This is a genomic window from Thioclava marina (genome assembly GCF_002020135.1).
Taxonomy (GTDB): domain Bacteria; phylum Pseudomonadota; class Alphaproteobacteria; order Rhodobacterales; family Rhodobacteraceae; genus Thioclava; species Thioclava marina.
The window spans coordinates 1-224,180 of sequence record NZ_MPZS01000002.1 but is presented as its reverse complement, the minus strand read 5'-3'; the positions used below and the strand labels follow the sequence as shown (position 1 = coordinate 224,180).

The following is a 224,180-nucleotide window of genomic DNA, read 5'->3' as shown; positions in this document are numbered from 1 at the left end:
CGGCGGTGATCGAACCGGCCATGCCGCCCGAAGGTGCGTTGTCGAGATCGGCGATGCCGGGCTCGATCTTCGCCTCGTAGGGTTCCCAGAACGGCATCCGCCAGAGCGGATCGGCCACCGTTCGCGAGGCCGTCGCCAGCGCCTCGGCCAGCGTGTCATCGTCGGTATAGAAGGGCGGGACATCCGGCCCCAGCGCCACCCGCGCCGCGCCGGTCAGCGTCGCCATGCAGATCATCAGATCGGCCGGGGTTTCATCGGCATAGGCCAGCGCGTCGGCCAGCACCAACCGCCCTTCGGCATCGGTGTTGTTGATCTCGACCGTCAGCCCCTTGCGGCTGGTCAGGATATCGCCGGGGCGGAAACTGTCGCCGCCGACCGAGTTCTCCACCGCCGGGATCAGCACGCGCAGCCGCAACGCCGCGCCCGTCGCCATGATCATATGCGCAAGCCCCAGCACCGTGGCCGAGCCACCCATGTCCTTTTTCATCAGCCCCATCGAGGCGCCGGGTTTGAGGTTCAGCCCGCCGGTGTCGAAACAGACCCCCTTGCCGACCAGCGTCAGCGCCGGGCCTTCGCTGCCCCAGTTCAACTCGATCAGACGCGCGGCGCGCGGCGAGGCGCGGCCAACCGCGTGGATCATCGGGAAGTTCTGGGCCAGAAGATCCTCGCCTTTGACCACCTTGACCGTTGCGCTATGCCGCTCGGCCAGCAGCCGTGCGGCCCCTTCGAGCTCATCAGGCCCCATGTCGGACGCGGGTGTGTTGATCAGATCGCGGGTGAAGGCCTCGCCCTCGGCGATCGCCTCGAGCCGCGCCGCGTCGAGTCCCTCCGGGCAGACAAGCCGCGCCTTCGGCGGCGCGCTTTCTGCATAGCGAGCAAAGCGATAGCCCGCGAACAGCCAGCCGAGCGCGGCTTCTTCCGCCATCTCCTTCGGCCAAGCGCCGGTGAATTCCCACGCGCCTTCGGGCAAGGCCTCTGTCGCGCGCGCAAGGGCGAAGCGCTCTCGAGCACGTTTGGCGGCTGCGCCAAGCCCCACAAGCGCCCCCTCGACCCCTTCCGCACCGGGCAACAAGATCACCTGACCGGCCCCCGCCTTGAAGCCCTGCGCCGTCACGAAAGCCGCCTGTGCCGGGGGCAGCTCGCCAAGCGCCGCCTCCAACCCGTCGGGCGCGACCGGGATGAGCGGGCGCGATTCCTCACCGCTTTGGGCGAAACGCATCGCGGGACGATCGGAGAGGAAGAAAAATTCGGCGGACATCGCGGCTCCTTGGGCTGTTCGCGCCCAAGCCTAACGCCCCCGCGCGCGCCCGCAAGGCCCGATCAGACAGGCCCGGTCACGAACTCAGATCGCCCAGATCCCAGACCTCGGTCAGCGACCGTTCGGCAATCCGGCCCAGACGCGCCATGACCGCCGATTGCGCGACCGGATCGTCCTGCTCGACGCATTGCGCGAGGTGGCGCGCTGCGCGGACCATCGAGGTCAGCCCGACCTGCTCTGCCAGTTCGCAGATCTCTGCGATGGTCGCGCGAAGCCGTGCGCGATGAGCGATCTTCGCGGTGTCCTCAAGTGTGGTGAGAAGGCCCGCGAGATCCTCCATCGCCGCTGATATCACCCGCTCTGCCCCGTCCTGTCCAAGCTCTGCGTAAAGCACGACGAGCCGCGCCGGATCGAGCGCCATTGCCTCGTCGCAGCGCAACCTTGAAACCTGTGCCATCCCCGCACCCCTTTCGTCTGATCACTCTCACCGAGGGGCACTCTCGCGTCGACGTCTCAAGATTCGGTTGAGCGATGCGGAAAATCTTCTCGAAACGTCTCGAAAATGCGCATGCTGCACGCTATGTGACGCTGCGGGAGCATGAAACGGAGATCCAAGAACCGATGAGAGACCATGTGAAACCGCTGCCGAGCTATCTGGTGAGCCGCTATCAGGGGTGGCATGCCACCTCCTATGCCGAGAACCGCGCCTGGTATCGCCGCCTTGCCGAGGAAGGGCAGCGCCCGCGCTCGATGATCATCGCCTGTTGTGACTCGCGCGTGCATGTCACCTCGATGTTCGGCGCGGATCAGGGAGAGTTCTTCATTCACCGCAACATCGCGAACCTCGTGCCGGAATTCACCCCCGATGGCGATCACCACGGCACCTCGGCCGCGGTTGAATACGCGGTGACGAGCCTCAAGGTCGCGCATCTGATCGTGCTTGGGCATTCGAATTGCGGTGGCGTTGCCGGCTGCCATGCGATGTGCTCGGGCCATGCGCCGGAGCTGGAAGAAAAGAGCTCTTTCGTCGGCACCTGGCTGAACCTTCTGCGCCCGGGCTATGAGCGCGTGACCGAGCTGCCCGCCGAGGAACAGGTTCTGGCAATGGAACGCGAGGCGGTGAAGATCAGCCTCGAGAACCTGATGACTTTCCCCTTCGTGCGCGAGGCGCTTGATTCCGACCGCATGACGCTGCACGGGCTGCGTCATGACATCGGGGAAGGCACGCTCGAGCAATATGACGCGGCGACCGATCGCTTTGAAGTGATCTGAACCCACCTGTCCTGAACGGGCCGGGATCGCGTTCACCGGGCATTAAGCCCGATGCGCGATGCTCGGCCCATGAAACAGCATCGACTCGTCTCCCTGCGCCTTCCGCTCGACCTGATTGACCAGCTCGGGCGGGAGGCCCGCGCCTTGGGCCTGTCTCCGGCGGAGATGGCGCGACAGGCATTGCGACAGGGGCTGACCTCCGACACGGCAGATGACGAAGAGGCATCGGCGATGCTGCCCGAAATGCGCGCGGTGCAGGAGGCGCTCGATCGCGCTTCCGATTGGTTTGAACTGCAACAGAGATTGCGGAATGCGGGCTTCGTATTGCGGGCAGGTGCGTGCGGGGCGATTGGCTTGCACGACTGGCCCGCGAACCGTTTTCTCATTCCGCTTGATGAGGTGGGCACAAGCCCCGCGGAACTTGTTCTGCGTTATCGCGCGCCCTTTCCGGGCAGAGCCGCCGCGCCCGAACTGTCCGTGCCGCCCGCGCAACGAATGCTGGGAATGAAAAGACCCGCAACCCCGGTTTCCACGGCGTTGCGGGCTTACCTGACCAAAGCCGCGCGCGACGCGGCCTGAGTGTGATTAGCGCAGGGTCTTGTCGGTGGGCCAGCGCAGCGTCGTTTCGGTGCGCAGCATCTTCTCGGCCCCGGTCGGCAGGTCGAACCGCCAGGCCAACACGCCGCGCTTGTGATCGTAATCGGTCTCGCTCGCGGGGGGCTCGACCTTCGTAGTGATCTTGAGGTCTTCCTGCTCCGAATAGGGCACGCGGTCGATCACCCGCATCGGCCAGTCCTGCCCGGTCAGGTTGTTCACCTCGATCTCCACCACCTCGCGGCGCTCGTTCGATTTCGTCAGGATCCCGTGATCCCCCTCCATCGTATCGGGCATGCGGCGGCTCACCCGGATCCCCTCGATGGGGCCGAACCCGAGGGTCATCTCGTCGCCGGCGGCCACCAGCGGAAGCCAGGTCTGTCCCACCACCGCGCCATCGGCAAAGAGCGTGGCGTTGCCCGGCAGCAGGATCTCCCCGGTCGCGTTGGTCCCTTCTGCGATGCGATAAGCGGTCTCGTCGGACAGCGGTGCGGCCTCGGCGAGCACCTCCATCGGCAGGGTCTTCTCGTCGAGGCTCAGCCGCAGGTCATCCACCCCGTCGCGGATATCGACGGAAGCGGGGTAGTGATAGGTGACCGTTTCGCCCTGCATCTCCATCTCGGCGCGATCGCTCAACATGGCTTCGGCAACCGGCTCGGGGGCGGCACCGGAGGTGCGCGCGAAGGTTTTGGGCGCGGGCGAGATTTCGATCGGATCGCCAATACGGGCAAGGCGCGGATAGACTTCGCCGGGTTCGGCCTGCCCGCCGGGGCGCGCCGTTGAAAGCGTGAGATCCACCCCGCGCCAATCCTCGCCGCTTGCCTGATGCACGGAGACGAAACGCTCCATCTGCACGGCGTCGGCCGCGCGATCTAGGCGCAGATCGTAAGAGGGCTGCCAGCCCGCATCGCCGGTAAACGTAGTGATCGTAAGCGTGCCCGCGCCTTGCACGGTGGCGCGCAGCACGTCGTGATCCTCGGCGGGGTTCAGAAGCGCATCAAGCGCCGCCTGTGCCTGTTTGACTGCCTCTTGCGCTGGCTCCAGCCCGGCCTCGGCCTTGCGGGCTTCGGCCTCGGCTGCGATCGCGGCCTCGCTCGCGGCGAGGATCTGCGTGCCGACCATCTCGGCAAGCGCCTGCAATTGCGCAGGGTCGACGACTTGGGGCTGGGCCCCCTTGAGGAAAGCGATCTGATCGCGCGCGGCCTGGGCCTTGGCGCGGATTGCGGCAAGCCCGTCCTCCTGTGCCGCCAGCGTCTCCTGTGCGGCCTTCAGCGCGGCGCGCGCGGCCTCCACCTGTGGAGAGCCCGCCGGATCGAGCGCGGGCGCGCGCCCCGAGATCAGACTGACTGCGCCCACGCGGACGCCCTCGCCCGCGATCCGGAGGCTCTGGATATCGGTATCCGCGGGCAGGCCTGGCACATAGAGCTCATGCGTGCCCTCAGGCGCTGTGAGCGTAACCTCCCGCACGACCTGCGCGCCGCGCGGGAACAGCGTGACGGCGGTGATTTTCGCGGGCGCTTCGATCGTATCGGCGAAAACGGGCAGTGCGGTCGCGGCCATGAGGGCTGCGGTCAGAGAAATGCGCATCGGGTCCTCCCTAATCGGTTATCGCGAGCCTGCGGCGTGGCGTGGCCTGATGCAAGCGATCTGGTAAGGGCTGGGCGGCATGTCGCTGGGACAGGGCGATATTTTCCCGTTCGGGCGGGGCCTCAGTCGACCGAGCGGATCAGCTTGCGTTCGAGCACGCGCAGAACGGTGCGCAGATCATGGCCGCGCCGCAGGATCTGACCCTGTTGGCCGATCACCGCGTATTGGCCTTGCTTGCTGCGCAGGGCAGGGCGTTTCTCGATGCGGAATACGGGCACCTCGGCGGTGCGGCGGAAGATCGAGAAGATTGCAACGTCGCGCAGAAAACTCATCCCGTAATCGCGCCATTCCCCCGCAGCGACCGCGCGTCCGTAGAGCGAGAGGATCACCGAAAGCTCGGCGCGGTCAAAGGCGACCTGCTGGGGCTGGCCGGAGGCGTTCGGGAAGGGGGTCGGCGTCTGAACCGTCATTTCGAAATGGTACATCGCGCGGGGCGCAAATCAAGCCTCGCAGCGCGCGCCGCATTCTTGCCGCAAAAAAATCCTGGAATCGCCCCACTCCGCGCGAGTTCCTGCCGATTTTCGGGGCGATAAAGAACTCAGCGGAAAACGCTAAACCCCCGGCGGTGTCGTTAACAGCCCCCACCCAGTTCGCACCGTCGGGGAGCTTTCCGCACTGGCAGCAAAAAGCCCTCGCTCAATTACCGGGACGAGGGCTTTTTCTTGCCCGCAGGCCATCGTCCTCAGTAGCACCTCACCTCGGTGATCACATCATGTGCGTCGAGCAGGACGTTCACGCGTTCGGCATTGTAATCCATCGTTACCGCCTCGTCCGGACGGATCACGCGCAGCGCGCCCTTGAAATAGATCGCGTCGAGCGCCGCCACATCACGCCCGACTAGCGCCGCGATCGCGGGCGGAGGGCATATGCCGGGATCGCCCGCCTCGCCGGGAGCCGGGCTCTCTCCGGATTTGCAGCCCGACAAGGCAAGCATCCCGGCACACAGGGTGAGCGCCGCCCGCATTCTCAGCCGCAGTCGATATTGTAGATATTGCCCGCCGCATCGAGGCGGAAGACCACGCGCTGCGGGTTGTAGATCTGGTCCTCGACGCCCCGCCACTCGACGACGCGATAGGGGCGGGTGATAGCCAGGGTCTGGATCTGCGATGCCGGCTGACCGAGTACCGAAACGTAATTTACCGCGCCGCAGGTGTCAGGCTCGCGCTCTTCCAGGCCGCCCGCTCCGAGCGTCACCGCCGGCGTCATGTGCGGCGCTGGCGAGGACATGGCCTGATCGGGCGTGTCCTCGAGCGCGGTATCGGGATTGCAGGCTGCCAGTGCCAGAACGGCAGCGATAGCGGAAAACGGTCTCAACATGTCGCACCCTTGATTGCAAACGCCGCGCCGATAGCGCAGTCTCCTGCCAATTCTATACAAGGAGGAAACGCCCATGAGAACCCGTGCCGCAGTCGCCCTGGAGGCGGGAAAGCCGCTCGAAATCATGGAAGTGGAGCTCGAAGGCCCGAAAGCGGGCGAGGTGCTTGTTGAGATCAAGGCCACGGGCATCTGCCACACTGACGAGTTTACCCGGTCGGGCGCGGATCCCGAAGGCATCTTCCCGACGATTCTCGGCCATGAGGGCGCGGGCGTCGTGCTGGAAGTGGGTGAAGGTGTCACCACGCTCAAGCCCGGCGATCACGTCATTCCGCTCTATACGCCCGAATGTCGCGAATGCCCGTCCTGCCTGTCGGGCAAGACGAACCTGTGCACCGCGATCCGCAACACCCAAGGTCAGGGCCTGATGCCGGACGGCACCACGCGCTTCAAGATGCTCGATGGCACGCCGATCTACCACTACATGGGGTGCTCGACCTTCGCCAATCACACGGTGATGCCCGAGATCGCACTGGCCAAGGTTCGTGACGACGCGCCTTTCGACAAGATCTGCTATATCGGCTGCGGCGTGACCACCGGGATCGGTGCGGTAATCAACACGGCCGGCGTCGAGATCGGATCGACCGCCGCTGTGTTCGGCCTCGGCGGGATCGGCCTGAACGTGATTCAGGGGCTGCGCATGGCAGGCGCGGACATGATCATCGGTGTTGATCTGAATGACGGCAAAGAGGAAATGGCGCGCAAATTCGGCATGACCCATTTCGTGAATCCCTCGAAATCGGACGTTCCGGTGGTGCAGCAGATCGTCAACCTCACCAAGACCGAGCGCGACCAGATCGGGGGAGTGGATTACTCCTTCGATGCCACGGGCAATGTGCAGGTGATGCGCGACGCGCTGGAATGCTCGCATCGCGGCTGGGGCGTTTCTGTCATCATCGGGGTGGCCCCGTCCGGTGCAGAGATCTCGACCCGTCCGTTCCAACTCGTCACTGGCCGCACCTGGAAAGGTACCGCGTTCGGCGGCGCGAAAGGTCGCACGGATGTGCCGAAATTCGTCGAGTGGTACATGAACGACAAGATCGAGATCGACTCGATGATCACTCACACCATGCCGCTCGAAGACATCAACAAGGCCTTCGATCTGATGCATGCGGGCGAGTCGATCCGCTCGGTCGTGATTTACTGATCCGACCCAGGAAGTTCCTGCGCGCGCCCGGCCTCACCGCCGGGCGTTTCGCATTTCCGGGTCAGGGAAGGATCGCGAGCCAGGCCCAGATCGTCAGGATCGAGAGCGCCGTGGCGATCAGAACCGCAGAGGCGGCCACCCGTCGTGCCACGCCGTAGATATTGGCGAAGAGGTAGGCGTTCACCCCTGGCGCCATTGCCGCAGTCAACGTGGCCGAGCGCAAGGCAGAACTGTCCACCTTGAAGGCGAAATGAGCCAGCCCGTAGGTGATTGCAGGGTGCAGCAGCAGCGACAGGCCCGTAATCATCGCGATTGCCTTCGCGTCGCCCTCGGGGCGGTAACGATAGAGAACGCCACCGAGCCCGAACAAAGCCGCCGGGAGGGCTGCGCGCGCCATCATGTCCATCGAGACCTGAATCGGATGGGGCAAAGGCAGCCCCGTCAGGCTGGTCACGATCTTGATCGCGAACCCCGTGAGGATGCCGATCACGAGCGGCGTGCGCAGCACCCCCACCAGCGCATTGAGGCCAACGCGCCCAAGGCTCGTGCCGGTGCCCGACGAGCGCACCATTTCCATAGCGAGGATGCCGATGGTGTAAAGGAAGGGCGAATGCACCGAGATGATCGCGAAATTGCCCGAAAGCGCAGCCTCGCCATAGGCACGCTCGGTGATCGGCACGCCCAGGAGCAGCGAGTTCGAGAACAGGCAGGCAAAACCGATCGCGACACTTTCGGGGCCATTGCGCCCCATCATGCGCGCGCCGCTGATCCCGATCGCGAAGGAGATCAGCGCCCCCGCATAGAACGCCGCCATCATCGGCCAGTTATAGCTTTGCGAGAGGTCGAGATTGGCGATCGAGCGCGCCAGCAGCACAGGCACCGCGAAGTTCTGCGCAAACCGCATCAGCCCGTCGACCGCGCTCTCCGAAAAGAGCCCCCGCCACGCCACGACATAGCCGAAACCGATCACGAGGAAGACCGGAAGAATGACGTCGATCAGCGCGCTCATTCGAGCGCGAAGTCCAGCACCATCCCGTCATGGGCCGGGCGCACGTGATCGGGCGTCTCGGCGGCCACGGCATCGTGGTCGAGGTCGATATGCATATTGGTCAGGATCGCGCTGGCAGGCTTGGCGCGCTCGATCCATTCCAGCGCGCGGGCCAGATGGGCGTGGGTCGGATGCGGCGTCCGGCGCAGCGCGTCGAGCACCCAGCAATCGAGCCCCTCCAAATGCGCCCAAGCGGTCTCGGGGATCGCGGAGACGTCAGGCAGATAGGCGAGCCCGCCAATGCGGAAGCCAAGCGCGTCGATATTGCCATGCTCGACTTCGAAAGGCTGGAAGCGGATCGACCCGCCCGCGCCGGTGATCTCGAAGGCGCGCTCGCGGTGAATCGCGTTCAGCTCGCAGATCGGTTTGTAATTGCTGTCGGCGGGCTGCACGAAGGCATAGGCGAAGCGATCGAGAAGGGCGGCTTCGGTATCGGCATCGGCCCAGACGGGCAGGCGGGTGCGCATGTTGAAGACGATCTGGCGCAGGTCGTCGATCCCGTGGACATGGTCGGCATGGCTATGTGTGAAGACCACGGCATCAAGCTCGCCCACGCCCGCATTCAGCAGCTGCTGGCGCATGTCTGGCGTGGTGTCGATCAGCACCCGGGTGGTGCCGGCGGGACTTACCCGCTCGACCAGCATCGAGCAGCGCAGCCGGCGGTTCTTCGGATTGGCCGGATCGCATTCGCCCCAGTGATTGCCGATCCGAGGCACGCCACCCGAGGAGCCGCAACCGAGGATGGTGAAACGCATCCGGTTCATGCGGCGAGGCTCCCCCGTTCGCCATGTTCGGCGGCTTTCCAGAACAGGCGATCGAAATTGGCCTGGGTCGCGGCGGCGAATTCTTCCAGGGGCAGGCCGAACACCTCGGCGCCGACCTCGGCGGTGTGGGCGGTATAGGCGGGCTCGTTGCGCTTGCCGCGATGGGGCGGCGGCGCGAGATAGGGGCTGTCGGTTTCCAAGAGGATCCGATCAAGCGGGGCGGCGGCGAAGATATCGCGGACTTCCTGCGATTTCGGGAAGGTCGCGATGCCTGACATCGACAGGTAGAAGCCCAGATCCACCGAGGCCTGCGCCAGACGCGGGCCCGAGGAATAGCAATGCATGACGCAGCTGTACGGCTTGGCCTTCATGCCCTCGGTCAGGATCGCCTCCATGTCCTCGTCGGCATCGCGCGAGTGGATGATGAGCGGCAGCCCGGTCTCCTGCGCAGCCTCGATATGAAGCCGCAGCGAGACCTTCTGCACCTCGGCGCTTTCGGCCGTGTAGTGATAGTCGAGCCCGGTCTCGCCGATGCCCACGAATTTCGGATGCTTGGCCAGCGTCACCAGTTGCTCGAGTGTCGCCATCGGCTCCTCGACCACGCTCATCGGGTGGGTGCCGGCGGCGTAGAAGACGCCGCGATGCGCTTCGGCGATCGCGCGCACGGAAGGCTCGTTTTTCAGCCGCGTGCAGATCGTCACCATCCGCGTCACCCCGGCCGCATTCGCGCGGGCCACGATCGCGTCGCGCTCGCCGTCGAAATCGGGGAAGTCGAGATGGCAATGGCTGTCTGTGATCTCGGGCGGGAGGGTCAAGTCTGGCTCCTTTCGCGCGGGCTCAGGACGCCGCGGCTGTGATCTCCAGAACGATATCCATCACGAGCGCGGCAGGGTCAAGGTTGACCGCCCGGCCATGGCGGGCGCGCGCTCCCATTGCATCATGGAGCGTCGCCCATTTCATCGCTGCCTGTTCATCGGGCGAAAGTCGGGCGAGCAGCTCGGCCTCGCCGGGCGCGGCTTCGGGCTGGGGCGGCCCCATCACGCCCGCGCGGGCGGCGCGCGACAGGAAGAGGTCGATCAGGTTCAGCACCAGTTCATAGCGGTTTTCATTGGCCTTGCCGGTGCAGCTTTCAGCCAGCGCCAGTGCGCCCAGCCGGTCGAGCCGGGGCAGGGTGGCCATCAGGCTCACCAGCTTGGCATAGGTCGCCAGCCCGTCCTGATTGATGAGACGGATCGCGGCCCCCACCGAACCGCCCGACAATGCGGCCAGCGCAAGGTGGTCGATCTCAGGGGGCTCGCCGTCATCCTCGGCGGCAGCGATCGCGGCCTCCATCTGCGCGGGCTCCAGCGTGCCCAGCCGCAATTCGCGGCAGCGCGAACGGATCGTCGGCAGCAACCGCGCGGGTTGATGCGCAATCAGCAGAAATGTGACGCGCGCGGGCGGCTCTTCGAGCAGCTTCAACAGCGCATTGGCCGCCTGCACGTTCATCTCGTCGGCGGCGTCGACGATTACCACGCGCCGCCCGCCCTCGGCTGCCGAGAGATGCAGGAAGGATTTCAGCTTGCGCACTTCATCGACGCGGATGTCTTGCGAGAGCGCGGATTCAGTGGCGTTGGGGCCGCGCCTGAGCACGAAAATACCCGGTTCGGACCCTGCATGGATCCGGCTGAGGGCAGGGTGGTTCGGGTCGGGCTCAAGGCTCGCGGGCTTTTCCGGCTCCCCGAAGAGGCCCGGTCCGTCATCCCCGGGCTGGGTCAGCAGAAAGCGCGTGATCCGCCACGCCAGCGTGGCCTTGCCCACGCCGCGCGGGCCGGTCAGCAGCCAGCCGTGATGCAGTCGCCCCATGTTGAACGCGTCGAGAAAATCCTCTTCCGCCCGCGTCTGACCGACCAGCCGCGCCGTGTCGCGCGGATGGCGCGCTCCGGGGGCTAGGGTCGGATCGGGAAGGTCGGCGAGGCTCATGGCGGCACTCTAGTTGCGGGCGCGGGCGGTTTCCAGCGTGGTTTTGGTAGTTCGAAGGCAATTCGGCACGGGCGCGCGGCTCTCAACTTTTCAGTTCGAGCTGCACGACACCCAGCACGTCGGCGGCAATCGCATCCGGCTCCCGCGCTCCATCGATGACGCGGAACCGGCTCGCGAATTCCTTGGCGAGCGACAGGAACCCTGCGCGCATCTTTTCCTGCAAACCGACGCCGAAATCCTCGAACCGTTCCTCGGTGCCTTGCCGACCCTTGGCGCGCGAAAGGCCGACTGAAGGGTCGATGTCGATCAGCACCGTCAGGTCCGGCTCGCGCCCGATCATCAGTGTGTGCAACTGATCCACCACGGCGCGCAGATCGCCGCGCGAGAGGCCCTGATACATTCGCGTCGAATCCGCGAAGCGGTCGCAGATCACCACCTTGCCAGCGGCAAGCGAGGGCTCGATCACGCGCTCCAGATGGTCGCGCCGTGCGGCGGTGAACAGCAGGATCTCCGTCTCCGCCGACCAGCGGTCGGGGTCGCCTTCAAGCACGAGCCTGCGGATTTCCTCGGCGCCCGGAGAGCCGCCCGGCTCGCGGGTCAGGACCACCTCGTGGCCCTCATTACGCAACGCCTCTGCCAGCATCCGCGCCTGCGTGGATTTACCTGACCCGTCGATACCTTCGAAGCTGATGAACATGTGGAACTTAGCTGTTGACGCGTTCCATCGCCGCGTCGAAGGCCTTGCCCGAGAGCCGCGCCAGCGCCGCTTTCACGCGCACCACGAAGCCGCCTTTTTTCACGTCTTCGGTGGCGATCAGCGGCACCTCGGTCGGCGCGTCGAGCCCGGGCACGGTGATCACGAGCTTGCCGATCTGCTGGCCTTGCTTGACGGGGGCTGCGATCGGGGCGTCGAAAACCGCCTCTGCCGTCACCTTGTCCTTGGCGCCTGCGGGTATCAGGAGCGAGAGATCCTTCTCCGGCGCAAGGCCCACGGCGGCCTTGTTGCCAAGCCAAACCGGCGCCTCGGCGAGCTTCGTGCCCGCCTTCGCCACATCCTTCATCACGAATTGCCGAAACGCCCAGTTCGCGACGGCCTCACCTTCCTGACGGCGCGCCTGCTCGGACGGCATCCCCGCGAGCACGAAGACGATGCGCCGATCACCCATCACGGCGGATCCGACGAGGCCATATCCGGCTTCCTCTGTGTGGCCGGTCTTCATCCCGTCCGCTTTCCAGTCGGCGGCCTTGATCTCGAGCAGCGGATTGCGGTTCTCGGCATTGGCCGGGGCACGATCCTTGTAATTGAAATGGGTCTCGCTGAAGAAGTGATAGTATTGCGGGAAATGGGTGATGATCCGGCTCGCGATGACGCCCAGATCATGCACCGACATGCGCTGACCGGGATCGGGCCAGCCGCTCGCATTGGCAAACATCGAGTCATTCATCCCGAGCTGATGCGCACGCTCGGTCATCAGTTCCGCGAAGGCGGATTCGGACCCCGCGAGCCCTTCGGCCACCGTCACGCAGGCATCGTTGCCCGAATTGATGATGATGCCCTGGATCAGGTCGCGCACCGCCGGACGGTCGGTGGTGTTGAGAAACATCGTCGAACCACCCATCGACTGCGCATGGGCGGAGACCGGGAAGGTCGTGTCCATCGTCACGCGCCCATCCTCGAGCGCCTCGAAGAGCATGTTGAGCGTCATCAGCTTCGACATCGAGGCGGGTGGGATCGGAATATCCGCGTTCTTGGCCAGAAGCACCGTCTGGGTCGTCAGGTCGTAGACCCAGGCGGCCCGTGCCTTGGTGTCGAAGGCGAGGGCGGGCAGCGCGGTCAGGCTCGCGATGAGCGTTGCGGCGATCAGTCGGAAGAAGGTCATGTCTTTCGCACCGGTCCTATTTCGAAACGGGATAGGCGTCGGGATAGCCGAGCCCGTGAATTGTTGTCTCAAGCGACTTGAGGTCGGCTTTCGTGGGTGCCGGTCCCGCGATCACGCGCCAGAAGGTCTTGTCGTGGCTCGTTTCCTTGGTGATCTGGGCGATCACACCGGCCTTGGACATCTGGTCCACGGCCCGCTTTGCATTGGCCTCGACCGAGAAGATCCCGATCTGGATATACATGTTGCCCGCAGGGGGCTTCGGCTTGGCAGGTTGGGCGCTGGCGACCGGTGGCGCGGGGGCGGGCGCCGGGCTGGGCGCGGCACCGATCGCGGGCTTGGCAGGCGTGGGCGCCTTGACCGGTGCAGCCGGTTTCGCGAGGTCCGCCGCAGCGGTGGCCTTGGCGGCTTTCTCGGTCGCTTTGCCCGTCTTGTCGGCCTCTGCCTTGGCGATGCCTGCCGAGGCGGCCGCTTTCACCTCGTCGAGCGATTTCTGCTCGACCGTCTCGGGCTTGGCGATCACCGGCTTGTCGACGAGCGGCTTGGGCTGTTCGACCGGGACCGTCTCGCGACGCAGCGCCACGACCGAAAGCTCGGTCGGCGCGCCTGCGAGCATGCCAAGCGCATCGGCTGCGTCCGAGCTCACCTGCAGCTTCGGCCCCGGATTATCGGTCTCACGCTTGAAGAGCGCGCCGATGACGAACTTGCCATTGGCGGTGTTGCGGATGATGACCCGCTCGGGGTCCTTCACAGTGGGATGCGCGACCCAGACGCCGCCGAGCGAGGGGCGCCCGTCCCACAGGCCCTTCTCGTCGGTCGAGAAGACCTGCGGAGCCTCGATGTCGCGTTCGACCATCTTCTGTTCGGTCTGAGGGGCGACCTCGCCAGCGGACGTCGCTGCCTCACCATCCGGTTTTGCCTTGAGGAACCCGAGACCGCCGCCGCTTTCCTGACAGCCGGCGAGTGCGAAGCCCGCCCCCAGCATCAGCGCGAGCCCGGCGATGCGCTTGCCCGTCTTCCCATCCTGCCCCGTCATTTCCGTGCCCCCTCTTCGCGCGGTTGTCCCGCCTCTTGATGCCCGCCTGACCCGCCTCCGCGGGTCTCTCATGCGCCTGCTTGCGCGCAAACTCGCGCGATCCTAGCGATTTGCACAGCCCATGAAAAGCAGGCCCGAGCCCCACGCGCGGAAATCGGCGCGAAACACTTTCAGAATCGCGTGAAGCGGTCTAATCGGGGCGCGTCGGAGGAGTGGCAGAGTGGTTTAATGCACCGGTCTTGAAAACCGACGTAGGTGAAAGCCTACCGTGGGTTCGAATCCCACCTCCTCCGCCAATAGTTGTTGTTTTTATTGAGAAAAACCACTTCTTTTACATCATACCCGCCAAAATGCCCGCCATTCGATTTTTGCTTGCTGGTGTGTCGTCGACTTCGTTTTCGCAGGCATCGAGAATCGGCTTTGCCAGAGCGCTTGTGTCCTATCTTGCGACGGTCGCAAGATGTGGCGCTTTGCGCGCAGTTCCTCTGATCGAGGAACGAAAAAAGACTATTTTCCGTTGCGTTCATCTTGCCTTTACCTGCTCAACCTACCAAATTGGTAGGCATGAGAGGAAAAGTCGTTCCATTACAAAAACCGAAGAGTCCTGCTTGGTTTCAAGATGAGGTCCGCAAGCGGGTCGCGAAGGGGTTCGATCACATGATGATCGTCACGCTCCACGCAGCCGAGCAGATGGAGGCTCGAGAGGTGACGCGCATAATGGCGCTCCGCGTGCTTCGGCGTGGCACCATCGTGACGCAGAAGTTTCGTTGGGATGACCAGAATTCTTCATGGGTGGCCCCCGTCAGAGGGGTTACTGCGGGTGTCGAAATTGATGTCGTCTGTGCGATCCGGGAAAGCGATCCGCACACCATCGTAGTTACGGTGATCAATAGAGGCGCGGAATAGGAGGTAAAAATGACCAATGGCTATCACTACCGCGAGAGCGGATTGCCGAATGTTTATCTGGAGGGGATCGAGCCAATCGATACACCCTACGGACCTGCTGTGTCTATTCCTGCTGTAGAGGAGCTTCATGAACTCATCGGAACGGCTATTGCCAAAGCAAACCGACAGATGACCGGTCCTGAAGTAAGATTTCTGCGAACTGAGCTTGACCTTTCACAACGTGTTTTGGCGGGTCTGCTCGATGTGCAGGAAAATACACTAAGGCGATGGGAGTTGGGTGAGACGAAGATTCCTGGGCCTGCGCAGCGAGCATTGGCCGGTTACTACCTCGAAAGTATTAATGGCGGAAATCTGCGCGACTTGATGCAAAAGCTGGCAGAAACAGACCGAAGAGTGACGGAGCTCACTTTGAAATTTGCGCACATGCCGGGCGGATGGGAAGATGCCGCAGCATAGTTTTCTGATGTAACGAATTTGGTTTTGGCGTTCGCGCGCTCAGCGCTTTCGCCAATCCCAAGGCATCATGAATTCACTTGCCCAGATGCCTGCGCTCTGCTTCCGCGCAGCATCTTCATCTCGCACGTAATCACGGCCATAGCGACGATAGGCCACCGCCCACCCGTTGCGCACGAGCCAGGCATTTAGGTCTTCGCCATTCTGGCGGCAAATTGCGACGTAGCGCCCATATCGATCGACATCTGTGACTTTGCAGGAAACCGGCGCGCGGCCAATCTTATCCGCGAGCGCGAATGCCGCATCCTTGCCGCAGTTCCACAGCTTCCCGTTTGGCAAACGACAGCGCTGGCGGCTTTCGATTGCATCGATGGCGTGAAGCCGAATCCGGTTTCCGTGAATGTCGATGGTGTCGCCATCAATTACGGAGGCGGTTCCGGTGATGGTCTGAGCATGCAGCGGCCCACAAAGAACCGCTGCAAGAAGAAGAGCCAGAAAGAATCTCAGTGGCAATGCACCTGCCCCGCTTTCTTGTCCATGTGGCAGCATTGCCCGGCAGGCGAGCTTTTCCGGCAGCCGCCGCCATGCGCGATTTCGTCTTGGCTTAGCCCAGCTGCGGTAGGCACTGCGTGCAGCGGCATCGAAAGAGCGAATACAGCACCCAGAAACGTAAGAACAACCTTCACTTGAATCCCTCCCTTACAAGTCAATGCATGGGATCGTAGCGGGCTGCTATCTACGATCAAGAATAATGATCGCGTTCTCGTGATGGGTTCCGAAGCGTCACTACAATCGATTGCAGGCCCTCACCGCCGCCCGGAGGCAACGATCAGTGGCGGCTCATTCGGAAACGAGCGAATATCAAACCATTTGAAACAGGTGCCGTCGGCATTGGCCTTGTCTCCACACCGGATGGGGAAGCCGTTTGCACTACGCCGGATAAGCGCCGCCCTGAATGCTCGTAGATCAATCAGCCACCAGAGATCCATCCCGCGACCATCCTCGCTGGCGTGTCCGTAGAAGAGCCAGTCTCCTTCACCGTTCACAATCTTCGCCAGCTCCGTCATTGCGCCGGACGCTACTTGCGAGCGGATCGTGAACTCGTAGGGGTAGTGGGAGGCATAGCCTGGGCGGCGCACGCGCGCTGCAATCCGCAGGTCGCGGCCATCAAGCATCAGCAAATCTGTGGCGTGGTGTCGATCGAGGTGGTCAGGTGCGACCTGCAGCAAGTGTGAGCCGACTATCCGCCGTATCTCGGGCAGGTATCGGTCGGACCACTGGCGATTGATGCTGTAGGGCGAATTCATTTTATCAGCCTATTTTACGTAAAGAGGCCCCGCATCGGCGGGGCACTCAGTCGCTCTGGTTTAGGCAGCAGCGCCTGTTTCAAGCGCGTCGATCCACGCTGAAGCACTCGCTTCGGTTCGGTCGGCCATGGCTTTCATGACGAAGATCAAATGATCACGCGTTTCAGCGCTGAGCGGCTCCCCTGCGCCATGTTCCGACAAGTCGCGCGCCAAAGCACGCAGGGCCTGCGCCCCACTCAGAAGCTCGAATGTGTTAGACGCGTCGTTCATTCGGCAGCCTCCATACGTTGATCACGCATGCTCTTCGCCGCTGCATACCCCAGCTTTCGTGCGGAATTCAGCTTGTCCTGCGTCAGCGAGATGCCAGCCGCAATCGCGTCCTGCATGGGTTTTCCAAGGTCATTCGCCGCCATGCTCAGCAGTTCGAGAAGGCTCGCCGTCTCATCCATTGCGTCCAGAGCATCATTCAGCTCGTTCAGGATATCTCTTTGGGTCTGCATGTTTCTCTCCGTTATTTTATTCGGTTGGTTGATGCGCCTGCGATCAGCGGGCGCAGAATTCATGGGTAACACCGTTCACCTTGATCTGGCTGACGGTCGCGAGGTTCACAGAGCGAGGCGCCTTCCTTTCGGCATCCCAAACCGGCAGAAGGTTGGGATGGCGCTGAGCGCGCGTCTCAGCGGCTCTACGGCCAGCATCGGAGGCATCGGCACCTTTGACATGCTGGCGCAGCGTAGCTGGCTGGACGCGCATCACACGGTGCGTGCCGTCTTTCTTAGTGAAGGTGATCGAGGCGAAGCGTCCCTTGGCGCTCGCTATCAGCTTGCGCTTTGCGGCGTAGTCAGCAGCCTCGCGCGCTTCTGCGTGGCGAAGAGCAGCTTGCAGATCCGAAAGACGATCACGCCCAGCGCCGCCCAGCGTATCGGTGTTTTCGAGCGCTACGATTGCGACTTTGAGATCCGCACTGGAGCGCTGGGCGAGCGTGTCCGCTTCGGCGCGCTTCGTTGCGACCGCCTTTGCCACCTGAGCCTCTTGCTTTGCATCCCACCATGCGAGCTTGAGCGCGCGCGACAGGATCTGAGCCAGCGTTTCGCGGGTGCGGCCGAGGAAGCGGCGAACGATCACCCAGGCGGCTTTCATGATGGCGGTGCGGTCGTAGGTCATGGCGGCAACTCCGTTTGCGTTTTCGCTTACCGTGTTATAGATATGATACAGGGTAGGCGCTTTGTCAATAACCCTGTTAGCGAAATATGTAACAAGGTATGCGGATGAGGCCGGAGCAGGTGAGAATGGCACGCGCAGCACTACAGCTTGGCGTGCGAGAATTGGCGGAAATTGCGGGGGTTTCGTTCACGACGATCAGCCGCTTTGAGACGGGCAAGAGCGGCTTGCAGCACTCAACCGCCGAGGCGATCAGGAAAACTCTCGAAGCGAGAGGTATTCAGTTCCTCGAAGACGGACAAATGTCCGCCGGAACGGGGGTAACCATCCGAAAGGATTAGAGATGAAAAAGCTTTGTTTAATGACTTTGATGGCCACTGCTTTCGCCATCCCATCGGCAGCTCAAAACCTTGGGCGAAATCTTACAGGGAACGAGATTTTATCTATCTGCGAAGCCTCTGACGACCTCGCAAGGGAAGGTTTTTGTATTGGCTACGTTGACGGACTTGTCGAAGGCATGCGCTGGGGGGCCGCAGCTCCTCTCGTCGTCTCTGGAGTCCCTGCCTCAGAAGTCAACCAAAGAGTGGACGCTCTTCTTTCCTTTTGCCTGCCGGACGGGATTACAGTTGGGCAATATCGCGACGTCTTTGTCCAATACCTAAGAAACAATCCCGAGACGCGGCACAATTCGGCGCGGGCGCTGATGCAGTCTGCGCTCTCAAAGGCGTTTCCGTGTTCTGAAAAGCGGAATGCGCCTTGATGCATCGAGGGTGGAGCGTCGCCGTCTCAACGATAGACTTGGCCGCGAAACCCCAATGTCGAAGAGAAAGGCATAAGTGACCGCTGAGCGATCCGCCCGACCTCTAAATACCGACTGCTTGGTTCCTTAAGGGCGCCGTGGTCTCTTCATGGCCGGAGGGCTTCGCGAGCAGCAATGATGCTCGCGAAGCCTGCCAGCGGCGCAGCTGCGCCTCGCGAATGCGCTCAATCCCTTCTGTTGTCTTTGGTCCAGTGGATCGCCCCCCGTGGAACTTGCACCTACGCTTCCCTGGTTCGCTCAAGCAGCGGCACGGAACGCCCTTCCTCGTTTTCGCTCCGCACCGAACTCGGCGTTTGGCCGCTCTGGCTGCTGCACGCTCAAATGCTGCCAATAGCTTGGCTTCGATCGATGCAGTGAATTCCTCATGCCCACTAACACCCCATCCCGTGCGCGTGCGTATTGGTGTGGCAAAATACGGCAGCGGTAGAATCTCGCCCATCTTCCGAACCGCCCACGAGTTCAGATCCACCTTCGCTTTGTTTTCCCAATAGCTCACAGCGTGACGCCCGATGCCCGCCTTGATAGCGAGGCCCGACTGCGAGAGACGAGAGGCTTTTCTGATCTTTGCAAGCTCCGCTCCGGTCATCGGCATTTCCCTTCATATCTCGCGAGTATGGTTGAAAGCACGGCCCGCGAATGGGCCGCACTTAGCTGTGTTGGATGGGGTCACTGTGCCATCGTGCCAGGAATGACCGTAGTCGCGGCGAGAGCATTGCGCGGAGCTGTCCTTGCCACACCGCTTGCGATGAAGTCTCTGGCCTGCTGAGCGCTCGCCTTCGTCATTGCGTTGGCTGCGGATTTCGCTGTCATCCCAACGAGGGGAATGGCAGCAGCCCCCAGACCTGCACCCCCAAACGCTGCGCCTCCCGTCAGAGCCGCCCCGCTGATCCCTGTGGGAGCCATGAGCTTTCCGAGGCCTCGGAGTGTATGCTCAAGCGGCGCTCCCTTTGCGACGGCAGCGATTGCTTTGAGCTCAGCACCTGAGAAGCCGCGAAGCCGCTTTGGATTGCGCAGGAGGGCCTTGAACTGAGTTCGTAGACCCCGCGCGAAGTCATCGGTCAGGCTCGCCTTCTCGATGGCTGTTTCAACGGTCTCCAGGCGCCGTATCTGCGCCCATACCTTGCGGGCCTCCGCCAGCCCTTCAGATCCGGACAAGCGCGCCACCGTGTTATCGATATGATCGATGACCTTGCCAGCAAGCCTCCGCTCGTCGGGTTGCAAGCTGGCAGCGGCATTGCTTGCGACCCTGCGCAGGATTTCCATATCCGCGAGAGACTTCGGGCCAGCTTCATTTTGAAGCCTGGTGAGCGTGGCCGCGATGCGTGGGTGCAGTTGAGGGTCGAAGCCTTCATTGCGCAGCGTCTGTGAGACTTGACCGACCAGAAGCTTCATACGTCCTTCGTTGACGACACCGCCGGATTCCTTGGCGGCTTCGTAGAGCTGCCCTGCCTTCTCCCGCATGGCTTCGAGCGTCGGCACAACGTTCTTCGCGCTGGGCGAATTAGCAATCTTGGGAATTGCTCTGGCAATGCCTTCTCCAAGGCCCGTTAGGAGGCCACCGCTGGCGGCTCCGATCACGCCACCCGTTAGCGCGGAGGATGCACGGGCAGTCGTCCCGCCTTCGCCTTCTCCAAAGCCGTATAGGCCGCCTGCAGCGCCGCCTGCGACGATACCACGGGCAATGCGCCCGCTTGTCTTCGTTGCACCGTTTACGAAGGCTCCAGCGCCCTTTCCGGGGCCGATCAGTGATCCCGCGATTTCAGCGCCCATCGAAGCGCCGGGGTGCGCCGCTTGGAATTGGCCCTGTTCTTTGCGGATCGCATCGAGAGCGGTGTTGTAGCGGTCTCCGATGGGCCGCGAGTAGTCGAACCAGTTCGCCCCACCGTTCCCGTCCGGTTGAACGCCAAGCGCCGCTGAAAGGCCTGCAAGGTATTCATCCCCGAAGCCGAACAAAGCCCCATCAGTGGCAGCGCCGCTCATGCCGCCGACCATGGAAGGGGACGCGCTACCTTTGGCCTGTGTTGCTGGCGATCCATCACGGATTGCCAAGGCCTGTTTGGCAAGCTCTCGCGCTTTGTTGGTATCACCATATTTATAAGCTTCCCGCGCCGCCGCCATGAGGCCAGCATAGCTGCTCGCAGAGCGCTTTCTCTGTTGTGCCTCTTGCGCAATTGCGTCGAGATTCACCGGGGGCGCTCCGCTCGCTTGCCCTGCTTCCGGCCCAGAAAACATCTTCTGCAGCGCAGCCAGCGCCCCGGCTTGATTTTCACCGGACACCTTGAACTGGCGCCCGTCTGGTGCCGTGATCAGCCAAGTCTTGGCGGCGGCGGAAGGCTGCGGGGAATTCGCCACGCTCTTTCCGCTTTCTGGCTGCGTGGGAAGCATCTTTCGCGCCATATCCACCAGAGCCTGCGCATCGGCAGTTCTCCCAGCTTCATCCGCTCGTTTGGCTATCGCCATGATTTCATCGAAGGTTGCCATCTGTATTATTCCTTTCGCTCGATAGCTTGATTTTCTCTTGATTGAACTTCGGCAGCAGATCCTGTGCTCGGAACTGCCCCACCTTCCGGAGCCGACCGATGACCGCTCCATATGCCCCACCACCTCACCACCCCTTTAGGGGTGGGGTAGTGGGGCAGTGGGGCAGGTCGGAAAAAGCGCCCCACTGCCACACCTTGCCTCACCTCGCATTTCAAGGTGGTGGGGGTTACACAGTTGCCCATTCTCCTACCTCCAGACATGGCCGTTTGTTGCGTTTCGCGTCTTCGTGCTGAACCTCGCGGAGCGCGCCGGTCCCGATCCATGTCTTCAGCATTCGCGATATTCTGGCTTTGTCGCGGTTGGCATCGAGGCCGAGAACGTCTGCGACGATCAGACCCGCCCAAGCCGACTTGGCCTGGTTACTTGCGCGCGGTGGGCTTCCGGCGCCCCACGCCGCTTGAATCGCGTTCTGGACCGAGAGGAGGTCTTTGACGCTGATGCCGTCGAAATCGTCAGGCCATTCCCAGGATTCCGTAACCCCCACACTATCGCCGTTAGCCAGGTTCACGGAGACCATGCGCCGCCACACGCGCTTTCCGGGGGGCGCGAGGTTTGCCTTGTCGCGCTCGACACTGAAATAGGTGAGAGGATCATCGGCAACGCCCGCATCCGCTTTCTGAGCATCATTCATTCGGTTCAGGACACGGGCCGAACGCGCCGCGCCCAGCAAGGCCACGGCGCCCCGGCTATTCTCCGAGGAAGCCTCTTCGCCGCCGAGTTTGCGGGTGTGATGGACGAGGTCGATTGCGCAGTTGCAACGCTCCGCGACCCGGCCCCACTCCTTCGCGACGAGGTCAATCGCGCCGTTGTCGTTTTCGTTCACGCGATGCGATGAGACGAACGGATCAACGATCAGCACGTCGATTTGTCGCGCTTCGATTTCCGCGACAAGCGCCTCAACCTCAGGCACATTGATATGAACGCCTTCGCGGCCTTGCGTGGCAGTGCAAAGACCTCTCTCTCGTCCACTGTCTACGAAGAGCCGACCTACGACAGCTTCCGGCGAAATCGAATGGTGCAGCATCGTCGCGGCGATCCGGCGCTCGAGTTCGTCGCGTGGGTCTTCGAGGTTGAGTATCCAGACTCGGAGCGGAGCTGGAATTTCGTCACCAAGCAGCTTCTTCCCTGAAACCATCGCGAGCGCTTCGCAGATTGTCAGTGACGATTTGCCGACCCCTCCCGGGGCGACCGTTACACTGGTGAAGCGTCGGATCAGGTGACGACCATACACCCACCGCCGAGCGGGTAGGGATGCAGGATCGCGCCATTCGAAAGGTGTTGCCCTCAATGGAAGCGGCGAATTCGCGGGCGCGAACTGGATCGGTTGCGGAATCGAGGCATTCATGCGGCGTTCCTTTTCCGCAGGACGTCATTCCAGTCCTGCCCTTGTGGCGCGGGAAGCAGTGATACATTCCATCCGCGCGCATGAGCGATTTCAGCCAACACCCGGCCAGCATCTGCGCCAGCTTCATCGCCATCAGTCGCCACAATCAGCTCGCTTGGGTCCTCAGGAAGCTGCAGGGCTTTCATCCCTGAGGTCGAGAGAGACGCCCAGACCTTCGCAGCGCCGTCGAGAAGTCCACTGAGGAGGCTCAGGCCGGTCTCGATGCCCTCACAGACTACGAGCGGCCCGGCGCCTTCGGAGAGTGCGACGGCGCCACCAGCGCACGGCCCCAGCATCATCTTTGCGGTGCCTGAAATGCGCGCGCCGCTTTTTTCGAAGTAGGTGCGATGCACCGCTCCGGTGCTGACCTCCGCCACCATTGCGGAATGCCAGCGTCCGCTGGGTCCATGATAAACATCAGCTGCCCAGCGCAGGGACGGCGGCAGATCACACTTGATGCCGCGATTGCGAAGGTAATCCTCACCTTTCGTGCCGTTGATCGGAAGCGAGCGACACCAGAGGGCTCGCGCTTTGTCGAGCTTCGCGCGCTCATATTCGACACGTTTGGTTTCGGCTTCGCGCTGGGCTACTGGATCCGGGATGAACTGTGCGGCATTCAAGCCGGACGCTCTGACGATGTCGCGGAATTCGCACCCGCCCTTGTGGCAAAAGGCAAGCAGCCGTCCGCCTTCATCGCGTAGGGAAAGAGCGCGCTGATCACTGCGGCGCTCGGGCTGACACACGGGGCAAGGCGCGCTCCCGTGGTTCCCATGCCAATCACCTTGGAAGGAAAGGGTGATTTCACGTGCGTTCGTCATTCGCGACCCTCCCCATAGGCGAGTTGAGCGAGAGCGCAGGCGATAGCCCCAGAGAGGCCATACAGACGACGGAGATATGCAAGCCGAAGCGAATTCATGCCGCCGCCTCCCCGCCATCGAGGCGGCGCACCCGGCTACGGAGGAAGTAAACCCCGAAATCTCCGGCACCGGTTGCTCGGTCCCCGGGATAGAACTCGGTTTCCACTTCCAACCCTATTTCGCGCTTGAGGACGAAGACGATATCGGAAATCCGAACAGGCGAGGCGCAGAAGACGGGGCCGATTGCCAGCAGTTCGAGGATCTGACGCCTGCGCTTGTCGAGGATGACAACACGGCTCTCACTGTTCGCGTTGATGATTTCGAATTGAGCCGGGTTGCGGTCTTTGGGGAGATCCGCCACGCGAAAAACGCGCTTTGCGTTCCGGGGCGGGAATTTCGATTTCTGTTTCATGCTCGATCCTTTTTCTTGAAGGACCGGGTTCGATTGGCTAATCTCGACTGTGCTGCAGATAAGATTTATCGCCCTCGCCCGGTCCATGACTGAGCGGGGGTTTCTTATGCTGCGACCTTCGGGCGTTGAGATTCCCAGCCTTCGATTTCGGCAAGCTTCCAGCGTGTGCAGCCGGGAGAAAGTTGGATCGGTGAAGGAAAATCAGTTTCGCGTGCCCAGCGCCAAATGGTGATACGGCTAACGCTAAATCGGGCCGCAGCTTGCTTGTCAGACAGATACATTTCGCATCCTTTCGTTTAGATGCGATAACGATTGGCCTGATCCTCAAAAAACGAAAAATGCGAACCGAAAAAAAATCAATTTGATTCCGTATGAGACATGTAAGCCCTTGTAGTAGAAGACCATTTTTCTGCGAATTTTTTGATCTCCTTCCCTGATGCAAAATGTTTCTGACGCAATTTCAGGGGTGGTTTTTCCGGAAAGTCAGATAATTTCAGGCATACGTTATCGCCTTCGAACTCGATCACGAGGCAAGGGTCTGGAGTGATATCGTCACCAGGTAATTTCGACGCTGCATTCTCAACCAGGCGAATGTGCCGACGCTCTATCTCCCGCGTTTTGTTCACCGCCTCCTCGGCTGGTCCACGCCAACTCGCCCTCACGCCAAATGCAGCAATTGCCACCTCGACTGTCCGACAAAATGCTCCCGAAGGGCTGCCATCATATTGCTGACCGAAGGTGATCTTTCTTTTCAAACGTCGAAAGAGGCGCCGAACCCCTTCCGCAATCTCGTATGCAGCTGGCTCGCGGCCCCCAGAGGCGCTCCGTCTGCCATGCCATTCGTTATAGAAGGTCTCGCCCCCCTGTAGCTCTGCAAGCAACTTTTCAATTTGCGGGACTGTTGCAGCGCCTGACCGCACAAGAGATTGGGTCTCATCGGGGGGGAGCTGTCGCAGCGCATACAGAAGGTCTGATGCGGACTTCACTGCTCGATTGAGTGCTTTAACATGATCGCCGACGAGCCTGCGGTGCTGTCGGTTGCTCCACTCCGGCGGCTCTATTCCAATGAGCGCGTAGTAGACGTCTTCTTCGTCACACTCGGCAAAGCGGGCGATTTCGCGATATGGCTCGAAGCCGTCTCCCTCGCTGGCAGGAAATATGTCTTGGGTTTCTGCCATTATGAACCTGTCATGAAAATGAGGTTTTCGGCTTGGCGCCCGTTCAGGAAGTCTCCCCAGGCCTTCATCATATTTCTGCGTTTTTCCACCATGTCGGACCGGCGATAGGCTCTTTCCACTTCGCTACCGACAGTGTGGGCCAGCGCAATTTCAGCCATTTCTCTCGGGAACCCAGTTCGTTCTGCGACCCAATCTCTGAAAGTCGAGCGGAGTCCGTGCGGCACGGCGATTTTTTTGCTCCGAGAGTCGATGTAACCAAATGCGTGCTCACTTTGCTCCTGAGTACGTTTGATGCGCTTCTCATGCAGTGTGACCATCACTTTCCGGATCGTGCCATCTGAGATGGGCCCGCGACTTCCAGTGAATATGAAATCACTACCACTTTGGCGCGGAATTCGGCTTAGAAGCTCCAGCATGTCTTCAGTCAGGGGCACACGGTGTTCTTCTCCACCAGTTCCGGTGGTGTCTTTCATGAATTCTGCAGGGACGACCCAGAGGCGCTTCTCAAAGTTGATGTGACTCCACTGAGCATTCCGGAGAGAGCCGGATCTGAGTGCGGAGAGGGCGAGAAGCTCCAGCGCGCGATATGAAATTCCTTTGCCTTCCCGAACGTCGCGAAACCATTCGGTTGCATCATCAAGCTGGATTGCCGGAAACTTTTGTTTCTTAGTTATTTTGGAGGGATTGGAGAGAAGTTTGTCCAGATTGTCTTTCCAAGCGGCTGGGTTTTCTCCTCCTCGATATCCGGCTGCCTTTGCCCAGCTTAGAACCGCTTCGACCCGGCCTCTGACTTTGGTCGCGGTGTCCGTTTTCGTCAGCCAAATCGGGCGAAGGCAATTCAGAACATCCGACGTCGTCACTTCCGAGACAGGAATGTCACCTATGAACGGCTTCACATAGGTTTCGAGCGTCGAGCGCCATTGCGCGGCATGCTTGGGGTTCGAAAGCTCCTCTTGTTTGATCGGAAGGAATTGTCCGGCTGCCTGCCAGAAAGTCATCGCCTTCGCTTGAGCTTGGGCGAGTGCCGCTCGTGCGGCGCGCTTTTGTTCAACCGGATCATTGCCGTTGGCAATCTCTTCCCTGACGGATCGCGCGCGCTCTCGAGCCTGCGCGAGAGTGACGTCTGGATACCCGCCTAAGCCAATCTCACGGCGCTTGGTTCCCACCATCGCTCGGAGGATCCAGGTCTTACCGTTGGCTGGCGTGATTTGCAGCTGCAGCCCGGATATACCGCCTACAGCTAACATTCGGTTCCCGCGGCAACCGTTGTGCTTGGCGCGCTTCACATCAAGCGCAGAAAGTTCCTTCGCCCGTTTCGGCATGGAATACCCGTCATAATACCCACCATAGGATATTAAATTGCGAGCTGCCGATTGCAACATGCTGATACACCTTCCTTTGCAATTGTTTGTGTACAAAGGGAGAATTTTTTACGATTGGATGCGACGTGATACGTTAGGTCGGCAGACACCTCCTCCGCCATATGCTGCAAGCGTTGAATGTGCGTAGACAGTTGTTTTCCTAGGAAAAATAATGAAATTGGCGCGAGTGGCGCCGGTCTTCTATGCCGATTTGCTGCACATTTTGCTGCACAAACTGCTGCACATTTTCGGTTGTTGAGGGTTGTGACGGGGGAGATCCGTGATGTCGATAATGGCTAGGGGCAAAGGGGAGAAGCTCTACCTCGTGAAGCGTGTTCCAACGAAATATGCGTCGGTCGAAAGCCGTAAGACGGTTTGGATTTCTCTTGATACGGACTCGAAGTCTGTTGCCGGGGAGAGGAGTGGAGCCGCGTGGAGACAGCAGGTCTCGGAGTGGGAAGCATTGCTTGCCTGCGGAGGTGCCAATTCGGAACTGAAGCTAGACGCAGCTCGAACGTTAGTGGGATCTAAAGGGTTCGACTATTTGTCCTCGAAAGATCTGCTCGCCGGACCCGTGTCTGATATCATCGCGCGTGTTGAAGCGATTTCAATGAAAGGGCGCAAGACGAGAGCGCAGGAAGGTCGCGCTCTATTGGGCACGTTGCCTGACCCAGGCCTAAAGGTTAGCCGCGCCCTGGAGCTTTTCTGGGAGCTCACGTCTGATGAGATGAGGGGGAAGAGCGAGGATCAAGTCCGTCGCGCTCGCAATCCGGTCATAAAGGCGGTGAAGAACTTCATTGAGGTTATAGGCGACAAGCCGATCCATGAGATTACTCGCGACGATATGCTCGACTTCCGTCAATGGTGGGCAGATAGGCTCGAGCGGGAAGGGTTAACCGCGAACTCCGCGAACAAGGATCTGACCTACCTTGGAAAGGTTCTCAAGCGTGTCAATGAACTCAAACGCTTGAAGCTTGATCTGCCGCTCGGTGGATTGAGTTTCAAAGAAGATGAGGCAGAGCTCAGGCCTCCATTTTCAAGTGATTGGATACGTAACAAGCTTCTCACGAATGGCGCCCTCGCAGGGCTCAATGTCGAAGCTCGTTGCGTCCTTATCGGGATGATCAACACAGGCTATCGCCCGAGCGAAGGAGCGGCGCTTCTACCTCAGCACATTCGTTTGGAAGGTGCCGTCCCCTATGTGATGATCCGTCCCGAGGGGCGTCAGCTCAAGACGCGAAACGCCAAGCGAGATATTCCACTCGCTGGAGTGAGCTTGGATGCGTTGCGCGAGTGTCGAAACGGATTTCCGCGATATCGAGACAAGCCAGGCCTGTCTGCGACGATCAACAAGTTCTTACGAGAAAACGGATTACGAGAAACCGAAGACCATGTTCTCTACAGCCTTCGACATTCCTTTGAAGATCGCCTCTTGGCGGCTGGGGTGGATGAGCGTGTCCGCAGAGATCTTATGGGACACGCTCTAGACCGGGAGCGCTATGGTGCCGGTGCGTCCCTCGAGATGGCGCACACGATCATTCAGCGCGTGGCCTTCTGAGCTTGCGCGAGCTGTCTCGCGCGTTCGAGCGCAGAGCAGTCAGAGTTCAAGCGCATGAGCTCGTTCTCAATGCGGATGAAGAAGGGCAGGAAGATGGTGTCTTCTGTGACAAGCGTTGCGAGCGTATCGCGCGCTTTTTCCAAACGGTCGCGCTCACACTCAAGTTTCTCAGGCGGCTGCATATTCGCAATGGCTCCATGGAGTTAACCTCGGAGTTGCCATTGCGGGACGACGGTCCGAACTGACCGGTCGAGCTTGTCCACCGCCTTCGACAGGATGACGGCTTGCTGCAAGCTGTCTGAGCGCTTGTCGGGATCTGTAAGGTCTTGTTTCTCGATTTCCAAAAGCCTGGTGGAAATTGCTTCACGCTTGTAGCGGTTGATCAGTTTCGCGAGGGTCTTTGCAGCTTCAAGCAGCAATTCCACTTCGAGCTCCGCCCTCCCCAAGGCTCCGATATAGCTTGGTGCGCCTTCAGGTGTTGTCGGGAACTCAAAGGCACCGGATGCGGAGACTGGATCAGTGTCTTGCGTAAAGTCCGGTGTCTGTCTGTTCATGCCATCGTAGCACATCACAAGGTGCTGCCAGAGCTCCTCTTGGGCATTGCTCTCTAACCACTCTCCGAAAGGCGGCTTAGATATCGGTTGAACAAGATCAACAGATTGGCGCGCGCGCGCACGCTGACGCTCGACTTGCAGGCGTTTACGCTCAGCAGCGCTCATGGCCATTCGAAATACCTCGTAATGTGATTGTGACGATAGAAATCACAGATGGATGCGAGGGTGGTATTTGCAAGGGCGCCGACAAGGAAAAATTAGGTATGCGGTTCAGTTTTCGACGTCGGTCTGCTTGCCAAGGAATGGGCGTGGGTTAGCCCCGCCCGCGGGGAACGGGAACGGGGCGAGGTTTCCAGAAAAATTTCTCGAGGGGAGTAGATCGAGACGATCCAACTTCTGCTCGCTAGAATGGGATCAGCCGTTGTTCCGCAACCTTGAGCAAGCGAGCTTGCACGCCTTCATTTCCCGAAAATTGCCTGCAGAGCATGGCGAGACTTCGCCGTGAGCCGAGGGTCGCTGTTCTCGGAGGCTTCGCGGAGTTCGTTGAGCCAACCGCGCTCATTCTCGGTCACGGCCGTCCCGAAAATCTCGTCGATCGCTAATGCCGCCGTCTTTCCTACGGCCTGTTCAAGAGACAGGCGCATGAGGAACGCAGGGTCGCATTCAAGTGCGCGGGCTAATGAAGGTATGCGATCGAGCGGGATTTTGGTTTTGCCAGCCTTGAGTAAAGACATCATGTTCGCGTTGACGAAGCCAGCTTCGATCGCAATCTCCGCTTGGGTCTTGCGGTGCCCAAGCGCCAGTATCCGATCACGCATGAATTTCGCAGCTTCGCTGTTTTGGAAGGGGTATTTCATTTCTTGATCTCTTTCGATGGTGCTGCAGAGACCGTAGCGCTTGAGTGTTTGACAAGCGGGTGGGGAGTGTATCGCTCAAAATGGGATGTCGAAGTCTTAGAGATAAGCGACCAGTCTGATGGGGAAGTGTCGGGTGCCCAGCAATCGAGGGCGAGCGAACCCTCCGGGTCGAACACGATAGTTTTGCGTTTTGGATTCGATAAAGCTACGCTCATTCGCTATTAGATAGAATGTCTTTGATGCCATTGATCTTAAAGGAAAGCATATCGAGCGAGCTTCGTTATCACGCCGATCGTTACGACTATTTCCGAAGCGTGGCGCGCCCGGGTGCTCGGCCCGAGACTTCCGTTTCGACATGGCTGCAAAGCGCCGGTTTGCCGGCGCTTGCCTCTGTGGCTGAAACGACCAGCATCGGGCGCCGGGAACTGAAAGAGATGGCAGAGAACCCGGACTGTCCAGATCGCGACGCGCTTTGGGCGATACTTGGATGGGGTAAAATGCGTAGGGACCACGCCCGGACCCTCGCGCGAAATGAGGACAAGTGGCTAGCAGTGGGCAATCGGTTGCGCAGCGGCGATTTGAGCCGTTCTGAGGGGTATGCGCTTTGCCACGCGGTGATGAACAGCATCACAAGACCAGGAATTGGTCCTGCCTATTTCACCAAATTGATCTTCTTTGCAGAGCCCAAGCACGACGGCTACATCATGGATCAATAGACTGCACGCTCTTGCAATTTCCTCACCAACGGTCCGCCCATTATTCGGATGCAGTCCCGTAGCTACGTTTCCCCCAAAAATGGTTCGGCGATATACGAGACCTATTGCCAGGTCGTGGAAGATCTCGCCTTGCGGCTCGAACTAACTCCCGAAGAAACAGAGCAGTGCTTGTTTTCTAGAGGAGGAAGAAAACCTGACCCTTGGCGTGAGCTCGTCAAGACAGAGTGATTGCAGCAAATGGAGAGCTAGGGTCAGGACCCATTAAATTTCTTGATTCCGTCCTGTCGGCGTGATTCACGCTCCCAAACAGGTGGGGGCTTCATGACCAATCTTTTCTGGCTGACGGACGAACAGATGAAGCGGCTGAAGCCGTTCTTCCCCAAGAGCCATGGTAAGCCGAGGGTCGATGACCGGCGCGTTCTGAGCGGCATAATATTCATCAATCGCAATGGGTTGCGGTGGTGCGACGCGCCCCGGGAGTATGGCCCGCCCAAGACGCTCTACAACCGGTGGAAGCGCTGGAGCGAGATGGGCGTGTTTGCCAGGATCTTCGAGGGACTGGCCTCGGAGGCGACAGATCAGAAGACTGTCATGATCGATGCGACATATCTGAAAGCCCATCGCACGGCGTCGAGCCTGCGGTTGAAAAAGGGGGGCGTGGACGCCTGATTGGCAGGACCAAGGGCGGTATGAACACCAAGTTGCATGCCGTCACGGATGCCACAGGCCGCCCACTCAAGTTCTTCATGACGGCCGGCCAAGTCAGCGATTACACCGGTGCGGCGGCGCTGCTGAGCAGCCTGCCTCGGGCGGACTGGCTGCTCGCCGACCGAGGCTATGATGCGGATTGGTTCCGCCACGCCCTGAAAGACAAGGGGATCACGCCCTGCATCCCGGGCCGGAAGTCCCGCGGCGAGCCCGTCAAATACGACAAGCGACGCTACAGACGCCGCAACCACATCGAGATCATGTTCGGCAGGCTCAAGGACTGGAGGCGCGTTGCCACCCGTTACGACAGGTGCCCAAAGGTCTTCCTCTCCGCCGTCGCCCTCGCTGCCACCGTCATGTTCTGGCTGTGAAACTCAATGAGTCCAGACCCTAAGTTGGCATATCATCCAAACCATATTACCCGGATACTCGCACGCGCAGCTATGAAGCGGGAAACGGTTACCTACTCTGAGCTCGGAACGAAGCTAGGAAAAACGGGCGCTATGCCGGGCCGGGGCCTCGGCAGCGATTTCTATAATTGCCAAGAGTGGCTTAAAGAGAAAAGTCTTCCGCCCCTTACTTTCCTCGTGCTCAAAAAGCAGTCTGGCCGCCCCTCCGACGAGGGGCGATACAATGGACGAAAATTTGGCGACATGAATGACGAAGAGATCCAAGTCATGCAAGAAAGCTGTTTTTCGTATGAATGGTCGTCGAAGGTGCTGAAGGCTCTCGGAATTGAAGGCCCTAGTCCGGAAGACTGATAGATTGACAGGCTTCTAAATTTTCTAAACGTCTTATGCGTTCGCTCTGGTTGGGCAGACCGGTTCGGGCGGAAAGCATGCGTAATTGGGCTGACCCTGCTCTAAGGTCGAGCTCCCGATAAGATCTCAGCATTGCTGTGAGAATAGGGAGACAGAAAATGGAATACTTCGTTGGTTTGGATGTGTCGCTTCGGTCTTGCGCGCTTTGCATTGTGGACGGTCGTGGCAAGGTTTGCATGGAGCGAGAGCTCCCGTGTGAGGTCGACGAAATCGCCAACTGCCTGAATGCGTTCGGCGCCCCAATCGTGCGGATCGGCTTTGAGGCTGGTGCGCTGGTCAGCACCTTTTCTTCGGCCTGCAAGACATGGGTTTCGAGATCGTGTGCATGGAAGCTCGCCAGGTCAGTGCTGCACTTTCAGCGATGCGGAACAAGACAGACAAGACGGACGCCAAGGGCATTGCCCAGATTTTGCGGACGGGTTGGTTCAGCCCGGTGCATATGAAGAGCCGGGAGACGCACGGGCTACGGGCCCTGCTGAGCACCAGAAAGGCCTTGCTGAAGAAAACAATGGACTTGGCAAACGAGGTGCGTGGATTGTTGAAGATATTCGGTGTTCGCCTTCCCCGGACCGTCAAGCACGGTAGCTTCGACGGTCTCGTGAGGCCCATGATGGAGATGGATGAAGTTCTCGCGCACGCGGTCATTCCGTTGCTCGATGCACGTGCCGTCCTGTTCCAGCATTATCTTGAACTGGATCGACGGGTGAAGCGTGCGGCGTCGCAAGACGAGGTCTGCATGCGGATGATGTCGGTGCCTGGTATAGGCCCGATCGCTGCTCTGACTTTCAAAGCAGCCGTCGATAACCCCAATCGGTTCAAACGTTCTCGCACAGTAGCCGCGCACTTTGGTCTCACGCCGAGGCGATACCAGTCCGGCGAACACGACAACCCAGGTCGCATCTCCAAAGCCGGTGATCAGAATGTCCGAGCGACGCTCTACGCTGCCGCAAATGCGTTGCTCATGCGAACGATGGGCGGATCGCAGATCAAGTCTTGGGGCATGCGCCTCACGCGCACCAAAGGCCGCCGCCGTGCCGTCGTCGCGGTTGCTCGCAAACTGGCCGTCCTTTTACATCGGATGTGGATCGACGGCACAGAGTTCCGTCAGGAAAAAAGTGGGAGGCCAGGCATGACCCAATAGCCCACCACCTAACCTGAACGGGATCGTCCATCCGGACGAGGTGTGTGGATGAAGCCGAAAATGTCTGCTGCGCAACTTGAAGCGCGCCGGAAAGCGGGGCTCTCCACTACCAATCCGACACATGCATGCAGCGGCGCCCTTCGAACGCCAAACCAGACTGCGAAGAGAAGCGTGACCCGGATACGCGATCCCTCATAAGAAGGAAAACGAGCTTGACCCAGACACCCAATCAGAGAAGCCGTCATTCGCTGCGCAAGCCACTAACGTCGGCAATGCGAAGATCGCGCACAGTCCGGTCTTGTCAGCAAAAGCGTCGCATCCGCTTTTGCTCCAGACTGCGCGATCAGGCTTTGTCGTCGCCTTCAGCCGATTTCGTTTCCGGCTTGGCGGCTGTCGGCAGCGTCGGCGGGCGCCGATATCCAAAGCCTTTCCGGGATTGCTTCTTCGCCGGCTGGCTCAGGAATTCGTTCAGGTCCAGTGGCTTCTTTTGAGGTGAATAGCCCAAGTTCGATCTCCGTTTCTACAGGTGACATGTGAACGCGCCGAAACATCCCGACACAGGGCGCGAGAACCCGTTTGTGGTCTCTCGAAGCATATGCGGCGCCCGGACCGCGTTCTTCGTTCTGGGCGGCGCGTCGCAGGCGCGCTTTCGCGGGCCGGAAGGAACTGGCCCGCGAAGGACTGTATCAGACGAGTTCGAGATCCTTGGCGGATTCCCGACCATCGCGGCCGGTCTCGATCTCGAAGGTCACTTTCTGACCGTCAGCGACATGCGAGATCCCCGAACGCTCGAGCGCGGAGATATGCAGGAACACGTCCTTGCTGCCCGTCTCGGGTTCGATGAAGCCGAAGCCTTTGCTGGAGTTGAACCATTTCACGGTGCCATTGGCCATCGTGCTGTTTCCTTCTTTTGAATTCTGCCCGCAGGATGCGGCAGGTCGGCCGGTCAGATCGAAAAGCAAACTGAGGCCGATGAAGGAGACAGGGTGCGGTCGGTATAACGAAGCTCTCTATATATGGGGTCTGACGGGCAGAAAACAAGGACGAACCGAAGATCGAGCCCCGTAAATCGCGATCCGTCGAGCGCTTGCGATCACGACGTGGCCGGGGCCAAGCGATCTTTCTCGACATTGAGAAGGGCCTCGACACGCGCAATCGCCTCGGCGGCCGGACGTCCCGGTGGGATCGCGGGGAAATAGGCCACCGTGATCGCGCCCTCGGTTTTGACACCCTTGCGCCAGACGTGACCGGCATTGTGCGCCACCGGCACGATCGGCAGGCCGAGTTTGCGGTAAAGCGCGATCAGGCCCGGCTGGAATGCGCATCTGTCGTCGACGCCGACACGCGTGCCTTCCGGGAAGATCAGGATCGAGCGCCCTTTCGCGGCCTCTTCGCGTGCCTGCGTGATCATTCCCGCCAGAGCACGCCCGCCACCGCTCCGGTCGATCAGGATCATCGGCGCATGTGCGAGGAACCACCCGAAAATCGGGATGGGCCGCAACTCGTGTTTCGCGATGATGCAGATATCGGGCACCAGCCGGTTGAAGGCCAGTGTCTCCCATGTGGACTGGTGGTTGCAGACATAGATGCAGGGGCTGTCGAGATGTTTGTTCTCGAGTCCCACTTCGCGCACGCGTTGCCGCAAGATCCCGCGTGACAGCAGGAAGAACCCGGCCGTCCAAAACCGAATGGCCGACCGGACCAGGCTTGGCCGGTGCGCCAGCGCAAGGCACGGGATCAGCGGCGCCTGCAGCAGCGTCCAGAAACCGAACAACCCGTCGAAAAGCTTCGAGCGGGCTGCTTGCGGCCTCGGCGCGGCAAAACCGCGTGCCTCCCGCAGTTGGGTAGCCTTTTGGGTGATGCGCTCAGGCCGCAAGGGTGCGAACCGTTGCGTCGAACGGCATGAAACCAGCGGTATTGGCGGCGCCGAGGAAAGCAGCGCGTGCGTCGCCGACGGTCCCCATGCAGTCCATGGCCGCCTCGACACGCTCGATGGCGTGATCCAGCGCCGCATCGGCGACGGGCCATTTCCGGCGTAGCCAGTAGTGCGCTTGTTCAATTGTGCTGAAGTTTTTCACGTCGCCTTCCGGCGACACGACGAGCGAGATGGGTTGGCCCCAGTAAATTTCTATCAAGGTTCTTGTCTTTCTTGGTGTCCGTGACGGCTCCGTTTTGAACGGTCGCGCGATCACGAAGGCACAGTAGGGGATTTCTCCGAAACCGTGCGGTTGATTGGTTGGCGCGCGATCACGCGCGCAGATATCTTTCCCGAACGGATAGGGACAGGCTCAGCGCCAAAGCGCGCAGCATGTCCGTCAATTTCTGGCTGACGAAGCTCGCCGGGACAGCGTGAGAGCAGAATTTGCGATCCCCGCCAGACGAAGCTCGGCTTGGATGCCATGATCGTTGCTCAGCTCAAACGGCTTCACGGCGCCAAAGGCCATCGTGAGGTTCCTTTTCCAAATGCCGCCTGCAAAGCGCAGCGGCCCGACAAAGCTCAAGATCGTCGCTGAGCCGGGAGGAACAGGGTCCGAGAATTAAGAGATGCAGGGAAGATGTAGGCGCTTTGTCCCGCGATTGCGAGAGAATTGAGCCATTCGAGCGAAGTTTCTACGCAAGGTGTTGATAGCGTGATAAATAAATCCGCCTCGATAGGGGGAACACGCCGTCACGCAGAGCTTTGACGGCGCGCAAAACCCGGCATCGGGACACATGAGCCTCGCATTCACACGCGACAAGCCCATATCGTGGTAATGGCCCTCCCGCGTTTTCGGCTGTCCTTTGGTGACGGTTCGCCTTGCCGGGACAGTCCTGCCGAAATCTTGCAGGGGCGCCATGCCACGCAGGAACGATCATTTCGATCACGCCGCGCCCTCGCGTGGCTATTGCATAGATATAAAGGACGCCGCCCGATGGCATTTCCGCCTCCTTCCGACATATCAGCCGCCGCAGGCGAGCGCGCCGATCTGCGCATCAAGATCGGCTGCCGGTTTGATCTCCGCCTGACGCAGCCGACGCCGATGATCGCGCTGCTCAATGTGCATTTCTCCCGCGCCGGAGATCTCGAATTCCCCGATCATCTGAAAACCACGCCGAATGTGCCGCTGAGCGCCTATCGCGACGGGTTCGGCAACTGGTGCACGCGCCTTGTCGCGCCCGAGGGCCTGTTCAGCATCGGCACAGAAGCGATCATCACCGATAGCGGCCAGCCTGACCCGCAGCCGCCCGAGGCCGGGTCCGACCGGGTGGAGGCATTGCCGGCCGAGGTTCTCGTCTACCTCCTTGGCAGTCGATATTGCGAGACCGACACCCTGTCCGAAACCGCCTGGCGCCTGTTCGAGCATACCCCGCCCGGGCGCGCCCGGGTGCAGGCGATCTGCGATTTCGTGCATGCGCATATCCAGTTCGACTATCTCGCCGCCCGGGCCACGCGCAGTGCCGCCCAGGCCTATGCCGAGGCGCAGGGCGTTTGCCGCGACTATGCCCATCTGGCGATCGCCTTCTGCCGATGCATGAACATCCCCGCCCGCTATTGCACAGGCTACCTTGGCGATATCGGTGAACCGCCGCCCTATCCGCCAGGGGACTTCGCGGCCTGGATCGAGGTCTGGCTGGAGGGGCGCTGGTGGGTCTTCGATCCGCGCAACAACACCCCGCGCATCGGGCGCATTCTCGTGGCTCAGGGCCGCGATGCGGCCGACGTTCCCCTGATCCATTCCTTCGGAACGAATGTCCTCGAGGGGTTCGAAGTCTGGTCGGATCAGATCCTCTGAACCCCCTCAGCCGAAATCGCGCAAAACCGGACGCTACTTATTTCCTTTGCTATTTTCGCCGAACCGGCGTAGTGAGAGCGGGCAACGTAATTCCCTTCTGCAACCTGTCTCCTTTGTCGGCTTCAGTCTGCCTTTTCGAATTGACTGAGCCGGGCTGTCGCGTTTTGCGGGCAGCATTTATCATAGGAGACATCACGATGGCCAATGGCACCGTGAAATGGTTCAACCAGACCAAAGGCTTCGGCTTCATCGAGGCGAAGACCGGCGGACGGGATATCTTCGTCCATATTTCGGCCCTTGAGCGCGCGGGCCTCTCGCAGCTCAATGACGGGCAGGCCGTGACTTACGAGATCGAGACCGGCCGCGACGGACGCGAGTCCGCCTGCGATCTGGCACTCGCCTGATCGGATCGGTTCCGGATCCGGTCCATCGGGCCGGATCCCGCGAACAGGGAGGGCACATGCCCCGCAAAGACAAGTTGAACGGCTTCTTCCGCGAACTTGCCCCGAAACCGGGGACGGCTCAGGACAAGACGGATGCCGCAGTGCGCATCATCCGAGAGGCGGAAGCTGAAAAAAGAGCGGATCTGACCGCGACTTTGCGCGCGGCGCGACTGGAGCGGGATGAGGGCGATCACGACCTGAAGCCACCGTCTCGCAGGACGAAACCGCGAAGTTGACCGGAAAATTCGGTCATCCAACAGAATTTCCCGGGCGTCTCCCGGGAATAACATGGAGGGCCGAAGATGGCTTTTGAAAAAGTGCCTTCGGGCAAAACGCCCCAGACGAATGACCTTGCGACGCATAAGGGCCATGCCGCCCTCGCTTGGCACCACTTCTTCCGCAGTCTGTCCGACGACAAGATATCGGACGAGCGTGGCCCCTTGGTGCGCGGCGTTCAGGAATAATCGTTCTCTAAAATCAGGGGTGTGGGGGTCCCGGCAAGAAGGCTGAGCGGCGCGAGGTTCCAAGCGAACCGGCTGACGCTCGCCACACGACTTGCCGGGAGGTGGAGCGGCAGGAGGAAACTCCTGCCGCTTCGCTTTTGAAAGGGCGGCCCTGCCCAATGATGGGACAGGCGACTATTTCCGTTCTCGGCAGCGATAATGTCATGTCCACGGAGCAGTGGTTTAGAGAACTCCGTCCCTTAGCCCGAGATGTCCGTCGTCAGATGGTTTGGGACACGAGGGGCTGATCTGGAACGGAGGGCTTGGCTCGTTTACTAGGGCACCGGGAAGGTAGGGGTTCTCGAACAGGGGGCGGTTCTTCAGGGTCAGCTTCCGGTGATCCAACCTTGGGGAGCGGTGCACTGTTGGGTCGGACTCTAGCATCAACTGGAGGAATTATCGGGGGTCACAGCAAATCAGAGCTCTTGTGTCTCGTGAGGGATGACGGAGCGAAATCGCTCTGTAGTTTGCGTTTCGATCGGCTCGCATGCGTAAAGTGCACTTAACCTGACAGCTTCAATCGGAAAGAAAACGTAAAGCTAGAGCCAAAAAACGTAAAGTTCAGCTGGCGAAAAGAAGGCAAAAACGCTCAATTCGCTTTACGTTTTGGAAGAGCTCGCGCTTCGATGGCGCCTCTATGTTAACCCTTAGTTGCCGAATTCGACCAATAATACCTAGACATTTCCTGATTGGGTTTACGTTAAGTTGACAAAAATGGGCTTGGAATTCGATTTTTCGCCTCCAACCATAGTGAAGCGGATCGAAATAGTCTGGTCGGCAATCGAACGGAGCGTTGCTCGCTGCTTGTGAAATTCGCATATTTCGAGCTCGAACGACTTGGATGGAGCAACCGACGCGGCCGAATTTCATGGGGAAGTGCCGCTCGATCCACGGCGTTCTCTCTGGCACATGCGTGTTGATGCTCGGGAAGTGTCACGGGTGGCTACAAGTTCGGGATGTCCTGGGTGATCTTCCAAGGCGTTACTTAGACGAAGTGAGTTCTGAGCAACAGACGGCTGACATGCGACGCAAGTCGAGGCGGTATCGTATACCCGGAGTATCTGCTGCGCCGGGCGTGCCTGTTCCGAAGCAACTAAACGGCCCGGTCCTCCGCCTTGATATGTTGACTGGGTCGTGAGCTAGATAGCCATCTAGCTTACGAGCTAGTTAGCTACCTCACGAAGGGGCATGCTCGGCCGGGGGGCTAACCTTTTTGAAGCCGGCTAGCGGCGGCGCAGTCCTATGTTGCCAGGTCGCGACTTCCATGCTGAACTCCTAAGCACACTGATCCTGATCAAGGAGCAAGGCCGGATGTCGATGGAAATCTACCAGTTTGTTGCCCCAGTGATCGCACTCGCGTTTTGCGGCGTCTTGATGCTGCAGGCCAAATACGTCTCGTGGCAGTTTGATCGAGACCACGGTGACGAGAGGGCGGTCAGGAACAACTTCGTCCAATGGCTTCTTCATCCCACAAAACGCGATTTGCTCGACGAAAATGTTCGGCTCCGCAGTGACCTCGCTAAAGCCAAAGACGAGTGCGAGAGGCTCAGAGCGATTGTCCGGACACGGAATTCTTCGGCCGATTGACGGATCGTGCATTTTTCCTATTGCGCCAGATGTCGGTTTTTGTGTAACCGTAACCTTGTTGGGTAGGAGAATCGTCATGGCCTTAACGAATGCTGAGAAGGTGCGGCTTCACCGCGAACGCCAGAAGGCGAAGAAACAGGAGGATCTGAAGAAGCCGTCATCGCCAAGCGACTTGTTTCAGAAGCCATTCTACGAGTTCTTTCCCGTGGATGAGCAGGTTGGTTCATCCTTTGCGCAATCGCTCGAGCTTTGTGGAATTTCGCCCCCACTGCTTGAAGATGACTCCGGTCCTGAAGCTGTGACGCTCGATACGCTTGAAAGTCCTTCAGAGGGGGGTGGCCACAGCAATCCCTTCGGCTCATCGAAGGGGACATCTCTCGGCCGTGCTGAAGTTACTGTCGGTTGCTTGATCGAGGCGGCCAGAGATTTGGCAATCCAAATTCGGGACTACAAGAAGTCGGAGATCGAAGCGCGGATTGGTGAGATTGAGGCTTCTGACCTTAGCGATCCAGATGCCCGCAAGCGCGCGTTTGAAGAAGCGGCCCGGTTGAGAAAGCTGCTCGATGAGTTCGACAAGCAACTGAGGCTGAGTTTTCCGACTTGGAAAGCTTGAGGCTGCTAATGGTCCGAGTTATTCGGTCCCACGGTCCCACGGTCCCACGGTCCCACGGTCCCACGGTCCCACGGTCCTACGGTCCCACGGTCCCACGGTCTAAGATGGCACTAGGGACGAAGGAGCCGCTGACCGAAAGCTCGGCCCACCAAACCCTAGGACAGAGCCAGCTTCCGACCTGATCGCATGCGCGACAGGGCGGGGAATAATGTCCATGCGCTTAATGCACGAAACCGCCTGAAGTCCCTTGCATTTATGGGGCTTCGTTGAGGGTGCCCAATCGTTGTCTAGTAGTAGCGTAGTAGCGACAGCGTATGGCGTGCTCATCGTTCTCAATCACTGTCAACCAAGCGACCGAAACTATCGGCTCCAACAACCCACACCCCAGACCATAGAGAAGACACATGCCACCGAAGCGTCACACAGCAGTTATCAGTTCTGTTCGTTCCCCAGTCCTACGCCCTTGGAAGAAGCTGAGTTCGGAAGAGCGTCGGAGGGAGATTTTCCGTTTCGCTCAGTTCAACAGAGGCTTAGCAATCACGCTGAACCTCGCGCCGGATTTCGAGGCTCTCTTGAAGCGAAAGCAGCAGCCGATGCGTGAAGTCAGCAAGAGGTTTAACGCACAGCTCAATTCAAAGGATCTCCGCCAGCTTCCGGCGACCTTCGTCCTGGAGGCTACTAGGGATACCGATCGGCTTCACCTCCATGGGATATACATCGATGGCAGCATCCCAAGAAAATCGGTTGCTGAAGCCATGCGTCGGGCAGTCGGCTATGTCGGTGGTCGTCGCGGTGCTCGCCAGTTCAAGTCAAAGCTCGTTTACGAAGGCAACGGTTGGAAAGGGTATCTCTCGAAAGATCTCGCCTTCACCGCCCGTTTGCTCGCCCTGATGAGCGAAAACCAACTTTGGTGGACGAGTAGAGCGATGACGCAACTGGTCCGCGCAGATTACGAGTCCAGGCGTCTCGGACAGCATCCGGCGAACCTTTCTACTGCTCCGGTCAACGCCGTTAGCTGATCCACCGGGCCACGGTGTCCGACCAGAATTCCCTCATTTTTGAACCGTCCGGCATGGCCTTCAGGCTGTGAACGACCCCGTCATGCTCTGAAGCGAGCAGTAAGGAAAAATATGAAAGACCACATCTCAGAAAACGCTATTCCCGGTGCCTCTATCTCAGCATTGCCTTTGGGCATTGAGTGCGAAGGGCAGGGGGCTCTGTTGCCCGAAACTGATGACCGCGCAAATTTGGATGAGCTCGCAGCGGAAGCAGATGTTCGGCCTCCCATCGAACTCCAACCTCGTCCGGTTGGCGTAGAGGAAGGTGCCAAGGAGGGGCCCCAGAAGGTCATCGAGCTTCACGCAGCAAAAGCGGGAGCAACTAAGCAGGTAACCAAAGCACCTTTCGATGTCGCAGGTGGAGATGTGGCTGCACCGGTCGCTTCGTCGAACGCTTCAATTCCGCCGGGCTTCAACCTTGAAGAGGATGGCCTTTTCTACATGGCCGAGAGCGATGCGGGCCCGATCTTCGTTTGCTCGCCGATCCGGGTCGAGGCTAGTTTTTCGAATGGAGAAGGCAGGGGGTGGGGTAAGGTCGTTGCAGTGAAAAATGCTGATGGCGACTGGCATAAGATTTCGGTTCTTAATTCCGATCTGCAATCGAAGCCTCAAATGGTGATCGCAACTCTGGTCGATAGTGGTCTCGAGCTGGGGCGCGAAAAGAAGGCCAAGGAGCAGGTCATTGAGCTGCTCAAGACCTGGAAGCCCGAAGAGCGGCTTCGGACGGTGACACGGGCGGGTTGGGTGGATGAAAACTATTCGGCATTCGCCATCGGCGACTCTGCCATAGGCAAAACTAGGATCCTCCCGGTGGGTTTGGACGGTTCCGCTACGATCACTGCAGGTTCGGTGGAAGGCTGGAAGCGCGACGTGGCTTCACTCTGCGCCGGCAACCATTTGATGATCTTGGCGGTCTCGCTCAGCTTCGCTGGTCCGTTTCTTGCGCTGCTTGGGCTCGGCGGTGGCGGTCTGCATTTTCGGGGGCAGTCCTCTTCAGGAAAGACGACTATGCTCAAGCTGGCTGCATCGGTCTGGGGTGGGGAGAGTCTCATTACCCAGTGGCACGCAACCAAGAACGGCCTTGAGGCGATTGCTGCGCGCCGCAACGACATGCTGTTGGCGCTCGATGAGCTTGCTGAGATCCCGGCCCGTAGCCTCTATGACGCGATTTACATGCTTGCAAACGGTGTGGGCAAAACCCGGATGTCCAAAGATGTTGAGCTGGCTCAGCAGGCTCGTTGGCGCTTGGCGTTAATCTCGTCGGGAGAAATCAGCATCGAGGAGAAGCTCGCAGAGGCGCGCCTCACAGCTATGGCAGGTCACGAAGTGCGTTTGGTCGATATCGAAGCTGATTGCTGTGCATATGGAGTATTTGATGTTCTCCACGGTGCAGATGATGGCGCGGAGTTTTCTGGGATCGTTCAGAAAGCGGTTCGCGAGCAATTCGGTTGCGCCGGTCGGGAGTTTGTTCGCCAGATCATTTCTCGTGGCGTCGGTCGCGATTGCGACAAGCTGGGCAGGCTGGTCAATTCAAATGCTGAGCGCATGGTATCGTCGCTTCCTTTAACGATCGATGGACAAGTGTCTCGCGTCGCTAAGAGGTTCGCGGCAATTGCTACCGCGGGTGAGCTTGCGACGCTCCTTCAACTCACCGGTTGGGCGCAAGGTGACGCGACTAGTGCGTGCACGCGCGCATTCCTCGACTGGTATGATCGGCGCTTTGTCGACGTGCTGGAAGATGGCGCTGACTACGTGAAGGCCTTGCAGAAATATTTGACGGCGAGTCTCGCAACCCTTCCGCTTGTCGATGGGCCGCAGTCAAACGTCGTTCCTGAGGGATGGCGCGACATGACAAAAGCCTATCTGACCTCGCAAACCTGGACACAGCTCTTCCCGGCCGAAGCAGGGGCGCTTGCGGCTAAGCGCATGGTCGAGCTTCATCTCTTGGTGCCCGGTGAAGAGGGGCGCCTCCAGCGTAAGGCTCCGCGCGCTATCCCCGGTCGGCCGCGCCTCTACACGGTCGACGTGAGCCGCGTGATGTCTTTTAAGGAAGTCTGAGGACACGATCTTCGCGAAAACGTGGGAGGGCTCTTTTGCCCTCCCCATTCGAAGCGAGGATTGCCCGTGGCGGGTGTTCAGCGTCCAATATGCTGACGCATCCTACTCATGATTTTCCCGGTCCAACCGTCTCCGGTCACATCGCCGCTGAAGCCAGTGTCTTTCGAACCTTCGACCTGCACGAGGACATGGATGCCAGCCGGTGTCGGTTTGTAGTAGATGCCAGCGATCACATTCCAGTCGTGGAGGGTGATGCCATGTTCACCGGTGACGCGTCGAGCCGACCTGTCTGCCGATCTGAGGGCAAAGCCAGTTTCACCTAGAGCCAACTTCGCAGCGTCATAGACGTGTTCTTCGCTCGCATTGCGGAAGAGCGCGGTTTCTCGATAGGAAGACCAGCCCACCTTCCCCTCAGGTGCTGAAAAATCCGCCTCTGAGCTGCTTGGGGGCAACATGCTCTGTGAGGCGCAACCTGACAATGCGACCGTTGTGGCAATCAAGAATACTTTTGAAATTCGCTTGAACATTACCCCTCCAAACTTGGCTGCTCGACGAATTAGCGCCAAGATCGCGAATTAAACAACCCGGCGACGGCATATCAGCCGCAATTTCTACGGATTGGCTGTGCGCATCTCCGCGTTTGATGATTTTGCCCCGGAGGCCTGAATGATCGGTTTTCTTGACCGAACACAGCCGCTGAGCCATTCTTATCTAGGATTGGTGGAGATATTCGATGCGCGCACTTTTAAGTGCTGGTCTTCTGATATTCTTAGGGGTCTGTTCGGCGAGTGCTTGGACGAGAAGCGAGCTCGTTGAACCTTTCCGCGCTAGTGATCTGACCTCCCAGGAAGTCCGGTTTCTTCAAGCGGCTCTCGCGCTAGACGGTTCTTACTTGGGCATGATCGATGGCAAATGGGGGGCTGGAAGTGCGAGCGCTCTCCAGGCCTACGCTCGCAAGAGTGGCATCGACTTTAACGCAGGCGAGTTGCCCAACCTCGCGCCGGTGGCTTTGGTGGTCGATGAGATCAAGACGATCTCGGATGGTGGCTGGTCACGCTACTACTTCGATTTTGCCGATTTATCGTTCCTGTCGCCACAGAAGACTATGTCTTCGCATGTCAGCGCGAACGGTCTCACTCTCGATTTTGACGACAGCGCTTCGACGTTGTCGATATCTTTGACGTCAGGCGATATCGGCCGAGCAGTTGCTATGCACCGCTACGCGCTCGATACCTCAGTTTCCAACCTCTACACAGTGCGCAAGGATCATCTGCTGATCACGTCAGCTCGCGTATCTGGAGGCAAAACACTCTACGTGCGCTCTGATCGCATACGTGTTGGAGAGTGGTCGACGATTCTTGTGTCCGCCCAAGATCGCGATGCCGGTCGTCTGGCGTTGGTTACGGCGTCAATTCTCCCCCATCGAGGCACTGAACTGGATCTTCCGGAGTATGGCGAGCTTTACACTGGGGTTATGGCGTTTCTCGATGAGGCCAAGGATCTCAGCCCCAAGCCGCGAGTTGGCGAGGGCACTGTTGGTGAAAAGCCTCCCGCTCCCCCTGGAGAAGACGAGGGCGGGACTGGCACGGGCTTTGCAGTCGCTCCCGACGGAAAGATTCTGACCAACAATCACGTCGCAGGGGATTGTCGTAAGATCACCGTTGACGGCTCGCCTGCAAAGTTGATTGGAAAGGATGAGGATTTCGATCTCGCATTGGTGCAGGTCGAGAACGTCAGCGGCCTGAAGAGTGTTACCTTCGCGGCCAAGCCTGCTAGCTTGAATGCAGATGTCACGATCGCAGGATATCCGCTCGCTGGCTTGCTGAGCGGCCTGAATGTCACGCGCGGCTCAGTTACGAGCATTAAAGGGCTTGGAGGTGACGGAAGTCGTATGCAGATCTCTGCGCCGGTTCAGCCAGGGAACTCGGGTGGTCCGGTCGTCGATGCACACGGCCATGTCGTCGGGGTCGTCGTGTCGAAGCTAGACGCGAAACTTGTGCAGGACGCGATCGGGGATATCCCGCAGAATGTGAACTTCGCCATCCGGGGAGAGATAGCGAAGCTGTTTCTCTACCAGAACGGCGTGACGCCTCAGACGAGCGACGCAGGCGAGCAGATAGCTCCAGAGCAGATGGGCAAGATGCTGACATCCGTTACCCACTTCGTCACATGCGAATAGGGGGCAACGCTTGGGGTGGACTGCAGTGTCTGCTCGTCCGAATTGTTCTTGCACCCTAGGATGCCTCCTCCCATCCTGTCCGCGAATTTCGAGGGATCCATGAGCAACAACGACATCAAGAGCTTAAGCAGTTTCGTCTGGTCAATTGCAGAACTTCTTCGCGGCGACTTCAAGCAATCCGAATATGGAAAGGTGGTGCTGCCCTTCGTGGTTCTGCGCCGTCTGGACTGCATTCTAGAGGCGAGCAAGCCTGATGTGCTCGCCATGGCCGAGAGCCTCCCTGCGGACATGGACGATGACGCGCGCGACACGCTTCTCTCCGGAGCGGTCGGCCAGAACATCCGGCTCTACAACCTGTCCCGCTTCACCTTCGCCTCGCTCAAGGGGCAGGACGCGAAGGACATCCACAAGAACCTGATCGATTACATCACCAAGTTCTCGGGCAATGTCCGGGACATCTTCCTCGACAAGTTCCTGTTCACCGATCAGCTCAAGCGTCTCAACGATGCGGGGCTGCTCTACCAGGTCTTCGATCGCTTCACGCAGATCGACCTGCATCCGGACGCCATCTCCAACATCGAGATGGGCTATCTCTTCGAAGACCTGATCCGTCGCTTCTCGGAGATCTCCAACGAAACCGCCGGTGAGCACTACACCCCGCGCGAGGTGATCCGCCTAATCGTCTCGCTTCTCCTGGTCAACGACAAAGAAGCCCTGACCGGCAGTGGCGTCATCCGGCAGGTCTATGATCCAGCGGCCGGCACCGGCGGGATGCTCTCGATCGCCGAAATGGAGATGAAGGATCTCAATGACCGCATCCGGGTCGAGCTGTTCGGCCAGGAGCTGAACCCGGAATCCTTCGCGATCTGTAAGTCCGACATGCTGGTGACCGGGCACAATCCCGAGAACATCGCTTTCGGCAACACGCTGACCCAGGACGCGCACCAGGGCAAACGCTTCCACTACATGCTCTCCAATCCGCCCTATGGGGTCGACTGGAAGAAATACGCAGACCCGATCAAGGACGAGGCGGCAGATCTCGGTATGGAAGGTCGCTTCGGCGCGGGCCTGCCCCGGATCTCGGACGGGCAGCTCCTGTTCCTTCAGCACATGATTTCCAAGATGCGCAATGACGAGCAGGGCTCGCGCATCGGGATCGTCATGAACGGTTCGCCCCTCTTTACCGGCGGGGCTGGCTCAGGTGAGAGCGAGATCCGGCGCTGGATGCTGGAAAACGACTGGGTCGAGGCGATCATCGCGCTGCCGACCGACCTCTTCTACAACACCGGGATCCAGACCTATGTCTGGCTGCTCACCAACCGCAAGGACAAGGACCGGCGCGGCAAGGTGCAGTTGATCGATGCGAGCGGCGAGCGGTTTTGGAAATCGATGCGCAAGTCGCTCGGCTCGAAACGGCGCGAGATCCCGCAGGAAGCCACCGAAGAGATCGCGCGGATCTACCACGACATGCTCAACGGCAATTCGGACTGGGCTGACGTGTCGAAGATCTTCGAGACCACCGATTTCGGCTATCGCGAAATCCGGGTCGAGCGGCCGCTCAAACTGGCCTTTTCGGTCACGCCGGAGGGGCTGGAGGCGCTGCGCGAGGCCAAGCCCTTCGCCAAGCTCGACGAGGATGAGCAGGCGCGGGTTCTGGAGGCGCTGGAGGGGCTTCCGGTCGGTGAGCGCTGGCTGTCCCGCAATAAGTTCGAGAAGGCGCTCAGCGGCGCTCTGAGGGCCGCTGGCGTGAAATTGGGCGCGCCGGTGAAGAAGGCGGTTTTGTCGGCGCTGTCCGAGCGTGACGAGGATGCCGAGGTCTGCACAGACAAGAACGGCAACCCCGAACCCGATACCGATCTGCGCGATCACGAACTCGTCCCGCTGAACGAGGACTGGCGCGCCTATGTGCAGCGCGAGGTTCTACCCTTTGTGCCGGATGCCTGGGTGGACGAGAGCTACACCGACGCGCAGGATGGCGGCGTCGGGCGCGTAGGGTATGAGATTAACTTCAATCGCTACTTCTACAAATACGTGCCGCCCCGCCCGCTCGAGGAAATCGACGCCGAGCTGAAGGCTCTGGAAGCAGAGATAGCAGGTCTGTTGCAGGAGGTGATTGAGTGATCACACTCCAAGAACGCGTTCACGCAGCACCCAAACCGGATGACTGGCAGTTGGACAAATTGCATCAGGTGTTCCGCGTTCGTCGCGGGCACAAGAATGCCGGGATGAAGGAAGACAACCTGCTGTCGCTCAGTTACGGGCGTATCATTCAGAAGGATATCGATACCGCTGACGGTCTCCTGCCTGAGAACTTCGAGGGGTATCAGATCGTCGAACCGGGCAATATCGTCCTGCGCCTGACTGATCTGCAAAACGACAAACGCAGTCTGCGGCAGGGTCTCGTGACACAACGAGGCATTATTACCTCGGCATATGACGCGGTTGAAGTTCAGCGCGACAACGATCCGCGCTTCTGGTTCTACTCGCTGCTCGCGCTTGATCTAGCAAAACATTACTACTCTCTTGGTGGCGGCGTTCGTCAGTCTGTGAAGTTTGCCGATTTCCCGAACGACTGGGTGTATCGCCCCGACCTTGCGACCCAACGCCAGATCGCCGACTTTCTAGACCATGAGACCGCAAGAATAGACCTGCTGATCGCGAAAAAGCAGCGCTTGGTGGCGTTGCTGGGGGAGAAACTCCAGTCCAAACTAGAGAAGTCAGTCTACATCGACGAAACGAAGGCAGTGCCGTTCCGCCGTGCATTGATCAATATCGAACAAGGGTGGAGTCCTGACTGCGAAACTCGCCCGAAAGAAGGCGATGAATGGGGAGTTCTCAAAGTAGGTTGCGTAAACGGTTGGTCATTCACTGCAGCCGAACATAAGACGCTCCCAAAAGACATGCCCCCCCGTCCTGAACTAGAAGTCGGTGATGGCGATCTCCTTATGTCGAGAGCAAACACTCCCGAATTAGTTGGCAGCGCGGCAATCGTCAAAAATGCCGAAAGTCGCTTGATGCTTTGCGACAAACTATATCGCCTGAGACTTGATGAAAGGTTGCTTTCACCTTCGTTTGCGCTGCTGGCACTAAGAAGCAAGAAAGCGCGACTTCATTATTCTTCGCGCGCCAACGGCGCAAGTTCATCCATGCAAAATATAAGTCAAGAAACGGTTCGCACCCTGCCTGTGCCCCTTCCATCACTGGAAAAGCAGGCGAAGGTCGTGGCAGAAATCGAATTGGAAAAGGTTCACGTTTCAGAAACGACCAACGCAGTCAACGCCTCCGTCGACCGTCTCAAAGAATACCGATCCGCCCTGATCACCGCTGCTGTCACGGGTCAGATCGACGTTCAGGCCTACGCCAAATCCGGCATCCCCGACCGCCAGCTCGAAGCCATTCAAGAGGAGATGCAAGCGTAATGGCACGAAAACTGACGACCAACCAGGAGATTGATGCCTTCATCGCTAAGGTTATCGGAGAGGCACGCCATCACGGCGGAAATGTCGAACACGTCATACAACCGCTCTCCGACGAGGTGCGGCAACGCCTGAATCTCAAATTCGACAAGGTCGAGGTCTACGAGCGAAACGGCAATCTTGCCCGGACGTGTTGGGTCACGCTTCAAGGATCGCGCTACGTCTTTACCTATAACTACAAGACCCAACAGATCGATCTGCGCTCCCACAGCATTCAAGGCGCATGGCGTTTCTCGTTCGACAACTCGACGCCGCTTCCTGACATTCAACGCGAGGTGGGGAACCTGTGACCGACACCCACACCACCGCCAACATCCACCAAGAGAAAGTCTTCGAGGCGCATATCGTCTCCTGCCTGACCTCCGAACAGGGGTATATCGAACGCAACTGCGCGTCCCATTATGATGTCGCCCATGCGCTTGATCCTTCGTTGCTGTTCCACTTCCTCAAGGCGACGCAACCCGACGCCTGGAAAGTGCTGGAGGATCACTACAGCGCGCAGGCCGAGGCAGAGGTTCTCAAGCGTCTCGACAAGGCGCTGAAGGAGCACCCGACCCATGTCGTGCTGCGCGAGGGCATCAAGCTGGTGCCGAACATCCGCTTCGCGCTGTGCTTCTTCAAGCCCGCCTCGAACCTGAACCCGGATCTGACGCGGCTCTTCGAGGCGAATATCCTCTCGGTGATGCGCCAGGTGACCTATTCGGCGAAGAACAAGAACGCCCTTGATCTGGTGACCTTCGTCAACGGCATCCCGGTCACGACGCTCGAAGTGAAGAACCTGCTGACCCGTCAAAACGTCAAACATGCCGAGAGACAATATCGCCAGGATCGGTCGCCTGCGGGTGAGCCGCTGCTGACCTTCAAGCGCGGTGCCATCGTTCATTTCGCGGTGGATCAGGACAATGTGTCGATGACGACGCGGCTGATGAACGGCAAGACACGGTTCCTGCCCTTCAATCGCGGGCGCAATGGCGGTGCCGGTAACCCTGACGTGCCGGGCGAGAACCGCGTCGCCTATCTCTACAAGGATCTGCCCGACGGTAAGGCCGTCTTCTCGCGCGAGGTGCTTCTCGATCTGATCGGCCGTTTCATCCACCTCGAACGGGGTGATGGCAAAGAGGTGCTGATCTTCCCGCGCTTCCAGCAGCTCGATGCGGTGCGCAAGGTGCTCTCAGACGCGAAGGCTCAAGGCCCAGGGAAGAACTACCTGATCCAGCACAGTGCAGGGTCGGGCAAGTCGAACACGATCGCCTGGACCGCGCATCAGATCATCAACCTGCATGACGGGAACGACCAGCCGCTCTTCGACACAGCGATCATCGTGACGGATCGCCTGGTGCTCGACCGTCAGTTGCAGAACACCATTGGCGGGTTCGCGCAGACTGAAGGCGTGGTGAAGAAGATCGACGGCACGTCCCGCGATCTGAAAGACGCGATCATCAAGGGCGCACGGATCATCATCACGACAATCCAGAAGTTCGGCACCGAGCATCTGGCGACGATTTCGGGACAGGCCGGCAAGAACTTCGCGGTGATCATCGACGAGGCGCACTCATCGCAATCCGGGAAAGCGGCACAAGCGATGACCGACGCGCTCACCCGCGATGACACCAGCCCCGAGGATATTGAGGACCTCGTTCTGGCATTCCAGAAAGCGCGCGGCCCGCAGAAGAACATCTCGTTCCTTGCCTTCACCGCGACCCCGCGCAACGTCACCTTGGAGCGCTTCGGCCGCATCGGATCTGACGGCAAGCCACATCCGTTCCACCTCTACTCAATGCGGCAGGCGATCGAGGAGGGGTTCATTCTGGACGTGCTCCAGAACTACATGACCTACAAGGCCTATTATCAGCTCGAGAAGACGATCGAGGACGATCCGGCCTTCAAGGGCCGCAAGGCGCAAGCGCGCGTCGCCCGCTATGCCTCGTTGCACCCGACCGCGATTGACCAGAAGGTCGAGGTCATCGTCGAGCATTTCCGCCGCCACGTCGCGCGGGAGCTTGAAGGTAAAGCGAAAGCGATGATCGTCACGCAGAGCCGCGAGCACGCGCTGCGCTATTGGCAGCGTCTGAACGACTATATAGCAAGCAAGGGCTATACCGATCTCAAGGCGCTCGTCGCGTTCTCCGGCGATCTGACGGTCGATGGGAATGAGTGGACCGAAGCGACTGCGAACGGCTTCGCCGAAACCGAGTTGCCGAAGAAGTTCGACACGGATGCCTACCAGGTCCTCGTGGTCGCCGAGAAATATCAGACTGGTTTCGACCAGCCGAAACTGGTCGCGATGTATGTCGACAAGAAGCTGGCGGGCCTTCAGGCCGTGCAGACCCTCGCGCGTTTGAACCGGACCTATCCCGGCAAGGACCGCACCTTCGTGCTCGATTTCCAGAACACGATGGAGGACATCAAGGAAGCCTTCGCTCCCTTCTTCGAAGCGACGGCCCTCGAAGAACGAACGGATCTCAATCAGGTCTACGATCTCGAACAGCGGATCTCCAATTCGACCTACATCAACAAGGAAGAGATCGAGCGTTTTGCCGATCAGTTCTTCAAGGGTGACCTGACCGAACAGGATCGTCTTGTTCTGGAGGGGACCGTGCGGCTCGCTGTCGAACGCTTTTTGCTCGACGAGGATGAGGCGCAGAAAGAGGAATTCCGGCAGCTCTTGAGGAGCTTTCAGCGCTTCTACGCCTTCGTCGCTCAGGTCGTGAACCTCAACGATGCCTGGCTAGAAAAGCTCTACGCCTACGGCTCCTGGCTCTCGCGCCTGCTCCCGTCGCGCAACGTGCCAGCCGATATCACGGTATCGGACGACATGCTCAACCTGGCAGCCTTCAAGCTTCAGAAAGACGAGGAGGGAAGCGCGTCCCTGACTGCGGGCGACACCACGACCCTGCAGCCGATCTCCGAGTTTGGTGCCAATCCTTACACGGAAGAAGAAGAGCGCTCTCTCTCGGAGATCATCGACGCGTTCAACGATCGACACGGGACCAAGTTCTCGCGGGAGGACTTTCTGCGCTTCGAACGTGTCACCCGCGACGTCATGGATGACGACATGACCGAGATGATGCGCAACAACCCAGCGGACGTAGTATACAACGCGTTTTCTCAAGCGTTCTTTCAGCAGATGGTGAAGATGTTCCAACAGGATAACGAGATGCGGAATATCGTCATGACCGACAAGGACGCGCGCGAGCAGGCGACACGTCACTTCTTCAAGCGGGCGCAGAGGCAAGCGCGAAACGGTTGACCTTGTCCAAACACTTTCTCCAATGCTCCGATCTGGGGAGAAATCTGCTGCACAATTTGCTGCACATTTTGCTGCACGCAATGCTGCGGGGCTTTCCTAAGTTGTTGTTTTTATTGCCGCATGCGTGACCCAATTTCCCGGTTGACCGGACACCTCCTCCGCCAACGGTTTCGCCGGGTTTGGTCGGTCAGCCCCGCCCCGAGGCCCCCCCCACCACAAGTGCACGAGAAGCTGTCGTTTCAGGGTCCGGGAAATCGATCCGTGCGGATTTCATGTCGCAGATTTGCGTATGCTGTGGTGGGGCGTCTCGTGACAGGTCGGCAAAAGATCAAGGGAATTGGAGTCGTGGACGTCTGGAACGCGCATCGCGAGGAAACGATCGGCGGGAGTTCGGTTGTGGTAAGAGCCTGTTTCGACGGGAGGGCAAGCCCGTACCGATTGCGGTGCGGAGCACCCACGCGAAGTAATCTTTGCCGATGCCCGCACCGCGATGCTTCCCCTTCCTGATCGGATGCCTGCGGGAGTTGAGGGTTCCCGCGCGGTTCTGTCGCGCCGCGCGGGAGAGGTGCTTTACTACTTGCGATCGAGGATCGCAGAGAGCACGCGCCGCAGGTCAGCCTGAAGCGCATCGGTCAGGCGATTGGCGCGCCAGACGACACGGTGGTCCGGGCGCACCAACAAGCAGCCGCTATCGGAAATCTCGCGCAGCCGCGCCCAATCCCCGGCATGATCGGCATGGGGCTGGCGTGGCCCGATGAGATGCGCTTCAATCGCGATCCCGAGCTCTTGAGCCAGCGCATGTGTCGCCTCGATCCAGGCCTTTCCGTCGAGCCCCGTCAGCACTGTGAAACGCCCGTGCCCGCAGAGATCAAGCGTGGAGACCCGTTGCCCGCCCGTGCGATAAAGCCATGCATGCGGCAGGGGCGCGCCGGGCCATGCGGTTGGCTGATAATGCAGCTCTGCATCGAGCTCAAAGCTCGGCTCGATCTGACCGTCGGTGACGATCGCCGCTGAGCGGTGGCGCTGGTTCATCTCGACCCCGTGCGCATCGAACTCGTATTTCTTGAATGCGATCGCCTTGCGGATGGCCTCGCGCTGTTTCTCGGCCGCCGGAGTCGTATTGCAGCGCGCTTCGAGATTCTTCTGCATCTGGACGGGATCGACGCCGCCATCCATCCCGAGCGCATCGAAGATCGGGCCGGTTTCGCCGATCGACTGGTTCGCGCGGGTTACGATCTGCTTGGCGACGGGCGCGCGCTCGGCGTCACAGCTTTCGAGAAGTTTTTCGCCCGCCTGGCCCTTCAGGACCATCGCAAGTTTCCAGGCGAGGTTGAAGGAGTCCTGAATGGAGGTGTTCGAGCCGAGGCCGTTTGACGGGGGTGGCGGTGAATCGCGTCGCCCATGCAGAAGACGCGGCCGTTTGAAACCTCTGTTGCATAGTAGTTGTTCACCGTCCAGGTGTTGGCGCTGAGCAGTTCGATCTCCAGCTCCGGGTCGCCGATCGACTGGTTCGCAACTCCTGTCGCGAATTCCTCGGTGACATCAGGTTCGGGTTCGTTGACGTCGTAGCCCCACACGACCAGCCATTCGTTCCACGGGCGCACCATCCGGATCAGCCCCATGCCAATTCCGCCGATATCGGTGCCGGGATGCATGGTTTCGTGAAAGGAGGTCGACTGAAATATCGTTTTCTCTCTGATGATTGCGGCGATTGTCGAGCATCTTGCGTGGGTGCAGCGCTGGGGGCGCATCGGGGCCTCACATGTCGGCCGGCGGGACCCGGGGCCGTCCGATACTGTCAGCACCCTCCCGGATCTGCCCGGAATTGGACGCTGCGTCATCCGCCTCCGCTATCTAGAGTGCCTACAGGGGAAATACGTGGGTGGATGACGATAGATCGTCCCCGGCGTTAAGTGTGGGGACGAAATGTCGAGCAGCGCGAAACGCGATTCCGCTGGCATCCGCCGGGAGCGGAAAGCCGCCATCATGGTCTTTGTGCTAGGCACCACGGTGGGCTTCGGCCCCGCCCTGGCCGATAGCGTGCTCGAGGTGACGGGGGCGACGGGCCAGCCCGGCACGGCGAGTTCGCCCGGCTCTGCAGGCGCCGATCTGGCGCCGGGGGCGTTTAGCTTCGATCTACCCGCAAGCGTCAGTGATTTCGGGTATCTCTTCATCGGCGGGAGCGGCGGGAATGGTTTCGCCGGGGCCGATGGGGCGAATGGCGGCAATGGCGCTCCGGTCTTCTCCTCGGGAACGGATGGGCGTGCCGGATCTCAAGGCGCAGCGGGTGTCGCGGCCACCGATGCGGGCCCTGCGGGGGCGGCCTCAGGGATCACGCTCGATCTCAATGCGGATCTGACGACCGGGATGAGCGGCGCCATGGTCGCCGGCGGCACGGGCGGGCTCGGGGCGAAAGGTGGGAATGGCGGCGCTGGGGGGAGCGGCAGCTATGGCGCGGATCAGGCGACGCCCGAACAATCGGGCGGGCTTGGTGGCCGCGGCGCAAATGGCGGTGTGGCTGGCGAGGGCTCGCGCGGGGCGACAGGCGGCGTGGCCAGCGCCAACAGCCTGAGCAATTTCGCGGCGCTGGATGCGGGCGCGGACGGGCTCTCGATCATGGGCGGAGCGGGGGGCGCGGGCGGTGCGGGTGGTCTGGGCGGCGCGGGCGGGTATGGCGGGCAACCCGGCCTGCCCGGACATCCAGGCGTCGCCGGGATCAACTATCTCTACAAGGCCCAGAATGGCGACGAGGTTTATTACGACGGGCTCGGCGCCAGCGCAGGGAGCGGCGGGGCCGGGCGCGGTGGTGGCTTGGGCGGCATCGGCGGCGACGTCACGGACAACACCGTCTACAACAGCGGAACGATCGCAGCCGGAGCCACCGCCATGCGGCTGAGCGCCGGTGAAGGCGGCGCGGGCGGAGATGGCGGGCGCGGCGGTGATGGTGGCGTTGGCGGCGACGGGGTGAACGTGCCCTTCTCGGCCGGAAATGGCGCCGCTGGCCCTGCAGGACCAGGGCTTGTCTACCCGGGCACGAACGATTGTTATGGCGACACTGCCTGCGGCGCGCCGGGGGGCGATGGCGGGCATGGCGGCGACGCGAGACTGCGTGGGGCGAGGAGCGGCTATTTCGGAGATAGTTACGGCACCGGCGGCGCGGGCGCGGCTGGGGGCAGTGGCGCGCGCGGCGCGGATGGGGGCGCGCTTGCGCGTAACACGGTGACCAATGACGGCGCGCTGAGCGCCTCAGGCGACGGGATCGCGCTCGCGAGCGGCGATGGCGGTGCGGGCGGCGCAGGCGGCGATGGCGGGAATGGCGGCAGCGGCGGCGACGGCGCCGACGGGGTGAAAGGGGGCGATGGCGGCCGGGGTGGCAATGGCTCTGGCGGGGACGATGGCATCATCGATTCGAGCCTGCATGCCTATCCGGGCGGCAACGGGGGCAATGGCGGCGATGGCGGCTTCGCGGGCCGTTCCTCATCTGGAGCGAATGGCGGACGCGGTGGCAATGGCGGACGCGGCGGCGATGGCGGGCGCGGTGGTGATGCGGGGGACCTGCAGGACAACACCATCACCAATCGCGGCACGATCGACGCAGGCGGTATCGGCATTTCTCTGGCTGGTGGTCAGGGTGGCGCTGGCGGCGCGGCAGGGGTTGGCGGTGTCGGCGGCGCGGGCGGCCTGGGCGGCGCAGCGGCGCCCGCGGCGCTGGCAGGGCCCGGCGGTTCGGGCGGTTCGGGCGGCGATGGGGCTTGCCTTGAGATCGGGGTGCCCCCGCTCGCGGTGACGCTGGTTTGCGCGGATGATGGGTATGATGGGATGGCCGGTTTTGCCGGGCGCCCGGGTGCGGCCACGAGCGCAGGCGCGACAGGGGCTACGGGCGCCACCGGGCAAAGCGGTTTCCTGGGCGATGGCGGCAGCGGCGGCAGCGTTGTCGGCAACACGATCACCAATGACGGCACGATCACCTCGGGCGGGGACGGGATCGCCCTGATCGGCGGTGACGGCGGTGCGAGCGGCAGCCGGATCGGCGATGGTGGCGCGGTCAGCGGCAACACCGTCGCCAATACCGGCGAAATCACGGCGGGCGGCTTCGGCATCCGCTTTCAGGGCGGCGCGGGCACGATCGCAGGCGAGGTGTCCGATAACAGCGTGACGAATGATGCGACCGGCGCGATCACGGGCACCACGGGCGTCTACTTCGGGGCGGGCACGAATAACAGCCTCGACACGACGGGGATCTTGCGCGGCATCGGCGGCACGGCGCTGGCTTTCACCTCGGGCAACAACATCGCGACCTTCGAGCACGGCTCGCAAACCTTCGGCGCGTTGCAAGGCGGCACCGGCGACGATCGCTTCGTGCTGAACAACAACGCGCTGATCACCGGCGATATCGCGGGAAATGGCGGCGCTGACACGCTCGAACTGAGCTTCCGCCGCGTTCTGCCCTCGGAATACACGATGCTGCAGGCGCTGCAGACCGACACGGACAGCTTCACCTTCCGTTTCGAGGATTACGCCTATTCCAGCATCGAGCAGATCGATATGGGCACGCTGCAACTGTCCGATTTCGGCCAGCGCGCCACCTATGCCAACCAGATCGCGGTAGGGCTCGCGCTCGACAATCTGGCGTTCATGACGCGCGACCTCGACACCGCCACCTATGGCATCGACGAACTTTCGCCCGATCTCGACTTGGCGCTGCGCCAGCTCACGCCCGAGCTCTATGATATCCCGCGCGCCACCACGCTCTCCGCGCTCTGGGCGCATCGCGGTGTGGCTTTCGACCGGCTGGATACGGCGCGTGATCAAAAGGGCAGCGCGTTCTGGGTACATCTGAGCGGTCGCCACGCCGTCACCCATCGCTCGAGCGACGTGCTTCTGAACAACACGACGGGGTCGTTCACCCGGACGATCGGGGCCGATCTCCTGGCCGGGGACGGTTACCGGATCGGCATGGCACTGGGCGACGATCATGACGCGTCCTCCGCGCGGGGCTACGGCGCGCCGGATTCCTCGCTCGATAGTGCGCGGCGTTTCGCGATGATCTACGGCGCGACGGATCTGGACACGGGCCTGCGCCTGACCGGCAATATCGAATTCGGCCGTGGCAGTTCCAAGGCCAAGCGCCGGATCGAGATCGCGGGCGCGGGCCGCACCGCCGATGCACGTTTCGACGATCACTACACGGGGGTGAACCTGCGCTTGCTGTGGCCCGAAACAGGATCGGCGGACAGCGGATTGCAATGGGATACCGGGCTGAGCTTTGCTCAGATCTGGCGCGATGCCTTCGAGGAGACCGGCGCGGATGATCTGTCGCTGGCCGTGGCCAAAAGGGTTTCGAATTCGCTCCAGATCTCGGCCGGGCTGATCAAGACCCGGATCCGCCAGCTTGGGAATGGCGGGACCCTGAACGTCAAACTGCGCGGCGGGCTACGGGCCGAACTGCTCAAGCAGGCCCCCATCAAGGCCGCGTTCCTGGCCGTGCCGGGTAGCGATTTCGAGACCGATGGGAACTATGCCGCCGTGCTCGCGAGCGTCGACATTTCCGTGAACCGGATCGATCTCGACGGTCGGCGCACGCTCTATTTCGGCGCGCATGGCGATTTCCAGCCCGATACCGGTTCGGCCAGCATCGACATCGCGGCTGGGCTTCGATTGCGCTTCTGAGCCCCTCGGGGGTAGGCTGATGAATTACGCCCGTGGCAGACTGGTTTCTTGCGGGCCGGTACCCAATGGCGGAGTGGCCCCGTGTGGCGCTGAATGCCAAGCGATGCCTTCAGTTTCGGACCGGCCATCCCCCTGCAAGCCGGTCAAACGCGACAAGCTCCGATACGAGTGCTGCAGCCGGACCCGGATCATGTTCGGCCAGCTGAATAGGGCTGGTGGAAAGCGGCGCCCCTTGGAGACATCGGCACGACGGTTTTGCGCGCCACCGTCACCTCGTCGCCACCGCGATAGTCCAGCGATGACAGCCGAGCTCGAGATCTCTAGTCATCTGGGAAGCATGAAATTCCCAGAGCCACCCAACGTAAGGAGGATCGCCAGGTCCCCCCTGTAGGCTTTCCCGCTCGCTTTCCCTTTGTCGGAGATGAAAACGCGCGCCGGGCAGGGCCGGGCGCGCGTCTCATGTCAGATGCGATCGGCTCTTATTCCAACTCGATCAGCAGGTCCTTCGCGTCGATCTGGGCACCGGCGGTGACGTGGACCGCTTTCACCACGGCCTCGCGATCGGCATGGATGCCGGTTTCCATCTTCATCGCTTCGATGGTCAGGAGCATGTCGCCCGGCTTGACCTTCTGCCCCACCGAGACCGAGATCGAGGCGACCGAGCCGGGCATCGGCGCGCCGATATGGTTCGGGTTGCCCGCTTCGGCCTTGGGTTTGGCGGCAGTCGTGGCCTTCACGGCGCGGTTGGGCACACGCACGGCGCGCGGCTGGCCGTTGAGCTCGAAATAGACCTTCACCTCGCCCTGATCGTCGGTCTCGCCGAAGGTCAGATAGCGGATTTCCAGAGTCTTGCCGGGGTCGATCTCGGCGGAGATCTCGTCCTGCGGTTCCATCCCGTAGAAGAAGACCGGGGTCGGCAGCGTACGCACGGGGCCGTAGGTCTCGTGGCGCGTGGCGTAATCGGTGTAGACCTTGGGATACATCAGGTACCCCGCGAGATCCTCGTCGTCGATCTCCATTCCGAGCTGTTCGGCGAGATCCTTGCGCGTCTTCTCCAGATCGACCGGAAGAAGGTGCTTGCCCGGTCGCTCGGTCGAGGGTGTCTCGCCCTTGAGAACCTTCGCCACGATCCCCTCGGGCCAGCCGCCGGGCGGTTGGCCGAGATTGCCGCGCATCATGTCGATCACCGAATCCGGGAAGGAGACATCCTTGGCCGGGTCGAGAACATCTTCCTTCGAAAGCCCCTGCGCGACCATCATCAGCGCCATGTCGCCCACGACCTTGGAGGACGGCGTCACCTTCACGATATCGCCGAAGATCTGGTTGGCATCGGCATAGGCCTGCGCCACCTCGTGCCAGCGCTCTTCAAGCCCCAGCGAGCGCGCCTGCGCCTTGAGGTTGGTGAACTGGCCGCCTGGCATCTCGTGCAGATAGACCTCGGAGGCCGGGGCCTCGAGACCGGATTCGAAGGCCGCATATTGATGACGCACGGCCTCCCAGTAGTTCGACATCCTGCGGATCGCGCCGATATCGAGGCCGGTATCGCGCTCGGTATGGGCCAGCGCCTCGACGATCGAGCCGAGACAGGGCTGCGAGGTGCCGCCCGAGAAGGCATCCATCGCCGCATCGACCGCATCGACGCCCGCATCGGCGGCGGCGAGGATCGTCGCGCCCGCGATGCCCGAGGTGTCGTGGGTGTGGAAGTGGATCGGGATGCCCACCTCCTCCTTGAGCGCCGCGATCAGCTGGCGGGCCGCGGCGGGTTTGAGCAGCCCCGCCATGTCCTTGAGGCCAAGCACATGCGCGCCCGCGGCCTCCAGTTCCTTCGCCATGCCGATATAGTATTTCAGGTCATATTTGGCGCGGTCGGGATCGAGGATATCGCCGGTGTAGCAGATCGTGCCTTCGCAGATCTTCCCGCTCTCGATCACCGCATCCATCGCGACGCGCATGTTCTCGACCCAGTTGAGCGAGTCGAAGACGCGGAACACGTCGACGCCGGTTTCGGCGGCCTGCTTGACGAAGAACTGCACCACGTTATCGGGATAGTTCGTATAACCCACGCCGTTGCTGGCACGCAGCAGCATCTGGGTCAGGATATTGGGCATCGCTTCGCGAATGTCGCGCAGACGCTGCCACGGGCATTCCTGCAAGAAGCGATAGGCCACGTCGAAGGTGGCCCCGCCCCAGCATTCGACCGAGAAGAGATCACCCAGATTCGCGGCATAGGCAGGCGCGGCCTTGATCATGTCGATCGAGCGCATCCGCGTCGCCAGCAGCGACTGGTGGCCGTCACGCATCGTGGTGTCGGTCAGCAGCAGCTTTGTCTGCGCCTTCATCCAGTCGGCGACGGCTTTCGCGCCTTCCTTCTCCAGCAAGTCGCGGGTGCCGGGCTTCACCTCGCCGGTGATCGCAGGCACGCGCGGCGGTTTCGCCTCGGCATGAGGCTTGGCGCGGCCAGCGGTCTCGGGGTGACCGTTCACCGTGATATCCGCGATATAGGTCAGGATCTTCGTGCCCCGGTCACGGCGTTGCTTGAAGTCGAACAGCTCCGGCGTCGTGTCGATGAACTTCGTCGTGTAGCTCATGTCGAGGAAGGTCGGATGCTTGAGCAGGTTGATCACGAAGTCGATATTCGTGCTCACGCCGCGGATACGGAATTCGCGCAGCGCCCGGTCCATCCGACGGATCGCCTGATCGGGGTCCTGCGCCCAGGCGGTGACCTTCACCAGAAGCGAGTCGTAATAGCGGGTGATGACGCCGCCCGCATAGGCCGTGCCGCCATCGAGGCGGATGCCGTTGCCGGTGGCCGAGCGGTAAGCGGTCAGGCGGCCGTAATCGGGGATGAAGTTGTTCTGCGGGTCCTCGGTCGTGACGCGGCATTGCAGCGCGTGGCCCGACAGCGAGATTTCATCTTGCGATTTGGCGCGGGTGGCCTCGGCGAGGGTCGCGCCCTCGGCGATCTTGATCTGGGCCTGCACGATGTCGATGCCGGTGACTTCCTCGGTCACGGTATGCTCGACCTGAACGCGCGGATTGACCTCGATGAAGTAGAACTTGTCCGAGTCCATATCCATCAGGAACTCGACCGTGCCCGCGTTCTGATAGCCCACGGCCTGACCGATCCTGAGCGCCAGTTCGCAGACCTCGGCGCGTTGTTCCTCGCTCAGGTAAGGGGCGGGGGCGCGCTCGACGACCTTCTGGTTGCGGCGCTGCACGGTGCAGTCGCGTTCATAGAGGTGATAGAGCCCACCATGCGTGTCACCGAGAAGCTGCACTTCGACATGGCGCGCGCGGGTGATCATCTTTTCCAGATAGCCCTCGCCATTGCCGAAGGCGGCTTCGGCCTCGCGACGACCCTCGCGGACCTTCTCGATCAGCTCGTCAGGCCCAAGGATCGGACGCATGCCGCGCCCGCCGCCGCCCCAGCTGGCCTTGAGCATCAGCGGGTAGCCGATCTCGGCGGCCTCGGCCTTGATCGCGTCGAAATCCTCGCCCAGCACTTCCGTCGCGGGGATGACCGGCACGCCCGCCTTGATCGCGACCTTGCGCGCCGAGGCCTTGTCGCCAAGCGCGCGCATGGTTTCGGCCTTCGGGCCGATGAAGGTGATCCCGGCCTTCGCGCAAGCCTCGACGAAATCGGGATTTTCCGACAGCAGACCATAGCCCGGATGGATCGCGTCCGCGCCCGATTCCTTGGCGACGCGGATGATTTCCTCGATGCTCAGGTAAGCGCCGACCGGGCTCAGCCCCTCGCCGATGCGGTAGGCTTCATCGGCCTTGAATCGATGCAGGCCCAGTTTGTCCTCTTCGGCATAGACGGCGACGGTCTTCTTGCCCAGCTCATTGGCCGCGCGCATCACCCGGATGGCGATTTCGCCACGGTTTGCCACGAGGATCTTGTTGAACATGCGTATCTCCCTGGATGTCGGAATGGCGCAAAACCTAGCGTTGCTGCGGCGCGGCGCAAGGAAAATTTGCGAAATTGAGCAAATTAACTGACCAATATCCCAGAGTTTGCAAAGTCTCTTCCGGGGATTGACTAGCCCCGCGCTCTGGGCAAGGTGGGGCGCATGATCGATCTGCGCCCGGTTGGATATATCATTGGAATGCTGACATCCGTGCTGGGGCTGACGATGCTGATCCCGGCGGCGGTTGATCTGGGTTATGGGGCAGGGCACTGGCTCGTCTTCGTCGAGAGCGCCGTGCTGACGATGACGGCGGGCGCGCTGCTCGCGCTGGCCTCGCGCGATGCGCTCAAGCGGACCCTCTCGATCCAGCAGAGCTTCGTTCTGACGACTGCGGTCTGGATCACCCTGCCGTTCTTCGGTGCGGTTCCCTTCATGCTCGGCGCACCGCATCTGAACCTGACGGATGCCTATTTCGAGGCGATGTCGGGCCTCACCACCACCGGCACCACCGCCATTCAAAAGCTCGACGACCTGCCGCCGGGGGTGAACCTGTGGCGTGGCTTGCTGCAATGGCTGGGCGGGCTGGGCATCATCATCGTCGCGATGATCTTCCTGCCGGTGATGAAGGTGGGGGGGATGCAGTTCTTCCGCTCGGAAGGGTTCGACACGCTGGGCAAGATCCTGCCGCGCGCGATGGATATCTCTTCGGCGCTGATCCGCATCTATGTCGGTCTGACGATCGCCTGTGCGCTGACCTATATGGGGCTCGGCATGACCGGGTTCGACGCGGTGATGCATGCGCTCACAACCATGTCGACGGGCGGGTTTTCCAATTACGATGCAAGCTTCGCCACCTACAAGGGCGCGCCGGAATATGCCGCCTCGGTCTTCATGGCGCTCGCCGCGATGCCCTTCATCCGTTTCGTCCAGGTCCTGCGCGGCGATGCGGTCCCGCTCTGGCGCGACCCGCAGGTGCGCGCCTTCATTCGCTGGATGGGCTATGCGATCGCGGTCATCGTGCTCTACCGGATGTTCCGCCACGAGGCCGATTTCTGGCCCACCCTGCGCGAAGTGACCTTCAACGTGGTCTCGACCTTCACCGGGACGGGCTACGCCTCGGAGGATATCACGCAATGGGGCCATCTGGCCTTTACCGTGCTGATCATCTCGGGGCTGATCGGGGGGTGCACTTCCTCGACGGCCTGTTCGGTCAAGGTTTTCCGCTACCTGATCCTGCTCGAGGCGATCAAGGCGCAGATCCAGCGGCTCTACTCACCGCATCGGCTGCTCCGTGTGCAATATGACGGGCGCCCGGTCGAGGACAGCGTCGTGAACTCGGTGATGGCCTTCTTCTCGCTCTTCATCCTCAGCTTCGGGGTGCTCATCATCGCGCTGACTTTCACCGGGCTCGAGACCGAGACTGCGATGACCGCCGCATGGACCTCGATCGCCAATATCGGCCCGGCCTGGGGGCCCGAGATCACCGGCAACGGCTCGGTCGCGGCCTTCCCCGAAACCGCGAAATGGCTGATGAGCGTTGCGATGTGCGTCGGGCGGCTCGAGCTGATGAGCGTGCTCGTGCTGATCCTGCCGCGCTTCTGGCGCAGCTGATCACTTCCAGCAGGAAATCTGCACCACCATCCCGTCGGCGAGCGTTTGCAGATCTTCGGGCGTGCGCTGGCCCGAGAAATCCGACGCTTCGGGCGCAAAGCCCCGCGCGGAAAGCCCGGGCGCCATCGCAGAGGCCTGAAGCGCCACTGTCAGCCCGTCGGGCAGTACACGCTGAGGATCCTTTGCGACCGGCAGCAGCATCCCCACCACCGCGCCCGAGCCGTCGAGCACCGGACCGCCCACATCGCCCGCGCGGGTCTTGGCCTCGATGCGGGCCTGGGTTTTCTCGCCTTCGAGCCCCTTCAGCGCCGAGAGCTTGCCGAAATTCAGCACCGGAGCGGGCAGGGCCTCGGGATAGGAAAAGCCCGCCACCGCGACCTGCGTCCCGGAGAAAGGCGCATCCGTGCGGAATTTCGCGACCGCTTTGGGCGCGAGCGTGTCTTTCGGCGTCAGCACCGCATAGCCTTCCGCGCCCGCGTCATAGCTCAGTTCCGCCGGGTGATCCTCGATGGTGATCCGGCCGCATTGCGCAAGCCCTTCTGCGGCGGTCAGCACATGGCCCTCCGCATCGATGAAAAAGCCCGAGCGCGAGAAGACCGGCGCACGTTTCTCGATCCCGGCCATCAGGGCGGCCCGGGTCACCGACATCGGCTGGCCGAGCGTGGTGTCAAGCGCCGCAGTGCCGACCGGCGCGAAGCTTTTCTTCATCGCGTCGAGCACTCGCGTCATGCGCTGATCGTCGGAGGCGGGCCAGACCAGCGTGAAGCCCTTGATCAGCCCTTTCGACAGGTCGGCCTGCGTGTAGGAGTGGATATTGTCGTTCTTGCCTTCGATGGTGAAACCGCTGGCACCCAGCTTGCGCGCACCGCGAACCGGCACGATCTCGAGCGTCTGCATCGCGTCGTAGAGCCCGCGCAGTCGCGCCGCATCGCCGGGCTGCGAAATCAGCAGAACCTGAACACCGCTGCCATCCTTGGGCGCGTAATTCACGAAGGGCGCATTGTAGCGCGCGAATTGCACCAGCCCGAGCGGCATGTCGATCTCGATCCCGGCCTCGGATTCGGTGACCTTTTCAAGCCCGAGGGCCGCGCGCTCGCTGGCCACCCGGTCGAGGAGGGCGATTTGTTGGGTCGAGGAGAGAACCCCGGTCGGCTCGTAGCCGTTCTTGAGCTGCCAGTCGGCAATGGACGCCCGCGTGCCGCGCCCGAACAGCCCGTCGAGCGCGCCCTGGTAATGGCCCGTCCATTCCAGCGCGGCCTGAATGTCGCGGCGCTCATCACGGGTGAGGGCGGCCTCCAGGCGGCGGCTCTCGGCCAATGTCTCGATCGGGGCGGGGACCTCGATGGGCGCAGCCTCTGTCAGCGGTTCAGGCTGGGTGTCTGCAACCGGTGGCGCCACCGGGTCTTCGGGCTGGGCCTCGGGCGCGGGTTGCGCCTCGGGCCGGGGCGTCATGCCCAGGCCAGCGCCCACCGGCCAGAACTGCTGGCCGAAATTGCCGCCATCAGCGACGAAACTGTCGCGCGGGATCAGCCCCTCTCCGCGCAGCAAAAGCCTGCGGTCGTCGGCGGTCTGATCGTCGGGGAAGGGGCCGAGCGCGATCGCATACCAGCCCGAATCCAGCCGGAAGCCCGAGACATCGGGGAACATTCCCGCCCACTCGCGCGCCCGCGCCTCGGCCTGCGCCAGAGAGTTCTTCGCCTCGATCTGCACCCATGCCTCCGCCCAGGCGCTTCCCGTCCAGACCATGCCGGTCAGGCTGGCCCCAACAACGATCGAAACTGTACGCGAAACGGCCCGCATTGCTCACCCCATAATAACTGCTTTTGCGGCGACCTTACCGAAACCACGCCGCGCGTCACCCCTTAAATGCCGCTTTTGCGGTCAGGTTTTCCCCCGCCATGCGGAGAACACTACGCAAGCCGCCGCGCAACGCTCTTCGAGGCGTTGACGCCCCCGCGCCCCTTGCCTAGAGAGGAGGCGCTTTTCAAGGAAGGTGCGAGACATGGCCAAAGCGGACGCCCCCAAGTCGTTTCAGGAAATCATCCTGCGACTGATGAGCTACTGGGCCTCGAAAGGCTGCGCGGTGCTGCAGCCCTATGACATGGAGGTCGGCGCGGGCACGTTCCACCCGGCGACCACGCTGCGCGCGCTCGGATCGAAGCCCTGGGCCGCGGCATATGTCCAGCCCTCGCGTCGCCCGACCGATGGCCGCTATGGCGAGAACCCGAACCGCCTTCAGCACTACTATCAATACCAGGTGCTCATCAAACCGAGCCCGCCGGACCTGCAGGACCTCTATCTCGGCTCGCTCCGCGCGATCGGCATCGACACCGAGCTGCACGACATCCGTTTCGTGGAAGACGACTGGGAAAGCCCCACGCTCGGCGCTTGGGGGCTGGGCTGGGAAGTCTGGTGCGACGGCATGGAAGTCAGCCAGTTCACCTATTTCCAGCAAGTCGGCGGCCATGACTGCAAGCCGGTCTCGGGCGAGCTGACCTACGGGCTCGAGCGTCTGGCAATGTATGTGCTGGGCATCGATCACGTCATGGACATGCCCTATAACGACCCCTCGGCCCCGATCGCGCTGAAATACGGCGACGTGTTCCGCCAGACCGAGCAGGAATACTCGCGCTGGAACTTCGACGTGGCCGATACCGACATGCTGCTCAAGCATTTCGAGGATGCCGAGGCCGAATGCGAACGCATCCTCGCCTCGCCGGATACCGACGATGCGGGCCGCAAGATCGTCATGGCGCACCCGGCCTACGACCAGTGCATCAAGGCTTCGCATCTCTTCAACCTGCTCGACGCGCGCGGCGTGATCTCGGTCACCGAACGCCAGGCCTATATCGGCCGCGTCCGGGCGCTGGCGAAGAAATGCGCCGATGCCTTCGTGCAGACCGAGGCGGGCGGGGCAGCGGCGGGGGATGCCGCCTGATGCACCCGGCCATGCGCCCCTCGCTGTCAGCCGAGCCCCGGCAACAGGGTTCTGAGCCCCGTCGCGATCATCTCGATCGCGATGGCCGCGAGGATCATGCCCATCAGGCGCGTCGTGATGGTGCGCAGGGTCTGGGACATGTGATGGCCGATATCGGCGGCGAACCACATCACCAGCGCAACCATCGCCAGAACCAGCACCAGCGCGGTGATCAGCGCGATATAGCCCGCGCTGTCCTGCGCGCGCCCGCTGAAGACGATCAGCGTCGTGATCGTGCCCGGTCCAACCAGCATCGGGAAGGCCAGCGGATAGAAGGCGATATCCTCCCTCTGGGCCTGATGTGCCTGCTCGGCGGGCGTGCCGCTATGGGCCGGACTTCCCGAGCCATTGAGCATTCCCAGCGCGATCGTCAGCAAGACGAGACCGCCCGCGACGCGGAAATCGTCGACCGAGATGCCGAACAGCTTCAGGATCGGCGTGCCCGCGGCCACGATCACGGCACTCAGTCCCGCGGAATAGAGCGTCACCTGAAGCGCGGTGCGCCGCTGGGCCGCGCGTTCCATGCCATCGGTGAGACCCAGAAAGACCGGCAGGTTGACGAAGGGATTCATGATCGCGAAGAGCGCGCCGAAGGCTTTGATGAACAGGGCGGTTTCCATGGGCCTCTTTCCGTGATGCGCGCCGATCATATCCGCTCGGCGGGCGCACGAAACCCCCGGAGGGGCTCGGCATGAACGGAAAGCTCATCGGAGGTGGCATCGTGGTGATCGCACTCGTCTTCGGCGCGGTGGTCTACTATTCGCAGGAATACGGCTATTACGATCAGGTCGCGCCCGGCTCCGAGGCGGCGAAGATCTCGCTCGCCGAACTCGACGGCACCACGCTCGACCCGCTTGACGCTCGCGGTTTCGAAGGGATCGACGCGGACAGCTCGCCCCTGCGTTACCGGGCCTGCTTCAACACCGATCTCTCGATCGCCACCGCGACCGAAACCTACGAGGTCTATGACAAGGCCGCCCCGCTGATCGGTCCGAACTGGTTCGACTGCTATGACGCGAAGACCATCGGCGCCGATCTCGAGGCCGGTCGCGCGGTGGCGTTCCTGTCGCAACACAACATCCGCCCCGGCGTCGATCGCGTCGTGGCTCTTTATCCCGATGGCCGGGCCTTTGTCTGGCACCAACTGAATGACGAAGCGGAGAAGTGAGATGCCCGATCTTCTGATTGAACTGTTCTCCGAAGAGATCCCGGCGCGGATGCAGCCCAAGGCCCGCGAGGACCTGAAGAAGCTGATCACCGATGGCGTGGTCGAGGCCGGTCTGACCTATGCCTCCGCCGGGGCGTTCTCGACCCCGCGCCGCCTGACGCTGACCGTCGAGGGGCTGACCGCGAACTCGCCCACCCTGCGCGAAGAGCGCAAGGGCCCGCGCACCGACGCGCCCGAAAAGGCGATCGAGGGCTTCCTGCGCTCGACCGGCCTCACGATGGATCAGCTCGAGACCCGTGACGACAAGAAGGGTCAGGTCTATTTCGCGGTGATCGAAAAGCCCGGCCGCCCCGCCACCGAGATCGTGGCCGAGGTGCTGGAGAAAACGATCCGCAACTTCCCCTGGCCGAAATCGATGCGCTGGGGCGAGGGCGCGCTGCGCTGGGTCCGCCCGCTGCACTCGATCCTCGCGATCCTCTCGGACGAGGCGGGCGCCACGATCGTCGCGCTCGACGTGGACGGGATCACCGCAGGTGACGCCACCCGCGGCCACCGCTTCATGGCCCCCGACACCATCCAGGTCGGCGGGTTCGAGAGCTACGCCAAGCAGCTCAAGGCCGCCAAGGTCATGCTCGACCCGGCCGAGCGCGAAGCCGCAATCTGGCACGATGCCGAGCAGATGGCCTTCGCCAAGGGCTGGGAAGTGGTGCCGGACAAGGGCCTTCTGGCCGAGGTCGCGGGCCTCGTCGAATGGCCTGTCACGCTGATGGGCGAGATCGACGCTCAATTCCTCGACCTGCCGCCCGAGGTGCTGCAGACCTCGATGAAGGAGCATCAGAAATTCTTCTCGGTGAAGAACCCCAAGACCGGCCGGATCGAGGGCTTCGTCACCGTCGCCAACCGCGAAACTGCCGATCACGGCGCGACCATCCTCGCGGGCAACCAGAAGGTGCTCTCGGCACGCCTTTCGGACGCCAAGTTCTTCTGGGAAAACGACCTGCGCACCGTGGCCGCCCACGGTCTCGAGGGCATGGGCGCGGGGCTCGACGCCGTGACCTTCCACAACAAGCTCGGCTCGCAGGGTGACCGCATCCGCCGCATCGAGGCGCTCGCGCGTGAAATTGCGCCCTTGGTCGGCGCCTCGCCCGATCTCGCCGCCGAAGCCGCCCGCGTCGCCAAATCCGACCTGCGCTCGGAAATGGTCTACGAATTCCCCGAGCTGCAAGGCGTAATGGGCCGCTACTACGCGCAAAAGGCAGGCCTGCGCGATGCCGTCGCCGATGCCTGCCGCGACCATTACGCGCCGCTGGGCCCCTCCGACGATGTGCCCTCCGAGCCCGTCTCGGTCGCCGTCGCGCTCGCCGACAAGATCGACACGCTGACCGGCTTCTGGGCGATCGACGAGAAGCCGACGGGCAGCAAGGACCCCTTCGCGCTGCGCCGCGCCGCGCTGGGGGTGATCCGGTTGGTGTTGGGGAATGATCTTCGTGTTTGTCTCTCTGATCTGATCGAAAATGGTTTTGAGCAACATCGCCAACCGGTGCTTGAGGCTGAGCGCAAACGTACGTTCATCGCAATTCTCAACGATTTCGAGCGCGGCCAAGAGGTTTCTTCAGAGATCGCTGAGTTCATCGGTTCGTCTGGCGAAGCCCACGTCGAAAATATCAATTCTGCGATTTCTCTACAGCCAGCAATTAAGGAGCGGCATATCCGAAATGCGGCCGAAGCCATTGCCGAGATCTATGTGTCGCAGCGAAGTGGAATTGAGTGGCGATCCGTCTTCGTGCCAGCCAGAGATAACCTCCTCTCCTTCTTCCACGACCGCCTCAAGGTCCACCTGCGCGACGCGGGCATCCGCCATGACGTGATCGACGCCGTGCTCGCCATGCCGGGCTCGGACGATCTCACCCTCGTCGTCAAACGCGCCGAGGCGCTGAGCGAGACCCTGAAAACCGACGATGGCGAGAACCTGATCCAGGGCTTCAAGCGCGCGAACAACATCCTTACGCAGGCGGAAGAAAAAGACGGGGTCGAATACAGCTTCGGCGCCGATCCCAAATTCGCCGAAACCGAGGAGGAAAAAGCCCTCTTCGCCGCCCTCGACGCCGCCGAAGCCAAAATCGCCCCGGCGATGGAAGCGGAAGATTTCGCCACCGCCATGTCCGCGATGGCGTCCCTGCGCGCCCCGATCGACGCCTTCTTCGAGGCCGTCCAGATCAATGCCGAGGCCGAGGTGATCCGCCGCAACCGGCTCAACCTGCTCTCCCGCATCCGCCAGATCTGCCTCGACGTGGCCGATCTCACCAAGATCGAAGGCTGATCCTTCCTCTTGGCCTAAATATCCCCGCCGGAGGCTCCCGCCGGCCCCGATTGTCCCGGGGCCGGGACCTGGCGTGGCGGTGACGCTGGGTTAATTGGCCAAATGACACACTTGCGGGGGCGGGGAATCGGCCTATTCTGCCACGGTAGAGAAGGCGCGCTGCAATGCAGAAACCCGTTGAAATCGCTGATTTTGTAACCCTGACGCCCACCGCCGAGGTGGATAAGGCGCGTCATGGCTGGCGCGCGAAATGCCTCCAGCGGCTGATCCGGCTCGACCTGCCGGTGCCCAGGACTGTCGCCTTGCCCGCCGATACGGTGCGCGCGATTGCCGCCGGGCAGGTCTTCGACGCGCAGGCGCTGGCCGCGGTTTTCGGCCCCGAGATGCTCGTTTCCGTGCGCCCGAGCCCCGAGAACCCCGAATGGGGCGGGCCGGGCACCGTGCTCAATGTGGGCATGAATGACGACATGCACGCGGTGCTCTCGAACACGCATGGCTCCGAGGCTGCCGACGCGCTCTATCTGCGTTTCGTGCAGCTCTATTCGATCCATGTCGCGCGCCTCGACCCGGACATGTTCCAGCAGGAGCCGGGACCGGGATCGCTCGAGGCCGCGCTCGACGCTTACGAGGAAGAGACCGACGAGCGGTTCCCGCAATCGGGCGCGCGGCAACTCGCCGAGGTGTTGCGTTCGATGGCGCGCGCCTGGGAGGGCACGACCGCGCGCCTGCTGCGTCAGGCCAAGGGCGCGCCGCCCGATGCGGTGCTCGGGCTTCTCGTGCAGGAGATGGCGCTCGGGATCGGGCCGGGGCTGTCGGGCTCGGGAACGATCCAGTTCGTCGATGGGGTGACCGGCGGGCCGCAGATCACCGGACGCTTCCGCGGCCAGAGCCAGGGACGCAAGGCCGCTGTCGAGACGCTTTACCTGACCCGCGATCCGCGCGGCGCCTCGCTTGAGGAGGCAGACGCCAAGGTCTTCGATACGCTCAAGGAATTCGGCGCGCGCTGCCGGGTGAAGCTGCGCGAGGAGATGCAGATCGAGTTCACCATCGAAAGCGGCGAGGTCCATGTGATCGACGCCGTGCGGGTGCCGCGTTCGTCGCGCGCCGCCGTGCGCATCGCGGTGGCGCTGGCGCAGGACGAGGTGATCTCGCGCGAGGATGCGCTCTTGCGGGTCGAGCCGCGCGCCATCACCGAACTTCTGCACTATCAGGTCGATCCGCGCGCGCCGCGCGACGTGTTGGCGCGTGGCATCGCGGCCTCTCCCGGGGCGGCCACCGGCAAGATCGTCTTTTCGGCCGCGGCCGCGCAGGCCTCGGCCGCGCGTGACGAGCCCTGCATCCTCGTGCGCCGCGAAACCTCCCCCGAGGATATCCGGGGCATGCATGCCGCCGTCGCCGTGCTGACCGAACGCGGCGGCATGACCAGCCACGCGGCGGTGATCGCGCGCGGTCTCGGGCTGCCCTGCATCGTGGGCGCCGAGATCGAGATCAACGGCCGCGAGCGCCAGTTCCGCGGGCCCAAGGGCCGGATCTTCCGCGAGGGCGACACGATCACCCTCGACGGCACCAATGGCGAGGTGCTGGTGGGGGCGGCCGAGATGCTCGAGCCCGCGCTCGATGACGGGTTCCGCACGCTGCTGCACTGGGCCGATCTGGTGCGCGATATCGGCGTGCGCGCCAATGCCGACACGCCCGATGACGCACGCACCGCGCTGATGTTCGAGGCCGACGGGATCGGGCTTGCGCGTACCGAACACATGTTCTTCGATGAAGATCGCCTGACGGTGATGCGCGAGATGATCTTCGCCGACAGCCCCGAGGACCGGCGCACCGCGCTCGACCGGCTACTGCCGATGCAGCGCGCCGACTTTCTGATGCTCTTCGAGTTGATGAAGGGCGAGCCGGTCTGCATTCGCCTCTTCGATCCGCCGCTGCACGAGTTCCTGCCCCATGACCGCGAGGGGATGCGCGAGCTGGCCGAGGCGCTCGACCGGCCGCTCTCGGAAGTGACGCGCCGCGTCGAGGCGCTTTCCGAATACAATCCCATGCTCGGGATGCGCGGCGTGCGTCTCGGCGTCACCGTGCCCGAGATCTACGACATGCAGGCACGTGCGATCTTCGAGGCGACCGTCGAGGCGATCCGCCGTGGCGCCGAGGTCGTACCCGAGATCATGATCCCGCTCGTCTCCGCCTCGCGCGAGGTCGAGATCGTGAAGACCCGGATCGACGCGGTGGCCGCCGCGGTCCGTACCGAGACCAAGGCCAATTTCACCTATCGCCTCGGCGTGATGGTCGAGACGCCGCGTGCGGCTCTGCGCGCAGGCGAGATCGCCGAGCACGCGGCCTTCCTGTCCTTCGGTACGAACGACCTCACGCAGATGACCTACGGGCTCTCGCGCGACGATGCGGGCCGTTTCATGTCCACTTACGTCAATCAGCAGGTCTATAGCGAAGATCCGTTCCACATCCTCGATGTCGAAGGGGTGGGGGAGCTCTTGCTGATCGGCGCGGGGCGCGGTCGGGGGGCACGTCCCGATATCACGATCTCGGTCTGCGGCGAGCATGGCGGCAACCCCGAATCAATCGCCTTTTGCCGGGCAGCGGGCTTCGATTACGTCTCCTGTTCGCCGTTCCGGGTGCCGGTGGCGCGTCTTGCAGCGGCACATTTCGCGCTTCTTGCTCCGCGCGGACGCGCGGTGCCGTAAAGGTAAACTCAGAGCGGCGAGAAATCGCGCATTTTTATCAAATACCGTTGGCAAATCACGTCCGCGCGCGCTATCCGATTCGAGAGGGATATCGCACGCGATCTTCCGCGTATTTGAGCAGGATTTCGCCGCAACTTTCATCAGGGTTGCGCGATCTTGTGGCATTTTCTGGACACATTCGCTCTCGTCGGGTAAGGGAGCGCGGTCGCGGCTCAATGGGGGGACGCGGCGATTGTCCTTATCGGAAGATAAACATGTCAGTGCTGAAAAGCTGGACGGGGGGCGCGATCGTCCTCCTGGCCCTGGCCGGAGGCTTGCGTGCCGAAGTAACGGTAAGCCAGTCGAACGACCCCGGAGAGGTCGCCGAACAGGGTCTGATGTCGGTTCTATGGCAGGAGCGCTCCGCGATGAGCGCGATCGACAAGCGTCGGGTCACCGCGCTTACCATGGCACCCGCCCGGTCCAAGAACGTTGCGAGTCAAAAGAACCTGCCGCCGGTCCTCTCGGCCGATTGGCTGGCCAAACAGCCCGCCGCCACCGGTGACGCGCAATTCCAATGTCTTTCCAAGGCCCTCTACTTCGAGGCCCGCGGCGAGGGCGTGAAGGGCCAGCAGGCCGTGGCCGAGGTCATCCTCAACCGCGTCGACGATCCCCGTTTCCCGGGGTCCATCTGCGGCGTGGTTCATCAGTCGAACCGCCGTGGTTGCCAGTTCAGCTGGTATTGCGACGGCAAGGCCGACCGGGTCAACAATTCCGCCGCCTATGCCAAAGTGGCGAAAGTCGCGCGCGCGATGATCGACGGCGCGCCGCGCTCGCTCACGGTCGGTGCGACGTATTTCCATACCCGTACCATCCGCCCGAGCTGGTCGCGCCGCTTCGACAAGACCGCCTCGATCGGCCATCACGTCTTCTACGCCGATCCGATCCGCACCGCCGAAAACTGAGCGGGTGGCCGTCGCGAGCGGGCGATGAAATGACGCTTGAGGGTGGGCTTCGGTCCGCCCTTTTTCTATGCTCGACATGACCCAAGAATTCCCGAGGCGCGCATGAGTTCCGACATTTCGCTGGCTTTCTCGCATCCCGAAGCGCGGGCCGAGGCCTCCGCGCCCGCCGATCCGCGCGACCGGATCAGCTTGCGCGACCATATCGTCGAGGCCGATATCGGTGCCTTCCAGCAGGAACGCGGCCACACGCAGCGGCTGCAATTCAACGTGGTCGTCGAGGTCCGTCCCGTCACCGAGCCGCTCGAAGACGACGTGGACCGCATTCTCAGCTATGACCGTATCACCGAGGCGATCGCGGCCGAACTGGCCGAAGAGCGCGTGAACCTGCTCGAAACCCTCGCCGCCAAGGTGGCCGAGCGCATCCTCGCCAGCCCTCAGGCGATGCGCGTCTTCGTCCGCATCGAGAAACTCGATCGCGGCCCCGGCGCGCTCGGCGTGGAAATCGTGCGCTCGCGCGCCTCGGTGCCGGTGAAAAACGTCGATGCGAGCGGTGCGGAGCAAACTCTCCACCCGGTCGTGGCCTATCTCTCGAACGCGGCGATCGACGCGCCCGACCTCGCGGCCCGGCTCGATGCTCTGCAAGGCGCGGGGCACCCGGTGATCCTCGCCGTGGGTCTGCCTGACGGCCCGGTCCCCGAAAGCGGCCAGAACCCCACCCAGCGCCGCATCGACCTGCTCGCCATCGAGCAGAATGCCTGGCGGCTCGCCGCGCGCGACAATCGCTGCGTCGTCGTCGCCACCCGGACCGAAATCGACTGGGCGATGCGCCACGGCGAGATGGTGGTCTGGGCACCCTCCAAGATCGTGCTCGACGCCACCGACGGGCCCAAAAGCCCCGCGCGCAACGCGGTGGCGCTGGCGCTTTGGCTGGCCGAGCAGATGGCCGCGACCCGGCTGGAACTTCACGGGGATGTTTCAGCCCCGGCAGGAAGCCGCGTGCCGATCGAGACGCACCCGCTCTGAGCGTCTTGAAAAGACCCGCGCAATCGGGTGAATGGGGCGCATGGAGAAGATCTATTACCGCCCGCTTCTGCGGACCGATGCCGCCCGTCCCGAAACCGCGCTGACCCTCGCAGGAGGCTGGTGCTGGTTCGACGAGGTCGAACTGATGCGCCGCGACGCCGAACCCGAGATCGTGCCCGCGTCGCACCTGCCCGAAGAGATGATCGAACGGCTGTGCGCCCCCCGCCCCCCTCTGGCCGGTCTCACGATGGACGCCCCGCGCATCATGGGCATTCTCAATGTCACGCCGGACAGTTTCTCCGATGGCGGCCGCTTCGACGTGGAGGATGCCGCGATCGAGCGCGCCTTCGCTCTGCGCCAGAGGGGCGCCGATATCCTCGACATCGGGGGCGAGTCGACGCGCCCCGGCGCGACCGAAGTCGATGAGGACGAGGAGATTGCCCGCACCGCCCCCGTGATCGCGGCGCTGCGCGATGCCGATTTCGACGCGCCGATCTCCATCGATACCCGCAAGTCGCTGGTTGCCGATCAGGCGCTTGAGGCCGGGGCCGCGATGCTCAACGATGTCTCCGCGATGGAGTTCGACCCGGCGATGGTCGAGGTCGCGCAGGTCTCCGGCGCGCCGATCTGCCTGATGCATGCGCAGGGCCTGCCAGAGACGATGCAGGACGACCCGCGCTACACCGATGTGCTGCTCGACGTTTATGACTACCTCGAGGACCGTATCGCGCTGGCCGAGGATTACGGCATCGCCCGTGAGGCGATCATCGCCGATCCCGGCATCGGCTTTGGCAAGACCGTTCAGCACAACCTCGCCCTGATCCGCGGCCTGAGCCTCTTTCACGGGCTCGGCTGCCCGCTCTTGCTGGGTGTGTCGCGCAAGCGCTTCATCGGCACGGTCGGCGGCGCGGAAGACACCGACTCCCGCATGCCCGGCACGCTTGCCGTGACGCTCGCGGGCCTCGATCAGGGCGTTCAGATTCACCGTGTCCACGACGTGGCCGAGATCGCCCAAGGCATCCGGCTCTGGGACGCGATCACGAGAGGATTTGAAGAATGAGCAGAAAGCTTTTCGGCACCGATGGCGTGCGTGGCGAGGCCAATTCCGGCAAGATGACCGCCGAGATGGCGCTGCGTCTGGGCGCCGCCGCCGGCCGCTATTTCCGTCAGGACGACTCGCGCGGCCACCGTGTGGTGATCGGCAAGGATACGCGGCTCTCGGGCTACATGTTCGAAAACGCGCTGACCGCGGGCCTGACCTCGACGGGGATGAACGTGCTGCTGCTCGGCCCCGTCCCGACGCCCGCGGTGGGTTACTTGACCCGCTCGATGCGCGCCGATCTGGGCATCATGATCTCGGCCAGCCACAACCCGGCCAAGGATAACGGCATCAAGTTCTTCGGCCCTGACGGGTTCAAGCTGTCGGACGAGGCCGAAGCCGAGATCGAGGCGATGCTGGATGCCGAGATCCGCCTCGCGCGGCCCGAGAATATCGGCCGCGCCAAGCGGATCGACGACGGTCTGGGCCGCTATGTCGAATATGCCAAGACCACCTTCCCGAAACTGCACAAGCCCGAGCTGAAAGTCGTGGTCGATTGCGCAAATGGCGCGGCCTACCGCGCGGCCCCCGACGTTCTGTGGGAGCTTGGCTTCGACGTGATCCCGGTCGGCGTCTCTCCCGACGGGCGCAATATCAACCTCAATTGCGGCTCGACCCATACCCAGACCTGCGCCGAGGCTGTGGTCGCCCATGGCGCGGATCTGGGTATCTCGCTCGATGGCGATGCGGACCGGGTGATGATCATCGACGAGACCGGCCATGTCGCCGATGGCGATCAGATCATGGCGCTCTTTGCGAAACGCTGGGCCGGTTCGGGCCAGCTCGCTGGTGGCGCGCTGGTCGCGACCGTGATGTCCAATCTCGGGCTCGAACGCTTCCTTCAGGCCAAAGGCCTGCGCCTCGAGCGCACGGCGGTCGGCGACCGTTACGTGGTAGAACGGATGCGCGAAGGCGGCTTCAACCTCGGCGGCGAACAGTCGGGCCACATCGTGATGACCGATTACGCGACGACCGGCGACGGGCTGATGGCGGGGCTGCAATTCCTCGCCGCGATGGTCGAGACCGGAAGCCGCGCCTCCGAATTGGTCCGCCAGTTCGAGACTGTGCCGCAAATGTTGAAAAACGTAAGGTATCAGGCGGGGCAAGAGCCCCTCAGCGCCCCGAATGTTGAAAAACTGATCGCCGCGACCGAGGCGAAACTGGCAGGCCAAGGGCGCTTGCTGATCCGTAAGTCGGGTACCGAGCCGTTGATCCGCGTGATGGCGGAATGCGAGGATGAGGCGCTTCTCATCGAAGCCGTCGACGGGATCGTTGCGGCGGTCGAGGCGGAAACCGCGTAAGGGGGCGCTGCCTCCTCTTTCCTGACGGAAATTCACCCCCGGGATATTTCGACCAATTCGAAACGGAAAACCCTGTCTTTTCGAGTTGGTGAAAATATCCCGGGGGAGGCCGCATCGCGGCCGGGGGCAGAGCCCCTTCTTGCGGGCCGTGACGCGGGGAGATCAGCCGCCGATGAGGCGCAACCCGAGCCAGATCAGGATCGCGGCTTCGAACACAGTCCAGAGCAATCCGAAGATCCGCCAGCCCTTCGGGCCGGGCGTGCGCGCGACGCTGCGAAACAGGCCGATCAGAACCGCTATCCGGTACAGCCCGGCGAGGATCGCGGTGCCCCCGAACAACGGGCCGAGATGACCGGGAGACGCCATGGCGGTAAAGAGCGCGATCAGCACCAGCGCCGGGACCACCACCATCGCGGGCCCGTAATTGCCGACCCAGAACGTATCGCCCGGGCTTAGCCGACCCGCGAAGAGGTCGCCGAACCAGCGTGGGGTGAAGAATTTCGCGCGCTCTGCCTGGATCGCGTCGAGCTCGCTTTGCGGCATGTCCTGCATGGGGCCTCCGATCTTTCGCGGGAGAGTGACAAGAAAAGGGGCGCCCCGCAAGGCGCCCCTCCTGATGCATCCGGTCGCAGATCAGTTGCGCGACTTGTCGACCATCTTGCCCTTGGAGATCCAGGGCATCATGGCGCGCAGCTTCTCGCCGACCTGTTCGATCTGGTGCTCGTCGTTGATGCGACGGGTCGCCTTGAAGAAAGGCTGACCGACGGCGTTTTCCTGCATGAAGTCACGCACGAACTTGCCAGTCTGGATGTCGGTCAGAACCGCTTTCATGCGCGCCTTGGTCTCTTCGTAAGGCAGGACGCGCGGGCCCGAGACATACTCGCCATATTCGGCGGTGTTCGAGATCGAGTAGTTCATGTTCGCGATGCCGCCTTCATAGATCAGGTCGACGATCAGCTTCACTTCGTGGAGGCACTCGAAATAGGCCATTTCCGGCTCGTAACCGGCTTCCACAAGGGTCTCGAAGCCCATGCGGATCAGTTCGACGAGGCCGCCACAGAGAACCGCTTGCTCGCCGAAGAGGTCGGTTTCGCATTCCTGGCGGAAGTTGGTCTCGATGATGCCCGAGCGGCCGCCACCGATGGCCGAGCAGTAGCTCAGCGCGATGTCCTGGGCCTTGCCGGTCGCGTCGTTTTCGACCGCGAAGAGGCAGGGCACGCCGCCGCCCTTGGTGTATTCGCCGCGCACGGTGTGACCCGGGCCTTTCGGCGCCATCATGATCACGTCGATGCCGGGCTTCGGCTCGATCAGGCCGAAATGCACATTCAGGCCGTGGGCAAACGCGATCGCCGAGCCTTCTTTCAGGTTGTCATGGACGTATTTCTTGTAGGTCTCGGCCTGAAGTTCGTCGGGCATGGTGAACATGATCACGTCACACCAGGCCGCCGCTTCGGCGATGCCCATCACCTGAAGGCCTTCGCCTTCGGCTTTCGCTTTCGAGGGCGAGCCGTCGCGCAGCGCAACGGCGACGTTCTTCGCACCCGAGTCGCGCAGGTTCAGCGCGTGGGCGTGGCCCTGCGAGCCATAGCCCAGAATGGCGACTTTCTTGTCCTTGATCAGGTTCACATCGCAATCGCGATCATAATACACGCGCATGGCGTTCCTCCTTCTTGTCTGATGGTGAGAATAGGGAGATCTGCGCGTGAATGGTTTCAGAAGTTGATAAATTTCCACCTATTGCGTAAAAATAATTCTCGATAAATTCATAATTCGGATAAATCATGCAACTTGACGATACCGACCGCCGGATCCTGCGCCAGATGATGGCCGAGCCGGGGCTGCCCACGGCCGAACTGGCCGAGCGCGCGGGCGTGACCTCGGCCACCTGCTGGCGGAGGATCGAGCGGTTGCGCGAAGGCGGCGTGATCCGGGGCGAGCAGGCTTTGATCGACTGGCACGCGCTTGGCTGGGAGGTCGAGGTCAGCCTGCGCTTCACCCTCGACAAGACCAACCCGCGCGCCTTTGACGAGTTCATCGCCGCCGCACGAGAGGTGCCGGAAGTACTTGAGATCCAAAGCTTCCTCGGGTCCACCGACATGCGTCTGCAGGTCATCGCCCGCGACATGGCGCATTACCAGGAGATCTATCGCAACCGCATTCTGACCCTGCCGCATATCTCCGAACTCGATGCGCTGATGCTGATCTCGACCATCAAATCCAGCGCGGAGCTGCCGGTATGAGCCTTGATCTTGACGATCTCGACCGCCGCATCCTGCGCGCGCTCAGCCGCGATTCGACGCAAAGCGCAGGTGCGCTCGGGCGCAAACTTGGTCTCTCGCAGCCCGCGACATGGCGCCGGATTCGGCGGTTGGAAGAGGCGGGCGTGATCGCAGGGCGGCGCGTGGTTGTCGAACCGGAGGCGCTCGGCTTCGGCGTGACCGTCTTTCTCGGCGTGAAGCTCGCCGCAAAAGGCCGCGTCAGCCTCGAGGATTTCGAGCGCGCGGTCACGGCGATCCCCGAGGTGCAGGTGGTACAGCACGTGCTTGGCCTTTTCGATTACCGCCTGCGCGTCACCGCCCGCGATCTCGCCGATTTCGAGCGCGTTTTACGCCGCCGGATCATGACCTTGCCCGGCGTGGGGCAGGTCGAGGCGAATGTCCTGCTGAGTGAGGAACGCCGCCCCGGCCCGCTGGGCTGATTTATTTACTGTTGAAACTTTAGGCGTGATGCGCCCCAAATGGGCGCAACGCTTGCGGCGCGCTTCTCAGGTGATCCGTCGGGGTCGGAAGGCATGGACCACCCTGCCGGAGAAGTCTTGGATCGGGATGGAGGGATTGATGCTCGACGCCACTGTTCAGACCAAAGCTGTGCCAAGGATGCAGCGCTCGCGCGGGGCCGCGCGGGCGGGCTTCGATGGCGCGCGGCTGATCGGGTTGCATCAGAGCGGGTCCGCGAAGGCGATCCTCCCGCGTGTTCCGGGCGCAGCCGAGGTCGTTTTCCTCAATACATCCGGCGGGTTGACGTCTGGCGACCGGCTTTCTTACGAAACCGATCTGGCCAATGGTGCGCGGCTCGTCGCTACCACGCAGGCCGCCGAGCGCGCCTATCGCGCCGAAGATGCGCGCGCCGAGGTCACAGTCCATCACCGCGTCGGGTCGGGCAGCCATCTGGATTGGCTGCCGCAGGAAACCATCCTGTTCGACCACTCGAAACTCGTGCGCGAGACGACGATCGAGCTGGCCGCCGACGCTTCTTGCCTGATGCTCGAAGCGGTGGTTCTGGGCCGGATCGCGATGGGCGAGCGGGTGCGTGAATTGCAGTTTTTCGACAGTCGCCGCATCGAAAGGGCGGGAAACCCGGTGTTTTTTGAGCCGTTCGCGCTCGATTCCAACATTCTCGCCAAAGGTGCGCGCGGGGCGATCCTTGGCGAGGCCCGCGCTTTCGCGACGATGGTGCTCTGCGCTCAGGGTGCCGAGGACGCGACCGAGGCTGCCCGGACGGTGCTGGATGAGCCCGGCGTCGAGGGCGCCGCCTCGGGTTTCGACGGGAAATGCGTGATCCGATTGCTGGCGCGGGAGGGCTGGCCGATGCGCCGCCAGATCCTGCGCCTGATGGAAACCTTGCGGCGCGGGCAATCGGCCCCGCGCGTCTGGCAGATCTGAGGAACGAAGATGAACCTGACACCGAGGGAAAAGGACAAGCTGCTCATCAGTCTCGCCGCGATGGTCGCGCGGGGGCGGCTGGAGCGCGGCGTGAAGCTTAACCATCCCGAAGCCATCGCGATCATCTCGGATTTCGTGGTCGAGGGCGCCCGCGAGGGCCGCTCGGTCGCCGATCTGATGGAGGCTGGCGCGGGCGTGATCTCGGCCGATCAATGCATGGAGGGCATCCCCGAGATGATCCATTCGATCCAGGTCGAGGCGACGTTCCCGGACGGGACCAAGCTCGTCACCGTCCACCATCCGATCCGCTGAGATAAGCGCAGCTTATGCAAGCGCTCCGAGAATAAGTTTTGCTAATGAAAGGCAGCCCGATGAAGAAACTCGCAGCTCTCGCCCTTCTCGCGCCGACTGCGGCGCTCGCTCATCCCGGTCACAGCGCGGGCACGACCTGGTTTTTCCATGACGGTCCGCTGATCGGTCTGCTGGCGTTGGCCGCCCTTGCCTATATCGGCCCGGAACTCGCCCGGGCGCTGCCCCGTAACAAGGATTGAGCCGATGATCCCCGGGGAAATCCTGCCCGCCGCGGGCGATATCACCCTCAACGAGGGCTGCGAGGCGATCACGCTGATGGTCGCCAATACCGGCGACCGTCCGGTGCAGGTCGGCTCGCATTACCATTTCGCGGAGACCAACCCGGGGCTGGAGTTCGACCGCGAGGCCGCGCGCGGCTACCGGCTCGATATCGCGGCAGGGACGGCGGTGCGCTTCGAGCCGGGGCAAAGCCGTGAAGTGCGGCTCGTGCCCTATCGCGGATCGCGCGAAGTCTATGGATTCAATCAGAAAGTTATGGGGGCGCTTTGATGCCGGCCACGATCTCGCGCAGCACCTATGCCGATATGTTCGGCCCCACGACCGGCGATCGGGTGCGGCTTGCCGATACCGATCTGATCATTGAGGTCGAGCGCGACCTGACCACCTACGGGGAGGAGGTCAAGTTCGGCGGCGGCAAGGTGATCCGCGACGGGATGGGCCAGAGCCAGATTTCCCGCGCGGGCGGAGCGGTCGATACGGTCATCACCAACGCGCTGATCGTGGACCACTCGGGTATCTACAAGGCGGATGTCGGCCTCAAGGGCGGGCAGATCGTCGCGATCGGCAAGGCGGGCAACCCGGACACCCAGCCGAATGTCGACATCATCATCGGACCGGGAACCGAAGCCATTGCGGGAGAAGGGAAAATCCTGACCGCGGGCGGGTTCGACGCGCATATTCATTTCATCTGCCCGCAGCAGATCGAAGACGCGCTGGCCTCGGGGATCACGACGATGCTGGGCGGCGGCACGGGCCCTGCCCATGGCACGCTGGCCACGACCTGCACGCCGGGGCCGTGGCATATCGCGCGGATGTTGCAGGCTTTCGACGCGCTGCCGGTGAACCTTGCGCTCTCCGGCAAGGGCAATGCCTCGAAGCCCGAGGCGCTGGTCGAGATGGTCGAGGGCGGTGCCTGCGCGCTGAAGCTGCACGAGGATTGGGGCACGACGCCGGGCGCGATTGATTGCTGCCTGAGCGTGGCCGAGGACATGGACGTGCAGGTGATGATCCACACCGACACACTCAACGAATCCGGCTTCGTCGAGAATACGCTGGCCGCGATCAAGGGTCGCACCATCCACGCGTTCCATACCGAAGGCGCGGGCGGCGGTCATGCGCCGGACATCCTGAAAGTGGTGAGCGCGCCGAACGTGATCCCGTCTTCGACCAACCCGACACGGCCCTACACCGCGAACACGGTCGAAGAGCATCTGGATATGCTGATGGTATGCCATCACCTCGACAACAAGGTGCCCGAGGATGTGGCCTTCGCCGAGAGCCGGATCCGCAAGGAGACGATCGCGGCCGAGGATATCCTGCATGACATGGGCGCGATGTCGATCATCTCCTCGGACAGTCAGGCGATGGGCAGGGTGGGCGAGGTCATCATCCGCTGCTGGCAGACCGCCGACAAGATGCGCAAGCAGCGCGGGCGTCTGCCGGAAGAGCAGGGCGACAATGACAACGTTCGCGTCAAACGTTTCATCGCGAAATACACGATCAACCCGGCGATCACGCATGGGATGAGCCAGCATATCGGCTCGGTCGAGGTGGGTAAGCGGGCCGATCTCGTGCTGTGGAGCCCGCCCTTCTTCGGCGCGAAACCGGAGATGGTGCTGATCGGTGGCATGATCGTCTCGTCCCAGATGGGCGATCCGAACGGCTCGATCCCGGCGCAGCCTTTCTACACGCGCAACATGTTCGGGGCCTTGGGCGGCGCGCGTCATGCCTCGTCGGTGACCTTCATCAGCCAAGCGGCACAGGCGAACGGGCTGGCGGGGAGCCTTGGCTTGCAGAAAACGACACTCGCGGTCGAGGGCACGCGCGGCATCGGCAAGGCGCAGATGATCCACAACGCGGCGACGCCGAAGATCGACGTGCATCCCGAGACCTACGAAGTGCGCGCAGATGGCGAGCTGCTAGTGTGCGAGCCGGCCGAGGTTCTGCCGTTGGCGCAGCGCTACTTCCTGTTCTGAGGGGTCAATGTGCGGCGAGTATCGACATCTCCCCTTGCGGGGCTGCGCTGATCTGCTCGGACGCCACGAGCGGCGGCAAGTGACGGCCCGCTCGGGCATGCGGCATTGTGCGCAGCAGCCGCGTCACCTTTTCGCGCTGGAAAGCCGGGTCGAGGCGGATATCCTCGGGCAGAAGGCGCGGTTCGAAGATCTGTCGGCTGTGGGTCACGATCTCGACCTTCGTCCAGCGGCCGAGCCGCGGCATGTCGGGCTGCGTCAGGTAAGCCTCGCGCAGCTGCGCCTCGCGGCGCTTGAGCCGCGCGATCTCGGCGCGGATATGGGCCAGTTCATCGGCGGGGGAGCGGTGGTCGAACATGCGAAATCTCCTCTGGTCCGCGTCTGACGATGCGGCCCCAAGTTTGAGAAAACGTTAAAGGAAGCAAGACAATGAGCGATTATCCGAAAGCCGGAAAAGTGGTGCCGAAGGGCGCGTGGCAGGCGGCGGCGGATTTCGTGGCGCTCGATTACGAAGGGCGGTTCCTGCGGCGCAAGCGTCTGGTGGCGGGCTCGGGCACGGGGTTTCTGGTCGACCTGCCGGAGGTGACGAATCTCTCGGGCGGCGAGGCCTTCGTGCTGGAGGATGGCCGCTTCATCGAGGTGCGCCCGGCGCTGGAGCCCGTGCTGGAGGTGAAGGGCAATCTGCCCAAGCTCGCCTGGCATATCGGCAACCGCCATACGCCCTGCCAGATCGAGGCCGAGCGGCTGGTGATCCGGGCCGATCATGTTCTCGAGGGGATGCTCAAGGGGCTTGGCGCGGAGGTGCGCCCCGGTGTCGAGACCTTCCAGCCCGAGGGCGGCGCCTACGGGATGGGCCGGACGATGGGCCACGACCACGGCCATTCGCATCACCACGGTCATTCCCATTCGCATGACCATGGTCACGGCCACGGCCACGGGCACGACCACCATCATCATCACGACCATGCCTGATCCGATCGCGTCTCTCTCTCTCATGCAATGGCTGTCCCCGGCTTTTCCGACCGGGGCCTTTGCCTATTCGCATGGGCTCGAGCAGGCGGTGGCGGCGGGCGAGGTGCGCGATGCGGAGAGTTTCGCGGCCTGGCTGGGCGACGTGCTCGAACTCGGGGCGGGCTGGGGCGATGCGGTGTTGCTGGGCTGCGGGCTGCGCGGCGAGGATCTGGCGAAGCTCGACGCACTCGGGCGCGCGATGGCCGGGTCGGCCGAGCGGCTGCGCGAGACGGTGGAGCAGGGCGCGGCCTTCACGCTGGCGCAGGCGGGGCTGCGCGGTCAGGAGCTGCCTGCGCGGATATTGCCGGTCGCCGTGGCCGAGGCGGGCCGAGATCTTGAAATGCCCGCCGCGCAGATAATTGCACTTTTTCAACATTCATTCGCGTCCAACCTGGTCTCTGCGGCGGTTCGACTTGTCCCTCTGGGACAAATCGCGGGTCAGAGGGTGTTGGCGGGCTTGCATGACAAGATCGCCGCCATCGCGGCCCGCGCGGTGGGGGCGCAGCTGACCGATCTGTCACTCAGCGCCTTTCGCGCGGAGGTGACGGCGATGAAACACGAGACGCTCGATGTGCGTCTTTTCAAGACGTGAGGTGAGGATATGGGCAACGGACCTTTGCGGGTTGGAATCGGCGGGCCGGTGGGCGTGGGCAAGACCACGCTGACCGAGCAACTGGCGCGGGTGCTCGCGGCGCGCGTGTCGATGGCGGTGGTGACGAACGACATTTACACCCGCGAGGATGCCGAGGCGCTGATGCGCGCGCAGGTTCTGCCGGGAGACCGGATTCGCGGTGTCGAGACAGGGGGGTGCCCGCACACGGCGATCCGCGAGGATGCGTCGATCAACCTCGCCGCCATCGCCGATCTGTGCGCCAAGATCCCGGATCTGGAGCTGGTGCTGATCGAGAGCGGGGGCGACAATCTGGCCGCAACCTTTTCGCCGGAACTGGCCGATCTGACGATCTATGTGATCGACACGGCTGCCGGTCAGGACATCCCGCGCAAGCGCGGGCCGGGGGTGGCGAAATCCGATCTGCTGGTGGTGAACAAGGTGGAGCTCGCGCCCTATGTGGGGGTTGATCGGGAGCTGCTCGAAGCCGATACGCGACGCGCCCGGGGTGAGCGGCCCTACGTGATGGCCAACTTGCGGCAGGGTGAGGGGGTCGACGAGATCGTGGCATTTCTCGTGCGCGAGGGCGGGCTCGTCCTGCATCCGATTCCCGCCTGATTACGACTGCCTGATTGTTTTTTGGGCATTCGGCCATTTCCTTTGCGCAAAACTCCGGCAAGCCCGCCTTTCGAGGCGGGTTTTGGCTGCGTGGACGCGGATTGTTTTGCCGCGACGCAGCGTCAAGGTTTGGATGTCGTGGGTAGCCGAAAACGGCGCGCCCGGGCCTTAGTGGGGAATGGTCCCGGCCCATCCAAAAGTGGAGGTTCAGCCGCCGAGAGAGCCCGAAAAACGGGCCCGTGTGCAGGCTGACGGAACGAGGGAAATGAAATGATCACACGGCGTAAACTGATGATGTCCGCGGCGCTTGCCGGTGCCATGTCGATGAGCGGGGGCATTGCCTTCGCCGAAGAGGACAAGATCAAGGTCGGCGTCCTGCACTCGCTGTCGGGCACGATGGCGATCTCGGAAACCACGCTCAAGGACACCGTCCTGATGCTGGTCGAGGAGCAGAACAAGAAGGGCGGCATCAACGGCAAGATGCTCGAGGCGGTCGTGGTCGACCCGGCTTCCGACTGGCCGCTGTTTGCCGAAAAGGCGCGCGAGCTGATCACCGTGGACAAGGTCGACGTGATCTTCGGCTGCTGGACGTCGGTGTCGCGCAAATCGGTTCTGCCGGTGCTCGAAGAGCTCAACGGGCTGCTGTTCTACCCGGTGCAATACGAGGGCGAGGAAAGCTCGCGCAACGTGTTCTACACCGGCGCCGCCCCGAACCAGCAGGCGATCCCGGCGGTGGATTACTTCCTCGAGGAGCTCGGCGTCGAGAAATTCGCCCTTCTGGGCACCGACTACGTCTACCCGCGCACCACGAACAACATCCTCGACGCCTATCTGAAATCGAAGGGCATCGCCGAGAGCGACATCTTCGTGAACTACACCCCCTTCGGTCAGTCGGACTGGTCGAAGATCGTGGCCGACGTGAAGGCGCTGGGGGCGGACGGCAAGAAGGTCGGCGTGATCTCGACGATCAATGGCGATGCGAATATCGGTTTCTACAAGGAGCTTGCGGCTTCCGGCATCACCGCTGACGACATCCCCGTCGTCGCCTTCTCGGTCGGCGAAGAGGAACTGTCGGGCCTTGGTGAAGCGGATCTGAAGAACCTCGTCGGTCAGCTCGCCGCCTGGAACTATTTCGAGAGCGCCGACACCCCCGAGAACGCAGCCTTCATCGAGCAGTGGCACGCCTTCACCGGCGACGATACCCGCGTGACGAACGATCCGATGGAAGCCACCTATATCGGCTTCAACATGTGGGTGCAGGCGGTGACGCAGGTCGGCTCCACCGATATCGACAAGGTGATCGAGGCGATGCCAGGGCAGGTATTCCCGAACCTCACCGGCTCGACCGCGAAGATGCTGCCGAACCACCACCTGACGAAGCCGGTGCTGATCGGCGAGATCATGGAAGACGGCCAGTTCGACATCATCTCGCAGACCGATCCGGTGCCGGGCGATGCCTGGACCGATTTCCTGCCGGAATCGGCGGTGCTGAAATCGGATTGGCCGGGCCTCGATTGTGGCATGTACAACACCGAGACGAAGACCTGCGTGCAGAAGAAGTCGAATTACTGATCGACCTTCGGGCGGGAGGGCACAGGCTCTCCCGCCTTTTTCCATCCATGGGGGCAGGATGCGCAAGTTTCTGATCGCGCTTGGGCTTTTGCTTGCGTTTGCCTTGCCGGGGCAGGCGCAGGAGACCGGCATCACCGCGCCGCAGGCCGAGGCCGCGCAGGCTCAGATTACGGGGCTGGCGGCGGTACTCGCCGAGTATTCCAAGGAAATCGCCAAGCCGTCGCGGCGCACCATCGGCCCGGTCATTGCGGCGATCGCCGCCTCGGGGGAGGGGGCGTCGCGGTTCCTCCAAGCCTATGCCGACAAGCGCGTGGGCCAACGCGAAAGCGATGGGGCGTTTTTCATCATCGAGAAAAAGGGTGGTGATTACGCTCTGTCCGATCCAGCGACGGGCGCACCCGCAGGCACCGCGCCGAAATCGGATATCAAGGAGATCAAACCCAATTCCGGCGTGCGCGCCGAGATCGGCGCGGCGCTGGTACGCTTTCTGCTGAGCGATCCCGACCCGAAGAAGCGCCGCGACGCCCTGACCGCGATCGAGCGGGACGGCGAGGCTTCGCATCTCGAACCGCTGCGCGCCTCGATCCCTGACGAAACCGATCCCGCGATCAAGGCAGAGAAGGTGCGTCTGGAGCGTCTGCTGACCATCCGCTTTGGCAAGGATGCCCCCGAGCGCGTGGCCGCGATCGAGAGCTTCGGCTCCGATCTGGGCCTCGATTTCCGCGCCACGCTGAACCCTCTGGTGGCCACGACCCGCACAGCCTTCGCCGGCGCGCCCGAGGGCAATGTCGCCGACGCGCTCAAGCCCGGTCGTGATATCTCCAAGGATGAAGCCTATGCGATGCTCGTCGCCGCCAAGATCGCACCCGCGCGGATCTCGGCCTCCGAGATGCAGCAGGCCCTGGCGGCGCATGTGGAGGGCGGTCAGGTGGGCGGGCTGCCGCTGGCCGCAATGGCCGATCCTGCCAAGCGCGAAGAGGCCTACGCGACGCTCGCCGCCGCGGGCATCGTCCCGCAGCGCCTGACCGATGCCGAGGCCGACAAGCTCGTCACCGATCACCAATATGCCGATATCTACGCCGAGCCCGACCCGGAGGTCACGACCGCCGCCGATGCCGCACTGACCCGCGTCGGGCGCACGGTGGCGGCGATGCAGACGGTCGATCTCGGCCTCGATGCGCTCTCGCTCGCCTCGATCTATTTCCTCGCGGCCATCGGTCTGGCCATCACCTTCGGGGTGATGGGGGTGATCAACATGGCGCATGGCGAGTTCATCACGATGGGCGCCTATACAGGCTATGTCGTGCAGCTCTTCGTGCCCGATTACACGGCATCCATCCTGATCGCGCTGCCCCTGGCCTTCGCGATCACCTTCGGGGCGGGCGTCGCGATGGAGCGGCTGGTGATCCGCTGGCTCTACAAACGCCCGCTCGAGACTTTGCTGGCGACCTTCGGGATCTCCATCGCGCTGCAACAGCTCTTCAAGAACATCTTCGGCACGCAGGCGCGCCCGCTGACCTCGCCGCCCTGGCTCGACGGGGCCTGGACGCTCAACGATGTGGTGTCGATCAGCTATATCCGGATCGCGATCTTCGTCCTCGCGCTGATCTTCCTCGCCCTCTACCTCTGGGTGATGCGCCGCACCCGTCTTGGCCTCGAGGTCCGCGCGGTGACGCAGAACCCCTCGATGGCGGCCTCGATGGGGATCAACCCGGACCGCATCAACATGCTCGCCTTCGGCTTCGGCTCGGGTATCGCGGGCATCGCGGGCGTCGCCATCGGGCTTTTCGCGAAAGTCACCTCCGAGATGGGGCAGGACTATATCGTGCAAAGCTTCATGACGGTCGTGGTAGGCGGCGTCGGCTCGATCTTCGGCACGCTCGCGGGCGCGGGCCTGATCGGCGTGCTGCAAAAGGGGATCGAATGGCTGAACCCGTCGAACACGCTCGCGGCCCAGACCTACATGATCCTCTTCATCATCATCTTCATCCAGTTCCGCCCGCGCGGCATCATCGCGCTCAAGGGCCGGGCCGCGGGGGATTGAGCATGAGACAGACCCTTATCCCTTCCTCTTGGTCCAAATATCCCGCGGGGGTGCGGGGGTGCGAAACCCCCTCTGCAACCTCGGAGGCCCGCGCATGAGATCTGGTTTTCTCGCCAAGAACCCCTCCGTCCTGTGGTTCCTGCTGATCCTCGCGGTCTTCACGCTGGGTGTCACTTTTCTCTCTCACGCCTACGGACCCGGGATGATCTCGACTTCGATGGTCAAGACGCTGGGCAAGACGCTGTGCCTGTGCCTGATCGCCATCGCGATGGATCTGGTCTGGGGCTATACGGGCATCCTGAGCCTCGGCCATTTCGCCTTCTTCGGACTGGGCGGCTACATGATCGGCATGTGGCTGATGTATGAGCGCACCCGCGACATCGTTCTCAGCTCTGCGGGCGAGTTCCCGATGACGCCGCAAGAAATCAATGACGCCATCGGCACGCAGATCTTCGGCGTGGTCGGCGGATCGGATCTGCCCGCGATCTGGCATTTCGCGGGCAACCTGCCGATGCAGCTTCTCTTCGTGGTGCTGGTGCCGGGACTGCTGGCGCTGATCTTCGGCTGGCTCGCGTTCCGCTCGCGGGTCACGGGCGTTTACCTGTCGATCCTGACGCAGGCGATGACGCTGGCGCTGTCGCTGTATCTCTTCCAGAACGAGAGCGGGCTGCGCGGCAATAACGGGCTGAGCGGCCTGCAGAACATCCCCGGCGTGAGCGCAAATCAGGATCACCTCTCGGTCTGGTTCCTCTGGGCCTCTGCCGTCGCACTCGGCCTTGGCTATATCGCGGCCGCCTTCATCGTCTCGGGCAAGTTCGGCTCGGTCATTCGCGGCATCCGCGATGATGAGGCGCGGGTGCGCTTTCTGGGCTACTCGGTCGAGGGCTACAAGCTTTTCGTCTTCACCCTCACTGCCATCATCGCGGCCATCGCGGGCGCGCTTTATTATCCGCAGGCCGGGATCATCAACCCCGGCGAGATGGCGCCCATCGCCTCGATCTATCTCGCGGTCTGGGTCGCGATCGGCGGGCGCGGGCGGCTTTACGGCGCGGTCATGGGCGCGGCTTTCGTCTCGATCGTCTCGAGCTGGTTCACCGGGGGGCGGGTGCCCGATATCCCGCTGGGTTTCTACACGATCCAATGGGTCGACTGGTGGCAGGTGCTCCTGGGGCTGGCCTTCGTGCTGGTGACGCTGCTTGCGCCGAAGGGGCTGTCGGGGATCGTCGATCTCCTCGAGGGGATCCGCAGCCCGAAGCGCCATGGTGCGCCGCTCGGGCCGGACAAGGGCGCCTTCCGCGAAGGGGAGGCGCAGGAATGAGCGATCGCGTCATTGGTGCTCAGCCGGGCAATGCGCAGCTCGAGGTTTCGGGGATCTCGGTCACCTTCGACGGCTTCCGCGCGATCAACAACCTGAGCTTTGCGATCGGTCCGGCGGAACTGCGCGCGGTGATCGGTCCGAACGGTGCTGGCAAGACGACTTTCATGGATATCGTTACCGGCAAGACCCGCCCCGACGAGGGCCGCGTTCTCTGGGGCGAGACGCACCAGAACCTGCTGAAGATGAACGAGGCGCAGATCGCCCGGGCGGGGATCGGGCGCAAGTTCCAGAAACCCACCGTTTTCGAGGATCAATCCGTCACCGAGAACCTGATGATGGCGCTCAAGGCCAATCGCAGCCCATTCTCGGTTCTGGTCTGGAAGGCCGGGGCGAAGGATCGTGCGCGGGTCGAGGAGATCGCCGCGCAGGTGGGGCTGGGCGATCACTTGCCGCGCAAGGCGGGCGAACTGAGCCACGGGCAGAAGCAATGGTTGGAAATAGGGATGCTGCTCGCGCAGGAGCCGCGCCTTCTGCTGGTGGATGAACCGGCGGCGGGCATGACGCTGGCCGAGCGCGAACAGACCACGGCCCTTCTGGTGGAACTGGCGAAGACCCGCGCGGTCGTGGTGGTCGAGCACGACATGGAATTCGTGCGCCGTCTGAACTGCAAGGTGACGGTGTTGCATGAAGGGTCGGTGCTGGCCGAAGGCACGCTCGACCATGTGACGGCGGACCAAAGAGTGATCGAGGTGTATCTTGGGCGCTGAGATGCTGAAAGTTTCGGGGCTGACGCTGCATTACGGCGGCTCGCAGATCCTGCACGGGATCGACATGGTGGCCCGCGCGGGCGAGGTGACCTGCATCATGGGCACGAACGGGGTGGGCAAGACTTCGCTTCTCAAGGCGATCTCGGGCACACATATCCGGTCGGGCGGCGAAGTGGTGCTCGATGGCGAGGCGATGGGGCGGGTGCCGCCGCAGGCGATGGCGAAGGCAGGGCTGGGCTACGTCCCGCAGGGCCGGATGATCTTTCCTCTGCTGACGGTGCGCGAGAATATGGAGACGGCTTTCGCCTGCCTGCCGAAATCCGAGCATTTCATTCCCGACGAGATTTACGAGCTCTTCCCGATACTCAAGGACTTCCTGCATCGCCGGGGCGGGGATCTCTCGGGCGGGCAACAGCAGCAGCTCGCGATCGCGCGGGCGATGCTGATGAAGCCCAAGCTCTTGCTTCTCGACGAACCGACCGAGGGCATCCAACCGAACATCATCCAGCAGATCGGGCGGGTGATCTCTTACCTGCGCGAGAAGGGGGATATGGCGATCGTGCTGGTCGAGCAGTATTTCGACTTCGCCCACGATCTCGGGGACCGCTTCTATGTCCTCAAGCGTGGCGAGGTCGCGATGGAGGGCACGAAAGAGACCCTCACGCGCGAGGCGCTACGCGAGGTGGTGAGCGTCTGATCCGCACAAGCCGGTGCGGGGCGAGCGCCCGTCAATCTTTTGGCTCACTTGCCCGACTCGGCCCCCTGGTCGCACACTTCCTCCGGATCCGGTCCCGAATGTGGCGGCGTGTGGAGGAACGGCCGGATCGCGGGGGTGGTCGCGTGAGGGTCGCGCCCGTTCATAGGGGAAGGGGAGAAACCCATGAGACATGTCTTTGTATTGGCCGCGCTTGGCGCGCTGGCCAGTTCTTCGGGCGTTGTGGCGCAGGAGATTTCCATCGCGCGTGGCGAGCTGATCTCGATCACCTCGGGATGCCATGACTGTCACACTGCGGGCTATAACGAATCCGGAGGCAAGATCGATCCGGAGGCGGCGCTGAGGGGCGTGCCGCTTGGCTGGCAGGGGCCATGGGGGACGACATACGCGGTCAATCTGCGAGACGAGATCAAGGAGATGGATGAGGAGGCCTTCGTCAAATATGCGAAGACCTTCATCGCCAAGCCGCCGATGCCGTTCTACAACATGCACGCGATGCCCGAGAGCGACTTGCGTTCACTCTATCGCTACATCAAGTCGCTCGGCGCGCCGGGCGATCCGATGCCCGAGGCGTTGCCGCCCGGAGAGACGCCCAGAACGCCCTATATCGTGATGGCGCCGCCGATCATGCCGCAGTGAGGAAGGGGCGAGGGAGGCCCGTGGCGGTTCGATCGAGAGCGATCCGTTAGGGGCGGTTTCCGCATGGGCGCGGACGCCTTGCGCCGGAGGACCGCTGTCGGATCGCCATCGCGGTTTGGTTTCTTGCCGTGGCATTTGCGGCCGCTTTTCTTTCGGCTGGCGGCTGGCGGCTAGGGGCGAGGTTCGGGGGCCATATGGCGCGGTCCCGTCGCTCGACGACAAACCTCTGCGTCAGCCGCCTGCGCCCAGCCTCTCGGCCTTCTTGCGCACGAGCACCGTGCGCAAGTCGTGCATCGTCAGCAAAAGCGTGTCGGTGATCTCTTCGAGCTGAGCATCGGTCGCCTTCGACTGCGCCCATTGCGTGACAAGGTTGAGATGGTCGACCGCGCGCAGAATGTCGTCGACATCTCGCTGGGCGAGCACCTCGCGGCGATGGGCGATCCAGGCCTCGATCTCGGCGCGGTCCGTGGCGGATAATTCCCGATCGCCTTGCGGCTTGATCTCGCCATTGCGGATGTTGACGTTGGCGAGGGGGTCCATCTCGATCCGGCGCTGCCGGTTCTCGGTGTCGACGCGGAACACCGTCGCGCCGTTTTCCTTCACCCGGAAATAGTACTCCGGCAGATCACCCATTCACCAACCTCCCGGGCCGTTCGCCCTCACGACAGCCCTTCGCAGAACGCCTTGATGCGCGCGCAGGCCTCGTTGAGCGCTGCGTCGGATGTAGCGTAGCTGATGCGGAAATTGGGCGAAAGGCCGAAGGCCGCGCCGAAAACCACGGCCACGTCGTTCTCTTCGAGAAGAGCTGTGGCGAAATCCTCATCCGTCTCGATCTTGCGCCCGCCAGCCGAGGTCTTGCCGATGCACCCGGCGATCGAGGGATAGACGTAGAACGCGCCTTCGGGGGTGGGGCAGGTGATGCCCGGGCAGGCATTGAGGCCCGCGACCACCAGATCGCGGCGGCGCTTGAAGGCCTCGCGCGAGGTGGTGACGTAATCCTGCGGGCCGTTCAGCGCCTCAACCGCCGCCCATTGCGAGATCGTGCAGGGGTTCGAGGTGGACTGGCTTTGCACCTTGCGCATCGCCGCGATCAGTTCTTTCGGGCCCGCCGCATAGCCGATCCGCCAGCCGGTCATCGCGTAAGCCTTCGACACGCCGTTCACGGTCAGCGTGCGGTCATAAAGGCCCGGCTCGACCTGCGCGGGGGTGGTGAATTCAAACCCGTCGAAGACGAGATGTTCATACATGTCGTCGGTCATCACCCAGACATGGGGGTGGCGCATCAGAACATCGGTCAGCGCGGTCAGCTCATCGCGCGAATAGGCGGCCCCCGAGGGGTTCGAGGGCGAGTTGAAGAGGAACCACTTGGTCTTGGGCGTGATCGCGGCTTCCAGCGCCTCGGGGCTGATCTTGTAGCCCGTCGCGGGATCGCCCTCGACGAAAACGGGCGTGCCGCCGCCGATCAGCACCATGTCGGGATAGCTCACCCAATAGGGCGTCGGGATGAGCACCTCGTCGCCGGGGTTGAGCGTCGCCATCAGCGCGTTGAAGAGCACCTGCTTGCCACCCGAGGAGACCGAAACCTGCGCGGGCTCGTAGGACAGACCGTTCTCGCGGGCGAACTTGTCGCAGATCGCCTGCTTCAGCTCCGCGATGCCGTCGACGGCGGTGTATTTCGTCTTGCCCGCGTCGATGGCGGCCTTTGCGGCGGCCTTGATATTGTCGGGCGTGTCGAAATCGGGCTCGCCCGCGGAGAGGCCGATCACGTCGCGACCCTGCGCTTTCAGTTCGCCCACCTTCCCGGTCATCGCCACGGTGGGCGAGGGTTTGACGCGGGCGAGAGTGTCGGAAAGAAATGCCATCGGGTCGCCTCCGATTTGTAACTTGGTCCCCGACCTCTTAGGCTTGGGCCAACCGGCATTCAAGCGAAAGCGGAGGAAACCATGGCCGAAGACTGGTATGGCGAGGCGAGCGCGACCTTCGGGGATCGTCTGGCGGGCGCACGCGAGGCGGCGGGGTTGAACCAGGAGGAATTGGCGAAGCGCCTGGGCGTGCGGCTGGAGACGCTGGCCGCCTGGGAGGACGACGTGGCCGAGCCGCGGGCGAACCGGCTCCAGATGCTCTCGGGCATGCTGAACGTGACGCTGATGTGGCTCATGACCGGCGAGGGCGAGGGGCTTGACGGGCCGCCCGATCAGGTGGCAGAGGCGCAGGAGGATCGCGCTCTGGTGCGCGAGATCCGCGAAGTGCGGGCCGGGCTCGAAGAGCTCGACGCGCGTTTGGGCCGGCTCGAGAAGCGGCTGATGGCAGGAGAAGACGCATGAGCGAGACGCGCGAGGCACGGCTGAAACGGATGCGGATGCGCAGCTGGCGGCGCGGGATCAAGGAAATGGACCTGATCCTCGGCCCCTATGCCGATGCGCGCCTGCCCGAACTCGATGCGCCGACGCTCGATCTCTACGATCAGCTTCTTGAGGAAAACGACCAGGATCTTTACCCCTGGGTCTCGGGCGCGCAGCCTTGCCCGCCGCACTATCTCGGCCTGCTCACCGAGATCGGACAGTTCGCGCGTGAGCGCCACATCACCAAGAGCTGAGGCCCGATCGCGTCGTTATGGCGTGGCTATCGCGACGAACTAGCGCAAAGCCCGGGTGGCTTAACGTTATATTTCCCATTTCCCGCCAAGGTCGCCTGTCAGGGGCAGCGAAACTGGCGGAGAATGAAATGACCGTGCAGAAATCTGCAAACGACATGATGCCCGCGCCGGCGACGCCGGGGCTGATGGCAGGATATCTGGACAGCCTTTCGCTGCTGGAACGGCTGCACCGGCTGCTTCTGGATGTGATCAAGGACGAGTTCGAGCGGCTGGGCATCCTCGAGATCAACCCGGTGCAGGCGCTTTTGCTCTTCAATGTGGGCGAGAACGAGGTGACCGCGGGGGAGCTGAAATCGCGCGGCTACTATCAGGGCTCGAACGTGTCCTACAATCTCAAGAAGCTGGTCGAGACGGGCTACATGCACCATCAGCGCTGTGAGGTCGACCGGCGTTCGGTGCGGGTGCGGCTGACCGTCAAGGGGCGCGAGCTGCGGGACAATGTTGCGGGCCTGTTCGAGCGGCACGCATCGGGCATGGAGACGCGCGGGGTCATCACCTTCGAAACTATGGAGGAGATGAACCACACCTTGCGCCGGATGGAGCGTTACTGGACCGACCAGATCCGCTATATCTACTAAGCCCCTTGCCCGCCGGGCCTTCTGCGAGGATTGCGCGGTGACGTGTCGTAGGCCTTGATAGGGCGCGGGCTGCATGCTTCCTTTTCGGAAACGAAAGGGAGGCACGGCATGAAGGGTCTTGCACGCTGGGCGATACGGGCAGGCATGGCGGCGGCACTGCCGGTCGCGGGGCTGGCCTGGTGGAAACGTGACGAGATCGCGCGGCTGCGCGAGGTGAACCGTCTGTTCGAGCCCGACCGGATCGTGTCGAATTTCTCCAACATGCCGGCGCTTTTCCATTCGCGGGTGATCGATCGCGGAAATGGCCCCGTCTCGGAGCTTGCGCGCGGTGACGATGACGGGTTGCCCGCCGGGGTCGGGGACTGGATCGAACGGCGCTCAGTGACGGCACTGGTCAAGCTGCGCCACGGCCAGATTACCCATGAGAGCTATTTTCTTGGCACGAAACCCGAGGATCTGCGGATTTCCTGGTCGATGGCGAAGAGCTTTCTCTCGGCGACCTTCGGTATCCTGCACCATCAGGGCGTGATCCCCGATCTCGACGCGCCGCTCACCCGTTTCGCGCCGGACCTGAAAGCCACGGCCTATGACGGCGTGTCGATCCGCGATGCGCTGATGATGTCCTCGGGCGTGGCCTTCAACGAGGACTATCTGGATTTCCATTCCGATATCAACAAGATGGGCCGGGTTCTGGCGATGGGGCGGTCGATGAACGCCTTCGCCGCCTCGCTCAAGACCCGCGAGGCCGATCCGGGCGCGCGGATGCTCTATGTCTCGATCGACACCCATGTTCTGGGCATGGTGATCGCGGGCGCGACCGGGGCGGATCCGGCCGAGGTGATGGGCGAGTTGCTGATCGAGCCGATGGGCCTGGAGGCCTCGCCGGTGATGCTCACCGATGGCAAGGGTGTCAGCTTCGTCCTTGGCGGGCTGAACCTGCGCACGCGCGATTACGCCCGCTTCGGCCAGATGTTCCTGCAAAAGGGCTTCTGGAACGGGCGCCAGATCGTGCCCGAAGCCTGGGTTGCCCAATCGACCGTTCTGCAGGCACCAAAGGGGGAAGGTTACGGCTATCAATGGTGGGTGCCCGTCGACACGGCCGAGCATGGCGGCGACTATTTCGCACGCGGCATCTACGGCCAGCATGTCTATATCAGCCCCGCCCATGACGTCGTCGTCGCGATCAATGCCGCCGACCGCCTTTTCAAACAGGAAGGCGTGGAAGAGGAAAACCTTGCCATGTTGCGCCGCATCGCCGAAATTTCCTGAAAGGGGAGGGGCGCGTATGCAGATGTACGAGGCGGTGAACGTCCTGGGGGGAACCTTGCAGCCCTGTTCGCTCCGGCCCCGCACCGGGTTCTTTCGCGATGGCAGCTGCAATACCTGCTGGGAGGATTCCGGCTCTCACACGGTCTGCGCGATCATGACGGCGGAATTCCTCGCCTGGTCGAAATATGTCGGAAACGACTTGTCGACCCCGCGTCCGTTCCATGATTTCCCCGGCCTCAAACCCGGAGATCGCTGGTGCCTGTGCGCGTCGCGCTTTCTCGAGGCGGTCGAAGAAGGCTGCGCGCCCAAGGTGATGCTTGCCTCGACCCACCGCGACGCGTTGGGTATCGTGCCGATGGCGGTTCTCGTGGCCAATGCGGCGGAGAGCAAGGAACGCTAGTGGTGCCGGGGGCTCAGGCCCGAGCTGCCCCTTTCAGACCGAACCGACCGGCACCCAGAGCACATCCTCGATCTTTGGCGCCCCTGTCGCCAGCATTACCAGCCGGTCGAAGCCAAGCGCGATGCCGGAGGCTTCGGGCATGATCTCGAGGGCGGTGAGGAAATCCTCGTCGATCGGGTAACGCTCGCCGTAGAGCCGCTCTTTCAGGTCCATATCCGCCTCGAAACGGCGGCGCTGTTCGGCGGCGTCGGTCAGCTCGCCGAAGCCATTGGCCAGCTCCACCCCGCAGGCATAAAGCTCGAACCGTTCCGCCACGCGGGCGTCGTCGGGGGCAGGGCGCGCGAGCGCCGCCTCGGCCAGCGGGTAGCGATCAAGGATCGTCGCGCGCCCGTGGCCCAGATGCGGCTCGACCTTGGCCACGAGCAGTTTCGAGACCATGTCCGACCAGCTGTCATCCTCGGCAACCGGAAACCCAGTCGCCGCGCATTGGGCGCGAAGTGCAGCCGCATCGGTTTCGGCCCCCTCGCAGGAGGCGAGCAGGTCGACACCGGCATGGCGCGCGAAGGCGTCTGCGACCGAGAGCCGCTCGGGCGTGGCGAAGGGATCGCATTCGGCCGCCCCATAGCGCAGCACTGATGTCCCGGCAGCCTCCGCCGCCATGTGCAGCATCGCCGCGCAATCTTCCATGAGCACGGTGTAATCCTCGCCCGCGCGATACCATTCCAGCATCGTGAACTCGGGCGAATGGCGCTTGCCCGCCTCGCGGTTGCGCCAGACATGGGCGAAGGACGCGATGCGCGGCTCGCCTGCCGCCAGCAGCTTCTTCATCGCGAATTCGGGCGAGGTGTGCAGATACATCCGCCGCGCCTGCCCGTCATTGCCGATCAGATCGGTTGCGAAGGCGTGCAGATGGGCTTCGTTGCCGGGCGAGACCTGAAGCGCACAAGGGTCGACCTCGACGAACTCCTGCGCGGCCAGCCAGCCCCGGATCGCCGCCTGAATACGGTTGCGCGCGAGAAGTGCTGGGCGGCGGTCGGCGTGGCGTTCGGGGCTCCAGAACGGGGGCATGGCAAGCCTTTCAGGCTGGAAATCGGGGCGCAAATGGTTTAGGCGACCTGCAACCCGGGCGCCAGAGCCCGTTTCGAAGATCCACAAGGAAACTCCATGGTCAAAGTCATCGCTTCCTCGGTCCGCAAGGGCAACGTTCTCGAAATCGACGAGAAGCTCTATGTCGTGCTCTCGGCGCAGAACATCCACCCCGGCAAGGGCACGCCTGTCACTCAGGTCGACATGCGCCGCATCTCGGATGGCACGAAGGTTTCGGAACGCTGGCGCACCACCGAGCAGGTCGAGCGCGCCCATGTCGAGGAAAGCGAATACGATTTCCTCTATGACGACGGCGAAGGCTACCACTTCATGGAGCCCAACACCTACGAGCAGATCGCCGTGCCGGAAGACGTGATCGGCGATGCGAAAGTGTTCCTGCGCGACGGGATCCGGGTTTACCTGAAGACCTTCCAGGGCGCCGCAATCGCGATCGAACTGCCGCAGAAAGTGACCGTCGAAGTCGAAGAGACCGAGCCGGTCGTGAAGGGCCAGACGGCCTCGTCGAGTTACAAGCCCTCGACCTGCACCGGCGGGATCCGCGTGATGGTGCCGCCGCATATCGGCGTGGGCACCCGCATCGTGATCAACACCGAAGACAGCACCTATGTGGAGCGCGCGAAGGACTGATCCTTTTCGCGGATTCGGAATTGGGAAAGGCGCCCTCGCGGGGCGCCTTTTTCTTTGTTGGTTTGGCGGCCGGTCAGTGCGCGCGCAGGAAAGCGGGCCCCTCGGCGATGACACCGATCCGGGCGGCACGGTAGCCAGCGGCTGTGAGCGCGGCCAGCAGGTCTTCCGCCTGAGCCTGAGGCACCGTGGCCAGCAGCCCGCCCGATGTCTGCGGGTCGTTAAGCAGATCGGTGCGCGGCCCGGGTGGGGCGGTCATCCGGCCTGCGCAATTGGCGATATTCTGGGGCAGGAGCGTCGAATGCTCTCCCGCCGCCGCCAGCGCTTCGGCACCCTCCAGCATCGGGATCGCGGCGAGATCGAGCTCGGCGGAAACGTGTGACGCCTCGCAAAGTCCCAGCAGATGCCCGGCCAGCCCGAACCCCGTGATATCGGTCATTGCACTTGCCACGGGGGCGAGGATCGCAGAGGCGGCGGCGGAGCTTTTCGACATGCTTTCGAGCGCGCTTGCCACGGCATGACCCGGGGCGTGTTTGGCCATCTCGGCGGCGAGGATCACGCCGGTGCCAAGCGGCTTGGTCAGGATCAGCGCCTCGCCCGGGCGGGCGCCGTCCTGCCCGAGCGGACGCTCTGTCAGCCCCGTCACCGTGAAGCCAAGCGTCAGTTCCGCCCCCATAGAGGTATGCCCGCCGACCAGATCGCATCCTGCCTCGCGGAAGGCTTTGGATGCCGCGTCCAGCATCTCGTGCAGCGCGCGCGCGCCGAGTTCCTCGGACTGGCGGGGCAGGGTGACCTGCGCTAGCGCAGCCTGTGGGGCGGCACCCATCGCCCAGGCATCGCTCATCGCATGCAGGGCGACGATCCGGCCCAGCATCCACGGGTCTTCGGTAAAGGCGCGGACGTGATCGGTGGTGAAGACCTGGCTTTGGGTGCCGCATGACAGCACCGCCGCATCGTCGCCCGGACCGCTCAGGACATCGGCCCGTGCGGGGGCGGGCAGATCAGCCAGAGCATCACGCAGCGCCTGGCCGCCGAGCTTCGCGCCACAGCCGCCGCACATCGGCTTGGTACCCAGAACCTCCTCAATCCCCTGCGCGCGTTCTGGCGGCAGCGCAGGCGTGGGCATCGCGGGCAGATCGTGGACCTTTTCCATGAATTTCAGGTCGATGCGGTTCTTCCAGCGCCAGAGCCATTTGCCGTCGAGCGGCAGCCCCCATTTGTCGGCGACGGCATGTTTGCCCCCGACAGAGATCAGTTTCAGGTAATCGCGCTGCGGCTGGTAATGCTGCATCGCCCGGCCTGTCACCGCGGCCCGCAGATTGGCGAAAAGCGGCTTGGCCTCGCGCACCGCATAGACGCCCGCCTTGGGGCGCGGCGCGTGGCTGAGATGGGCGATGTCTCCTGCGGCGAAGATCGACGGATCCGAGCTTTGCAGCGTCGGGCCGACGGTGACGAAGCCGTCGGTCAGATCGAGCCCGGTTTGCGCCAGCCAGTCGGCGGGTTTCGTGGCCCCCGTGCCGATGACGAAATCGGCCTCGGCCACGCGACCACCTTTGAGCAGCAGCCGCCCCGCCTCGGCTCCGGTCAGCGCCGCCCCGGTCTCGATCGCGACGCCGAGGCGCGCGCAGTGGCGCAGCATGGCGTTGCGCGCCCCTGTTCCGAGGGCGCGCAGCGCTTCGGGCGCGGCCTCGTAGACGGTGACGTTTGGCTGCGGCAGGCGATGCGCACAGGCTAGCGCCAATTCGACCCCGGCCACGCCCCCCCCCACGACGGCGACACGCGGGTTCTCGGGCGGGGCGCTCGCGAAAGCCTCCCAGGCGTCGGCGAAGGCATCAAGGGGCTTGGCGGGGGTGACATGGTCGAGAAAGCCCGGCAGTTGCGGCATCTCGGCGGTGATCCCGATATCGATCGAGGCCACGTCATAGGCGATCGGCGCGCGCCCCGGAATTTCGATCAGTTTGCGCGCCCGGTCGATGCCTGACGCCCGCCCAAGCACCAGCCGCGCGCCCGCGTGGCGTGCGAGCTTCACCAGATCGAGCTGCAACTCCGACCGCGCATAATGACCCGCGACATGGCCCGGCAGCATGCCCGAATAGGCGGCGGTCGGCAGCGGGTTGATGACCGTCAGCCGCACGCCCGGCAGCGGCTTCATCCCCCACATCCGCAGCACCAGAGCGTGCGAATGCCCGCCTCCGATCAGAACGATGTCGCGGGTGAGCGGCAGGGTGGGGGCGGCGTGCATGATCTCTCCTCTTCCCCTCATGCCTAGCCTTTGCGCGCCGCTTCGCCAATTCCCATTCTGTCGCAGTGGCGCGCTTGCGATTTTTCGACGAAAACGCCCTTGACGGGGACGGACAGTTTTCTTAGTTAGCCCCGCAGTGGCTAGGTAGCTCAGCTGGTTAGAGCACACGACTCATAATCGTGGGGTCGGGGGTTCAAGTCCCCCCCTCGCCACCAACTTCCCCCTCCTTGGGGAAAACGCGAAAAAGGGCGCCTTCACAGGCGCCCTTTTCCTTTTCGGTCTCGGGGAGGTTCGGGGCTTCAGTTCGAGGCCATGCGCAGCAGGTCGGTGATGCGACGCACCACGGCGCGACGGTTTTGCTCGGACGGGCCTTCGGTCGGCACCTTGAGATATTGCTCGCCGTAGCCCTGCACCACGAGGTTTTCGGCCGGGACGCCGAAATATTCGCTCAGCGCCAGCGCCACGGTTTCCGCGCGGCGGTCCGAGAGCGCGAGGTTATAGGCGGCATTGCCCACCGCATCGGTATGACCTTCGATCAGGAACAGCTCGCGCGGGTTTTCCGCGATACGCTGCTGAATCGCCTGACCGAGTGCGGAAAGCGCACGGGCCTGATCGGGCTGGATCGCGGCCGAGCCGGTCTCGAAGGTGATGTTCTCGACCGTGACGGCGGGGGCGAGATCGCGGACCTGCTCGATATTGCGGACCTGCGAGAGGGTGAAGGCGCGGTTGGTGTCGCTTTGACGCGAGAGCGCCTCACGCAAGGCCGCCTCGTTGCTCGAACTGATCGTGGCAACCGGCTTTGCCTTGGGCAGGGTGGTCACGTCGACCGGTTCTGCGCCGCGCGCATCGTCGATCAGCAGATATTGCGTGCCGTCGGGCTGAATCAGCGTGCGCTTGAGGATCCGGCGTTGCGCGTCATAGATCGTCACGATCTGCGAGCCGTCCTCTTTGGTCACGATGGTGCGCGAGGAGCCGTCCGCGAAATCCTGCGTGCGGATCGTCGAGCCCGGTTGGCGCAACAGGGCGTTGTCGTCCTTGACCAGCGCATAGGAGCCGTCGGGGTTCTGCACCACGACCCGGTCGCCCGAATTCACGGCGACTTTCGAGCCGTTATTGAGCAGCGCGCCAACAGCGAGCGCCCCGAGCCCAGCAAGCGCTGCGGTCTCAAGCGGGCTCACCCGGTCCTTTTTCTTCTTTTTCGTGTCGCTGGCAGTGAGCTCGCCGGTGGGCGTGGCCGTGACCTTGGTCGAGAAATCCTCGGAGGCGCTGCGCGCGGTCTCTTCGGTCACAGTCTCCTCGGTGCTGGCCGTCTCGTCGATTGGGGCATCGGCCGGGGCGGCGAGCGCCTGATTTTCCACCGGTGCACCTTCCGACGCGCTTTGCTGCGCCGCGATGGCCTGTTCGAGCACCTTCGCCTCTTCCGGGGCGATGAACTTGGCCGAGGTTTCGTTCGGATCGTTCTCGGTGGCCTGCGGCTGGGTCTGGGTTTCAGCTTGAGTCGCCGTCTGCGTTTCGGTCTGGGTTTCAGTCTGGGCATCGGTCTGGGGGACCGGCTGAACCTCGGTCTGCGCGGCCGCCTCCCCGGTGGCGTCTGCTTCGGGCGTGATCGTCTTCGCCTCGGTCGTCGGTTGCGGCGCAGGCGCCGTCCCGCCCTCGACGCTTGCCTTGGCATCGGCATCCGCCGAAGCCTCCGGGGTGACTACGGGCTCGGAGGCGGCGCTTTCGGCCGGGGTTTGTTTGGCCGGGGGCGTCGTGCCCTCGATCGCCGCCTTGGCTGCCTGATCGGCCTGCGGATCGGTCATCGGGGCGGGATCGGCCGGTGCCATCGTTTCAGGCGCGGGCTGCGCGCTCTCGGCGCCGGTGACTCCTTCCGCGGGCGGCACGATTTCGGCCGGGTCGACCGGGGCCGACCCGTCAACGGCGTCGGCCGCGTCGACAGGAGCGGATCCGTCGACCGGCGCGGCGCCTTCGACGGGCTGAGCGGTATCGGAAGCCGGCGCGGGTGTATCCTCGGCTGCCTTGGCTTGCTCCTCGCAGTTCTTGCGGGCTTGTTCCTCGGTTTGGCCCGCAGCGATTTCCTGCGCAATGCAGGCGGTGTCAGCGGTCGTCTCGGCGAGGGCCGCGACAGGCACGATCGCGGGGGTGAGGGCGGCAAGACCTGCAATCAGTGCGGTCGACGTTCTCAAGCGGTTCATGTTATCTCCCTTCGTCGCGGCATCAGGCCGCGTGTCGGGGGAGTGAACGTCTCACCAGGGCGTGTGTTCCCGTGCACCAGGCCGGTGAGCGAAAAACGGCAAAGGGGCGAACCCGCGGGCCCGCCCCTCGATCACTGTGAAAACCCTGGGTTTTCCATAGCTCAGTGGGTCTTCTTGACCGCCTTGAGCTTGTCGATGCCCAGCATCTTCATCGCCGTCTTTTCGTAGAAGGGCTCCGAGGTGCCCTTGCGCAGCTTGCGCATGAAGTATTTCTCGAAGCCGATCTTGGCGAGGTGGACCCATTTGCCTTGGCTCGACCAGTTCACGTTGCGCGGCGGGAGCTGCGGCTGAGCGACGAAAGCGATGCCCGAGTCGCCGAAATCGGCCAGACAGATCGCGTTCCAGGTGCCGGTTTCGTCGGGCTCCTTGTCGCGGAGGATATTGCCGATGTTATGCGCCGTCGCGGTGACCATCGATTCAATCATGAAACCGGTCTTCGGAACGCCGACCGGCACCGGGGTCGGACCCATGGGCGGAATGGCGATGCCGACACCGATGCCGAAGACATTCGGGTATTTCGGGTTGCGCTGGTGCTTGTCGACGATGACGAAGCCGCGCGGGTTCACGAGGCCCTCGATGCCCATCACGGCCGGGATGCCACGGAAGGGGGGCAGCATCATCGAGTATTTGAACGGCATCTCGTGGGTCGCCTTGACCGAACCGTCATCGGCGATTTCCTCGACATGCATCACGCCGTCCTCGACCTTCTTCACGCGGCTCGAGACCATCCACTTCATGTGCTTCTCGCGCATCGCGGATTCGAGCAGACCCTTGGTGTCGCCGACGCCGTCGAGGCCGAGATGGCCGACATAGGGTTCAGAGGTCACGAAGGTGATCGGAACCTGATCGCGGATCTTGGCGCGACGCAGCGCAGTGTCGAGGATGAAGGCGAACTCGTAGGCGGGGCCGAAGCAGGATGCGCCCTGCACGGCGCCCACGATGATCGGGCCGGGGTTTTCGCAGAAACGCTTGAACGCGGTGCCGGCATCTTCGGCGTGATCGACATGGCAGACCGAATGGGTGAACCCGTCCGGGCCCAGACCCTCGATCTCGTCGAAAGCCAGTTCCGGGCCGGTGGCGAGCACGATGTAATCGTAGGAAATCTCGCGGCCATCCTCGAGTTCGACCTTGTTGTCATCGGGATGAAGACGCTTTGCGGCGACGGGGACGAAGTTGATGTTCTTCTTCTTCATCGTCGGTTCGAGATCGACGGTGATGTCCTTGCGGTCACGCCAGCCGACGGCAACCCAAGGGTTCGAGGGCACGAAGTGATACTTCGGGTCCTTGGTGATGACGGTGATTTCGTCTTCCTTGCGGATCTGGTCACGCAATTCATAAGCCATGATGGCGCCACCAAGACCTGCGCCAAGCACCACGATATGTGCCATTTCTCTTCCTCCCGTTCCCCGGTTGTCAATTTCTATTGACTCATTCGTTAGATGCAAATGTTTGAATGTGTCAAGCGGACCGGCCCTGCAATTCTTGCGCCTAATTCTCCTTTGGGACAAGTCTGACGGTAACGTGAAGCGAACACCTTCGGCTGAAACAATGTGAAAAGGGCCGGCTCCGGGCCGGCCCTTCAGGGTTTTGTCTCCGTCTTGCGGATTATTTCGGCGGCTCGGCGGTGATGCCTTCGACGTAGAAGGTCATCGAGTGGAGCAGCTCGTCGGTCGCCATTTCGCCATCGGCGAGGAAGGCGGACCCGTCCTGCTTCTTGAGCGGGCCGGTGAAGGGGTGCACCTTGCCCGAGGCGATATCTTCCTTGAGCTGAAGGGCCTCGGCCTTGACCTCGGCGGGAACCGCGTCCGAGATCTCGCCGATCTCGACCATCCCGGTATCGATGCCGCCCCAGGTCGCCTGCGAGGCCCAGGCACCGTCCATCATCGCGCCCGCGCGCTTGACGTAATAGGGCGCCCAGTTGTCGATGGTCGAGGACACGCGCGGCATCGGCGCAAAGGAGGACATGTCGGAGGCCTGACCGAAGGTGATGACGTTGCCCGCTTCCTGAGCTTTCGCCTGCGGTGCGGTCGAGTCGGTATGCTGGAGCAGCACGTCCACGCCATCGGCGATGAGGGCTGCGGCCGCGTCGGCCTCTTTCGCCGGGTCGAACCAGGTGTAGGCCCAGACGACTTTCATCTCGACATCGGGGTTGACCTTCTTCGCGGCGAGATAGGCCGCGTTGATGCCCTGGTAGACCTCGGGGATCGGGAAGGAGGCGATGTAGCCGATCTTGTTGGTCTTGGTCATGCGACCGCCGATCGTGCCCTGAATGGCGCGGCCCTGGAAGAACTTCGCGTCATAGATCGCGACATTGTCGGAGAGCTTGTAGCCGGTGGCGTGCTCGAATTTCACATCCGGGAATTTCTTCGCCACGTTCATCACGGCGTCCATGAAGCCGAACGAGGTCGCGAAGATCAGCTTGTTGCCTTCCAGCGCGAGCTGGGTAAGGGCGCGCTCGGCGTCGGGGCCTTCGGGAACGTTCTCGATGAAGGAGGTCTGGACCTTGTCGCCATAGGCGGCTTCGATCGCCTGACGGCCCTGATCGTGCTGGTAGGACCAGCCCATGTCGCCCACGGGGCCGACATAGATGAAGCCGATCTTCAGCGGCTCGTCGGCGGCGAATGCGGGCAGGCTGCCCGCACCCGCGACGATGGCTGTCGCGGCGGTGGTTTTCAGAAAGGATCTGCGGTTCATCGCGTAACTCCCAGGTTGTTGCGCCCTCTTGCGGGGGCTTGGATGGATGCCTCAGCTCGAGGCATGGAAGGATTTGCCAAGGCTGGCAGGGGCTGCCTGCACGCCGTGGCGGTGAATGGCCGAGAGGATCACCAGAACGACGATGGTGATCACGTAGGGCGCCATGGAGAGGATGTGAACGGGGATCGCGTAACCCGCAGCCTGAAGCTGGAGCTGGAGCGCCGTGATGCCGCCGAAGAGATAGGCGCCGAGCAGCACCCGCCACGGCCGCCAGCTCGCGAAGACGACGATGGCGAGCGCGATCCAGCCCGCGCCAGCCGTCATGCCTTCGGTCCATTGCGGAACGCGCACGAGGCTGAGATAGGCGCCGCCCAGCCCCGCCAGCGCGCCTCCGAAAGCGAGCGCAGCGAAGCGCACCGCCACGACCCGGTAGCCGAGTGCGTGGGCGGCGTCGTGGCTTTCGCCGACCGCGCGCAGGATCAGGCCCGCGCGGGTCGAGCGCAGCACATACCAGACCACCGCCACGAGGATGAGCGAGAGATAGACCATCCAGTCATGCGAAAAGAGGATGCGCCCGAGCACGGGAATATCCGAGAGCGGACCGAAATCAATCTTTGCGGTCGGCGGCGGGCGCACGCCCTCGTAGCCCTTGCCGATCAGCGCGCTCAGCCCCAGTCCGAACAGCGTCAGTGCAAGACCGGTCGCGACCTGGTTCGAGAGCAGCTTCTGCGTGAGGAAGGCGAAAAGCGTCGCCATCAGCGCGCCCGCTACCGCACCCATCGCAAAGCCCAGCACCGGATTGCCGGTAGCGACGGCTGCGGCAAAACCCGCGACCGCGCCCATGATCATCATGCCCTCGACGCCAAGGTTGAGCACGCCCGATTTCTCGGCCACCAGCTCGCCCGTGGCGGCCAGAAGGACGGGGGTCGAGGCCCCCATCAGCGTCGCCGTCAGGCTGACGATGTCGATTCCACCGACGATCATGCGCCGCCTCCCTGTTGCCAGATCAGAACCGGTCCCCAGACCGCATAGCCGCAGCCGAGCCCCGCCACCAGCCCGCCGATTGCGGCATATCGTTCGCGCCCGCGTAGGCGGGGCAGGTGGGCCTCTTCCTCATCGGGACGTGCGCCCATCCGGTAGACCAGCGCCCGCGACGCCCGCAGCGCGGTTTCGAAGACCAGCAGCAGAACGATCCCCATCAGCACCACCGCCCAGATCACGTCGAGCAGCGCGAGCAGGTAATAAATCCCGAGCCCGAGCAGCAGCCCCGCAAGGGCGATCACCGGCAGATGGAGCGAAGGCAACCTCATGCGCCAGCCCTCCCGAAACGGATGTGGAAGTTGGTCAGCACATCGAAGGCCAGCAGGAAGAACAGCAACATCCCCTGGAAGACCTGGATCGCCGCCGAGGGCAAGCCAAGTACAAGCTGCGCCATGTCGCCCCCGATATAGGTCAGCGCCATCAAGAGCCCCGCAAGCAGGATGCCGATCGGGTGGAGGCGGCCGAGGAAGGCCACGATGATCGCGGTGAAACCGTATCCCACGTTGAAACTGTCGGTGATCTGGCCGGAGGGGCCGGAGACCTCGAACATCCCTGCCAGCCCCGCGAAAGCGCCGCCGAGGCCAAGACAGAAGATCACGAGCCGCGCCGGGATCACGCCCGCGAAGCGCGCCGCCCGCGGGGCCTCGCCTGCGACTCGGATCCGGAAGCCGGTGATGTGGCGATGCATCAAAATGTATGTTGCGATCACGGCAACAAGCGCGGTGACCACGCCCCAGTGAACGCCCGTGCCCGCGAAGAGCTCCGCGTTATAGGCCGAGGGGTAGTCCTGCAGGTTGCGCGAGCCGGGAAACCCGTAGCCTTCGGGGTTCTTGAGCGGGCCGAAAGACATGTAGGCCAGCAGGTTTTCTGCCACGTAAACCAGCATCAGCGACACGAGGATCTCGGAGGTGCCGAACACCACCTTCAAGAGCGCCGGGATCATCGCCCAGAGCAAACCACCGAGCGCGCCGAGCACGATCATGGCGGGGAAAAGCCAATGGCTTTCAGTGGGATACATCTTCAGCGCGAGCCATGCGGAGAAAAGCGCCCCCATGATATATTGCCCTTCGGCCCCGATGTTCCAGATCCCGGCCCGGAAACCGATCGCGAGACCGGCGGCGATCAGGATCAACGGTCCTGCCTTGACCAGCAACTGCCCCCTGAAATAGCCGGCGTTGGCACCAAAGAGCGGATCCCAGAAGATCACGCGGATCGCCTCGACCGGGTGTTTGCCCAGCACGGCAAAGAGAATACCCCCTGCAATCATTGTTGCGATGACGGCGACAATCGGGGTCGCGTAGGTCCAGAGTTTCGACGGGGTCGGGCGACGGACGAGGGTGATCATGCCGTGGCCTCCTGCATCCCGTGCGCGCCACCCAGCATCAGGCCGATCTCCTCGATGGTGAGACCTTGCGTCGGGCGCGGTGCGCTGAGTTTGCCCTCGTTGAGCGCGGCGAAATTGTCGGCGATCTCCATCAGTTCGTCGAGATCCTGACTGATCGCAATGACCGCCGCGCCCTTGGCCGCCAGATCGAGCAGGGCCTGCCGGATCGCGGCGGCAGCCGCCGCGTCGACACCCCAGGTCGGCTGGTTGACGATCAGGACGGCCGGATTTTGCAGAACTTCGCGGCCGATCACGTATTTTTGCAGGTTCCCGCCCGACAGCGCGCGGGCCGCGACATGGGAACCGGGCGTGCGCACGTCGAAGGCGGCAATGATCTCGTCGGCGAAACGCTTGGCGGCCGCCTGATCGACGAAACCGTTCTTCGTCAGCGGTTTGCGCATCGTGCCCGTCAGGATCGCATTCTCGATCAGGCTCATCGCCGGGACGGCGGCATGGCCAAGCCGTTCTTCGGGGGCCGCGAGCAGCCCCATCGCGCGGCGGCCATTGGGCCCAAGCGAGGAGATGTCCTTGCCCATCAGCGTCACCGTGCCGGGAATGGAGGGTTTCTCCCCCGACAGCGTGGCCAGCAATTCTTCCTGCCCGTTCCCGGCAACCCCGCCGATCCCGAGCACTTCGCCGGCATGCAGCTCGAAGCCGACATCCTTCAGCGCGGGACCGAATTGCGACATCGGCGGCAGCGAGAGACCGGTGGCCTTGAGTACGACCTCACCGAAACTGCGCTCGGCGCGATCGGTCACCTTCAGCTCGGCGCCGACCATCATCTCGGCCAGCTCGCGCGCGGTTTTCTCGCGCGGGTTGCACGAGCCCACGACCTTGCCGCCGCGCAGGATGGTGGCGCCTTCGCAAAGCGCCCGGATTTCCTCGAGCTTGTGCGAGATATAGAGGATCGCGGTGCCCTCGGAGGAGAGCTTGCGCAGGGTGTGGAAGAGGATATCGACCTCCTGCGGTGTCAACACCGAGGTCGGCTCGTCCATGATCAGGAGTTTCGGATCCTGCAACAGGCAGCGCACGATCTCGACGCGCTGACGCTCACCCGCGGAGAGATCGCCGACGAGGCGGGCCGGATCAAGCGGGAGGCCGTAAGCCTTGGAAATCTCGCGGATCTTTCCCGAAAGCTGGCGCATCGGTGGCGGATTCTCCATGCCGAGCGCGACATTTTCGGCCACGTTGAGCGCCTCGAAGAGAGAGAAATGCTGAAACACCATCGCCACACCGGCGGTGCGCGCCGCACGTGGATCCGTCGGGGCATAAGGGGCGCCTGCGAAATGCATCGTGCCGGCATCGGGCTTCACCAGCCCGTAGATCATCTTCACCAGCGTTGATTTGCCCGCGCCGTTCTCGCCCAGAAGCGCGTGAACCTCGCCGGGACGCACGGAAAAGCCGACACCGTCATTTGCCACGACACCGGGATAGGCCTTGGTCAGCCCTTCGATCTTCAACAGCTCGCTCACCCGGCGCGCGTCCCTCTTTCTGTGGCAGCTTGCGCTGCGGTCAGCTCTTTCACTAGCCCGGTCGCGACCCCGAGGGCAATGGCCTGGGGGTGCTTGCCAAGGGTCGGATCGCCTATCGGGCAGGCAATGCGTGAAATTTGTGCGGCGGTGTGGCCAAGCATGCCCAGCCGTTTGCGAAACCTCACCCATTTCGAGGCCGAACCGATCAGCCCGAGCCCGGTGAAACCGTGGGTCAGCAGGCGGTGACAGAGCTCGAGATCGAGCGCATGGGAATAGGTGAGAATGAAATGGCGGGCATTGCTTGGGGCGAGCGGCACCAGATCGGCGGGGTTTTCCGCGATCAATGGCGTGACGCCCTCTGGAGTCGTTTCAGGGAAGCGCTCGACCCCACTATCGGCCCAGCTGATCGCGAGGCCGGGCAGGGGGGCGAGCGTGCTGACGAACGCTCGCCCGACATGACCCGCGCCCCAGATCCAGATGGGTGTCGCAGGGGCCGTAACACGCTCGATCAGCCAGTCGCCGATCAGCATCGGAGGTGTTTCCCCACGATCGCGGGCCCGCGAGAGCGCGCGCGTGAGGGCGAGCGGCGGATTGGTGGTGCGCCCAAGCGGACGGGCGTGCCAGTCGCCTGCGATCCGCGCGACGGAACTCGCATCGAAGGTTTCATAGGCCAACGTCACCGCCCCGCCGCAGCATTGCGCCATCGCTGGGCCGAGTGGAATTTTCTCGATCCCGGTCAATCCCTTGCGGGCTTTTTCGACCGCGGCGTATTCCAATGCTCCGCCGCCGATCGTGCCTTCGATCCGGTCAGGCCAGACGAGCATCGCGGCCCCTTCCTCGCGCGGGACAGACCCTTGCGCACGCGCCACCACGACCCGTGTGAACGCGCCGCGTTGGGCCATGCGGGCCAGATATGCCAAGTCGAGGCTCATGCATCACCCCTTGCGCGATGCACCGCCGCAAGCACTGCCTCGGGCGTCGCGGGCGCTTGCAGATCCGGCCAGTTCGGGCCACAGGATTTGCACGCATCCTCGAGCGCGAGGAAGACCGAGATCGCCAGCATGAAGGGCGGCTCGCCCACGGCTTTCGAGCGATAGATCGTCTCTTCCCGGTTCGGTTCGTCCCACAGATCGACATTGAAGATGCGCGGCCGGTCCGAACAGGCGGGGATCTTGTAGGTCGAGGGCGCATGTGTGCGCAGACGTCCCTTGTCGTCCCAGACCAGCTCCTCGGTTGTGAGCCAGCCCGCGCCCTGAACGTAGCCGCCCTCGATCTGCCCGATATCGAGCGCCGGGTTCAGTGAGGCCCCCGCGTCATGCAGGATATCGGTGCGCAGGATGCGGTTCTCGCCGGTCAGCGTGTCGATCACCACCTCGGTCACCGCCGCGCCATAGGCGAAGTAGAAGAACGGGTGCCCCTGGCCCTTGATCCGGTCCCAGCTGATCTTGGGGGTGGCGTAGAAACCGGTGGAGGAGAGCGAAATGCGCGACTCATGGGCCAGTTTCGCGAGCTTGGCGAAGGGCAGGGATTGGGCGCCCGCGCGGACCTCACCATTGCTGAATTCCACGTCCTCGGGCGCGCAGCCCACGCTCTCGGCAAAAAACGCAGCCAGCCGCGCCTTGATCGTCTCGCAGGCGGCCTTCACCGCCATGCCGTTCAGATCCGCCCCCGACGAGGCTGCAGTGGCCGAGGTGTTGGGCACCTTGTCGGTCGCGGTCGCGGTGATGCGCACATCCTCGTCGCTCACACCGAAGACCGAGGCCGCGACCTGACAGACCTTGCGGTGCAGGCCCTGACCCATCTCGGTCCCGCCGTGATTGAGCTGGATCGAGCCGTCGGAATAGACATGCACGAGCGCGCCCGCCTGATTGAGTTGGGTCAGCGTAAACGAGATCCCGAACTTCACCGGCGTCAGCGAGATCCCCCGCTTCAAGGTTGCATTATTACTATTCCAGACCGCAACTTGCACCTTCCGTGCCGCGAATTCGGCAGATTTCTGCAATTCCGCTGTCATCTCGGGCAGGAGGAAATCCTCGACCGGCTGACCATAATGCGTGCTCTGCCTGCCTTCGGGGTCGTAGTAATTCCTCTTGCGCAGATCGAGCGGGTCGAGCCCCATCGCGTGGGCCAGATGATCCAGCGCGACCTCGGTTGCGATCATCCCCTGCGGGCCGCCGAAGCCCCGAAAAGCGGTGGCGCTTTGGGTGTTGGTGCGCAGGCGGTGGCTCTCGATCCGGATATTGGGCAGGAAATAGGAGCTGTCGGCATGGAGCATTGCACGGTCGCAGACCGGAAGGCTCAGGTCCGGCGACCAGCCGCAGCGCGCCAGATGGGTGAACTCAGCGGCGACGATCTTTCCCTCGGCATCCGCGCCAAGCCGGTATTTGATTTTGAACTCATGGCGTTTGCCCGTGATCATCATGTCGTCGTCACGGTCGTAGCGCATCTTGCAGGGTCGACCCGTGGCGCGCGCCATCACGGCGCAGGCGATGGCGAGATGGTTGCCTTGGCTCTCCTTGCCGCCGAAGCCGCCGCCCATCCGGCGCATCTCGACGCGCACGTCATGCATCGCGCAGCCCAAGGCGTCGGCCACCTTGTGCTGGATCTCGGACGGGTGTTGCGACGAGCAGCGGATCACCATGCCCTGATCGTCGGGCTGGGCCATCGCCGCCTGACCTTCGAGGTAGAAATGCTCCTGCCCGCCCATGTCGAAACTGCCTTCGACGATGTGCTCGGCTTTGGCAAAACCCTCCTCGGTATCGCCGCGCGCCCAGGTGACGGGGCCGCCCTCGAAATGGCTCTTTGCCTCCAGAGCGTCTTCGACAGTCAGGATCGCGGGACGCGGGGCATAGTCGATCTTGGCGAGACGCGCCGCCTTGCGCGCGGCAAGGTGGCTGGTCGCGGCGACCACGAAAATCGGCTGGCCGACAAACTTCACGACGCCCTCGGCCAGAACCGGTTCGGGCTCGGGCGCGGGGGAGGCATTGTTGGCGAAGGGCATGTCTTCGGCGGTCATCACCGCGATGACGCCAGGGGCTGTGCGCACGGCACTCAGATCGAGCGCGGTGATCTCGGCATGGGCCTCTGTCGAAAGCCCGAAGGCGAGGTGCAGCGTGGTCGCGGGGCAGGGGATGTCATCGACATAGCGCGCGGCACCGGTGACGTGAAGTTGTGCCGAATCATGGGGTTTTGGGGTTCCGACACTCATGGCTGAACCTCCAGGATCGAAAGCTCGCCTTGGGCCTCGCGGAGATACCGGAGCAGCAACGCTTTCGCGGCCTCCATCCGGTAGGCATCCGAGGCGCGCATATCGGTGAGCGGGGTGAAATCCTGTTCCAGCGCGGGCAGGGCGGCCATGATCGCCTCTTCGGTGAAGGGCTGGCCGTCAAGCGCGGCCTCAAGTGCCGCAGCGCGTTTCGGAGTGCCCGCCATGCCCCCGAAGGCGATACGCGGGGCCGTGATCGTCCCGCCATTGCGCGGGATGTTCAGCGCGCCACAGACGGCGGAGATGTCCTGATCGAAGCGTTTCGAGAGCTTGTAGCAGGCGAGATCGGGCGCGGATTTCGGGATCGTGACGCTTTCGACGAACTCGCTGGGCGTGCGGTCCTGTTTGCCGTAGTCGAGGAAGAAGGCCTCGAGCGGGATCGTGCGGCGGGTGTCGCCCTTGCGCAGGGTCAGCTCTGCCCCCATCGCGATCAGCGCGGGCGGGCTGTCGCCAATTGGCGAGCCGTTCGCGATATTCCCGCCGATGGTCGCGGCTTGCCGGACCTGTTCGGAGGCGAAGCGACGCAGGAGTTCCGCGAAGGCGGGATGGGGATCGGCCATGGCTTCGCGCAAGGCGGCAATGGTAACGCCAGCGCCGACGATATAGCTGTCCTCGGTTTCCTCGATCACCTGCAAGTCCTTGCAGTTGTTCAGGAAGGCGACCGTTTTGAGTTCGCGGAGCTGTTTCGTGACCCACAGGCCGACATCGGTGGCGCCTGCGATCAAGGTGGCCTCGGGATGGGCGAGATACCACTCGGCGAGTTCGTCCGAGCCGGTCGGCAGGAAGGGGGGCTGTCGGCCCCCCTCTGGTCCTGCGGACCATTCACCCCCCGAGGATATTTCATGCAGTTGGATGGGGGTGTCGCGCATCCAATTCGGCACGGGTGCGGCTTCGGCGGCTTTCGCGGCGCGGATGATCGGGGCGTAGCCGGTGCAGCGGCAGAGATTTCCGGCGAGCAGATCGTCGTGATCGGTGCGCCCGTTCAGATGGCCCGCGGCCATCGAGGCGATGAAGCCCGGCGTGCAGAAGCCGCATTGCGAGCCGTGATGGTCGATCATCGCCTGCTGGACGGGGTGGAGCGCGCCATCGGGGTCTCCGATCCCCTCAACGGTGCGCAGGGCGCGACCGTGCAGATGGGGCATCATCATCAGGCAGGCATTGAGCGGCTTGGCGCCGCTATCATCCGTCACGATCACCGAACAGGCGCCGCAATCGCCCTCGTTGCAGCCCTCTTTCGTGCCGGTCAGCCCCTCGGCGCGCAGCCAGTCGAGCACGGATTGCGTCGGGTCGCTCACCTCGACACGGCGGGTTTCTCCGTTGAGAAGAAACGTGATTTCCATACGAAAATTCCGCCGCGTTACCACCATTGTCCCTGTCGTCCCGCTCGATGCGGCGTAGAACGGGACCGGGCCAGCAAACCCGATGCGGATGGGGATTGGCAAGGGATTCGCAGAGGCACCCCGCCTGAAACTTGATCTGGTGATCAATTTTTGGGCGGGTGTCTGCCGGAACACGCGGGCGAGACGTCGCGAGAGGCTGGCGCGGACCTGCGCGCGGCGCTAGCTTGGCGCCATGACCAGCCCCCGATTCATTCATCTGCGCGTCCATACCGAGTATTCGCTCCTCGAAGGCGCCGTGCCCGCGAAGAAACTTGTGAAGATGTGCGAGGCGGCGGGGATGCCTGCCGTGGCCGTCACCGATACGAATAACATGTTCGCGGCGCTGGAATTTTCCGTCACCGCGATCGGGGCCGGGTTGCAGCCGATCATCGGCTGTCAGGTCTCGCTGGAATACGATCCCGCGAAACCGGGCGAGAAGCCGCGTCTGCCCGCGCCGGTCGTGCTGCTGGCGCAGACGGAGCGCGGATACGAGAACCTGATGAAGCTGAACTCGTGCCTCTATCTCGACAAGCACGGGGCGCAGGTGCAGGTGACGATCGAGGAGTTGGAGCGCTATTCCGAGGGGCTGATCTGTCTGTCGGGTGGGCCCGACGGGCCGGTCGGGCGGCTCATTCGCAACGGGGGGAAGGACCGCGCGAAGGCGCTGTTGCAGAAGCTCGCCGGGATCTATCCCAACCGGCTCTATGTCGAGTTGCAGCGCCACCCGGGCGAGGGCGGCGCACTGACCGAGGCGGAAGTGGCGACCGAGCGCCCCTTCGTCGAATGGGCCTACGAGATGGGTCTGCCGCTGGTCGCGACCAATGACGTCTATTTCCCGAAGACCGAGATGTATGAGGCCCATGACGCGATGATCTGTATCGCGGAAGGCGCCTATGTCGATCAGATCGAGCCTCGCCGCCGTCTGACCCCGCAGCATTATTTCAAGTCCGAAGGTGAGATGGTCGCGCTTTTCGCCGACCTGCCCGAGGCGATCGAGAACACGGTCGAGATCGCGAAACGCTGCGCCTTCGCCGCCTACAAGCGCGCGCCGATCCTGCCGAAATTCGCCGATGACGAGGTGGAGGAACTGCGCCGTCAGGCCTGGGACGGGTTGCGCGCGCGTCTCGACGTGATCCCGCATGCCGCCCCGGTTGAAGAGTATGAGAAACGCCTGCAATTCGAGCTCGACATCATCGAGCAGATGGGCTTCCCGGGCTACTTCCTGATTGTTGCGGACTTCATCAAATGGGCCAAGGATCACGATATTCCGGTCGGGCCGGGGCGGGGCTCGGGCGCGGGCTCGCTGGTCGCCTATGCGCTCACCATCACCGACCTTGATCCGCTGCGCTATTCGCTGCTGTTCGAACGTTTCCTCAACCCCGAACGTGTCTCGATGCCGGACTTCGACATCGACTTCTGCATGGATCGCCGCGAGGAGGTGATCCAATACGTTCAGAAGAAATACGGCCGCGAGAAGGTGGGGCAGATCATCACTTTCGGTGCGCTTCTGTCCAAGGCTGCCGTGCGCGATGTGGGCCGCGTGCTGCAGATGAGCTATGGCCATGTCGACAAGCTCTCGAAAATGATCCCGGTCGAGGGGGTGAAGCCCGTCTCGATCGAAAAGGCGCTGGCCGACGAGCCGCGCCTGCGCGAGGCCGCGAAGAACGAAGAAGTCGTGGCGCGGCTTCTCGATTATGCGAAGGCGATCGAGGGGCTCTTGCGCAATGCCTCGACCCACGCGGCGGGGGTGGTGATCGGCGACCGCCCGATCGACGAGTTGGTGCCGCTCTATCAGGATCCGCGCTCGGACATGCCTGCGACCCAGTTCAACATGAAATGGGTCGAGCAGGCCGGTCTGGTGAAATTCGACTTCCTCGGCCTGAAAACGCTGACGGTGATCCAGTCGGCGATGAACCTGATCTTCAAGTCGGGCCGCCCGCTGCATGTCGATGCGGCAGGCAACACGCTTTACGAACCGGCGGAGGGCGCGGAGAACCTCATCAACGCGATCCCGCTCGATGACGAGAAGACCTACAAGCTCTATGCCGATGCGAAGACGGTCGCCGTGTTCCAGGTGGAATCGGAGGGCATGAAATCGGCGCTGCGCCAGATGAAGCCCACCTGTATCGAGGATATCGTGGCACTCGTGGCGCTTTACCGTCCCGGACCGATGGAGAACATCCCGACCTATTGCGAGGTGAAGAACGGGCTGCGTGACATCACCTCGGTCCATCCGACCATCGACCATATCCTTGAAGAGACGCAGGGCATCATCGTCTATCAGGAGCAGGTGATGCAGATCGCGCAGGTCATGGCGGGCTACTCGCTTGGCGGCGCGGACCTTCTCCGTCGCGCGATGGGTAAGAAGATCAAGGAGGCGATGGACGCCGAGCGCCCGAAATTCGAGGAGGGCGCTGCCAAGAACGGGGTCGACAAGAAGAAGGCCTCGGAGGTCTTCGACCTTCTGGAGAAATTCGCGAACTACGGCTTCAACAAATCCCACGCCGCGGCCTATGCGGTGGTGTCCTATTACACCGGCTGGCTGAAGGCGAACCACGCGGTCGAGTTCATGGGCGGGGTGATGAATTGCGATATTCATCTCACGGACAAGCTCGCCGTCTATGCCGATGAGGTGCAGAAGAAGCTCGGGATCGAGATCATTCCGCCTTGCGTGAACCGCTCGCTCGCGATGTTCGATGTGGTCGATCAGAAGCTGGTCTACGCGCTGGGCGCGCTGAAAAACGTGGGCGTCGAGGCGATGCAGATGATCGTCGAGGCGCGCGGCGACGAGCCCTTTGCGGACCTGTTCGACTTTGCCCGTCGGGTGGACATGAAGCGGGTGGGCAAGCGCCCGCTGGAGATGCTTGCGCGCGCCGGGGCTTTCGATCTGCTCGATCCGAACCGCAAGCGGGTGTTCGAATCGCTGGAATCGCTGATGGCATGGTCGGGCGCCGTGATCGAGGCGCGCGAGTCGGCGCAGGTCTCGCTCTTCGGTGAGGCGGGCGACGATCTGCCCCCGCCGCGTCTGGCCGATACCGACGACTGGCTTCCGGGCGAGCGTCTGGCCGAGGAACACAAGGCGATCGGCTTCTACCTCTCGGGCCACCCGATCGAGGATTACCTGCCCGCGCTCAAGCGCAAGAACGTGCTGAGCTGGGAAGAGGTGCAGGCCAAGGCCGTCGGCGGGCCCTTCGTCACCAAGATCGCGGGTGAGGTGGCTTCCGTGCGCGAGAAGAAATCGGCCAAGGGCAATCGCTTTGCCTTCGTCGCGCTCTCGGATGCGTCCGGTCCCTACGAGGTCGCCTTCTGGTCTGAGGCTTTGGAGGCCTGCCGCGACGTGCTGGAAACCGGCAACCTGCTGGTGCTGACGGTGAAAGTCGAAGTCGATGGCGAATCGGTGCGCATGGTCGCCAATGCCGCGCAGACCGTGGACAAGGCGACGGCGGATGCGGGTTCGTCGGGGCTTCTCGTTCATATCGACGACACGCAGGCTGTGGCCTCGGTCGCGAGCCTGCTCGACCGGGTCGCGCGCGAAGGCAAGGTGCAATCGCGCGGGCCCGTGAGTTTTATGGTCTACGATACCGAGCGCCAGTGCCGCTATCAGATCACAGCGCTGCGCGAGGCTCCGGTCAATGCGCAGGTGAAGGGCGCTTTGCGCAGCCTGCGCGGGGTGAGCGAGGTGCAGGAGGTCTGACCCTCATAGCCTCCGCGCGCTCCAGCCCAGCCGCAGCACGATCGCGGCCATCATCGCCAGCGCGAATTCGCCCCAGCGCAGCAGTGCGAGCCCTCTCAGACGATCTTGCGCGTTGACTGACTCGCGGATCGCGCTTTCGATCTGGGAGAGTTCCAGCCATCCGCTCGCGGCCAGCAATGCGGTGCACAGAAAACAGAGCCCGACCAACACCTGAGCCTGCCGCTGCACCCGCATCCGCCAGATCAGCGCGCTCAACAGGGGTAGGGCGAAGAAAATCTGCAAGATCAGCATGCCGCTGTCCTGCCAGGTCTCGAACCGCGTCACCACCGCGCGCAGATCGACCCCGCCGGGCCAGATCAACAGCGCGGCATAGACTAGCGCCTGCACGCTCACGAAGACCCCGACCAGCCCCCAGAGCGCGCTGACCATCACCAGTGCGGTGGTTTCTGATCGGACAGCGGGATTGTCCCACCGCCCTCGTATTCGCGCTCGGCCTCGCGCTCCATAAGAAGGCCGAGCTGGCGTTCCAGACGTTCGATCCGGCGGCCCTGTTCGACCACCACATCCGACAGTTCCTCCACCGTCTTGGTGAGATAGGCGATCTGTTCTTCCGCCCGTTCGATGCGATCTTGCATGAATCGTCCCTATCGCTTGCCGGGGCCAGCCCCTTGGGCTACACCCTCGCGCGAGATCAGATCAGGTGCAAGCCGATGGCCAAAGAGAAAAAACAGCCCCGTCCCAAGGCCGAGACCCCGAAGGGTTTTCGCGACTATTTCGGCGCGGAGGTGACCGAGCGGGCCGATATGCTGGCCAAGATCGCCGAAGTCTATCGCGCGCATGGCTTCGAGGCGCTGGAAACCTCGGCCATCGAGACGGTCGAGGCACTGGGCAAGTTTCTCCCCGATGTGGACCGCCCGAATGCGGGCGTCTTCGCCTGGCAGGAGGAAGATGACGGCAAGTGGCTGGCGCTGCGCTATGACATGACGGCGCCTCTGGCCCGTGTCGCCGCGCAATATCGCAACGATCTGCCCACGCCTTACCGCCGCTTCACCATGGGCCCGGTCTGGCGTAACGAAAAGCCCGGTCCGGGCCGGTTCCGCCAGTTCTACCAATGCGATGCCGATACCGTGGGCGCGCCCTCGGTGGCGGCTGACGCCGAGATCTGCGGGATGCTCTCGGATGCGCTGGAAGCGGTCGGCATTCCGCGCGGCGATTATGTGGTGCGGGTGAACAACCGCAAGGTTCTGAACGGGGTGATGGAAGTCGCGGGCGTGCTCGACCCGTCCGACCCGTCGAAGTTCGAAGAGGAACGCGGGATCGTCCTGCGCGCGATCGACAAGTTCGACAAGTTCGGCGAGGAGGGCGTGCGTCTTCTGATGGGCGCGGGTCGGATGGACGAGTCGGGCGATTTCACCAAGGGCGCGGGGCTGTCCGAGGCTCAGGCCGATACGGTCATGGGTTTCATGGAGGCCAAGCGCGACGACAACGCCGCCACCGTCGCCCGCCTGCGCGAACTGGTCGCCGGCTCGGCGCTCGGAGCGGAGGGCGTGGACGAACTTGAACAGATCGCCTCGCTGCTCGACGCGCAGGGCTACGGCCCCGACCGCATCGTCATCGACCCCTCGGTCGTGCGGGGCCTGGGCTATTACACCGGCCCGGTCTTCGAAGCCGAGCTGACCTTCGAGATCACCGACGAAAAGGGCCGACCGCGCCAGTTCGGCTCGGTCGCAGGCGGCGGACGCTATGACGACCTCGTCAAGCGCTTCACCGGCCAGGTCGTCCCGGCCACCGGCGTCTCGATCGGCGTCGACCGCCTGCTCGCCGCGCTGCGCGCGAAGGGCCGCATCGGGGGAGCCGCGCAAGGTCCGGTCGTGGTGACCGTGATGGATCGCGACCGCATGGCCGATTACATGGCACTCGCCTCGACGCTCCGCACCGCTGGCATCCGCGCCGAGGTCTATCTCGGCAACCCGAAGAACTTCGGCAACCAGCTCAAATACGCGGATAAACGTGAAAGCCCGGTCGCAATCATCCAGGGCTCGGACGAGGCGCAACGCGGCGTCGTCCAGATCAAGGACCTGATCCTCGGTGCGAAGATCGCTCAGGACGCGACGGTTGAGGAATGGAAATCCCAACCCGCGCAGTTCGAGGTTCCGACCGGCGAAATGGTTGCAAAAGTGCAAGAGATCCTTGCGCGCTACGAGGCCGAATAATGGCGGACAAGGCGCAGTCGCGGGCGCAGTCGGGCCGTCTGCTGGCACAATTCCTCGCCGCTGGCGCGGTTGAGGTCACCCCCGACATCCTGCAACCCGCCGAGGCGCTTCTCGACCTTTACGGCGAGGATATCCGCGCCCGCGCCTATGTCACCGCCGACCCGCTGCGCGGCGAGATGATGCTGCGCCCGGACTTCACCGTGCCGGTCGTGCAAGAACACATGGCCAATGGCGCCGAACCCGCGCGTTACGCCTATGCTGGTGAGGTTTTTCGCCGTCAGGACCATCGCGGACCGGCACGCTCGAACGAGTATTTCCAGGCCGGTTTCGAGATCTTCGACCGCGCCGACCCGGAAGCCGCCGACGCCGAGGTTTTCGCGCTCTTCTCCGGGCTGCTGTCCAAGCTCAAGCTCTCCGCCACGATCGGCGATATGGGCCTGCTGCGCGCCGCCGTCGATGGGCTCGACACGCTGCCCGAACGCAAGGCCGCTCTCGCCCGTCACATCTGGCGGCCCAAGCGGTTCCAGCACCTGCTCGCCCGCTATTCCGGTCAGATCGAGGTGCCCAAGGCCCGCGCCGATCTGCTGACCGGACAACGCTCCGGCGCGCCCTGGATCGGGCTGCGCTCGCGCGAGGAAATGGAGGCGCGGATCGCAGCGCTCGAAGCCGATGCGAAGGCCCCGCCGCTCGCCTCCGACGCGGTCGCTGCGCTCAACGCTCTGGCCGAACTGCGCTGCCCGGCCGTGGCTGCGCCCGCCGCCTTGCGCACACTCGCGATCCCGGCGCTCGAACCCGCCATCGCGCGGCTCGAACGCCGCCTGTCGGCGCTCGCTGCGAAAGGCATCGACCTCGCCACCCTGCAATTCGACGCCAGCCACGGCCGCTCGACGATGGAATATTACGACGGCTTCGTCTTCACCTTCACCGCCGCCGATCCCGACCTGCCCCCCGTGGCTTCGGGCGGGCGCTACGACGCGCTGACCCGGCAACTGGGGCAAGGGCGCGAGATCCCGGCCGTGGGCGGGGTGATCCGCGCGGGGCTGATGGCCGATCTGGAGGGAAAGGCATGATCAAGCTCGGTGTGCCCTCCAAGGGCCGTCTGATGGAGAAGACCTTCGACTGGTTCGCGCAAGCTGGCATCACGCTCAAGCGCACCGGCTCGGAGCGCGAATATGCAGGCGCGGTCGAAGGGGCCGAGGGCGTGCAGCTGGTGCTGCTTTCGGCGGGAGAAATCCCGCGCGAGCTGGCCGCAGGGCGCATCCATCTTGGCGTCACCGGCTCCGATCTCGTGCGCGAAAAGCTCGCCGATTGGGAAAGCCAGGTCGTCGATCTCGCGCCGATGGGCTTCGGCCATGCCGATCTGATCATCGCTGTGCCGGCTTGCTGGTCGGATGTCGACAGCCTCGAAGATCTCGACGCCGCCGCCCACCGCTTCCGCGCGACGCATGGCTTTCGCCTGCGCATCGCCACGAAATATCACCGGCTGGTGCGCGAGTTCCTGACGCGGCAGGGCGTCGCCGACTGGCAACTGGTCGACAGTCAGGGCGCGACCGAGGGCACGATCGCCAACCTCACCGCCGAGGCCGTGGCCGATATCACCTCGAGCGGCGAGACGCTGCGCGCCAACCACCTGAAGATCCTCTCCGACGGGCTGATCCACCAATCGCAGGCAACCCTGTTCGCCTCGCGCGCCGCCGACTGGTCCGGCCAGGAAACGCGCCTCGCGGATCTCGCACGGCAACTCGGACTCGACGCGCCCGCGCTCTGATCTTCCTCTTGGCCTAAATATCCCGGGGGCTCGCGTCAGCGAGCGGGGCAGCGCCCCTCGGCGTTCAATAGCCGCGCGAACGGTCGACCAGGTATAGGAACGGCTCACCGGCCTCGCCGCGCCGGATATTCTCGGCGATCACTTCCGAGGCGGTCTCGGCCCGGCTTTCGGCGGCGATATGGGGCGTGACCGTCACGTTGGGATGCGCCCAATAAGGGTGCTCCGGGGGCAGGGGCTCTGTGCGAAACACATCGAGCGTCGCATGACCGACTTGCCCGACCCCGAGCGCGGTCAACAGCGCATCGTCGTCAATCAGCGTGCCGCGCCCGGGGTTGATGATCCGCGCGCCTTTCGGCAACAGCGTCAGCGTCCGGGAATTCAGCAGATCGGTCGTCTCGGGCGTATCGGGCAGGATCGAGACGAGGATTTCGGCGCGCGACAGTGCCTCGCGCAGACCCTCTTCGCCGCTCAGACAGGTGATCCCCGCAATCTCCTTTGGCGTCCGGCTCCAGCCTGTCACGGCGAAGCCCAGCCCCGCCAGCGCCTCGGCGCAGGCCTTGCCCAAGGCCCCGAGCCCCAGCATCACAACCGAGCGGTTGCGCGCCAACGGTGGCACGCCCCCGTCATGGCGCCAGACCCCGTCTTGCTGCGCCAGTGTCGCATCTATTCCGAGGTGATAGCGCAGCACATGGCCGGTCACGTATTCGACCATGCCGCGTTCCAGCCCCTGATCGACCATCCGGCAGAGCGGCTGCGTCAGGGTGGTGTTGCCCACCACACGCTCGACCCCGGCCCAGAGGTTCAGCACGGCTTTCGCCTTGGTATAGGCGGTGAAATCCTGCACCGGGCCTTGCGGCGAATAGACGATGTAATCGACGGTTGAGGGATCGGCCTCGCCGGGTTGGACGATCTCGGCTTCGAGGCCGGTTGCGGCGATGGCGTCGCTCAGCGGCCCCTCGTAACGCGGCCAGTTCGAGGGTTTGTCGGCGAAAAGAACCCGGATCATCTTTGCCTCGGTCGGTGAATATGGGCGCTTTGGACCAGCCCGAAGGCGGCCAGAAGGATCATCATCGCGGTGCCACCGTAAGAGACAAGCGGCAAGGGCACGCCCACCACCGGCATCAGTCCCATCACCATCGCCATGTTGATCGCGAAGAAGAAGAAGAATGTCCCAGCCACCCCGAAACTGAGAAGCGAGGCGAAGCGGTCCTTCGTGGCCATTGCAGTATAGAGGGCGAAGCCGATGATCCCGGCATAGAGCATCAGCAGCGAGAAGGCACCGACGAAGCCGAACTCTTCGGCGAGCGTGGTGAAGATGAAATCGGTATGCTTCTCGGGCAGGAAGTTCAGGCGGCTCTGCGTGCCCTGCATGAAGCCGCGCCCCGACCAGCCGCCCGAGCCGAGCGCAATCTGCGCCTGCATGATGTTGTAGCCCGCACCGAGAGGGTCCGAGCCGGGATCGAGGAAGGTGTCGATCCGCTTGTACTGGTAGTCATGGAGCAGCTGATACTCGGTCCCGCGGCTCTCCATCACGCCGAAGACCAGCGCCACGACCAATGCCAGAACGGTCCCGAAATACCAAAGGCTCACCCCGGCCGCGAACATCACGAAAGCGCCGCCGAGCACCAGCATTACGGCGGTGCCGAGGTCGGGCTGGGCCAGCACGAGGAAGGTGGGCGTGAGAATGATCACGGCAGGGATGAACACCCATAGCGGGCGCGAGACCTTCTCGACCGGCAGCCAGTCGTAATAGGCTGCAAGCAGCATCACGAGGGTGATCTTCATCAGTTCGGAGGGCTGGATTCGCAACGGGCCGATCTCCAGCCAGCGCTGAGCGCCCATGCCGATCGCGCCAAAGAACTCGACCGCGACCAGCAACAGCAGGGCCACGAAATAGGCGGCCGCCGAGACGTTGCGCCAGAACCAGATCGGGACGAAGGCCACGGTGAACATCGCCACCATGCCGAGCGCGAAGCGTTTCATCTGCGGTTCGGCCCAGGTCCTGAGATTGCCGCCCGCCACCGAATAGAGCATCAGGAAGCCCGCGCAGGCGACTGCCGTCAGCAAGATGACCAGCGGCCAGTTCATGTAGAGGATCTTGCGCCATCCCACGGGGACGGTCTTGAGATTGCTCTCGAGATAGCTCATGCGCGTGACCTCGCCTGCGGCTTTTGCACCGTTTCCGGGTCGACCAGATTGAGCGAGTTGTTGAGGTCCTTCGCCTTGGCGCGAGCAGAGGACGGGTAGGCGTCATCCGGGGGCAGTCCGCCAGCCAGCGCAAAAAGAAGTACGTCGCGTGCAATCGGGGCTGCGGCGGTCGAGCCGCCCGAGCCGTGCTCGACCACGACCGAGACCGCGTAGCGCGGATTGTCGACTGGAGCAAAGGCCACGAACAGCGCGTGGTCGCGGCGGTTCCAGGGCAGCTGCTCGTTGCGGATCACGCCGCGCGCCCGTTCGGCCTTGGTGATGTTGCGCACCTGCGAGGTGCCGGTCTTGCCCGCCATCTTCCATTCGGTCATCGCGATGCGCGAACCGCGCGCGGTGCCGCGCGCGGAGTTCACCACCGCCGTCATGCCGCGGCGCACATCGGCGAGATGCTCTTTCGCGATGCCCAGATCGTCGCTCACCCGCACCGGCTGTTCGACCCCGTCGCGCGCCCGGATCAGCCGTGGTTCGACCTTCTTGCCGCTCGCGATGCGCGCCGCCATGATCGCGAGATGCATCGGCGAGGCAAGAACATAGCCCTGACCGATCGCGGCGTTCGCCGTGTCGCCGATCAGCCAGTCCTTGCCGTAACGCTCCTGCTTCCATTCCTTCGTGGGCGCCACGCCTTCCTTGACCGCCGACATCGGCAGGTCGGGCTTCACGCCGACACCCAGTCGGCGCGCCATATCGCTCATCTTGTCGATGCCGACGCGTTGCGAGAGTTCGTAGTAATAGACGTCGCAGGACTGCTCGAGGCTCTTGGTCATGTTCACATGGCCATGACCCGCGCCTTTCCAGCAGTGGAAACGGCGCCCCGCGATCTCGACATAGCCCGGGCACCAGACGGTCTCCTCGGGTGTCACCAGCCCGGCTTCGAGAGCGGCTAGCGCGGTGACCATCTTGTAGGTCGAGCCGGGCGGGTAAAGGCCCTGCACGGTTTTATCGGCCAACGGGCGGTGATCGTCCTGCGTCAGTCGGCGGTAATCGGAGACCGAAATTCCACGCACGAAGAGGTTCGGGTCGAACGAGGGGGCGGAGGCGCAGGCCAGCACATCGCCATTGGTCACGTCGATCACGACGGTCGCCGCCGATTCCTCTTCGAGCCGCTGCAAAGCGTAATTCTGCAGCCGGTAATCGATGGTGAGCTGGATATTCTCGCCCGGCTTGCCCGGCTCGCGCGACAGCTCGCGCATCTCGCGACCGGCCGAGTTCACCTCGACCCGGCGCTGGCCCGCTTCGCCGCGCAACACGTCCTCTTCCTTCGCCTCGATGCCGGATTTTCCAAGCTGGAATTTCGGGATCAGCAAGAGCGGATCGGGATCTTCCATCTTCGAGAGATCGAAATCCGAAACCGGGCCGACATAGCCGATCACATGGGCGAAATCGTCCTGGCGCGGATAGAGGCGCGAGAGGCCCACATCGGGGTTCACACCCGGCAGGGACGGGCCGTTGACAGCAACGCGCGAGAACTCGTCCCAGGTCAGGCGGTCGGCCACGGTCACCGGCGTCGTCGGCGGGCGGCGGCGAATGTCGTGCAGGATATCGGCCGCATCCGCATCGGTGATCGGGATCAGGCGGCGCAGCTCGGTCAGTGTCGCGTCGACATCGTCGGTATCCTCGCGGGTGATGGTGACGCGGTAATTCTGTTCGTTGCCCGCAAGCAGCACGCCGTTGCGGTCGAAGATCAAACCGCGCGCGGGCGGGATCAGGCGGATCTTCACCGAGTTGCCCTCGGCCAGTAGTCGATACTGATCGGCATCCTCGAGCTGCATCTTGCGCATGCGGGCCGCGAGGACGGCCATCACCGCAACCTGTGCGCCGCCCAGCATCAAGCCGCGGCGCGTGATGCGGCGAGTGCTTTCTTCCGTGTCTTTCGGGGATCGTCTCATGGCACCCCTCTCACAACCTGTGCCCGAAGGCATCGACCTCGCCCGGCGCGGCACGCCGAAGTCCGAAAGCGATCCGCGAGACCACCACGACAACCGGATAGGCCGCGAGCGTCATCAACATGCGGAACAGCTCCAGACCGAGAGCGGGCTGCTCGACCATCACGATCATCAGCATGAACCGCTTGAGCGACATCATAACCACCAGCAGCACCGCAACCAACGCCCATTCCAGCGCGAATGGCAGATCGCGCAACGCGTTCTCCCGGGCACGCAGGAATTCGGTCGCGCCGAGCACGATCAGGGTCCAGAGCCCGATCGGCCGCCAGAACAGGATATCCTCGAGCAGGAAAACGACAACGATCAGCAGTGCGGGAACGTATTCAGGGCGGCGCAGCACCCAAGCGAGCGTCAGCGCCAGCATCAGATCGGGGCCGGGAAGGGCGCCGGGCGTATGGCTCAGTGGCAGCAGACGCACGAAGATCAGCGCGATCCCGATGCCGATGAAGAGCGTGCGATAGCCAAGCCGGCGGCGGGTGAGCGGGTCGATCATTGACCTGCCCCCGTCGCGCCGTCCGTCGCTTCGGGGCCGTCGCCGGTTTCGATCGAGCCCTCGGCGGCCTCGGCGCGCGCCTTCTCGGCGGCTTCCTGTTCGATCAGTTCCGGATCCGGGGCGATCAGCCCGCCCGAGCTGTCGATGCGGTCCACCGGATAGGAGCGAAGCACGCGCAGGAAATCCAGGCGCTCGTAATCGGCCGAAAGTCGCACCCGCAGGCGCTTGCTGCGATCTTCGAACACTTCGCCCACCAAGAGACCAGCCGGGAAGACGCCGCCATCGCCCGAGGAGATCACCCGGTCGCCCGGACGCACACGGTCGGAATGCTCAAGGAAGTCGATCACCGGGTAGGGGGAGTTGTCGCCCGCGAGGATCGCGTTCTGGCCAGAGGCGGGGATGCTCACCGGGATCCGGCTCGAGGCATCGGTCAGCAACAGCACGCGCGATGTCGAGGCCCCCACGCCCGAGATCCGTCCCACGAGGCCCAGCCCGTCCATCGTGGCCCAGCCATCCACGATCCCGTCGCGCTTGCCGACATTCAGCAGCACCGATTTGCGAAACGGCGAGCCGCTATCGGCCAGCACTCGTCCCGAAACGGAGGTGAGCTTCGGATCAAGCCGCACCTTGTTCAGCGCGAGCAGCTTGGCGTTTTGCTGATCAAGCTGACCGGCCGTCTCGCGCCAGGCCTTCATTTTCTGGAGCTCGCGGCGAAGTTCTTGGTTTTGTTCGTAGATCCGGGAGTAGGACTGAAAACCCTCGATCATGTCGGTGATCTTGGTCACCGGCGCCATCGCCCAGTCGAAGCTTGGCACGAAGCGGTCGACGAGGGCCGAGCGCACGCGCTCCATCCGCGGGCTGTCGATGCGCCAGATCAGGAAGAATGTCAGAAGCAGCAACGCGAGAACCGCCACACCCAGACGGCGCAGCGGTCCGATATAGTCCTGATCGTCGCGGTTTCTGGCCAATTCCGTCTCCGGTCAGCTCTCTGGCCGGGCGTTGTGCGTTCCCGGGCCCAACTCAGCTGTCGTAATCAATCACGTGGCGAAGCTGTTTTTCGTATTCAAGCGCCTTGCCGGTGCCGAGCGCAACACAGTTGAGCGATTGATCGGCAATCGAGATCGACAGGCCGGTCTGCTCGCGCAGCGCCAGGTCCAGCTCGCCCAGAAGGGCGCCGCCGCCGGTCAGCATCACGCCGCGATCAACGATGTCTGCGGCCAGATCCGGGGGCGTGGTCTCGAGCGCCTGCATCACCGCGTCGCAGATCGACTGCACCGGTTCGGACAGCGCCTCGGCGACCTGCGCCTGAGTGATCTCGGTCTCTTTCGGCACGCCGTTCAGCAGGTCACGGCCGCGCACGTGAAGGCTCATGCCGCGCCCATCATCGGGCATACGCGCGGTGCCGATCGTGGTCTTGATCCGCTCGGCGGTGGATTCGCCCACCAGAAGGTTCTGGTTGCGGCGCAGATAGGAGATGATCGCCTCGTCCATGCGGTCGCCGCCCACGCGCACCGAGCGCGCATAGACGATATCGCCCAGCGAGAGAACGGCCACCTCGGTCGTGCCGCCGCCGATATCGACCACCATCGAGCCCGTGGGATCGGTGATCGGCATGCCCGCGCCGATGGCCGCCGCGATCGGTTCCGCGATCAGGCCGGCGCGACGGGCGCCTGCCGAGAGGACCGACTGGCGGATCGCACGTTTCTCGACCGGGGTCGCGCCATGGGGGACGCAGACGATGATCTTCGGCTTCGAGAAGGTCGAGCGCTTGTGCACCTTGCGGATGAAATGCTTGATCATTTCCTCGGCGCTGTCGAAATCGGCGATGACGCCGTCGCGCATCGGACGGATTGCTTCGATCGAGCCGGGGGTGCGGCCGAGCATCAGCTTGGCGTCCTCACCGACCGCGAGGACCTGCTTCTTGCCGTCCTTGACGTGATAGGCGACCACCGAGGGTTCGTTCAGCACGATGCCCTTGCCCTTCACGTAGACCAGCGTGTTCGCCGTCCCGAGGTCGATCGCCATGTCGGAAGAGAAGATCCCAGCTACCATTTGTCCGCCTGTCCCGTCGCAAAAGTCGTGAAAACCCCGACTCGTGCCCGTCGTGGTCCGGGCTTCGTATAGTCAAAGCGGCGCTGGCGTGGAAGCGGATTTGCGCTGCGGCAACAGGTGGCCTGCGGTTATCCGCGCAAGGGCGATCAAGCGATTGACCTTTTTCAACATTTCTGACTGTCCAGGAGGCAAAAATCGACCTGAAAAATCCAGATTATCAACCTGTCACGAAATCGTGCTGATTTGCGGATTCCGCAGGTGCAGGAGGGGGTGGATGTTCAAAGGGCAGCCCGCGTGGGGCTGCCCGATTGTCGCCGACTCGCCAGTCGCGTATCAGAGTTTGTAGCTGACCTGTTTCACATCCGCATCCGGCGCGGTCTTCTGGCTGCGCACCCGCAGGCGGTTGAGCGCGCCGACATAGGCCTTCACCGAGGCGAGGATCGTGTCGGTATCGGCAGCCGAGCCGGTCACGATGCGCCCATCCTCCTCCAAACGTACGGACACGGTCGCCTGCGCGTCGGTGCCCTCGGTCACTGCATGGACCTGATAGAGCTTCAGCTTCGCCTTGGTCGGGTAGATCGACTTCACGCAGTTGAAGACTGCATCAACCGGGCCGTCGCCTTCGGATTTGCAGCTTTTCTCTTCGCCATCGACGAGCATCTTCAGCTCGGCTTCCTGGCCGTCCGAACCGCAGACCACGCGCAGCCAATTCACTTGCAGGTAGTCGTCCGCCGTGTTCGCGGCGGTGTCCGACATCAGCGCGATCAGGTCGTCGTCGTAGATCTCTTTCTTGCGATCGGCCAGCGCCTTGAAGCGCACAAAGACATCGTTGAGCTGGTTGTCGGCCAGATCATAGCCCAGATCGTTGAGCTTCGAGCGCAGCGCGGCGCGGCCCGAATGCTTGCCCATCGCGATATTGGTCTCGGTGATGCCGATATCGGAGGGTTTCATGATCTCGAAGGTCTCGACGTTCTTCAGAACGCCGTCCTGGTGGATGCCGCTTTCATGCAGGAAGGCGTTCTTGCCGACGATCGCCTTGTTGAACTGCACCGGGAAGCCCGAGACCTGCGCCACGCGGCGCGAGATGTTCATGATCTTGGTGGTGTCGATGCCGGTGTCGTAGGGCATGATGTCGTGGCGCACCTTCATCGCCATCACCACCTCTTCGAGCGCGGTATTGCCCGCGCGCTCGCCCAGACCGTTGATCGTGCATTCGATCTGACGTGCGCCGGCGTCGACTGCGGCCAGCGCGTTCGCCGTCGCCATGCCCAGATCGTTGTGGCAGTGAGTGGCGAAGATGATCTCATCGGCGCCCGGCACGCGCTCGAGCAGCATGCGGATCAGTGCAGCGGACTCGGCCGGTGCGGTGTAACCCACCGTGTCGGGGATGTTGATCGTCGTGGCCCCCGCCTTGATCGCGATCTCGACGACGCGGCAGAGGTAATCATGTTCGGTCCGGGTCGCATCCATCGGCGACCACTGCACGTTGTCGCACAGATTGCGCGCATGCGTCACCGTTTCGTGGATCACTTCTGCCATCTGGTCCATGTCGAGGTTCGGGATCGCACGGTGCAGCGGCGAGGTGCCGATGAAGGTGTGGATGCGCGGCGATTTGGCGTGCTTCACCGCTTCCCAGCAGCGGTCGATATCGGGCAGCTTCGCGCGTGCAAGGCCGCAGATCGTGGAGGTCTTCGCCCGTTTCGCGATATCGCTCACCGCCTCGAAGTCGCCGATCGAGGCGATCGGGAAACCGGCTTCGATGATGTCGACGCCCATCTCGTCGAGCAGGTCGGCGATCTCGAGCTTCTCGTCATGGGTCATCGTCGCACCCGGCGATTGCTCGCCGTCGCGCAGGGTGGTGTCGAAAATCAGAACGCGGGATTTGTCGGTCATGGTCTGGGCCATCTGCTGTCTCTTTCGTCTTGGCTCTTAGCGTCAGTTGGTCCCGAAGGCCAGCATTGCGCGGTGGCTTTCGGAAGTTGTCCGGGCGCTGGATACCCCTGAGCGTTCGCGCCCGAAGGCACGCTCAGAGGCTGCTAAGAAGAAGGAGACCACGGGAGATCGCGCCACGGGCGCTGGCCCCGGCGGTCTGGATCTGGATATGAAAGTCCCGTGTCATGGGGCGCACTATAAGCGCCGAGCCCCAAATGAAAAGCAAAAAAGAAACCGCGCGGGGGGAGGCTGCGTAGCCTTGAGCGAGCAAAAAGGGAGGTAGGCGTGACCCCTCAGGCAATCGTGATCGGAGATACGGGCGGGATCGGGGCTGCGATCCGTGCCGAGTTGGAGGCGCGCAGCTACCGGGTGCGCGGTCTGTCGCGGTCGCGCGACGGCTTCGACGTGACGGACGAGGCGTCGATCGAGGCGGGGCTCGCCGGGATTGAAAGTCCGGTCGATCTGGTATTCGTGGCCTCGGGCGCGCTTGGCACGCCGGAGAAATCGCTCTCGCAGCTCACGCCCGGGGAACTCGCCAGCCAGTTCGCGGTGAACGCTATCGGGCCGGCGCTGGTTCTGAAACACGCAGCCCGCCTGCTCCCCCGTGACCGGCCCGCGCGCTTCGCGGCGCTCTCGGCACGGGTGGGCTCGATCGGAGATAACCGGCTGGGCGGGTGGTATAGCTACCGCACCTCCAAGGCCGCACTGAACCAGCTTTTGCACGGGGCTGCGATCGAACTGGCCCGCAGTCACAAACATCTCGTGGTCGCGGCCCTCCATCCCGGCACGGTCGACACGCCCTTCACCGCCGATTACCCGCGCGACAAACTCGCCCCCGCCGAGGCCGCGCGGCGTCTGCTCGATGTGCTCGACGGCCTGAGCCCGGCGCAAACCGGTGGCTTCTTCGACCATGCGGGCAAGGAGATCCCCTGGTGAGCGACGGTAAACCCTGCCTGATCGCGGTGCTCGGCGATCAGCTCAGCCCTGAGGGCGCGGCTTTGCGCGCGGGGGACAAGGCGCGTGACGTGGTGGTCATGGCCGAGGTGCGCGAGGAGGCGACCTATACCGGCCATCACAAGCAGAAACTCGCCCTGACCTTCGCCGCGATGCGCCGCTTTGCCGATGAGCTGGAGCGCGACGGCTGGCGCGTTCTCTATACGAAGCTCACCGATGCTGAGAACGCGGGCTCTCTCGTCGGAGAATTCGCGAGGCGTGCCGAGGAGGTCGGGGCAGAGGAGGTCCTGACCCTCGCGCCCGGTGAATGGCGCCTGCGCGAGACGTTCGACAGCGTGCCCATTAAGATCCGCCAGTTGCCCGACGACCGCTTCATCTGCTCGGAGAAACGCTTTGCGGATTGGGCCAAGGGTCGCAAGGAGCTGCGCATGGAGTGGTTTTACCGCGAGATGCGCCGCGAGACCGGCCTACTGATGGAGGGTGACGATCCGGCGGGCGGCACCTGGAATTACGACAAGGAGAACCGCAAGCCCGCCCAGCCAGATCTCTTCCGCGAGCCCGCGCCCACATTCCGCAAGGATACGCTGGTGCAAGAGGTACTCGACATGGTCGCGGCGGAATTTCCCGACAATTTTGGCACGCTGGAGGAATTCAACTGGCCCGTCAGCCGCGCGCAGGCGGAACGCGCGCTGAAGCATTTCATCTCCCACAACCTTTGCGATTTCGGCCCCTATCAGGATGCGATGCTGGAGGATGATCGGCTCCTCTATCACTCGCTCCTGTCTTCGTGCCTCAATCTCGGCCTGCTTACCCCGCGCGAGGTGTGCGACGCGGCCGAAGCGGCCTACAGGGCGGGCAGGGCCCCGATCCAGTCTGTCGAGGGGTTCATCCGTCAGATCCTCGGCTGGCGCGAATATGTCCGCGGGATCTATTTCCTCGAAGGGCCCGATTACACGTCCCGCAACGCGCTGAACCACAAACGCGACCTGCCATGGTTCTACTGGTCGGCCGAAACCGACATGGCCTGCATGAAAGCCGCGATCGCCCAGACACGCGATCTCGCCTATGCCCATCACATCCAGCGGCTGATGGTGACAGGGAATTTCGCGCTGTTGGCGGGCATCGATCCGCGCCAGGTGCAGGATTGGTATCTCGCCGTCTATATCGACGCTTATGAATGGGTGGAGGCGCCCAATACGGCAGGGATGAGCCAGTTCGCCGATGGCGGGGTCATCGCCTCGAAAGCCTATATTTCCTCGGGCGCCTATATCGACAAGATGTCGGATTATTGCGGGGGCTGCGCCTATGCGGTGACGGCGAAGGATGGCGAAAACTCCTGCCCGTTCAACAGCCTCTACTGGCATTTCATCGACCGCCATCGCGCCCGGTTCGAAGGGAATGCCCGAATGAAACTCGTCTACCGCAACTGGGACAAACAGGACGAAGCGACGCGCGAAGCCAAGCTGAAGACGGCCGAAGCCATTCTCGCCAAGCTCGACGCCGGCGCGCGGATCTGATCCTCTGCTACCCCTTCGAGTTGGTAAAAATATCCCCGCCGGAGGCTCCCGCAGCTGTCACGAGTGCACGGGCCGGGAGCTGCGCGCTCAATTGCCCGCGGGCGTGTCCTGCGCGGGCGCGCTCTCGGCGGTGTCGGGGCTGGGCGGCGCGCTCGTCTCCGCGCCTGTCCCCCCCCCGGTCGCGAGCGCATCATTCGTCCACTGGCCCTCGGCGGTCTTGCCCGAAGCATAGGTCATCTTGCCTTGCCCCTCGCGCTTGCCATTGGTGAAATTGCCCTCGTAGACATCGCCATTGGCATAGATCGCCCGTCCTGCGCCGTCGATCGCACCATTGCGCCACTCACCCTCGTAGACGAACCCGTCGGGCATCGTCAGCTTGCCCGTTCCGTCGCGCTGGCCGCGCTTGAACCCGCCCTCATAGATCGTGCCGTCGGCATAGTGCGCGATACCCTGGCCGTCGCGCTGGCCATCGGCCCAGTCGCCTTCATAGGTATAGCCGTCGGGATAGGTCATCTTGCCGCGCCCGTCATTGCGCGCGTTCTTGAACTCGCCCTCATAGACGAGCCCGTTGGCGTAATGCGCGATGCCGGTGCCCTCGATCACTCCCGCGACCCAGCCGCCCTCGTAGCTCGAGCCGTCGGGATAGGTGATCTTGCCTTGGCCGTCGGGCTGGTCGTTGAGGAAATGGCCCTCGTAGATCGAGCCGTCCGGGTAGGTGGCGCGGCCTTCGCCTTCGATCCGGCCCTCGTTCCAGTCGCCGGCATAGACATAGCCATCGGTGCCGCGGAAGGTGCCGGTGCCGTGGCGTTTGTCGAGCAGGAACTCGCCGGTATAGACATCGCCATTGGCATAGGTCACGCGGCCCCTGCCGTGGCGCTTGCCGCCCGCCATCTCGCCTTCGTAGACATCGCCATTGGGTTGGGTCAGCGTTCCCATCCCGTTCATTTGCCCGTCTTTCCACTGACCGACATAGCTCAGCCCGTCGGTCATCGTCAGCGTACCCTCGCCATCGCGCTGGCCGTTTGCCATCTGGCCTTCATAGGTCGAGCCGTCAGGATAGGTGATCTTGCCCACCCCCTGCTTGATCCCGCCCAGCCAGTCGCCCTCGTAGCGATAGCCGTTCGCACTCTCGAGCGTGCCCTTGCCGTCATGCATCGCATCGCGGAACTGGCCGGTATAGGTTGAGCCGTTGGCGTAACGGGCGGTCCCGGTGCCGGTGATCTGGCCGTTGAGCCAGTCGCCCTCATAGGTGCCGCCGTCGGCAAAGGTGATCTTGCCCTTGCCATTGGGTTTGCCGCGGGCGAATTCGCCCTCGTAGACGGAGCCGTTGGGAAAGCGTGCGCGGCCCTGACCGCGGATCTCGCCCATCACCCATTCGCCCTCGTATTCATAGCCCGAGGGAAGCTTGTAGGTGCCGTAGCCGTCCTGCTTGCCGTCGGTGAACGTGCCCTCGTAGAGCCCGCCATCCTCGTATTGCTTGGTGATCACGTCCTTTGCGAGCGCGGCCTGAGTGCCGAGCCCGACGAGAAATGCCAATGCGACGGTGCGAAGCTGCGCCCCTGCCATGCCTGCCCTCGATCCTGCTGCCCTCGGCTGCGCGGCGGATTCGTCCCGCGCGGCCCTTTTACAAAGGTTAAATGCCGCGCCCGGGGGTGACAAGCGCGCAAGGTGCAGTCCGCTTGGCCAGGCGTTCGGCAGGCCGCTCACGCCAGGAGTAGCGGTGCGCCAAGCCAGTCGCGCAGCCCTTGGGTAATCTTCTCGGGCTGTTCGAGCGGACTCATGTGGCCAGCGCCCAGGATCAGCCGGTATTCCGCATGGGGCATCAGCTCGGCAAGGAATTCATGGCGGCGCGGCGGGCAGATGCGGTCATATTCGCCGCACATCAAAAGCGCCCGCGTCTTGGTGTTGCGCAGTGTGCGTTGCAGATCGGGGCGGCGCATCAGCGCGCGCGACTGGCGCTCGAACGCGTCGGGGCCGAGAGCGGCCGCCATTTCCAGCATCAGCGCCTGTACGGTGGCGCGGCCCGCGCCGGGGGCGAGCGAGTCGGAGGGGATCTCGTCGAGCATCATCTCGTCGAGCCGCCCCGTGCGCGCCCCCACGATCCGGGTCTCGCGGCTGGCGGCGACCTGCGGTGTCTCGGGCAGGGGCGAGACATCGATCAGCGCGAGCTGGCTGACGCGCTCGGGCGCGCGGCGCAGGATCTCGATTGCCACCACGCCGCCCAGCCAGTGTCCGGCGAGCGCAAAGCGTGTGGGGGCATCGGCTAGTACCGCCTGCGCCATCTCCTCGATGGTAGAGCCGCGCAACCGCGCGACCATCACGCTGCGTTCACTCGACAGGTCCTGCAACTGGTGCCAGAACAGGCGTGCATCGCACATGAATCCGGGCAGGAAGACCAGCGGGTCGTTGGGCATGGCTCGAAACCTCTTTCGCGGCGCTTTTGCGCTCTGTTGAGGCGGAGTGTGCCGCAAGCCCGCTGGGCTGGCAAATTGAAAACCGCTGGGCGGCGGATCACAGCCGCTCGATCACCTCGGCAAGCGCCGTCTCGATCAGTGCCAGACACTCGGGCGTCGAGAACCGGTGATCGGCGCCCTTCACCAGCGTCAGCCGCATGTCGTCGCCCTCGGCATGATCGAGAAGGCGGATCGCGGTTTCGGTGCTCACGGCATCGTCGGCCGTACCTTGCAGGAAGCGGGTCGGGAAGGGGAGCGACAGGGGCGTGCGCAGCACGAGCCGGGTGCGCCCCTCGTTGATCAGGCGCCGCGTGATCACATAGGGCTCGCCGTATTCCGATGGCACCGCGACCGAGCCTTCCGATTCGAGCTTGTGGCGCGTCTCCTTGTCGAAGCTCGCCCAATAGCCGTCTTCGGTAAAATCGGGCGCGGCGGCGATGGTCACGAGGCCGGCAACCCGCTCGGGATGCTCGCGCGCCATCAGCAGCGATATCCAGCCGCCCATCGACGAGCCCACGAGAATTTGCGGCCCCTCGGTCAGCGCCATGATCGTGTCGCGCGCGTCCTCGAACCAGTCACCGATCGCGCCGTCCTCGAACGCGCCGCCCGAGACGCCGTGGCCGGAATAGTCGAGGCGCAGGAAGGCGCGGCCCTCGCGCTTGGCCCACTCCTCGAGTGCGATCGCCTTCGTGCCTTCCATGTCCGATTTGAAACCACCCAGGAACACGACGCCCGGGCCTTTGCCCGGGGTGCGGTTATAGGCGATGCGGCGGCCCTCGGGCGTGTCGAGATAATCGGTCATGCGCTCCTCCGTGGCAAAGTCGCGCCCAGCCTAGCGCCGGGCGCGGGAGGCCTCAAGCCACGCTCCGCGATCCCCCCGATGGGCCGAGAGCCGCCCGCTACGACCAAGGTCTAATTGCCGCGACGGGCTTGTGTGGGTGCTAATGGTCGACATTCTTGAGTCACTAGGGAGGATATCATGGCCTGGGCGAAACCCGTTCTGCGCGCAATCGACTGCGGTATGGAAATCAACATGTACGGTCCGGATTCGGGCGACGAGGGCGGCGTCCTCTTCTGAGGCGTGCTTTCGGCGCGGGGAGGGCCGAATGACACTTCACGCGCGGATCCTGGGGGCGGCAGCCGGAGGCGGCCTTCCCCAGTGGAATTGCGGTTGCACGAATTGCAATCTTGCGCGGGCCGGGGAAATCCCGGCCCAGACGCAAAGCTCGGTCGCGGTCAGCGGCAACGGGCGGGACTGGGCGATCCTGAACGCCTCTCCAGATATTCGCGAACAGATGGCGCGCACCCCCGAGCTGCACCCGACGGGGCTGCGCGACCTGCCGCTTCGCTCGGTGCTGGTCACCAATGGCGATATCGACCATGTGGCGGGCCTGCTGGTGCTGCGCGAAAGCCAGAACTTCACGCTTTTCGCCACGCTCGAGATCCATGCTGTGCTCGGGGCGAACCCGATCTTCGATGCGCTGCGGCCCGATTGCGTGACCCGCGCGCCGGTCGCGCTCGATACGCCATTCGAGCTTGCGCCCGACCTGAGCGCGCAGCTCTTTGCTGTGCCGGGCAAGGTGCCGCTCTATCTCGAGGGCGCCGAGGTCGTGACCGATCTGGAGGGCGAGCAGACCGTGGGGGTGGAGTTGCGCGCAGGAAAAACCCGCGCGTTCTACATTCCGGGCTGCGCGAAACTGACCCCGGCGCTTGCGGCGCGGCTGAAGGGCGCCGATCTCGTGATGTTCGACGGCACGCTCTGGTCGGATGACGAGATGATCGCCGCGGGACTGAGCGCCAAGACCGGGCGGCGCATGGGGCATATCTCGATCTCGGGGCCCGAGGGCAGTCTCGCCGCTTTCGAAGGGCTCGGCATCGCCAAGCGCATCTTCGTGCACATGAACAACAGCAACCCCGTGCTGCGCCCGGATTCGCAGGAACGCGCCCGCGTCGAGGCGGCGGGCTGGATGATCGGGCAGGACGGGATGGAGGTAAGGCTATGACCCAGACACGCGAGGCCTTCGAGGCCCGCCTGCGCCAGATCGGTGCGGAGCGCTACCACGACAAGCACCCGTTCCACGATATGCTCCACTCGGGTCGTTGCACCCCCGATCAGGTGCGCGCCTGGGTGATCAACCGCTATTACTATCAGCATACGATCCCGATGAAGGATGCCGCCTTCATGTCGCGCGTCGAGGAGCCGGCGCTGCGAAGGGCATGGCGCTCGCGCATTGAGGATCACGATGGAACTGCCGAGAACGAGGGCGGGATCGAGCGCTGGTTGCGGCTGGCCGATGCGGTGGGACTCGACCGCGACTACGTGGCCTCGCGGCAGGGCGTGCTTCCCGCGACGCGGTTCGCCTGTGACGCCTATGTCCGGTTCGTGCGCGACAAGACGCTGCTCGAGGCCGTGGCCTCCTCGCTGACCGAACTTTTCGCGCCCGCGATCCATGCCAACCGGATCGAGGGGTTGCTCGCGCATTACGATTTCGCCGATGACCGGTCGCTGTCCTATTTCAAGCGTCGCCTGTCGGAGGCGCCCAAGGATGTGGCCTTCGGGCTGAAATGGGTGCTCGATCATGCCGATACGCAGGAAAAGCAGGATGCGGCGGCGGCGGCGCTCGAGTTCAAGACCGATGTGCTCTGGGCCCAGCTCGATGCGCTCCATTCGGCCTATGTCGCGCCTGCGCACATCCCGCCCGGGGGCTGGCAGCCCGGCACGCATCTGATCCGGGTCGCGGCATGATCGCCCAAGGCGCGATCCCGGTGATCCCGCGCGGGGTCCGGCTGCATCGCGATGCGGTGCGCGACCGCTGGGTGCTGCTTGCGCCGGAGAAGACCATCGCCCTCGACGAGATCGGCCACGCCATCCTCTCGCGCATCGACGGGCGGACGGATTTCACCACGCTGATCGACCGACTCGCAGCGGATTATGCCGCTCCGCGCGAACAGATCGCGCCGGATGTCTCGGGCTTCATCGAAGCGCTGGCCGAGCGTCGCATCCTGGAGGTCGCATGAGCCGCATTCCGCCCCCGATGGCCATGTTGGCCGAGCTGACCCACCGCTGCCCTCTGGCTTGTCCTTATTGTTCGAACCCGCTCGAACTCGAGGCGCAGGAGCGCGAATTGTCGACCGAGGACTGGACGCGGGTCTTTGCCGAGGCCGCAGAGCTGGGCGTGCTGCAACTCCACCTTTCGGGGGGCGAGCCCGCGACCCGGCGCGACCTGACCGATCTGGTGCGCGCCGCGCGCGAGGCGGGACTTTACACCAATCTCATCACGTCGGGGATCGGGCTGACGCGGCGCAGGCTCGAGGAACTCGACACGGCGGGGCTTGATCATGTCCAGCTGTCCTTGCAGGGGATGGATGCGGAACTGGCCGACAGGATCGGCGGCTACAAGGGCGGGTTCGCGCGCAAGATGCAGGTAGCGGGCTGGATCGGCGAGATCGGCTTTCCGCTTACGCTCAACGCGGTGCTGCATCGCCAGAACCTGCATCAGCTGCCGCGCGCGCTGGAGATGGCGCAGGAGATGGGCGCGCGTCGGATCGAGGTGGCGATCGTGCAATTCTACGGCTGGGCGATGAAGAACCGCGCCGCCCTGATGCCGACACGCGAACAGGCCCGCGAAGCCGAGGCGCTTGTGGCCGAGGCGCGCGAGTCGCTCAAGGGTAAGCTGGTGATCGATTTCGTCCCCGCCGACTACCATGGCGACTATCCCAAACGCTGCATGAATGGATGGGGGTCGGTCGGGCTCAACATTGCACCAGACGGCTTGGTCCTGCCCTGCCATGCGGCGCGCACCATTCCGCATCTGGAGTTCTGGACGGTGCGGGATCGTTCGCTGCGCGAGATCTGGTACGACAACCCCGCCTTCAACGCCTATCGCGGCGATGACTGGATGAAGGAGCCCTGCCGCAGTTGCGAGCGCAAGGCAATCGACCTTGGAGGCTGCCGCTGTCAGGCGCTGGCCATCGCGGGCGATCCCGCGGCGGCCGATCCGGTCTGCGTGAAATCGCCAGCTCATGCGAAGATGCGGGCGATGGCGGAGGCGTTCAACGCCGAGGGCGAGAGCGCCGAGCTGACCTATCGCCATTACGCCTGAGGTACGTTTCTCCTCGCGGCCCCGAGGGGATCGTTCCGGGGTTCGGAACTCAGCGAGCGCGCCTGCCGCACCCGCGCACCTGCGCGATTGCAAGGGGCGCGCGGTCAGGATAAACGAGCGCGCATGAGCAACCGTCCCGCCCTCCCGCCCGAAATCGCCCGTCGCCGCACCTTCGCGATCATCTCGCACCCGGATGCGGGCAAGACCACCCTGACCGAAAAGTTCCTGCTTTTCGGCGGCGCCATCCAGATGGCCGGACAGGTGCGCGCCAAGGGCGAGGCACGGCGCACGCGCTCGGACTTCATGAAGCTCGAACAGGATCGCGGGATCTCGGTCTCGGCCTCGGCGATGTCGTTCGAATACGGCACCTATCGCTACAACCTCGTCGACACGCCCGGCCACTCGGATTTCTCGGAAGATACCTACCGGACGCTGACCGCCGTGGACGCCGCGATCATGGTGATCGACGGGGCGAAGGGCGTGGAGAGCCAGACCCGCAAGCTCTTCGAGGTCTGCCGCCTGCGCGACCTGCCGATCCTGACCTTCTGTAACAAGATGGACCGCGAGAGCCGCGAGACCTTCGAGATCATCGACGAGATCCAGGAAAACCTCGCGATCGACGTGGCCCCGGCCTCCTGGCCGATCGGCGTGGGTCGTGAGTTTCTCGGCTGCTACGACATGCTGCATGACCGGCTGGAACTGATGGACCGGGCCGACCGCAACAAGGTGGCCGAGTCGATCAAGATCAGTGGTCTGGACGACCCGAAACTGGCCGAACATGTGCCTGCCGATCTGCTGGAAAAGCTGCGCGAAGAGGTCGAGATGGCCCGCGAGCTGCTGCCGACCTTTGACCGCCAGAGCTTCCTCGAAGGGCATATGACCCCGATCTGGTTCGGCTCTGCGATCAACAGCTTCGGTGTGAAGGAGCTGATGGACGGGATCGGCGAATTCGGCCCCGAGCCGGAGGTCTTCCACACCGCCGAGCGCGACGTGGCCCCCGAGGAGAAGAAGGTCGCGGGCTTTGTCTTCAAGGTTCAGGCCAATATGGACCCCAAGCACCGCGACCGCGTGGCCTTCGTGCGCCTCGTCTCGGGGCATTTCGAGCGTGGCCAGAAACTCTTCCATGTGCGTTCGAAAAAGCCGATGGCGGTGTCGAACCCGGTTCTGTTCCTTGCCGCCGACCGCGAGCTGGCCGAAGAGGCCTGGGGCGGCGACATCATCGGTATCCCGAACCACGGCCAGCTGCGCATCGGCGACGCGCTGACCGAGGGCGAGACGCTGCGCTTCACCGGCATCCCGAGCTTCGCGCCCGAACTGCTGCAATCGGTGCGCGCGACAGACCCGATGAAGGGCAAGCACCTCGAAAAGGCGCTGATGCAATTCGCCGAGGAGGGCGCGGCCAAGGTGTTCAAACCCGCGATCGGCTCGGGCTTTATCGTGGGTGTCGTCGGCGCGCTGCAATTCGACGTGCTGGCAAGCCGGATCGAGCTGGAATATGGCATCCCCGTGCGTTTCGAGCCCTCGCAATTCACCTCCGCGCGTTGGGTGCAGGGCGACAAGGTGGCGGTCGAGAAACTGGTGAACGCCAACAAGCAGCACATCTCCTACGACCATGACGGCGACATCGTCTTCCTGACACGCCTGCAATGGGACATCGACCGCGTGGTGCGCGACTATGAGGGTGTCACGCTGAGCGCGACCAAGGAGATGATGCAGTGACCACCACCCCGCTGCCCCCCGAGCTTGTGTCGATCCTGTGCAACGAGGCCAGCGCCCCAGATGATGTGCGCACGGTCGAGGCGTTGGTGGCGTTGTGGCTTGCCGACAACGAGGTCGAGCCGGAGGATGAGAGCTTCCCCTGGTCGGTGCTCTGCGTCTTCGAGCTGCGCGAACATCCCGAAGTGCTTTGGGGGTTCATCCGCAAGGCGCTGACGGATGCCACGACCGTCTGGCAGGTCGTGATGCTGGCCGCGGGGCCGCTCGAGGATCTGATCGCCGATCATGGCGCGGAGTTCATCGACCGGATCGAGCGCGAAGCCCGCCATTCCGCGCGGTTCCGTTTCGCGCTGACCGGCGTCTGGCCGCAGGGCGAGGGTGATCCCGAACTGTGGGCGCGGATCGAGAAAGCCCGTGCTCTGGCGATGGATACCGGCATCGACATGGGCGGCCCGCTGCCCGCGAAGTGATGCGCACCTGCTCGGGCGTCAGTTGGCGTAAATCACAGTTCCGCGCCTGACCTGTGCACCTGCGCGCCTCCGACCTAGCTCTGAAACAGGAGGAGGTCATGGCGCAAATCTCTCGTTTCTTGGGGAAAAGGATCGCGCGGTTTCTGCAAAAGCAGACGCGGTACTACAAACCGTTCGGTGTGATCCCGACCCGCGCGCTGCGCGCCACGCTGCGCCCCGGTGACGTGCTTCTGGTCGAGGGCGACCGGCGGATTTCGGCGGCGATCAAATATCTGACCCATTCCACCTGGTCGCACGCGGCCTTCTACACCGGAGGCCCGCCGGGGGGCGAGCTGATCGAGGCCGATCTGGAGGCGGGCGTGCGGATCACGGGCCTGTCCGAATATGCGCATCTCAACACCCGGATCTGCCGCCCCATCGGGTTGGAACATGCCCAGCTGGAAGCAGTCATCGACTACATGCAGGCCGCGGTCGGGCGCAGCTATGATCTGAAGAACGTGGTCGATCTCGCGCGATACCTGCTGCCGCGCCCGCCCGTGCCGCACCGGTTCCGGCGCCGGATGCTGGCGTTAGGCTCAGGCGATCCGACGCGGGCGATCTGCTCGACCGTGATCGCCGAGGCCTTCCATTCGGTCCACTACCCGATCCTGCCCGATATCGAGCAAAGCTCGGAAGATGCGCAGCGCGAGATCCTGCATATCCGGCATTACTCGCTTTTCACGCCGCGCGATTTCGACCTCTCACCCTATTTCGAGGTCATCAAGCCGACGCTGGAGGCGGGGTTTGATTTCCGCAAATTGCCCTTGGCGGAGTGAGGTGGAGGGTTCGGGAGCCTCCGGCGGGGATATTTGAAGCAGTTGGAAGATCTGTTTCCACACATTCCAACTGCTTCAAATATCCCCCGCGGAGCGTCCTGCCACCACCACGGGCGCAGGCTTACATCGAGAAGGAGATACCGCAGCCGCAGGAACTCGAGGCGTTCGGGTTCTCGATCACGAAACGCGCGCCGATCAGCTCGTCGGTGAAATCGATGGTGGCGTTTTCGAGGAAGGGCAGGGAGACCGGGTCGATCAGTACCTTCTGGCCCGCGCCTTCGAGCACGATATCGTCGCTGGCCGCACTCTCTTCGAGCTTGATGTCATATTGAAAGCCCGAACAGCCGCCACCCTCGACGGCCACACGCAGCGCTTGGGGTGCATCACGACCTTCGTTGATTTCCGCCAGCCGCGCGAAGGCGCGATCGGTCACTTTGGGGGGCAGTTGCATCGGAGTGGCCTTCCTGGCCCCGCAGGGCCTGTATTTCCGTCACATCCGAGATATAGGAGGGGCGAGGCGTGCCGACAAGACGAGGTTTTTCCAGTGCTCAAGCCCTATGCCTGCCAGCCCGGCGAGAGCCGCGGGCGGCTTCATCCCGAAAGCATGTCCACCTTCCGCTCGCCCTTCCAGCGCGATCGCGACCGGATCATCCATTCTTCGGCGTTTCGGCGGCTCAAGCACAAGACGCAGGTTTTCGTCGAGCATGAGGGCGATTATTACCGCACGCGACTGACACACACGATCGAGGTGGCGCAGGTGGCGCGCACCATCGCGGGGGCCTTGGGGCTCAATACCGATTTGGCCGAGGCGGTGGCGCTGGCGCATGATCTGGGGCACCCGCCCTTCGGGCATACGGGCGAGGACGCGCTGGCCGAGCTGATGGCGCCTTACGGCGGGTTCGATCACAACGCGCAGGCGCTGCGGATCGTGACCAAGCTCGAAAAGCACTATGCCGGGTTCGACGGGTTGAACCTGACCTGGGAAACGCTCGAGGGCATCGCCAAACACAACGGGCCCGCGATTTCCGACAAGGGCGGCTCGCACAGCTTTCCCTGCCGCGACCAGCTTCCCTACGCTTTGGCCGAGGTCGATGCGCAATGGGATCTGGAGCTGGAGACCAATGCGTCGGCCGAGGCGCAGGTGGCGGCGGTCGCCGATGACGTGGCCTATAACCACCACGACCTGCACGATGGCTTGCGCGCGGGGCTCTTCACCGAAGAGGACCTTTGCGAGTTGCCGATGATCGGCGAGTGTTTCGCGGAAGTGGATCGCCTGCATCCCGGGCTTGATCGCTCACGCCGCCAGCACGAGGCGCTGCGCCGGGTCTTCGGCGTCATGGTCGAGGATGTGATCCATGTGGCCGAGAACCGTCTGACCTCGCTCGGGCCGCAATCGGTCGACGATATCCGACACATGGACGGTCCGATCATCCGCTTCTCGAAGCCGCTCTATCAAAGCCTCAAGGTGCTCAAGCAGTTTCTGTTCCAGCGCATGTATCGCGCGCCCTCGGTGGTGGTGGAGCGCAAGCGCGTGACCGAAATGGTCAACGCGCTCTTCCCGCTGTTCATGGAGCGCCCCGAGCTTCTGCCCGAGGATTGGCAGGACGAGGTGGCGCTTGCCCGGATCGCGGGCGGGGATCGCACGCGCCCGGAGGCAAAGCAGGCGCTGGCGCGGGTGGTGCTCGATTACGTGGCCGGGATGACCGACCGTTTCGCGATTCAGGAATATGAACGGCTGATCGGACGCAATATCTGAGCGGAACAACTTTCCTGTGGTTTCTGTTAGTCTGGTGACGAACAGCAACAGGAGGGAACGCCATGATCCGCAAACACGCATCCGCCCATTGGGAAGGCACGATCAAGGGGGGCGGCGGCACCATCTCGACCGAGAGCGGTGCGCTCGACGCTCAGCCCTACGGGTTCAACACGCGGTTCGAGGACAAACCGGGCTCGAACCCCGAAGAGCTGATCGGGGCGGCGCACGCGGCGTGCTTCTCGATGGCGCTGTCGCTTGGGCTGGAAGAGGCCGGGGTAAGCGACGTTGTGATCGACACCAAGGCAGAAGTCTCGCTTGAGAAAAAGGACGATGGGTTCGCCGTGACGAAATCGGCCTTGAGCGCGACGGTGAAGGGCACAGGCGACGAGGCCGCGATCCGCAAGGCGGCGGAAGACGCGAAGGCCGGCTGTCCGATCTCCAAGCTGCTGAAGTGCGAGGTCACGCTGGATTTGACGATCGGCTGAGGCCGGTTCGTGTGAGAGGAGAGGGCGCCCCGCGGGGCGCTTTTTCGTTTTCCGGGGGGAGGGTCGGGCGCGGCCCGGGGCTGGTCGCTCCGCGCGATCAGAAATTCTGGGTGGGCTTCTTTAGTCTGCGGTTGATTGTATTGGCTCGGCCTGGATCAGTCCCGTCAGCGGTCCAGGCAGCGAACCCCGCCCTTGTCTCCCGGCCCGGCTTGACGCTACACCCGTGCCAGACCCAAGCCGGAGCTGCCGACCATGAAAATCGCCACGTTCAACATCAACGGCATCAAGGCCCGTCATCAGGCGCTGGTTGACTGGCTCAAGGAAGCCGAGCCCGACGTGGCGCTGCTCCAAGAGATCAAATCGGTCGACGAGGCCTTCCCGCGCGAGCTGTTCGAGGAGCTGGGCTACCAGGTCGAAACCCACGGCCAGAAGAGCTTCAACGGGGTGGCGATCCTGTCGAAGCTGCCGCTCGAGGATGTGACGCGCGGCCTGCCGGGCGATGACAGTGACGAGCAGGCGCGCTGGATCGAGGCGACGGTGGTGGGCGTGCGCGCGGTGCGGCTGTGCGGGCTTTATCTGCCCAACGGCAATCCGGTCGAGTTCGACGACACGGGCGCGCCGCTCGAAGGCGGTAAATACGCCTACAAGCTGAACTGGATGGCGCGGATGAAAGCGCGGGCCGAGGAATTGCTGGCCACTGAAGAGCCGGTCGTGATGGCGGGCGATTACAACATCATCCCGCAGGACGAGGATGCGGCGAAGCCCGAAGCCTGGCGCGGTGATGCGCTGGCGCTGCCGCAAAGCCGGGCGGCTTTTCGCGAGATCCTCAATCTCGGCTTCACAGAGGCTTTCCGTGCTCGCGTGCAGGGGCCGGGGCATTATTCGTTCTGGGATTATCAGGCGGGGGCCTGGCAGAAGAATAACGGCATCCGGATCGACCACCTCCTTTTGTCGCCGCAAGCGGCCGACCTGATGCGAGAGGTGGGCATCGACAAGGAAACCCGCGGCCGCGACAAGCCCTCCGATCATGTCCCGGTCTGGATCGAGCTCGACGCCTGATCCGAATTGCCGCAACGTCACTTCCTCGGCCTCGTCGCGACTGTGCATAGTGGCGGCGGGAGAGAGGAGACTCTGAATGCAAGACAAGATCAGTCGGCACCCGGTGCCGCAACTCGCCGATATGCCCGAGGATATCCGCACGCGGATCGAGGCGGTTCACGAGAAGGCCGGGTTCATCCCGAATATCTTCCTCGCGCTGGCGCACAGGCCCGATGAATTTCGTGCCTTCTTCGCCTATCACGACGCGCTGATGGAAAAGCCCGGCAACCTGACCATTGCCGAGCGCGAGATGATCGTGGTGACGACTTCGGCGGCCAACGAGTGCCAGTATTGCGTGATTGCCCATGGGGCGATCCTGCGGATCCGTGCCAAACACCCGCTGATCGCGGATCAGGTCGCGGTAAACTACCGCAAGTCCGAGATCACGCCCCGGCAGCGCGCGATGCTCGATTTCGCGATGAAGGTGAGCCTGCGGGCCCAAGAAGTCGAGGAGGCCGATTACGAGGCGCTGCGCGCGCATGGGTTCACCGACGACGATATCTGGGATATCGGCGCGATCACCGCGTTTTTCGGCCTGTCGAACCGCTTGGTGAACATGGCCGCGATCCCGCCGAACCCCGAGTTCTACGCGATGGGGCGCTGAGCCCCTCTGGTCTTTGCCCATCCGCGCGGTCTAGGCTCCGGCGAAACCAGCCAGAGGAAACGCGCGATGGGCGAGATCTTGATCCGGGGCGCCGAGGTGATCGTCACGATGGACGGCACCCGGCGCGAGCTGAAGGGCGCGGATCTGCTGATCCGAGACGGGAAGATCGTGGCGGTCGGTCCGGGGCTGCGAAGCGCGGGCGAAGTGGTTGAGGCCAAGGGGTGTGTCGTCACGCCGGGGCTCGTGAACACCCATCATCACCTCTACCAGACGCTGACCCGCGCGGTGCCGGGAGGGCAGGATGCGCTGCTCTTTGGCTGGCTCCAGACGCTCTATCCGATCTGGGCGAAGATGGGCCCCGAGGAGATCCGCGTCTCGGCACAGGTGGGCCTCGCGGAACTGGCTCTGACAGGCTGCACGACCAGCTCGGATCACCTCTACATGTATCCCGGGGGCGCGCGGCTGGAGGATACGATCGAGGCCGCCGCCGAACTGGGCCTGCGTTTTCACCCCACGCGCGGCGCGATGAGCATCGGCGAGAGCGACGGGGGCCTGCCGCCCGACAGTCTGGTGGAGCGCGAAGAAGCGATCCTGAACGACTGTATTCGCGTGATCGACGCTTTCCACGATGCCGGCGAGGGCTCGATGTGCCGGGTTGGGGTCGCGCCGTGCTCACCCTTCTCGGTTTCGCGCGAGCTGATGCGCGATGCGGCCCTGCTGGCGCGCGACAAGGGCGTGATGCTGCACACCCATCTGGCCGAGAATGACGAGGATATTTCCTATTCGCTGGAACAGTTTGGCTGCCGTCCGGGGCAATATGCCGAGGATCTGGGTTGGACGGGTGACGATGTCTGGCACGCGCATTGCGTGAAGCTGGATGGGGCCGAGATCGACCTCTTCGCGCGCTCGCGCACGGGTGTCGCCCATTGCCCGTGCTCGAATTGCCGTCTGGGTTCGGGGATCGCGCCGGTGCGCCAGATGCGCGATGCGGGGGTGAAGGTGGCGCTGGGCGTCGATGGCTCGGCCTCCAACGATGCCGGGAGCCTGATCGGCGAGGCGCGCATGGCGATGCTGTTGCAGCGGGTGCAGAACGGCGCCGATGCGATGGCCGCGCGCGAGGCGCTGGAGATCGCGACGCTGGGCGGCGCGCAGGTTCTCGGTCGGCCCGATTGCGGCGTGCTCGCGCCCGGCAAACGCGCGGATGTGGCGATCTGGGATGTCTCGGGGCTGGAGGCGGCAGGCGCATGGGACCCGGTCGCGGCACTGGTGCTGTGCGGGCCGCCCAAGGTGAAACATCTCCTCGTCGAGGGCCGTCAGATCGTGCGCGACGGACAGGTCACCACCATCGACCTGCCTCGGGTGATCGAGATGCAAAACCGCCTCGCCACGCGCCTCATGGGCTGAATTTCTCGCGCCTCACGCCACCTGCGGCGCTTGAAATCCGCAGCAGGCGACGGCGGTCACCGGCAAGGGCGGCCTCCATCATTCCCGACAGCCCTCCGCGCGCCTTCAGATGCGGGGCGAGTTCGGAATGGCCGAGTTCGGGAAAGATCAGGTGATCGATATGGTCCGCTTGCGGGAAGGGCAGGGCCTGCGCGAGATCATCGCGCGCGCCGTGACACAGGATCGTCCAGCAGCTCTCGGGCGGGACCGGCGCGGTGGGCCATCGGAAATGTGTGATCCTGCACGTCCAGCGCACCCAGCGTTTCTCTGGGGGTATGCCGTCGGGCGCCACGGAGTATTGCGGCCCCAGAGCGAGCACCGTGTCGATCTTGAGAACCTGCGTTGCCGCGAGCGCCGAGAAGGCTCCCATGGAAAGCCCCACCGCCGCGACGCGCCGAACCGGGCGGCGCGCGGTGACCTGCTCCAGCGCCGTCCGCAGGGCCGCGGCAAAGCCCGGATCATTCGCCCAGCTGCGGTGCGTATCCACCACGAACAGCGCCCGGCGCGGATGGGCTGGCGTGCCGCGCCCGGTGGCGGTCGCCACGAATTCGGGCGAGGGCGGGCGGGCCGCATCATGACCGATCGAGGAGAAGGCGATCACCAGATCCTCGCCAGTGCCATCGAGAAAATCGACGCTGTAGGGGGCGCTGTGATGGAGGCGCTCGAACTGCATCCGGCCTCAGCCCAGCACCGCAGGCAGAAGGAGCCGCACGCGCAGCCCCGGCGCGATGTTTTCCAGCTCCAGCGCGCCGCCCACGGCCTCGGCGATCTCCGCCGAGATCGAGAGACCCAGCCCATGTCCGCCCTGATCGGCCCGCGCTCCGCGCTTGCGCATCTCGTCGATCCGCGAAGGCTCGATCCCCGGCCCGTCATCCTCGACCGCAATCTCGATCTGCGCGCCCAGATCGCGGGCGCGGATCGTGACGTGGCTCTTGGCGTGGCGGCTCGCATTCTCGACGATCGCGCCAAGCGCCTCGGTCAGGTCGTCGGCGTCGATCGCGGCGAGAGGGGCGCCGTTCGCATCGATCTGCCAGCTCAGTTCCGCGCCTTGCGGAGTGCGGCTGACGACCGAGACGACGCGTTCGATCACCGGGCCCACCCGCGTTTTCGCCGCCCGGCTGCGTCCTGCAAGGCGCGTTCGGGTCAGCTCGCGGTCGACATGGCGGCTCATCGCGGCGGCGATTTCCTCGATCGAGCGGGCCGCGCCGTCCTGCCCGCTCTCGCGCAGCCGATCGGCCTCGCCCAGAAGCGCCTGAAGCGGCGTCTTGAACCCATGCGCGAGATCGGCAGCGCGGCGGCGGGCGCGGTCGAGCTCGTCTTCGCGCGCCGCGATCAGCGCATCGACCTCGGCCACGAGCGGGGCCACCTCCTTCGGGAAATCCTCGCCCATCCGGTTCTGTTTGCCCGAGCGCACCGCCGCGACGCGCTCGCCGATCGTCGCGAGCGGGCGCAGGCCGATGAACAGCTGGGCCCAGCCTGCCGCGATCAGCGCCGCCGCGAGGATCGCGTTATAGGGCAGAAGGTCGCGCAGGAAAGCGCGTCGGGCCTCTTCGAGATCGGCGGTGGTCAGCGCGGCCGCCACGCGGCTCACACCGCCGCCAAGGCGGTCGGGAAGTGTCACGATCCGCTCAAGCGTCAGCAACGCGCCGCCCGACGGGTCAGGCAGGATATGGGTGTGGATCTGCCCGTCGGGCAGCTCATCGGGGGGCAGCGGCAGCACGTAGTCCCACAGCGAGCGCGAGCGCAACACCGCCGTACCGGTATCGACCTGCCAGTAGAGGCCGCTTAACGGCTGCTCGAAACGCGGATCGGTGGGAGGTGTCTCAAGCCCAAGCGCGCCCTGCGCATCGCGCCCGAGCCCAGCCACGACCTGATCCAGCTGAACCGAGAGTTCCGCCTCGGAACGGCGCTGGACATGGGCCGCGAAAAGTGTGGTCAGCGCCGCCGAGGTGAAGGCCAGCGCCACGACCACCGCCACCGCCCCCGCAAGCGCAAGCCGCAGGTGCAGCGAGGGCCGCGTCACGCGCCGCTCCCTTCGAGGAAATAGCCAAATCCGCGCCGGGTGCCGATCACGCCGGGGCCGAGTTTGCGCCTGAGCCGCGCGATCACCGCTTCAAGCGCATTCGCCTCGCGCGCGTCATCGTCGCCATAGAGATGTTCGAGCAGCTCTGTCGGCGGCACCACCCGGTCGCGATGGAGCATCAGGTAAGACAGTAGCCGATATTCGAGTGCCGTGGCAGGCACGGGAACACCGTGGATCGAGACGCTCATGCGGTTTGCATCGAGCATCAGCTCGCCCGCGCTCTGCATCGCGGTGGCGCGACCGGCCGAGCGCCGGATCAGCGCGCGCGCCCGCGCGATCACCTCCTCCATGCGGAAGGGTTTGGGCAGGTAGTCGTCCGCGCCCGCGTCGATCCCCTCGACCCGCTCGGTCCAGGCGCCGCGTGCGGTCAGCACCAGCACCGGCATATCGCGACCATTGGCGCGCCATTTCTTGAGAACGCTCAGCCCGTCCATTCCGGGCAGGCCGAGATCGAGGATCACGAGGTCATAGGATTCGGTGTCGCCGAGGAACCACGCGTCCTCGCCATCGTCGCAGATCTCCACGAGGAAGCCCGCCGCCTCCAGCGCCGTTTTCAGATCTGCCGCGATCCGCTGGTCATCCTCGACCGCCAAGACGCGCATCAATTCCCCTCGTCGAGACCGCTTTTCCCTGCCTTAGCAATCGGCAAACCGGTGGCGGCGTCAACCTCGAGTTCAAGAAGACGGCCTTCGGGGGTGATTAGCTTGAGCGCGTAGATGTAGCGGTCCGCAATCTGTTCGAGATCGACCTTGATGACGCGCCCGCGCTGATATTCACGCAAGGTGGCGAGGATGCGGTTGAGCGGCAGGATCTCGTTGCGTTCCACCGCCGAGCGGGCGCGGTCATGATCCGCTGCGCTCGCACCGCCACCATTGCCCCCGCCATTGCCGCCTCCGCCATTGCCCGCGCCGCCGCCCGAACGCTGGGCGAGGGCCGGACTGGCCAGCAGCAATACAAGAAGGAAGGTGACGACGGATTTCATCCGGACTCCATAGCCAAACGGACCTGACAGGACGCTGACAGCGCGCGTCAGGATGGTGTCAGGGCGAGCATGGCAGGACGGGGTCATCGAGGCAAACACGCCTCACAGCGATTCGTAGGAGTACGACATGAAACGCACCATTCTCTTCACCACCGCGCTCACCGCGGCCCTCGGTCTGGCCTCGCTCTCGCCCGCTCTGGCGCAAGGGCCGAACGGATCGGGCGGCGGCAAGGGCGCTGGCGGCGGAGCCGGTGTCTCGGCGCAATCGGGCGATGTGCTGCAGCTCAAGACGCAGACCCGCACCCGCACCCAGACGCAGACGCAAAATCGCTACCAGATTCGCGATGGCGAACTGGGTCTGGGCACGGTGAGCGCCTATCGCGACCAACTGCGCGATGCGGTCCGCATCCGGAATTCCTGGGTGACCGACACGATCGAGACCGTCGAGGAGTGATCGCCGGTGACGGTCGCGCCGTCCGCCTCCGGCCGTGATGCGGCGAGAGGCACCCGCTCGGCCAGAAGCCGGGAAGGTTAGGGAGGGCGCGACCGTTGCCGTCCGGACGCCGCTGCGGCGTGCCGGGACATAGGGGCCGTTGGTGATGCCTGTCATCACCTGCGCGACGCGAGGAGTGCCCGCCCGGCTCTCTTTCCTCGCGGCGGCGGTCCTGACCCCGGCAGCCGCGATGCGGCTCCTGCGGGGGGCTGCGGAGCGTCGCTTGGCGCGCTCCGCAAGCCTGCCTCCGATCCTGACCCACCCGCTGGGCTCCCCCGAGGGGGCGTCTTGCAGGCGCGTCAGGCGCCAGATCGATACCATGCACGGGCCTCGTTCCCCGGGCCTTCAGGCCCTCACCCCACCCCTGGCCGCGCATGGTCGGGCAAGCCCCCAACCCCTGTCCCCCGGGGCTTGCCCGAAAATTCCTTCGCAATCTTCGAGGCAGTCGGGCCGTGGTTCCATCCTGTTCGCGATTGCCGCCTGCGTCTCGCGGCGATGCTCTATCCCGATCTCTGCGCTTTTCGGTGCTGCGGCAGAATGAACTCTTGCGTTCACCCGTCGCATTCTTAATCTCTCACCCGAATGCGAGGTTTCGTGAGGGACGCGTGAGACGCTCGACAGAACGAATGGCCCGATGGTTGGTTTCGGGGCGGGTGCTTGCACTCGTCGCGATGCTGCTTCAGGCCCTGTTCTATGCCGACCATATCGGCGCCGCGGCAGCGGCCGAGTTCGGGCGCGCAGCGCCCGGTGCGCGTCTCGGTCTCCTCCAGATCTGTACGGGCGAGGGGATCGTCCTGATGACGCCGGACGGGCGGGTCGTTTCGAACCCGACCGCGCCCGCCGGGTCGACGGGACATGGCCATGGCTCCAACAGCGATTGTGCCGTCTGCTCGAGTGCGAGCGTGTGCGGTTTCGACGCGCCGAAGGCCACTCCCCTGCCGATCTTCGCGGCCCAGCTGGCCCCCGCGCCCTTCTTGTCCCTTCGGGCGCAGGCCGGGCTCAAGCTGCACCGCGATACCCAGACCCCGATCCGGGCTCCTCCCGTAGGCTGATCGCGGCCCTTCGCGACCCGTTATCCGTGGGCGCGCATGAACCGCATGCACATCAAATCGTGACATTCAGCTTAATGACATCGGCTTTGCCGGGTACCGACATGCCCCGCGTTCAAGGCCTAGGAGGAAAACCATGAACCGCCGTACCTTCCTGCTCACCACTTCGACCGGGGTCGCTCTCGCCGCCGCACAAAGCGCGGATGCCGAGGGCCAGATGATGCAGCAGATGCCCTGGGAATGGACCGACGAGAACGGTCTCGCCCGTTTTCTGAAGAAAGACACCAACCCGCTCGAGAACGAGTTCGAGAAATATCCGCGCTGCCCCTATTGCGGCATGATGCGCCAGATGTTCAGCCATACCCGTCAACTCATCGTCTATGAGGACGACACGGTTGACGGAACCTGCTCGATCCACTGCTCGGCGATCTCGCTGTCGATCAACATGGATCGCGGTCCGAAGACGATCTACGCCGGCGATGCAGGCTCGGACGAGAAGATCAAGCCGCTGGCCGATACCGCCACCATGACCTTCGTGATCGACAGCACCAAGCCCGGTACGATGACCGGCTCGTCGAAATGGGCCTATGCCGACAAGGCCAAAGCCGAGGCGGCCGCATCGGCTGGCGCCCAGTTGACCGATTTCGACGGAGCGCTGACGGTGGCCTATGTCGACATGGCCAAGGACACGATCAACATCCGCAAGCGCCGCGCCGAGCGTCGCCTGAAAGCGGGCGAGATGAAAAAGCCCGAGTAAGGCCGCGTCCCTCGACGAGCGGGGCCGGAGAGATCCGGTCCCGTCTCCCTGCCGACACGATCCGCGAGGTCCGCCGCCCCGGCGATGACCGCCCCGCGCCCGAAAGGAAACTCCCCTGATGTGCAATCACCAGAACCCGCGCCCCTCGCGCCGCCGGATGCTGAGCCTGATGGCCGCCTCGACCGCGGCGCTGGGGCTGGGTGTGCGCCCGCGCCTCGCGCAGGCCGCCGCCACCCCGATCGACCTGCCGAAACCCGGCCCCAAGGATACCTGCCCGGTCTGCGGCATGTTCGTGGCCAAATATCCCGAATGGGTCGCGACCGTGCTTTATGCCGACGGCCATGCCGATCACTTCGACGGGGCGAAGGATTTCTTTAAATACCTGCACGATATGGAGAAATACGCGCAGGGTCGCACCGCCGATCAGATCACCGGGATGGGCGTGACCGAGTATTACTCGCTCAAGATGATCGAGGCGCATGGGGCGATCTACGCGATCGGCTCGGATGTGCTCGGTCCGATGGGGCATGAACTGATCCCGCTGATGAACGAGGCCGATGCGAGCGACTTCCTGAAGGACCATAAGGGCAAGCGGACGCTCGCCTTTGACGAGGTCAAGGACGATCTCCTGACACGTCTCGATAACGGCCAGACCGACTGATGCAGGTCCGCCGTCTCACGACCCCGGTGTTCCTCGCTCTCGGTGCGCTTGGCGCGCTGTTGGCGATCGAACTCTATTACACCGCTTTCGCCAGTGCTGCGCGCAACACGCGGCTGGCGAAGGAAGCGGGGCTCGTGCGGGCGCTGGGTTTGACCGACACGGCGCTGTTCACCGAGGCGCGCTATACCCGCCATCCCGCGCTTGCCGATCTCAATACCCCCTTTCAGGATCACCCGATGGGCTTTGACCACTTTCCCTCGGGCACGATCGTGCCGGTGCCGGATCTGCCCGGGAATGGCTGGCTGATCTTCCAACCGGAGGCCAAGAAATGACCCCGTGGCTTCGCCGCCAGCGCGCGCTGGCCGATTACACGCTCGCATCGCTCGCGCGGCGCAAAGGCAAGAATATCGCGCTGGTCGCTGTCTATGCGATCGTCGTTTTCGTGCTGGCCTCGGCGATGTTCTTCGCGGCCTCGCTGCGGTTAGAGACCTCTGCGGTGCTGCGCGACGCACCCGAGGTGACGGTGCAGAAGATCACGATGGGACGGCAGGATCTGATCGACGGCGCGGTGGCCGACGAGATCGGCAAGATCCGCGGCGTGACTTCGGCCAAGCCCCGGCTCTGGGGCTATTATTATGACCGGATCGTGGGGGCCAATTACACGGTGATGGTGCCCGACGATCCCGAGATGATCCCCGAACCCGGTTCGGTCATCGTGGGCGAAGGCATCCCGCGCGCGCGTGGCTTCAAATGGTCCGGCGCGCCCTTGTTCCTCTCGCGCTACGAGGGCGATCTGAAACGTTTCAACGTCGCGCGCGCCTTCGAGAGCGACTCCGCGCTGATGACCTCGGATCTGATGCTGATGAACGAGACCGATTTCCGCGATTTCTTCGAGATCCCGGCCGGCCTTTATACCGATGTCGTGGCCACGGTCCGCAACCCCAACGAGGTCGCCACCATCGTCGAGAAGGGTTCGAACGCGCTGCCGCAGATGCGCTTCGTCACCCGCAGCGATATCGAGCGCACCTATCAGAAGCTCTTCGATTGGCGCGAGGGCTTGCTGGCCGCTCTGGCCGCCGCGGGCATCCTCGCCTTCGTGATCTTCGCGGCTGAAAAGGCCTCGGGCCTCTCGGCCGAGGAAATGCGCGAGATCGGTATTCTCAAGGCGGTGGGCTGGGACACGCGCGACGTGATCGCGATGAAGCTCTGGGAGGGTGGGTTGGTCTCGCTCGGGGCGTTCCTGCTCGGCACCGTGACCGCCTTTGCTCATGTGTTCTTCTTCGGCGCGCCGCTCTTTGCGCCGATCCTGAAAGGTTGGGCGGTGATCTATCCCGATTTCGCCCTCGCGCCGCATGTGGATGGGCTCGAGCTTCTGACCTTGGCGCTTCTGACCATCGTGCCTTACATCGCCGCGACGCTGGTGCCGATCTGGCGCGTGGCCTCGGGCGATCCCGATGCGGTCATGCGGTGAGGAGGGAACGATGATCACACTCACATCCGTCACCAAGCTCTATAACGAGGGCCGCCCGAACGAGGTGCAGGCGCTCAAGGGGATCGACCTGGAGATCGCGCGCGACGCGATCACTGTGCTGAAAGGGCCGTCGGGCTCGGGCAAGACGACGTTGCTGTCGATCGTGGCCTGCATGGCGCGGCCCACCACGGGGCGCGTGACGCTCGACGGCGAGGTGGTCTCGGGCTTGCCCGAACGCTTCCTGACCGAGCTGCGCCGGACCACTTTCGGTTTTGTCTTCCAGCGCTTCAACCTGATCCGGGGCCTTTCGGTGATCGAGAACGTGATGCTGCCTGCGGCACCCTTGGGGGGCGATCATGCCACGGTGCGCGAGCGTGCGCTGGAGCGGCTCGCGGCGCTCGATCTCGCCGACAAGGCCACGATGCCGGTCGAGTTCCTCTCGGGCGGCGAGACCCAGCGCGCCGCCATCGCCCGCGCCCTCATCAACGACGCGCCCATCGTGATCGCGGACGAACCCACCGCGAACCTCGACACCGAACTGACGATGCGTTTTCTCGAGATCGTCCGCGCTCTTCGGGCCGAGGGCAAGACCGTCATCATGACCTCGCATGACCCGCGTATCTGGGATGCGGAAGGGGTGGATGCGGTGGTCGAGATGCGCGACGGCGCGATCTTCGGAGAATTCGCATGATCTTCCAGACCCCGATCATGGCGCTTTTGCTGGTGGCGGGACTGGCTAGCCTCACCGCGCTCTGGTCCGGCGGCTTCGCGGTACAGGTGCTGCGGCGCTGGAACCTCGCCGATATGAGCCGCGCGCAGCTGCAACGCGAACGCGCGACCGAGCTGGTCTCGACCCTCTTCGCCGCCGTGATGCTGGCGGAGCTGGCGGCGCTTTTGCTGTTCGTCTTCAATGCCGACCGGATGGCGTCGCTCTTCGTGGGCGCGATGTGCGCGGTGGGCACGCTGAACGTGAACGGCTATGGCTTCCCGGCGCTGTATCTCAAGATCGGGGTGTTCTTTGCGGCCGTGCTCTGGCTGATGCTGGACCGCGCCGACCGGATGGGTCGCGACTATCCGCTGACCCGTGTGAAATACGGCGTGCTGCTGGCCATCGTGCCGCTGGTGCTGGCCGATGCTGGCACGGAGCTCGCCTATTTCCTCAACATGCACACCGACGTCATCACCTCCTGTTGTTCCAAGCTGTTCACGCCTGCCAATGCGGGGCTCGCCAATGAGATGGCTTCGATCGGGCCGGGCGCCTCGCTGTGGCTGCTGGGCGGAGCCGGAGTGTTCGTTGCAGCAACGGGGGGCTTCGCGCTCTGGCGGGGCAGGGGGTTCGGGCTTTATGCGCTGGCCTCGGTACTGATGTTTGCGCTGGCGCTGACGGCGGTGGTCTCGGTGATCTCGCCCTATATCTACGAATACCCCAACCACCATTGCCCGTTCTGCATCCTCAAGCCGGAATACAATTATTACGGCTACGCGCTTTACATCCCTCTGTTTCTTGGCACGGGGCTCGGCGTGGGCGCGGGGATGCTGTCGCTGTTTCGCAGCCGTGAGAGCCTCGCGGAAAAGCTGCCCGCGATGATCCGGCGGCAGGTGATCTGGTCGATGGCGGGGTTCGCGGGCTTCGGGCTGGCGACGCTTTATGCGATTGCCTCCTCGAACCTCATCATCTTCGGGTGAGCTTCCTGCGGGAAACCCCACTCACGGGCTTTTCCCTAGTCAGGCCAAACCTTTTGGGCTAGATTCCTCCCTAGACCCGGCAAACGGGCGCATTCGAGGCAGAAACGGCAGTATAGCCCATGACAGAAATGGCATTCGGCACCGTCCCCGTGCGGGCCGGTGAACCCATCCTTCCAAAGTGGTGGCGCACCATCGACAAATGGGCGCTTGGCGCAGTGATGATGCTTTTCGGCCTTGGCATGTTGCTGGGGCTCGCGGCTTCGGTGCCGCTGGCCGAGCGCAACGGGCTCGAGCCCTTCTACTACGTCAAGCGACAGGCCGCGTTCGGTACGCTCGCGCTGGTGGTGATGTTCGCGATGTCGCTGCTTGATCCCAAGCAGATCCGCCGCATCGGCGTGATCGGCTTTGCCGGCGCCTTCATTGCGGTGCTGATGCTACCGGTGCTGGGCACGGATTTCGGCAAGGGGGCCGTGCGCTGGTATTCCTTCGGCTTTGCCTCGATCCAGCCTTCGGAGTTTCTCAAGCCCGGTTTCGTTATCATTTCAGCATGGTTCATGGCTGCGGCCCATGAACTCGGCGGCCCCAAGGGGCGGCTCTATTCCTTCCTGCTGATGGCGATCATCGTGGTCGCGCTCGCGCTGCAACCGGATTTCGGGCAGGCGTCGCTCGTGCTGTTCGCCTGGTCGGTGATGTATTTCATCTCGGGAGCGCCGATCGCGCTGCTGACGGGGATCGGGGCGCTCACCGTCGCGGGGGGCTTCTTCGCCTATAACGTCTCGGAGCACTTCGCGCGCCGGATCAACGGGTTCCTTTCGACCGAGGTCGATCCGCGCACCCAGATCGGCTACGCCACGAACGCCATTCAAGAGGGTGGGTTCTTCGGCGTCGGCGTGGGGCAGGGATCGGTGAAATGGTCGCTGCCCGATGCGCATACCGATTTCATCATCGCGGTCGCGGCCGAGGAATACGGGCTGATCCTCGTGCTGTGCATCATCGCGCTCTACGCGACGGTGGTGATCCGCTCGATGCTGCGCTTGATGCGCGAGCGCGACCCGTTCACCCGTCTGGCGGGCGCGGGTCTGGCCTGCGCTTTCGGCGTTCAGGCGATCATCAACATGGGCGTCGCGGTGCGTCTTCTGCCCGCGAAAGGCATGACTTTGCCGTTCGTCAGCTACGGGGGCTCTTCGGTCATTGCCTCGGGGATCGCGGTGGGTATGTTGCTCGCGCTGACTCGCACCCGGCCGCAAGGGCAGATTTCGGATATTCTCGCCCGGCGCGGTCGCTAACACCTCGAGGGAGGGGGATATGGCCAAGGACACGACCCCGCTACTTCTGATCGCCGCGGGCGGAACGGGTGGGCACATGTTCCCCGCACAAGCCCTGGCCGAGGCGATGGTGCGCCGCGGCTGGCGGGTGAAACTTTCGACCGATGCGCGGGGTGCGCGCTATGCAGGCGGCTTTCCCCATGTGGTGACGGTCGAGCAGATCGCTTCGGCGACCTTCGCGCGGGGCGGCGCTCTGGGCAAGATCGCTGTGCCCTTCAAGATCGCGGGCGGCGTGGCTTCGGCCATCGGTCGCAACCTCTCGGACAAGCCGAGCGTGGTGGTGGGCTTTGGCGGCTACCCGACGATCCCGGCGTTGTCCTCGGCGGTGTTCCTCGGCATCCCGCGCGCGATCCACGAACAGAATGGCATCATGGGCAAGGTGAACCGGGTGTTCGCCAAGAAGGTGAACCGTTTCGCCTGCGGCACCTGGCCCACCGATGTTCCCGAAGGTGTTCAAGCCGAGCATACCGGCAACCCGGTGCGCGCCGCTGTGCTCGAGCGCGCGGGCGCTGCCTATATCCCGCCCGGCGATTACCCGATGTCGGTGCTCGTGATTGGCGGCTCCCAGGGCGCGCGGATCCTGTCGGATACGGTCCCGGCCGCGCTTGCGAGCCTGCCGGAGGCTGCCCGCGCCAATCTCCGTGTCGCCCATCAGGCACGCCCCGAGGATCTCGACCGGGTCGTGGCCGCCTATGAGGCCGCGGGCATCGCCGCCGAGGTCGAGCCCTTCTTCAGGGACGTGCCGCGCCGTCTGAGCGAATGTCAGCTGGTGATCTCGCGCGCGGGCGCCTCTTCGGTTGCCGATATCTCGATCATCGGGCGGCCCGCGATCCTGATCCCTTACGCGGCGGCGGCGGGCGATCATCAGACGGCGAACGCACGCGGACTGGCGCAGGCGGGCGGGGCGATCGTGATCCCTGAAAGCCAGCTCTCGCCGCAGAGCCTAGCAGAACAAATCTCACTGGTGCTGGACAACCCCCATGGCGCGTTGCAGATGTCGCGCGCGGCCCTCTCCTACGGGGTGCCCGATGCCACCGAGCGGCTTGTGGCCCTCGTCGAAGACCTAGCAGGAAAGAATAAATGAACGCGACCAAACTGCCCGGAGAACTCGGCCCCATCCATTTCGTCGGTATCGGCGGGATCGGTATGTCGGGTATCGCGGAAGTGCTGATGACCCAAGGGTTCACGGTGCAGGGCTCGGATGCGAAAGCCTCCAAGATCACCGACCGTCTGGCGACGCTGGGCGCGACGATCTTCGAGGGCCAGCGCGCCGAGAATATCGGCGATGCGGGCGTGGTGGTGATCTCGACCGCGATCAAGCCGGGCAACCCGGAGCTGGAAGAGGCGCGCCGTCGCGGCCTGCCGGTCGTGCGCAGGGCCGAGATGCTGGCCGAGCTGATGCGGCTGAAGTCGAATATCGCGATCGCGGGCACGCATGGGAAGACCACCACCACGACGATGGTGGCGACGCTTCTGGACAAGGGCAATTTCGACCCGACCGTGATCAATGGCGGCATCATCCATGCCTATGGATCGAACGCACGCGCCGGCGCGGGCGAATGGATGGTGGTCGAGGCAGACGAGTCCGACGGCTCGTTCAACCGTCTGCCCGCGACGATCGCCATCGTCACCAATATCGACCCCGAGCATATGGAGCACTGGCACTCCTTCGACGCGCTGCGCAAAGGGTTCTACGATTTCGTCTCGAATATCCCCTTCTACGGGCTCGCGGTCTGCTGCACCGATCACCCCGAAGTGCAGACGCTGGTCGGCAAGCTCAACGACCGCCGCGTCGTGACCTTCGGCTTCAATGCGCAGGCCGATGTGCGTGCGCTGAACCTGCGCTACGAGGCGGGCGTCGCGCATTTCGACATCGCGCTGCAAGGCGAAGAGGGCAAGCCGGTGATCGAGGGCTGCACGCTCCCGATGCCGGGCGATCACAACGTCTCGAACGCGCTGGCTGCTGTGGCTGTCGCCCGCCATCTGGGCATGAAGAGAGACGAGATCCGCGAGGCGCTGGCGAATTTCGGCGGCGTGAACCGGCGCTTCACCAAGGTGGGCGAGGTTCTGGGCGGCGTCACGATCATCGACGACTACGGGCACCATCCGGTCGAGATCGCCGCCGTTCTGAAAGCCGCCCGACAGGCGGTGAAGCCCGGCGCGCGGGTGATTGCCGTGCATCAGCCGCACCGCTATTCGCGCCTGCACTCGCTGTTTGACGATTTCTGCACCTGTTTCAACGAGGCCGACGTGGTCGCCATCGCCGAGGTCTTCTCGGCCGGCGAGGACCCGATCGAGGGCGCGACCCGCGACGACCTGGTGGCCGGGCTGATCGCGCATGGCCACCGTCATGCGCGCGCCATCATCTCGGAAGAGGATCTGGCCCGGCTGGTGCGCGAACAGGCGCGGCCGGGCGATATCGTCGTCTGCCTCGGGGCAGGGACGATTTCGGCCTGGGCGAACAACCTGCCCGCGAAGCTGGGGGGCTGAGCGGGCGCCGGGCGCGTCCCGGCGGGAAACGGAACTGCGGCGCTGCCACGTCGAGGGATTGGGCAAGGATAGCCGCGTTATGCGCAACGAGACCCATTTGAAACGTCGCCTCGGGCCTGTTCTGATGATCGGCTACGGGGTCGGCGTCATGGTCGGTGCGGGGATCTACGTGCTCGTGGGGGCGGTGGCCGCGCAGTCCGGGATCTGGGCTCCGCTGGCCTTTGCGCTGGCCGGGCTCATCGCGACTCCGTCGGCGCTGTCTTATGCCGAGCTGTCCTCGCGTATTCCCGAAGCTGCGGGCGAGGCCGCCTATGTCGAGGCGGGGTTGGACAGCCGCGCGCTCGGCGTTCTCGTGGGGCTTGCCATCGTCGCGGCGGGCACGATCTCGGCGGCGGCGGTGCTGCGCGGGGGCGCGGGGTATCTCACGTTGCTTCTGCCCCTGCCGAACGAGGTGGTGATGGTGGTGCTCGGGCTCGCTCTGATCGGCGTGGCTTGCCTTGGCGTGCTGGAATCCGTGGGCTTTGCCGCAGTGCTGACCCTGATCGAGGTTTGCGGGTTGGCGCTGGTGATCTGGGCCGGGTTCTCGGTCGCTCCGAGCCCGGATCTGACTCCGCTTCCCGCGCCCTATTGGCCGGGGATTGCGATGGCTGCGTCATTGGCTTTCTTCGCCTTCATCGGCTTTGAGGACATGGTGAACATGTCCGAGGAGATGCGTGATCCCACCCGTGACATGCCGCGCGCAATCCTGGGTGCGCTGGCGATCACCACGGTGCTCTATCTCGGCGTCTCCTGGGCGGCGGTGCGCGCAGTGCCGCTGGCCGAGCTGAGCGCCTCCGAGCAGCCGCTGGCCCTTGTATGGCAAGCGGCGGGGCACGGGCCGCAGCTGCTGGCCGCGATCGCGGTGGCTGCGGCGCTGAACGGGGTGCTGGCGCAGGTGGTTATGGCGGCGCGGGTGCTCTACGGTCTGGGGCGCCGCACGCCTGCTCTGAGCGTTTTTCACGCTGCCCATCCGCGCTTTGGCACGCCCGTTCTCGCAACGGTGCTTTCGGGCGCCGGCATGATCGCGCTGGCGCTCTCGGCCCCGATCGAGCAACTCGCCGGCGCGAGTGCGATCGTTCTTCTTGGCGTCTTTCTGCTTGTCAATCTTGCGCTCATCGTGCTTAAGCGCCGCTCCGCCTTCGCGCCGTTCCGTGTGCCGATGGCGGTTCCGGTGCTGGGCGCGAGCGTCGCAGGCGCCGCCTTGATCGCCGCTCTGGGAGGTTTCGCATGACGATTTCGCTGATCCTCGCCTGCCTCTGGGCCCTGCTGGCAACCGGCATCGCGATTGGTCCGCGACGGTTCCACTGGCCCGCCGCCTGGGGGCTGATCGCGCTTGGCGTGCCGATCCTGGGCTGGGTGACCTATGAGAATGGCCCCGTTTGGGGGCTGGTGGTGCTTGCGGGCGGCATATCGGTGCTGCGCTGGCCGGTGATCTTCCTGTTTCGCGCCCTGCGCCAGCCGCGCGATCAAGCGGGCGAGTGAGCGTCTGCTTGCCCTGAGCGGCAGGCGCGGCTAGGAGACTAGCCATGAGTGATTGTCTTTCGAGCTATACTCCGCGCGGCGCGCTGACGCCGAACCGGCCGTTGGCCGATCTGACCTGGCTGCGTGTCGGCGGCCCGGCAGACTGGCTGTTCCAGCCTGCCGATGAAGACGACCTAGCGGCCTTCCTGAAGGGGCTGCCCAAGGAGGTGCCGGTCTTCCCGATGGGGGTGGGTTCCAACCTGATCGTGCGCGATGGCGGCATCCGGGCGGTGGTGATCCGGCTCGGGCGGGGCTTCAACGGGATCGAGGTGCAGGGCGAGACGGTGATTGCAGGCGCCGCGGCGCTCGATGCCCATGTCGCGCGGCGCGCGGCGCAAGCGGGGCGCGACTTGACCTTCCTGCGCACGATTCCCGGCGCGATCGGCGGCGCGGTGCGGATGAATGCGGGCTGCTACGGCTCTTACGTCGCCGATCACCTGATCGAGGCCCGCGCGATCACGCGCGAGGGCGAGCGGGTGACGCTCACGCCCAAGGATCTGAACTTCGCCTATCGCCAGTCCGATCTGCCCGAAGGCTGGGTGCTGACCGGGGCCACGTTCCGCGCCGAGGCGGGTGATCCGGAGGCGCTCGAGGCGCATATGGCCGACCAGCTCGCCAAGCGCGACGCCACCCAGCCTACCAAGGACCGCACCGCAGGCTCGACCTTCCGCAACCCGGCGGGGTTTTCCTCGACGGGACGCGCCGATGATGCGCATGAGCTGAAGGCCTGGAAGGTCATTGACGATGCCGGAATGCGCGGCGCACGGATCGGTGGTGCGCAAATGTCCGAAAAACACAGCAATTTCCTGATCAACACCGGTGACGCTACGGCCGCAGACCTCGAAAATCTCGGGGAAGAGGTGCGCAAAAAGGTTGTGCAATCGAGCGGAATTTCGCTAGAGTGGGAAATCATGCGCGTGGGAGAATTCGAGGCATAAGACCTCTGCCCTTAAGCGCGATTTCCAGACGGGGGCCAACCCCCGCATGAGGCGAAAGTGGCGGGTATGTCGAGCAGGGCATCCCATCGTGTGGCGGTCCTTTTGGGCGGCCCTTCCGCAGAGCGGGAGGTGTCTTTGTCCTCGGGGCGCGAATGCGCCAAGGCGCTGCGCACGGCGGGTTTCGAAGTGATCGAGATCGACGCGGGAGAGGATCTTCCGCAGCGTCTGGCGGACGCCCGGGCCGATTGCGTTTTCAACGCCCTGCATGGCCGCTGGGGCGAGGATGGCTGCGTGCAGGGCCTGCTCGAATGGCTGCGTATTCCCTACACCCATTCCGGCGTGCTGGCCTCTGCGCTTGCGATGGACAAGGCCCGTGCCAAGCAGGCCTATGCCGCCGTTGATCTGCCGATCGTGCAATCGGTGATCGCGGTGAAAGAAGAGGTGATGGCGCGCCATGTGCTGCCCGCGCCTTATGTCGTGAAACCGAATAACGAGGGCTCTTCCGTCGGGGTCTATCTGGTGATGGACGGGGCAAATTCGCCGCCGAAGCTGTCCGAACAGATGCCCGCCGAGGTGATGGTCGAGACCTATGCGCCCGGCCGCGAGCTGACCGTGTCGGTGATGGGCGACCGCGCGCTTTGCGTGACCGAGATCATCACCGAGGGCTGGTATGACTATGACGCGAAATACCGCCCCGGCGGGTCGCGCCATGTGCTGCCGGCCGAATTGCCGAATGAAATCACCGAGGCCTGCCTCGACTACGCTCTGCGTGCCCATCAGGTACTGGGCTGCCGGGGCCTGTCGCGCACCGATTTTCGCTGGGACGAGGGCAGGGGGCTTGCAGGGCTCGTGCTGCTTGAAACCAACACCCAACCCGGGATGACGCCCACCTCGCTCGCCCCCGAACAGGCCGCGCATTGCGGCATCGACTTCCCCGCGCTCTGCGCCTGGCTGGTGGAGGATGCCTCATGCGACCGCTGACCCCGCATCCCCCGAGCGAGGCCTCGGGCCATCGCGGCGGTCCCGTCACCGGCATGGCGCCGCGCGTCTATCAGCGTGCGCGCACGCCGCGCCGCGACCCCGCTCCGTCGCGCCTGTCCTTCAGGCTTCAGCGCCTTTGGCTCACCCCGGCGGTGCGCGCCTTCACCCGGATCGGGGTTCCGGTCTTTGTCGTGGTGTTGGGGCTTGGGCTCTGGCTCGGGGATCAGGGGCGCCGCGCCGATCTGGTCGCCAAGGTGCAGGACGCGAAGGAGGCGATCGAGCATCGCCCCGAATTCATGGTGAAGATCCTCAAGATCGAGGGCGCGAGCCCCGAGGTCGCCCATGCCGTGCGCGCGATGATGCCCGTGGGCTTGCCCGCTTCGAGCTTCGATATCGATCTCGAGGCCTACCGCGACACGATCCGTCGGCTGGATGCGGTGGCCGATGTGAGCCTCGTGATCCGCGCGGGCGGCATTCTCGAAGCCGACGTGACCGAGCGCATTCCGGCGATCCTGTGGCGCAAGCCGACGGGGCTCGAGATGCTCGACACATCCGGTCACCGGGTCGCGACGCTCCTGACCCGCGAGGCGCGGCCGGATCTGCCGGTGATTGCGGGCGAGGGTGCGGACAAGGCGGTCCCCGAAGCGCTTCAGATCCTCGCGGATGCGGGCCCGATCCTCCCACGCCTGCGCGGTTTGGAGCGTGTGGGCGAGCGGCGCTGGGACATGGTGCTCGACAACGACCAGCGCATCATGCTGCCCGAGAAAGATCCCGTCTCGGCTCTCGACCGCATCCTTGCGCTCAACACGGCCGAGGATCTCCTCGCACGCGATTTCACCGTGATCGATTTCCGCAACAAGGACCGCCCGACGATCCGGCTGAGCGATGACGCGCTCGCCGAGTTCCGCCGCGTCCAATCCGACATTCTCAAAGCGAGGGCCACGCAATGACCGATCTCTACGAGTTCCAGCGCGCGATGCGCAACATGCGCAAGGCCGCGATGCAACGCGGGGTGATCGCGCTTCTCGATATCGGGACATCGAAGATCGCCTGCCTCGTGCTGCGGTTCGACAGCCCGAACGGGCCCGAGGACGAAGGCTCGCTCGCCGGTCATGCAGCGGTGCGGGTGATCGGGGCCGCGACGACCCGCTCGCGCGGGGTCCGTTTTGGCGAGATCGACGCGATGGCCGAGACCGAGCGTGCGATCCGCACCGCCGTTCAGGCGGCGCAGAAGATGGCCAATACCCGCGTCGATCACGTGATCGCCTGTTTCGCCGGGGCCGAGCCGCGCTCCTATGGTCTCGCGGGCGAGATCGAGGTGCAAGGCGATCAGGTCACCGAATGCGATGTCAGCCGGGTGCTGGCGGCCTGCGACATGCCGCCGATCGGTGCGGGGCGCGAGGTGCTTCATGCGCAGCCTGTGAATTTCGCGCTCGATCACCGCTCGGGTCTGGGTGATCCGCGCGGCCATGCGGGCCAGCGCCTCGCGGTCGATATGCATCTGCTGACGGTCGAAGAGACGGCGATCCAGAACCTGATCTATTGCATCCGTCGCTGCGATCTCGAACTCGCGGGTATTGCGAGCTCGGCCTATGTCTCGGGCATCTCCAGCCTCGTCGAGGACGAGCAGGAACTGGGCTCGGCCTGCGTGGATATGGGGGGTGGCGCAACCGGCGTGTCGATCTTCATGAAGAAACATATGATCTATGCCGATGCGGTGCGCCTGGGCGGCGATCACGTCACCCGCGACATCGCGGCGGGGCTTCAGGTGCCGATGTCGGTGGCCGAGCGGATCAAGACCTTCCACGGCGGCGTCGTCGCGACCGGCATGGATGATCGCGAGATGATCGAGCTGGGCGGCAATTCCGGCGATTGGGAAAAGGACCGTCGCCAGATCAGCCGCGCCGAACTGATCGGCATCATGCGTCCGCGCGTCGAGGAAATCCTCGAAGATGTGCGCGCGATCCTCGACGGGGCCGGGTTCGAACACCTGCCCTCGAAGCAGATTGTGTTGACCGGCGGCGCGAGCCAGATCCCCGGTCTCGACGGTCTCGCGGCTCGAATCCTCGGCCAGAACGTGCGCCTCGGGCGTCCTATGCGCGTGCAGGGACTGCCGCAGGCGGCGACCGGTTCGGGCTTCTCCTCGGTGGTGGGGCTCGCGCTTTTCGCGGCCCATCCGCAAGACGAATGGTGGGATTTCGAGATGCCGCCGGAGACGATGGGCGGGCGCTCGCTGCGCAGGGCTATCCGCTGGTTCCGCGACAATTGGTGAAATGTTGAAAAAGTGAAACTCTGGCGATCTCAGGCACCTGCCATGCGACCTTAAAGCGATCGCAGGGGCGGCAGTGATGCCGCCTGCTCAACACCATATTCTGAGACCTGCGCGAAATACCGCTTGTCACGCAAAAGCGAACTCCAGATTTTGTGGTTTGGGGCGGTTTTTTACGTGACGATGCGGCGATTCATCGCTAAAATCGGCCTAATTTCCATTTAATTCGGTCTGGGACAGGGCCGGGCAGCAACAACAGGCGGACAAACCACATGGCGTTGAATTTGATGATGTCAGAGCAGCAGGACCTAAAGCCCCGGATCACCGTGTTTGGCGTCGGTGGCGCGGGCGGCAATGCGGTCAACAACATGATCGAGAAGCAGCTCGAAGGTGTCGAGTTCGTCGTGGCGAATACCGATGCCCAGGCGCTCCAGCAGTCCAAATCGCAAGCCCGCGTCCAGATGGGTACGAAAGTGACTGAAGGTCTCGGCGCAGGCGCTCGTCCCTCGGTGGGTGCGGCCGCCGCCGAAGAGAGCATCGAGACCATCGTCGATCACCTGGCCGGCGCGCATATGTGCTTCATCACCGCCGGTATGGGCGGTGGTACCGGCACGGGCGCCGCTCCGATCATCGCTCAGGCGGCGCGGGAGCTCGGCGTCCTGACCGTGGGCGTCGTCACCAAGCCCTTCCAGTTCGAAGGCGCCAAGCGGATGCGTCAAGCCGACGAGGGCCTCGATGCTCTGCAGAAGGTCGTCGACACGCTGATCGTGATCCCGAACCAGAACCTGTTCCGCCTCGCCAACGAGAAGACCACCTTCACCGAGGCCTTCGCGATGGCAGATGACGTGCTCTATCAGGGCGTCAAGGGCATCTCTGACCTGATGGTCCGCCCGGGCCTGATCAACCTCGACTTCGCCGACGTCCGCTCGGTGATGGACGAGATGGGCAAGGCGATGATGGGCACCGGCCAGGCCGACGGCGAAGACCGCGCCGTTCAGGCCGCCGAGAAGGCGATCGCCAACCCGCTGCTCGACGAGATCTCGCTCAAGGGCGCGAAAGGCGTTCTCATCAACATTACCGGCGGCTACGACCTCACGCTGTTCGAACTCGACGAAGCCGCAAACCGCATCCGTGAGGAAGTGGACCCGGACGCCAACATCATCGTCGGCTCGACGCTGGATCCCGAAATGGACGGCGCGATGCGCGTCTCGGTCGTGGCGACCGGCATCGACGCTCTGGCCGCGACCACCGAGATCCCGGTGCCGCGCCGCTCGCTCGCCGAGCCGCTGAAGCCCGCCGAACCGGTGCAGGAGCGCGCCCCCGAGCCCGCACCGCAGCCGCAATACGAGGCTCCGGCCGCCGCGGCGCCCCAACCTGCGCCCCAGCCGGCACACCAGCCCGCTCCGGGCCCCGCGCTCAGCGTGAACCCGGCCCCGCAACCGGCCCCGCAGCCCGCGCCCGAGCGTACCCTGTTCGATGCGCCCGCCGCCCGTGCCGCCGCTACCGCGCACCAAGCGCGCGCTCCGGAAGTGGCGGACGACCTGCCGCCCCCGGCCTATCGCGCTCATAGCGAACCCGCGCCCGAGCTGCATGTCGAGGACGAGGCAGCCTATGTGGCCCCGCGTCCGCGTCAGCCCGGCACGCCCTCGCCCGAGGCTCTGCGTCGTCTCGAAGCGGCGGTGAACAAGGCCCCGGCCGCGTCTCAGCAGCGCCCGATGGCCGCGAGCCGTCCGCCCGCACCCGCGCCCCAGCCGCAGGCCGAGAAGCCGCGTTTCGGGATCAACTCGCTGATCAACCGGATGACCGGCCATGGCCATCCCGAAGCCCAGCCCGCGCCGCAGCCGGCCCCGCGCCATCAGTCCGCTCAGCCGCGCGCCGAGGCCTATGACGACGAGCAGAGCGACGATCAGGATCGCATCGAGATCCCCGCTTTCCTGCGTCGTCAGGCGAACTGAGCGAAAAAATCGTTTCACAAATCGCGAGGAGGGGCCGGAATTTTCCGGCCCTTTTTCTTGTTAAATCATAAGCTTGCTGCACCCTGCGCAAGGTTTTGCCCGGACCGGGCCGGTTTGTTTCACTCCGTTACAAAGAGTGAATTGTTATGCGGGGCGGGTCTGACTAACTGAGGCTGCGGCACCGGGAGTTGAGATTCCGTTACCGCCAGAGACAAAAGTTGTGAGGTCAATCGTGCAGACGACGCTTGCCAAATCCGTGGCCTTTTCCGGCGTTGGGCTCCATTCGGGCGCCCCGGTCGAGATGCATGTGCATCCCGCCCCCGCTGGCCATGGCATCGTGTTCCGCCGCACTGACGTGACCGGCGTGAACCCGCGCGTCCCCGCGCTTTGGGACAAGGTTCCGAATGCCACGCTCTGTACGCTCATCGAGAACGAAGATGGGGTGCAGGTCTCGACGATTGAACACCTGATGGCCGCACTTGTGGGCGCGGGCATTCACAATGCGCTGATCGAGTTGAACGCCGGCGAAGTGCCGATCCTCGACGGCTCGTCCGCGCCTTTCGTGGCCGCGTTCTGCGAGGCCGGTCTGCGCCAGCTTGCAGGCGAGCTGCGCGCGATCCGCATCCTCAAGCCCGTCGAGGTGCGCAACGGCGCGGCGGTTGCCCGTCTCGAACCCGCGGCGAGCCTTGAAATCGATTTCCGTATCGATTTCACCGACGCCGCGATCGGCAAGCAGAGCAAGCGTCTGAAAATGGCGAATGGCGCCTTCGTGCGCGAGCTGATGGACAGCCGTACCTTCTGCCGTCTCGCCGATGTCGATGCCATGCAAGAGCACGGTCTGGCCCTTGGCGGCACCTTCGAGAACGCGGTCGTGGTCGATGGCGACAAGGTTCTCAGCCCCGGCGGTCTGCGCCATGCTGATGAGCCGGTCCGTCACAAGATGCTTGACGCCCTTGGCGATCTCGCGCTTGCCGGTGCCCCGATCCTCGGCCGCTACCGCGGCAATCGCGCCGGTCATGCGATGACCAACAATCTGCTGCGCGCCCTGTTCGAGCGCCCCGATGCGTGGTGCTGGGAGACCTGCTCGCCGGCACAGGCCTACAGTCTTCCGGGTGCGGGCGTTTGCCGCGCCGAAGTCATGGTGAGCGCCTGAGCTTGCATCCCCCGCTGAGGCGGGTACACAAGCTCTTGTTCGGTGGCGTCCCGCAGACGCCAAATCCGCCCGGAAATCCGTCAAACGCATTTTGCGCCCCGGATTTTTCTGTGCTAGGAAATCCCGAACACCCCCGGAACACGGGGTGAGAGTAGACGGGCCCGGGGCTTCCCCGGCAGCGAAAAAGGGATGGGGCAGGGCATGGCGCGCGGCAAATTGGCGGCAGCGAAACTCGGGGCTCTTGGTCTTGTGACGGCGCTGGCCGCTTGCGGTCCCGATCCGAATGCCGCTCCGAATCTCGAGAATTTCACCGCTCAGCAAATCTATGAGCGCGGCGAATACGAGCTCGAGGTCGGCAATCCCCGCCGTCCCAACGATGCGCTGAAGTATTTCTCCGAGGTTGAGCGTCTCTATCCCTATTCGCAATGGGCCAAGCGCGCGCTGATCATGGAGGCCTATGCCCAGCACCGCGCCAAGAAATATGAAGAAGCGCGCGCCTCCGCGCAGCGTTTCCTCGACACCTATCCTGGTGACGAGGACGCGGCCTATGCGCAATACCTTCTGGCGCTCAGCTATTACGATCAGATCGACGAGGTCGGGCGCGACCAGGGCCTGACCTTCCAGGCGCTGCAGGCGCTGCGCGACGTGATCGAGAAATACCCGAATTCGGAATATGCCCAGTCGGCGATCCTGAAATTCGACCTCGCCTTCGACCACCTCGCGGGCAAGGAGATGGAGATCGGGCGCTACTACCTCAAGCGCGGCAACTATTCCGCAGCGATCAACCGCTTCCGCGTCGTGGTCGAACAGTTCCAGACCACCTCGCACACCCCCGAGGCGCTTGAGCGTCTCGTGGAGGCCTATCTCGCCCTCGGCATCACGGATCAGGCCCAGACGGCCGGTGCGATCCTCGGCCATAACTTCCAGTCCTCGCCCTTCTATCAGGATGCCTATAACCTGCTCGAAAAGCGCGGTCTCAAGCCCGAAGCGAAGGGCGATGGCTGGCTTGCGAAGGTCTATCGGCAGGTGATCCGCGGCGAGTGGCTCTGACCGGGGCGGCGGCCTGACATGCTGCGATCGCTGGATATCCGCGACATTCTGATCATCGAGAGGCTGGAGCTGGATTTCGGCCCCGGCCTCAATGTGCTCACCGGGGAGACCGGCGCGGGCAAGTCGATCCTGCTCGACTGTCTGGGCTTCGTGCTGGGCTGGCGTGGGCGCGCCGAACTGGTGCGACAGGGCGCAGATCAGGGCGAAGTCACGGCCGTGTTCGAACTGCCCACGGGCCATCCTGCCCGCGCGGTGCTCGACGAAGCCGGTATTCCGGTCTCCGACGAGCTGATCCTGCGCCGGGTCAACGCGCGTGATGGGCGCAAGACCGCCTGGATCAACGACCGGCGCGCCTCGGGCGATGTGCTGCGGCAGGTCTCGGCCTCGCTGGTGGAACTGCACGGGCAGCAGGATGATGGCGGCTTGCTTAACGAACGCGGGCACCGGGCGCTGCTCGATGCGTTCGCGGGCCATGACGATCTGCTCGGTGCAACCCGCGCGGCGTGGAAAGCCCGCGCCGAGGCCGCGCGCAAGCTCGACGCCGCCCGTGCCGCTCTGGCCGCGGTCAAGGACGAGGAAGAGTTCCTGCGCCATGCGGTGGGCGAACTCGACAAGCTCGATCCGAAACCCGGTGAGGAGGCCGAACTCGACAGTCAGCGTCGCCTGATGCAGGGCGCGGCGAAGATCCGCGAAGACGTGGCACGGGCGTTCGCAGCCTTGGGTCCGGAAGGGGCGGAGGGTGCGATGCGCGATGCCGACCGCTGGCTGCAAGGGGCTGCGGACCGAGCCGAGGGACGGCTCGATGCACCACTCGAGGCGCTCGAGCGCGCGCTGCTTGAACTGGGTGAGGCGGCGCAGGGAGTAGAAGAGGCGCTCGATGCGCTCGATTTCGACCCGCACGCGTTGGAAGCCTGCGAGGAGCGCCTTTTCGCGATCCGGGCGCTTGCGCGCAAGCATGGTGTGCTCGCCGATGAGCTGGGAAGTTTCGCCGAAGGGCTGCGCGAGAAACTGGCGGCTCTCGATGCGGGCGAGGAAGGGATCGGCGCGCTGGAAGCCGCGCTTGCCAAGGCCGGGACAATGTATGACGTGGCCGCCGCTGCGCTGTCGAAAGCCCGCGCGGAGGCGGCAGGCAAGCTTGATGCCGCGATGGCGGGGGAGCTCGCGCCGCTGAAGATGGAACGCGCCGTGTTCGAAACCCGGATCAGTGCGGGCGACCCGGGCGCGGAGGGCACCGATATCGCGCGCTTCACCGTTGCCACCAATCCCGGCGCGCCTGCAGGTCCGCTCAACAAGATTGCCTCGGGCGGGGAGCTGTCGCGCTTCCTGCTGGCACTCAAGGTGGTGCTCGCGCGCGGCGCCGATACGCTGGTGCTGATCTTCGACGAGATCGACCGTGGCGTGGGCGGGGCGACCGCCGACGCGGTCGGGCGCAGGCTCGCGCGTCTGGCCGAGGGCGCGCAGGTGCTCGTCGTCACCCATTCCCCGCAAGTGGCCGCGCGTGGCGCGACCCATTTCCGCGTCGCGAAATCGGTCAGTGACGGTATGACGACCTCTGAAGTTCGTGCGCTTGGGGCAGCCGAGCGCACCGATGAGATCGCCCGCATGATCTCCGGGGCGGAAGTGACCGAAGCCGCCCGTGCCGCGGCTCAGGATCTGCTCAAGGGGTAGGGGCGCTGCCCCTCTGGCCTCTCGGCCATTCACTCCGGGATATTTCGACCCAGTCGAAGCGGGGCTTCCCTTCTTCTTGATGAAAATATCTCGGGGGAGGCGCGGTCAGGCGACGGGGGCAGCGCCCCCTCTTGGCGATCCAGCCGCGCGACCCGGCGGCGGCTGAAATGGCCCTTATCCGGCTTCCACCACGAATTGCGCGGCGACGATTTCCCATCCCGCATCCGAGAGCCCCAGCGTCGCAGCCAAGGTGCAGCCGATCCGGCCGGCATCGGAGCCGTCAGCGTTCATGATCCCGGTCAGCACGAAGCGTTGCAGGATGACGGCCGCCTCCGGTCCGACGGGGCGCAGTTTCGTCTTTCCGGTCACGAGGCGCGCGCGGGAGAAGGCGCCTGCCAATTCGCCCGCGAGCAGTTCCGCGATCTCCTCTCGCCCGGTTGCCATCCCGCCGGTGAGCGAGAGGAAATCGGCGTCCGTCACGAAGAACCTTGCCAGCATCTGCGCATCACGCGCGCCCCAGGCCTTGGCGAAGGCCCGCGGAAGCTCTTCTGGGGTTTCAAAGCTCATCCGTTCTGCTCCACCAGTTTGCCGGGATTGAGAATGTTCTGAGGGTCGAGCGCGCGCTTGATCTGGCCCATAACGTCCCAGCCTGCGCCATGCTCGTCGCGCATATAGCCCATCTTGCCCATGCCGATGCCATGCTCGCCGGTCACCGTGCCGCCCATCGCCAGCGCCCGCTCGGCCATCTTCGCGGCCACGGCCTTGGCGCGCTTGAACTCGTCCTTGTCTTCGGGATCGAGCAGCAGCACCGAATGGAAGTTCCCGTCGCCGACATGGCCCACCACCGGCCCGATCAATCCTGCCGCTTCGATGTCATGCTTGGTCTCGGCCACGGCTTCTGCCAGTCGCGAGATCGGCACGCAGATATCGGTCACGAGGCCCATGCAGCCCGGGCGATGCGCGATCGAGGCAGGGTAGGCGCCGTGGCGCATCTTCCACAGCCGGTTGCGGTCCTCAGTGGTCGTGGCCCATTGGAAATCGGCCCCGCCCATCTCGGCTACCACTTCGCCGAAGCGCTCCGAGGCCTCGGCCACGCCGCTTTCCGAGCCATGAAACTCGATCATCAGATGGGGTTTCGCGGGGAAGTTCGTGCCATTGGCCTCGTTGAAGATCTGCGCGGTCAGGTCGTCGACGAACTCGATCCGCGCCATCGGGATGCCCATCTGGATCGTCAGCTGCACCGTCTCGACCGCCGCTTCCAGCGTGTCGAAAGCGCAGACGGCCGACGAGATCGCCTCGGGCTGGCCATGCAGCTTCAGCGTCAGTTCGGTGATGATCCCGAGCGTGCCCTCCGAGCCCAGCATCAGCGCGGTCAGATCGTAACCGGCGGCAGATTTCTTCGCGCGGCTGCCGGTGCGGATGATCCGCCCGTCGGCCATCACCACCTCCAGCGCCGCCACGTTGTCGCGCATCGAGCCATAGCGCACCGTCGTCGTGCCGCTCGCCCGCGTCGCCGCCATCCCGCCAAGCGAGGCATTCGCGCCCGGATCGACCGGGAAGAACAGCCCCGTCGCGCGCAGATCGGTATTGAGCGCCTCGCGCGTCACCCCGGGCTGCACGCGCACCTGCATATCCTCGGCAAGAACCTCGACCACTTTGTCCATCCGCATCAGATCGAGGCTGATCCCGCCCCGGATCGGCAGCGCGTGGCCTTCCAGCGACGTGCCCGTACCCCAGGCGGTGATCGGCACGTCATGGGTGGCGCAGATCTTCACGATCTCGCTGACCTCCTGTGTGGTCTCGGGATAGGCGACCGCATCGGGCGGGCTTGCGGGGAACCATGTCTCGGAGCGGCCATGCTGGTCGCGCTCTGCCTGATTTGTGGCAAGGCGCTTGCCCAGAAGGTTTTCAAGCTCCGCCAAAGCCTGCGCCAGTGCCATGTCCCGTCTCCCCTTTTCAAGTCGCCCAAGCATTAGGCGCATCGCTGGCGAAGGGAAAGGGGCGCGAAAAAATGTCGGCGGTTTTTGTCTCGGATCAAGGATTTGTAACGTTGTCCGGCCTAGCTAGAGGCGCGCGAATTCGGCAGAGTTGCGCCAGGAACGGATCGCGAAGGAGACTGGGATGATTTTCGAAAGCCGGAAATGGGAGGAAATCGAGGTCGGCCAGACGGCCGAGTTCAAGCGGCTCTGCACCGCTGACGATTTCTACGTTTTTGCCGCCGCTTCGGGCAATCACAACCCGGTTCATCTCGAGGCTGAGGATGGCGATGGCGACGGGGTCAAGGAGGCCTACGCGCCGGGCATGTTCGTGGCCTCGCTGATCACGGCGGTGCTGGGTAACCAGTTGCCCGGTCCGGGGACGCTATATCGCTCGCAATCGCTGCGCTTCCATGACCGCGCCGTAGCGGGAGAAGAGCTTTGCGCTCGCGTCGAGGTTGTCGAGAAGCTCGAAGGTGGAATGTTGCGCCTGAAGACGGAGGTGACACGGGTCGGAGATAACGCGGTCATCGTCGAGGGCGAGGCCGTAGTCGTCGCACCGAAGAACCACCTGAAATTCGACGCGCTCGAAGTGCCGGGCCTGATTTCGCAGCGCCATCGCCATTTCGAAAAGCTTCTGGAAAAGGCAGAGCCGCTGCCCGATCTGGTCACCGCCGTCGTCTGCCCCGAAGAACCCGTGTCGCTCGACGGTGCGATCCTCGCGGCCGAACACAAGATCATCGAACCGCTGCTGATCGGCCACCCCGAGAAGATCATGGCAGCGGCGAAAGAACTGGGCCGCGGTGTGACCAAATTCGAGATCCTGCCCGCCGAGACCGCGCGCGACGCAGCGCGCATGGCGGTGGAGCTGGTCAACGAAGGCCGCGCCGGCGCGGTGATGAAGGGGCATCTGCACACCGATGCGCTGCTGAAACCGATGCTCGACAAGGCTACCGGGCTGCGGGTCGGCAAGCGTTTCACCCATGTCTTCGTGATGGATGTGCCGGGCGTTGTCCACCCGCTCATCGTCACCGATGCCGCAATCAACATCGCGCCCGATCTCGAGACCAAGGTGCATATCGTGCAAAACGCGATCGACGTGGCGATCTCGATCGGGATCGAGGTGCCGAAAGTGGGCGTTCTGTCGGCGGTCGAGACCGTGACGCCCGCGATCCCGTCTTCGCTTGATGCGGCGCTGCTGTCGAAGATGGCCGAGCGCGGACAGATCAAGGGGGGCGACGTCGACGGACCGCTCGCGATGGATAACGCGGTCGATCTGGGGGCCGCGCGCACCAAGGGGATCCGCTCGAACGTGGCGGGCCGCGCCGAGGTGTTGGTCGCACCGGGCATCGACTCGGCCAATATGCTGGCCAAGCAGCTTGCCTATATCTCCCACGCCGAAGGGGCGGGGCTGGTGCTGGGCGCGAAAGTGCCGGTGATCCTCAATTCGCGCTCCGATAGCGGGATGGCGCGGCTCGCCTCCTGCGCAGTGGCCTCGATCCACTACCACCGCACCGTGGGGAGCCAGCTGTAATGCGCGCGATCCTGACGCTGAATTCCGGCTCGTCCTCGCTCAAGCTGGGGCTGTTCTCGGAAGGGCTGGAGACGCTCGCGCTTGGCCATGTCGACCGGATCGGGCGGCGCGAAGCGGCGATGAAGCTCTCAGGGGCCGATGGTTCACCCCTGCCTTTGCCCGCCTCGGCGCCGGACGATTTCGCGACCAACGCGGCGGCGCTGCATACCGCGCTCGCGGCCTTCCAAAGCGCGTTTCCGGGCCTCGAGGTGATCGCGGTCGGTCACCGCATCGTGCATGGCGGGATCGACCATGCGGCACCCGAACGCCTGTCCGAGCCGCTGATGAAGCAACTCGCGAAACTGGCGCCCTTCGCACCGCTTCATCAGCCGCATAACCTCGCGGGCGTGCGCGCGGCCGTCGATACCTTCCCGGGCACCCCGCAGGTCGCCTGCTATGACACCGCCTTCCATCGCGGCCACCCGTTTGTCAGCGACACTTTCGCCCTGCCGCGCCGTTATTACGAGAAGGGCGTGCGCCGCTACGGTTTCCACGGGCTGAGCTACGATTTCATCAACGGGGAACTGACGCGCACAGAGCCCGACCTGCACAGGGGCCGCATGATCGTGGCTCACTTGGGCTCGGGGGCGTCGATGTGCGCGATCGAGAACGGTCAATCGGTCACCTCCACGATGGGCTTCTCCGCCCTCGAAGGCCTGCCGATGGGCACGCGGCCGGGCGAGCTGGACCCTGGCATCCTGCTCTACATGATGGACCAGGAAGGGATGAGCGCGTCCGAGATTTCCGCGCTCCTCTACAAGGAGTCCGGGCTTCTGGGCATGTCGGGCATCTCGAACGACATGCGCACGCTCGAGGGCTCGGACGACCCGCGCGCGAAAGAGGCGATCGACTATTTCTGTTTCCGCATCAAGCGCCAGATCGGCGCGATGGCCGCGGCGATGGGGGGCTTGGACGGGATCGTTTTCACCGGCGGGATTGGTGAGAATTCCGCCCGCGTGCGCGCGCAGGCCTGCGAAGGGCTTGGCTTTCTCGGGGTCGAGATCGACACGAGTGCCAATGCCGGGAACGCCCGCGAGATCGGCGCGGGCAAGGTGCGCGTGCTGGTGATCCCGACCAATGAGGAAATCGTCATCGCGCGCGCGGCAAAGGCTGTGCTCGACCTCTGAGCGCCAACGCTGGCGGCAACGTTGGGACGCTCCGCGGGGGATATTTACACCAATTCGAAGAGGAGAGCGCTCAACTTCGAATTGGCTCAAATATCCCCGCCGGAGGCATCCTCAGCCTGCCAGATGCGGGCCGCATCAGATCGGTGCGCAGGCGCTCTCCAACCAGGCCCTCGCCGCATCGCTGACAAGCGGTGCGATGCGCGACAGAACCTCGGCGTGGTAGCTGTTGAGCCAGTCGCGCTCGTCGGGACTCAACAGCCCGGCGTCGATCAGGCGGCGGTCGATCGGGACCCAGGTGAGCGTCGCGAAGGAGAGCTGGTCGCGGTCGTCGCCTTTCGGCGCGGCCTCCTCTGTCAGGATCAGGTTCTCGATCCGGATGCCGAATTGGCCCTCGCGATAATAGCCCGGCTCGTTCGACAGGATCATGCCGGGCTCCAATGGTAGTTCGGAGACGCGCGAGATCCGGGCGGGGCCTTCATGGACACAAAGGGCCGCTCCCACGCCATGGCCCGTGCCGTGATCGTAATCCCAGCCCTCGGCCCAGAGCTGCGCGCGGGCGAGCGCGTCGAGATGCGCGCCCGCGACCCCGCGCGGGAAGCGTGTGCGAGAAAGCGCGATCATGCCTTGCAGCACGCGGGTGAAGGGGCGCTTGGCGTCGTCAGGCACCGCGCCCACGGCGACGGTGCGGGTGATGTCGGTCGTGCCGTCCACATATTGCCCGCCTGAATCGACCAGCAGCAGCTCACCCGATTTCACCGCGCGGTTGGTGGCCTCGTTCACGCGGTAATGGACGATCGCGCCGTTGCCGCCCGCGCCGCAGATCGTATCGAAAGAAATATCGAGCAGCGCATTGGTGTCGCTGCGGAAGCCTTCCAGCGCCGTGACCACGTCGATCTCGGTCAGCTGGCCTTTCGGCGCCTCGGCGTCGAGCCAGCACAGGAACTCGACCATCGCGGATGCATCGCGCTGATGGGCGGCTTGCATCCCTGCGACCTCGGCCGCGTTCTTGCGGGCTTTTGGCAGGATGCAGGGATCGCGTGCCTCGCGGATTTTCGTGCCGTGATCTGCCAGCAGCAGCGACACCGCGAGCGGGGCGCTGTCGGGATCGACCAGCACCGGACCTTCGATGGCCTCCAGCGCGGCGCCAAAGCTTTCGGGCGGCAAGATCGAGACCTCGGGGCCGAGATGGGCGCGCAAGCTGTCGTCGAACTTCTCCGCATTGGCGAAGAGCTTCACCGTTGCGTCGTCGAAGAGCACCGCGAAGGCCTGAACGATCGGGTTACGCGGGATATCGGCGCCACGGATGTTGAGGAGCCAGCAGATCGAATCCGGCAAGGTGAGCACGGCGGCGGCCGTGTCTTGCGCGCGCAGGCCCTCGGCCAGACGCGCGCGTTTCGCTTCGGCCGCCTCGCCTGCGAATTCCGGCGGATGGATGCGCGCGGGGGCGGCGGGCGGGGCAGGGCGGTCCTCCCAGACTCGGTCCACGAGGTTCGCGCTCTCCACCAGCGCGATGCCCGAACCTTCCAGCCCTTCGCGGATCCGCGCGATCTCTGATTTCGTGTGCAGCCAGGGATCGAAGCCGATCCGTGCCCCCGAGGCGGCGTGTTCGCGCAGCCAATCGGCCGGTTTTACCTCGGGCCAGTTCACCGGAGTGAAAGACCCAAGCGAGACCTCGGCGCGGACCTGCACCCGGTAGCGGCCATCGACGAAGACGCCCGCGATCTCGGGCAGCGCGATGCAGAACCCCGCAGAGCCCGTGAACCCCGTCAGCCAGCCCAGGCGCGCGTCGCACTCGGCGACATATTCGCCTTGATGCGCATCGGCGCGGGGGATGATGAACCCGTCGAGCCCTGTGGCAGACATGGTTTCGCGCAGGGCCGCCAGACGGGGCGGGCCCAGTTCGGGGCGCGACTGCACCGAGAAATCCTGAAACATCAGATTGCCTTCTTGATCCCGAGGAAACGCGCCTTGGCGCGCGGGTCGCTGTCGAACAGCGATGCCAGCTGTTCGGTCATCGCACCGGCCAGCTGTTCGACATCCGTGATCGTCACCGCGTGCTGGTAATAGCGCGTTACGTCATGGCCGATGCCGATCGCGATCAGCTCCACCGCGCGGCGTTTCTCGACCATTGCGATCACGTCGCGAAGGTGTTTTTCGAGGAAAATCGCAGGGTTGACCGACAGCGTGGAATCATCGACCGGAGCGCCATCCGAGATCACCATGAGGATCTTGCGCGCCTCGGGACGCATGAGCATCCGCTTGTGCGCCCATTCCAGAGCCTCGCCGTCGATGTTTTCCTTCAGCAGGCCTTCCTTCATCATCAGGCCGAGATTGGCCCGCGTCCGGCGCATCGGCGCATCGGCGCGCTTGTAGATGATGTGGCGCAGGTCGTTGAGGCGACCGGGGCTTTGCGGACGGCCATCGGCGAGCCATTTTTCGCGCGATTGCCCGCCTTTCCACGCCCGCGTGGTGAAGCCGAGGATCTCGACCTTCACGTCGCAACGCTCCAGCGTGCGGGCCAGAACGTCGGCGCAGATCGCCGCGATCGAGATCGGGCGGCCGCGCATCGAGCCGGAATTGTCGAGAAGCAGCGTCACCACCGTGTCGCGGAACTCGGTATCCTTCTCGACCTTGAAGGAAAGCGGGGTGGTCGGGTTGGCCACCACGCGGGCGAGGCGGCCCGCATCGAGCATCCCTTCCTCACGGTCGAATTCCCAGGACCGGTTCTGTTGCGCCTGCAGGCGGCGTTGCAGCTTGTTGGCCAGACGCGATACCGCGCCCTTGAGCGGTTCGAGTTGCTGGTCGAGATAGAGACGCAGCCGTTCCAGTTCGGCCGGTTCGGCCAGATCCTCGGCGGCGATCTCTTCGTCGAATTCGGTCGTGTAGACGGTGTAATTCGGGTCGGCCGCGGAATGGGGCGGGGGCGGCGGCGGCTCCAGCGGCGCATCGGCCTGGGGCATGTCCACCTCTTCGCCCATCTCCTGATCGGCGAGATCATCCGAGCTGACCGTGGTCTGGCTCTGGTCCTGCTGGGTTTCCTGGCTGGATTCCGGGGAGGCCTCGGCGTCGTCCTGTTCCTGTTCGTCGCGGGCCTGCTCTTCGCCCTGCTCCTCGTCCTGGCTGGACTGATCCTCATCCTCGCTCTCGTCGCCCATCTCCTCGTCGGGGTCGTCCCCGAGTTGGTCGGCATAGCCGAGATCCGCGATCACCTTGCGCGCAAGCCGTGCGAAAGCGGCCTGATCGCTGAGGACGTGATTGACGTTATCCAGATCCTCACCCGCCGACTGCTCGATGAAGGGACGCCACAGGTCAAGCACGTTATCCGCGCCCGGGGGTAGTTTCCGGCCCGTGGCCAGTTCGCGCACGAAATAGCCTGCGGCCACCGCCAGCGGGGCCTCTTCGGGGGCGCGGATCTGGGCGTAGCCCTTGCGCTCGGCCTCATGGGCGATCTTGGCGTCGATATTCGAGAGCGTGCCGGGCATTTCACGCGCGCCGAGCGCCTCGCAACGTGCGGTTTCCATCGCCTCGTAGATCGCCGAGGCCAGATCGCCCGAAGGCGCGTAGCGGGCATTGACCGAGGCGTCGTGGTGACGTCTGCGCATCGCGAGCGCATCGCCCGTCCCGCGCGCCAGCAGCACCTCCTCGCGGGTCATCCGCCGCGAGACCTGCGGCAGGCGCATCGTGTCGGCGGTCATGCCCGAGGGGTCGACCGAATAGCTCACCGTCATGTCGGGGGCGTCCGCGAGCGTCTTCGTCGCTTCGGCCAGAGCCTTCTTGAACGGATCGGCGGGGTTATCGGAGGGCTTGCTCATGGCAAAGGTAAAGCACCGCGCGCGCGCGCCCGCAAGAGCCGATCCGCGCCGCAGGCGGTTCCTGCCCGTTCCGCGCCGATCCCGTTCACCTTTGCACATATTGGCGCATTGGAACCGGGTCAGCGGGCTTTACCTATAGACCCAAAGGCCCGCCACCTTTCCAAGTCGGGCCAGCGAAAAGGAGAGAGTTATGGCCGAGACGCTGAAAATTGGTGTGATCGTAGGCACGACGCGCGAGGGTCGTTTTGCCGACAAGGCGTTGGAATGGTTCGAACGGAAAATCGCGGCGCGCGAGGATATGAGCTATGAGGTGCTCGATCTGCGCGAGGCGGCCTTGCCGTTCTTCGACGAGGTCGCGCCCCCGGCGGCCAAGCCGGTGACCGATCCCAAGGCGCAGGCCTGGGGGGAACGGCTCAACCATTTCGACGGGTTCATCGTGCTGACGGCCGAGTACAACCACTCGATCCCGGCCTCGATTAAGAACGCATTCGACTATGCGTTCGAAGGCTGGAGACGCAAACCTCTGGGCACGGTCGGCTATGGCGGCGTGGGTGCGGCCCGCGCGGTCGAGCATCTGCGGCTCGTCGCGATCAATTTCGGCATGGTCCCGGTTGCGGGCGCGGTGAGCATTGGCGGGGCGGACTTCGTCAAGGCCTCGCAAGGCACGCCGATCTCCGAGCTGGGCGATCACCTGGAAGGCCCGGTCAAGGCGTTGCTTGACGATATGGCCTTCTGGGGCCGGGCCGCGAAATCCGCAAAGGCCGAAGCCTGAACACGCGCGGCGGCGCGAGGCCGCGTCGCAGCGTGGGAAACTGAAACGCCCGGCCAATCGGTCGGGCGTTTTCTTTGTGCGGAATTTTCGCAGCCGGAGCCCGTCATCGGAGGGCGTGATCTGGCACCGGCTCTATTGAAACAGCCCGGTGCAGATCATTGGCATCCAGTCGGCGCGCAGGGTGTTCAAGGGAAACGCTCGGCGATCCTGCATGCCTTCGGCGCGCTGTTTGCCCTTTTCCATCACATACCCGCCGCTGAGCAGGTTCACATCGCAGCTGCCTGTGTCCTCGGGGTCGATCCGGTCGTAATAATGATAGGTATAGCCCGAGACGACGAAGCCGCCGTTACGCCAAGCGATCGCATAATCGCTTTCCCAGGGCGTCCGTCCAATGCCGATCTGCTCGGAATGGAGCTTGAACGCGGTGTCCGACACCGGGCGCAGCGAAGGCGTCTGTCCGCCCATTTGGCCCGAAAAGACGACCCGCTCCACGCGCAGCTTTTCCTTCAACCCGAAGACCGGATCGCCGAGATAGATCACCAGATCGGCCGCATCGACGCCGTTTTGCACCAGCATCGCGGCATCGGGCACGTCATCGCCATTCCAGTCGCCCGTGATCGCGGCGAAGATCTCGCCGTCTGTCGGTGCCTCCTGCGCAACCGCCGCGAGCGGCAGCAGCGCGATCAGGGCGGCGAGGCGGATCACTTCGCGACGTTGGCCGCGCTTTCGGGCAGTTCCTCGTCGAACAGACGCTGGTAGAACTCGGCTACCGTCTGGCGCTCGAGCTCGTCGCATTTGTTGAGGAAGGTGAGCCGGAAGGCGTAACCGATATTGTTGAAGATCCGCGCATTCTGCGCCCAGGCGATCACGGTCCGCGGCGACATCACGGTCGACAGGTCGCCATTCATGAAGGCGGTGCGGGTCAGGTCGGCGACGTGGACCATCTGGCTGACGGTCTTGCGCCCGGCTTCGGTGTTGTATTGCGGGTTCTTCGACAGAACGATCGCCGCTTCGGCGTCGTGGCTGAGATAGTTCAGCGTCGCGACCAGCGACCAGCGGTCCATCTGGCCCTGGTTGATCTGCTGGGTGCCGTGATAGAGGCCGGTCGTGTCGCCCAGACCCACCGTGTTCGCCGTGGCAAAGAGACGGAAATAGGGGTTCGGCGTGATCACTTCGTTTTGATCCAGAAGCGTCAGCTTGCCATCGGCTTCCAGAACGCGCTGGATCACGAACATCACGTCGGCGCGGCCGGCATCGTATTCGTCGAAAACGATCGCGGTCGGGTTGCGCAGGGCCCAGGGCAGGATGCCCTCGTGGAACACGGTGACCTGCTTGCCATCGACCAGCTTGATCGCGTCCTTGCCGATCAGGTCGATCCGGCTGACGTGGCTGTCGAGATTGACCCGCACGCAGGGCCAGTTCAGACGTGCGGCCACTTGCTCGATATGGGTCGATTTGCCGGTGCCGTGATAGCCCTGGATCATCACGCGGCGGTTATAGGCAAAGCCCGCGAGGATCGCCATCGTGGTGTCGGGGTCGAACTTGTAGGTCGGGTCGAGCTCGGGCACGCGGTCGGTGCGATCGGCAAACCCCTTCACCTTCATGTCGGACTCGATTCCGAAGACCTCACGGACATCGATATCTTCGGTGGGCTTGGCATTCTGATCGAGCATCGCGGACGTCCTTTCCTTGTTGGCTGCGATTTGTGAACCATCGCGCGGGGGGGCGCAAGGGCCGCGATTGTCACGGTGACAGTGATCTCGGCCCGTTCCCGCCCGTGCGAACCCGTTTCGGTTGACCCGTTCCCGCCATCGGCTAGAAAGGCGCCGAGCCAGATGAGGTGCTTTCGATGCAGCAATACGAATACAAGGTCGTTCCCGCTCCCGCGCGCGGCGACAAGGAACGCGGCCTCAAGACCGGGGTCGAGCGCTTCGCCCATACGCTCTCGGGCGTGATGAACGACATGGCCGCGAAGGGCTGGGACTATCTGCGCGCCGAGACGCTGCCGGCCGAGGAGCGCGCAGGGCTGACCGGCAAGACGACGGTCTACCACAACCTGCTCGTGTTCCGTCGGCCGTTGAGCCTCGATCCGGCGCAGGGAGTTGGCGTCCATGCCGCCCATGAGCCTGCGGCAAATGCCGAGGCCGCACCCGCGAGCGCTGCAACCCCCGCGGCCGAGCCGTCTCGCCGTGCGCTCTCGGCCGACGCGCCCGAAGGCCGCGCACCCAGTCTGCGTGCCAACCGATCCGGCGAAGACGAGGATAGCTGAGCGCGACTCAGATCGCGATCCCGACCGTTCGCGCGGGGAAATGCGCAAGCGGATCGGGTGCGAGGCGCCGCACACCCCATCCGATGGCTCTCACCGCGAGGGCAGGGGGGCTGAATAGGGTCGACCGAGACACCGCCGGAAAGGGGTTTTATCCGCCAAACGCTGCATGGAAATGGCCGGTGCGATAAGGCTTCCGTTGGGGAACTCTATCAGTCCCGCATCAGACGGTCGCAGACACTTGCGGATCTCCTCCAGCATCGGCGTTTTTCCGTCGCAGACCGGGTTCGGCCCCTTTCAACATCCGTCATTTCGATTAGACTGCGTGACCCGACTCGGAGGCTGACGGTAGAGCGCCGAACAGGACAGGCACGCGGGCAGGACGAATGAGGCAAGCATGAGCAAGAGCGATCCTTTCGGTTTCAACATCTCGGCAGCCGCCGACAAGAAGCGCCGCTCGCGCGGCAAGCGCGGAATGTCGGGCGCTTTCGAGACCTCGACGCGTATCTGCGACAAGGAAGGCTGCACCGAGCCCGGCAAGTATCGCGCGCCCAAAAGCCCGAAGGTGCTCGACGATTACTACTGGTTCTGCAAGGACCACGTGCGCGAGTACAATCTCAACTGGAACTATTTCCAGGGTCAGTCCGAAGAGGAATTCCAGGCCTTCCTCGATAACGCGACCGTCTGGGAACGCCCGACCAAACCCTTCGGCCAGGCCAAGGAGGAAAAGGGCTGGGCGCGTCACGGGATCTCCGACCCGCACGAGATCCTCGGCGACAACGCCACCAAGAACCCGGGCCGTTCGCTCGGGCGCAAGCTGCCGCCGACCGAGCGCCGGGCTCTCGACATTCTCGACGCCAAGGACACCATGACCAAGGCCGAGATCCGCAAATGCTACAAGGCGCTGATCAAGGTGCTGCACCCGGACATGAACGGCGGCGATCGTTCTCACGAAGAGATGCTGCAAGAGGTCGTCTGGGCCTGGGACCAGCTCAAGGAAAGCCGCAACTTCAAGTGATCCGCGAGACCGGGCAGGTCGAGGGGGCGCTGCCCCCGCTCGCGTTCCGCGAGCCCCCCGAGATATTTTCATCAAGAAGAAGACCGGTTCGGTCTCGACTTGGCCCAAATATCCCGGGGTGAATTCGGCGCAGCCGGAGAGGGGCGGCGCCCCTAATCAATGCGCAGGTTTTTGCTTCCCGGTGATCGCGCGGTAGATCGGCTGGATCGCGCGGATCACGACCGGGATCAGCACCAGCCCGTAGGCCAGCCCGAAGATACCGTCGAAGAACGCGGTCACAGCCCAGCTGACGAAGCCTTGCGCCGTCGCCACGGCATGAGCGGCGGCTTCCGCCTGGTGGTGGATCCAGTCATAGGGGGCGTGCAGCCCAAGCTCCGCCAGGCCGTGCAGCACGATATTGCCGCCCACCCAGATCATCGCCGCCGTGCCCACGATCATCAGCGCCTTCATCAGCCAGGGCATGAATTTCACCATGCCGCGGCCAAACGCCCGAGTTGCGCCGAAATTTGCGTTTTCGGCCAGCCACAGCCCCACATCGTCGGCCTTCACGATCATCGCGACCGACCCATAGACCAACACCGTCACCCCGATCCCGATCAGCGCGAGCGCGATTGCCTCCATCCAGATCGGCTGGCCCTCCGGCAGGGCAGCGAGGCCGATCGTCATGATTTCGGCCGAGAGGATGAAATCGGTCTTAACCGCCGATTTCACACGCTTTTCTTCGAGGTGGTCGGCGGTCTCGGCGGCGACGTGGCCTTCGGCGTCGGGCTCATGCGGTTTGAAAAGGTGATAGACCTTCTCGGCACCCTCAAAGCAAAGATACGAGCCGCCGAGCATCAGCAGCGGCGTGATCAGCCAGGGCGCGAAAGCCGAGAGCAGCAGCGCTGCAGGCAGCAGGAACACCATCTTGTTGATGATCGAGCCCCAGGCGATTTTCCCCACGATCGGCAATTCCCGGGCGGGTTTGAAACCATGGACATATTTCGGCGTGACGGCGGCATCGTCGATCAGCGCACCGGCCGCTTTGCCGCCCGCCTGGACTGCCTGGCCCGCCGCATCGTCGATCGAGGTCGCCGCGATCTTGGCGATCCCCGCCACGTCGTCGAGCAATGCCAGCAAACCACTCATCGCAAACCCTTTCCTCGTCACCTTTTCGCGACCCTAGGGCGCGGGAGGATAAGCGGCAAGCCTGAAGCGCGGTTCCGCCCATCGGTAGGGGCGCATGAAAAAGGGCGCCTGAAGGCGCCCTGATCCGGGATGTCGGTTGGCTTACAGCCCCAGCTTTTTCGCCACGATCTCGTTGACCGCTTTCGGGTTGGCCTTGCCGCCCGAGGCCTTGATCACCTGGCCTACGAACCAGCCCGCAAGCTTCGGGTTGGCCTTGGCCTTCTCGACCTGATCGGGGTTTGCGGCGATCACCTCGTCCACCGCGGCCTCGATCGCGCCGGTATCGGTGACCTGGATCATGCCGCGCTCTTCCACGATCTTCTCCGGGTCGCCGCCTTCGGTATAGACGATCTCGAAAAGGTCCTTGGCGATCTTGCCCGAGATCTTGTCGGATTTGATCAGCTTGATGATCGCGCCGAGCTGAGCGGGGTTCACGGGGCTGTCGGTGATCGCGCGGTCGTCCTTTTTCAGGCGGCCGAAGAGCTCGTTGATGACCCAGTTCGCGGCGAGCTTGCCGTCACCGGCCTCGGCCACCACGGCCTCGAAGTAATCCGCGTTCTCGACCTCTGCGGTCAGCACCGAGGCGTCGTATTCCGACAGGCCAAGCGCCGTCACGAAGCGCGCCTTCTTCTCGTCGGGCAGTTCGGGCATCGTCGCGGCGATGTCATCGACCCAGGCCTGCTCGATTTCGAGCGGCAGCAGGTCGGGGCAGGGGAAGTAGCGGTAATCATGCGCCTCTTCCTTCGACCGCATCGAGCGCGTCTCGCCCTTGTCGGGATCGTAGAGGCGGGTTTCCTGCACCACTTCGCCGCCGTCTTCCACGATGGCGATCTGGCGACGGGCCTCGTATTCGATCGCTTGCTGGATGAAGCGCATCGAGTTCATGTTCTTGATCTCGCAGCGCGTGCCCAGATGCGAGAAATCGCCGGTCTCCTGGTATTTCTCGTAGGCGCCCGGCTGGCAGATCGAGACGTTCACGTCCGCGCGCAGGTTGCCGTTCTGCATGTTGCCGTCGCAGGTGCCCAGGTAGCGCAGGATCTGGCGCAGCTTGCCGACATAGGCCGCCGCCTCTTCGGGGCCACGGATGTCGGGGCGCGAGACGATTTCCATCAGCGCGACGCCGGTGCGGTTGAGGTCCACGAAGGACATGTGCGGGTCCATGTCGTGGATCGACTTGCCCGCATCCTGCTCGAGGTGGATACGCTCGATGCGCACCTTGCGCGCCACGCCCGGGCCCATGTCTACGATGATCTCACCCTCGCCCACGATGGGGTGATAGAGCTGCGAGATCTGGTAGCCCTGCGGCAGATCCGGGTAGAAATAGTTCTTCCGGTCGAAGGCGGAGGTCAGGTTGATCTCGGCCTTGAGGCCGATACCCGTGCGCACCGCCTGCGCCACGCAGAACTCGTTGATCACGGGCAGCATTCCGGGCATCGCGGCATCGACGAAGGCCACGTTCGAGTTCGGCTCGGCGCCGAACGTGGTCGAGGCGCCGGAGAACAGCTTGGCCTTCGAGGAGACCTGCGCGTGCACCTCGAGCCCGATCACCAGTTCCCAATCCGACTTGGCGCCGGCGATCACCTTGGGTTCGGGGGCTTTGAATTCGAGATGGTCGAGCATGTCCGCATCCTGTCTGATAGGCTTGATCCGCCTTCTAGGACAGGGGCGGGGCGGGGGCAAGAGGGCGCTCCCGCCGCGACCGGGAGTTAGCTGACCTCGACGCCGCGTGCGCTCAATTCCGCACTGAGACGCTCTGCCGAGGGGATCGCCTCGGGGGGCAGGTAGGCGTGGCGCCCATCCGACAGGAAGATCAGGCATTCGAGCCCGCCGAAACGACGTTTGCGGATCTGCGCCGCAGCGATCTGCCGAAGCGGGAAGCTGCCGAGTTGCCGGCCGTTGCGAAACACTTCCATTCGGGCCTGGGTGATGCGCAGCGCGCCGGAGCGGTTGCGCAGAAGGCGCCAGAGCGTGATCAGCAGAAATGTCCAGATCAGCGCGTGTATCCAGTTTTGCGCACCAATTTGCGCCGCGAAATAGAGCAAGCCCATACCAAGGCCGAGCGCGAGGTATCCTCCCGCGCGACGAGCCTGCTTGCGATACTCAAAAGGGATGTCGTCCATGTTTGGTCTTTATTGTTGTCAATGGAAAAGGTTTTGGCTCCAGAACCCGGCAAGGCTTTAGCGCGGCTGGGACAAAATCGGGGCGAAAACGGGCGCTGTCCACGCATCCGTAACAACGGGCTGGATTCCTCGCCATTGTCGGGGGGTGAGGCCGCGAAACGGCGCGCGTTCGGCCCGCGCGCCTTTCCCAAGAGAATCACGCCTCACGCCAGAAGCCGTGTTGTCATCTCCGAGAGGTCGCGGCTCAACCCGTCGCTCGCGCTGATCCGCTCGAGTTCGCTGCGCATCAGGGCCTGCCGCTCGGCATCGTAGCGCTTCCAGGTCTCGAAGGCGGTGGACATGCGCGCGGCCACCTGCGGGTTGACCGGATCGAGCCGGATCAGCCAGTCGGCGTAGAAGCGATACCCAGCCCCGTCCTTGCGGTGAAAGCCCGCATGGTTGGCTGAAAGCCCCGCCATCAGCGCGCGGAATCGGTTCGGGGTCTTCCACGTGAAGAGCGGATCGTCGCTGAGTTCCTCGGCGCGCTCGACCGCGATTTCGGGGGGGCAGGCGGCGAGCTGGGTGATGAACCATTTGTCCATCACCAGCCGATCCGCCTTCCAACGCTCCCGGAAGGCCGAGAGCGCCCCGTCATCGATGCCAGCCTGCACGAGCAGGCTCAGCGCGCCGAGACTTTCGGTCATGTTGGTCGCGCTTTCGAACAGCGTCTGCGCGCGCTGCCCTCCGTCGATCCGATTCAAAAGTCCGGCCGCGGCAAGGCGGAGTGCGCGCTGACCCGCCGGGCGGGGATCGGGGCTATAAGGGCCGGGGACCGCCATCGCGTCATAGATGTCGCCCAATGCGGTCTGGTGGGTTTGTGCAAGCCCGGTCGCCAGCGCCTCGCGCGCAGCATGGATTGCATCCGGATCGGGGGTGATCCCGCGATCATGCAGGGTTTGCGCGATGCCGTCCTCGGAGGGCAATTGCAGACAAAGGGCACGAAAGGCGGGTTCGGCGCTCTCGTCCGCGATCAGCTTGCCGAGGGCCACCGCGTAATCAGGTTGCGCGGGCTTGCCCTGCGCCATTTCCACCAGCGCGTCCTGAGCCAGCTGCCGCCCCGCTTCCCAACGGTTGAACGGGTCGGTGTCATGGGCGAGCAGGAAGGCCAGCTCGTCGGGCGCGACGTTGCGCTCAAGGCTGACCGGGGCCGAAAAGCCGCGCAGGATCGAGGCGACGGGCTTTTGCGGCAGGTTCTCGAAGGTGAAGTCCTGCGTGGCCTCGGTCATCTCCAGAACCTGCGAGGGCGCATGCTCGCGCCCGTCGGGGGTCAAGAGACCAACCGTGATCGGAATATGGCGCGGTGGCTTCTGAGCTTGTCCGGGTGTGGGCTGGGTCACCTGCTCGAAGCGCAGCGTGTAGACCCCGTCGTGATAGGTGTCGCTGACGCGCAGCACCGGAGTGCCTGCATCGGTGTACCAGCGTTTGAACTGGCTGAGGTTACGGCCCGAGCTGTCCTCGAACACCTTCAGCCAATCCTCGATCGTGCAGGCCTGCCCGTCATGGCGCTCGAAATACAGGTCCAGCGCGGCGCGGTAGCCCTCTTCGCCCACCAGCGTGCGCAACATCCCCACGATCTCCGCGCCTTTCTCGTAGACGGTCGCGGTGTAGAAGTTGTTGATCTCCTTGTAGTGATCCGGGCGCGGCGGGTGCGCCAGCGGGCCGCGATCTTCGCGGAACTGGCGCGCGCGCAGCATGATCACGTCGTCGATGCGCTTGACCGGGCCGAGGCGCGTGTCGCGGGTGAAACACTGGTCGCGATAGACGGTCAGTCCTTCCTTGAGGCACAGCTGGAACCAGTCGCGGCAGGTGATGCGGTTGCCGGTCCAGTTGTGGAAATACTCATGCGCGATGATGCCCTCGATGCGCTCGTAATCGGCATCGGTCGCAGTCTCGGGCGAGGCGAGGACCCATTTGGAGTTGAAAATGTTCAACCCCTTGTTCTCCATCGCGCCCATGTTGAAGTCATCGACGGCGACGATGTTGAAGATGTCCAGGTCGTATTCGCGCCCATAGACCTCTTCATCCCATTTCATCGAGCGTTTCAGGGCCTCCAGCGCGAAGTCGCAGCGGTCCTCGTCGCCCTTGCGCACCCATATATTGAGCGCGACCTCGCGGCCCGACATCGTGGTGAAGGTGCCAGAATGCGCGACAAGGTCGCCCGCGACGAGGGCAAAGAGATAGGCGGGTTTGGGCCAGGGATCGGACCATTCGGCATAGCCGGGTTTTTGTGTGACAAGATCGCCATTCGACAGAAGAACGGGAGCGTCACCCGCGATCGTGACATGGAACTTCGCCATCACGTCGGGGCGGTCGGGATAATAGGTGATCTTGCGGAAGCCCTCGGCCTCGCATTGGGTGCAATACATGCCGTTCGACATGTAGAGCCCTTCGAGCGCGGTGTTCGCCTCGGGCACGATGCGCACGACCGTTTCGATCGTGAAGGGCTGTTCGGGCAGCGACGCCGCGTGGATCGTCAGGCCTGTGACACTGACCCGGTATTCGTCTCGCAGCAAGTTGCGTCCATCGATGGCGACCGAGACGAGCTCGAGCTCTTCGCCATCAAGATGAAGCGAGGCTGCGGGTTGCTTCGGGATGAAGGCCATCCGCGCACGAACTTCGGTCCGTTTCGGATCGAGCCGGAAATCGAGATGCACTGTTTCAAGCTCGAAAGGAAAGGGGCGATACTCGTCAAGGCGCTTGGTGACAGTGTCCTGCGTGGTCACATCGTCGGTCATTCTCGAACGGGACTCCTGTGTCTTTTCGGCATGTTAGCTGTGTCTGCTTGGCTGGAAGGCAAACCTTTTGCCTTGAATATGGGTATGCGGATGAAAAAGGGAGGTCAAAACAAGGCTTGGAAAACTGGCGGCAGGATGCCGCTGCTCCTCCCGCGATGCAATACTCACAAGCGGGAAAGAGCCGGATCTGATCGTGTCGTGGGGATCAAGAAGCCGCCACTGGTCAAATGACATCGGCTTTCCGGCGCTCGTCGGCGAAACAGGGGGCGGGGAGCGGCGGTTCTGTGCTTTTGGGCACCATTTTTGACCCTATTGGTCATTTGTTTTTACCGATTTGGTGAAATTTTTCCGCAAAACGCTGGACATTCCCTTCCCACCGTCCCAACTATGTGCCCGTCTCAGCCAAGGGAGGAAGTCATGGCGCAACGGGTCGAGCGGAACGGTCTCAAGGTGGCCGTCGAACTGGCAGCCTTCATCGAGGATCAGGCACTGCCCGGCACGGGTGTCGCAGCCGAGACCTTCTGGGAAGGGCTGTCGAAACTGCTGCACGAGCTGGGGCCGCGCAATCGCGCACTTCTGGACAAGCGCGAGGAAATCCAGTCGAAGCTTGATGACTGGCACGCGCATCACCGTGCGGAAGGCTTCGATTTCGACGCCTACAAGGCGTTCCTGAGCGAGATCGGCTATCTGCTGCCTGAAGGGCCCGATTTCGAGATCGAGACGCCCCCGACGGATCCCGAGTTCGCCACCGTCTGCGGGCCGCAGCTCGTGGTTCCGATCACCAATGCGCGTTATGCGCTCAATGCCGCGAATGCACGCTGGGGCAGCCTTTACGATGCGCTCTACGGTACCGATGCGCTGGGCGACCTGCCGCAGGGCAAGGGCTATGACCCCGAGCGTGGCAATCGCGTGATCGCACGGGCCAAGCAGTTCCTCGACGAAGCCGCCCCGCTTGCCGGCGGCGGCTGGGCCGATGTGACTGCGCTGCGCGTGGAAAACGGCGTCTTCTTCGTGGAGAACGCGGCCGGAGAGACCGGGCTCGCGGATCCGGGCCAGTTCAAGGGCTTCAACACCGACGAAGAGGGCGCGCTGTCGGAAGTGCTGCTCGAAAATAACGGTCTTCATATCGTCATCGAGATCAACCCCGCCACCGAGGTCGGTCAGTCCGATGCCGCAGGCATCGCCGATGTGATGCTGGAAGCCGCGCTCAGCTCGATCATGGATTGCGAGGACTCGGTCGCCTGCGTCGATGCCGAGGACAAGGTTCTGGCCTATGGCAACTGGCTTGGTCTGATGAAGGGCGACCTGCGCGAGAGCGTGAGCAAAGGCGGCGAGAAATTCACCCGGAAACTGGAAGGCGACTATCAGTTCACCGGCGCGGGCGGCGAGGCGATCACGCTCAAGGGCCGGGCGCTGATGCTGGTGCGCAATGTCGGCCACCTGATGACCACTCCCGCGATCCTCACCCGCGATGGCGAAGAGGCGTTCGAGGGGCTGTTGGACGCGATGGTCACCACGCTCTGCGCGATGCATGACCTGAAGAAGACCGAAGGCCCGCGCAACTCGGTCACCGGCTCGGTCTATGTCGTGAAGCCGAAGATGCACGGGCCCGAGGAAGTGGCCTTCGCCAACGAGATCTTCGACCGGGTCGAAGACGTGCTTGGCTTGCCGCAATACACCGTGAAGCTCGGCATCATGGACGAGGAGCGCCGCACCTCGGCCAACCTCAAGGAATGCATCCGCGCCGCCAAGCATCGCGTCGCCTTCATCAACACGGGCTTCCTCGACCGCACCGGCGACGAGATCCACACCTCGATGCAGGCCGGTCCGATGCTGCGCAAGGGCGAGATGAAGGGCCAGCCTTGGATCGAGGCCTATGAGGATCGCAATGTCGATATCGGCCTGAAATGCGGGCTCGCGGGCAAGGCCCAGATCGGCAAGGGGATGTGGGCGATGCCCGACCGGATGGCCGACATGCTGGAGGCCAAGATCGGCCACCCGTTGTCGGGCGCGAACTGCGCCTGGGTGCCCTCGCCGACGGCGGCGACGCTGCACGCCACGCATTACCACAAGGTCGACGTGAAACGCCGCCAGCAGGAGATCGCCGCGATGAACCGTCCCGCGCGGCTCGACGATCTGCTGACCATTCCGCTGGCCGCCGGCAAGAACTACTCCGACGAGGAGATCCGCGACGAGATCGAGAACAACGCGCAGGGTATCCTCGGCTATGTCGTGCGCTGGGTCGATCAGGGTGTGGGTTGTTCCAAGGTGCCTGACATCCACGACGTCGGCCTGATGGAAGACCGCGCGACCTGCCGGATCTCCAGCCAGGCAATCGCGAACTGGCTGGAACATGGCGTGGTGTCGGAAACGCAGGTCATGGAGGCGCTGCGCAAGATGGCCGCGGTCGTCGATCGCCAGAACGAGGGCGACCCCAATTACACTCCGATGTCGCCGGGCTATGACGGGTTCGCCTTCCAGGCGGCTTGCGACCTGTGCTTCCTCGGGACCGTTCAGCCCTCGGGCTATACCGAGCCGGTGCTGCATCAGCGCCGTGCCCAAGTGAAGGAGGAACGCGCATGATCACGCTCGAACAGGCGCAGACGATGATTAACGTGGCGCTGGCAAAAGGCGTCGAAGAGGGCTGGAAGCCGCTATCGGCGGTGGTGCTCGATGCGGGCGGCAACATGCAGGCTTTCGCGCGCGGCGACGGCGCGGCGCCGGGTCGGTTCGATGTCGCGCGGGCCAAGGCCTACGGTGCGGTGATGCTGGGCATGGGCGGCAAGGCGCAGATGGCGCGGGCCGAGGCTCAGGCCTATTTCATGGCCGCAGTGAACGGCATCTATGGCGGCCAGACCTGCCCGGTGCCGGGCGGCGTGCTGATCCGTGACGCCTCGGGGGCCGTTATCGGCGCGATGGGCGTGACGGGCGATTCCTCCGATAACGACGCCGAAGCGGCGCTCGCGGGGATCGCAGCGGCGGGGCTCTCGGGCGAGGCCTGAGTTCAACCGACACAGCTTTCGAGGGGCGGTCCGGCATCTGCGGATCGCCCCTCTTGCGTCGCGCTGATGCCCGAGCGCCCCCTCGCGCCATTGACGCCGTGGCTCGGCTCTGGCAGGGGAGGGCGCAAGCAAGGACCAGAGATCATGAACCTGTTTTCCGATATCCGGGCCGCGGTGATCGCGGCGCTCGACCAGATGGTTTCCGAGGGCACGCTGCCCGCGGGGCTCGATTATGCGAACGTGGCGGTGGAGCCGCCGCGCGATGCGCTGCATGGCGATATGGCGACCAATGCCGCGATGGTGCTGGCCAAGCCTGCGCAGGCGAAGCCGCGCGACATCGCCGAGGCGCTCTCGACGAAACTGGGTGAGGATGCGCGGATCTCGACGGCCGATGTGGCCGGCCCCGGCTTCATCAACCTGCGGCTCGTGCCGTCGGTCTGGGCGGATGTGACGCGAGCGGTGCTGACATCGGGCACGGATTACGGCCGCTCCGATCTGGGGCGCGGCGTGAAGGTCAACGTGGAATATGTCTCGGCGAACCCTACCGGCCCGATGCATGTCGGCCATACGCGCGGTGCGGTGTTCGGCGATGCGCTTGCGAGCCTGCTGGATTTCGCGGGCTACGACGTCACGCGCGAATATTACATCAACGACGGCGGCGCGCAGGTCGATGTTCTGGCTCGCTCCGCCTATGAGCGTTACCGCGAGGCTTGCGGCCTCGAGCCGGAGATCCGCGAAGGTCTTTATCCGGGCGACTACCTGATCCCGGTGGGCGAGGCGCTGAAGGCCAAATATGGCGAGAGCCTGCTCGACAAGCCCGAAGAGGACTGGCTCTCGGATGTGCGTGAATTCGCGACCGAGAAGATGATGGACATGATCCGCGAGGATCTGGCGCTTCTCGGTGTGAAGATGGATGTCTTCTATTCCGAGAAATCGCTCTATGGCACCGGCCAGATCGAGGCGGCGCTCAAGCGGCTCGAAGATCTGGGTCTGATCTATGAGGGCGTGCTCGAGCCGCCCAAAGGCAAACTGCCGGAAGATTGGGAAGAGCGCGAACAGACGCTCTTCAAATCGACCGACTATGGCGATGACGTGGATCGTCCGGTGAAGAAATCGGATGGCAGCTGGACTTATTTCGCCCCTGATATCGCCTATCACTGGACCAAGATCGAGCGCGGTTTCGATTTGCTGATCGACGTCTTCGGTGCCGATCACGGTGGCTATGTGAAGCGGATGAAAGCGGCCGTCGCGGCGCTTTCGGAGAACAAGGTCACGCTCGATATCAAGCTCATCCAGCTGGTGAAGCTCTTCAAGAACGGCGAGCCCTTCAAGATGTCGAAGCGCGCGGGCACCTTCGTGACGCTGCGAGACGTGGTCGAGCAGGCCGGAGCGGGCGTGACGCGCTTCCACATGCTCACGCGCAAGAACGACGCGCCGCTCGATTTCGACTTCGACAAGGTGCTGGAGCAATCCAAGGATAACCCGGTCTTCTACGTGCAATACGCCCATGCGCGGGTGTGTTCGGTGCTGCGCAAGGCGGCCGAGGCGGGCTGGGACATGTCGGATGCGCGTCTTGCCACGGTCTCGCTTTCGGGTGAATGGCATGAGGCCGAGCTGACGCTGGTCAAGAAGATCGCGGAATTCCCGCGTCTGGTGGAAATCGCCGCGCGGGCGAACGAGCCGCATCGGGTCGCGTTCTACCTCTATGATCTGGCCTCGGACCTGCACAGCCTGTGGAATCGTGGCAATGACGATCTGTCGCTGCGCTTCCTGCAAGAGGGCGACGAGGACGCATCGGCGGCGAAAATCGCCCTTGCCCGGGCCTGCGCCGTTGTCATTTCCGCCGGTCTTGCTATTCTTGGCGTGACCCCGGCTGAAGAGATGCGCTAACGCACGCCGCCGGGAACAGGCAATTCCCGGGCAACCGGACAAGGCCGGATAACCGGCGGCGAGGCGACGAGCATGGCGACCTACGACTACCGCGAGGGTGGGGGTTACGGGTATGAATACCCGCAGCCCCATTACGCACATCCCGAAGAGCCCGCAGCCGAACCCGCGCCGCGGGCCATGTCGCGCTGGGTGAATGTGGCGGGCGCGCTGACCTCGGTGGCGATGCTCGGTGGGCTCGTGGTCTGGGGCTACCAGCTCGCGATGCGCGATCTCAATGGCGTTCCGGTGATCCGTGCGATGGATGGGCCTGCGCGTATCGCGCCCGAGGATCCGGGCGGGGAGCTTGCGCGCCACACCGGATTGGCGGTGAACGATGTCGCGGGCACCGGGCAGGCAGCCCCCGCGCCCGATCAGGTGACGCTCGCGCCGGCGCCCGAAGGATTCACTGACGAAGATTTGCCGATGGGAGAGCTGGCGCGCGAGATGGAAGGTGCCGACGGCGCTCCCGAGACCGCCGCTGGAGGTGACGCGGTCGCCGCGGCTGTCTCAGCGGTCACGCCCGCCGTGCTCAACGCCGATCCTGACCAGATCGCCGCTGCCGAAAGTCCCGTTCAGCCCGCAGCCTTCAGCCCGGCCGAACCCGAGAGCCGCCCCGATGAAGTGGCCGCCGAGGCTGAAGCCGCTGCCGAGGACGTGACCGGTGTGATCCCGGCTTCCGTTCCCGGCGTCGCCCGCTCGCCGCGCCCCATGGTGAAGCCGATGCGTGACACGCTTCTCGCGGCGGCGCTCGAGAGGGCCGTGACCTCGCAGATGTCGGGCAACGCGGCAGAGGCGGGTGTTGTCGATCTCGATCCGGGTCAGCTCTCGTCGGGCACGCGGCTCGTGCAGCTCGGCGCCTTCGACACTGCCGAAGACGCGAAAGGCGAATGGGATCGGATCGCGACGCGGTTCGATGCCCTGATGGCAGGCAAGAAGCGGGTGATCCAGAAAGCGAGTTCGGGCGGGCGCGATTTCTACCGTCTGCGGGTCGCCGGGTTTAACGATGTGACCGAGGCGCGCCAGTTCTGCGCCGCGCTTCTGGCCGAACGGCAAAACTGCATTCCGACACAGGTGCGCTGATGGGCGTCGCCGCGATCTTCGGCTGCGAGGGCCCGGAGCTTACCGCAGTCGAGCGCGATTTCTTCCGCGAGGCCGACCCTTGGGGCTTCATCCTCTTCGCGCGCAATATCGACACGCCTGAACAACTCGCGCGCCTCACTGATGCCTTGCGCGGCGCCGTTGGGCGCGATGCGCCGATCCTGATCGATCAGGAGGGCGGGCGCGTGCAGCGGATGCGTGCCCCCCATTGGCGCGAATGGCCGCCGCCGCTGGAGCAGGCCGCGCGGGCAGGGGAGGGCGCGTCGCGTTCCTTCTGGCTGCGCTCGCGGATCATGGCCGAAGAGTTGCGCGCCGTGGGTATCGACACCAATTGCGCGCCCACCTGCGATATCGCCGGGCCTCTGACCCATCCCTTCCTGCAAAACCGTTGCCTGGGCCAGGATACGGCCAGCGTGATCGCCAATGCCCGCGCCACCGCGGAAGGGCTGCTGGCGGGCGGCGTGCTGCCGGTGATCAAGCACATTCCCGGCCACGGGCGTGCGGTGGCCGACAGCCACAAGGATCTGCCGGTCGTCGAGGCGTCCAAGGCCGATCTGACCGCAAGTGATTTCGCGCCCTTCAAGGCGCTCTCCGATCTGCCGCTGGGCATGACCGCGCATATCCGCTTTACCGCGCTTGATGATGCGCCCGCGACGCAAAGCGCGAAGGTCATCGCGATGATCCGCGAGGAGATCGGCTTTGGTGGCCTGCTGATGAGCGACGATATCGGCATGGAGGCGCTTGCGGGCGGCTTCGGCACCCGCGCGGCCGCCGCGCTCGCCGCAGGTTGCGATCTGGTGCTGCATTGCAAGGGCGACATGCCCGCGATGGAAGAGGTTGCGCTCGCCGCGCCGGTGATGAGCGATCAGGCGATCGCGCGGGGAGAGGCCGCCCTCGACCGCCGCCAACCGCCCGAGTCTGTTGACATGGCCGCGCTCGATGCCGAACTTGAGGCATTGTTGAGCGGCAGGGCGCATGGCTGAACCCGAAAACCTGTTTCAGACCCAATCGGTGGCGGATCGGCTTCAGGCCGAGGCGCTGATCGTCGATGTCGACGGGTTCGAGGGGCCGCTCGATCTGTTGCTGACGCTGTCGCGCACGCAGAAGGTGGATCTGCGCAAGATCTCGGTGCTGCAACTGGCCGAGCAATATCTGGCCTTCGTGGAGCGCGCCAAGGCGCTCAGGATCGAGCTTGCCGCCGATTATCTCGTCATGGCGGCCTGGCTTGCCTTCCTGAAGTCGCGCCTTTTGCTGCCGCCCGATCCAGAAGCCGAGGGGCCGAGCGCCGAGGACATGGCCGCCCATCTGGCTTTCCAGCTCGAACGTCTGCAGGCGATGCGCGAGAGCGCAGCGCAGCTGATGGCGCGCGACCGGCTGGGCCGCGATACTTTCGTGCGCGGCGTCTCCGAGGAAGTCGCGCGGGTGCGCAAGATCACCTATACAGCCTCGTTGATGGAGCTGATGCAGGCCTACGCCCGCATCCGCACCCGCGACGAGTTCCGTCCCTATGCCTTTGATCGCACCAACGTCTTCACCATGGAAGAGGCGCTCGACCGGATGCGCGGGCTGATCGGCTTTGCGGGCGACTGGTCGGAACTGACGACCTTCCTGCCCGATGGCTGGGCCTCTGATCCCAAGCGCCGCCGCTCGGCCACCGCCGCGACCTTCGCGGCCTCTCTGGAGATGGCCAAGCAAGGCCAGATCGAGATCCGCCAGAGCGATACGTTCCAACCCATTTCGATCCGGAAGAAGACATGAGCGACGAGCCGGAAGTGACCGACGAAAAAGAACAGACGCTGTTCGCGGCCCCGCCCATCGCGGAGCAGGAACGGATGGTCGAGGCGATCCTGTTTGCCTCCGCCGAGCCGGTGACGATCCGCGAGATGGAAGAGCGCATGCCGCATGGCTGTGACCCGGCCGAGGCGCTGGTGCATCTGCGCAAGCGCTACGAGGGGCGCGGCGTGCGCGTGGTGAAAGTGGGCGAGGCCTGGGCCGTGCGCACAGCCCCCGATCTGGCCTTCCTGATGCAGAAGGAAACGGTCGAGGAGCGCAAACTTTCCCGCGCCGCGATCGAGACGCTCGCCATCATCGCCTATCACCAGCCCGTCACCCGCGCCGAGATCGAGGAAATCCGCGGCGTCGCCGTCTCGCGCGGCACGATCGACCAGCTCCTCGAGATGGAATGGATCCGTTTCGGCCGCCGCCGCATGACCCCGGGCCGCCCCGTGACTTTCGTCGTCACCCAAGGTTTTCTGGATCATTTCAGCCTCGAGAGCGCCCGCGACCTGCCGGGCCTCAAGGAGCTGCGCGCGGCAGGGTTACTGGACTCGCGCCCCCTTCCCGGTGCAAGCTCGGACGAAGACGACGAGGACGAGGCGCAAACCGGCCAGTCCGAACTTTTCGAGGATTGAAAGCGGCTTCTCCCATGAACCTCAACCAGATCATCAACATGATCATCCGCATGCTGGTCCGTCGCGGGATCAACTGGGGGATCAACAAGGGCGTCGGTATGGCGTCAAAGCGGGGCAAGTCACCGCAAGAGATGACCCCCGAGGAGCGCAAGGCCCAGCAGACCACCCGCGAGGCGGTAAAGCGGGCGCGAAAGGCTGCACGGATTACGCGGAAGTTGTGAGGGGGCGACGGCGGGACGGTTTCGCGGACGAAGCTGACGTTCTATGTAGTTACTTATATGTCCGCTTCACACGGCTCACGGCATGCCCATAGCCCCGCGTGGTCACGCGAATTGACACTAATCAATTGATGCGGTGCTCCTTGCTGTAAGCTTCAATTGATGGATTTTCCGAGCCGGACACTCAGAACGGGCATGGCCAGAAGACATGCGTTTCAGCCTTCTCAAAGCATTCGAATACTTCGCCGGCGGGCTCTGGACCGTCTGGGGCGGACGGAAGAGAATCGGGGCCAGACAACGCCGCAATCTGCAGCGCTTGGTGGAAAAGGCACGACGCGACTCGCCGTTGTTTCAACGTCTTTATGCGGATGTTCCGCCATCGGCCGAGGTCGAGCTGAGCGACTTGCCGGTGACCTGCAAACCGGATCTCATGCGAGACTTTGGCGACTGGCTGACGATCCGGTCTCTTCCCCTCGAGAGGGTGCGCGAACATCTCCGCGATATCTCCAAGGTTGGCGTGCCCATCGACGACTTCGCAGTTTTCCAAACCTCTGGAACGTCGGGCGAGCCGGCGGTCATCGTGTTGTCTTCATCGTTCCTGGAATATGCCTATGGTATCATGCTGGCGCGTTTCGAGCGGTATCATTGGAAGCTTATGCGGGACCTTCGCAAGCGCGGCGCGAGGGTGACTATCACTGGCGGGAACGGCCACTTCGCCGGAAACGGGTTTAACAAACTGGTACAACGGCTGAGCCCGACATTGGCGAGGGGGCTCGGCGTGACCTTCATCGAGGCCGAGCAGCCGATCGATCAGCTCGTTGACAAGCTCAACGCGATCGCGAACGTCGCTTGGATCGTGACCTATCCCAGTATGTTGACTATCCTCGTCAAGGAAAAGGAGGCCGGGCGCCTGCAGATCGAGCCTGCGCTTTTCAGCTGCGGGGGCGAAACCCTCACGGATGAACTTCGTGAACGGGTCCTGCAGGCCTTCCCCTCACTTAAATACGGCATTGCCGACCCCTATGGCTGCACCGAATGTTTGGTGCTTTCGTTCGAATGCAGCCACGGACGCAAGCATGTAAACGAGGACTGGGTCATCCTCGAAGCGGTCGACGAGGCGATGCGACCTGTTCCCGATGGCACATTGTCGGCGACCGTGTTGCTGACGGTGCTCGCCAACGAGGTTCAGCCCTTCATCCGATACGACCTTGGAGATTGCGTTCGTTACCACACGGACCGTTGCCCCTGCGGGTCACCGTTTCGAAGTTTTCAGGTGGTAGGACGCCAGGCGACGCTGGTTCATGTAGGCGACGTCACGCTGTCGCCGCTCGTCTTCGATCTGGAACACGAAAGCGCGCGGCGCGTCCAATTGGTCCAGACCGGCGGCAGGCAATTCGAGCTGCGGATAGAACCGACCGATGGGGCGAAAGCGGAAGATGCCTTTCCCGAGGTCATCGAGGCGGTGAAACGCGTGTTTCGCGACAACGGGCTAGTGGACGTCACAGTGCGCGCAAGCAAGAAGCTTCCCGAATTCACAGCGAGTGGCAAATTCCACGAAGTGGTGCCTCTGCGAAGCACCGACGCACGAAATGTGACACGATCGGTTAGCCGTCTGCCCGCGACCGAGTGATGATATGAGCGAGCTACAATTCCGTTCACCTGGGAACCTTCGGCCCCGTCACGAAGCCGCCCTCTGCCGCAGCGCTCACGATAGGTGATTAGCGCTCAATCCGGCCTACCGCCCCTGCCGCCGCGCCATGAACGCCAGCCGTTCGAACAGGTGCACGTCCTGCTCGTTCTTCAGCAGCGCCCCGTGCAGTTTCGGCAGCAGGTTGGCGCCTTCGCGTTTCAGGTCCTCGGGGTTCAGATCTTCGGCCAGCAGCAGTTTCAGCCAGTCGAGCACCTCGCTCGTCGAGGGCTTCTTCTTCAGGCCCGGCGTCTCGCGGATCTCGTAGAACTGGCTCAGCGCCTCGGTCAGCAGGCGGTCCTTGATGTAGGGGAAGTGGACGGCGACGATCTGGCGCATCACCTCCGCGTCCGGGAAGCGGATGTAGTGGAAGAAGCAGCGGCGCAGGAAGGCGTCGGGCAGTTCCTTCTCGTTATTCGAGGTGATGATGACGACGGGGCGGTGGGCTGCGCGGATCGTTTCGCCGGTCTCGTAGACATGGAACTCCATCTTGTCGAGTTCCTGCAAAAGGTCGTTCGGGAACTCGATATCGGCCTTGTCGATCTCGTCGATCAAGAGCACGACCTTCTGCCCCGCTTCGAAAGCCTGCCAGAGCTTGCCCTTGCGGATGTAGTTCTTCACGTCATTGACGCGTTCGTCGCCCAGCTGGCTGTCGCGCAGTCGGCTGACAGCATCATATTCATACAGCCCCTGCTGCGCCTTGGTGGTGGATTTGATGTTCCACTCGACCATTTCCATCCCCAGGCTTGCCGCCACCTGCCGTGCCAGTTCCGTTTTGCCGGTGCCGGGCTCGCCCTTCACCAGAAGCGGGCGTTCGAGCGCTACGGCGGCATTCACCGCCACTGTCAGATCGGGCGGGGCAACGTAGGAATCGGTCGATTGGAATTGCACGGTGTCAGGCTCCGGCTGGCAGGGGGCGCGCAAGGATGTTGCGCAGATCGGGTGCAAACTAGCCGCGCCCCATTCCTGCCGCAAGCGCAGCGTAGGATTTGAACGCGCAAACAACCCCAAGCGGTGAAACGAGGCGTGACAACCTAGGCGTCATGCGGTAAGTGAGCGCCCGAGGAGTGTCCGATGGCGAATTTTGATCACAGTGAGACGCCCGGCACGGCAGAGAGGGCAGCTATGAAAGCAGAGGTTTTCCTTCCGGATGACTATCGTCCGGCCGAAGATGAACCCTTCATGAATGATCGACAGCTGGAATATTTCCGCCGCAAGCTGCTGGCCTGGAAATCCGAGCTTCTCGAACAGTCCGCTGAAACGCTCGAAGGCCTCGCGGAATCGGCGCGCAACGTGCCCGACATCGCCGACCGTGCATCCGAAGAGACCGATCGCGCGCTCGAGCTGCGCACCCGTGATCGTCAGCGCAAACTGGTCTCGAAGATCGACGCCGCGCTGCGCCGCATCGACAATGGCGAATACGGCTATTGCGAGAAGACCGGAGAGCCGATCTCGCTCAAGCGCCTCGATGCCCGTCCGATCGCCACGATGACGCTCGAAGCACAGGAAAAGCACGAGCGCCGCGAGCGTGTGCATCGCGACGACTGATCGCGCGAAGCACGCCAGCCGATCCTTTGCGCCGCGGCGCGCAGAGTTGATTTCGCTCAAGGAATTTTCACACCGGTGCCGCGAAGGTGCCGGTGTTCTCGTTTGAAGGAGGGGCCATGCTGATCGGGCGCAAGGTGACGGTGCTGGGCGCGGGTATCGCGGGGCTGACAGTGGCACGGGCTCTGGCGATGCGAGGCGCAGAGGTCGAGGTTCTCGAACAGGCCGACGCGATCCGCGAGGTTGGCGCGGGGCTACAGGTCTCGCCCAATGGCGCGCGTGTTCTCAAGGCGCTGGGACTGGCCGAAGCGCTGGACGCGGCGGGACCCTGTGCCGAAGCGGTGCGCCTTGTCGATGGCGAGACCGGCAGCCAGGTGGCGCGGCTCGATCTGGCGCGGCTGCGTCCGGGCGAGGGCTACCACTTCATCCACCGCGCGCGGCTGATTGACCTGCTGGCCGAGGGCGCGCGCGATGCGGGCGTGCATATCCGTCTGCTTCAGCAGATCGAGGAGGTCGACCTCGCAGGTGAGGCGCCGCGGCTGGTGACGCGGCAAGGCACCGAGATCCGGACTGATCTGCTGATCGGCGCCGATGGGCTGCATTCGAAGGTGCGTCAGGCGCTCAACGGCCGGGTCGCGCCCTTCTTTACCCATCAGGTCGCCTGGCGCGCGCTGATCCCTTGCTCGGATGACGAACCCAAGGTGGCGCAGGTTTTCATGGGGGCGGGGCGGCATCTGGTGAGCTATCCGCTGGGGGGAGGCCTGCGCAATATCGTGGCCGTCGAGGAGCGCCATCGCTGGGTCGAGGAAAGCTGGAATCTCGAGGATGACCCGATCAACCTGCGTACCGCCTTTGCAGGGTTCTGCCCGACGGTTCAGAATTGGCTCGCGCAGGTCGAGAAAGTGTATCTCTGGGGGCTGTTCCGTCACCCCGTGGCCGAGCACTGGTTCGGACCGAAAGCGGCGATCCTCGGTGATGCGGCCCATCCGACTTTGCCTTTCCTTGCGCAAGGCGCGGTAATGGCGATGGAAGATGCCTGGGTTCTGGCCGAGGCGCTGGCCCATCACGAGCAGGATGAGGTGGCGTTCGCGGCCTATCAGCAGGCGCGACGCGATCGCTGCGAGAAGATCGTCGATGCGGCCACGAAGAACGCGCGCAACTATCACCTCTCGGGGGCCCCGCGCACGCTGGGCCATCTCGCGTTGCGCGCCGCTTCGCGCTTCGCGCCCGAGCGGCTTGTCGGGCGGTTCGACTGGATCTATGGGCACGATGTGACTCGGGCGGAGTAGGGCGAGCGTCTTCGTTCGACCCTCGGCGCGGTACGTCTTTTCGCTGGAAGGACGCGCCTTCCAGGCTCAGCCCATCCGGAAATGCTTGGCGAGTTTGAGCCCCTGACCCTGGTAATTCGAGGCAATGCCCTTGCCGTAGAGCTGTTTGGGCTCTTCGGCCATGCGCTCATAGACCAGACGCCCCACGACCTGCCCATGTTCGAGCGCGAAGGGCGCTTCGTGGCAGCGCACTTCCAGCACACCACGCGAGCCCGCGCCGCCAGCCGCGCCATGGCCGAAACCCGGGTCGAAGAAGCCCGCGTAATGGACGCGGAACTCACCCACCATCGCAAGATAGGGTGCCATCTCGGCGGCATGATCGGGCGGGATCGTCACGGCCTCGCGGCTGACGAGGATGTAGAACGCGCCGGGGTCGAGGATGATCCGGCCCTCGTCGGAACGAACCTCTTCCCAGAAATCCGAAGCCGGGTAATGCGCGATCCGGTCGAGATCGATCACGCCTGTATGGGGCTTGGCACGGTAGCCTACCAGATCGCCCTCGGCGGGGCGCAGATCGACCGAGAAGCCAAGGCCTTCATCGATCACCGCCTCGCCGTCGACGAGCGGCTCCTGCTGGTGCAGGATCTTCAGCTCGGGATCCGTGAGTACCGCCTGACCAGCGCGGAAGCGGATCTGATTGAGCCGCATGCCCGGCCGCACGAGGACCGAGAAGCTGCGCGGGCAGATCTCGGCATAGAGCGGGCCCTGATACCCCTCGGGGATACGGTCAAACTCGGTGCCCTCATCGGTGATCAGGCGGGTCAGCAGATCAAGCCGCCCGGTCGAGCTCTTCGCATTGGCGACTGCTGTGATGCCTTCGGGCAGAGACAGGCTCTCCATCAACGGAACAAGATAGACGCAGCCCTTTTCGAGCACGACACCGTCTTCGGTCACCGCCATGCGATGCATCTCGAAATCATCGAGTCGGTCTTCCACCCGGCGTCCCTTGCCGGCGAGGAAGGAGGCGCGCAGGCGATAGGCCACGCGCCCCAGTCGCAGATCGAGGCTTGCTGGCTGGATCTGTTCGGGAACGATCGCGGGCTCTGCGGCGATCTCGCCGCGCGCAATCATCTCTTGCAGCATCGTGTCGGGCAGAACGCCGATGGTCATCCGATCCCTCCTGCGGATACACGAACGCCCACCCCTGCGAAGAGGTGGGCGTTTGTCGTGATGGTCGGGCCGGCGAGATTCGAACTCGCGACCTTCCGCCCCCCAGACGGACGCGCTAACCAGGCTGCGCCACGGCCCGACGAGGGGCATATAGAGCGAAGCCGCGTCCGGGTGCAAGCGGATAAGCGAAGAAATTTCATCTGGCCCGTCACGTTCCCCGACCCGTCAGTCCGGACGGATTTCGGCGTCTGGGTAAGCCGTCTGGGCGAGGCGGATCTGGAGGGCTTTGGCGCGCAGACGAAGCATCCTCAGATCACCGCGATCGGCCGGGCTCAAACGCTCCGGATCGAGTTGGCGCAGATTGTGGAGGAGGCGCGCGAGCGAGGGTCGGTCCTTGGGCTCGACCGGCTCTTGCTTGCGCTCGATCGTCATCGAAACGATCGGGGCGGGAGGCTCGGGCTCGGGTTCCACATCGAGCGCGATCGGGGCTTCTTCGACCTCGGACTCGGGCGCATCAAAGAAGGAGCGCTGCGCGGGAGCGGTTGGACGGGGGAAAGGCGTGACCGAGCTGGACGGCACGGAGGGCGCCTCGGGGGCGGCCAGCGCGACCTCGGGCTGTGTTTCGGGCTCTGCCTCGGTCTCGGGCGCGGATGCCGGTGGGGCGGGCTCGACCGGCTTAGCCTCGGCGATTGGCGCGACGGGCGTTGCCTCGACAGCTGCCGATACTTGCGGCGCCGGTGCTTTCGGTTCGGCTTTGGCGGGCGCTTCGGCGCTCTCGTCGTCAAGAACCACGGTCGATTGGGCGGAGACTTCGCGGATGCCTTCTTCGCGCAGCATCTTCTGCACCGAGCGGATCGTCATGCCCTCTTCATGGAGCAGATGCTTGATCCCGCCCAGAAGAGCCACGTCGCCGGGGCGATAGTAACGCCTGCCACCGGCCCGCTTCACGGGTTTGAGTTGGGGGAATTTGCTTTCCCAGAAACGCAGAACATGGGTCGGGGTGTCGAGCAGTTCGGCGACTTCCGAGATCGTCCGGAACGCGTCGGCGGATTTGCCCATCACTGCGCCTCGTTATTTCGCGTGGTCACTATACGCGGTCACTTCGCGTTTCCGGCCGCGACGCGATCCTTCATCAGGTGCGAGGGGCGGAAGGACAGCACACGGCGAGGCGAGATCGGAACCTCTTCCCCGGTTTTCGGATTGCGGCCCATGCGCGAGGCTTTCTCGCGCACCGAGAAGGTGCCGAAAGAGCTGATCTTCACCGTCTCGCCACGCACCAGCGCGTCGGACATGTGTTGCAGTACGCTCTCGACGAGCTGGGCGGATTCATTGCGCGACAGGCCCACCTCACGGAAGACGGCTTCGCTCAGGTCCATGCGCGTAAGCGTTTTCGACATCGTATCCCCCCGGATAACTGGATTTCACTCACAGTGACGGACCGTAAATCCCGAGTCAATATCAAGCACTTGCAGGACGGGATTGAACTGGGCGGATGCGCGGGAAATTACCAGCGCAGGACGACGGAGCCCCAGGCCAGGCCACCACCGATCGCCTCGGTGACGACGATCTGGCCTTCCTTGATCTGGCCACGCGCCTTGCCGACCGACAGGGCGAGCGGAATCGAGGCGGCCGAGGTGTTGCCGTGATCTTGCACGGTGACCACGACGCGATCCATCGGAACCTGCATCCGCTCGGCCGTGGCCGAGATGATGCGCAGGTTAGCCTGATGCGGCACGATCCAGTCGATGTTCTCGCCGCTCAGCCCGATCTTGTCGAGCGCTGCATGGGCGGTTTCCGAGAGCTTGGTGACCGCATGTTTGAAGACCGCGTTGCCCTGCATGCGCAGATGGCCCGCGGTGCCGGTGGTGGAGACACCCCCGTCGACATAGAGCAGATCCTTGTAGCGCCCGTCGGAATGCAGGTCGGAGGCGAGGATGCCGCGATCGTTTGCGGTGCCGGTACCCTCCGCCGCTTCGAGGATCAGCGCGCCCGCACCGTCGCCGAACAGCACGCAGGTGCCCCGGTCGGTCCAGTCCATGATCCGCGAGAAGGTCTCGGCGCCGATCACCAGCACGCGCTCTGCCTGACCCGAAAGGATCAGCCCGTTGGCGTTGGTGAGCGCGAAGATGAAGCCCGCACAGACGGCCTGCACGTCATAGGCAAAGCCGGTTGTCGAGCCCAGGCCCGCCTGGACCATGGTCGCGACGGACGGGAAGGTGTGATCGGGGGTAGAGGTGGCAACGACGATCGCGTCGATCTGATCGGCAGTCATGCCGGCATCGTCGAGCGCGGCCTGCGCGGCCTTGATCGCGAGCTGCGAAGTGGTCTCACCCTCGGCGGCAAAGTGGCGACGTTCGATCCCTGTACGCGAGCGGATCCATTCATCTGTGGTGTCGAGCGTCTTCTCGAACTCGGCGTTCTCGACAACGCGCTCGGGCAGGTAATGGCCCACGCCGCGCACCACGGATCTGATCGTCATTGGCTGCTCTCGCTGTTCTCTGGTGCCGGGTCTGCGCCGGTTGCGACATCCTGCCCCGAGGGCAGGGCGGAGGCAACCCGTGCCGCCAGTTTCGCGCCGAAGCCCGATTTGGCGAGACGCGCGGCCAGTTCGATCGCGGCCGCGAAACCGGTCGCATCGGCCGAGCCATGCGACTTCACCACCGTGCCGTTGAGGCCGAGGAAAACCCCGCCATTTGCTCGGCGCGGATCGACTTTGGCCTGAAGTTTCTTGAGCGCACCCATCGCCAGAAGCGCGCCGAGCTTCGCCAGAAGCGTCGAGGTCAGCGCCTCTTTCATCAGCGAGGAGACGAATTTCGCCGTACCTTCGCCGGTCTTGAGTGCCACATTGCCGGTAAAGCCGTCGGTCACGATCACGTCGGCGCGGTCGCCGGCCAGTTCGTTGCCCTCGACGAAACCCACGAATTTCAGCCCGCCCGCGCTCTCGGCATTGCGGATCAGCTCATGGGCTTCCTTCAGTTCGGCCCGACCCTTGTGCTCTTCGGTGCCCACATTGAGCAGGCCGACGCGCGGCGTCTCGAGCCCGAGCGCGTTGCGCGCATAGGACGAGCCCATCAGAGCATAGGTCAGGAGATCTTCGGCATCGGCCTTCACGTCCGCGCCCATGTCGAGCATGACGTTCCAACCCGCAGGCCCGCGCGAGGGCCAGAAGGAGGCGATGGCGGGGCGGTTCACGCCGGGGATCTTGCGCAGGCGGAGCATCGAGACCGCCATCAGCGCCCCGGTATTGCCGCAGGAGACCGCGACATCGGCCTCACGCGCGCGCACCGATTCGATGGCGGACCACATCGAGGTGTCCTTGCCCGAGCGCATCACCTGCGCGGGCTTGTCCTCCATCGTCACCACGCGCTCGGCATGGCGCAGGTCGATGCGCTCACCCAGACCATGCTGGGCGATCAGCGGTTCGAGCTGCTCACGCGGCCCGTGGACGATGAAGCGAAGTTCGGGATTGGCGCGGGCGGCCTTGGCGATCCCGCCAAGGGTCGCCGCCGGGCCCAGATCGCCGCCCATCGCGTCGATGGAAATGACGAGAGCGCCGGCTTGCGCCGGCGCTTTGCCTTGCGGGCTGGCCTGCATCTCTGCGGCCGTCATCTGGTTTCCCGTCGACTGCTGGTCCTGCGTGTTCGGCATGACATGCGGTGCGGGACGACCAGCTTACGCCGCGTCGTCGTCGAGATCGACTTCTTCGGTCATAGCGACGATCTCACGATCATCGTAATGGCCGCACGAAGCGCAGACGTGATGCGGGCGCTTGAGTTCGCCGCAGTTCGGGCATTCGGCCGGGTTAGCGGCGACGAGAGCGTCGTGCGCACGGCGCATGTTGCGGCGGGAGCGCGTGACTCGGTTCTGAGGGACAGCCATGTCTCAACCTCGGGGTTTCGGGGGCCATAGAGCCCGTGTTGCGGCGTTATAGCCCTGATTTTCCTTGTGGTTTCGTCACTTGGCCTGAAGCGGCCCTCGGGTGCGAAGCCAAACGTCGAATGAGGCCGGGAACATACTCGGATTCTTTTTGCGTGCAAGCCTTTTTTCAGCCCTTTTTTCTCGCCGTTTCTGAGGGGCTTTCGGGCCGCTGTTCCGGGCCGGGTGATTCACTCCTGCGTATCGCCCGAGTCGCGCTTGGCCAGCAGGTCGCGCAGGTTGGCAAAGGGCTTGAGCTCGTCATCGGTGATGGGCTGCGCGCCCGGTTCGGTGACCTGTGCGCCCTCGATCTCTGCCCCTTCGGCGCGCGGATAGAGTGGTAGCGCCAGTTCCAGCGCCTCGATCGCCACCACCGCGAGATCGACCACGGCGGGCAGCGGCTCGGCGCTGTCATCCTCGGGCATCTCGACCTCTTCGGCCTTGGGAAACTCCATCTCGGCGAGATAGCGCCGGGAGACCTCCTCGCGCAGATCGGTCGTGACCGGAGCGAGGGTGATCACGCATTCCTGAACGACCCGCGCCGTGAGCGTCGCGCGCAGATCCCAGTCAGAGCGCCCGCGTGGGGCAAGCTCGCCCTTCAGGCCCAAATCCTCGATCCCGACGATCCCGGCCCATTCGGCAATCGCGGCGCGCGTGGCCGCGTCCGCCTTGATATCGAAGCGCGTCGGTTTGCGCGCAGGCAGATCGGCCAGGCGCATCGGTGCGCTCCAGAGTTCTTCCGGGGCGGGCGGCAGATCTTCGGTCTGATGCGTGCTCATCTCAATTCCTTTCACGGGGCCTGGCCCGTTCGACGGGTCCGAGCGTACCACAAGCGACGACGCTTGCGGACGGTTGCGCTTGAGGGCGGCGCAGTCATGTTGTAAGCGTCGATAAAAGCCCAAAGACGCAGAGGCAAGAGGGGGTTGCAGGTGGGGATCGGTTCGATGATGCGCAAGGCCGCGCTGATGGTTGCCTTCGGCATGGTGATGCTCGCCTCGGCCTGTTCGCCGATCTATCGCAACCATGGTTACGTGCCGATCGACGAGGATCTCGCGCAGATTCAGGTCGGCAAGAGCACCCGAGACGATGTCGCCACCGCGATCGGGCGTCCCAGCTCGACCGGCGTGCTTGAAGGTTCCGGCTGGTACTATGTCGGTTCGCGCTGGAAAACGGTGACCTGGCATGCCCCGCAGGAAATCAACCGCGAGGTCGTCGCGATTTCCTTCAACGACAAGGGCGTGGTGAGCAATGTCGAGCGCTTCGGCCTCGAGCAGGGCCAGGTCGTGACGCTGTCGCGCCGCGTGACCGAGAGCAACGTCAAGGGCATCAGCTTCATCCGTCAGCTGCTCGGCTCGATCGGTCGCGTGAATGCTGGCCAGCTTCTGGGCAGCGGCAACAACTGATCGCGGGATGGGCGTGAGCACGCCCGCATTCCGCCTGCGCGGGTGGGAGAGCGCGTGTCAGGGCTGAGTTTTTCCAAGGGAAAATATCGTGTGCACGAGGCGCGCAGCCCCGCCGCGCGCGCGGCTCTGATGGCGCTGCGCAGCGTGGCCTTTCGCGCAGGCGGCAACGATGCCGACAGTTTCGATCCCGTCTGTCGCCATGTGCTGATCGAGGACGAATCCGGTGCCGTGGCCGGGTTTCGCCTGCTTGCGCTGCCGGATGGTGCAGCGCTTGGGAAAAGCTACTCGGCGCAGTTCTACGACCTCTCTCCGCTCGAAGACTGGCCCGGCCCGGTACTCGAACTCGGCCGATTCTGCACCCGCCCGGGACTTCGCGATCCCGATGCCCTGCGTCTCGGCTGGGCCGCGATTACCCGCATCGCGCAGGAGGCCGGTGCGGATTTGCTGATCGGTTGTTCGTCCTTCGCTGGGGCCGAGTGGGCACAACACCGCGCGGGCCTTGCCCATCTCGCGGCCCATGCGCTTGGCCCGGACGGGCTGCGTCCGCGTCCCAAGGCATCCGAGCGGGTCGACTACCCCAGGCAACTTGCTCGAGAGGCCGGCGATCCGACTACACTGCCGCCCCTCCTGAGATCCTATCTCGGCATGGGCGGCTGGGTGTCCGATCATGCGGTGATCGACCGGGATCTCGACACTTGCCACGTCTTCACTGCGCTGGAGATCGCCGCGATTCCAGAGGCGCGACTTCGGAGCTTGCGGGCCTTGTCGGGGTAGGGCGGGGCGCCGGCGCAGGCCTGCGCTCGCGGCGGGTTCGGAAGCCTCCGGCGGGGATATTTTTTCCAAGGGGAAGGGAAAGGAAGGTTCTAGAGCCATGGACGGCCCCAAGCCCATTGACCTTTCCGCAGGCCCCGCTTAGCTCGCAGCCATGGCTCGCGCACCGCTTCTTCAACTCACCGACATTTCGCTGACCTTCGGCGGCAATCCCGTATTCGACGACCTCTCGCTGACTGTGCAGCAAGGCGATCGCATCGCACTGGTCGGGCGCAATGGCTCGGGCAAGTCGACGCTGATGAAGGTGATGGCGGGGCTGATCGAGCCCGATCACGGCACCCGCGTCGTGCCGCCGGGCACTTCCGTGGGCTATATGGAGCAGGAGCCCGACCTGTCGGGTTTTGCGACCTTGGGCGATTTCGCCGCCTCCGGCCTCGATCCGGCGGAGGCCTATAAAGTCGAGATGGTTGCCGAAGGGCTGAAGTTCAAAGCCGAAACGCCCGTCGAGACCGCCTCGGGCGGCGAACGGCGCCGCGCGGCGCTGGCGAAGCTGCTGGCCGAGGCGCCCGAGCTGATGCTGCTCGACGAACCGACCAACCATCTCGATATCGAAGCGATCGCCTGGCTGGAAAACCAGCTGCGTGAAACCCGCCGCGCTTTCGTGCTGATCTCGCACGACCGCGCCTTCCTGCGCGCGCTGACCCGCGCGACGCTCTGGATCGACCGGGGGAAGGTCGCACGCAACGAACAGGGTTTTGAAGCCTTCGAGGAATGGCGCGAGAAGGTCTGGACGGAAGAGGACGAGGCGCGCCACAAGCTCGATCGCAAGATCAAGGCCGAGGCCCGCTGGGCGGTCGAGGGCATCTCGGCGCGGCGCAAGCGCAATCAGGGGCGCGTGCGCGCGCTGCAGGCGCTGCGCGAAGAGCGCGCCAGCCAGATCCGGCGGCAGGGCGTGGCCGCGATGGAACTCGATGCCGGTACGCAATCGGGCAAACGGGTGATCGAGGCGAAGGCGCTGTCGAAAAGTTTCGGCGACAAGCAGATCGTGCGCGATTTCGACCTGCGCGTGTTGCGTGGCGACCGCGTGGCCTTTGTCGGCCCGAATGGCGTCGGCAAGACGACGCTTCTGAAAATGCTCACCGGCGAGATCGCGCCCGATGAAGGCTCGGTCAAGCTCGGCACCAATCTCGAAATCGCGGTTTTCGATCAGGCCCGTGCGACGCTCGATCCCGAGCAGACGCTCTGGGACGGGCTGGTCAACGATCCCGACATGGCGGTGAAGGGGCGCTCCGATCAGGTCATGGTGCGCGGCACGCCCAAACATGTCGTGGCCTATCTGAAGGACTTCCTCTTCGACGAGCAGCAGGCGCGCGGCCCGATCCGGGCGCTGTCGGGTGGCGAACGCGCCCGGCTTCTGCTGGCGCGGATCATGGCGAGACCCTCGAACCTGCTGATCCTCGACGAGCCGACCAACGATCTCGACGTGGAAACGCTCGACCTGCTGCAGGATCTGCTGGGCGAATATGACGGCACGGTTCTGCTGGTGAGCCACGACCGCGACTTCATCGACCGGGTCGCCACCACGACGATCGCGATGGAAGGCAATGGCCGGGCCACGGTCTACGCGGGTGGCTGGAGCGACTATCAGGCTCAAAAGGCGCTGGCCGAGCCGGATATGAAGCCCGTGTCGAAGAAAGAGGCACCGCGGCCCGAGTCAAAACCCACAGAGAAGCCCGCACCGAAGAAATCCGGTCTCAGCTTCACCGAGAAGCACCGGCTCGAGGCGCTGCCCGGCATCATCGAAAAGCTCGAACACGAGATCGGCAAGATCAACGAGCTGCTTTCCGATCCCGATCTCTTCACCCGCGAGCCGGTGAAATTCGCCAAGGCGACCGAAATGTTGACCGAACGCCAAGGCGCGCTCGATGCCGCCGAGATGGAATGGCTCGAGCTGGAAGAGAAAGCGCAAAGGGCCTGAGCCGCGCTCGGGCGGCTGGGTCGAATGCCTCCGGCGGGGATATTTGAAGCAGTTGGAAGCAGGCTTTCCTCTTTCCAACTGCCTGAAATATCCTGCGGGGGTCTCGGGGTGCAAAACCCCCAGCTTGGGGAGGGGCAGAGAATGACCAAAGGCAAGGGACCGCTCAACGGCCTGCGCATCGTCGAGATTTCGGGGCTGGGGCCGACGCCCTTCGCTGCGATGTGTCTGGCCGATTTCGGGGCCGAGGTGATCCGCATCGCGCGGCCGGGCTCGGGCGGGGCCGATACCCATGTGCTTGGGCTCGAGGTCGATGTGCTCGACCGGGGCCGCGACGTGGTCGAACTCGATCTGAAATCCGAAGCTGGCCGGGAAGCTGTGCGCGCGCTGATCGCGCGGGCTGACGGGCTGATCGAGGGAATGCGCCCGGGCGTGATGGAGCGGTTGGGTCTGGGGCCCGAGGATTTCGCGGATCACCCGGCGCTGGTCTATGGGCGGATGACCGGCTGGGGGCAGACGGGGCCGCTGGCGAAAGCGGCGGGTCACGACATCAACTATCTCTCGCTGACCGGCGCGCTGCACGCGATGGGAGGGGAGGCGCCCGCGATCCCGCTCAACCTTCTGGGGGATTTCGGCGGGGGAGGCATCTATCTCGCATTCGGGATGCTGGCGGCACTCTGGCGCGCGCGAGAGACCGGGCAAGGTCAGGTCGTCGATTGCGCGATCACGGATGGCGTGGCGCATCTGATGGCGATGATCACGGGCATGGTCGGGCAGGAGGCATGGGAGGACCGGCGGCAGGCGAACCTGCTCGACGGGGCCGCGCCGTTCTATACCGTTTATGCGTGTTCCTGCGGTGGATATATGGCCGTGGGGGCGATAGAGCCGCAATTCTGGGCGGCGCTGATCGACGGGCTCGGGCTTGATCCGGCGAGTTTGCCCGATCGCGCGGACCGGACGCGCTGGCCGGAGCTGTGCGCCGTTCTGGCGGCGCGATTCGCTCAAGAGAGCCGGGAGCATTGGGCGGCGTGCTTCGCGGGAACCGATGCCTGCGCGACGCCCGTGCTCTCGATCGCCGAGGCGATCGCCCATCCGCAAAATGCGGAACGCGGTGCCTATGTCAGCCTCGAGGGTATCGCCCAGCCCGCGCCCGCGCCACGGCTCTCGGCCACGCCGGGGCAGGCACGGCCGCAGGGGCATCGGATCAGTGCCGCGCAGGCGCTCGCGCGCTGGAGCGCGTAAAGAAAACAGGCGAATTTCCTTGACAGGCGGGGGCTGATCCCCGATATGAGCCCGACCCGGCGGAGAGTCTCTTTCCGCCGGGCCTCGTTTTTGCAACTCCGTTCCTTACGGAACGCGCAGTCCGACGGCGGATCCGACAGGGTCCAGGAACTCCGAAAGGGGCCACAGGGCGCGGATGAAGAAAAGGAAAGACCCATGTTTGCGGTCCTCAAGACCGGCGGCAAGCAATACAAGGTTCAGGCGGGCGATATCCTGCGCGTCGAACTGCTCGCGGCCGAAGCTGGCGATAAAGTCCAGTTCAACGAGATTCTGATGGTCGGCGGCGACAAGCCCCAGCTCGGCACCCCCTTCGTCGAAGGTGCGGCCGTGCAGGCGGAAGTCATCGACAACATCAAGGCCGACAAGGTCATCACCTATCACAAGCGTCGTCGTAAGCACTCGTCGCAGCGCACCCGTGGCCACCGCCAACAGCTCACCCTGCTGCGCGTGACCGACGTGCTCGCTTCGGGCGCCGACAAGTCGGGCGTGAAAGAAGCCGTGGGCACCGCGATCGCACGTCGTGCCGCGCATGGCTCGAAAGGTGAGGCCGCGCCGGCCAAGCCCGCCAAGGCTGCTGCCCCGAAAGCCGCGCCGAAGGCCGAAGCTGCGGCTTCCGTCGCCGAAGCGGACGACCTGAAGGTCATCAACGGTCTTGGCCCGGCGGCCGAGAAGAAGCTGAACGAAGCCGGTATCACCACCTTCGCCCAGCTCGCCGCGGTCGATCCCGAAACCTTCGAAGCCACCAAGGTCAAGCCCGACTGGGTCGAGCAGGCCAAAGAGCTCGCGAAATAAGGAGAGACAGATATGGCACACAAGAAAGCAGGCGGTTCTTCGCGTAACGGCCGCGACTCTGCCGGTCGTCGCCTTGGCGTGAAACTGTTCGGCGGCCAGTCGGCCAACCCGGGCAACATCATCGTGCGTCAGCGCGGCACCAAGTGGTGGCCGGGTGAAGGCGTCGGCATGGGCAAAGATCACACCATCTTCGCTACCGCCGAAGGCGCTGTCACCTTCCACAAAGGCCTCAAGGGCCGCACCTTCGTTTCGGTTCTCCCGGTCGCGGAGGCCGCCGAGTAACCCGAACGACCGACAGGTCAGACATCAGGGGGATCGGCTGAAAGGCCGGTCCCCTTTCTCGTTGCGGCGCAGCCCGAACAGACTTGCGGTAGCAGCGAGAAAATTTCCGGGCTGGGGGATGATCCGTCATCTTCCTGTCCTATTTTCAAATTAGGGCCGAGCGGAAGGAGGAGCCGCAGAGCCATTAGCGTTTCGAGGAGGAGCGCCCATGTATCAGGAGACGATTTCCGCCCAACCCGTGATCGAGACGGAGCGCTTCGTGCTGCGCCCGCTGCGCCGCTCGGATGCCGGTCTCATCGAGATGTATGCGGGTGACAAACGCGTCGCCGAGGGCACCCGCGCGATCCCGCATCCGCTGCCGCCGGGCACGTCCGAGAATTTCATCTCCCGCGCCCAGGCCGAGGATCGGATCGAGGATGTCTGGGCGATTGATGGCTCGCGCCACGGTCTCGCGGAACTTCTTGGCGTCGTCTCGCTGACCCATCTCGAGGACGGACAGTCCGAAGTGGGCTATTGGGTCGGGCCGGGGTTCTGGAATACCGGTTTTGCCTCCGAGGCGGTCGCGGCCATTGTGGCGGCCAACCCGCATGGCTCGCGCACTCTCTTTGCCGAAGTCTTTCAGGACAATCCCGGCTCTGCCCGCGTCCTGAGTAACTGTGGCTTCGAATATCTTGGCGATGCCGAGAGCTGGTCGCTCGCCCGTGGCCGCCACGTGCCGACCTGGACCTATCTGCGCAAGATGTGAGGAACGCCGGGAGGGCGCCGCCCTCCCGGACCCTCCCGAGATATTTTCATCAAGAAGAAAGAGCCGTTCCTCTTCTTCTTGACCCAAATATCTCGGGGGTTTGGGGGCGGCGCCCCCAACGCGCCGCTTGAATTGCGCGCGCGGGCGGCGTATCCCCGCGGCTTAGCCAAGCAAGGGGCAAAGTTATGAAATTCCTCGATCTCGCCAAGGTCTATATTCGCTCGGGCGGCGGGGGCGCTGGCTGCGTCTCGTTCCGGCGCGAGAAATATATCGAGTTCGGCGGCCCCGATGGCGGCGATGGCGGCAGGGGGGGCTCGGTCTGGGTCGAAGCGGTCGAGGGTCTCAACACGCTGATCGATTTTCGCTACCAGCAGCATTTCTTTGCGAAATCCGGCCAGCATGGCATGGGCTCGCAGCGTACGGGCAAGGATGGCGATGATGTCGTGCTCAAAGTGCCGGTCGGCACGGAGATCCTCGACGAGGATCAGGAGACGCTGATCGCCGACATGACCGAGGTCGGTCAGCGCATTCTGCTTGCCAAGGGCGGCAATGGTGGCTGGGGCAACCTGCATTTCAAATCCTCCACCAACCGGGCGCCGCAACGCGCGAACCCGGGGCAGGAGGGCGTCGAGCGCACGATCTGGCTGCGCCTGAAACTCATTGCGGATGCGGGGCTCCTGGGGCTGCCGAATGCCGGCAAGTCGACTTTTCTCGCGGCGACCTCGAACGCGCGCCCCAAGATCGCGGATTATCCGTTCACCACGCTGGTGCCCAATCTCGGCGTCGTCGGTATCGACGGGCGCGAATTCGTGGTGGCCGACATTCCCGGTCTGATCGAGGGCGCCTCGGAAGGCCGGGGGTTGGGCGATCAGTTCCTGGGCCATGTCGAGCGGTGCTCGGTGCTCTTGCATCTCGTCGATGGCACGTCCGACGATCCCGTTGCGGATTGGGAGACCATTATCCACGAACTCGAGGCCTATTCGCCGATCCTCGCCGAGAAGCCGCGCGTGACGGTGCTCAACAAGATTGATGCGATCGATCCCGAGACCCTTGCCGAGCGCAAGGCCGCGCTGGAGGAGGCGTCGGGCGGCCGGGTCTTCCTGATGTCGGGCGTGTCGAAACAGGGGGTTCCGGAAGTGTTGCGCGCGCTCTGGGCACGGATTTCGAAGGATCAGCCGTCCGAAGACGAGGGCGGAGCATGGCAACCGTGAGCGCGCCCGAGCTGGCGCAGGCGAAGCGGATCGTCATCAAGATCGGCTCGGCATTGCTGGTTGATCTGGGTGGCTTGCGCGAAGAGTGGCTGCGCTCGCTCGCGGCGGATGTAGCGGGGCTTCACGCGCGCGGAACAGGCGTGGTGATCGTCTCTTCGGGCTCGATCGCGCTGGGGCGGCGGGTTCTCGATCTGCCGGGCGGTGCGCTGCCGCTCGAGCAAAGTCAGGCGGCGGCGGCGGTCGGTCAGATCCGGCTTGCCCGCGCTTATGAGGAAGCGCTCGGGCCGCATGGCGTGAACACCGCGCAGGTTCTTGTGACGTTGGAAGATACGGCGGATCGGCGGCGCTATCTCAACTCGCGCGCGACACTGGAGACACTGCTTTCCCTGGGCGTCGTGCCGATCGTGAACGAGAATGACACGGTCGCGACCGACGAAATCCGGTTTGGCGACAACGACCGGTTGGCGGCCCAGATCGCGGTCACGATCGGGGCCGATCAACTGTTGCTGTTGTCGGATGTGGACGGGCTTTACACGGCCAACCCCAAGACCGATCCGAGCGCCGAGCATCTGCCGGTGATCGAACACATCACCCCCGAGATCGAGGCGATGGCGGGCGATCCCGTCTCTGGCCTCTCAAAGGGCGGGATGAAGACGAAGCTATTGGCGGCCAAGGTCGCGGTGGCGGGCGGTTGCGCGATGGCGATTGCCGAAGGGTTCGCCGATCATCCCGTAGGTGTGTTGGAGCAGGGCGGTCGGTGCAGTTGGTTCCTGCCCGAGGGCGATCCGCAGGTCGCGCGCAAACGCTGGATCGCGGCGATGAAACCACGGGGCGAGCTGTTCGTGGACGAAGGCGCGGCCAATGCGCTGCGCTCGGGCAAGTCGCTGCTGCCTGCCGGGATCACCAAGGTCGTCGGCCGTTTCGGGCGCGGCGATCCGGTGACCATCGCGGGGCCGGATCGGGCCGTGCTGGGCAAGGGGCTCGTGCGTTACACCGCCGACGAGGCGCGCCAGATCGCGGGGCACCGCTCGGGCGAGATCGAGGAGATCCTCGGCTATCCCGGCCGCGCGGCGCTGATCCATCGCGACGACATGGTGGTGGGCTGATTATTCAGCCGCTCACTCCGCCCAGTCCGGCTTGCGCTTCTCGATAAAGGCCTGAACGCCCTCGGCGGTGTCGCGCCAGAGCATGTTCTCGACCATCACGGCCGCCGTGTGCTCATAGGCCTGCGCCAGATCCATGTTCGCCTGATCGTAGAAGGCGCGCTTGCCGATCTTCACCGCCGCGCCCAGCTTGCCCGCCAATGTCTGCGCGAGCTTCTCGGTCTCGGCCGCGAGCTGATCATGCGGGGCGACGCGGTTCACCAGCCCGACCTCGCGGGCGCGCGCGGCGTCGATGAACTCGCCCGTGGTCAGCATCTCGAAGGCCACCTTGCGCGGCACGTTGCGGCTCAGCGCCACCATCGGGGTTGAGCAGAACAGCCCGATATTCACCCCGTTCACCCCAAAGCGCGTGCCCTCGGCGGCGACGGCCAGATCGCAGGAGGCCACCAGCTGGCAGCCTGCGGCGGTGGCGATCCCATGCGCCTCGGCGATCACCGGTTGCGGCAGGGCGGGGATCATCTGCATCACCTCGGCGCAGCGAAAGAACAGATCCGCGAAATAGGCGCGCCCGTGATCGGCGCCCTCGCGCCCGCGCTGCATCTCCTTCAGGTCATGGCCCGCGCAGAACGCCTTGCCCGCGCCGCGCAGCACGATGACCTTGATCGCACCATCCTCGGACAGTTCCGTAAACCGCGCCTTCAGCGCGGCCAGCATCGCATCGGACAGCGCGTTGAGGCTGCCGGGGCTGTTCATCGTCAGATGCGCCACCGCGCCCTTATCCTCGCGGATCACCAGATCGGTCATTGAAACTCCTCCTCTTTGGCGAAACTCTAGGGGTGCCGGGAGAAAGAGAAAAGGGGAGGGCGCATGGCACTGGTAATGGATCGCGAGGAACTTGCGGAGTTTCTCGACGAGGCCTTCCCGCAGGTGAAGGGCGATTTCGAGATCGACGCGTTGAGCGAGGAAGAGCTGGTGGTGCGGCTCAAGGTGGAAGACCGCCATTTGCGCCCGGGTGGCACGGTCTCGGGACCGAACATGTTCGCGCTGGCCGATGTCGGGATCTACATGGCGATCCTGGCACGGATCGGGCGCGTGGCGCTGGCGGTGACGACCAATGCGAGCATCGATTTCATGCGTAAGCCGGTGGCGGGCGCGGATCTGATCGCGAAGATCCGGGTGTTGAAGCTGGGTCGGGTTCTCGCGGTGGGCGAGGCCTTGCTGTTTTCGGAAGGGGACGACCGGCCCGTGGCGCGCTCGAGCATGACCTATTCGATCCCGCCGAGGTAGGGTCTTACGAAATCGTAAGAAGCCGTTTCGACATCGGTAAGAATTGCTTCCCAGATCCTTGTCAGGCGTCGCGACGACGCCGATAGGAGAAAGGATCTCTCATGACACGGAATTTCGTTCTTGCCATCATGCTGCCTGCGCTTGGTCTCTCGGGCTTGGGGTTTTCGGCGGCATATGCGGACAGCGCCACCCCGACGCTCGGGCCCAAGGCGGTCCTGAGCGCGCCGATCAAGCTTGACCAGGCGGGCGCGATCGCGCTGAAGGCCGTGCCGGGTACCCTGGCGGATATCGGTTTCGGGCAGGAGAAGGGCACCGGGATCTACGAGGCCTCGGTGATGGCCGCGGACGGTTCGCTCACCGAAGTCACCATCGACGCGCAAAGCGGCAAGGTGCTGAACACATCTTCCGCCGCCGCGCAGGGGCAGGGGGCGGACCCACATCGCGAGGAAGGCGAGATGTATGAGGCGAACGAAGGCGCCTCGGAGGCCGGACAAATGGGCGAGTAGGTCGGCCCCATCGCGACGCGGCCCGTCCGGTACGGGCCGCGTCAGGCGTTCGGGAGGTGGAAATGTGTGGGGTGTTTTAATACCTATTTTTCAATACATTGTTTTTGAAAGGAAAATTTCAAACCAGACCACTTGAAAACGGGTCGGAAATCAACGAAAAGCCCGCATCTGAATTCGACAACCCCTCCAAAAGGGCCGTAACACAATGAAAACCTACACCGCGAAACCGGCGGAGATCGAGAAGAAGTGGGTCATCATCGACGCTGAAGGCGTCGTGCTGGGCCGTCTCGCCTCGATCGTCGCAATGCGTCTGCGTGGCAAGCACAAGGCCACCTTCACGCCGCACATGGACATGGGCGACAACGTCATCGTCATCAACGCCGACAAGGTGCAGATGACCGGCAAGAAGCGTGACGACAAAACCTACTACTGGCACACCAACCACCCCGGCGGGATCAAGTCGCGCACCGCGCGCCAGGTCCTCGAGGGCGCGCATCCCGAGCGCGTGGTGATCAAGGCGGTCGAGCGTATGATCTCGCGCAACCGTCTGGGCCGTGCGCAGATGTCGAACCTGCGCGTCTATGCCGGCGCCGAGCATCCGCATGAAGCGCAACAGCCTGAAGTTCTCGACGTCAAGTCGATGAACAAGAAGAACACCCGGAGCTGATCATGGCCGACGAAATCAAGACCCTCGACGATCTGAAATCGGTCGTATCCGGTTCGGAAGCTGTCGCGACCGAAACCGAAACCGCCGCTCCGCGCGAGCCCGTGCGCGACGCTCAGGGCCGTGCCTATGCCACCGGCAAGCGTAAAGACGCTGTCGCCCGCGTCTGGGTGAAGCCCGGCACCGGCAAGGTGGAAGTGAACGGCAAGGAGATGAACGCCTATTTCGCGCGTCCGGTGCTCCAGCTGATCGTGAACCAGCCCTTCGAAGTCGCCAATGTGGAAGGTCAGTTCGACGTCTACGCGACCGTCGCAGGCGGTGGCCTCTCGGGCCAGGCCGGTGCGGTGAAGCACGGCATCTCGAAAGCGCTCCAGCTTTACGATCCCTCGCTGCGTTCGGCGCTCAAGGCTGCGGGCTTCCTGACCCGTGACTCGCGCGTCGTTGAACGGAAGAAATACGGTAAGGCGAAAGCCCGCCGCAGCTTCCAGTTCTCGAAGCGCTGATCCGGCTGGATCCTTCTCACGACTACGAAACGCGGCTCCCTCGGGGCCGCGTTTTGCTTTGGGGGCGCTGCCCCCGGCCCGTGCCGGGCCTCCCCCGGGATATTTACGCCAAGAGGAAGGGGCGGGGTTCTCTTCCTCTTGGCGTAAATATCCCGGGGGGTGAGGCGGAGATAGCGGCCTTCCAGTGGAAGGACGCTCGCCGAACGCCCGGATCGCGCAAGCGATGGGCCGGAATGTCGCAGCCAAGAGGGGGCAGCGCCCCCTTGCTGTCCGCAACGCCGCGACAAAGCGGGGGCGGCGGGATTTGCATTGTGCCCCCCATGCGCTAAGCACAATGGCAAATGAAATTCATGAGGCTTCGATGTCCGTCTCCATGCTCTCCACCTTCGTCAAACCGATGCACCCCGAGGGGCGCAAGTTCGTCGCCATCTTCGCGGGTATCACGCTGGTCCTGTTCCTGATCTGGGAGCCCCTGGGCTGGATCGGGGTCGGTCTGACTGTCTGGTGCTATTACTTCTTCCGTGACCCCGAGCGGGTGACGCCCACGCGCGAGGGGCTGATGGTCTCTCCGGCCGATGGGGTGGTTTCGCTTCTCGAGCCCGCCGTGCCGCCGGCCGAGCTGGGGCTGGGCGATGAACCGATGACGCGGATCTCGGTCTTCATGTCGGTCTTCAATTGCCATGTGAACCGTTTGCCCGCTGCGGGTCGTATCTCGAAAGTGGCCTATCGACCCGGCAAGTTCCTCAACGCCTCTCTCGACAAGGCGAGTTCGGACAATGAGCGCAACGGAATGGCGGTGGTTCTGCCCGACGGGCGTCAATACGGTGTCGTCCAGATCGCGGGACTCGTGGCGCGCCGCATCCTGTGCTGGACGAAGGAAGGCCAGACCCTGATGACGGGTGAGCGCTTCGGCCTGATCCGTTTCGGCTCGCGCCTCGATATCTACCTCCCCAACGGGGTGGAGCCTCTGGTCTGCATCGGCCAGACGATGATCGCGGGCGAGACGGTGCTTGCGGATCTCGAGGGCTCGGAACCGGCGCGCTCTGGCGGCGTTCGCTGACGACAAGGAGGGGCAGGGATGCAGGATCACGACCTCGAGCCGCACGAAAAGGACCGGATGCCGTTTCTGCAACTCGTGCCCAATCTGGTCACGATCGCGGGGATGGGGATCGGGCTGACCTCGATCCGCTTCGCGATGGATGACCGTTTCGAGTTGGCGGTGGCCCTGATCCTTCTCTCGGCTCTGATCGACGGGATGGACGGGCTCCTCGCGCGCCGTCTCAAGGCGACGTCGGATTTCGGGGCCGAGCTCGACAGCCTGTCCGACTTCCTCTGCTTCGGCGTGGCGCCCGGTCTGCTTCTCTACCGTTTTGCCTTGGGAGAAACTCACGCGTTCGGATGGATCTTCGTCCTGGTCTATGTCGGGGCGGCCTGCTTGCGGCTCGCGCGTTTCAACGTGATGCGCTCGGAGCCCGACTCGATGCGCCATTTCACCGGGGTGCCGGCCCCCGCGGGCGCAGGGCTCGCGCTCTTGCCGATGTTCGTGACCTTCGCAGAGCTTGGCGATGCACGTGCCGTGCCGGTGCTGGTGGCCTTCTGGCTGGGCTTCGTCGGGATCCTGATGATCTCGCGGATCAAGACCTTTTCGCCCAAGGCAATGCGGATCCCGCGCGGCGCGGTCGGTTTCCTGCTCATCGGAACGGTGATCGCGGTCGGGATGGTGTTTACGCGAATCTGGCTCCTGATGGTGATTCTGGCCGCGATCTACGTCGCGATGCTGATTCCGGCGATTTGGAAGGCGCGCGGGCGGCTTTTGCGGGGATGACTCGGGGCGAACCGGGGCTACGAGTCGCCCGAAACGGGCTTTCGACTCGCGAAACATTAGCCTGACCTCGGGGCAGGGGAGAAAGGAACGGGGGCGTGCAGGCCCCCGTTTTCATTTTTTGCTCCCATTTTGATCAAGGAAATAAGGGCTCGGTGAAAAAAGTGAGGGTTTCTAGAAAAAACCTCTTGCGGACCCCAGCCGGTATGCGTAGAACCCCCCTCACCGAAGCGGAACACACCGCAACGGGGCGCCGGAAGGGCCAGCGACGCTGACACGGAAGGCAACGAAAACTACTGAGGTTTGAGAGCGGGGCGCGCTTCAAGTGAGCGCTTCCGGTTCTTTTTCGCCTCACGCTCTTTGACATTGATGGATATCTGAAGAGATATGTGGGCGGTTTGGTCATATACGACGCGAACCGGAGCATATC

General features: G+C 63.8%; 218 protein-coding genes, 3 tRNA genes and 1 pseudogene (1 of these 222 running past the window's edge). 130 read left to right on the top strand and 92 right to left on the bottom strand.

The window, feature by feature from the left end:
- Together BMG00_RS11285 and BMG00_RS11280 are read right to left on the bottom strand one after the other, a co-directional pair.
- Positions 1–1,258, bottom strand: partial view of a leucyl aminopeptidase family protein gene (locus BMG00_RS11285; RefSeq protein WP_078574419.1) — the 5' portion only. The gene continues 155 nt to the left of window position 1, outside the view; the window shows 1,258 of its 1,413 coding nt (coding positions 1–1,258); its start codon is at positions 1,256–1,258; its stop codon lies beyond the left edge, outside the window.
- A 76-nt stretch (positions 1,259–1,334) separates the two neighbouring features.
- Positions 1,335–1,715, bottom strand: coding sequence for a hypothetical protein (locus BMG00_RS11280; protein ID WP_078574418.1), 381 nt, complete (start codon positions 1,713–1,715; stop codon positions 1,335–1,337).
- A 164-nt stretch (positions 1,716–1,879) separates the two neighbouring features.
- Here BMG00_RS11280 and BMG00_RS11275 point away from each other — a divergent pair, with 164 nt between their 5' ends.
- Together BMG00_RS11275 and BMG00_RS11270 are read left to right on the top strand one after the other, a co-directional pair.
- Positions 1,880–2,530, top strand: a complete 651-nt coding sequence (locus BMG00_RS11275; RefSeq protein WP_078574802.1) for a carbonic anhydrase — start codon at positions 1,880–1,882, stop codon at positions 2,528–2,530.
- Between the two features lie 69 nt (positions 2,531–2,599).
- Entirely contained in the window at positions 2,600–3,109 is a 510-nt protein-coding gene (locus BMG00_RS11270) for a ribbon-helix-helix domain-containing protein (RefSeq protein ID WP_158521713.1), read from the top strand.
- A 6-nt stretch (positions 3,110–3,115) separates the two neighbouring features.
- Here BMG00_RS11270 and BMG00_RS11265 read toward each other — a convergent pair whose 3' ends face one another.
- The 4 genes from BMG00_RS11265 to BMG00_RS11250 all read right to left on the bottom strand — a co-directional run bounded on the left by BMG00_RS11265 (position 3,116) and on the right by BMG00_RS11250 (position 6,088).
- Positions 3,116–4,711 carry a DUF4139 domain-containing protein gene (locus BMG00_RS11265; protein WP_078574416.1) on the bottom strand — a complete coding sequence of 532 codons (1,596 nt, stop codon included), beginning with the start codon at positions 4,709–4,711 and terminating at the stop codon, positions 3,116–3,118.
- Between the two features lie 122 nt (positions 4,712–4,833).
- On the bottom strand, positions 4,834–5,181 hold the full coding sequence (locus BMG00_RS11260) for a DUF2794 domain-containing protein (protein WP_078529971.1): 348 nt from the start codon (positions 5,179–5,181) through the stop codon (positions 4,834–4,836).
- Between the two features lie 272 nt (positions 5,182–5,453).
- Entirely contained in the window at positions 5,454–5,735 is a 282-nt protein-coding gene (locus BMG00_RS11255) for an I78 family peptidase inhibitor (protein WP_078574415.1), read from the bottom strand.
- A 2-nt stretch (positions 5,736–5,737) separates the two neighbouring features.
- Positions 5,738–6,088: an I78 family peptidase inhibitor gene (locus BMG00_RS11250; protein WP_078529871.1), complete on the bottom strand. Its 351-nt coding sequence runs from the start codon at positions 6,086–6,088 to the stop codon at positions 5,738–5,740.
- 73 nt (positions 6,089–6,161) lie between these two features.
- Between BMG00_RS11250 and BMG00_RS11245 the strand changes: the two genes are divergently transcribed.
- The gene (locus BMG00_RS11245; protein WP_078529870.1) at positions 6,162–7,292 is read left to right on the top strand and encodes an S-(hydroxymethyl)glutathione dehydrogenase/class III alcohol dehydrogenase; all 1,131 of its coding nucleotides are present in this window, start codon (positions 6,162–6,164) and stop codon (positions 7,290–7,292) included.
- A gap of 61 nt (positions 7,293–7,353) precedes the next feature.
- Here BMG00_RS11245 and BMG00_RS11240 read toward each other — a convergent pair whose 3' ends face one another.
- From BMG00_RS11240 to BMG00_RS11210, 7 genes are all read right to left on the bottom strand, one after another.
- Positions 7,354–8,301 (bottom strand): AEC family transporter, encoded by a 948-nt coding sequence (locus tag BMG00_RS11240; RefSeq protein WP_078529869.1) that lies wholly within the window; start codon positions 8,299–8,301, stop codon positions 7,354–7,356.
- A complete protein-coding gene (locus BMG00_RS11235) occupies positions 8,298–9,104 on the bottom strand; it encodes an MBL fold metallo-hydrolase (RefSeq protein WP_078574414.1) in 807 nt (268 codons plus the stop codon). Before BMG00_RS11235 ends, BMG00_RS11240 begins: the two co-directional genes overlap by 4 nt.
- Entirely contained in the window at positions 9,101–9,919 is an 819-nt protein-coding gene (locus tag BMG00_RS11230) for a TatD family hydrolase (RefSeq protein ID WP_078574413.1), read from the bottom strand. Before BMG00_RS11230 ends, BMG00_RS11235 begins: the two co-directional genes overlap by 4 nt.
- A gap of 22 nt (positions 9,920–9,941) precedes the next feature.
- Complete coding sequence (locus tag BMG00_RS11225; protein ID WP_078574412.1) at positions 9,942–11,066, bottom strand: DNA polymerase III subunit delta'; 1,125 nt, start codon at positions 11,064–11,066, stop codon at positions 9,942–9,944.
- 82 nt (positions 11,067–11,148) lie between these two features.
- Positions 11,149–11,763, bottom strand: coding sequence for a dTMP kinase (gene tmk, locus BMG00_RS11220; protein ID WP_078574411.1), 615 nt, complete (start codon positions 11,761–11,763; stop codon positions 11,149–11,151).
- Between the two features lie 7 nt (positions 11,764–11,770).
- Positions 11,771–12,946, bottom strand: a complete 1,176-nt coding sequence (locus tag BMG00_RS11215; RefSeq protein WP_078574410.1) for a D-alanyl-D-alanine carboxypeptidase family protein — start codon at positions 12,944–12,946, stop codon at positions 11,771–11,773.
- 16 nt (positions 12,947–12,962) lie between these two features.
- A complete protein-coding gene (locus BMG00_RS11210; protein WP_078574409.1) occupies positions 12,963–13,979 on the bottom strand; it encodes an SPOR domain-containing protein in 1,017 nt (338 codons plus the stop codon).
- Positions 13,980–14,185: 206 nt separating this feature from the next.
- On the opposite strand from BMG00_RS11210, the gene BMG00_RS11205 reads away from it, so the two are divergent.
- The 3 genes from BMG00_RS11205 (at position 14,186) to BMG00_RS17500 (ending at position 15,341) form a co-directional block, all read left to right on the top strand.
- A tRNA-Ser gene (locus tag BMG00_RS11205) sits at positions 14,186–14,275 on the top strand.
- A gap of 361 nt (positions 14,276–14,636) precedes the next feature.
- Positions 14,637–14,885, top strand: a complete 249-nt coding sequence (locus BMG00_RS11200) for a DUF4258 domain-containing protein (RefSeq protein WP_158521712.1) — start codon at positions 14,637–14,639, stop codon at positions 14,883–14,885.
- Positions 14,886–14,894: 9 nt separating this feature from the next.
- Positions 14,895–15,341, top strand: a complete 447-nt coding sequence (locus BMG00_RS17500) for a helix-turn-helix domain-containing protein (protein ID WP_146642616.1) — start codon at positions 14,895–14,897, stop codon at positions 15,339–15,341.
- Positions 15,342–15,380: 39 nt separating this feature from the next.
- On the opposite strand, the gene BMG00_RS11195 is transcribed toward BMG00_RS17500, so the two are convergent.
- The 5 genes from BMG00_RS11195 to BMG00_RS11170 form a co-directional block, all read right to left on the bottom strand.
- Positions 15,381–15,851, bottom strand: a complete 471-nt coding sequence (locus BMG00_RS11195) for a thermonuclease family protein (RefSeq protein ID WP_245795018.1) — start codon at positions 15,849–15,851, stop codon at positions 15,381–15,383.
- Between the two features lie 293 nt (positions 15,852–16,144).
- Complete coding sequence (locus BMG00_RS11185; protein ID WP_078574405.1) at positions 16,145–16,645, bottom strand: hypothetical protein; 501 nt, start codon at positions 16,643–16,645, stop codon at positions 16,145–16,147.
- 60 nt (positions 16,646–16,705) lie between these two features.
- Positions 16,706–16,915 (bottom strand): hypothetical protein, encoded by a 210-nt coding sequence (locus BMG00_RS11180; RefSeq protein WP_078574404.1) that lies wholly within the window; start codon positions 16,913–16,915, stop codon positions 16,706–16,708.
- A complete protein-coding gene (locus tag BMG00_RS11175; RefSeq protein ID WP_078574403.1) occupies positions 16,912–17,145 on the bottom strand; it encodes a hypothetical protein in 234 nt (77 codons plus the stop codon). Before BMG00_RS11175 ends, BMG00_RS11180 begins: the two co-directional genes overlap by 4 nt.
- A 43-nt stretch (positions 17,146–17,188) precedes the next feature.
- Complete coding sequence (locus BMG00_RS11170) at positions 17,189–17,809, bottom strand: hypothetical protein (protein WP_078574402.1); 621 nt, start codon at positions 17,807–17,809, stop codon at positions 17,189–17,191.
- Between the two features lie 125 nt (positions 17,810–17,934).
- Between BMG00_RS11170 and BMG00_RS11165 the strand changes: the two genes are divergently transcribed.
- Together BMG00_RS11165 and BMG00_RS17495 are read left to right on the top strand one after the other, a co-directional pair.
- The gene (locus BMG00_RS11165) at positions 17,935–18,147 is read left to right on the top strand and encodes a helix-turn-helix domain-containing protein (protein WP_078574801.1); all 213 of its coding nucleotides are present in this window, start codon (positions 17,935–17,937) and stop codon (positions 18,145–18,147) included.
- A gap of 2 nt (positions 18,148–18,149) precedes the next feature.
- Complete coding sequence (locus tag BMG00_RS17495) at positions 18,150–18,566, top strand: Rap1a/Tai family immunity protein (RefSeq protein ID WP_146642615.1); 417 nt, start codon at positions 18,150–18,152, stop codon at positions 18,564–18,566.
- 103 nt (positions 18,567–18,669) lie between these two features.
- Here the strand turns inward: BMG00_RS17495 and BMG00_RS17885 are convergent, their stop codons facing one another.
- From BMG00_RS17885 to BMG00_RS11135, 8 genes are all read right to left on the bottom strand, one after another.
- The gene (locus BMG00_RS17885; protein ID WP_281251069.1) at positions 18,670–19,065 is read right to left on the bottom strand and encodes an HGGxSTG domain-containing protein; all 396 of its coding nucleotides are present in this window, start codon (positions 19,063–19,065) and stop codon (positions 18,670–18,672) included.
- Positions 19,066–19,292: 227 nt separating this feature from the next.
- Positions 19,293–21,107, bottom strand: coding sequence for a hypothetical protein (locus tag BMG00_RS11160; protein WP_078574401.1), 1,815 nt, complete (start codon positions 21,105–21,107; stop codon positions 19,293–19,295).
- Between the two features lie 226 nt (positions 21,108–21,333).
- Positions 21,334–22,512, bottom strand: a complete 1,179-nt coding sequence (locus BMG00_RS11155; protein WP_078574400.1) for an AAA family ATPase — start codon at positions 22,510–22,512, stop codon at positions 21,334–21,336.
- A complete protein-coding gene (locus BMG00_RS11150; RefSeq protein ID WP_078574399.1) occupies positions 22,509–23,369 on the bottom strand; it encodes a toprim domain-containing protein in 861 nt (286 codons plus the stop codon). The genes BMG00_RS11155 and BMG00_RS11150 overlap by 4 nt, the downstream gene beginning before the upstream one ends.
- A 94-nt stretch (positions 23,370–23,463) precedes the next feature.
- Entirely contained in the window at positions 23,464–23,907 is a 444-nt protein-coding gene (locus BMG00_RS11145; protein WP_146642613.1) for a hypothetical protein, read from the bottom strand.
- A 17-nt stretch (positions 23,908–23,924) separates the two neighbouring features.
- A complete protein-coding gene (locus BMG00_RS11140) occupies positions 23,925–24,101 on the bottom strand; it encodes a helix-turn-helix transcriptional regulator (protein ID WP_078574397.1) in 177 nt (58 codons plus the stop codon).
- 75 nt (positions 24,102–24,176) lie between these two features.
- Complete coding sequence (locus BMG00_RS17490; RefSeq protein WP_146642612.1) at positions 24,177–24,998, bottom strand: hypothetical protein; 822 nt, start codon at positions 24,996–24,998, stop codon at positions 24,177–24,179.
- Entirely contained in the window at positions 24,998–26,320 is a 1,323-nt protein-coding gene (locus BMG00_RS11135) for a tyrosine-type recombinase/integrase (RefSeq protein WP_078574800.1), read from the bottom strand. The genes BMG00_RS17490 and BMG00_RS11135 overlap by 1 nt, the downstream gene beginning before the upstream one ends.
- Before the next feature lie 322 nt (positions 26,321–26,642).
- Between BMG00_RS11135 and BMG00_RS11130 the strand changes: the two genes are divergently transcribed.
- Positions 26,643–27,917 carry a tyrosine-type recombinase/integrase gene (locus tag BMG00_RS11130; protein WP_078574396.1) on the top strand — a complete coding sequence of 425 codons (1,275 nt, stop codon included), beginning with the start codon at positions 26,643–26,645 and terminating at the stop codon, positions 27,915–27,917.
- Positions 27,918–28,120: 203 nt separating this feature from the next.
- Here the strand turns inward: BMG00_RS11130 and BMG00_RS11125 are convergent, their stop codons facing one another.
- Positions 28,121–28,642: a hypothetical protein gene (locus BMG00_RS11125; protein ID WP_078574395.1), complete on the bottom strand. Its 522-nt coding sequence runs from the start codon at positions 28,640–28,642 to the stop codon at positions 28,121–28,123.
- Between the two features lie 287 nt (positions 28,643–28,929).
- Positions 28,930–29,328 carry a transcriptional regulator gene (locus tag BMG00_RS11120; RefSeq protein ID WP_078574394.1) on the bottom strand — a complete coding sequence of 133 codons (399 nt, stop codon included), beginning with the start codon at positions 29,326–29,328 and terminating at the stop codon, positions 28,930–28,932.
- 239 nt (positions 29,329–29,567) lie between these two features.
- Here BMG00_RS11120 and BMG00_RS17485 point away from each other — a divergent pair, with 239 nt between their 5' ends.
- From BMG00_RS17485 to BMG00_RS11100, 4 genes are all read left to right on the top strand, one after another.
- The gene (locus BMG00_RS17485; RefSeq protein ID WP_146642610.1) at positions 29,568–30,044 is read left to right on the top strand and encodes an 8-oxoguanine DNA glycosylase OGG fold protein; all 477 of its coding nucleotides are present in this window, start codon (positions 29,568–29,570) and stop codon (positions 30,042–30,044) included.
- A 321-nt stretch (positions 30,045–30,365) separates the two neighbouring features.
- A protein-coding gene (locus BMG00_RS11110) for an IS5 family transposase (protein WP_093470068.1) occupies positions 30,366–31,123 on the top strand; the annotation gives its coding sequence in 2 pieces (ribosomal slippage) (positions 30,366–30,687 and positions 30,687–31,123; 759 coding nt in all).
- Positions 31,124–31,195: 72 nt separating this feature from the next.
- A complete protein-coding gene (locus BMG00_RS11105; RefSeq protein WP_146642608.1) occupies positions 31,196–31,513 on the top strand; it encodes a hypothetical protein in 318 nt (105 codons plus the stop codon).
- 364 nt (positions 31,514–31,877) lie between these two features.
- The gene (locus BMG00_RS11100) at positions 31,878–32,714 is read left to right on the top strand and encodes an IS110 family RNA-guided transposase (protein ID WP_245795017.1); all 837 of its coding nucleotides are present in this window, start codon (positions 31,878–31,880) and stop codon (positions 32,712–32,714) included.
- Positions 32,715–33,057: 343 nt separating this feature from the next.
- Here the strand turns inward: BMG00_RS11100 and BMG00_RS17710 are convergent, their stop codons facing one another.
- From BMG00_RS17710 to BMG00_RS11085, 4 genes are all read right to left on the bottom strand, one after another.
- Complete coding sequence (locus tag BMG00_RS17710) at positions 33,058–33,219, bottom strand: hypothetical protein (RefSeq protein WP_168172822.1); 162 nt, start codon at positions 33,217–33,219, stop codon at positions 33,058–33,060.
- A 181-nt stretch (positions 33,220–33,400) separates the two neighbouring features.
- A complete protein-coding gene (locus tag BMG00_RS11095) occupies positions 33,401–33,607 on the bottom strand; it encodes a cold-shock protein (RefSeq protein WP_038147019.1) in 207 nt (68 codons plus the stop codon).
- Between the two features lie 200 nt (positions 33,608–33,807).
- Positions 33,808–34,338, bottom strand: a complete 531-nt coding sequence (locus tag BMG00_RS11090) for a lysophospholipid acyltransferase family protein (RefSeq protein ID WP_211274128.1) — start codon at positions 34,336–34,338, stop codon at positions 33,808–33,810.
- A 241-nt stretch (positions 34,339–34,579) separates the two neighbouring features.
- A complete protein-coding gene (locus BMG00_RS11085; RefSeq protein ID WP_078574390.1) occupies positions 34,580–34,849 on the bottom strand; it encodes a DUF982 domain-containing protein in 270 nt (89 codons plus the stop codon).
- A gap of 831 nt (positions 34,850–35,680) precedes the next feature.
- On the opposite strand from BMG00_RS11085, the gene BMG00_RS11080 reads away from it, so the two are divergent.
- From BMG00_RS11080 to BMG00_RS11050, 8 genes are all read left to right on the top strand, one after another.
- Positions 35,681–36,487, top strand: coding sequence for a transglutaminase-like domain-containing protein (locus tag BMG00_RS11080; protein WP_038147083.1), 807 nt, complete (start codon positions 35,681–35,683; stop codon positions 36,485–36,487).
- 197 nt (positions 36,488–36,684) lie between these two features.
- Entirely contained in the window at positions 36,685–36,891 is a 207-nt protein-coding gene (locus BMG00_RS11075) for a cold-shock protein (RefSeq protein WP_038147014.1), read from the top strand.
- A 56-nt stretch (positions 36,892–36,947) separates the two neighbouring features.
- Positions 36,948–37,166, top strand: coding sequence for a hypothetical protein (locus tag BMG00_RS11070; protein ID WP_038147012.1), 219 nt, complete (start codon positions 36,948–36,950; stop codon positions 37,164–37,166).
- Between the two features lie 66 nt (positions 37,167–37,232).
- Entirely contained in the window at positions 37,233–37,394 is a 162-nt protein-coding gene (locus BMG00_RS17625) for a hypothetical protein (protein WP_156102962.1), read from the top strand.
- Positions 37,395–38,744: 1,350 nt separating this feature from the next.
- Entirely contained in the window at positions 38,745–39,020 is a 276-nt protein-coding gene (locus tag BMG00_RS11065) for a hypothetical protein (RefSeq protein ID WP_078574389.1), read from the top strand.
- Between the two features lie 76 nt (positions 39,021–39,096).
- On the top strand, positions 39,097–39,633 hold the full coding sequence (locus BMG00_RS11060; RefSeq protein WP_078574388.1) for a hypothetical protein: 537 nt from the start codon (positions 39,097–39,099) through the stop codon (positions 39,631–39,633).
- A gap of 593 nt (positions 39,634–40,226) precedes the next feature.
- Positions 40,227–40,652, top strand: coding sequence for a hypothetical protein (locus BMG00_RS11055; protein ID WP_146642606.1), 426 nt, complete (start codon positions 40,227–40,229; stop codon positions 40,650–40,652).
- Positions 40,653–40,763: 111 nt separating this feature from the next.
- On the top strand, positions 40,764–42,749 hold the full coding sequence (locus BMG00_RS11050) for a DUF927 domain-containing protein (RefSeq protein WP_078574386.1): 1,986 nt from the start codon (positions 40,764–40,766) through the stop codon (positions 42,747–42,749).
- 77 nt (positions 42,750–42,826) lie between these two features.
- Here the strand turns inward: BMG00_RS11050 and BMG00_RS11045 are convergent, their stop codons facing one another.
- A complete protein-coding gene (locus BMG00_RS11045) occupies positions 42,827–43,276 on the bottom strand; it encodes a hypothetical protein (RefSeq protein ID WP_078574385.1) in 450 nt (149 codons plus the stop codon).
- Between the two features lie 371 nt (positions 43,277–43,647).
- Here BMG00_RS11045 and BMG00_RS11040 point away from each other — a divergent pair, with 371 nt between their 5' ends.
- From BMG00_RS11040 to BMG00_RS11020, 5 genes are all read left to right on the top strand, one after another.
- Positions 43,648–44,928: a S1C family serine protease gene (locus tag BMG00_RS11040; protein ID WP_245795043.1), complete on the top strand. Its 1,281-nt coding sequence runs from the start codon at positions 43,648–43,650 to the stop codon at positions 44,926–44,928.
- 99 nt (positions 44,929–45,027) lie between these two features.
- The gene (locus BMG00_RS11035) at positions 45,028–47,049 is read left to right on the top strand and encodes a type I restriction-modification system subunit M (protein WP_078574383.1); all 2,022 of its coding nucleotides are present in this window, start codon (positions 45,028–45,030) and stop codon (positions 47,047–47,049) included.
- Positions 47,046–48,347, top strand: a complete 1,302-nt coding sequence (locus BMG00_RS11030; protein WP_078574382.1) for a restriction endonuclease subunit S — start codon at positions 47,046–47,048, stop codon at positions 48,345–48,347. Before BMG00_RS11035 ends, BMG00_RS11030 begins: the two co-directional genes overlap by 4 nt.
- The gene (locus BMG00_RS11025) at positions 48,347–48,694 is read left to right on the top strand and encodes a hypothetical protein (protein WP_078574381.1); all 348 of its coding nucleotides are present in this window, start codon (positions 48,347–48,349) and stop codon (positions 48,692–48,694) included. Before BMG00_RS11030 ends, BMG00_RS11025 begins: the two co-directional genes overlap by 1 nt.
- Positions 48,691–51,654 (top strand): type I restriction endonuclease subunit R, encoded by a 2,964-nt coding sequence (locus BMG00_RS11020; protein WP_078574380.1) that lies wholly within the window; start codon positions 48,691–48,693, stop codon positions 51,652–51,654. Before BMG00_RS11025 ends, BMG00_RS11020 begins: the two co-directional genes overlap by 4 nt.
- Before the next feature lie 573 nt (positions 51,655–52,227).
- Here BMG00_RS11020 and BMG00_RS17915 read toward each other — a convergent pair.
- Both BMG00_RS17915 and BMG00_RS17910 read right to left on the bottom strand, forming a co-directional pair.
- Complete coding sequence (locus tag BMG00_RS17915) at positions 52,228–52,686, bottom strand: aromatic-ring hydroxylase C-terminal domain-containing protein (RefSeq protein WP_342745860.1); 459 nt, start codon at positions 52,684–52,686, stop codon at positions 52,228–52,230.
- Positions 52,687–52,935: 249 nt separating this feature from the next.
- Positions 52,936–53,261, bottom strand: a pseudogene (locus tag BMG00_RS17910) (FAD-dependent monooxygenase); the annotation flags it as partial.
- Positions 53,262–53,640: 379 nt separating this feature from the next.
- On the opposite strand from BMG00_RS17910, the gene BMG00_RS17880 reads away from it, so the two are divergent.
- Positions 53,641–57,324, top strand: a complete 3,684-nt coding sequence (locus tag BMG00_RS17880; protein WP_158521710.1) for an autotransporter outer membrane beta-barrel domain-containing protein — start codon at positions 53,641–53,643, stop codon at positions 57,322–57,324.
- Between the two features lie 479 nt (positions 57,325–57,803).
- On the opposite strand, the gene pyc is transcribed toward BMG00_RS17880, so the two are convergent.
- Positions 57,804–61,241 carry a pyruvate carboxylase gene (gene pyc, locus BMG00_RS11000; protein ID WP_093470110.1) on the bottom strand — a complete coding sequence of 1,146 codons (3,438 nt, stop codon included), beginning with the start codon at positions 61,239–61,241 and terminating at the stop codon, positions 57,804–57,806.
- Positions 61,242–61,397: 156 nt separating this feature from the next.
- Here pyc and BMG00_RS10995 point away from each other — a divergent pair, with 156 nt between their 5' ends.
- On the top strand, positions 61,398–62,846 hold the full coding sequence (locus BMG00_RS10995) for a TrkH family potassium uptake protein (RefSeq protein WP_078574377.1): 1,449 nt from the start codon (positions 61,398–61,400) through the stop codon (positions 62,844–62,846).
- Here BMG00_RS10995 and BMG00_RS10990 read toward each other — a convergent pair whose 3' ends face one another.
- Complete coding sequence (locus tag BMG00_RS10990) at positions 62,847–64,646, bottom strand: trypsin-like peptidase domain-containing protein (protein WP_078574376.1); 1,800 nt, start codon at positions 64,644–64,646, stop codon at positions 62,847–62,849. It lies immediately after the preceding gene.
- Between the two features lie 202 nt (positions 64,647–64,848).
- Here BMG00_RS10990 and BMG00_RS10985 point away from each other — a divergent pair, with 202 nt between their 5' ends.
- Positions 64,849–65,784: a glycine--tRNA ligase subunit alpha gene (locus tag BMG00_RS10985; RefSeq protein WP_078574375.1), complete on the top strand. Its 936-nt coding sequence runs from the start codon at positions 64,849–64,851 to the stop codon at positions 65,782–65,784.
- 26 nt (positions 65,785–65,810) lie between these two features.
- On the opposite strand, the gene BMG00_RS10980 is transcribed toward BMG00_RS10985, so the two are convergent.
- Entirely contained in the window at positions 65,811–66,443 is a 633-nt protein-coding gene (locus tag BMG00_RS10980) for a MarC family protein (RefSeq protein ID WP_078574374.1), read from the bottom strand.
- 71 nt (positions 66,444–66,514) lie between these two features.
- Between BMG00_RS10980 and BMG00_RS10975 the strand changes: the two genes are divergently transcribed.
- The 7 genes from BMG00_RS10975 (at position 66,515) to glmM (ending at position 76,383) form a co-directional block, all read left to right on the top strand.
- The gene (locus BMG00_RS10975) at positions 66,515–66,991 is read left to right on the top strand and encodes a DUF6446 family protein (protein WP_078574373.1); all 477 of its coding nucleotides are present in this window, start codon (positions 66,515–66,517) and stop codon (positions 66,989–66,991) included.
- A gap of 1 nt (position 66,992) precedes the next feature.
- Positions 66,993–69,311 carry a glycine--tRNA ligase subunit beta gene (glyS, locus tag BMG00_RS10970; RefSeq protein WP_078574372.1) on the top strand — a complete coding sequence of 773 codons (2,319 nt, stop codon included), beginning with the start codon at positions 66,993–66,995 and terminating at the stop codon, positions 69,309–69,311.
- Positions 69,312–69,475: 164 nt separating this feature from the next.
- A complete protein-coding gene (locus BMG00_RS10965; RefSeq protein WP_078574371.1) occupies positions 69,476–72,016 on the top strand; it encodes a putative PEP-binding protein in 2,541 nt (846 codons plus the stop codon).
- 254 nt (positions 72,017–72,270) lie between these two features.
- Positions 72,271–72,960 (top strand): cell wall hydrolase, encoded by a 690-nt coding sequence (locus BMG00_RS10960; RefSeq protein ID WP_093470066.1) that lies wholly within the window; start codon positions 72,271–72,273, stop codon positions 72,958–72,960.
- A 102-nt stretch (positions 72,961–73,062) separates the two neighbouring features.
- On the top strand, positions 73,063–73,983 hold the full coding sequence (locus BMG00_RS10955) for a dihydroneopterin aldolase (protein WP_078574370.1): 921 nt from the start codon (positions 73,063–73,065) through the stop codon (positions 73,981–73,983).
- 40 nt (positions 73,984–74,023) lie between these two features.
- Positions 74,024–75,043, top strand: coding sequence for a dihydropteroate synthase (gene folP, locus BMG00_RS10950; RefSeq protein WP_078574799.1), 1,020 nt, complete (start codon positions 74,024–74,026; stop codon positions 75,041–75,043).
- Positions 75,040–76,383, top strand: a complete 1,344-nt coding sequence (gene glmM / locus BMG00_RS10945) for a phosphoglucosamine mutase (RefSeq protein ID WP_078574369.1) — start codon at positions 75,040–75,042, stop codon at positions 76,381–76,383. The genes folP and glmM overlap by 4 nt, the downstream gene beginning before the upstream one ends.
- 162 nt (positions 76,384–76,545) lie before the next feature.
- On the opposite strand, the gene BMG00_RS10940 is transcribed toward glmM, so the two are convergent.
- Together BMG00_RS10940 and ilvC are read right to left on the bottom strand one after the other, a co-directional pair.
- Positions 76,546–76,935 carry a hypothetical protein gene (locus BMG00_RS10940; protein ID WP_078574368.1) on the bottom strand — a complete coding sequence of 130 codons (390 nt, stop codon included), beginning with the start codon at positions 76,933–76,935 and terminating at the stop codon, positions 76,546–76,548.
- Positions 76,936–77,016: 81 nt separating this feature from the next.
- Positions 77,017–78,099 carry a ketol-acid reductoisomerase gene (ilvC, locus tag BMG00_RS10935; RefSeq protein WP_078574798.1) on the bottom strand — a complete coding sequence of 361 codons (1,083 nt, stop codon included), beginning with the start codon at positions 78,097–78,099 and terminating at the stop codon, positions 77,017–77,019.
- Positions 78,100–78,164: 65 nt separating this feature from the next.
- Between ilvC and BMG00_RS10930 the strand changes: the two genes are divergently transcribed.
- The 7 genes from BMG00_RS10930 (at position 78,165) to ureC (ending at position 82,612) form a co-directional block, all read left to right on the top strand.
- Complete coding sequence (locus tag BMG00_RS10930; protein WP_078529836.1) at positions 78,165–78,623, top strand: Lrp/AsnC family transcriptional regulator; 459 nt, start codon at positions 78,165–78,167, stop codon at positions 78,621–78,623.
- Positions 78,620–79,081 (top strand): Lrp/AsnC family transcriptional regulator, encoded by a 462-nt coding sequence (locus BMG00_RS10925; protein ID WP_078529835.1) that lies wholly within the window; start codon positions 78,620–78,622, stop codon positions 79,079–79,081. The genes BMG00_RS10930 and BMG00_RS10925 overlap by 4 nt, the downstream gene beginning before the upstream one ends.
- A gap of 139 nt (positions 79,082–79,220) precedes the next feature.
- Entirely contained in the window at positions 79,221–80,045 is an 825-nt protein-coding gene (locus tag BMG00_RS10920) for an urease accessory protein UreD (protein WP_211274127.1), read from the top strand.
- A 9-nt stretch (positions 80,046–80,054) separates the two neighbouring features.
- Positions 80,055–80,357: an urease subunit gamma gene (locus BMG00_RS10915; protein WP_078529833.1), complete on the top strand. Its 303-nt coding sequence runs from the start codon at positions 80,055–80,057 to the stop codon at positions 80,355–80,357.
- Between the two features lie 59 nt (positions 80,358–80,416).
- On the top strand, positions 80,417–80,596 hold the full coding sequence (locus BMG00_RS10910) for a hypothetical protein (protein WP_078574366.1): 180 nt from the start codon (positions 80,417–80,419) through the stop codon (positions 80,594–80,596).
- A 4-nt stretch (positions 80,597–80,600) separates the two neighbouring features.
- Entirely contained in the window at positions 80,601–80,906 is a 306-nt protein-coding gene (locus tag BMG00_RS10905) for an urease subunit beta (protein ID WP_038079281.1), read from the top strand.
- Positions 80,906–82,612: an urease subunit alpha gene (gene ureC, locus BMG00_RS10900; protein ID WP_078574365.1), complete on the top strand. Its 1,707-nt coding sequence runs from the start codon at positions 80,906–80,908 to the stop codon at positions 82,610–82,612. Before BMG00_RS10905 ends, ureC begins: the two co-directional genes overlap by 1 nt.
- Positions 82,613–82,616: 4 nt before the next feature.
- Here the strand turns inward: ureC and BMG00_RS10895 are convergent, their stop codons facing one another.
- Positions 82,617–82,967: a hypothetical protein gene (locus BMG00_RS10895; RefSeq protein WP_078574364.1), complete on the bottom strand. Its 351-nt coding sequence runs from the start codon at positions 82,965–82,967 to the stop codon at positions 82,617–82,619.
- A 71-nt stretch (positions 82,968–83,038) separates the two neighbouring features.
- Between BMG00_RS10895 and BMG00_RS10890 the strand changes: the two genes are divergently transcribed.
- The 9 genes from BMG00_RS10890 to BMG00_RS10850 all read left to right on the top strand — a co-directional run bounded on the left by BMG00_RS10890 (position 83,039) and on the right by BMG00_RS10850 (position 91,903).
- On the top strand, positions 83,039–83,581 hold the full coding sequence (locus BMG00_RS10890; RefSeq protein ID WP_078574363.1) for an urease accessory protein UreE: 543 nt from the start codon (positions 83,039–83,041) through the stop codon (positions 83,579–83,581).
- Positions 83,574–84,212, top strand: a complete 639-nt coding sequence (locus BMG00_RS10885) for an urease accessory protein UreF (protein ID WP_078574797.1) — start codon at positions 83,574–83,576, stop codon at positions 84,210–84,212. The genes BMG00_RS10890 and BMG00_RS10885 overlap by 8 nt, the downstream gene beginning before the upstream one ends.
- Before the next feature lie 9 nt (positions 84,213–84,221).
- On the top strand, positions 84,222–84,848 hold the full coding sequence (ureG, locus tag BMG00_RS10880; RefSeq protein WP_078574362.1) for an urease accessory protein UreG: 627 nt from the start codon (positions 84,222–84,224) through the stop codon (positions 84,846–84,848).
- Positions 84,849–85,118: 270 nt separating this feature from the next.
- On the top strand, positions 85,119–86,420 hold the full coding sequence (gene urtA, locus BMG00_RS10875) for an urea ABC transporter substrate-binding protein (RefSeq protein ID WP_078574361.1): 1,302 nt from the start codon (positions 85,119–85,121) through the stop codon (positions 86,418–86,420).
- A 58-nt stretch (positions 86,421–86,478) separates the two neighbouring features.
- Positions 86,479–88,464 (top strand): urea ABC transporter permease subunit UrtB, encoded by a 1,986-nt coding sequence (urtB, locus tag BMG00_RS10870; RefSeq protein ID WP_078574360.1) that lies wholly within the window; start codon positions 86,479–86,481, stop codon positions 88,462–88,464.
- Positions 88,465–88,558: 94 nt separating this feature from the next.
- The gene (gene urtC / locus BMG00_RS10865) at positions 88,559–89,782 is read left to right on the top strand and encodes an urea ABC transporter permease subunit UrtC (protein ID WP_078529825.1); all 1,224 of its coding nucleotides are present in this window, start codon (positions 88,559–88,561) and stop codon (positions 89,780–89,782) included.
- Positions 89,779–90,549, top strand: coding sequence for an urea ABC transporter ATP-binding protein UrtD (urtD, locus tag BMG00_RS10860; protein WP_078529824.1), 771 nt, complete (start codon positions 89,779–89,781; stop codon positions 90,547–90,549). Before urtC ends, urtD begins: the two co-directional genes overlap by 4 nt.
- A gap of 1 nt (position 90,550) precedes the next feature.
- Positions 90,551–91,246, top strand: a complete 696-nt coding sequence (gene urtE / locus BMG00_RS10855; RefSeq protein ID WP_078529823.1) for an urea ABC transporter ATP-binding subunit UrtE — start codon at positions 90,551–90,553, stop codon at positions 91,244–91,246.
- Positions 91,247–91,429: 183 nt separating this feature from the next.
- Complete coding sequence (locus tag BMG00_RS10850; protein WP_146642605.1) at positions 91,430–91,903, top strand: c-type cytochrome; 474 nt, start codon at positions 91,430–91,432, stop codon at positions 91,901–91,903.
- Positions 91,904–92,134: 231 nt separating this feature from the next.
- Here BMG00_RS10850 and BMG00_RS10845 read toward each other — a convergent pair whose 3' ends face one another.
- Together BMG00_RS10845 and BMG00_RS10840 are read right to left on the bottom strand one after the other, a co-directional pair.
- The gene (locus BMG00_RS10845) at positions 92,135–92,536 is read right to left on the bottom strand and encodes a hypothetical protein (RefSeq protein ID WP_078574358.1); all 402 of its coding nucleotides are present in this window, start codon (positions 92,534–92,536) and stop codon (positions 92,135–92,137) included.
- Between the two features lie 26 nt (positions 92,537–92,562).
- Positions 92,563–93,765, bottom strand: coding sequence for a pyridoxal phosphate-dependent aminotransferase (locus tag BMG00_RS10840; RefSeq protein WP_078529820.1), 1,203 nt, complete (start codon positions 93,763–93,765; stop codon positions 92,563–92,565).
- Positions 93,766–93,846: 81 nt separating this feature from the next.
- Between BMG00_RS10840 and BMG00_RS10835 the strand changes: the two genes are divergently transcribed.
- From BMG00_RS10835 to BMG00_RS10815, 5 genes are all read left to right on the top strand, one after another.
- Positions 93,847–94,227 carry a helix-turn-helix domain-containing protein gene (locus tag BMG00_RS10835; protein ID WP_078529819.1) on the top strand — a complete coding sequence of 127 codons (381 nt, stop codon included), beginning with the start codon at positions 93,847–93,849 and terminating at the stop codon, positions 94,225–94,227.
- Positions 94,224–94,499: an FAD assembly factor SdhE gene (locus BMG00_RS10830; protein ID WP_078574357.1), complete on the top strand. Its 276-nt coding sequence runs from the start codon at positions 94,224–94,226 to the stop codon at positions 94,497–94,499. The genes BMG00_RS10835 and BMG00_RS10830 overlap by 4 nt, the downstream gene beginning before the upstream one ends.
- A gap of 128 nt (positions 94,500–94,627) precedes the next feature.
- Positions 94,628–95,137 (top strand): MarR family winged helix-turn-helix transcriptional regulator, encoded by a 510-nt coding sequence (locus BMG00_RS10825; RefSeq protein ID WP_211274126.1) that lies wholly within the window; start codon positions 94,628–94,630, stop codon positions 95,135–95,137.
- Positions 95,138–95,245: 108 nt separating this feature from the next.
- A complete protein-coding gene (locus BMG00_RS10820) occupies positions 95,246–96,406 on the top strand; it encodes a serine hydrolase domain-containing protein (RefSeq protein WP_078574356.1) in 1,161 nt (386 codons plus the stop codon).
- Positions 96,407–96,422: 16 nt separating this feature from the next.
- A complete protein-coding gene (locus BMG00_RS10815) occupies positions 96,423–96,806 on the top strand; it encodes a DUF2237 family protein (protein WP_078574355.1) in 384 nt (127 codons plus the stop codon).
- A gap of 33 nt (positions 96,807–96,839) precedes the next feature.
- Here BMG00_RS10815 and epmA read toward each other — a convergent pair whose 3' ends face one another.
- Positions 96,840–97,874 (bottom strand): EF-P lysine aminoacylase EpmA, encoded by a 1,035-nt coding sequence (epmA, locus tag BMG00_RS10810; RefSeq protein WP_078574354.1) that lies wholly within the window; start codon positions 97,872–97,874, stop codon positions 96,840–96,842.
- 96 nt (positions 97,875–97,970) lie between these two features.
- Between epmA and efp the strand changes: the two genes are divergently transcribed.
- The gene (gene efp / locus BMG00_RS10805; RefSeq protein WP_078529814.1) at positions 97,971–98,540 is read left to right on the top strand and encodes an elongation factor P; all 570 of its coding nucleotides are present in this window, start codon (positions 97,971–97,973) and stop codon (positions 98,538–98,540) included.
- A 73-nt stretch (positions 98,541–98,613) separates the two neighbouring features.
- Here the strand turns inward: efp and selD are convergent, their stop codons facing one another.
- The gene (gene selD / locus BMG00_RS10800; RefSeq protein ID WP_078574353.1) at positions 98,614–100,779 is read right to left on the bottom strand and encodes a selenide, water dikinase SelD; all 2,166 of its coding nucleotides are present in this window, start codon (positions 100,777–100,779) and stop codon (positions 98,614–98,616) included.
- Between the two features lie 138 nt (positions 100,780–100,917).
- On the opposite strand from selD, the gene BMG00_RS10795 reads away from it, so the two are divergent.
- Positions 100,918–100,994 (top strand) — tRNA-Met (locus BMG00_RS10795).
- Positions 100,995–101,078: 84 nt separating this feature from the next.
- Here the strand turns inward: BMG00_RS10795 and BMG00_RS10790 are convergent.
- The 10 genes from BMG00_RS10790 to xdhA form a co-directional block, all read right to left on the bottom strand.
- Positions 101,079–102,974 carry an OmpA family protein gene (locus BMG00_RS10790; protein ID WP_078574352.1) on the bottom strand — a complete coding sequence of 632 codons (1,896 nt, stop codon included), beginning with the start codon at positions 102,972–102,974 and terminating at the stop codon, positions 101,079–101,081.
- 161 nt (positions 102,975–103,135) lie between these two features.
- Positions 103,136–104,422, bottom strand: coding sequence for an NAD(P)/FAD-dependent oxidoreductase (locus BMG00_RS10785; protein ID WP_078529811.1), 1,287 nt, complete (start codon positions 104,420–104,422; stop codon positions 103,136–103,138).
- 217 nt (positions 104,423–104,639) lie between these two features.
- A complete protein-coding gene (locus BMG00_RS10780; protein ID WP_078529810.1) occupies positions 104,640–105,728 on the bottom strand; it encodes a BMP family ABC transporter substrate-binding protein in 1,089 nt (362 codons plus the stop codon).
- A 51-nt stretch (positions 105,729–105,779) separates the two neighbouring features.
- Positions 105,780–106,712 carry an ABC transporter permease gene (locus BMG00_RS10775; RefSeq protein WP_078574351.1) on the bottom strand — a complete coding sequence of 311 codons (933 nt, stop codon included), beginning with the start codon at positions 106,710–106,712 and terminating at the stop codon, positions 105,780–105,782.
- A complete protein-coding gene (locus tag BMG00_RS10770) occupies positions 106,709–107,038 on the bottom strand; it encodes a hypothetical protein (RefSeq protein ID WP_078574350.1) in 330 nt (109 codons plus the stop codon). The genes BMG00_RS10775 and BMG00_RS10770 overlap by 4 nt, the downstream gene beginning before the upstream one ends.
- Positions 107,035–108,114, bottom strand: coding sequence for an ABC transporter permease (locus BMG00_RS10765; RefSeq protein ID WP_078529807.1), 1,080 nt, complete (start codon positions 108,112–108,114; stop codon positions 107,035–107,037). The genes BMG00_RS10770 and BMG00_RS10765 overlap by 4 nt, the downstream gene beginning before the upstream one ends.
- On the bottom strand, positions 108,111–109,625 hold the full coding sequence (locus BMG00_RS10760; protein ID WP_078574349.1) for an ABC transporter ATP-binding protein: 1,515 nt from the start codon (positions 109,623–109,625) through the stop codon (positions 108,111–108,113). The genes BMG00_RS10765 and BMG00_RS10760 overlap by 4 nt, the downstream gene beginning before the upstream one ends.
- Positions 109,622–110,557 (bottom strand): xanthine dehydrogenase accessory protein XdhC, encoded by a 936-nt coding sequence (gene xdhC, locus BMG00_RS10755; RefSeq protein WP_078574348.1) that lies wholly within the window; start codon positions 110,555–110,557, stop codon positions 109,622–109,624. The genes BMG00_RS10760 and xdhC overlap by 4 nt, the downstream gene beginning before the upstream one ends.
- Positions 110,554–112,833, bottom strand: coding sequence for a xanthine dehydrogenase molybdopterin binding subunit (xdhB, locus tag BMG00_RS10750; RefSeq protein ID WP_078574347.1), 2,280 nt, complete (start codon positions 112,831–112,833; stop codon positions 110,554–110,556). The genes xdhC and xdhB overlap by 4 nt, the downstream gene beginning before the upstream one ends.
- The gene (gene xdhA, locus BMG00_RS10745) at positions 112,830–114,230 is read right to left on the bottom strand and encodes a xanthine dehydrogenase small subunit (protein ID WP_078574346.1); all 1,401 of its coding nucleotides are present in this window, start codon (positions 114,228–114,230) and stop codon (positions 112,830–112,832) included. The genes xdhB and xdhA overlap by 4 nt, the downstream gene beginning before the upstream one ends.
- A gap of 232 nt (positions 114,231–114,462) precedes the next feature.
- Here xdhA and dnaE point away from each other — a divergent pair, with 232 nt between their 5' ends.
- Positions 114,463–117,963 carry a DNA polymerase III subunit alpha gene (gene dnaE / locus BMG00_RS10740; protein WP_078574345.1) on the top strand — a complete coding sequence of 1,167 codons (3,501 nt, stop codon included), beginning with the start codon at positions 114,463–114,465 and terminating at the stop codon, positions 117,961–117,963.
- A gap of 3 nt (positions 117,964–117,966) precedes the next feature.
- Here dnaE and BMG00_RS10735 read toward each other — a convergent pair whose 3' ends face one another.
- Both BMG00_RS10735 and BMG00_RS10730 read right to left on the bottom strand, forming a co-directional pair.
- Positions 117,967–118,395, bottom strand: a complete 429-nt coding sequence (locus BMG00_RS10735; RefSeq protein WP_146642602.1) for a hypothetical protein — start codon at positions 118,393–118,395, stop codon at positions 117,967–117,969.
- Positions 118,392–118,598, bottom strand: a complete 207-nt coding sequence (locus BMG00_RS10730) for a SlyX family protein (protein WP_078574343.1) — start codon at positions 118,596–118,598, stop codon at positions 118,392–118,394. The genes BMG00_RS10735 and BMG00_RS10730 overlap by 4 nt, the downstream gene beginning before the upstream one ends.
- 75 nt (positions 118,599–118,673) lie before the next feature.
- Here BMG00_RS10730 and hisS point away from each other — a divergent pair, with 75 nt between their 5' ends.
- The 3 genes from hisS to hisG are packed head-to-tail and all read left to right on the top strand — an operon-like array spanning position 118,674 to position 121,944.
- Positions 118,674–120,176: a histidine--tRNA ligase gene (hisS, locus tag BMG00_RS10725; RefSeq protein WP_078574342.1), complete on the top strand. Its 1,503-nt coding sequence runs from the start codon at positions 118,674–118,676 to the stop codon at positions 120,174–120,176.
- On the top strand, positions 120,176–121,246 hold the full coding sequence (locus tag BMG00_RS10720; protein ID WP_078574341.1) for an ATP phosphoribosyltransferase regulatory subunit: 1,071 nt from the start codon (positions 120,176–120,178) through the stop codon (positions 121,244–121,246). Before hisS ends, BMG00_RS10720 begins: the two co-directional genes overlap by 1 nt.
- The gene (hisG, locus tag BMG00_RS10715; RefSeq protein WP_078574340.1) at positions 121,243–121,944 is read left to right on the top strand and encodes an ATP phosphoribosyltransferase; all 702 of its coding nucleotides are present in this window, start codon (positions 121,243–121,245) and stop codon (positions 121,942–121,944) included. Before BMG00_RS10720 ends, hisG begins: the two co-directional genes overlap by 4 nt.
- A 64-nt stretch (positions 121,945–122,008) precedes the next feature.
- On the opposite strand, the gene BMG00_RS10710 is transcribed toward hisG, so the two are convergent.
- The 7 genes from BMG00_RS10710 to BMG00_RS10680 all read right to left on the bottom strand — a co-directional run bounded on the left by BMG00_RS10710 (position 122,009) and on the right by BMG00_RS10680 (position 130,533).
- Positions 122,009–122,950 carry a 2-hydroxyacid dehydrogenase gene (locus tag BMG00_RS10710; protein WP_078574339.1) on the bottom strand — a complete coding sequence of 314 codons (942 nt, stop codon included), beginning with the start codon at positions 122,948–122,950 and terminating at the stop codon, positions 122,009–122,011.
- A complete protein-coding gene (rodA, locus tag BMG00_RS10705) occupies positions 122,947–124,092 on the bottom strand; it encodes a rod shape-determining protein RodA (RefSeq protein ID WP_078529796.1) in 1,146 nt (381 codons plus the stop codon). The genes BMG00_RS10710 and rodA overlap by 4 nt, the downstream gene beginning before the upstream one ends.
- Positions 124,089–126,038, bottom strand: a complete 1,950-nt coding sequence (gene mrdA, locus BMG00_RS10700) for a penicillin-binding protein 2 (RefSeq protein ID WP_078529795.1) — start codon at positions 126,036–126,038, stop codon at positions 124,089–124,091. The genes rodA and mrdA overlap by 4 nt, the downstream gene beginning before the upstream one ends.
- 10 nt (positions 126,039–126,048) lie before the next feature.
- On the bottom strand, positions 126,049–126,588 hold the full coding sequence (locus BMG00_RS10695; RefSeq protein ID WP_078574338.1) for a hypothetical protein: 540 nt from the start codon (positions 126,586–126,588) through the stop codon (positions 126,049–126,051).
- The gene (gene mreC, locus BMG00_RS10690; protein WP_078529793.1) at positions 126,585–127,556 is read right to left on the bottom strand and encodes a rod shape-determining protein MreC; all 972 of its coding nucleotides are present in this window, start codon (positions 127,554–127,556) and stop codon (positions 126,585–126,587) included. The genes BMG00_RS10695 and mreC overlap by 4 nt, the downstream gene beginning before the upstream one ends.
- A gap of 52 nt (positions 127,557–127,608) precedes the next feature.
- Positions 127,609–128,640, bottom strand: coding sequence for a rod shape-determining protein (locus BMG00_RS10685; RefSeq protein WP_078529792.1), 1,032 nt, complete (start codon positions 128,638–128,640; stop codon positions 127,609–127,611).
- Between the two features lie 333 nt (positions 128,641–128,973).
- On the bottom strand, positions 128,974–130,533 hold the full coding sequence (locus BMG00_RS10680) for a 2-isopropylmalate synthase (RefSeq protein WP_078574795.1): 1,560 nt from the start codon (positions 130,531–130,533) through the stop codon (positions 128,974–128,976).
- Positions 130,534–130,857: 324 nt separating this feature from the next.
- On the opposite strand from BMG00_RS10680, the gene BMG00_RS10675 reads away from it, so the two are divergent.
- A complete protein-coding gene (locus BMG00_RS10675) occupies positions 130,858–131,508 on the top strand; it encodes an SDR family NAD(P)-dependent oxidoreductase (protein WP_078574337.1) in 651 nt (216 codons plus the stop codon).
- On the top strand, positions 131,505–133,043 hold the full coding sequence (locus BMG00_RS10670; protein WP_078574336.1) for a cryptochrome/photolyase family protein: 1,539 nt from the start codon (positions 131,505–131,507) through the stop codon (positions 133,041–133,043). Before BMG00_RS10675 ends, BMG00_RS10670 begins: the two co-directional genes overlap by 4 nt.
- An 87-nt stretch (positions 133,044–133,130) precedes the next feature.
- Here the strand turns inward: BMG00_RS10670 and BMG00_RS10665 are convergent, their stop codons facing one another.
- The 3 genes from BMG00_RS10665 to BMG00_RS10655 form a co-directional block, all read right to left on the bottom strand.
- Positions 133,131–134,609 (bottom strand): MORN repeat-containing protein, encoded by a 1,479-nt coding sequence (locus tag BMG00_RS10665; RefSeq protein WP_078574335.1) that lies wholly within the window; start codon positions 134,607–134,609, stop codon positions 133,131–133,133.
- A gap of 137 nt (positions 134,610–134,746) precedes the next feature.
- Positions 134,747–135,457 carry an alpha/beta fold hydrolase gene (locus BMG00_RS10660; RefSeq protein WP_078529788.1) on the bottom strand — a complete coding sequence of 237 codons (711 nt, stop codon included), beginning with the start codon at positions 135,455–135,457 and terminating at the stop codon, positions 134,747–134,749.
- 97 nt (positions 135,458–135,554) lie between these two features.
- A complete protein-coding gene (locus tag BMG00_RS10655; protein WP_078574334.1) occupies positions 135,555–136,298 on the bottom strand; it encodes an alpha/beta hydrolase in 744 nt (247 codons plus the stop codon).
- 177 nt (positions 136,299–136,475) lie between these two features.
- Here BMG00_RS10655 and pqqA point away from each other — a divergent pair, with 177 nt between their 5' ends.
- From pqqA to BMG00_RS10615, 8 genes are all read left to right on the top strand, one after another.
- Positions 136,476–136,574: a pyrroloquinoline quinone precursor peptide PqqA gene (gene pqqA / locus BMG00_RS10650; protein ID WP_038079365.1), complete on the top strand. Its 99-nt coding sequence runs from the start codon at positions 136,476–136,478 to the stop codon at positions 136,572–136,574.
- A 28-nt stretch (positions 136,575–136,602) separates the two neighbouring features.
- Positions 136,603–137,499 carry a pyrroloquinoline quinone biosynthesis protein PqqB gene (gene pqqB, locus BMG00_RS10645; protein WP_078574333.1) on the top strand — a complete coding sequence of 299 codons (897 nt, stop codon included), beginning with the start codon at positions 136,603–136,605 and terminating at the stop codon, positions 137,497–137,499.
- Positions 137,496–138,242, top strand: coding sequence for a pyrroloquinoline-quinone synthase PqqC (gene pqqC / locus BMG00_RS10640; protein ID WP_078574332.1), 747 nt, complete (start codon positions 137,496–137,498; stop codon positions 138,240–138,242). Before pqqB ends, pqqC begins: the two co-directional genes overlap by 4 nt.
- On the top strand, positions 138,239–138,514 hold the full coding sequence (pqqD, locus tag BMG00_RS10635; protein WP_078529784.1) for a pyrroloquinoline quinone biosynthesis peptide chaperone PqqD: 276 nt from the start codon (positions 138,239–138,241) through the stop codon (positions 138,512–138,514). The genes pqqC and pqqD overlap by 4 nt, the downstream gene beginning before the upstream one ends.
- On the top strand, positions 138,511–139,599 hold the full coding sequence (pqqE, locus tag BMG00_RS10630) for a pyrroloquinoline quinone biosynthesis protein PqqE (protein WP_078529783.1): 1,089 nt from the start codon (positions 138,511–138,513) through the stop codon (positions 139,597–139,599). The genes pqqD and pqqE overlap by 4 nt, the downstream gene beginning before the upstream one ends.
- A gap of 123 nt (positions 139,600–139,722) precedes the next feature.
- Complete coding sequence (locus tag BMG00_RS10625) at positions 139,723–141,318, top strand: peptide chain release factor 3 (RefSeq protein ID WP_078529782.1); 1,596 nt, start codon at positions 139,723–139,725, stop codon at positions 141,316–141,318.
- Positions 141,315–141,785, top strand: a complete 471-nt coding sequence (locus BMG00_RS10620) for a DUF6869 domain-containing protein (RefSeq protein WP_078529781.1) — start codon at positions 141,315–141,317, stop codon at positions 141,783–141,785. The genes BMG00_RS10625 and BMG00_RS10620 overlap by 4 nt, the downstream gene beginning before the upstream one ends.
- A gap of 98 nt (positions 141,786–141,883) precedes the next feature.
- On the top strand, positions 141,884–142,600 hold the full coding sequence (locus BMG00_RS10615) for a C40 family peptidase (protein WP_078529779.1): 717 nt from the start codon (positions 141,884–141,886) through the stop codon (positions 142,598–142,600).
- Positions 142,601–142,721: 121 nt separating this feature from the next.
- Here the strand turns inward: BMG00_RS10615 and BMG00_RS10610 are convergent, their stop codons facing one another.
- Positions 142,722–143,051: a HesB/IscA family protein gene (locus tag BMG00_RS10610; RefSeq protein ID WP_078529777.1), complete on the bottom strand. Its 330-nt coding sequence runs from the start codon at positions 143,049–143,051 to the stop codon at positions 142,722–142,724.
- A 93-nt stretch (positions 143,052–143,144) separates the two neighbouring features.
- Between BMG00_RS10610 and BMG00_RS10605 the strand changes: the two genes are divergently transcribed.
- The 5 genes from BMG00_RS10605 to BMG00_RS10585 all read left to right on the top strand — a co-directional run bounded on the left by BMG00_RS10605 (position 143,145) and on the right by BMG00_RS10585 (position 147,947).
- Positions 143,145–144,356: a deoxyguanosinetriphosphate triphosphohydrolase gene (locus BMG00_RS10605; protein WP_078574331.1), complete on the top strand. Its 1,212-nt coding sequence runs from the start codon at positions 143,145–143,147 to the stop codon at positions 144,354–144,356.
- Positions 144,357–144,418: 62 nt separating this feature from the next.
- Entirely contained in the window at positions 144,419–144,841 is a 423-nt protein-coding gene (locus BMG00_RS10600) for an OsmC family peroxiredoxin (RefSeq protein WP_078529773.1), read from the top strand.
- 252 nt (positions 144,842–145,093) lie between these two features.
- Positions 145,094–145,900, top strand: a complete 807-nt coding sequence (gene xth, locus BMG00_RS10595; RefSeq protein ID WP_078529771.1) for an exodeoxyribonuclease III — start codon at positions 145,094–145,096, stop codon at positions 145,898–145,900.
- A 76-nt stretch (positions 145,901–145,976) separates the two neighbouring features.
- Positions 145,977–146,543: a peroxidase-related enzyme gene (locus BMG00_RS10590; protein ID WP_078574330.1), complete on the top strand. Its 567-nt coding sequence runs from the start codon at positions 145,977–145,979 to the stop codon at positions 146,541–146,543.
- A 66-nt stretch (positions 146,544–146,609) separates the two neighbouring features.
- Complete coding sequence (locus BMG00_RS10585; protein ID WP_078574329.1) at positions 146,610–147,947, top strand: 8-oxoguanine deaminase; 1,338 nt, start codon at positions 146,610–146,612, stop codon at positions 147,945–147,947.
- On the opposite strand, the gene BMG00_RS10580 is transcribed toward BMG00_RS10585, so the two are convergent.
- The 4 genes from BMG00_RS10580 to BMG00_RS10565 are packed head-to-tail and all read right to left on the bottom strand — an operon-like array spanning position 147,937 to position 151,051.
- On the bottom strand, positions 147,937–148,659 hold the full coding sequence (locus BMG00_RS10580) for an alpha/beta fold hydrolase (protein WP_078574328.1): 723 nt from the start codon (positions 148,657–148,659) through the stop codon (positions 147,937–147,939). The two genes, BMG00_RS10585 and BMG00_RS10580, sit on opposite strands and share 11 nt — an antisense overlap.
- 6 nt (positions 148,660–148,665) lie before the next feature.
- Positions 148,666–150,009, bottom strand: coding sequence for a sensor histidine kinase (locus BMG00_RS10575; RefSeq protein ID WP_078574327.1), 1,344 nt, complete (start codon positions 150,007–150,009; stop codon positions 148,666–148,668).
- Positions 150,006–150,671 (bottom strand): response regulator transcription factor, encoded by a 666-nt coding sequence (locus BMG00_RS10570; protein ID WP_078529760.1) that lies wholly within the window; start codon positions 150,669–150,671, stop codon positions 150,006–150,008. The genes BMG00_RS10575 and BMG00_RS10570 overlap by 4 nt, the downstream gene beginning before the upstream one ends.
- Positions 150,671–151,051: a PepSY domain-containing protein gene (locus tag BMG00_RS10565; RefSeq protein ID WP_146642600.1), complete on the bottom strand. Its 381-nt coding sequence runs from the start codon at positions 151,049–151,051 to the stop codon at positions 150,671–150,673. The genes BMG00_RS10570 and BMG00_RS10565 overlap by 1 nt, the downstream gene beginning before the upstream one ends.
- A 127-nt stretch (positions 151,052–151,178) precedes the next feature.
- Between BMG00_RS10565 and BMG00_RS10560 the strand changes: the two genes are divergently transcribed.
- The 21 genes from BMG00_RS10560 (at position 151,179) to recN (ending at position 172,557) form a co-directional block, all read left to right on the top strand.
- A complete protein-coding gene (locus BMG00_RS10560; protein ID WP_078529758.1) occupies positions 151,179–151,505 on the top strand; it encodes a hypothetical protein in 327 nt (108 codons plus the stop codon).
- Between the two features lie 665 nt (positions 151,506–152,170).
- The gene (locus BMG00_RS10555) at positions 152,171–152,596 is read left to right on the top strand and encodes a DUF2946 family protein (protein WP_078529756.1); all 426 of its coding nucleotides are present in this window, start codon (positions 152,171–152,173) and stop codon (positions 152,594–152,596) included.
- A gap of 133 nt (positions 152,597–152,729) precedes the next feature.
- Positions 152,730–153,350 carry a nitrous oxide reductase accessory protein NosL gene (locus tag BMG00_RS10550; RefSeq protein ID WP_078574326.1) on the top strand — a complete coding sequence of 207 codons (621 nt, stop codon included), beginning with the start codon at positions 152,730–152,732 and terminating at the stop codon, positions 153,348–153,350.
- A 118-nt stretch (positions 153,351–153,468) separates the two neighbouring features.
- Positions 153,469–154,011, top strand: a complete 543-nt coding sequence (locus BMG00_RS10545; RefSeq protein ID WP_078529752.1) for a nitrous oxide reductase accessory protein NosL — start codon at positions 153,469–153,471, stop codon at positions 154,009–154,011.
- Positions 154,011–154,343 (top strand): hypothetical protein, encoded by a 333-nt coding sequence (locus tag BMG00_RS10540; RefSeq protein ID WP_078529750.1) that lies wholly within the window; start codon positions 154,011–154,013, stop codon positions 154,341–154,343. Before BMG00_RS10545 ends, BMG00_RS10540 begins: the two co-directional genes overlap by 1 nt.
- Entirely contained in the window at positions 154,340–155,482 is a 1,143-nt protein-coding gene (locus BMG00_RS10535) for an ABC transporter permease (protein ID WP_078529748.1), read from the top strand. The genes BMG00_RS10540 and BMG00_RS10535 overlap by 4 nt, the downstream gene beginning before the upstream one ends.
- Positions 155,483–155,492: 10 nt before the next feature.
- Positions 155,493–156,173: an ABC transporter ATP-binding protein gene (locus BMG00_RS10530; protein WP_078574325.1), complete on the top strand. Its 681-nt coding sequence runs from the start codon at positions 155,493–155,495 to the stop codon at positions 156,171–156,173.
- Positions 156,170–157,168, top strand: a complete 999-nt coding sequence (locus BMG00_RS10525; protein WP_078529744.1) for a hypothetical protein — start codon at positions 156,170–156,172, stop codon at positions 157,166–157,168. Before BMG00_RS10530 ends, BMG00_RS10525 begins: the two co-directional genes overlap by 4 nt.
- A 119-nt stretch (positions 157,169–157,287) precedes the next feature.
- On the top strand, positions 157,288–158,454 hold the full coding sequence (locus tag BMG00_RS10520) for a peptidoglycan glycosyltransferase FtsW (RefSeq protein WP_078529742.1): 1,167 nt from the start codon (positions 157,288–157,290) through the stop codon (positions 158,452–158,454).
- A 19-nt stretch (positions 158,455–158,473) separates the two neighbouring features.
- Complete coding sequence (locus BMG00_RS10515; RefSeq protein WP_078529740.1) at positions 158,474–159,577, top strand: UDP-N-acetylglucosamine--N-acetylmuramyl-(pentapeptide) pyrophosphoryl-undecaprenol N-acetylglucosamine transferase; 1,104 nt, start codon at positions 158,474–158,476, stop codon at positions 159,575–159,577.
- On the top strand, positions 159,574–160,983 hold the full coding sequence (gene murC / locus BMG00_RS10510; RefSeq protein WP_078574324.1) for a UDP-N-acetylmuramate--L-alanine ligase: 1,410 nt from the start codon (positions 159,574–159,576) through the stop codon (positions 160,981–160,983). The genes BMG00_RS10515 and murC overlap by 4 nt, the downstream gene beginning before the upstream one ends.
- 79 nt (positions 160,984–161,062) lie before the next feature.
- Entirely contained in the window at positions 161,063–162,253 is a 1,191-nt protein-coding gene (locus BMG00_RS10505; RefSeq protein ID WP_078529736.1) for an APC family permease, read from the top strand.
- Positions 162,250–162,504 (top strand): DUF2484 family protein, encoded by a 255-nt coding sequence (locus BMG00_RS10500; protein WP_078574323.1) that lies wholly within the window; start codon positions 162,250–162,252, stop codon positions 162,502–162,504. Before BMG00_RS10505 ends, BMG00_RS10500 begins: the two co-directional genes overlap by 4 nt.
- Before the next feature lie 44 nt (positions 162,505–162,548).
- Positions 162,549–163,481 carry a UDP-N-acetylmuramate dehydrogenase gene (murB, locus tag BMG00_RS10495; protein ID WP_078574322.1) on the top strand — a complete coding sequence of 311 codons (933 nt, stop codon included), beginning with the start codon at positions 162,549–162,551 and terminating at the stop codon, positions 163,479–163,481.
- Between the two features lie 57 nt (positions 163,482–163,538).
- On the top strand, positions 163,539–164,462 hold the full coding sequence (locus BMG00_RS10490; protein WP_078529730.1) for a D-alanine--D-alanine ligase: 924 nt from the start codon (positions 163,539–163,541) through the stop codon (positions 164,460–164,462).
- On the top strand, positions 164,450–165,412 hold the full coding sequence (locus tag BMG00_RS10485; RefSeq protein ID WP_078574321.1) for a cell division protein FtsQ/DivIB: 963 nt from the start codon (positions 164,450–164,452) through the stop codon (positions 165,410–165,412). Before BMG00_RS10490 ends, BMG00_RS10485 begins: the two co-directional genes overlap by 13 nt.
- Positions 165,409–166,734, top strand: coding sequence for a cell division protein FtsA (gene ftsA / locus BMG00_RS10480; protein WP_078529726.1), 1,326 nt, complete (start codon positions 165,409–165,411; stop codon positions 166,732–166,734). Before BMG00_RS10485 ends, ftsA begins: the two co-directional genes overlap by 4 nt.
- 269 nt (positions 166,735–167,003) lie before the next feature.
- Complete coding sequence (gene ftsZ / locus BMG00_RS10475) at positions 167,004–168,686, top strand: cell division protein FtsZ (protein WP_078574320.1); 1,683 nt, start codon at positions 167,004–167,006, stop codon at positions 168,684–168,686.
- Between the two features lie 232 nt (positions 168,687–168,918).
- Positions 168,919–169,839 (top strand): UDP-3-O-acyl-N-acetylglucosamine deacetylase, encoded by a 921-nt coding sequence (gene lpxC / locus BMG00_RS10470; RefSeq protein WP_078574319.1) that lies wholly within the window; start codon positions 168,919–168,921, stop codon positions 169,837–169,839.
- Between the two features lie 201 nt (positions 169,840–170,040).
- The gene (locus BMG00_RS10465) at positions 170,041–170,889 is read left to right on the top strand and encodes an outer membrane protein assembly factor BamD (RefSeq protein ID WP_078529965.1); all 849 of its coding nucleotides are present in this window, start codon (positions 170,041–170,043) and stop codon (positions 170,887–170,889) included.
- 18 nt (positions 170,890–170,907) lie between these two features.
- Entirely contained in the window at positions 170,908–172,557 is a 1,650-nt protein-coding gene (gene recN / locus BMG00_RS10460; RefSeq protein WP_078574318.1) for a DNA repair protein RecN, read from the top strand.
- Between the two features lie 174 nt (positions 172,558–172,731).
- Here the strand turns inward: recN and BMG00_RS10455 are convergent, their stop codons facing one another.
- Together BMG00_RS10455 and BMG00_RS10450 are read right to left on the bottom strand one after the other, a co-directional pair.
- Complete coding sequence (locus BMG00_RS10455; protein WP_078574317.1) at positions 172,732–173,124, bottom strand: SgcJ/EcaC family oxidoreductase; 393 nt, start codon at positions 173,122–173,124, stop codon at positions 172,732–172,734.
- Complete coding sequence (locus BMG00_RS10450) at positions 173,121–174,497, bottom strand: FAD-binding oxidoreductase (protein ID WP_078574316.1); 1,377 nt, start codon at positions 174,495–174,497, stop codon at positions 173,121–173,123. Before BMG00_RS10450 ends, BMG00_RS10455 begins: the two co-directional genes overlap by 4 nt.
- A gap of 181 nt (positions 174,498–174,678) precedes the next feature.
- On the opposite strand from BMG00_RS10450, the gene BMG00_RS10445 reads away from it, so the two are divergent.
- Positions 174,679–176,067, top strand: coding sequence for a bifunctional enoyl-CoA hydratase/phosphate acetyltransferase (locus tag BMG00_RS10445; protein ID WP_078574315.1), 1,389 nt, complete (start codon positions 174,679–174,681; stop codon positions 176,065–176,067).
- Positions 176,067–177,233, top strand: coding sequence for an acetate/propionate family kinase (locus tag BMG00_RS10440; RefSeq protein ID WP_078529712.1), 1,167 nt, complete (start codon positions 176,067–176,069; stop codon positions 177,231–177,233). The genes BMG00_RS10445 and BMG00_RS10440 overlap by 1 nt, the downstream gene beginning before the upstream one ends.
- Before the next feature lie 135 nt (positions 177,234–177,368).
- Here the strand turns inward: BMG00_RS10440 and BMG00_RS10435 are convergent, their stop codons facing one another.
- The gene (locus BMG00_RS10435; protein WP_078574314.1) at positions 177,369–179,168 is read right to left on the bottom strand and encodes an aminopeptidase P family protein; all 1,800 of its coding nucleotides are present in this window, start codon (positions 179,166–179,168) and stop codon (positions 177,369–177,371) included.
- Positions 179,168–181,045 (bottom strand): cobaltochelatase subunit CobT, encoded by a 1,878-nt coding sequence (cobT, locus tag BMG00_RS10430; protein ID WP_078574313.1) that lies wholly within the window; start codon positions 181,043–181,045, stop codon positions 179,168–179,170. The genes BMG00_RS10435 and cobT overlap by 1 nt, the downstream gene beginning before the upstream one ends.
- Before the next feature lie 190 nt (positions 181,046–181,235).
- Here cobT and BMG00_RS10425 point away from each other — a divergent pair, with 190 nt between their 5' ends.
- Positions 181,236–181,817 carry an NADPH-dependent FMN reductase gene (locus BMG00_RS10425; RefSeq protein ID WP_078574312.1) on the top strand — a complete coding sequence of 194 codons (582 nt, stop codon included), beginning with the start codon at positions 181,236–181,238 and terminating at the stop codon, positions 181,815–181,817.
- Positions 181,818–181,949: 132 nt separating this feature from the next.
- On the opposite strand, the gene BMG00_RS10420 is transcribed toward BMG00_RS10425, so the two are convergent.
- Positions 181,950–182,522 (bottom strand): hypothetical protein, encoded by a 573-nt coding sequence (locus tag BMG00_RS10420; protein ID WP_078574311.1) that lies wholly within the window; start codon positions 182,520–182,522, stop codon positions 181,950–181,952.
- Positions 182,519–183,490, bottom strand: a complete 972-nt coding sequence (gene cobS, locus BMG00_RS10415) for a cobaltochelatase subunit CobS (RefSeq protein WP_078574310.1) — start codon at positions 183,488–183,490, stop codon at positions 182,519–182,521. Before cobS ends, BMG00_RS10420 begins: the two co-directional genes overlap by 4 nt.
- Positions 183,491–183,666: 176 nt before the next feature.
- On the opposite strand from cobS, the gene BMG00_RS10410 reads away from it, so the two are divergent.
- Together BMG00_RS10410 and BMG00_RS10405 are read left to right on the top strand one after the other, a co-directional pair.
- Positions 183,667–184,086, top strand: coding sequence for a DUF4177 domain-containing protein (locus BMG00_RS10410; RefSeq protein WP_078529700.1), 420 nt, complete (start codon positions 183,667–183,669; stop codon positions 184,084–184,086).
- Between the two features lie 394 nt (positions 184,087–184,480).
- Positions 184,481–185,101, top strand: coding sequence for a DnaJ domain-containing protein (locus BMG00_RS10405; RefSeq protein ID WP_078529699.1), 621 nt, complete (start codon positions 184,481–184,483; stop codon positions 185,099–185,101).
- A gap of 156 nt (positions 185,102–185,257) precedes the next feature.
- Here the strand turns inward: BMG00_RS10405 and BMG00_RS10400 are convergent, their stop codons facing one another.
- From BMG00_RS10400 to pepN, 4 genes are all read right to left on the bottom strand, one after another.
- Positions 185,258–186,229 (bottom strand): DUF808 domain-containing protein, encoded by a 972-nt coding sequence (locus BMG00_RS10400; RefSeq protein ID WP_078574309.1) that lies wholly within the window; start codon positions 186,227–186,229, stop codon positions 185,258–185,260.
- A gap of 141 nt (positions 186,230–186,370) precedes the next feature.
- Positions 186,371–187,888: an Asp-tRNA(Asn)/Glu-tRNA(Gln) amidotransferase subunit GatB gene (gatB, locus tag BMG00_RS10395; RefSeq protein WP_078574308.1), complete on the bottom strand. Its 1,518-nt coding sequence runs from the start codon at positions 187,886–187,888 to the stop codon at positions 186,371–186,373.
- Positions 187,889–187,974: 86 nt separating this feature from the next.
- Entirely contained in the window at positions 187,975–188,388 is a 414-nt protein-coding gene (locus BMG00_RS10390; RefSeq protein WP_078529696.1) for a hypothetical protein, read from the bottom strand.
- A 203-nt stretch (positions 188,389–188,591) separates the two neighbouring features.
- On the bottom strand, positions 188,592–191,162 hold the full coding sequence (gene pepN, locus BMG00_RS10385) for an aminopeptidase N (protein WP_078574307.1): 2,571 nt from the start codon (positions 191,160–191,162) through the stop codon (positions 188,592–188,594).
- 417 nt (positions 191,163–191,579) lie between these two features.
- Here pepN and BMG00_RS10380 point away from each other — a divergent pair, with 417 nt between their 5' ends.
- The 9 genes from BMG00_RS10380 to BMG00_RS10340 all read left to right on the top strand — a co-directional run bounded on the left by BMG00_RS10380 (position 191,580) and on the right by BMG00_RS10340 (position 201,450).
- Complete coding sequence (locus BMG00_RS10380) at positions 191,580–193,745, top strand: malate synthase G (protein WP_078574306.1); 2,166 nt, start codon at positions 191,580–191,582, stop codon at positions 193,743–193,745.
- Positions 193,742–194,164 carry a GlcG/HbpS family heme-binding protein gene (locus BMG00_RS10375; RefSeq protein ID WP_078529693.1) on the top strand — a complete coding sequence of 141 codons (423 nt, stop codon included), beginning with the start codon at positions 193,742–193,744 and terminating at the stop codon, positions 194,162–194,164. Before BMG00_RS10380 ends, BMG00_RS10375 begins: the two co-directional genes overlap by 4 nt.
- Positions 194,165–194,308: 144 nt before the next feature.
- A complete protein-coding gene (gene argS / locus BMG00_RS10370) occupies positions 194,309–196,054 on the top strand; it encodes an arginine--tRNA ligase (RefSeq protein ID WP_078574305.1) in 1,746 nt (581 codons plus the stop codon).
- A gap of 72 nt (positions 196,055–196,126) precedes the next feature.
- Positions 196,127–197,173 (top strand): SPOR domain-containing protein, encoded by a 1,047-nt coding sequence (locus BMG00_RS10365; protein WP_078574304.1) that lies wholly within the window; start codon positions 196,127–196,129, stop codon positions 197,171–197,173.
- Complete coding sequence (locus BMG00_RS10360; protein WP_078574303.1) at positions 197,173–198,174, top strand: glycoside hydrolase family 3 N-terminal domain-containing protein; 1,002 nt, start codon at positions 197,173–197,175, stop codon at positions 198,172–198,174. Before BMG00_RS10365 ends, BMG00_RS10360 begins: the two co-directional genes overlap by 1 nt.
- Positions 198,167–198,949, top strand: a complete 783-nt coding sequence (locus BMG00_RS10355) for a segregation and condensation protein A (protein WP_078529685.1) — start codon at positions 198,167–198,169, stop codon at positions 198,947–198,949. Before BMG00_RS10360 ends, BMG00_RS10355 begins: the two co-directional genes overlap by 8 nt.
- A complete protein-coding gene (scpB, locus tag BMG00_RS10350; protein ID WP_211274125.1) occupies positions 198,946–199,602 on the top strand; it encodes an SMC-Scp complex subunit ScpB in 657 nt (218 codons plus the stop codon). The genes BMG00_RS10355 and scpB overlap by 4 nt, the downstream gene beginning before the upstream one ends.
- Positions 199,603–199,616: 14 nt before the next feature.
- Positions 199,617–199,823, top strand: coding sequence for a hypothetical protein (locus BMG00_RS10345; RefSeq protein ID WP_245795014.1), 207 nt, complete (start codon positions 199,617–199,619; stop codon positions 199,821–199,823).
- 205 nt (positions 199,824–200,028) lie between these two features.
- Positions 200,029–201,450 carry a phenylacetate--CoA ligase family protein gene (locus BMG00_RS10340; protein ID WP_245795013.1) on the top strand — a complete coding sequence of 474 codons (1,422 nt, stop codon included), beginning with the start codon at positions 200,029–200,031 and terminating at the stop codon, positions 201,448–201,450.
- Positions 201,451–201,555: 105 nt separating this feature from the next.
- On the opposite strand, the gene BMG00_RS10335 is transcribed toward BMG00_RS10340, so the two are convergent.
- On the bottom strand, positions 201,556–202,398 hold the full coding sequence (locus tag BMG00_RS10335) for an AAA family ATPase (protein ID WP_078574302.1): 843 nt from the start codon (positions 202,396–202,398) through the stop codon (positions 201,556–201,558).
- 234 nt (positions 202,399–202,632) lie between these two features.
- Between BMG00_RS10335 and dksA the strand changes: the two genes are divergently transcribed.
- Both dksA and BMG00_RS10325 read left to right on the top strand, forming a co-directional pair.
- Positions 202,633–203,055: an RNA polymerase-binding protein DksA gene (gene dksA, locus BMG00_RS10330; protein WP_038079468.1), complete on the top strand. Its 423-nt coding sequence runs from the start codon at positions 202,633–202,635 to the stop codon at positions 203,053–203,055.
- Between the two features lie 116 nt (positions 203,056–203,171).
- On the top strand, positions 203,172–204,341 hold the full coding sequence (locus tag BMG00_RS10325) for an FAD-dependent monooxygenase (protein ID WP_078574301.1): 1,170 nt from the start codon (positions 203,172–203,174) through the stop codon (positions 204,339–204,341).
- Between the two features lie 66 nt (positions 204,342–204,407).
- Here BMG00_RS10325 and BMG00_RS10320 read toward each other — a convergent pair whose 3' ends face one another.
- The 8 genes from BMG00_RS10320 to BMG00_RS10285 form a co-directional block, all read right to left on the bottom strand.
- Entirely contained in the window at positions 204,408–205,490 is a 1,083-nt protein-coding gene (locus tag BMG00_RS10320) for a 2'-deoxycytidine 5'-triphosphate deaminase (RefSeq protein WP_078574300.1), read from the bottom strand.
- Between the two features lie 61 nt (positions 205,491–205,551).
- A tRNA-Pro gene (locus tag BMG00_RS10315) sits at positions 205,552–205,629 on the bottom strand.
- Between the two features lie 86 nt (positions 205,630–205,715).
- Positions 205,716–206,549, bottom strand: a complete 834-nt coding sequence (locus BMG00_RS10310) for a MerR family transcriptional regulator (RefSeq protein WP_078574299.1) — start codon at positions 206,547–206,549, stop codon at positions 205,716–205,718.
- 38 nt (positions 206,550–206,587) lie between these two features.
- Complete coding sequence (gene ihfA / locus BMG00_RS10305) at positions 206,588–206,887, bottom strand: integration host factor subunit alpha (RefSeq protein WP_038079475.1); 300 nt, start codon at positions 206,885–206,887, stop codon at positions 206,588–206,590.
- Positions 206,888–206,994: 107 nt separating this feature from the next.
- Positions 206,995–207,969, bottom strand: coding sequence for a beta-ketoacyl-ACP synthase III (locus tag BMG00_RS10300; RefSeq protein ID WP_078529675.1), 975 nt, complete (start codon positions 207,967–207,969; stop codon positions 206,995–206,997).
- Positions 207,966–209,099, bottom strand: a complete 1,134-nt coding sequence (gene plsX / locus BMG00_RS10295; RefSeq protein ID WP_078529673.1) for a phosphate acyltransferase PlsX — start codon at positions 209,097–209,099, stop codon at positions 207,966–207,968. The genes BMG00_RS10300 and plsX overlap by 4 nt, the downstream gene beginning before the upstream one ends.
- Positions 209,100–209,162: 63 nt before the next feature.
- On the bottom strand, positions 209,163–209,369 hold the full coding sequence (gene rpmF, locus BMG00_RS10290; RefSeq protein WP_038079477.1) for a 50S ribosomal protein L32: 207 nt from the start codon (positions 209,367–209,369) through the stop codon (positions 209,163–209,165).
- Positions 209,370–209,596: 227 nt separating this feature from the next.
- Complete coding sequence (locus BMG00_RS10285) at positions 209,597–210,184, bottom strand: YceD family protein (protein ID WP_078574298.1); 588 nt, start codon at positions 210,182–210,184, stop codon at positions 209,597–209,599.
- Between the two features lie 168 nt (positions 210,185–210,352).
- On the opposite strand from BMG00_RS10285, the gene BMG00_RS10280 reads away from it, so the two are divergent.
- The 9 genes from BMG00_RS10280 to proB all read left to right on the top strand — a co-directional run bounded on the left by BMG00_RS10280 (position 210,353) and on the right by proB (position 218,971).
- Positions 210,353–210,808: an outer membrane protein assembly factor BamE gene (locus BMG00_RS10280; protein ID WP_078529961.1), complete on the top strand. Its 456-nt coding sequence runs from the start codon at positions 210,353–210,355 to the stop codon at positions 210,806–210,808.
- 54 nt (positions 210,809–210,862) lie between these two features.
- The gene (locus BMG00_RS10275) at positions 210,863–211,582 is read left to right on the top strand and encodes a GNAT family N-acetyltransferase (protein ID WP_245795012.1); all 720 of its coding nucleotides are present in this window, start codon (positions 210,863–210,865) and stop codon (positions 211,580–211,582) included.
- Positions 211,583–211,733: 151 nt separating this feature from the next.
- The gene (locus BMG00_RS10270; protein ID WP_078529669.1) at positions 211,734–213,557 is read left to right on the top strand and encodes an ABC-F family ATP-binding cassette domain-containing protein; all 1,824 of its coding nucleotides are present in this window, start codon (positions 211,734–211,736) and stop codon (positions 213,555–213,557) included.
- A gap of 141 nt (positions 213,558–213,698) precedes the next feature.
- Positions 213,699–214,796 carry a CaiB/BaiF CoA transferase family protein gene (locus BMG00_RS10265; RefSeq protein ID WP_078574297.1) on the top strand — a complete coding sequence of 366 codons (1,098 nt, stop codon included), beginning with the start codon at positions 213,699–213,701 and terminating at the stop codon, positions 214,794–214,796.
- Positions 214,797–214,991: 195 nt separating this feature from the next.
- The gene (locus tag BMG00_RS10260; protein ID WP_038079480.1) at positions 214,992–215,627 is read left to right on the top strand and encodes a 50S ribosomal protein L21; all 636 of its coding nucleotides are present in this window, start codon (positions 214,992–214,994) and stop codon (positions 215,625–215,627) included.
- Positions 215,628–215,639: 12 nt separating this feature from the next.
- Complete coding sequence (gene rpmA, locus BMG00_RS10255; RefSeq protein ID WP_038079481.1) at positions 215,640–215,909, top strand: 50S ribosomal protein L27; 270 nt, start codon at positions 215,640–215,642, stop codon at positions 215,907–215,909.
- 208 nt (positions 215,910–216,117) lie between these two features.
- Positions 216,118–216,654, top strand: coding sequence for a GNAT family N-acetyltransferase (locus tag BMG00_RS10250; RefSeq protein WP_078529663.1), 537 nt, complete (start codon positions 216,118–216,120; stop codon positions 216,652–216,654).
- Positions 216,655–216,839: 185 nt separating this feature from the next.
- Positions 216,840–217,865: a GTPase ObgE gene (obgE, locus tag BMG00_RS10245; RefSeq protein ID WP_078529661.1), complete on the top strand. Its 1,026-nt coding sequence runs from the start codon at positions 216,840–216,842 to the stop codon at positions 217,863–217,865.
- Entirely contained in the window at positions 217,853–218,971 is a 1,119-nt protein-coding gene (gene proB, locus BMG00_RS10240) for a glutamate 5-kinase (protein ID WP_078529659.1), read from the top strand. The genes obgE and proB overlap by 13 nt, the downstream gene beginning before the upstream one ends.
- A gap of 12 nt (positions 218,972–218,983) precedes the next feature.
- On the opposite strand, the gene BMG00_RS10235 is transcribed toward proB, so the two are convergent.
- A complete protein-coding gene (locus BMG00_RS10235; RefSeq protein WP_078574296.1) occupies positions 218,984–219,772 on the bottom strand; it encodes an enoyl-CoA hydratase in 789 nt (262 codons plus the stop codon).
- Between the two features lie 63 nt (positions 219,773–219,835).
- On the opposite strand from BMG00_RS10235, the gene BMG00_RS10230 reads away from it, so the two are divergent.
- The 6 genes from BMG00_RS10230 to pssA all read left to right on the top strand — a co-directional run bounded on the left by BMG00_RS10230 (position 219,836) and on the right by pssA (position 223,753).
- Positions 219,836–220,255, top strand: coding sequence for a PaaI family thioesterase (locus BMG00_RS10230; RefSeq protein WP_078574295.1), 420 nt, complete (start codon positions 219,836–219,838; stop codon positions 220,253–220,255).
- Positions 220,256–220,356: 101 nt separating this feature from the next.
- Positions 220,357–220,761, top strand: coding sequence for a PepSY domain-containing protein (locus BMG00_RS10225; protein WP_078574294.1), 405 nt, complete (start codon positions 220,357–220,359; stop codon positions 220,759–220,761).
- A 205-nt stretch (positions 220,762–220,966) separates the two neighbouring features.
- Positions 220,967–221,428, top strand: a complete 462-nt coding sequence (gene rplM, locus BMG00_RS10220; RefSeq protein WP_038076501.1) for a 50S ribosomal protein L13 — start codon at positions 220,967–220,969, stop codon at positions 221,426–221,428.
- 2 nt (positions 221,429–221,430) lie between these two features.
- Positions 221,431–221,928, top strand: coding sequence for a 30S ribosomal protein S9 (rpsI, locus tag BMG00_RS10215; RefSeq protein ID WP_078529652.1), 498 nt, complete (start codon positions 221,431–221,433; stop codon positions 221,926–221,928).
- A 361-nt stretch (positions 221,929–222,289) separates the two neighbouring features.
- On the top strand, positions 222,290–222,988 hold the full coding sequence (locus BMG00_RS10210; protein WP_078574791.1) for a phosphatidylserine decarboxylase: 699 nt from the start codon (positions 222,290–222,292) through the stop codon (positions 222,986–222,988).
- Positions 222,989–223,006: 18 nt separating this feature from the next.
- Positions 223,007–223,753, top strand: coding sequence for a CDP-diacylglycerol--serine O-phosphatidyltransferase (gene pssA / locus BMG00_RS10205; protein WP_078574293.1), 747 nt, complete (start codon positions 223,007–223,009; stop codon positions 223,751–223,753).
- The last annotated feature ends 427 nt before the right edge of the window (positions 223,754–224,180 follow it).

Bases quoted from the DNA above. Each gene is read 5' to 3' on its own strand.
- BMG00_RS11280 (WP_078574418.1), bottom strand. From the start codon at position 1,715: ATGGCACAGGTTTCAAGGTTGCGCTGCGACGAGGCAATGGCGCTCGAT.
- BMG00_RS11275 (WP_078574802.1), top strand. From the start codon at position 1,880: ATGAGAGACCATGTGAAACCGCTGCCGAGCTATCTGGTGAGCCGCTAT.
- BMG00_RS11270 (WP_158521713.1), top strand. From the start codon at position 2,600: ATGAAACAGCATCGACTCGTCTCCCTGCGCCTTCCGCTCGACCTGATT.
- BMG00_RS11265 (WP_078574416.1), bottom strand. From the start codon at position 4,711: ATGCGCATTTCTCTGACCGCAGCCCTCATGGCCGCGACCGCACTGCCC.
- BMG00_RS11260 (WP_078529971.1), bottom strand. From the start codon at position 5,181: ATGACGGTTCAGACGCCGACCCCCTTCCCGAACGCCTCCGGCCAGCCC.
- BMG00_RS11255 (WP_078574415.1), bottom strand. From the start codon at position 5,735: ATGCGGGCGGCGCTCACCCTGTGTGCCGGGATGCTTGCCTTGTCGGGC.
- BMG00_RS11250 (WP_078529871.1), bottom strand. From the start codon at position 6,088: ATGTTGAGACCGTTTTCCGCTATCGCTGCCGTTCTGGCACTGGCAGCC.
- BMG00_RS11245 (WP_078529870.1), top strand. From the start codon at position 6,162: ATGAGAACCCGTGCCGCAGTCGCCCTGGAGGCGGGAAAGCCGCTCGAA.
- BMG00_RS11240 (WP_078529869.1), bottom strand. From the start codon at position 8,301: ATGAGCGCGCTGATCGACGTCATTCTTCCGGTCTTCCTCGTGATCGGT.
- BMG00_RS11235 (WP_078574414.1), bottom strand. From the start codon at position 9,104: ATGAACCGGATGCGTTTCACCATCCTCGGTTGCGGCTCCTCGGGTGGC.
- BMG00_RS11225 (WP_078574412.1), bottom strand. From the start codon at position 11,066: ATGAGCCTCGCCGACCTTCCCGATCCGACCCTAGCCCCCGGAGCGCGC.
- tmk (WP_078574411.1), bottom strand. From the start codon at position 11,763: ATGTTCATCAGCTTCGAAGGTATCGACGGGTCAGGTAAATCCACGCAG.
- BMG00_RS11215 (WP_078574410.1), bottom strand. From the start codon at position 12,946: ATGACCTTCTTCCGACTGATCGCCGCAACGCTCATCGCGAGCCTGACC.
- BMG00_RS11210 (WP_078574409.1), bottom strand. From the start codon at position 13,979: ATGACGGGGCAGGATGGGAAGACGGGCAAGCGCATCGCCGGGCTCGCG.
- BMG00_RS11200 (WP_158521712.1), top strand. From the start codon at position 14,637: ATGATGATCGTCACGCTCCACGCAGCCGAGCAGATGGAGGCTCGAGAG.
- BMG00_RS17500 (WP_146642616.1), top strand. From the start codon at position 14,895: ATGACCAATGGCTATCACTACCGCGAGAGCGGATTGCCGAATGTTTAT.
- BMG00_RS11185 (WP_078574405.1), bottom strand. From the start codon at position 16,645: ATGAATTCGCCCTACAGCATCAATCGCCAGTGGTCCGACCGATACCTG.
- BMG00_RS11180 (WP_078574404.1), bottom strand. From the start codon at position 16,915: ATGAACGACGCGTCTAACACATTCGAGCTTCTGAGTGGGGCGCAGGCC.
- BMG00_RS11175 (WP_078574403.1), bottom strand. From the start codon at position 17,145: ATGCAGACCCAAAGAGATATCCTGAACGAGCTGAATGATGCTCTGGAC.
- BMG00_RS11170 (WP_078574402.1), bottom strand. From the start codon at position 17,809: ATGACCTACGACCGCACCGCCATCATGAAAGCCGCCTGGGTGATCGTT.
- BMG00_RS11165 (WP_078574801.1), top strand. From the start codon at position 17,935: ATGGCACGCGCAGCACTACAGCTTGGCGTGCGAGAATTGGCGGAAATT.
- BMG00_RS17495 (WP_146642615.1), top strand. From the start codon at position 18,150: ATGAAAAAGCTTTGTTTAATGACTTTGATGGCCACTGCTTTCGCCATC.
- BMG00_RS17885 (WP_281251069.1), bottom strand. From the start codon at position 19,065: ATGGGCGAGATTCTACCGCTGCCGTATTTTGCCACACCAATACGCACG.
- BMG00_RS11160 (WP_078574401.1), bottom strand. From the start codon at position 21,107: ATGGCAACCTTCGATGAAATCATGGCGATAGCCAAACGAGCGGATGAA.
- BMG00_RS11155 (WP_078574400.1), bottom strand. From the start codon at position 22,512: ATGAATGCCTCGATTCCGCAACCGATCCAGTTCGCGCCCGCGAATTCG.
- BMG00_RS11150 (WP_078574399.1), bottom strand. From the start codon at position 23,369: ATGACGAACGCACGTGAAATCACCCTTTCCTTCCAAGGTGATTGGCAT.
- BMG00_RS11145 (WP_146642613.1), bottom strand. From the start codon at position 23,907: ATGGACCGGGCGAGGGCGATAAATCTTATCTGCAGCACAGTCGAGATT.
- BMG00_RS11140 (WP_078574397.1), bottom strand. From the start codon at position 24,101: ATGTATCTGTCTGACAAGCAAGCTGCGGCCCGATTTAGCGTTAGCCGT.
- BMG00_RS17490 (WP_146642612.1), bottom strand. From the start codon at position 24,998: ATGGCAGAAACCCAAGACATATTTCCTGCCAGCGAGGGAGACGGCTTC.
- BMG00_RS11135 (WP_078574800.1), bottom strand. From the start codon at position 26,320: ATGCCGAAACGGGCGAAGGAACTTTCTGCGCTTGATGTGAAGCGCGCC.
- BMG00_RS11130 (WP_078574396.1), top strand. From the start codon at position 26,643: ATGTCGATAATGGCTAGGGGCAAAGGGGAGAAGCTCTACCTCGTGAAG.
- BMG00_RS11125 (WP_078574395.1), bottom strand. From the start codon at position 28,642: ATGGCCATGAGCGCTGCTGAGCGTAAACGCCTGCAAGTCGAGCGTCAG.
- BMG00_RS11120 (WP_078574394.1), bottom strand. From the start codon at position 29,328: ATGAAATACCCCTTCCAAAACAGCGAAGCTGCGAAATTCATGCGTGAT.
- BMG00_RS17485 (WP_146642610.1), top strand. From the start codon at position 29,568: ATGCCATTGATCTTAAAGGAAAGCATATCGAGCGAGCTTCGTTATCAC.
- BMG00_RS11105 (WP_146642608.1), top strand. From the start codon at position 31,196: ATGAAGCGGGAAACGGTTACCTACTCTGAGCTCGGAACGAAGCTAGGA.
- BMG00_RS11100 (WP_245795017.1), top strand. From the start codon at position 31,878: ATGGGTTTCGAGATCGTGTGCATGGAAGCTCGCCAGGTCAGTGCTGCA.
- BMG00_RS11095 (WP_038147019.1), bottom strand. From the start codon at position 33,607: ATGGCCAATGGCACCGTGAAATGGTTCAACTCCAGCAAAGGCTTCGGC.
- BMG00_RS11075 (WP_038147014.1), top strand. From the start codon at position 36,685: ATGGCCAATGGCACCGTGAAATGGTTCAACCAGACCAAAGGCTTCGGC.
- BMG00_RS11070 (WP_038147012.1), top strand. From the start codon at position 36,948: ATGCCCCGCAAAGACAAGTTGAACGGCTTCTTCCGCGAACTTGCCCCG.
- BMG00_RS17625 (WP_156102962.1), top strand. From the start codon at position 37,233: ATGGCTTTTGAAAAAGTGCCTTCGGGCAAAACGCCCCAGACGAATGAC.
- BMG00_RS11065 (WP_078574389.1), top strand. From the start codon at position 38,745: ATGTCGATGGAAATCTACCAGTTTGTTGCCCCAGTGATCGCACTCGCG.
- BMG00_RS11060 (WP_078574388.1), top strand. From the start codon at position 39,097: ATGGCCTTAACGAATGCTGAGAAGGTGCGGCTTCACCGCGAACGCCAG.
- BMG00_RS11055 (WP_146642606.1), top strand. From the start codon at position 40,227: ATGCGTGAAGTCAGCAAGAGGTTTAACGCACAGCTCAATTCAAAGGAT.
- BMG00_RS11050 (WP_078574386.1), top strand. From the start codon at position 40,764: ATGAAAGACCACATCTCAGAAAACGCTATTCCCGGTGCCTCTATCTCA.
- BMG00_RS11045 (WP_078574385.1), bottom strand. From the start codon at position 43,276: ATGTTCAAGCGAATTTCAAAAGTATTCTTGATTGCCACAACGGTCGCA.
- BMG00_RS11040 (WP_245795043.1), top strand. From the start codon at position 43,648: ATGATCGATGGCAAATGGGGGGCTGGAAGTGCGAGCGCTCTCCAGGCC.
- BMG00_RS11035 (WP_078574383.1), top strand. From the start codon at position 45,028: ATGAGCAACAACGACATCAAGAGCTTAAGCAGTTTCGTCTGGTCAATT.
- BMG00_RS11025 (WP_078574381.1), top strand. From the start codon at position 48,347: ATGGCACGAAAACTGACGACCAACCAGGAGATTGATGCCTTCATCGCT.
- BMG00_RS17915 (WP_342745860.1), bottom strand. From the start codon at position 52,686: ATGAACCAGCGCCACCGCTCAGCGGCGATCGTCACCGACGGTCAGATC.
- BMG00_RS17880 (WP_158521710.1), top strand. From the start codon at position 53,641: ATGGTCTTTGTGCTAGGCACCACGGTGGGCTTCGGCCCCGCCCTGGCC.
- BMG00_RS10995 (WP_078574377.1), top strand. From the start codon at position 61,398: ATGATCGATCTGCGCCCGGTTGGATATATCATTGGAATGCTGACATCC.
- BMG00_RS10990 (WP_078574376.1), bottom strand. From the start codon at position 64,646: ATGCGGGCCGTTTCGCGTACAGTTTCGATCGTTGTTGGGGCCAGCCTG.
- BMG00_RS10985 (WP_078574375.1), top strand. From the start codon at position 64,849: ATGGCCAAAGCGGACGCCCCCAAGTCGTTTCAGGAAATCATCCTGCGA.
- BMG00_RS10980 (WP_078574374.1), bottom strand. From the start codon at position 66,443: ATGGAAACCGCCCTGTTCATCAAAGCCTTCGGCGCGCTCTTCGCGATC.
- BMG00_RS10975 (WP_078574373.1), top strand. From the start codon at position 66,515: ATGAACGGAAAGCTCATCGGAGGTGGCATCGTGGTGATCGCACTCGTC.
- glyS (WP_078574372.1), top strand. From the start codon at position 66,993: ATGCCCGATCTTCTGATTGAACTGTTCTCCGAAGAGATCCCGGCGCGG.
- BMG00_RS10965 (WP_078574371.1), top strand. From the start codon at position 69,476: ATGCAGAAACCCGTTGAAATCGCTGATTTTGTAACCCTGACGCCCACC.
- BMG00_RS10960 (WP_093470066.1), top strand. From the start codon at position 72,271: ATGTCAGTGCTGAAAAGCTGGACGGGGGGCGCGATCGTCCTCCTGGCC.
- BMG00_RS10955 (WP_078574370.1), top strand. From the start codon at position 73,063: ATGAGTTCCGACATTTCGCTGGCTTTCTCGCATCCCGAAGCGCGGGCC.
- folP (WP_078574799.1), top strand. From the start codon at position 74,024: ATGGAGAAGATCTATTACCGCCCGCTTCTGCGGACCGATGCCGCCCGT.
- glmM (WP_078574369.1), top strand. From the start codon at position 75,040: ATGAGCAGAAAGCTTTTCGGCACCGATGGCGTGCGTGGCGAGGCCAAT.
- BMG00_RS10940 (WP_078574368.1), bottom strand. From the start codon at position 76,935: ATGCAGGACATGCCGCAAAGCGAGCTCGACGCGATCCAGGCAGAGCGC.
- BMG00_RS10930 (WP_078529836.1), top strand. From the start codon at position 78,165: ATGCAACTTGACGATACCGACCGCCGGATCCTGCGCCAGATGATGGCC.
- BMG00_RS10925 (WP_078529835.1), top strand. From the start codon at position 78,620: ATGAGCCTTGATCTTGACGATCTCGACCGCCGCATCCTGCGCGCGCTC.
- BMG00_RS10920 (WP_211274127.1), top strand. From the start codon at position 79,221: ATGCTCGACGCCACTGTTCAGACCAAAGCTGTGCCAAGGATGCAGCGC.
- BMG00_RS10915 (WP_078529833.1), top strand. From the start codon at position 80,055: ATGAACCTGACACCGAGGGAAAAGGACAAGCTGCTCATCAGTCTCGCC.
- BMG00_RS10910 (WP_078574366.1), top strand. From the start codon at position 80,417: ATGAAGAAACTCGCAGCTCTCGCCCTTCTCGCGCCGACTGCGGCGCTC.
- BMG00_RS10905 (WP_038079281.1), top strand. From the start codon at position 80,601: ATGATCCCCGGGGAAATCCTGCCCGCCGCGGGCGATATCACCCTCAAC.
- ureC (WP_078574365.1), top strand. From the start codon at position 80,906: ATGCCGGCCACGATCTCGCGCAGCACCTATGCCGATATGTTCGGCCCC.
- BMG00_RS10895 (WP_078574364.1), bottom strand. From the start codon at position 82,967: ATGTTCGACCACCGCTCCCCCGCCGATGAACTGGCCCATATCCGCGCC.
- BMG00_RS10890 (WP_078574363.1), top strand. From the start codon at position 83,039: ATGAGCGATTATCCGAAAGCCGGAAAAGTGGTGCCGAAGGGCGCGTGG.
- BMG00_RS10885 (WP_078574797.1), top strand. From the start codon at position 83,574: ATGCCTGATCCGATCGCGTCTCTCTCTCTCATGCAATGGCTGTCCCCG.
- ureG (WP_078574362.1), top strand. From the start codon at position 84,222: ATGGGCAACGGACCTTTGCGGGTTGGAATCGGCGGGCCGGTGGGCGTG.
- urtA (WP_078574361.1), top strand. From the start codon at position 85,119: ATGATCACACGGCGTAAACTGATGATGTCCGCGGCGCTTGCCGGTGCC.
- urtB (WP_078574360.1), top strand. From the start codon at position 86,479: ATGCGCAAGTTTCTGATCGCGCTTGGGCTTTTGCTTGCGTTTGCCTTG.
- urtC (WP_078529825.1), top strand. From the start codon at position 88,559: ATGAGATCTGGTTTTCTCGCCAAGAACCCCTCCGTCCTGTGGTTCCTG.
- urtD (WP_078529824.1), top strand. From the start codon at position 89,779: ATGAGCGATCGCGTCATTGGTGCTCAGCCGGGCAATGCGCAGCTCGAG.
- urtE (WP_078529823.1), top strand. From the start codon at position 90,551: ATGCTGAAAGTTTCGGGGCTGACGCTGCATTACGGCGGCTCGCAGATC.
- BMG00_RS10850 (WP_146642605.1), top strand. From the start codon at position 91,430: ATGAGACATGTCTTTGTATTGGCCGCGCTTGGCGCGCTGGCCAGTTCT.
- BMG00_RS10845 (WP_078574358.1), bottom strand. From the start codon at position 92,536: ATGGGTGATCTGCCGGAGTACTATTTCCGGGTGAAGGAAAACGGCGCG.
- BMG00_RS10840 (WP_078529820.1), bottom strand. From the start codon at position 93,765: ATGGCATTTCTTTCCGACACTCTCGCCCGCGTCAAACCCTCGCCCACC.
- BMG00_RS10835 (WP_078529819.1), top strand. From the start codon at position 93,847: ATGGCCGAAGACTGGTATGGCGAGGCGAGCGCGACCTTCGGGGATCGT.
- BMG00_RS10830 (WP_078574357.1), top strand. From the start codon at position 94,224: ATGAGCGAGACGCGCGAGGCACGGCTGAAACGGATGCGGATGCGCAGC.
- BMG00_RS10825 (WP_211274126.1), top strand. From the start codon at position 94,628: ATGACCGTGCAGAAATCTGCAAACGACATGATGCCCGCGCCGGCGACG.
- BMG00_RS10820 (WP_078574356.1), top strand. From the start codon at position 95,246: ATGAAGGGTCTTGCACGCTGGGCGATACGGGCAGGCATGGCGGCGGCA.
- BMG00_RS10815 (WP_078574355.1), top strand. From the start codon at position 96,423: ATGCAGATGTACGAGGCGGTGAACGTCCTGGGGGGAACCTTGCAGCCC.
- epmA (WP_078574354.1), bottom strand. From the start codon at position 97,874: ATGCCCCCGTTCTGGAGCCCCGAACGCCACGCCGACCGCCGCCCAGCA.
- efp (WP_078529814.1), top strand. From the start codon at position 97,971: ATGGTCAAAGTCATCGCTTCCTCGGTCCGCAAGGGCAACGTTCTCGAA.
- selD (WP_078574353.1), bottom strand. From the start codon at position 100,779: ATGCACGCCGCCCCCACCCTGCCGCTCACCCGCGACATCGTTCTGATC.
- BMG00_RS10790 (WP_078574352.1), bottom strand. From the start codon at position 102,974: ATGAACCGCTTGAGAACGTCGACCGCACTGATTGCAGGTCTTGCCGCC.
- BMG00_RS10785 (WP_078529811.1), bottom strand. From the start codon at position 104,422: ATGGCACATATCGTGGTGCTTGGCGCAGGTCTTGGTGGCGCCATCATG.
- BMG00_RS10780 (WP_078529810.1), bottom strand. From the start codon at position 105,728: ATGAACCGCAGATCCTTTCTGAAAACCACCGCCGCGACAGCCATCGTC.
- BMG00_RS10775 (WP_078574351.1), bottom strand. From the start codon at position 106,712: ATGATCGTCGGTGGAATCGACATCGTCAGCCTGACGGCGACGCTGATG.
- BMG00_RS10770 (WP_078574350.1), bottom strand. From the start codon at position 107,038: ATGAGGTTGCCTTCGCTCCATCTGCCGGTGATCGCCCTTGCGGGGCTG.
- BMG00_RS10765 (WP_078529807.1), bottom strand. From the start codon at position 108,114: ATGATCACCCTCGTCCGTCGCCCGACCCCGTCGAAACTCTGGACCTAC.
- xdhC (WP_078574348.1), bottom strand. From the start codon at position 110,557: ATGAGCCTCGACTTGGCATATCTGGCCCGCATGGCCCAACGCGGCGCG.
- xdhB (WP_078574347.1), bottom strand. From the start codon at position 112,833: ATGAGTGTCGGAACCCCAAAACCCCATGATTCGGCACAACTTCACGTC.
- xdhA (WP_078574346.1), bottom strand. From the start codon at position 114,230: ATGGAAATCACGTTTCTTCTCAACGGAGAAACCCGCCGTGTCGAGGTG.
- dnaE (WP_078574345.1), top strand. From the start codon at position 114,463: ATGACCAGCCCCCGATTCATTCATCTGCGCGTCCATACCGAGTATTCG.
- BMG00_RS10730 (WP_078574343.1), bottom strand. From the start codon at position 118,598: ATGCAAGATCGCATCGAACGGGCGGAAGAACAGATCGCCTATCTCACC.
- hisS (WP_078574342.1), top strand. From the start codon at position 118,674: ATGGCCAAAGAGAAAAAACAGCCCCGTCCCAAGGCCGAGACCCCGAAG.
- BMG00_RS10720 (WP_078574341.1), top strand. From the start codon at position 120,176: ATGGCGGACAAGGCGCAGTCGCGGGCGCAGTCGGGCCGTCTGCTGGCA.
- hisG (WP_078574340.1), top strand. From the start codon at position 121,243: ATGATCAAGCTCGGTGTGCCCTCCAAGGGCCGTCTGATGGAGAAGACC.
- BMG00_RS10710 (WP_078574339.1), bottom strand. From the start codon at position 122,950: ATGATCCGGGTTCTTTTCGCCGACAAACCCTCGAACTGGCCGCGTTAC.
- rodA (WP_078529796.1), bottom strand. From the start codon at position 124,092: ATGAGCTATCTCGAGAGCAATCTCAAGACCGTCCCCGTGGGATGGCGC.
- mrdA (WP_078529795.1), bottom strand. From the start codon at position 126,038: ATGAGACGATCCCCGAAAGACACGGAAGAAAGCACTCGCCGCATCACG.
- BMG00_RS10695 (WP_078574338.1), bottom strand. From the start codon at position 126,588: ATGATCGACCCGCTCACCCGCCGCCGGCTTGGCTATCGCACGCTCTTC.
- BMG00_RS10685 (WP_078529792.1), bottom strand. From the start codon at position 128,640: ATGGTAGCTGGGATCTTCTCTTCCGACATGGCGATCGACCTCGGGACG.
- BMG00_RS10680 (WP_078574795.1), bottom strand. From the start codon at position 130,533: ATGACCGACAAATCCCGCGTTCTGATTTTCGACACCACCCTGCGCGAC.
- BMG00_RS10665 (WP_078574335.1), bottom strand. From the start codon at position 134,609: ATGGCAGGGGCGCAGCTTCGCACCGTCGCATTGGCATTTCTCGTCGGG.
- BMG00_RS10660 (WP_078529788.1), bottom strand. From the start codon at position 135,457: ATGCCCAACGACCCGCTGGTCTTCCTGCCCGGATTCATGTGCGATGCA.
- BMG00_RS10655 (WP_078574334.1), bottom strand. From the start codon at position 136,298: ATGACCGATTATCTCGACACGCCCGAGGGCCGCCGCATCGCCTATAAC.
- pqqA (WP_038079365.1), top strand. From the start codon at position 136,476: ATGGCCTGGGCGAAACCCGTTCTGCGCGCAATCGACTGCGGTATGGAA.
- pqqB (WP_078574333.1), top strand. From the start codon at position 136,603: ATGACACTTCACGCGCGGATCCTGGGGGCGGCAGCCGGAGGCGGCCTT.
- pqqC (WP_078574332.1), top strand. From the start codon at position 137,496: ATGACCCAGACACGCGAGGCCTTCGAGGCCCGCCTGCGCCAGATCGGT.
- pqqD (WP_078529784.1), top strand. From the start codon at position 138,239: ATGATCGCCCAAGGCGCGATCCCGGTGATCCCGCGCGGGGTCCGGCTG.
- pqqE (WP_078529783.1), top strand. From the start codon at position 138,511: ATGAGCCGCATTCCGCCCCCGATGGCCATGTTGGCCGAGCTGACCCAC.
- BMG00_RS10625 (WP_078529782.1), top strand. From the start codon at position 139,723: ATGAGCAACCGTCCCGCCCTCCCGCCCGAAATCGCCCGTCGCCGCACC.
- BMG00_RS10615 (WP_078529779.1), top strand. From the start codon at position 141,884: ATGGCGCAAATCTCTCGTTTCTTGGGGAAAAGGATCGCGCGGTTTCTG.
- BMG00_RS10610 (WP_078529777.1), bottom strand. From the start codon at position 143,051: ATGCAACTGCCCCCCAAAGTGACCGATCGCGCCTTCGCGCGGCTGGCG.
- BMG00_RS10600 (WP_078529773.1), top strand. From the start codon at position 144,419: ATGATCCGCAAACACGCATCCGCCCATTGGGAAGGCACGATCAAGGGG.
- xth (WP_078529771.1), top strand. From the start codon at position 145,094: ATGAAAATCGCCACGTTCAACATCAACGGCATCAAGGCCCGTCATCAG.
- BMG00_RS10590 (WP_078574330.1), top strand. From the start codon at position 145,977: ATGCAAGACAAGATCAGTCGGCACCCGGTGCCGCAACTCGCCGATATG.
- BMG00_RS10585 (WP_078574329.1), top strand. From the start codon at position 146,610: ATGGGCGAGATCTTGATCCGGGGCGCCGAGGTGATCGTCACGATGGAC.
- BMG00_RS10580 (WP_078574328.1), bottom strand. From the start codon at position 148,659: ATGCAGTTCGAGCGCCTCCATCACAGCGCCCCCTACAGCGTCGATTTT.
- BMG00_RS10570 (WP_078529760.1), bottom strand. From the start codon at position 150,671: ATGCGCGTCTTGGCGGTCGAGGATGACCAGCGGATCGCGGCAGATCTG.
- BMG00_RS10565 (WP_146642600.1), bottom strand. From the start codon at position 151,051: ATGAAATCCGTCGTCACCTTCCTTCTTGTATTGCTGCTGGCCAGTCCG.
- BMG00_RS10560 (WP_078529758.1), top strand. From the start codon at position 151,179: ATGAAACGCACCATTCTCTTCACCACCGCGCTCACCGCGGCCCTCGGT.
- BMG00_RS10555 (WP_078529756.1), top strand. From the start codon at position 152,171: ATGGCCCGATGGTTGGTTTCGGGGCGGGTGCTTGCACTCGTCGCGATG.
- BMG00_RS10550 (WP_078574326.1), top strand. From the start codon at position 152,730: ATGAACCGCCGTACCTTCCTGCTCACCACTTCGACCGGGGTCGCTCTC.
- BMG00_RS10545 (WP_078529752.1), top strand. From the start codon at position 153,469: ATGTGCAATCACCAGAACCCGCGCCCCTCGCGCCGCCGGATGCTGAGC.
- BMG00_RS10540 (WP_078529750.1), top strand. From the start codon at position 154,011: ATGCAGGTCCGCCGTCTCACGACCCCGGTGTTCCTCGCTCTCGGTGCG.
- BMG00_RS10535 (WP_078529748.1), top strand. From the start codon at position 154,340: ATGACCCCGTGGCTTCGCCGCCAGCGCGCGCTGGCCGATTACACGCTC.
- BMG00_RS10530 (WP_078574325.1), top strand. From the start codon at position 155,493: ATGATCACACTCACATCCGTCACCAAGCTCTATAACGAGGGCCGCCCG.
- BMG00_RS10525 (WP_078529744.1), top strand. From the start codon at position 156,170: ATGATCTTCCAGACCCCGATCATGGCGCTTTTGCTGGTGGCGGGACTG.
- BMG00_RS10520 (WP_078529742.1), top strand. From the start codon at position 157,288: ATGACAGAAATGGCATTCGGCACCGTCCCCGTGCGGGCCGGTGAACCC.
- BMG00_RS10515 (WP_078529740.1), top strand. From the start codon at position 158,474: ATGGCCAAGGACACGACCCCGCTACTTCTGATCGCCGCGGGCGGAACG.
- murC (WP_078574324.1), top strand. From the start codon at position 159,574: ATGAACGCGACCAAACTGCCCGGAGAACTCGGCCCCATCCATTTCGTC.
- BMG00_RS10505 (WP_078529736.1), top strand. From the start codon at position 161,063: ATGCGCAACGAGACCCATTTGAAACGTCGCCTCGGGCCTGTTCTGATG.
- BMG00_RS10500 (WP_078574323.1), top strand. From the start codon at position 162,250: ATGACGATTTCGCTGATCCTCGCCTGCCTCTGGGCCCTGCTGGCAACC.
- murB (WP_078574322.1), top strand. From the start codon at position 162,549: ATGAGTGATTGTCTTTCGAGCTATACTCCGCGCGGCGCGCTGACGCCG.
- BMG00_RS10485 (WP_078574321.1), top strand. From the start codon at position 164,450: ATGCGACCGCTGACCCCGCATCCCCCGAGCGAGGCCTCGGGCCATCGC.
- ftsA (WP_078529726.1), top strand. From the start codon at position 165,409: ATGACCGATCTCTACGAGTTCCAGCGCGCGATGCGCAACATGCGCAAG.
- ftsZ (WP_078574320.1), top strand. From the start codon at position 167,004: ATGGCGTTGAATTTGATGATGTCAGAGCAGCAGGACCTAAAGCCCCGG.
- BMG00_RS10465 (WP_078529965.1), top strand. From the start codon at position 170,041: ATGGCGCGCGGCAAATTGGCGGCAGCGAAACTCGGGGCTCTTGGTCTT.
- recN (WP_078574318.1), top strand. From the start codon at position 170,908: ATGCTGCGATCGCTGGATATCCGCGACATTCTGATCATCGAGAGGCTG.
- BMG00_RS10455 (WP_078574317.1), bottom strand. From the start codon at position 173,124: ATGAGCTTTGAAACCCCAGAAGAGCTTCCGCGGGCCTTCGCCAAGGCC.
- BMG00_RS10450 (WP_078574316.1), bottom strand. From the start codon at position 174,497: ATGGCACTGGCGCAGGCTTTGGCGGAGCTTGAAAACCTTCTGGGCAAG.
- BMG00_RS10445 (WP_078574315.1), top strand. From the start codon at position 174,679: ATGATTTTCGAAAGCCGGAAATGGGAGGAAATCGAGGTCGGCCAGACG.
- BMG00_RS10440 (WP_078529712.1), top strand. From the start codon at position 176,067: ATGCGCGCGATCCTGACGCTGAATTCCGGCTCGTCCTCGCTCAAGCTG.
- BMG00_RS10435 (WP_078574314.1), bottom strand. From the start codon at position 179,168: ATGTTTCAGGATTTCTCGGTGCAGTCGCGCCCCGAACTGGGCCCGCCC.
- cobT (WP_078574313.1), bottom strand. From the start codon at position 181,045: ATGAGCAAGCCCTCCGATAACCCCGCCGATCCGTTCAAGAAGGCTCTG.
- BMG00_RS10425 (WP_078574312.1), top strand. From the start codon at position 181,236: ATGGCCGAGACGCTGAAAATTGGTGTGATCGTAGGCACGACGCGCGAG.
- cobS (WP_078574310.1), bottom strand. From the start codon at position 183,490: ATGCTCGATCAGAATGCCAAGCCCACCGAAGATATCGATGTCCGTGAG.
- BMG00_RS10410 (WP_078529700.1), top strand. From the start codon at position 183,667: ATGCAGCAATACGAATACAAGGTCGTTCCCGCTCCCGCGCGCGGCGAC.
- BMG00_RS10405 (WP_078529699.1), top strand. From the start codon at position 184,481: ATGAGCAAGAGCGATCCTTTCGGTTTCAACATCTCGGCAGCCGCCGAC.
- BMG00_RS10400 (WP_078574309.1), bottom strand. From the start codon at position 186,229: ATGAGTGGTTTGCTGGCATTGCTCGACGACGTGGCGGGGATCGCCAAG.
- gatB (WP_078574308.1), bottom strand. From the start codon at position 187,888: ATGCTCGACCATCTCGAATTCAAAGCCCCCGAACCCAAGGTGATCGCC.
- BMG00_RS10390 (WP_078529696.1), bottom strand. From the start codon at position 188,388: ATGGACGACATCCCTTTTGAGTATCGCAAGCAGGCTCGTCGCGCGGGA.
- pepN (WP_078574307.1), bottom strand. From the start codon at position 191,162: ATGACCGACGATGTGACCACGCAGGACACTGTCACCAAGCGCCTTGAC.
- BMG00_RS10380 (WP_078574306.1), top strand. From the start codon at position 191,580: ATGGCGCAACGGGTCGAGCGGAACGGTCTCAAGGTGGCCGTCGAACTG.
- BMG00_RS10375 (WP_078529693.1), top strand. From the start codon at position 193,742: ATGATCACGCTCGAACAGGCGCAGACGATGATTAACGTGGCGCTGGCA.
- argS (WP_078574305.1), top strand. From the start codon at position 194,309: ATGAACCTGTTTTCCGATATCCGGGCCGCGGTGATCGCGGCGCTCGAC.
- BMG00_RS10365 (WP_078574304.1), top strand. From the start codon at position 196,127: ATGGCGACCTACGACTACCGCGAGGGTGGGGGTTACGGGTATGAATAC.
- BMG00_RS10360 (WP_078574303.1), top strand. From the start codon at position 197,173: ATGGGCGTCGCCGCGATCTTCGGCTGCGAGGGCCCGGAGCTTACCGCA.
- BMG00_RS10355 (WP_078529685.1), top strand. From the start codon at position 198,167: ATGGCTGAACCCGAAAACCTGTTTCAGACCCAATCGGTGGCGGATCGG.
- scpB (WP_211274125.1), top strand. From the start codon at position 198,946: ATGAGCGACGAGCCGGAAGTGACCGACGAAAAAGAACAGACGCTGTTC.
- BMG00_RS10345 (WP_245795014.1), top strand. From the start codon at position 199,617: ATGAACCTCAACCAGATCATCAACATGATCATCCGCATGCTGGTCCGT.
- BMG00_RS10340 (WP_245795013.1), top strand. From the start codon at position 200,029: ATGCGTTTCAGCCTTCTCAAAGCATTCGAATACTTCGCCGGCGGGCTC.
- dksA (WP_038079468.1), top strand. From the start codon at position 202,633: ATGAAAGCAGAGGTTTTCCTTCCGGATGACTATCGTCCGGCCGAAGAT.
- BMG00_RS10325 (WP_078574301.1), top strand. From the start codon at position 203,172: ATGCTGATCGGGCGCAAGGTGACGGTGCTGGGCGCGGGTATCGCGGGG.
- BMG00_RS10320 (WP_078574300.1), bottom strand. From the start codon at position 205,490: ATGACCATCGGCGTTCTGCCCGACACGATGCTGCAAGAGATGATTGCG.
- BMG00_RS10310 (WP_078574299.1), bottom strand. From the start codon at position 206,549: ATGGGCAAATCCGCCGACGCGTTCCGGACGATCTCGGAAGTCGCCGAA.
- ihfA (WP_038079475.1), bottom strand. From the start codon at position 206,887: ATGTCGAAAACGCTTACGCGCATGGACCTGAGCGAAGCCGTCTTCCGT.
- BMG00_RS10300 (WP_078529675.1), bottom strand. From the start codon at position 207,969: ATGACGATCAGATCCGTGGTGCGCGGCGTGGGCCATTACCTGCCCGAG.
- plsX (WP_078529673.1), bottom strand. From the start codon at position 209,099: ATGACGGCCGCAGAGATGCAGGCCAGCCCGCAAGGCAAAGCGCCGGCG.
- rpmF (WP_038079477.1), bottom strand. From the start codon at position 209,369: ATGGCTGTCCCTCAGAACCGAGTCACGCGCTCCCGCCGCAACATGCGC.
- BMG00_RS10285 (WP_078574298.1), bottom strand. From the start codon at position 210,184: ATGAGCACGCATCAGACCGAAGATCTGCCGCCCGCCCCGGAAGAACTC.
- BMG00_RS10280 (WP_078529961.1), top strand. From the start codon at position 210,353: ATGCGCAAGGCCGCGCTGATGGTTGCCTTCGGCATGGTGATGCTCGCC.
- BMG00_RS10270 (WP_078529669.1), top strand. From the start codon at position 211,734: ATGGCTCGCGCACCGCTTCTTCAACTCACCGACATTTCGCTGACCTTC.
- BMG00_RS10265 (WP_078574297.1), top strand. From the start codon at position 213,699: ATGACCAAAGGCAAGGGACCGCTCAACGGCCTGCGCATCGTCGAGATT.
- BMG00_RS10260 (WP_038079480.1), top strand. From the start codon at position 214,992: ATGTTTGCGGTCCTCAAGACCGGCGGCAAGCAATACAAGGTTCAGGCG.
- rpmA (WP_038079481.1), top strand. From the start codon at position 215,640: ATGGCACACAAGAAAGCAGGCGGTTCTTCGCGTAACGGCCGCGACTCT.
- BMG00_RS10250 (WP_078529663.1), top strand. From the start codon at position 216,118: ATGTATCAGGAGACGATTTCCGCCCAACCCGTGATCGAGACGGAGCGC.
- obgE (WP_078529661.1), top strand. From the start codon at position 216,840: ATGAAATTCCTCGATCTCGCCAAGGTCTATATTCGCTCGGGCGGCGGG.
- proB (WP_078529659.1), top strand. From the start codon at position 217,853: ATGGCAACCGTGAGCGCGCCCGAGCTGGCGCAGGCGAAGCGGATCGTC.
- BMG00_RS10235 (WP_078574296.1), bottom strand. From the start codon at position 219,772: ATGACCGATCTGGTGATCCGCGAGGATAAGGGCGCGGTGGCGCATCTG.
- BMG00_RS10230 (WP_078574295.1), top strand. From the start codon at position 219,836: ATGGCACTGGTAATGGATCGCGAGGAACTTGCGGAGTTTCTCGACGAG.
- BMG00_RS10225 (WP_078574294.1), top strand. From the start codon at position 220,357: ATGACACGGAATTTCGTTCTTGCCATCATGCTGCCTGCGCTTGGTCTC.
- rplM (WP_038076501.1), top strand. From the start codon at position 220,967: ATGAAAACCTACACCGCGAAACCGGCGGAGATCGAGAAGAAGTGGGTC.
- rpsI (WP_078529652.1), top strand. From the start codon at position 221,431: ATGGCCGACGAAATCAAGACCCTCGACGATCTGAAATCGGTCGTATCC.
- BMG00_RS10210 (WP_078574791.1), top strand. From the start codon at position 222,290: ATGTCCGTCTCCATGCTCTCCACCTTCGTCAAACCGATGCACCCCGAG.
- pssA (WP_078574293.1), top strand. From the start codon at position 223,007: ATGCAGGATCACGACCTCGAGCCGCACGAAAAGGACCGGATGCCGTTT.